We start from the raw sequence: 228,572 nt of genomic DNA, 5'->3' as shown, positions 1-228,572 counted from the left end.
CGCCCACGATGGTGCCCAGGCTCACCAGGAAGAAATTGAGCAGGGTGCGCGCCACGCGGTTTTTCCACCAACCGCGCCAGTGCCCGATGTCGTCGCGCAGGCTGTCGAAATCGGCCACACGAGGGCGGCGTACCCAGGCCTCGGTCATGGCGCTGACCGCACCGGAAGGGATGCCAGGTCGAAACGGCTTGATCGGTGCGGCGATGAAAGCGGCAAGGATGCTCAAGGGATGCGCGCCGGCGACAAGCGCGCCCAACGCGGAGAGACCGCCGGTATACAGCACCCAGGCGGCAAGCGCCGCGGTGCCCAGCGCGGCATTGCGATGGAAGGCCCAGGCGATGGCGCCGAACACGACCAACACCAGGCCGGCGGCGAACCACTTCGGCCAACGCGCCTTGGGCGGGGTCTGTCCCAGCTCGGCCACTACGGCGGCGGGTTCTTCCCGGCCTTCGCGCAACAACCGGCACATGCCTTTCAGATGCCCTGCGCCGATCACCACCAGGACGCGGCGCGAGTCGTCGGTCGGCAGGCGGGTGGCCTCCTCGCGCAGGCAGGCGGCCATGAAGGCGTCGCGTTCGCCGATCAGGCTCTGATAGAGCGCGGACGAGCTGCTGGCGAATTCGCCGAAGGCGCTTTCCAGCATGTCGCCCTGCTTGAGTTTTTCGATCTCGCCGGCATCGACTTCTTCGCGCTCGAACACGCTGGCGAGCAGTCCGCCGAGCAGGCCGAAGCGCTGCCAGAAACCCACGTTGCGCCAGGCGCGCTTGAGCGTGGTGCCGACCTCGCGGTCGATCAGCCACAGCGGCAGCTCGCGTTGTTCGGCGCCATCCATCGCCGCCTTCATCTCGGCGCCGGGCTGGATGCCGGACTGTTCCGCAAGGCGCTTCTGGAAGGTCGAAAGCACCAGGCTGGCCGCCACCATGCCAGCCTTGCCCTGCCGTATCACCTGGAACAGATCCATGCGCTTGAAGGCGTCGGGATCGCGCATGCCTTGCGCGCGGCTCTCGCACAGCTCCACCGCCACGGCGTCGAAGCGCTCGTGTTCCAGCAAGGCTTCGACCGCTTCCATGCTGGTGCGCGAGACATGGGCGGTGCCCAGCACCACGTATTCCACGCCGTCGCGGGTCACGCGCTCGATGGGTTGATCCGCGAGCACGGCGGGCAGGGGCGGGGCGGATTCGGGAACACTCATGCGCGGGGCGTGCCGGTCGGGGTAGTCCCCAAGCATGGGGACGCGCCCCGCGCGAAGCAAGTCCGCGGGGCGCGGTCGCCGTGCTCCATCCCCGCGATGGCCGCAGCGGGAAGGGTGGCTTGAGTCAATCGACGCGAGAGCCGGCTGCCGGCGCGTGGCCGCCAGGACGCATCGCCAGGTCTGGGCGCCATGCGCCCAGCAAGTAGCCGACACCGATGAATACGCACAGAGCCGAGCTTCCGACGACGAAGGCATTGAGCTCGCCGCAGCGTCCACAGAACCGGCTCAACGCCAACGGCGCACGAACCGCGAGTACGGGAAACCAGAGCCCACGCACCGACAGGGCCGCGCCGGTGATGGCCAGTACGGCGCGTGTCGCCGGCAAGCGGCGCAGCAAGCCAAGTGCCGAGAACGCGTAGGCGGCGAACACAGCCAGGATGCATGCGATGACGACACAGGAAACCACGGGCCGTGCCCGTCCTTCCGTTGCCATGGCCACCAGCCCCGGTGGTGCGCCGGCAAGGCGGTACCAATCGGGGCCGCCCAGCGGTATGGCCAGATGCATCAACGCGCCGACTGCGCACATCAGACCCGCGACAAACAGCCAGCATCTCGCGATTCGCGACAACGTCATCTTCAAATTCAAAGGCTCGGTGCAGCCAGCAGCGCGATCAGTCGCGGAACCGGCGCAGCAGGTCGCCATAGGCGTCGATGCGGCGGTCGCGCAGGAAGGGCCAGATGCGGCGCACGTGCTCGCTGCGCTGCATGTCGATTTCGGCGAACAGCAGTTCGCGTTGTTCGGTGCCCGCCTGGGCGAGGAATTCGCCCTGCGGCCCAGCCACGAAACTGGTGCCCCAGAACTGGATGCCGGCGCCCACGCCGGAAGGATCGGGCTCGTAGCCGGTGCGGTTGCAGGCAAGCAGCGGCAGACCGTTGGCCACCGCGTGGCCGCGCTGCACGGTCACCCAGGCTTCGCGCTGGCGGTCTTTTTCGGCCTGCGCGTCGTTCGGTTCCCAGCCAATCGCCGTGGGGTAGAGCAGCAGCTCCGCGCCGGCCAGCGCCATCAGTCGCGCGGCTTCCGGATACCACTGATCCCAGCACACCAGCACACCCAGCTTGCCCACCGAGGTCTGGATCGGCTCGAAACCGAGGTCGCCCGGCGTGAAGTAGAACTTCTCGTAGAACGCCGGATCGTCGGGAATGTGCATCTTGCGGTACTTGCCGGCGATGGCTGCGGAGCGGTCGAACACCACGGCGGTGTTGTGGTACAGCCCGGCCGCGCGCTGCTCGAACAGCGAGGCCACCACCACCAGCTTCAGCTCTTCGGCCAGCTGGCCGAGGCGCTCGGTACCGGGGCCGGGGATGCGCTCGGCGAGGTCGAACACGTCCACCGCTTCGTGCTGGCAGAAGTACGGGCCGTTGTGCAGCTCCTGCAGCAGCACCAGTTCGGCACCGGACTTGGCCGCTTCGCGCAGGCCGGCCTCGATGGCGTCGAGGTTGGCGTCGCGGCTGCCGCGGTCGGTTTCCTGCAGCAGGGCTACCTTGAGGGTTTGGCGGGTCATCGCGGGCTACTCCTGTTCACACCAGTCCGTTGGGCAACTGCATGGTGATGCAGTGCAGGCTGCCGTTTTGCCAGATCAGCGGACGGCAAGGCACCTGCACCACCTCGCGGCCCGGGTGGGCGGCCTGGATGATGCGCGCGGCCGCGTCGTCGGCTGCGTCGCCATAGGCGGGCACCAGCACGGCACCGTTGACGATCAAATAATTCGCATACGAGGCGGCGAGGCGGCGGCCTTCGTCGATGATGGGCTGGGCCCACGGCAGCGGGTGCAGCTCGTATGGACGGCCATCGGCGGTGCGCAGCGCGGCGAGTTCCTCGCCCATGCGCGCAAGCTCGGCGTGATGCTTGTCGCTGGGATCGTCGCAGGCCTGGTACACGATGCGGTCGCCCGGCGCGAAGCGGGCGAGGGTGTCGATGTGCGCGTCGGTGTCGTCGCCTTCCAGATAGCCGTGATCCAGCCACAGGATGCGCTGCGCGTGCAGGCTGTCCGTGAGGATCGCGCTCATCGCCTCGCGGCTCTGCTCCGGATGGCGCTGGTGGAGGCACTTCCAGGTGGTGAGCACGCTGCCTGCGCCGTCGCTCTCGATGCCGCCGCCTTCCAGCGCCCAGTCGATGCGTCGGTGCGCGGCCTGGCCGAACACGCCGGCGGCAACCAGCCCGGCGATCAGCGCATCATCCTGCGCGGCGCCGAACTTGCCGCCCCAACCGGTGAAGCGGAAATCGGCAAGTTGGAAGCGGCCGGTATCGTCCTTCAGCGTGATCGGACCGGAGTCGCGCAGCCAGGTGTCGTCGTAGGGCTGCTCAACGAAGCGGATGCGGGCGAGATCGGCGGCACTGCCCCGCAGCAGGGCTTCGGCATGCGCACGCACGGCGTCGTCGGCCACCACCACGATCAGGTGCTGGAAGCGGGTCGCCGCGGCGGCCAGTGCCACATAGGTGGTTTCCACCGCAGCCAGACGCTCGGCCCAGTCGGTGCCGGCGTGCGGCCAGGCGATCAGCACCGCAGCTTGCGGCTCCCATTCGGCGGGTAGGCGCCAGCGGGGTTCGGTCATGGCGGAGTCTCGTGCGGGTCAGGGCGGTGCCGGGCCGCCCATGTTAAGCGAATGCATACGACAACGCGCCCCGCGTGACCGCAGGGCGCGTGCGTATGCTGGTGTTTCAGTTGGCCGTGGCAGGGTGGGTGTTGTTGCCCGCCGGCGTGTTCAGCACCGAGTGGATCACGTGGCTGCCCTGGAAATACACGATGAAATTGGAGTATTCCCAGCGGTTGATGACCGGGTGTTTCTTGCTGTCGCCGCCGCGCGGGGCCAGCTTGCGCTGAGGTGCGCCGTAGCGCTTTTCGACCTGGGCCATGCTCATGCCGCGGGTGGGCAGGTTCATGCTCTTTTCCTGCTGCACGCGGTGGATCAGCAGGTTGTCGGCATGAGCCGGCGTCGCCATGGCCGGGCTGCCCGCGGCGAAGGCGATGGCTGCCAGCAAGGGCAGGGTGTAACGGTGCTTGAACATGATCCCCTCTCCGCAGCAGGTGCGACAGGCCGCTGTTTTAGCAGAACTTGCCCGCGCTGACCATGCGCCGGCACGCGTGCCGTGACGGAGACAACCGTTATCATGGTCGGCCGTATCGCCTTGCTGGCTTCTTCATGATCGCGTTTCGCCATTTTGCCCTGCGCCGCGGCAGCCGTTTGCTGCTCTCCGATATTGACCTGGTGATCCAGGCCGGTTGGCGGCTGGGCGTGATCGGCCGCAACGGCTGCGGCAAGTCCAGTCTGTTCGCGGCGCTGCAGGGCCAGGTCGAGGCCGACGCTGGCGACATCGATCTGCCAGCGAAGTTGCGCCTGGCCTCGGTGGCGCAGGAAACGCCGATGTTGCCCGATCCGGCCATCGACTACGTGCTGGGCGGCGACGCGGAGCTGGCCGCCGTGCTGCGCGACGAAGCCGACGCGCAGGCACGTGGCGACAGCGAGGCCATGGCGCGCGCCCATCACCGCATCGAGGAGCTGCATGGCTACGACGCCCGTGCCCGCGCCGGCCGCCTGCTGCATGGTCTGGGCTTTGCGCCGGAGACGCACGAGCGCGCGGTAAAGGAATTCTCCGGTGGCTGGCGCGTGCGCCTGAACCTGGCGCGCGCGCTGATGGCGCCGTCCGAACTGCTGCTGCTGGACGAGCCCACCAACCACCTCGACCTCGATGCCGTGCTGTGGCTGGAGGAATGGCTGCGCCGCTACCAGGGCACCTTGCTCATCATCTCGCACGACCGCGAATTTCTGGATGGCGTGATCGATCACACCCTGCATCTGGATGGCGGCGGCGCCCGGCTCTACACCGGCAACTACAGCGACTTCGAGCGTTTGCGCGCCGAGCAACTGCGCCAGCAGCAGATCGCCCACGAGCGCGAACAGGCCGAACGCGCGCACCTGCAAAGCTTCATCGATCGCTTCAAGGCCAAGGCCACCAAGGCCAAGCAGGCGCAGTCGCGCATGAAACGGCTGGAAAAAATGGTCGGCACCGAGGCGGTGCGCGCCGAGCGCGCGTTCCACTTCCAGTTCGCCCAGCCCGAACGCGTGCCCGATGCGATGGTGCAATTGGAGGATGTGGTGGCTGGTTATCTCCCTCTCCCCGCTGGGGCGAGGGGCGGAGCTGGCCAAGATGCTTCGATGGAGCCTGTGGCCAGCCCCGACCCCTCTCCGCAGCGGGGAGAGGGTGCAAACGCCGCCCTGGCGGGCGAACTTGATCGTCAAAAGGCGGTCGTCCTGGCGGATGTGCGCTTCTCCATTGAAGCCGGCCAGCGCATCGGTCTGCTCGGCCCCAACGGCGCGGGCAAGTCCACCCTGGTCAAGACCCTGGTCGGCGAACTCGCGCCGCTGGGCGGCGAGCGCAAGGCGCACAAGGACCTGAAAATCGGCTACTTCGCCCAGCACACGGTGGAAAGCCTGCAGGCCGGGCGCAGCCCCTTCGACCACCTGCAGGACAAGGCACCCGGCGTGGCGGCGCAGGTCATGCGTGATTTCCTCGGCACCTGGAACTTCGCCGGCGAGCGCGCTTTCGAGTCGGTGGACGGCTTCTCCGGCGGCGAGCGCGCGCGCCTCGCGCTGGCGCTGATCGCTTGGGACAAGCCCAACCTGCTGCTGCTGGACGAACCCACCAACCATCTCGACCTCGACATGCGCGAGGCGCTGGCCGAGGCGCTGGCCGACTTCGACGGCGCGCTGGTACTGGTGTCGCACGACCGCCACCTGCTGGGCCTGGTCTGCGACAGCTTCTGGCGCGTGGCCGATGGCGTGGTGGAGCCGTTCGACGGCGACCTGGACGACTATGCGCGCTGGCTGCGTTCGCGCGGCAGCGCGGCGAAGAAAAAAGCCAGGAACGAGGAGCGCGGCCCGGGCCATCCGCTGCCCGACGAGCGCGCGCAGGACGCGCGCGCAAGCGCCTCGCCCGAGGAGCGTCGCCGCAACGCCGCGCAGCAGCGCGAAAACGAAAAATCCTCGCGGCAGCGAGTGAAGAAGATCGAGACGCGCGTGGCGGCCATCGACGCCGAACTGATCGTGCTGGAAGCGAAGCTGGCCGACCCGGATACCTACAACGGCCCCACCGCTGGGCTGATGAAGCTCAGCCAGCAGCAGGCCGAGCTGCGCCGCGAAAAAGAAGTGCTCGAAGCCGAATGGCTGGAGCTGTACGAACGGTTGGAGGCTTGAGATGAAGCGCGAGGGCAAGCGCCCCCTTGAACTGTGGCTGCCGGCGCATGCGCATTTCGGCGCCAGCCATTCCTTGCGCTCCATGCTGGTGCAGGCCAACCGCGAAGCCGATGGTCCACGCGGCCACCTCGCAGGGCTGGCCGCCTATTTCGATGCCGATGGAGCCATGCTGCCGGCTGGCGCCCTGACCCGGCAGTGGTATGCGCATGATGCCGGCGATGCCACCTGGCTGGCCGCCGATCCGGCCTGGGTGCAGCCCGACATGAACGGCGTGCGCCTGATGGCCTGCGGCCAGTTGGGCCTGGCCATGGACGAGGCGCAGGCGTTCGCGCAGGCGGTATGGCCGGCCTTGCACGATGCCGGCCTGCAATTGGAGCTGAGCGCGCCCGACCATTGGCACCTGCGCCTGCCGCCGGATCTGCCCGTGCCCGCGCTGCCCACCCCCGAGCAGGCATTGGGCGAAGATCTCTGCCAGCACCTGCCGCAAGGTGAGCCAGGCCGCCGCTGGCGCGTGCTGCTCAACGACATCCAGGTCCTGCTGCACCAGCACCCGCTGAACACGCAGCGCCGTGCACGCGGCTTGTCGCCGGTGAACAGCCTGTGGCTGTGGGGCGCCGGCCGCCTGCCCGCGAGCGTGCGCAGCCCATTGGCTGGCGTGGTCGGCGCTGATCCGCTGCTGTGCGCGCTGGCCGAACGGGCGGGCTTGCCACGGCAGCCGCGCGTGCCGGATCAAGTCGCGCTGGCTGGTGCCGGCTGGCTGATCGACCTTGCAGACCTCGCCGCCGTCGACATCGAGCGCGACTGGTGGCCGCTGCTGGACGCGCTCGCCTGGCGGCAGCCGGTTCGCCTCGCCTTCGCCGACGGTGCGCGCTGGCTGCACCGGCCCTGGCATCGCTGGCGCGTCTGGCGCCGACCCGCGCGATGAATTTGCCCGAGCTGCGTCGCCGCGAGCCGCAAGGCGAACCCGCCGGCTGGGATGCCTCGGTGCATCCGGTCTTGCAACGCATCTACGCCGTGCGCGGCGTGTTGGGGCCGGCGCAGGTCGAGCATCGTCTCGCGCGCCTGCTGCCGCCGCAGCCGCTGGGTGGGTTGAATGAGGCCGTGGCCCTGCTGATCGAGGCAATCCGCGGCGACTGGGTGATCACCGTGGCCGGTGACTACGACTGCGATGGCGCCACCGGCGCCGCGGTGGCCGTGCGCGGCTTGCGCCTGCTCGGCGCGCGGCGGGTGAACTACGCCGTGCCCAACCGCTTCGTGCATGGCTACGGCCTCACGCCGGCCCTGGTCGATGCGCTCGATCCCCTGCCGCAGCTCATCGTCACCGTGGACAACGGCGTGGCCAGCGTGGCCGGCGTGGCGCGGGCGAAAGAGCGCGGCATGCGGGTGATCGTTACCGACCACCATTTGCCCGGCGAGCAGTTGCCTGCCGCCGATGCCATGGTGAACCCCAACCTCGTCGGCGACGGGTTCTCCAGCAAATCCCTCGCGGGCGTGGGCGTGATGTTCTATCTGCTGCTGGCGCTGCGCGGAAGGTTGCGGGAGCAGGGGGCTTTTTCGTGCGATCGCACTGAGCACGAAGGTCAAAAGGCGGGCCTCCATGCCAGCATTTCCCATAAAGGCGAGCCGGATCTCTCCAGCTTGCTCGATCTGGTGGCGCTGGGCACCGTGGCCGATCTCGTGCCGCTGGATTTCAACAACCGTGTGCTGGTGGCTTCGGGTATCAAGCGGATTCGTGCCGGCCAGGCCTGCGCCGGCATCAACGCGCTGCTGGAGTGCGCCAAGCGCAGCGCGGCCACGCTGTGCGCCAGCGACCTGGGCTTTGCGGTGGGCCCACGGCTGAATGCGGCCGGGCGGCTGGAAGACATGCACATCGGCATCGAGTGCCTGCTCACCGACGATGCGGCCACCGCGCGCCGGCTGGCCGGCGAACTCGATGCGATCAACCACGCGCGCCGTGAACTGCAAGCCGACATGGTGGCCGAAGCCGAGGCGATGACCGCCGGGCTTGCCGACATCAGCGCCGTCGGCGTGGCGCTGTACGAGCCGTCGTGGCACGCCGGCGTGGTGGGGCTGGTGGCTTCGAAACTCAAGGAGCGCCTGCATCGGCCGGTCGTGGCGTTTGCGCCAGCCAGCGAGGACGATCCCGGGCATTTGCGCGGTTCCGGCCGCTCCATTCCCGGCTTCCACCTGCGCGATGCGCTGGCCGTGGTGGACGCACGCCACCCCGGCCTGATCGAACGCTTCGGCGGGCACGCCATGGCGGCTGGACTCAGCCTGGCCACCGCTGACTACCCGCGCTTTGCCGCCGCTTTCGATGCCGTGGCGCGCGAACTGATGGCGCCCGAACACCTGCAGGCCGCGCTCTACACCGACGGCGAATTGCCGCCCGGCGCCTTCACCCTGGCCCTGGCGCATGCGTTGCGCGATGCCGGCCCCTGGGGCCAGGCCTTCCCCGAGCCGCTGTTCGACAACGTGTTCGAATGCGCCAGTTGGAAGCCCATGGGCAGCGGCCATTGGCGCCTCGACCTGCGCGATCCGCGCGACGGCACCCTGCACGATGCGGTGATGTTCAACGTGGGCCAGAGTCCACCGCCGGCAAGACTGCGCGCGGTGTACGAGTTGGTGGTCAACGACTGGCAAGGACGCGCGAGCCCACGCCTGCTGTTGCGCCGCGTTGAGCCGGCTTGATCGGGACATGCGAAAACATCACTTGCGCTGCGCCGCAACATCTGGTCTAGTCGACGCATGACCTCCTTCGTCGCCAACCCGTCCACCCGCCGCGCGCTTGCCGCGCCGGGCTTGGCCGTGGCCGGCAACAACAATAATCGCGCGAACAATAACGCCAACCGTTGGCGGGCCATCGCGTAGCTGCAAGCAACACCACCAGACACGCGACCAAGGCCCGCTCCCAGCGGGCCTTGGTTTTTTTGTGGGTTCGATTTCTGCGCGGCTCCATCCGCGCAGGGCAAAACCGGCCATCCATGGCCGACTTTCAGATAGAGAGCGATTCACTTCCCACCAGCGCGGTAAACAACCAGAGGCCTTCCGTCATGTGTTCGATCTTCGGCATGTTCGATCTTGCTCCCGGCGATGATTTCGCCGCCTTGCGCCTGCAGGCGCTGGAATGCTCGCGGCGACAGCGCCATCGCGGGCCGGACTGGAGCGGGGTGTTCGTGGACGCGGGCGCGATCCTGGTGCACGAGCGCCTGGCCATCGTCGACCCGGCCTCCGGCGCGCAGCCGCTGCGTTCGCGCGATGGCGCGCTGGCGCTGGCGGTGAATGGCGAGATCTACAACCACCGCGAGCTGCGTGAGGCAACGAGCCTTGCTGTCGCTGATGGTCGAGGCGAAAAGTCGACTGCGCAAGGATCCGGGTTGGACGGTACGCCGGCCCATAGTGGTGCCATGGGCCAAGAATCGGCCAGCCTGGAGACCGCGCAGGCGGCTTTGCAGCCCGCGCCAATCAGCGACAGCAAGGCTCGGGGCTACGACTTCACCACCGGCTCGGACTGCGAGGTCATCAACGCCTTGTACCGTTCGGGCGATGCGGCCGATTTTATCGAGCATGGCGTGGGCAAGCTCAACGGCATCTTCGCCTTCGCGCTGTGGGATGGCGCGGCCAAGCGTTACCTGATCGCTCGCGACCCCCTCGGCGTGTGCCCGCTGTACTGGGGCCACGACGCGCAGGGCCGGCTATGCGTGGCCTCGGAGATGAAGGCACTGGTGGGCTTGTGCGCCGACGTGGCGGAGTTTCCTGCCGGTCATATCTACGACAGCGCCAACGGCGAGCTGCACCAGTACTACCGGAAGCCGTGGCGCGACTACGCGGCGACCAAGGGCCATGCGCTGGCCGAGGGCGAGCTGCGCCATGCCTTCGAGCAGGCCGTGCATCGCCAGCTGATGACCGACGTGCCCTACGGCGTGCTGCTTTCGGGCGGGCTGGATTCCTCGCTGGTGGCCGCCTGCGCCGCCAAGTTCGCACGCGAGCGCATCGAGGATGGCGACCGCAGCGAAGCCTGGTGGCCGCGCCTGCATTCCTTCGCCATCGGGCTGGAAGGTTCGCCCGACCTGGCCGCCGCCAAGGTGGCAGCCGATGCGTTGGGTACCGTGCACCACGGCTTCGTCTACAGCTTTCAGGAGGGCCTGGACGCGGTGCCCGAGGTGATCCGCCACCTGGAAACCTACGACGTCACCACCATCCGCGCCGCCACGCCGATGTACCTCCTGGCCCGCCGCATCAAGGCGATGGGCGTGAAGATGGTGCTCTCCGGCGAGGGCTCGGACGAGCTCTTCGGCGGCTATCTGTACTTCCACAAGGCGCCCTCGGCCGAGGCCTTCCACGAGGAAACAGTGCGCAAGCTCGACGCGTTGCACAGCTATGACTGCCTGCGCGCGAACAAGGCGATGATGGCCTGGGGCGTGGAGGCACGGGTGCCGTTCCTCGATCTGGAATTCATCGACGTGGCGATGGGCATGGACGCTGCGCACAAGATGGCAGGGGGCGGCAAGATCGAGAAACACGTGCTGCGCGCGGCCTTCGACGGCGCGCTGCCCAAGGAAATCCTCTGGCGGCAGAAAGAGCAGTTCAGCGACGGCGTGGGCTACGGCTGGATCGATGGCCTGAAGGCGCACGCGGCGCAGGCGGTGACCGATCGCGAATTCGCCGCCGCTGCGGCACGCTTCCCGTACAACACGCCGGAAACCAGGGAAGCGTATGTCTACCGCTCGATCTTCGAGCGCCACTATCCGGGCGAAGCCTGTGCCGCCACCGTGCCAGGCGGCAAGTCCATCGCCTGCTCGTCGCCGGCGGCGATTGCCTGGGACCCGGCCTTCGCGGCGATGGCCGACCCCTCCGGCCGCGCGGTGAAAGGCGTGCACGCACAGGCGCTGGCATGATGCTGCAGCGCCGTAGCGTGACGGATTTGCTACGATACGGCGCTTTCCCACGGCATCCATCGCGATGCCCCAACGCCTGGTTCAACCATGATCGAGACCAATCCGATCCTTGCGCAGATCGCGGACCTCACGGCCCGTGTCGAGTCGCTTAGGGGGTATCTTTGACTACGCCACCAAGCGTGAGCGCCTGGAGGAAGTAAGCCGCGAGCTGGAAAGTCCCACCATCTGGGACGATCCGCCGCGCGCGCAGGAACTGGGACGCGAGCGTGCGCGCCTGGATACCGTGGTCACCGGCATCGATGAGCTCACCACCGGCCTGTCCGACGCGAAGGAGCTGGTGGAAATGGCGGCCGCCGACGGCGACGAGGAAACCGTCGCCGCGGTCACCGGGGACGTCGACAAGCTGGAAGCCCGCGTGGGCAAGCTGGAATTCCAGCGCATGTTCTCGGGCAAGATGGACGCCTGCAATGCCTTCGTGGACATCCAGGCCGGCGCCGGCGGCACCGAGGCGCAGGACTGGGCCGAAATGCTGCTGCGCATGTACCTGCGCTGGTGCGAATCGCGCGGTTGGAAGGCCGAGCTGATGGAGGCCTCCGGCGGCGAAGTGGCGGGCATCAAGTCGGCCACCTTCCGCGTGGAAGGCGACTATGCCTATGGCTGGCTGAAGACCGAGATCGGCGTGCATCGGCTGGTGCGCAAGAGCCCGTTCGATTCGGACAATCGCCGCCACACCAGTTTCACCAGCGTGTTCGTCTCGCCCGAAGTCGACGACAGCATCGAAATCGACATCAACCCGGCTGACCTCAAGACCGACGTCTACCGCTCCTCCGGCGCCGGTGGCCAGCACGTCAACAAGACCGAGTCGGCGGTGCGCATCACCCACGTGCCCACCAACACTATCGTGGCCTGCCAGACCGAACGCAGCCAGCATGCCAATCGCGACCATGCGATGAAGATGCTGAAGGCCAAGCTGTACGAACTGGAAGTGCAAAAGCGCAACGCCGAGCGCGACGCGCTGGAAGCGACCAAGTCCGACATCGGCTGGGGCAGCCAGATCCGCAACTACGTGCTCGACCAGAGCCGCATCAAGGATCTGCGCACCGGCATCGAGCGCAGCGATACGCAGAAGGTGCTGGACGGCGACCTCGACGAATTCATCGAGGCCAGCCTGAAATCGGGCCTGGACGCGGGCGCCAAGCGCATCGACGCCTGAGATCGGCCGTATCGCGGCTTCAGCCGCGATACGGGAAGCTGCGGGTATAGGTTTCTCCTGGTCTTCCACCACGAGGTCATCGACATGAGTGCCAACAAGATCTGCAGCATCCTGTTTGCCGGTGCCGTGCTGGCGGCGTTCGGCGCGAACGCGCAGAGCGCAGGCCAGGACATCAAGCAGGGCGCGAAGGACGTCGGCCACGGCGTCGCCACCGGCGCGCGCGACGTGGGCCATGCCACCAAGCATGTGGCCAAGAAGGTCGGGCATGGCGCCAAGGAGGCCGGCACCGGCATCGGCCACGGCGCGAAAAAGGCCGGCGTCGCCATCGGTCACGGCGCCAGGGACGCGGGCAAGGCCATCGGCCATGGCGCGAAGGAAGGCTGGGACGCCACCAAGGACGCGACCAAAAAAGTGTTTGGCAAGGGAAACTGATCGCTCCGGCTGTTCATCCCCTGTCCCGTTCGCCCTGAGCGTAGGCCCGCAGGGCCGCAGTCGAAGGGCCACCCCGACGGGTGCTTCGACTCCGCTTGCTATCGCAAGCTACGCTCAGCATGAACGGAGATTCTCGGTGACTCCACAACAAACCCAACATCAGCCTGCGTGAGCGCGCCGGCCACCACGGAAGCCCCATGAGCGAAGCCATCGATACCCAGCCCGTCGTCGACGAAAACAAGTTGATCGCCGAACGCCGCGAGAAACTTGCCGCGCTGCGCGCCCAGGGCATCGCCTTTCCCAACGACTTCCGCATCGATAGCTTCGCCGGCGACCTGCAGGCCGAATACGCCGACAAGGACGCGTTTCCCGCCGAGGCTATCGAGGCCTTGCAGCGCCGGGTGAAGATGGCCGGGCGCATCGTGCTCAAGCGCGTGCAGGGCAAGGTCAGCTTCGCGCAGCTGCAGGACATGAGCGGCCGCGTCCAGCTGTTCATCCATGCCGGCACGGTGGGCGAGGCCTACGAGGCGTTCAAGGGCTGGGACATGGGCGACATCGTGGGCGCCGAAGGCGTGCTGATGCGCACCAAGACCGGCGAACTGTCGATCAAGGTCGATGTGCTGCGCCTGCTCACCAAGAGCCTGCGCCCGCTGCCCGACAAGCACCACGGCATGGCCGACGTGGAGCAGCGCTATCGCCAGCGCTACGTCGACCTGATCGTCACCGAGGAAGCGCGCCGGACCTTCCAGCAGCGCTCGCGCATCATCGGCTTCATGCGCCAGTGGCTGGAGGCCGCGCCGCGCCGCTTCATGGAGGTGGAGACGCCGATGATGCACGTCATCCCCGGCGGCGCCACGGCCAAGCCCTTCATCACCCACCACAACGCGCTGGACATGGACCTCTACCTGCGCGTGGCGCCGGAGCTGTACCTGAAGCGCTTGGTGGTCGGCGGCTTCGACCGCGTCTACGAGATCAACCGCAATTTCCGCAACGAGGGCGTGTCCACCCGGCACAACCCCGAATTCACCATGCTGGAGTTGTACCAGGCCTACGCCAGCTACACCGAGATCATGGATCTCACCGAGACGGTGATCCGCGAAACGGCCAAGGCGGTGATCGGCAGCACGCAACTGGAATGGGATGGCGCGCAGATCGACGTCGGCCCGGCCTTCCGCCGCTGGACGATGGAAGACGCAGTGCTGGAGCACAATCCGGAGATCAAGCGCGAGGAGTTGCGCGACCGTGCCGCCATGGCCGCCCACGCCAGGCGCCTCGGCATCCACGTCAAGGACGGCTACGGCTGGGGCAAGCTGCTGCTGGAGATCTTCGAGAAGACGGTGGAACACACCCTGATCCAGCCCACCTTCATCACCCAGCATCCGGTGGAAGTCTCGCCGCTGGCGCGCGAAAACGACACCGACAAGGGCATCACCGACCGCTTCGAGCTGTTCGTGGGCGGCAAGGAGATCGCCAACGGCTTCTCCGAACTGAACGACCCGGAAGACCAGGCCGCGCGCTTCATGGCCCAGGTGGAAGCCAAGGATGCCGGCGACGACGAGGCGATGCACTTCGACGCCGACTACATCCGCGCACTGGAGGTGGGCCTGCCGCCCACCGGCGGCCTCGGCATCGGCATCGACCGCCTGGTGATGCTGCTCACCGGTTCGTCCTCGATCCGCGACGTGCTGCTGTTTCCGTACATGCGGCCGGAAGCCTGAGCGCCGAACGAAGCACGATGGTGAAGGCCCGCCGAGCGCGGGCCTTCGCTGTTTCGGGGACACGCCGTTCGCCGGGCCTGGCTTTCACGGTGGCCGCAGCTCACGGCGAGCCCGTCCGCCCGGGCCAGCGCCAGTCCGCGTGTTCGGGATGGTCATACCCTTCGCTGCTGGCAAAGCGCTGGCAGGCGAGGATGGTGTCCTTCATCCGCTCGCGCACGTGTGCGCCGACCACCTGCAAGGCAGGCACGTGGTCGATGGCGTCGATCACCAGGTCGAAGCGGTCGATCTGGTTGCGGATGGCCAGGTCCATCGGCGTATTGATGTTGCCCTGTTCCTTGTAGCCGCGGACGTGCACATTGCGGCTGTTGCAGCGTCGGTACAGCAGCTTGTGGATCAGCCACGGGTAGCCGTGGAAATTGAAGATTACTGGCTTGTCGCGGGTGAACAGGCTGTCGAACGCGGCATCGGACAGCCCGTGCACGTGATCGCTTTCCGGCTGCAGCCGGAACAGGTCCACTACGTTGACGAAGCGCACCTTCAACGCGGGGAAGTGCTCGCGCAGCAGAACGGTGGCGGCCAACGCCTCCTTCGTCGGCACGTCGCCGGCGCAGGCCATCACCAGGTCCGGCTCGGCGCCGTCGTCGCTGCTGGCCCAGTCCCAGATGCCGATGCCCTTGGCGCAGTGGTCGGCGGCTTCGTCGATGCCAAGGTACTGCAGGTGGCTCTGTTTGTCGGCGACGATCACGTTGATCTTGTCGGTGCTGTCCAGGCAGTGGTCGACCACCGACAGCAGGCAGTTCGCGTCCGGCGGCAGGTAGATGCGGGTGACCTGCGGGCTCTTGTTGGTGACCACGTCGAGGAAGCCGGGATCCTGGTGCGAAAAGCCGTTGTGGTCCTGCCGCCACACGGTGGAGGTAACCAGGATGTTGAGCGAGGACACGCTGGCCCGCCACGGCACTTCCAGTGCCTTCTCCAGCCACTTGGCGTGCTGGTTGAACATCGAGTCGATAACGTGGATGAAGGCCTCGTAGGAGGCGAGCAGGCCGTGCCGGCCGGACAGCAGGTAGCCCTCCAGCCAGCCCTCCAGCGTGTGTTCGGAGAGGATCTCCATCACCCGGCCGCCGCGTTGCAGGTGGGTGCCGTCGGCATCCTCCGGCAGCGTCGCGGCCATCCACGCCTTGCCGCTGGCCTGGTAGATGTCGTCCAGCCGGTTCGAGGCGGTTTCGTCGGGGCAGAAGAAGCGGAAGCGGTCGGGGTTGGCGCGCATCACGTCGCGTAGCAGGCGGCCTGTCGGCCGGGTGTTTTCCTCGGTGGCGGTGCCCGGTTCGGCGACCGCCACCGCGTACTCCCGGATGTCCGGCCGCAGCAGCGCCCGTCGCAGCAGGCCACCATTGGTCACCGGGTTGGCGCTCATGCGGCGCTGCCCGGATGGCGCCAGCGCGGCCAGCTCAGACACCAAGTGGCCGTCCGCGGTGAACAGCGTCTCGGGCCGGTAGCTGCGCAGCCACTGTTCGAGCTGGCGCAGGTGGGCGGCGTCCTTGTGCGGGTCGAGCGGAATCTGGTGGGCGCGCCAGCTGCCCTCCACGCGATGGCCGTCCACTTCTTTCGGGCCGGTCCAGCCCTTCGGGGTGCGCAGCACGATCATCGGCCACACCGGCTGGCCGTCGAAGCCGCCGTGGCGGGCGCGATGCTGGATGTCGGCGATACGGTCCAGCGCGGTTTCCAGCGCGGCGGCCAGCTCCCGGTGCACACGCTGCGGGTCGTCACCTTCGACGAAGAATGGCTCGTAGCCGTAGCCGTGCATCAGGCTGGCGAGCTGCTCGTGGGGGATGCGCGCCAGCACCGTGGGGTTGGCAATCTTGTAGCCGTTGAGGTGCAGCACCGGGAGCACCGCACCGTCGCGCGCCGGATCGAGGAACTTGTTCGAATGCCAGGCGGTGGCCAGCGGGCCGGTCTCCGCCTCGCCATCGCCGACCATGCACAGCACCAGCAGGTCGGGGTGGTCGAAGGCTGCGCCGTAGGCGTGCGCCAGGCTGTAACCGAGCTCGCCACCCTCGTGAAGCGAGCCCGGCGTCTCCGGCGTGCAGTGACTGCCCACGCCGCCGGGGAAGGAGAACTCCTTGAAGAAGCGGCGCAGCCCGTCCAGGCCCGGTCCCTTGTCCGCATACAGCTCGCCGTAGCGTCCTTCCAGCCACGCGTGGGCCAGCACCGAGGGCGCGCCATGGCCGGGGCCGGAGACGAAGATCGCGTCGAGGTCGCGCGCACGGATCAGCCGGTTCAGGTGCGTCCACACCAGGGTCTGCCCGGCATCCGAGCCCCAGTGCCCGAGCAGCCGGTGCTTGATGTGTTCCAGCCGCAGCGGCTCGTGCAGCAGCGGGTTGTCGCGCAGGTACAGCATGCCAGCGCACAGGTAGAGCGAGGCCCGCCAGTAGCGGTCGAGGCCAGCCAGTTCGTCGTCGGAGAGCCTGTCAGGGGATGGTGTGGACATAGGGGCAGCCTGCTGGCCGTGGATGATTGTCAGAGGGTGATCGCATCGCCGTTGCCGGGCATGTGCACTTCGGTGGCGGAAAGGTGCGTGGCGAAGGCCTGCATCACCTTCTTGTCGCCGTGCACCAGGATGGTCTTGTCCGGCCGGATCGCCGCGTGCCAGGCGAGCAGCTCGTCGCGGTCGGCATGTGCGGAGAAGCCGTTGATGGTGTGCAGGTGGGCCCGCACCGGAATCTCGTCGCCGAACAGGCGCACCGACCTGGCGCCGTCGATCAGGATGCGCGCCAGCGTGCCGGCTGCGGCATAGCCGACGAACACCACGCTGGAATCCTCGCGCCACAGGTTGTGGCGCAGGTGATGGCGCACGCGGCCGCCGGTGCACATGCCCGAGCCGGCCATCAGGATCGCGCCGCCGCGGATCTGGTTGAGCGCCATCGAGTCGGCGGTGTCGCGGGTGAAGCGCAGGCCGGGCAGGGCGAACGGGTCGCCGCCATGGGCAAACAGGGTGCGCTCCTTCGGGTCGTAGCACTCGGGATGGCGGCGGAAGATCTCGGTGGCGGAGATCGCCATCGGCGAATCGAGGAACACCGGCAGCGTGCGCGGCAGCCGGCCGCTCTCTACGCCGGCGCGCAGGTAGTAGAGGATTTCCTGCGCGCGCTCCAGCGCGAAGGTGGGGATCACCACATTGCCGCCGCGGGCGAAGGTGTCGGTGATCGCGGCATAGAGCTCTTCCACCGACGGCCCCAGCGGCTTGTGCAGGCGGTCGCCGTAGGTGGTTTCCATCACCACCGCGTCGGCCTGCGGCGGCGGTTGCGGATCGCGCAGGATTGGCCGGCCGCGGTTGCCGAGGTCGCCGGAGAAAACCACCGAGCGCCCGCCGTCGCCCTTCTCGACGATGCGGATGCTGGCCGAGCCGAGGATGTGCCCGGCGTCGTGGAAGGTGGCGCTCAGGCCGGGCGCCAGCTCGAGCGGTTGGCCGTAGCGGGCGACGCGACCGAAACGGTCCATCGCGTTGAGCGCGTCCAGCGTGGTGTACAGCGGACGGCCATCGCCCTTGCCGCGACGCGAGGCCTGGCGCTGGCGGCGTTCGGCGTCGGCTTCCTGCAGGCCGGCCGCGTCCAGCATCACCAGTCGCGCCAGTTCGCGCGAGGCGGTGGTGGTGATGATCTCGCCGCTGAATCCGCGGTCGACCAGCAGCGGGATGCGGCCGCAGTGGTCCAGGTGTGCGTGGGTGAGCAGCAGGATGTCGATGGCGGCCGGGTCGAAGCCGAAGTCGTCGGCGTTCTGCTCGTCCAGCTCGCGGCTGCCCTGGTACATGCCGCAGTCGATGAGGATGCGCTTGCCGGCGGCCTCCAGCAGATGGCAGGAGCCGGTGACCTCGCGATCGGCGCCGTGGAAGGAGATTTTCATGGGCGTGCCTCGGTGGCGGTGACGGGGAGCAGGGGGCTGCCGTTGCGGACATGCCAGTCGAGGATCCCCTGCCAGGTTTCTTCGGCGGTCTCGGCGTACCAGAACAGTTCGCGGTCTTCCTCGTCGATGCTGCCGGCCTCGAGCAGGTAGTCGACGTCGAACACCCGGCGCCAGTAGTCCTCGCCGACCAGCACGATCGGGATCGGTGCGCTCTTGCGGGTCTGGATCAGGGTCAGTGCGCCGAACACCTCGTCCAGCGTGCCGTAGCCGCCAGGCAGCGCGACGATGGCGGCGGCGCGCTTCATGAAGTGCAGCTTGCGCATGGCGAAGTAATGGAACTGCATGCACAGGCCGGGGGTGACGTAGGGATTCGGGTACTGCTCGCGCGGCAGCGCGATGTTCAGCCCCACCGTCGGCGCGCCGGCTTCGCTGGCGCCGCGGTTGGCCGATTCCATCGCGCCCGGCCCGCCGCCGGTGAGCACCGCCAGGCCCGGGACGTTGGCATGCCCGACCAGCCGGCCGAGCTCGCGCCCCACCTCGTAGTAGCGCGACAGCGCCTCGCGGCGCCCGGCCAGTTGCGCTGCGCGGGCCAGCGTTGCATCGCCGGGTTGCCTGCCGGCCGCTGCCTGCGCGGTGGCCAGCTCGCGCCGGGCCGTTTCCGGCTCGCGCAGACGGGTGCTGCCGTAGACCAGCACCGTGCGCTCGATGCCGTGCGCGGCCAGCACCAGCTCGGCCTTGAGATAGTCCGCCTGCAGGCGCACGCCGCGCGCCGCGTCCTGGTGCAGGAAGGCCGTGTCGCTGTCCGCCTCCCGGTAGGACGGGTGCTGCATGATCGCGCGCAGGCGCTCATCCACCCGCGGTTCCTCGGTACGCGCCTTGGGGTGCTCCCAGGGCAGTGGCGTGCGCCGCTTGCGTGGTGGGGGTGGCGGATCGTGGCGGTGATGGTTCAAACGGGGGCTCCTTGGGTCGCGGCCGGTCCGCGACCGGTTGGTCAGGTGTGGGCGGTGGAGAGCTCAAGGATCTCGTCGGTGATGTCTTCCTGGCGTACGCGCTGGAACTCGCGCGTGAGCGCGGCCTCGGTGCGCTGCAGGTTGCCGTGGGCAGCGATCATCGCCTGCATGCGTGCCTGGTTTTCCGCCGCGTAGGACAGCATCAGCGCCTCGCACAGGTCGGCATGCACGTATTCGACCGCGAGCCGCTCGAGCAGGTCGGCGGGTGGCAGGTTCATCAGCGGCGCCTGGCCATCGGCGAGCCGTGCGGGGAAGCGGCCGAAGTCGAACGGCAGCAACCAGCGTCGCTCGATGCCCTGTTCCTCGCCTTCGCCCGGGCTGCCATGGACCAGCAGCACCCGGCCCGATCCGCGCGAGGCCAGCGCCGCATCGATGGCGTCGGCGATGCGGTCGGCCAGTGCGGACACCTCGTCGGTATGGGCGACCATCGGCACGCTCCAGTCTGGCCTGCGCCCGCGGTTGCCGGCGGCCATCAGGCCGCGGTCGCCGACGACGAACAGGTGGCCATCGCCCTCGCCTGCCAGCGGCAGGGCGACATCGAGCACGCGCTCGTTGAAGCTGCCGGCGAAGCCCTGCTCGGCGCATAGCGCCACGACCAGCACGCCGTCCGGCCGCGCCGCTGGCGGCGCGATGGCCTGGCCGGCGGGCAACGTGCCGAGCACCTGGCCGATCGCCTGGCCGATGGTGTCGGCATACAGCCGGATCGCCTGCAGCTCGCGCCGGGCCTGTTGCGACCGGCTGGCGGCGATCGCCCGCATCGCGGCGATCACACTACCGAGCTGGCGGGTGGATGCCAGTCGTGCCGTGAGTTCGGCCAGGCGTCCGCTCATGCCGGCGGTTCCATGGCTGCGGTGGCTCCGGCGACCAGCCCGCGCACGAGGTCCACCAGGGCGCCGCGGGTAGTGGCATCCAGCGTGTCGCCTGGCCGGATCGGTGCACCCTGGGCCAGCCGGGCCGGCAGTTGCTGGCGCAACGCGGCGATCGCCGCCGCTGGCTGGCCATCCAGCACGCCGTCGTCCAGTGCGGCGAGCAGGGCAAGTTGTTCCACTGGCGACTGCGCGGCGAAGCGCGGCTGGGCGAGCAGGGCACGGATCGCCTGGCCACGGGCGATCTGCGCCTTGACCCGGCTGTCGCTGAGGTTGCCAAAGCGGGTGAACAGCTCCAGTTCGAGGAACTGCGAATACTGCAGTCGCAGCTTGCCGGCCACCTCGCGCAGCGCCGATGGCTGTGCCTTGCCGCCGACCCGGCTCACCGACAGGCCGACATCCACCGCGGGCCGCTGGTCGGCGGCGAACAGCGCGGTGTCGAACACGATCTGGCCGTCGGTAATCGAGATCAGGTTGGTCGGGATGTAGGCGGCCAGGTTGCCTGCCTCGGTCTGCGCAATCGGCAGCGCGGTGAGCGAACCGCCGCCTTTGGCCACCGATAGTTTGGCCGCCCGCTCCAGCATCCGTGCATGCAGGTAGAACACGTCGCCGGGATAGGCCTCGCGACCGGCCGGCTGGTGGGTGAGCAGGGCCAGCTCCCGGTGGGTGGCGGCGTGCTTGGTGAGGTCATCGATCACGATCAGCGCGTGCTGGCCGCGGTCGCGGAAGTACTCGGCGATGCTGAAGCCGGCGAACGGCGCCACCCACTGCAGCCCGGCCGAGGCCGACGCCGAGGCCACCACGAAGATGGTGCGCTCGGGCGCGCCGTGCGCGCGTACCGCCTCGATCACCTGCTGCACGGCATGCGCGCGCTGGCCGACCGAGACGTATACGCAGACCATGTCCGAGTGCTTCTGGTTGATCATCGCGTCCACCGCCAGCGAGGTCTTGCCGGTGGCGCGATCGCCGATCAGCAGCTCGCGCTGGCCGCGGCCGATCGGGAACATCGCGTCGATCACCAGCACGCCGGTGGCGACCGGCTCGCTCACCAGGTCGCGTTCGATGATCGCCGGCGCCGGGCGTTCGATCGGCAGATGGTCTTCGGCGGCCACCGGCTCGTCGCGGTCCAGCGGGCGTCCGAGCGGGTCGAGCACGCGGCCGAGCAGGCCCGGACCCACCGGCACGCGCAGCACCTCGCCGGTGCCGAGCACTTCGGAGCCGGCCTCGACGCGGCCGTCGTCGTCGAGCAGGACCGCCGCCAGGGTGTCCTCGTCCAGCGATAGTACGAAACCCATGCGGTCGTGCTGGAAGCGCAGCAGCTCGTGCAACCGCGCCTGGGCCAGGCCGGAGACGATGGCGATGCCGTCGGCGATCCGCTCGACGTGGCCCAGATCGACCGAGCGCACGCCGAGCCGGCTGCGGGCGACGACGGACCGGCTGCGGCGCAGCCAGTTGTCGGTGAGGACTTCAGGCGTGTCCGTCGGCATGGGTCAGCTCGTGCTGGAGATGGTCGAGATCGGCACGCAGGTGGTTGCTGACCACCAAGCTGGAGCTGCGCAGCTCCAGCCCGGCGATCAGGTTCGGGTCGACCGTCAGCTGCAGCGGGGAGGTGCGGCCGATGGCCTGCCGGATCGCCTGCAAGCAACGCTCGCGTTCATCTGCCTCGAGCATGCGGGGCGTGACCAGTGCGAGCGGTGTGGCGTCGTCGGCCAGTTGCTGGCGTTGCGGCTCCGGCAGCGCCCGCAGCGAGGCGACGAGATCGTCGAGAAAGCCCGCAACACGCGCCGAGGCGGGCAGGCGTCCGAGCAGCCGTGCCGCGATGTCGACCGCCAGTGCCGCGGCGCGCTGTTCGCCGGCGCGCTGCTGCGCGACGAGCTGCTTGTCCCGTTCGGCCTGCGCCTGCTGGCGCAGGGCCTCGGCCTCGGCCTGTGCGGCGGCCAGCAGGTGGGTGCGCGCGGCTTCAGCATCGGCCCGCGCGGCCTTCATCGCCGTCTCGCGCCCGGCGGCGAGCTCGGCCTGCTGCGCGGCGGCTGCTTCCCCGGCCTGGCGTGCGCGTTCGCGCTCGGCCTCGGCGTCGGCCAGCAGTTTCGCCGCCGCGTCGCGCCGTTGCGCGATCACGCGCACCACCGGGCGATACAGCACGCGCGACAGCAGCCAGATCAGGACGAGCGCATTGATCGCCTGCAGCGCCAGCGTCCAGAAGTCGATGGTCATCGGGGGTCGCCGCTTACTTGAGGAACGGGTTGGCGAACAGCAGCAGGATGCCGATCACCAGGCAGTAGATCGCCATGGTCTCGATCATCGCCAGGCCCACGAACAGCGTGCGCGAGATGGTGCCGGCCGATTCGGGCTGGCGCGCGATCGCATCCATCGCCGCCGCCACCGCGCGGCCTTCGGCGAGCGCCGGGCCGATCGCGCCGAAGCTCACCGACAGCGCGGCGGCGAAGATGCTGACAACGGGAATGAGGTCGGTCATGGCGGGTCTCTCCGATCGGAAGATGCAGGCGCGTCCGGCGCGCGGGAGGGCGGGGCGGGGTGCACGGCAGCGCCGATGAACACCATCGCCAGCACGCTGAAGATGTAGGCCTGGATGGCGCCGGTGAGCAGGTCCAGCGCCATGAACGGGATCGGCACGATCAGCCCGGCCAGCGACAGCGCGATGCCGACCACGAACACGCCGCTCATCACGTTGCCGAACAGGCGCACCATCAGCGAGAAGGTGCGGGTGACCTGCTCGACCAGGTTCAGCGGCACCATCAGCCAGCCCGGCTCGGCGAAGCTCGCCAGGTAGCCGCGCACGCCGCGGGCGCGCAGGCCGAACACGATGGTGGCGAAGAACACGATGCCGGCCAGCGCGGCGTCGGTTTCCAGGTGCGTGGTGGGTGGTTCGATCCCGGGCACCAGGCCCGACCAGTTCGCGGCCAGCACGAACAGGAAGATGCTGCCGATCAGCGCGCGGTAGGGCGCGGGATCCACCTGCATGGTGTCGTGGATCTGCGCGTCGATGGTGTCGACCAGCAACTCAAGCATTGCCTGCGTGCGTGAAGGCCGTGGCGACAGGTGTCGCGTGGCCAGCCATGCGCCGAGGACCAGCACCGTCATGATCCCCCAGCTCACCGCCACGGCCGAGCTCACCGGGATCGGGCCGAGGTGAAACAGCACGTCGGTGCGTAGTGGCGAGCCGATCATGCGTGCGGCTCCCGGGTCGGCGGCGGCACACCCGCCGCGGCGTCCGCCGCGCCACGCTCGCGCAGCAGCGCCTGTCGTGCCACCAGGAAACCCACGAAGCCGGCCAGCAGTGCCACCAGGCCGAATCGCAGCAGCGCGACCAGTAGCAGCGCGCTGATCGCCACGCGAAGCAGTTGCGAAGCCAGCGCCAGGGCGGTGCGTCCGGACGCCAGCAGGCGGACGGAGTAACGCAGCCCGGTGAAGTGGAACAGCCCGACCAGGCCGCCGTCGAGCAGGCCGACGGCGGCGGCGAACGGGAGCTCGGTGAGTGGAGGGGTCATGGCAGGTTCCTCATTGACGGTGCATCCAGCGCCAGGCGAACCACATGCCCAGCCCGGCGCCGACCGTGAGCAGGGCAGCGGCGAACGTCACGCCGGTGCGCAGCCAGCGGTCCAGCCAGTGCCCGGCCAGCAGGCCGAGCAGGATCGGGGTGACGATGGTCCAGCCCAGCACGCCGATCTGCGCAAGGCGGAGGCTGGCGGGAGTGACGGGGTTGTCGCGGTTGGCCTCGTCGCGCTGCTGCGCGCGACGGGCGGCCGTGACCGCCGGGTCGCGGTGTTCGTCGTGGTGCTTCCCGGGCGGCGGCGTGGTCATGGTTCGACATTCCGCGGCCCCGGACGCAGGTAGCGCAGCAGGGTGCGCACGGCGCGGGCGTGCAACTGCATCTGTTCGACCCGCGCACGGCGGTCGGCATCGGCCTGGTTGGCGCGTGCGGCGCGCACGGTGGTTTCGAGGGTGCCGAGCCGGTCGCCACGCACGGCACCGCGGCAGGCCACGTGGAGCTCCGTTCCTTCGCTCATCCGCAACACGCCGCCGCGCAGCGCGCAGTAGCCGTGCTCGCCGCCGGCACGCTTCCAGCGCAGCACGGTGGGCACCAGCACCGTAATCAGGTCGGCGTGGCCCGGCAGGATGCCGAAGCTGCCGCTGGCGTCCTCGCCGCGCACCGCGGTCACGTCGTCCAGGTCGAGCACGACCTGTTGCGGCGTGGCGAGTACGAGGTGCAGGCGTCCGTTCATGTTGCGGCCTTGGCTGCAGCCACGTCCTTGGCCTGCGCTTCGGCCAGCGTGCCGATCATGTACAGCGAGCTCTCCCGCCAGCCGTCGCAGTCGCCGCGCAGGATGGCCTCGCAGCCATTCAGCGTGTCGACCAGCGCCACGCTGCGGCCGGGCATACCGGTGAATGCCTCGGTCACCACGAACGGCTGGGTCAGGAAGCGTTGCAAGCGGCGCGCCCGTTCGACCAGGCGGCGGTCGTCGGCGCCGAGTTCGTCCACGCCGAGCAGGGCGATCACGTCCTGCAGCTGGCGGTAGTGTTCGATCACCCGGCGCACCTCGGTGGCGATGCGCACGTGGCGTTCGCCGAGCAGGTTGGCGTCGAGCATGATCGAGGAGGAGGCGATCGGGTCGATCGCCGGGTACATGCCCTGTGCGGCCATCTCGCGCGAGAGCACCACCATCGAGTCCACGTGCGAGGCCAGTGCGGTGACCGCCGGGTCGGTGAAGTCGTCGGCCGGCACGTAGACCGCCTCGATCGCGGTCACCGCCACGCCGTCCACCGAGACGATGCGTTCCTGCAAGGCGGCGACTTCGTCGGCCAGGGTGGGCTGGTAGCCCACGCGCGAGGGCTGCCGGCCGAGCAGGCCGGACACCTCCGAGCCGGCCTGCACGAAGCGGAAGATGTTGTCCATCAGCAGCAGCACGTTCTGCCGCCGCTCGTCGCGGAAGTGCTCGGCCATGGTCAGCGCCGTGAACGGCACCCGCCAGCGCGCGCCGGGCGGCTCGTTCATCTGGCCGTAGACCAGCACGGTGTGGTCGAGCACGCCGGAGTGGCGCATGTCCAGCAACATCTCGTGCCCCTCGCGCGAGCGCTCGCCGACGCCGGCGAACACCGAGATGCCCTGGTAGCGCTCGACCATGGCGTGGATCAGCTCCATCACCAGCACGGTCTTGCCGACGCCGGCGCCGCCGAACATCGCCGCCTTGCCACCCTGCACCAGCGGGGTGAGCAGGTCGATCACCTTCAGGCCGGTGGCGAACAGCGTGCTGGTGCCGCTCTGCGTGGCCAGCGGCGGCGGGGTGCGGTGGATCGGTCGGCGCGGCACGTCGGCGGGCAGGGCGGGGCCGTCGTCGCCGGGCTGGCCGGTCACGTCGAGCAGGCGGCCGAGCACCGCCGGGCCGACTGGCACCTGCAGCGGCTGCCCCCGGGCCTGCACGCGCAGGCCGCGGGCGATGCCCTCGGTGGATTGGAGGGCGATCGCACGCACGTCCGTCGTGGAAAGTTGCGAGGTGACCTCCACCAGCAGTGGCGTGCCGTCGTCGCGCAGCACGTGCAGGGCCTCGCCGACCGCCGGCAGCGGCGTCTGCGCGAAGCGCACGTTGAGCACCGCGCCGCGTACCGCTGTCACCTGTCCTTCGTGCATACCGGCCATGGAAGAAGCTCTCGTGCTTCAGGAGGGTGCGCAGCCACCTGCATGCCATGGCTGATGATCGCGCGGCGGGCGATGACGCGGATTGACTGGCGTCAACCTGAAACAGAGCAGCCCTCCCGCAACAGGTCGACGGTGGCGCTGGCGGCGACCCACTCCTCGTTGGTCGGCTCGACCGCCACCCGCACGCGGCTGTCCGGCGCGGAGATGACGGCCGCGTGGGCGGCGTTGGCGCCGCCGTCCAGCGCGATGCCCAGCCAGCCCAGCGCCGCGCAGACCCTCTCGCGGATCACCGCGTTGTGTTCGCCGATGCCGGCGGTGAACACCAGCAGGTCCAGCCCGCCCAGCACTGCGGCGAGCGCACCGATCTCGCGCACGATGCGTCGCACGTAGAGGGCCAGTGCCTCAGCCACCGGCGCCTCGTCCTCGCGCGGCAGCAGCTCGCGTGGATCCGGCGACACGCCGGAGACGCCCAGCAATCCGGACGCGTGATAGAGCATGTGGCCGACCTGCTCGATGCCGAGCCCGCGGATCTGCATCAGGTACAGCAGGGCACCGGGATCGAGCGCGCCGCAGCGCGTGCCCATCATCAGGCCGTCCAGCGCGGAAAAGCCCATCGTGGTGGCGACGCTGCGCAGGTCGCGCATCGCGCACAGGCTGGCGCCGTTGCCCAGGTGGGCGCAGATCGTGCGGCCGCGCGCAGCCTCGCCGTAGCGCTCGGCTAACGCCGTCGCCATGTAGGCGTAGGACAGGCCGTGGAAGCCATAGCGGCGAAGGCCTTCGTCCCACAGGGCACGCGGCAGCGGCAGCATCTGCTCGACCTTGGGCACCGTGTGGTGGAAGGCGGTGTCGAAGCAGGCCACCTGCGGCAACTCCGGGTGCAGGCCGAGCAGGGCCTCGATCGCCTCCAGCGCGAACGGCTGGTGCAGCGGCGCCAGCGGGATGTAGCTGCGCAGGTCGGCGAGCACCGCGGCGTCCACCCGCACCGGCGCGAAATACTTGCTGCCGCCGTGCACCACGCGATGCGCCACTGCGGCAAGCCGGTGGTCGCCGAGGCGCGCCTGCAGGCGTTCGCGGATATGCATCAGCGCGCCGCTGTACGGGTCGGTCGCGTCCAGCGTGAGCGTGGCGTCGGGTTCGCCGGCCGCTTCGTAACGCGGTGCCGTCCCGGTGATGCCTTCCACCTTGCCGCTCCACATCGGTCGGCGCGGCAGCGGTGACACGGTCGCATCGAACAGTGCGAACTTGATGCTGGACGAGCCGCAGTTGAGCACCAGCAACCGGTCGCCGCCGGTCTGGTTCATCGGGAAGCCACTCACAGTGGATGCGCCCGGTAGTGCTGTGCCAGCAGCAGCGCCACCGCGCAGGAGGCCATGCGCGACTCGCGCGAATCGGCGCGGCTGGTGAGCACGATCGGCACCTTCGCGCCGATCACGATGCCGGCACTGGCCGCGCCGCCGAGATATTCCAGCTGCTTGGCCAGCAGGTTGCCGCTCTCCAGGTCGGGCACCACCAGCACGTCGGCCTGGCCGGCCACCGGCGAGACGATGCCCTTGATCCGCGCGGCGGCCGCCGACACCGCGTTGTCGAACGCCAGCGGGCCGTCGAGCACGCCGCCGGTGATCTGCCCGCGGTCGGCCATCTTGCACAGCGCCGCCGCGTCCAGCGTGGCCGGCATGTGCGTGTTCACGGTTTCCACCGCGGCGAGGATCGCTACGCGCGGCTGCCCCACCCCGATCACCTTGGCCAGGTCGATGGCGTTGCGGATGATGTCGGCCTTCTCCTCCAGCGTCGGCGCGATGTTGATTGCCGCGTCAGTGATGATGAACGGCCGCGGATAGGCTGGCGTCTGCATCACGAAGCAGTGGCTGATCCGGCGCTTGGTGCGCAGCCCGCTGCCGGCGGTGACGACTGCGCCCATCAGCTCGTCGGTGTGCAGGCTGCCTTTCATCAGTGCGTCGACCGCTCCGGTGGCGGCCAGTTCCACCGCACGGGCGGCGGCGGCGTGGCTGTGCGGCACGTCCTCGATGGCGATGCCGGTCAGGTCGAAGCCGGCCGCGGCCGCCACTGCCTCGATCCGTTCGCGTGGGGCTACCAGCACCGGTTCGATCAGCCCCGCGCGACGGGCGTCGAGGGCGCCGCCGAGGCTGGACTCATCGCAGGGATGTACCACTGCCACGCGGATCGCGCCGAACGGGCGCACGTAGTCGAGCAGGCGCTGCACGCCGTTCGTACCGCCGGTGAGGCGTACTTCCGGCAGGGTGGCACGCGGCCGCACGATGCGCTCGGTGGGCGCCAGCACCTCGGCTTCGCCCTCGATCGCACACTGGCCGGCCTGGTCGGTGCAGCGGCAGTCGAGCACCAGGCGCTTATGTGTCTCGTCCTTCGAGCGCACGGTAACCCGGATGCTCAGCGTGTCGCCGATGCGCACCGGGGCGAGGAACTTCAGTGTCTGCGACAGGTAGATCGTGCCAGGGCCGGGCAGGCGGGTGCCGAGCACGGCCGAGATCAGCGCCGCGCCCCACATGCCGTGGGCGATCACGCCGTGGAAGCGGGTGGAGGCGGCGAAGTCCGGGTCCAGGTGCTGCGGGTTCAGGTCGCCGGACATCACGGCGAACAACTGGATGTCCGCGGCGGTGAGCGTGCGGACGATCGCCGCGCTGTCGCCCACCGCGATCTCGTCGAAGGTGCGGTTGCGGATGTAGTGGATATCGTCTACGTCGCCGGGCGCGCCGGCGGGGACGGCAGGGGTATCTGGCATGCACGCGCTCCTTGGGTTTGTGGAGGGGAATCAGCCCATGTGCTGGCCGCCGTTCATCGCCAGGTTCGCCCCGGTCATGAACGCGGCCGCGTCGCTGCAGACGAAGGCCACCAGCGCGGCGACCTCGTCGGTGCGGCCCAGCCGCCCCATCGGAATCTGCGACAGCACCTTGGTCCGGAGCACTTCCTCGGGCACCGCCATCACCATGCGCGTCTGCAGGTAGCCCGGCGACACCGTGTTGACGGTGACGCCCTTGGTCGCCAGCTCCAGCGCCAGCGACTTGGTGAAGCCGTGCATGCCGGCCTTGGACGCCGCGTAGTTGGTCTGGCCGAACGCGCCCTTGGAGCCGTTGACCGAGGCGATGTTGACGATGCGTCCCCAGCCGCCGTCGAGCATGCCTTCGACGAAGACCTTGGTCACGTTGAACAGCGAATCGAGGTTGGTGCACATCACCGTGTCCCAGTCCACCTTCTGCATCTTGCGGAAGCTGGCGTCGCGGGTGATGCCGGCATTGTTGACCAGGATGTCCACCGCGTGGCCGTCGGCGCGGATGCGCTCGGCGCAGGCCGCGCAGGAAGCGGCATCGGTCACGTCCATGGCGTAGGTCAGGTAATTGCGGCCCTGGGCGGCGTGCTCGGCCAGCCAGGCATGGACGTTGCCGTGGCCGGGCGAGTGCGTGACGATCACCCGGCTGCCGGCATCGTGCAAGGCCTGGGCGATCGCCTCGCCCAGGCAGCCCATGCCGCCGGTGACGACGGCGGTGTGGTCAGTGGGCATCGTTCTTGCCCTTGCCGGCATTCTTCGCACCGCTGTTGGCCTGGGCCGGCGTGAACATCGCCATCATCGCGCCGAAATCGGGCATCGCGTCCTTCATCGGTACGCCCATCGGCAGCGACTTGCCGGCATCGCTGAAGGCCTGGGTGAGCGATTTCTGCCAGTCCCCCAGTGCATGCTGGATGCCGGCGACGAAGCGGGTCTGTTCGGCGATCGCGGTCTCGGTGCAGGCCTGCGCGTCGCCGACGCGCTTCTGCATGCGTCGCCAGGCGGTGCTGCCGGGCAGGTTGGAGAGGTCCTTCCAGTCGCTGGCGCGGGACAGCTCCTCCAGTTCCTTGCGGGTTTCCTCCACGTCGTCGCCCAGCGTCTTGTCGCCGATGTCGGCCCATTGCTGGCGGGCTTCCTGCAGCAGCAGTCCCATGTTCAGCCACAACTGGATGTTGGCCTTGTACAGCGCCATCGGAAGGTTGGTATCGATGCTCATGATCGTCTCCTTAGCTTCGCTTGCGGTGTTGGGCGTGAGGCCGGTATCCATCGGGTGGTCATGGCGGGCGATACCGGCCGTCGTCCGCTAGGTTGGTCGCGTTCCGTGACAATCCGTGCGGGCGCGTGCGTGGTGGTAGGGGCAGGGCGGCGTGTTTGTTCCCCCGCGTCCAGCGGGTGTGGCCGTTTGCCCCGGTCCAGCTCAGGTCTCCTTCACGTAGTGGCCGGGCGCTGCGGCAACCGGGCGGTAGCCGGCCTGGGCGTTGCCCATCGGTGGCGGCTCGCCCGGTTCACCCGAACGTTCGCCCAGCCACTGCAGCCAGGCCGGCCACCAGGAGCCATCGCGGGTCGGTGCCTGCTGTAGCCAGTCGTCGGGGCCGATATACGCCGTGCCCTCCCGGCGGTGCAGCAGCTGGTAGCTGCGGTGCGGGTGTCCCGGTTCACTGACGATGCCGGCGTTGTGCCCGCCACTGGTCAGCACGAAGGTGAGGTCGGTCACGGTGAGGTAGTGCAGCTTGTAGACCGAGCGCCAGGGCGCGACGTGGTCGGTCTGCGTGCCGACCACGAACACCGGCAGGGTGATGTCGCTCAGTGCGACCGGCCGGCCGTCCACCGGAAAGCGGCCCTCGGCCAGGTCGTTGTGCAGGAACAGCCGGCGCAGGTACTCCGAATGCATGCGGGCGGGCATGCGGGTGGCGTCGGCGTTCCAGGCCATCAGGTCGTTCATCGGCGGGCGCGTGCCCATCAGGTACTCGCCGACCATGCGCGACCACCACAGGTCGTAGGAGCGCAGCATCTGGAATGCGCCGACCATCTGCTGGGCGGTGAGGTAACCGGCCTGGGACATCTGCGCTTCGAGCAGGGAGACTTCGCTTTCGTCGATGAACAGGCCCAGCTCGCCCGGCTCGGTGAAATCGGTCTGCGCGGCGAACAGGGTCAGCGAGGCGAGCCGGCGATCGCCGTCGCGGGCCATCGCCGCCGCGGCGATGGCGAGCAGGGTGCCACCGAGGCAGTAGCCGACGGCGTGCACGCCGTGCTCCGGAACGATCGCCCGCACCGCGTCCAGTGCGGCCCGCACGCCCAGGTCGAGGTAATCCTGCATGCCGAGATCGCGGTCGTCGGCACCGGGGTTCTTCCACGACAGGCAGAACACCGTGTGTCCCTGGTCCACCAGGTGCCGGATCAACGAGTTGTGCGGCGAAAGATCGAGGATGTAGTACTTCATGATCCACGCCGGCACGATCAGTACCGGCTCGGGCCGCACGGTGTCGGTGGTTGGCGCGTACTGGATCAGCTCCGCCAGCCGGTTGCGCATGATCACCTTGCCCGGGGTCACCGCCAGGTTGCGGCCGACGGCGTAGTCCTCGGTGCCGGCCGGTGGCGCGCCGATCGCCAGTCGACCCAGGTCGTCCAGTGCGTTGAGCCAGCCATGCCAGAGATTGGTGCCAGCCTGCTCGACGGTCTGCTTCAGTACCACCGGGTTGGTCGCCAGCTGGTTGCCGGGCGACCACATGTCCAGCCATTGCCGCGCCACGAAGCCAGCGACCTCGGCATGGTGCTTCTCGACGCCTTCGACGCCGTGGGTGGCCTCTTCCCACCAGCGCTCGGCCATCAGGAATGCCTGCTGCAGCACGTTGAACGGCCAGCGGCCCCATTCGGGCTCGCGGAAGCGGTGGTCGCCGGGACGCGGCGTGACGCAGTTGCCGTTGGTGTTGGCGGTGGCGTCGGGCAGGGCACAGCGAGTGGCGTAATCCGCCAGTGCCTGCCATTGCCGCAGCCCCAGATGCATCAGCGCCAGCCGCTTGCCGGGCGCGGCGGCCAAGTGCATCGCCCAGTCGCTCCAGGCCAGTTCCAGCGAGGCGGGAGAGATCGAGGCGATCCAGCGCGCCAGCGCGGCGCGGAACAGCCGGTCGGTTCGCTCGGCGGCATCGGGTCGCGGCGTGCTGGGTGCGATGTCCTTCATTGGAAGATCCCGGGGGCGGGGTTGGATCGCTATCGGCATGCCGGCTTCGCAGGCCGGCATGGGAGTCAGGATGCGCCGCAACATCGCGGCATACTTTGACGGTCGTCAATCAGTAACCTGAATGGTTTCGCGCTGCAGCATCTGGCCTGCGGCGGCAGCGGCTGCAGTAAAATGCTGCTTTGCCCCAGTCAGGAAATACCTATGTGGTTTGCCGTCCATGCCAAGGATCATCCCGATTCCCTCGCCAAGCGCATGGCCGCGCGCGCTGAACACTTGGCTCGCCTGCGTGGGCTGCAGACCGAAGGACGTTTGCTGCTGGCTGGCCCGTTTCCGGCGATCGCCTCGGACGATCCGGGCCCGGCTGGCTTCACCGGCAGCCTGATCATCGCCGAGTTCGCCAGTCAGGCCGATGCCGAGGCCTGGGCTGCGGCCGACCCCTACGTGGCGGCCGGTGTTTACGCCCACGTTGAGGTCAAGCCGTTTCGCAAGACCCTGCCGTGACGACGGTAATGCTCGAGCAGATCCGCGCGCGGCTGACCGCGAAGCTGGCGCCGACGGAGCTGGAGGTGCTGGACGAGGGCCACCGGCATGCCGGCCATGCCAACGAGGGAAAGGGGCATTTCCATGTTCGCATCGTCAGCGCCGCGTTCGCCGGGGTGCTGCCGATCAAACGTCACCGTATGGTATACGCCGCGCTGGACGGGCTGATGGACAACGGGGTTCATGCCCTGTCGATCGATGCAAGTGTGCCAAGCTCGTAAGATCAGTATCTTGCAGCAACTTTTTGACAAAGTTCGTGCTGACGCAACGGATTGCGGCAGCGCCTGCCGTTTGGCACAGTGCCCCGCTGCCCCCGCGCCTGCGTGGGCGCTCCAAGGAATATCGACCCGCCGATGCGCCTGACCACTATCAAACTCGCCGGCTTCAAGTCCTTCGTCGACCCGACCACCCTGCACCTGCCGGCCAACATGACCGGCGTGGTGGGGCCGAACGGTTGTGGCAAGTCCAACATCATCGACGCGATCCGCTGGGTGATGGGCGAGAGCGCGGCCAGCCGTCTGCGCGGCGACTCGCTCACCGACGTGATCTTCTCCGGCTCCACCTCGCGCAAGCCGGTGGGGCAGGCCACGGTGGAGCTGATCTTCGACAACGCCGATGGCACGGCGCAGGGCGAGTACGGCCAGTACGCCGAGATTTCGGTGAAGCGTCAGGTGACGCGCGACGGGCAATCCGCGTATTACTTGAACGGCGCGCGTTGTCGCCGGCGCGACATCACCGACCTGTTCCTCGGCACTGGCCTCGGCCCGCGCAGCTACTCGATCATCGAGCAGGGCATGATCTCGCAGATCATCGAGGCGCATCCCGAGGAACTGCGCACGCACCTGGAGGAAGCCGCCGGCATCTCCAAGTACAAGGAGCGTCGCAAGGAGACCGAGAGCCGCATCAAGTCCACCCGCGAGAACCTCGACCGCGTGAAAGACGTGCGCGACGAGGTGGACAAGCAGCTCGAACACCTCAATCGCCAGGCCCGCGCCGCCGAGCGCTGGAAGGCCTACAAGGAAGAGGAAACCCGCAAGCAGGCCGAGCTGCGCGCGCTGGAATACCGCGCGCTGAAGGGCCAGCACGACGGCGAGGGCGCGGGCCTGTCCGCCGCCGAGATCGAGATCGAGAAGCAGTTGGCCGGCCAGCGCGAGATCGAAGCGCAGATCGAGGCCATGCGCGAGCGCCACGTGGAATCCAGCGAGCACCTGAACGCGGTGCAGGCCGAGGTCTACAAGGTCGGCGCCGAGATCGCCCGCGTCGAGCAGCAGGTACGCCACAACCGCGAAACCGCCGAGCGCCTGCAGCGTGCGCAGGGCGAGGCCGAGCGCGAGCATGCCGAACTGGCCGAGCACATCGCCGGCGATCGCGCCCAGGTCGAAACGCTGCGCCTGGCGCTGGCCGAAGGCGAGCCGAAACTCGAAGCGCTGCAGCAGATGCAGGACGACACCGCCGAAGCCCAGCGCAGCGCCGAGACGAAACTCGCCGACTGGCAGCAGCGCTGGGACACGCACACCCGCACCGCCGGCGAGTCCAACCGCGCCGCCGAAGTGGAGCGCACCAAGCTCAATTACCTGGATCGCCAGGCCATCGACCTTTCCCGGCGCCGTGAGGCGCTGGAAGCCGAGCAGAAGGCCACCGACCTCGTCGCGCTGGAAGCTTCCGCCGAGCAGATGCAGCTGGAGCACGACACCCAGCGCGAGAAGGTGGAGTCACTGGGCGGTCTGCTCGACCAGCACAAGGCTACCCACGAAAAGGTGCTGGACGAGGAACGCCAACTGCAGGGCGCGCTGAACGAAGCGCGCTCGCAGCTGCAAACCGCGCGCGGCCGGCAGTCCTCGCTGGAAGCCCTGCAGCATGCCGCGCTGGGCCAGGAGGAAAACGCCGCCAGCGCGTGGCTGGCACGGTTGGGGCTGGACAAGTCGCGCCGCCTCGGCGAGGCGCTGCAGGTGGAGGCGGGCTGGGAAACCGCGGTGGAAACCGTGCTGGCCGGCTTCATCGATGGTGTGCTGGTGGATGGCGTGGACGCGCTCGGCGATGAACTGGCCACGCTGGAAAGCGCCGACGTCGCCTTGCTGGACGCCGCCGCTGGCGCGTTGGACGCCGCCGGCACGCTGGCCGCACTGGTGCGCGGCCCGGCCGCCGCGCTGCACCTGCTGGCGCGGGTGCGCACCGCCGAATCGCTGGGCGAGGCGCGTCAGCGCGTGGGCCAACTGGCCGAAGGCCAGTCCCTCATCACCCGCCATGGCGAGTGGCTGGGCCAGGGTTGGGCGCGTGTGTGCCGCGCGCAGGGCAACCAGGTCGGCGTGCTGGCGCGCGAGCGCGAGCTGCGCACGCTCGCCGATCAGGTGGCCATGCTGGAAGCGCGCATCGAGACATGCACCGGCGAGCTGGAAGACCTGCGCACGCGCAAGTTCGAAACCGAGCGCGCCCGCGACGACACCCAGCGCGAGCTGTACAACGCGCACCGCCGCGCCTCCGAGTTGGCCGGTCAGCTGCAGAGCCATCGCGGCAAGCTGGAAACGGCGCGTGCGCGCGGCGAGAAAGTGGCCGGCGAACTGGCCGCGTTGATCGAGCAGCTCGACGAATTGCAGGGGCAGACCCGCGAGGCGCGCGCGCGGCTGGACGAATCGGTCGGCCATATGGGCGATCTGGAAGACCAGCGCCGCGAGCTGGAAAACGAGCGCCGCGCCCTGCTGGAATCTCGCGAGGAAGCGCGCATGAACGCGCGCGAGGCGGCCGAGCAGTCGCATGCCCTGGCGTTGTCGCTGGAATCCAGGCGCTCCTCGCTGGCTTCGCTGGAGCAATCCCTGGCGCGCATGGAACATCAGCTGCGCCAGATCGATGCGCGCCGCAGCGAAGTGGCCGAGCAGCTCGCCGCCGGCTCCGATCCCATCGCGGAACTCGAAACCGAACGACAGGCCTATCTCGACCAGCGCCTCTTGGTGGACAGGCAACTGGTGGAGGCCCGCCGTGCGCTGGAGGAATGCGATATCGCCTTCCGCCAGCTGGAGCAGCGCCGCCACCTGGCCGAACAAGGCCTGGCCAGCCTGCGCGAAAGCCTCTCCGAGAAGCGCCTCGCCGCGCAGGCGCTGCAACTGCGCGCGGATCAGCTGGCCGCGGCCATCGCCGACTCCGGGCTGGAACTGGATGCCCTGCTGGCGGAACTGGCCGAAGATGTCGATGCGGCGCAGTGGAAGCAGCAGCTCGTCGAGCTGGCCGGCAAGATCGCGCGGCTGGAACCGGTGAACCTCGCCGCGATCCAGGAACACGCCGAGCAGAGCGAGCGCAAGACCTACCTCGACAACCAGCTCGCCGACCTCACCAATGCCATGGAAACCCTGGAAGGCGCGATCAAGAAAATCGACCGCGAGACGCGCGCGCGCTTCAAGGAAACCTTCGACAAGGTCAACGCCGGCATCCAGGAGCTGTTCCCGCGCCTGTTCGGCGGCGGCCACGCCTACCTCGAACTCACCGGCGACGACCTGCTCGACACCGGCGTGGCGATCATGGCGCGCCCGCCCGGCAAACGGCCGTCCAATATCTCGCTGCTCTCCGGCGGCGAGAAGGCGCTCACTGCGGTGGCGCTGGTGTTTTCCATCTTCAACCTCAACCCCGCGCCGTTCTGCCTGCTCGACGAGGTCGACGCGCCGCTGGACGAAGCCAACGTGGGCCGCTTCTCGGCGATGGTGCGCGAGATGAGCGAGCGCGTGCAGTTCATCTTCATCAGCCACAACAAGGCGACCATGGAGGCCGCCAGCCAACTGTGCGGCGTGACCATGCGCGAGCCCGGCGTGTCGCGCCTGGTGCAGGTGGATCTCGCCGAAGCGGCTAAACTGGCGGGCACGGCCTGAGTGTGACTCACGGCACGAATCTGGAATGTCGGTTCGCCGCCCGCGGGCGCGCGAACGCCACGAGGAACCGAACATGATGTTGCAACCCGCGCTTGCCCTGGCCTGGAACCCCGCCGTAGGCATACCGCTTTTCATCGTCGGCGCGATCGTGCTGGCGTTCATCTGGCTGTTTGGCGAGCCGAAGAAATCGCAGCAGGGCCGGCGGCGGCAGGAGGCCGGGCGCGGCGGACATGCTGCTGGCGGCCACCGCTTCGAGCCCACGCTGGGCCCGGGCGATGACGACAAGGACGCAGCGCTCTCCTTCAGCGCGCGCGACGATTTCAAGCTCGGCGAGGAACCCGTCGCGCCGGCGCAAGGCGAGCTGGACGTGGGTTTCCGCGAGGAGCTGGAGCGCCTCGGCGCCACCTTGTCCGGCGAACGCCAGGCGCCGACCACGCGCCAGAAACTGGCCGGCCAGGCAGCGGCCATCGTCGATGCCTTGCGTTCGCCGCGCCAGCCCACTGCCGACGAACGGCCCGCGCCGCCACCGGCCGCAGCCGCGCCGGTGGCTACCCCGTCGGCCAGTCCGCGCCTGCCGCTGCGTTCCGACCTGGGCCGCCGCCCGGCCCAGATCGCGGTGGAGCGCATCGTCACCCTGTTCGTGGTGGCGCGCGAAGGTGCCGGCTTCCAGGGTGCCGACCTGATCGTGGCTGCCGAAAAAGCCGGGCTGGAATTCGGCGACATGGGCATCTACCACCGCCTGCTCGACGGCAAGCGCGAACTGGGGCCGGTGTTCAGCGTGGCCAACATGCTCAAGCCCGGCAGCTTCGACCTGGGGCGGCTCGACAGCTTGCACACGCCCGGCCTCAGCTTCTTCATGACACTGCCGGCGCCGTTGTCTGCACTGGATGCCTGGGAAGCCATGCTGCCCACCGCCCAGCGCATGGCCGAACTGCTCGGCGGCCAGGTGCTGGACGAGGAGCGCAACGCCTTGGGCCGCCAGCGCATCGCCCACATCCGCGACGAGCTGCGCGGTTGGGATCGCGACCACGAGGGCGAGGAAATCCACTTCGGGCGCTGAAAGCCGGCGGCCGGGAACGCCGTGGCGGTATTGCGCATCTCATAGGCAGACAGGGCGATTGGCCAGCGTGGCCGCTCGCCCGGGATGCCGGAGGGTGCGATGGCGAGGCCGAAGACAGCACTGGTGTTCAGCGGGGGCGGCAGCCTCGGCGCGGTACAGGTGGGCATGCTGCAGGCGCTCAGTCGCGCGGGCGTCTTGGCGGACATGGTGATCGGTGCCTCGGTGGGCGCCCTGAACGGCGCCTTCTACGCCGCCGACCCCACGCCCGAGGGCGTGCAGCGGCTGACCGCGGTGTGGCACGGCCTGCACCGGCGCGACGTGTTCCCGCTCACCCTGCGTGCCGGCATCAAGGCGCTGCTGTGGCAGCGTGACCACCTGGTCGAACCAACGCGCCTGCTCGCCATCGTGCGCCGCTCGCTTGGCATCCGGCGCATCGAGGAGGCGCCGCTGCCGCTGCACATCGTCGCCACCGACGTGCTCAGCGGCGAGGCCGTGCTGCTTTCCCGGGGCGAGCTGGATACGGCGCTCCTGGCCAGCGCCGCGATCCCGGTGGTGTTTCCGCCGGTGGTGGTCGACGGCCGCTGCCTGGTCGACGGCGGGGTGGCCAGCAACACGCCCATCGCCAGCGCCGTGGCGCTGGGCGCCGAACGCATCCTGGTGTTGCCCACCGGCATGAGCTGCGCACTGCGCGAGGTGCCGCGCAACATGGCGGCGCTGGCGCTGCACGTGATGGGCCTGCAGAACATGCGCCAGCTCGACCGCGACGTGGAGCGCCACGCGAACGACGCCGACATCGTGATCGTGCCGCCGTTGTGCCCGCTCGCGGTGTCGGTCTTCGATTTCTCACACACCGCCGGGTTGATCGAGCGTGCCGCCGCGCAGACGCGCGACTGGCTGGCGGCCGGGGGGCTGACCAGCAGCGGCCCCCTGCACGTGCCTCTGGCACACCACGACCGCCACGTCCGGCCAACCCTGGTGCCATTGCCTTGAAGGACGCCCCCATGCTTGCCCACGCCCCGCTTGCCCACGCCGCCCTGGTCGCCGTCGAACCCGAACACGGCAAGGCGCCGTCACCCGTATCCGAGCGCGTCCGCCGGCGACTCATCGATGCCGGCCGGCGCTTCCATGCCAACGACAACATCGCTGAGTTCCTCGCCGAGGGCGAACTGGACGAACTGCGCGGCGAGGTGGCCGACCGCCTGCAGGGCGTGCTGCGCGCGCTGGTGATCGACACCGCCCACGACCACAACACCGCCGACACCGCCAGGCGTGTGGCGAAGATGTTCGTCGACGAGGTGTTCCGCGGCCGTTACCAGCACGCGCCCGCGGTCACCACCTTTCCCAACGCGACGAAACTCGACGAGCTGATGGTGGTGGGCCCGGTCACGGTGCGCAGCGCCTGCTCGCACCACCTGTGCCCGATCACCGGGCGGGTGTGGATCGGCGTGCTGCCGCATGCCGACTCGGCGCTGATCGGCCTGTCCAAGTACGCACGCCTGTGCGACTGGGTGATGAGCCGGCCGCAGATCCAGGAGGAGGCGGTGGCGATGCTGGCCGACGAGCTGGAGCGACGGGTGCAGCCCGACGGCCTGGCCATCCTGATGGAAGCCACCCACTTCTGCATGCACTGGCGCGGCGTGAAGGATGACGGCGCCTTGATGCGCAGCACCGCGATGCGCGGCGCCTTCGCTCACGACGCCGGCCTGCGCCGGGAGTTCCTCGCGCTCGTGGGCAAGGGGACGGCGTGAACGTGCTTGCCCGGCCAGCCGACAAGCGCCACCCATGGTGGCAAGATGTCAGCGGGCCGATGCCATCGGCCAGCGGAGAGCGGCATGCAGCACGCGGCAACGAGGGCGCCATCGCCCATCGACGGAAACACGCCGGATACCGAGCTGGCGCAGCGCGCCGCCGCGGGCGAAGCGGCCGCGTTCGAGGCGATCATGCGGCGGCACAACCGGCGGCTGTTCCGTACCGCGCGCAGCATCCTGAAATCCGACGCCGACGCCGAGGACGCCCTGCAGGACGCCTACCTGCACGCCTGGCGCGCGCTGGGCGGCTTCCGCGCCGAGGCAAGGCTGTCCACCTGGCTGGTGCGCATCGTGGTCAACGAGGCGCTGGCGCGCCTGCGCCGCAAGCCGCCGCCCCTGGTTTCGCTGGATGACGCCATGGCCATGCCCGAGAACCCACGCGAAAACCCGTTCGCCGACGAGGCCGCCGCCGCGCCTGACAGCCTCGCCCTGCGCACCCAGTTGCGCCAGCTGATGGAGGCGCGCATCGACCAACTGCCCGCTGCGTTCCGCAGCGTGTTCATGCTGCGCGCAGTGGAGGAAATGAGCGTGGAGGAGGTGGCGCAGGCGCTGGCCATTCCCGCGGCCACCGTGCGCACGCGCTACTTTCGCGCCCGCCAGCTGATGCGCGAAAGCCTGGCCGGCGAATTCGGCGCGGCGCTGGGCGAGGCCTTCGCCTTCGACGGCGCGCGTTGCGACCGCATCGTGGCCGGCGTCCTGGCGCGTGGCCGCGGCGAAGGGTTGGCGGGGCCGTTGTAGGAAACCGTGAAAACCGCCGGTCTGGCGCTTCGTCAGGACGCCGGGCACGACGGTGGCTGGTCGCGGGCGGTACGCCGCTGTATCGCGGACGACGCGCGGCGTCCGGAGGCTCCCCGCGTGGCTGCGGCAAGCCACCGCACGAAGGTCTTGCCATGGGTCAAGCGCCAGCGCGGGGCGCCGGTCTAGCATCCTCGCACCCCTCCACCGGATGCTACCGATGACGATGCGATTCACCGCACTGCTGGCCGGCGCACTGGCCACGCTGGTTCCTGTCGCCGCGCTGGCCCAGCACAATCATGCCACCCACGAGGCGCAGGGCGCCGCGCTGGCGCCGCCACCGGCACAGCCGTGGGCGGCCGATGCCACGCTCAGCGGCGACATGGGCCAGATCCACACCGCGCTGGAGCAGTTGCGCCATTACGAGATGGGCCACATGGACGCCACGCTGGCCAAGGATCGGGTCGATGCCATCCAGGGCGCGGCGGCCGACATCTTCGCCAAGTGCACCCTGACGCCGGAGAAGGATGCCGTGTTGCACGGCATGCTGGTGCCGCTGCTGGCGGCGGCACAGAAGTTCCAGGCCAATCCGCAGGACGTCGCCCAGCTCGCCGCCATGCGCGCGGCGGTGGCGGCCTATCCGCATTATTTCGCTGCACCGGATTGGACGGCCGAAGCGCCGCACGGGCACTGATCCGCTGACCCGGATCAAGGCCCGCCATGCGGCGGCGGTTCACGATGCCGGCATCCACGCGGCGGGCGCCACACGCATGACCGACTACATCCAGGCTTGGCAATGCATCGGCTGCGGCCGCATCGAGGCACCGCAGCCCTGCATCGGCGTATGCAAGGACCGCAAGGTGTATTTCATCGGCCGCGACGAACACGAACACGCGCTGGCCGTCGCGGCCGGCTTGCGCGACACGCTGGCCCAGGTGCAGGCCAACCTGCAGCGCTTCGCGCTGGCCAAGCCCAACGCCGGCCAATGGGAGCGTTCGTGGGCGGCGCTGCAGGGCGAGTTGCGCGAGACGCTGGCGCTCGTCGCAGCGGCCGAAGCCGCCGCCACCGGCTGATTTTTGCACGCGGCGCGGCGCCTGCCCGTGGGCTGACGCGCGTCAATCCACGCTGTCCCCGCGTACGGCACGATGGCGCGCCATGACGCAGCGTCAGTTCTCACCCGGAAACCCCTCATGGGCGCGATCAAGCTCGGTTACAGCACCTTCGGTTTGACCAACCTCGCCTTCCTGGACGCTATCGACGCGGTGGATCGCGCCGGTTATGCGGGCGTGGAAATCGGGTTCCACCGCGACCAGTTCAACGTCTTCGACCTTGACGACGACGACCTGGCGCGCGTGCGGCGCCATCTGGATGCGCGCCGCGTCAAGCCGGCCTGCGTGGCCACTGCCTCGCATTTCTTCGACCCGCAGCGCCCGCACGAGCCTTCGTTGCTGGCGCTGGAGCGCGCCGCGCGCAAGCGCCGCATCGATCTGGTGAAACGCGGCATCCACGTTGCGCGGCGGCTGGGCGTGAACCTGGTGACCTTCGGCAGCGGTTTCGTGCGCGACGAGCACGTGGCCCATCCGGAAGTCGACCCCACCGAACTGCTGATCGACTCGATCCGCGAGTGCCTCGCCGCGATCCATGCCGACGAGGACATCACCCTCCTGATCGAACCCGAGCCGGGCATGCACATCGAGACGCTGGCCGAAGGGCTCGCGCTGATCGAGGCCGTGGGCTCGCCGAAGTTCAAGCTGCACATCGACATCTGCCACGCCTACTGCTCCGAAGCCGACTACATCCACGCGCTGGGACAGGCTGCGCCGCACGCGCGCTACCTGCACATCTCCGACACCTGCGCCGGTTACAACCTGAAAGTCGTGCAGTACGCCGACGACCTCGCCTTCGACCTCACCCGCGCCAGCACGCTGGTGCACTTTCCAGACACCAGCGATTTCCTGCTGCTGGATCTCGCCCATCCCATCCATTTCCGCGACGGCGCGCCCAGCCGAGCGCAGGCCGCGCGCGTGGACGGACTGCTGGCGCGCGCCGGCATCACCAGATCGCTGGCCGTGGTCGACTACGCCAGCCTCTACGCCGGGCGCTCGGCGCTCGACGACGAGCTGTTCACCTGGCTGATCTCCCTGCCGGGGCTGAGCTACGACGTGCTGGAGCGCGCCCGCCCGGTGGCGGCCTACCTGCGCGGGGTCAGGGGCGAGGCGCTGGTGACGCGCCGGGTGGCGAACACCCGCACCGGCATCGTGCATTTCCACGAGATTCCCGGGCGCGGCACGCTGGATTTCGCCGCGAGTTTCCGCGCGCTCACCGACCACGGCTTCGACGGCTACGGCGCGGTGGAGCTGTACCACCACGTCGACGGCTGGCAGGAGGCGCTGGAGGAAAGCTTCCGCCACCTCGCGCCGCTGGCCACGGCGGCTTGAGGGCGGCATGAACGGCATTGTCGATTTCGATGGCGTGGCGCTGGGCTGGCCGGCCGCCTGCATCGGCGAGCTCGACCATCGCCGGCTCAAGGCGCCGGCGCTCAAGCTGCGCGCGGCGCGGCGCGGCGCGGGCGGGGACGTGGTGTACGCGGTGGATCTGCGCGTGCGCCTGCCCAATGCCGATGCCGTGCTCGGCAGCGCCGCGCTGCACTCGGTCGAGCATTTTCTGCTCGAAGGCTTTGGCCGCCTGCTGCCGGCGGCCTTCCTGTCCGTCGGCGTGATGGGTTGCCGCACCGGCTTTTATCTGGGTTTCCTCGACGAGGGCCGCGCCAGCGTGCTCTGCGCCACGCTGGAGCAGGTGCTGCGCGAGATGGAGCACGCGGACGCCGTGCCTTACGCCAACGTCGCGCAGTGCGGCAACTTCCGCGACCACAGCCTGGACGACGCGCAGCGCGTGGCACGCGAGATCCTCGCCCGTCGCGCGCACTGGCTGGAGGCGGCATGAGCATCCCCGCGCCGCGCTGGCAGGTGCGCGCCACGCGCCCGATCGCCTACGACGTGGTGAAGACGCCAGCGCTGTTCGCGCCGCACGGCACGGCCCTGCTCGACTACGGCCGCCCGGGCGGGCGACGCTTCGTGGTGCTCGACGCCAACGTGATGCGCCTGCATGGCGCGGCGATCCGCGCCTGGTTCCTCCAGCATGGCATCGAGGCGCGCATCGTCGCGGTGCCGGGTGGCGAGGAACACAAGACGCTCGACGACTGGCAGGAGCTGGCGCGCCAGCTCGACGATTTTCCCGTCCACCGCCGTGACGAGCCGCTCATCGCCATCGGCGGCGGTGTGCTCACCGACGTGGTGGCCTTTCTCGCCGCCAGCTACCGGCGCGGGTTGCCGCATCTCAAGGTGCCCACCACCTTGATGGGCTACATCGACGCCGCGCTGGGTATCAAGGCCGGCATCAATTTCAATGGCCACAAGAACCGCCTGGGCAGCTTCACGCCACCGGAGGCGGTGCTGCTCGATCCCGGTTTCCTGGCCACCTTACCGCGCCGGCACCTGCTGAACGGTGTGTGCGAAATCCTCAAGCTGGCGCTGGTCTGCGATGCCGGCCTGTTCGCCCTGCTGGAGCGCCATGGCGCGCCGGCCATCGATGCCGCGTTCGCGGGCGCGGCGGGCGAGGCCATCCTCGACCGTGCCATCGGCGGCATGCTGGCGGAGCTCTCGCCCAACCTTTACGAAGAAGAACTCTCGCGCAAGGTCGATTTTGGCCACACCTTCAGCTACGGACTGGAAGCGCAGCATCCGCAGCGCCTGCTGCATGGCGAGGCGGTGCTGCTGGATTGCCTCGTCTCGGTGCTGATCGCGCAGCGGCGAGGCCTGCTCGACACGGCGGCGATGGCGCGCGTGTTCGCCCTGGTCGAACGGCTCGGCATCGCGCCCGACCACGCCGCGCTCGACGCCGGCGTGATGTGGCGCTCGCTGCTGGATCGCGTCGAGCACCGCAACGGCCTGCAGCGGGTGCCGTTGCCCGTCGGCATCGGCGGCTGCGTCTTCGTCCACGACATCACCCGCGGCGAACTCGACGTCGCGCTACGCGCCCTGCGCGCCCGCTCCAAGGCTTGCCATGAACTCGTCTGTGAACGTTGATCCCGCGGAAATCGAGAAATTCGACCGCGTCGCCAAGCTGTGGTGGAACCCCGCCGGCAAGATGGGCATGCTGCATGTCATCAATCCGCTGCGCACCCGCTTCATCGCCGACCACGCCGGGCTGGCTGGCGCGCGGGCGGTGGACATCGGCTGCGGCGGCGGCATCCTCGCCGAGGCGCTGGCCAGGGCCGGAGCGACGGTGGTGGGCATCGACCAGTCCGCTTTCACGCTGGAGATCGCCCGCCAGCACGCGGCGTCATCCGGTCTCGCCATCGACTACCGCCTGCAGACCGTGGAGGAATTGGCCGCGCGTGAGGCCGGCCAGTACGACGTGGTCGTCTGCATGGAGATGCTCGAACACGTGCCCGATCCGGCGGCCGTGGTGGCCGCCTGCGCGCGCCTGCTGAAACCCGGCGGCCACGCGGTCTTCTCCACCATCAACCGCAACTTCAAGGCCTGGTTGTTTGCCATCGTCGGCGGCGAATACATCCTGCGCATCCTGCCGCGCGGCACCCACCAGTACGCCAAGCTGATCCGGCCGGCCGAGCTGCGCGCGTGGACGGCGCGGGGTGGTCTTCAATTCATCAGCGCGGCCAGCCTCATGTACAACCCGCTCACGCGCGGCTTTCGCGTGGCGGCGGGACGCGAGGACGTCAACTACATGGCCGGCTTCGTCAAGCGGGGTTGAGCCGATGAAGAAGTTCCTTGCGTTGTCGCGCTCCGGCCACGGCGTGCTCGATCTCATGATGACCGGCTTCGCTGCGCTGCTGTGGCTGGGGCATTTCCCGGCCTGGCCGGTGCTGCTGGTGGCCATCGTCACCGCCGCCGCCGGCTACACCGCGCTGTATGCCTTGAACGACCTCGTCGGGGTCAAGGTGGATCGCGAGAAGTTCGCCGGCGGCGGCCCCAAGCCGGGCTACGCGGTGGAAGCTTCCGCGCTGCGCTACCCGATCGCGCAAGGCAAGCTCAGCCTGGGCAAGGGCGTCGCCTGGTTCGCGCTGTGGTACCTGGTGGCGCTCGTCGGCGCATGGTGGCTGAACCCGTTCCTCGTGGCGGTGGTGCTGGCCGCGCCGGTGCTGGAAACCGCCTATTGCCTGCTGCTCAAGGTCACCTGGTGGCGCACGCTGGTCAGCGGTCTGGTGAAGTCGCTGGGCCCGGTCGCCGCCGTGCTGGTGGTGGTGCCGCGGCCCGATCCCGCGTGGCTGGCGCTGATGGTGGCCTGGCTGGTGGCCTGGGAGATCGGCGGGCAGAACATCCCGGCCGACTGGAACGACGTGGAGGAGGATCGCCGCATCGGCGCGCGCACCATCCCGGTGGTGTTCGGCCCGCGCGTGGCCGGCAACGCCGTGCTGGCGGCGCTCATCGCCTGCGTCGCGCTCGGCCTGTGCCTGCCGGCCATGTCCCCGCTGAAGCTGGGCCTGCCGTACCTCGCCGCCAGCCTCGCCATCGGCCTGTACCTGCTGCTGTGGCCGGCGCTGAAGCTCGCGCTTTCCTGCGATGGTCGCGACGCGGCGCGGTTGTTCGACCGCGCCAGCCTCTACCCGGTGGCGCAGCTCGCGCTGATCCTGGTGTTTGTGCTGCTGGGGTGAGGCGGCGGCTCAGGCGGCGGTCGCCCGCCAGCTTCGCGGCAGCGCGCGCAATTGCCCGATGAACAGCAGCCCCCACGCCGCTAGCCCCACGCCGAAGACGACGTGCGGCAGCAGGCCGAGGAAGCCCAGATCCATCGCCTGCATCATGCGCAGCGTGCTGGTGGCGTACATGCCCAGCGGGAACACCGCGCCCCAGTACATCGGGTCGTAGGCAAACGGAAAGTGGCGCACGCCGTGGCGCCAGATCGCCAGCACCACCAGCATCGGTATCCACCAGGTGCCGGTGGCCCAGTACAGCACGGTGAAGCCCTTGATGAAGGGCAGCATGGAGAGCAGGTAGGGCGCGTGCGGCGTGTTGATGATGAGCAGCGAGCCGGCCAGGGTGGAGATCGCCATGGCGCCCATGTTGATCCAGTAGGGCGGCGAGAGGTCGGCCGGCGAGAAGGCGAAGAAGGTGTAGCGGTAGAAGATCAGCGACATCATCCAGATGTAGAGCATGCCGCCCCACAGCCACATCGACAGCGCGAAGAAATTCAGCTCCAGCCGCACCGGCTGCAGCACCTCGGGGGCGATCAGCGCGGCCAGCACACTCATCGACTGGGTGGCCACCACGGCGAGCAGCCAGCCGCCGTTGATGCCCTTGTCCAGCGTGGGTTTTTCCGGCTTCACCGTGAGCACGGCGAAGATGGTGTAGGTGGAGGCGATCCACGCCGCGAGGCCGACGCCGCCCAGCAGCATGGCGAGCCTGAGGCTGCGGCCGATCAGCAGGCTCTGGCAGCCGAGGATCGAACAGGCCGCCACGAAGGTGAAGAAGCCCGGCGCCTGCGAATGGTCGAACAGGTCGTGCAGCACGCGCCGGGGGTGCCACCACACGCGCAGCAGTGCGAGCAGGCCGATGGCGGCGAACAGCAGCCAGTTCAGCGCCAGCAGTGCGCGCGGCAGAACCGGTATGGCCATCAGGTGCGCGGCCAGCGACATGATGCCGGTGGCCATCACCATGCTGAAGTAGCCTGGCGACATGGTTTCGAGCGAGGCGCGCGCGCGGCGCAGCAGGACATTCATGCATGGCTCCGTGGGGCGTGGTTCAGCGGGCGGTGTCGTGGCGGATGGGGCTGGCGGGTGCAACGGAGGGCGGGGCTGTTTCGCTTGGCGGCGGGATCGGCATGGCCTCGTCGCCGGTGCGCAGGCGACGCTGGATCAGCGCCAGGCGCTGCAGCAGTTCCTCGCGCGCGGCATCGGCATAGGGATTCTCGCGCTGGATGGCGGCGAACAGGTGGCCGGCGTCGCCGCGCACGGCGGCCAGCATGTTGGCGAGGCCGAGAAAGGACGGCGGCGCCACCGAGAGCTCCTCGCCCACGCCCATTTCCACCAGCGCACGGGCAATGAAGAAGGCCAGCGCGTGCGTCCTGGCCATGGCGCGGTCGTGCGTGGCCGGGTCTTGCGTGACGACGGTGCAGCCCAGCGAGGCGAACAGCGCGCGCGTGCGCGCGGCGGCGGCGGGGTGCGCCGGGCTGGGGCAGACCACCGCGCGCAGCGGCTCGCCACGGGCGAGGCTGAGCGGGCCGAACAAGGGATGGGTGCCGGCGTGCGCGATGGCCGCGCCGAGGTAGTCGTCCAGCAGGGCGCAGGGTTGTTCCTTCACGCTGCCCACGTCGATCACGGTCTGCGCCGGGTCGAGCAGCGGGCGCAGGCTGGCCAGCGCATGGCCCAGCAGCGGCACCGGCATCGCCAGCACCACCCAGTCGGCGCCAGCCACCGTCGCGGCGAGCGAGGCGCCGGTCAGCGCGGGCGGCACCTCGGCGTGCGGGTCGTGCACACGCACACCGTGGCCGGCGGCCTGCAGCAGGTCGGCGAAGGCCTGGCCGAAACGGCCATAGCCCAGCAGCGCGAAGATCATCGTGGACTCCGTGGGCCGGATGGTACGGCTGGGCGTACAGCTTGGCGGGTTGTCGCAGCCGCCGGTTTGACGGCCGTCATCCGGGCTGCCGTCCTGCGTCAAGCTGCCACGCTGCGGTCGCGTCCGGCGGCCTTGGCGCGGTAGAGCGCGGCGTCGGCGCGGGCGACCAGCGCGGCCGGCGGTTCGGCGGGCAGGCGGGTGGCCACGCCGAGGCTGATGGTGATGTGGATATCGCCATCGGGCGTGGCGACCGTCATGCCTGCCACCGCGCGGCGGATGCGCTCGGCGGTGGCCATCGCGGCGACGGCGGAGCAGGCCGGCAGCACGGCGAGGAATTCCTCGCCGCCGTGACGCACGGCAAGGTCGTTGCCGCGCAGTTCACGTCGCAGTTGCTGTGCCAGCGCCACCAGCACGCTGTCGCCGCTGGCGTGGCCGTAGCGATCGTTGACGAGCTTGAAGTGGTCGATGTCGAGCATCAGCACCGACAAGGCTTCGTGGCGGCGGTCGCTGTCGATGCAGGCGGTGACCAGCCGCGCTTCGGCATGGCGGCGGTTGGCCAGGCCGGTGAGCGGGTCGTGGCTGGCGTCGCGGTGGGCGGCGAGCAGGCGCTCCAGCAGCAGCAGCTGGCTCTGGCCGGTCCACAGGCCGGTGGCCACGATCAGCACGAACAGCCAGAGATGACTCCAGAAATGGGTGTCCAGATGGCCATGTTCCAGCCATAACAGCAGGCCGAGCTGGCTGGCGGCGAGCAGGGCGGCCAGCAGGCTGCGGCCCCATGGCAGCGGGAACAGCGCCAGCTGCGCGGCCACCAGGTAGGGAAACAGGCCATAGCCGATCAGGAGGGCGTGGCCTTGCGGCGGCACCAGCCATTGCAGTGCGCCGAAACCGGCGGCCTGCACCGCGATCAGCAACCACATCGCGCCCAGGCCGGGCAGTCGATCCGCCCGCCAGGCCAACAGCAGCAGGGCAATGGCCATGGCCAGGCGCAGTGCCAGCGCGATTTCGGCCCGCGCCGGGTCGAGGGCGAGGAAATCCAGCACCGCCCAGCCCAGCGTGAGCACCGCCAGCGCGCGCGCGAAGGCGGCGGCGCGCGTGCGCACCAGCGCTTCGACGTGGTCGCGGCATTCGGGCGCGATGCGCCAGCCGGCCCGGAAGGCGGCGGCGAAGGCGCGCAGGCTGCTCAGGCCGATGCCGACCATGTGCCGTTCGCCAGGGCGTGCTCCAGCGCGTGGCGCGCGGGAGCGAGGTCGATGGCGTGCCGCGCCAGCCAGGCCGGGTCGAACAGCGTCTCCGCGTAGCGTTCGCCGGGGTCGCCGAGCAGGCTCACGATGCTGCCGCATTCGCCGCGTTCGCGCATGCCGGCGGCCAACTGCAGGCAGGCCACCAGGTTGGTGCCGGAGGAGCCACCGTAGCGGCGTCCGAGCAGGTCTTCGAGCTTCCACGCGGCGGCGATGGACGATGCGTCAGGCACCTCGATCACGGCGTCGACCACCTCGAACAGGAAGCCCGGCTCCACGCAGGGCCGGCCGATGCCTTCGATCAGGGTGGGCTGGCGCGCCAGCGCCCCGCGATCGCGGGTGCGCCAGCCTTCCACGAAGCCGCTGCCGCTGGGTTCGGCCACGCACAGGCGGGTGTCCAGGCGGCGGTAGCGCAGGTAGCGGCCGATGGTGGCCGAGGTGCCGCCGGTGCCGACGCCGCAGACGATCCACGCCGGTACCGGCTGCGGCTCGCGCGCCATCTGCTGGAGGATGGATTCGGCGATGTTGTTGTTGCCGCGCCAGTCGGTGGCCTGCACGGCCAGGCCGAACTGGTCGAGGTGGCAGGCGCCGCGCGCGGCGTGCTCGGCGGCACGCGCATGCACCTGGCCGGGGTCGTCCACCAGGTCGCAGGCGCCGCCCAACGCCTGCACCGCGTGGATCTTGCGTGGCGCGGTGCAGGCCGGCATCACGGCGGTGAAGGACAGCCCGAGCAGGCGCGCGAACCAGGCCTCGGAGATCGCCGTGCTGCCGGAGGAGGCGTCCACCACCGGCTGGCCCTCGCGCAGGCGGCCGTTGCACAGCGCGTACAGGTACAGCGAGCGGGCCAACCGGTGCTTCAGGCTGCCACTGGGGTGGACGGATTCGTCCTTGAAGTAGAAGTCGATGCTGTCGAAGCCGGGAAAATTGAGCTTGAGCAGATGGGTGTCGGCCGAGCGCGCGGCTTCCTGCACGAGCATCTCCAGCGCGCGTTGTTCCCAGCGGCGCGCCGTGGCGGAGGGTGGCGGGATCAGTGTTGCGGGTGCTCCCATGTGGCGGCTCCGGCGTGGCCCAGCGCGCAGGCGCGGCGGGCGAGAAAATCGAAATAGCGCTCGATGTAGCTTATGCCGTTTTCGCGGTCGAGCAGATAGGGGTTCATCAGCGTGTGACGCAGGATCATCAGCCGGCCGGCGTCGTCCTCGGCCAGACTGGCCGGATCCAGCCCCAGCGCACTCAGGATGCGCGCGGTTTCCGCCGGGCCCAGCAGCTCCGGACGCAGGCTGGTCACCGAGCCGAAGAACTCCTTGGTCTGCAGTGGTTGCGAAGGGTCGCTGCGCAGTTCGTCGTGCAGCGCGGCCACGAAGGCGTTGGCGGCGGCCACGCGGGTGTTGCCGCGCGGATTGAGCGCCAGGCATACCAGGTTGCTGTCCGGCGCGAAGGGCACCAGCACGTGGGCACAGTCGGCAAGTTCCAGTGCGAGTTTTTTCGCGCCGGCGTGGAAGGCCTCGGCGGCGCGCACGGTGGCGCGCGGCAGGCGTCCGAAGTGGGCGTGGTCGAGCGGCAGCACCTTGTGCGTGACGTACACCGCGGCGGCGGCCGCGCCGGATTTGGAGCCCTCCGGGATGTATTGGCCCAGGCTGCGGTAGCGCGTGAGGTAGTCGCCGGCCGTCTCGCCGTGGAACACGTAGTCGGCGCGTTCGGCCAGCAGCGCCATCGCGCGATGGTCGCGGCAGACGAAGGCGCCGCTGCCGTAGGGCAGGTAACCGAGTTTGTGCGGATCGACGGTGATGGAGTCGGTGTCGCCCAGCGCGGCGAAGGCGGCATGCACGGCCGGGGTGGGGAAATCCACGTAGTCGGCGGCCACCTCCTCGCGCGTGCGCAGCGAGCCGTCCTCGTGGCGGAACACGGTGGCCAGGTAGCCGCCCCAGGCGGCGTCGACGTGCACGGCGAAATCCAGCCCCTGTGCACGGGCCGCCGCGCGCGCGGCCAGTACCTGGTCGATCGGGTCGATGGTGCCGTACTCGGTGCCGCCCAGCACCGCCACGCCCAGCAGCACGCTTTGCCGCTCGCGGGCGAAGCGCGCCAAGGTGCCGCGCAGTGCATCGGCGTCCAGGCGCATGCCATGGGTGGGCAGGAGTTCCAGCTGGTCGCGGCCCAGGCCGAGGAGCTTCACGCCCTTGCTCCACGAATAATGCGCGGTGATCGGCACCAGCACCTTGGGTACGTTCAAGTCGGGGTGGGCGGCGAAGAAACCGGGCAGACCGTGCTGCTCGATGCGCTCGGCTTCCACCCGCGCGATCCAGCGCTTGCGCTCGCCGGGCGCCTGCGCAGCCAGCCAGCGCTGCCAGGCTTCCAGCAGGGCGATGCCGGCTGCTGGCGAGAGATTGAAGGCGGCCCAGTCGTCTCCCGGCAGGGCAAGCTCTGGCACCTTGGCCGCGCGCAATGCCACCGGGAAGGCCTTGAGCGCCAGCGCGAGGCGCAGCGCCTGGTAGTTAGCCAGGGTGCCACCGGAAGTGAGGTGACCGAAGGCACAACCCGGTTGCGACGGGTCGTGCGGGTAGCCCAGCATGCGCGCCAGTTGCAGGCCGGCTTGCACTTCCAGATCGACGGTGACCGGCGCGGCGTCCTCGCTGACGTTGTTCGGGTTGTAGGGCAGGGTGAGGATCTGCGCCGCCAGCCCCGGCAGCAGCAGGTCGCTGGCCATGTGGCCGATGTAGCGCGGGCTGTGGAAGGGCACCGACTTCTTCAGCTGCGCGGAAAGCTGGTGCAGCTCGCGGCGCATGCGCGACTCGAAGGCGAGGTAGTCGGGATGGTGCGCGGCGGCGGTGCCGATGGCCGGCGGGTCTTCCGGGTGGAAGTTGCGCCGCCAGTACACGTGGTCGCGCAGAAACTCCACCACCAGTTTTTCCAGGAGGGCGTCGTTCTCGCCGTAGGGGCCGAGGAAGCAGGCGTCCAGCGCGTGGTCGCGCGGGGCGTCGGCGGGAAAGGGGCGGGCGGCGCTCATGGGGGCGAGGGTCATGCGGACGGAAGTTGGCGCAGCATCGGCGAGCCCGCGTCGGCCTGCCCTGACTTGCGTCATCCGGGCGCGCGATGGGCTGCCTGGTCATCGTTCACGTTGTCGCGACGGCCGGCTGGATTTGATGCGCGTCAAGAGCCTGGTGTGGCCCGATGGGCGGCGGCGCGCGACCGAAACTCCGTCCGCGCGCCGGGAGCAAGGACGCCGAAGCGGCCGCCGGCGGCCTCTTTCGACGTCGTTCCTGCGGGCCTGCGCTCGGGGCGAATGGTGGGGTGTCGGCCAAACCTTGCCGTCAATCAGGTAGGGTGTGGTCAGGCGATCCGGCGGTGGGGTGGGTATTGGCTTATGCGGGCATCGGCAAGCGCATGAACCAGCGCGAGGCGCAAGAACGCAGCGCTTTTCGCGAACGCTTCTACCGAAGCGTGGCGGAGACGCTTGTGCTGCTGCACGCCACGCCCGACCGCGACCGCCGACAAACCATGGCGGCGGTGGCCGGCATCCTGGTGTCCACCATGGATTTGCCCCTGGTCTGGATCGGCCGACGCGAACCCGCGCGCATGGTCGTCGAAACGCTGGCCGCCGAGGGCGCCGCGGCGGGGTATGCCGTGGCGCTGCACTTGAGCGCGGATGCCGCCGACCTCGGCGGCAGCGGCCCGGTGGGGTGGGTTTTGCGCGAGGAAAAGCCGCGCCTGATGCTGGCGGAAGCGCCCGAGTTCGCGCCGTGGCGGGAGGCCGCGCGGCGCTATGGCCTGGGCGCCATCATCGTGGCGGCCTCGCGCACGCGCGACGACGGCCAACTGGTGCTCAGCGCCTATGCCGACGCCGGCGGCCCGGCCTTTGGCGAGGAAATGCTCGACTGGGCGCAGCGCCTGGTGGACGAGCTGGCCCGCTTCTGGGATCACCAGCAACTCCTGGAGCGCAGCCTGCGCATCAATCGCTATCGCAGCGCACAGCGGGCGATCCAGCGGACGCTGCTCGAACAACCCGATCCGGACGCGGTGTACCGCACGTTGGCCAACACCCTGGTCGACATCGCCGGCGCGGCGGCGGTGGACGTGCTGATGGCGGTGGACGGCGATCCCATACTGCACCGCGTGGCGCTGGTGGGCCCGATCAGTGACGTGATCGAGCGTCTGCCGCCGCCGCCACGGCGTGACGATGGCGCTGCGCCGGTCGTGCCCACCGAGACGTTCATGCGCGGCGTGCCGGTGATCCGGCGCCATCCCCGCAGTGTGGGCGATGGCGCCCGTTCGTTCCACCCGCTGCTGCAGGAGCACGCGGGCGCGGTGGGCTGCTGGCCGCTGTTGGGCGGCGATGATGATGGCGCTGGCCGGCGCGTGCCCATCGGCGTGTTCGTGGTGGCGGCCACCGAGGCCGATGCCTTCGACGATGATCTGCGCCTGCTGCTGGACGAGATCGCCGAGGCCACCGGTCTCGCCTTGCGCCAGCATGCGCAGCGCGATGCCCTGCAGCGGGAGAAGGAGCGGCAGACCTATCTGGCGCTGCACGACGATCTCACCGGCCTGTCCAACCGGCGCGCGCTGGTGGATCACCTGGATGCCGTGCTGCAGCGCGCCGATCGCCTTGGCAGTCAGGTAGCAGTGGGCCTGCTCGACCTGGACGACCTGAAGCCGATCAACGACAAGCTCGGCCATGCCGCCGGCGACGCGCTGCTGATCGAGATGGCCAATCGCTTCCGCGCGCTGCTGCGCGCCGGCGACTACGTGGCACGGTTGGGCGGCGACGAGTTCGTGCTGGTGTTCGAGAACCTGGACGCGGCGGCAGATCTGGATGGCCTGCTGCACCGTCTGGACGAGTCCCTGCGGCAATCCCTGACCCTGGCCGGCACCACGGTGTCGGTGGGCGCCAGCCTCGGCGTGGCGCTGTATGCGAGCGGCTGCGGCGTCACCAGCGAGCAACTGCTGCGCCGCGCCGACCAGGCGATGTACCAGATCAAGGCGCGCAAGCGCAGCCGCACGCGCTGGTGGTCGCTGGTGGCACCCGACGGCAGCGCCGACGTCTCGGTCGAGCCGGAGGTGACGCCGAGCTACGGCAAGGAGGCGGCCTCGCTGCTGAGCACTTGTCGCGAACTGTGGGCGCCGCGCCTGCCGGGCATCGTCGCCGACTTCCACCGGCAACTGCTCGCCCACGACGGCATCGTCTGGCTGCTGGAGCTGCTGCCCGAGGCCGACCAGCGGCATTTCGAGGCCTACCTGCATCAGCATCTGCACGTGCTGATGCAGCCGGATCTCGACCTGGCCAGCCACCGCGCCCGGGCGATCCGTGCCGGCGAGTTCTACGCCGCCTGCGGGCTGGAGGAGGTCTGGTTGCTGGAGGCGATCGAGCAGTTGCGCGACACCCTGGCCGGCGCGCTGCTGGTGGCGGGCCAGCTCGGCCGGCAAGCGCTGGCGGTGTTGCTGCAGCGCCTGGGCATGGAACGGCAATGGCAGTTGGAGAGCATGCGCGAGCTGCAGCGCCAGCGGGTGGCCGTGCTGGCGCGCGTGCACGCGCTGGCCTGGTCGGCCGACAGCTACCTGGCCCTGATCCAGGGCGTGGCCGACATCCTGGTATCGCACAAGGAAGTGCTCGCCTGCGCGGTGGGGCGACCCGATGCGGCCGGGCAGTTCACCTACGAGGCGGTGGCCGGCGAGGCCTTCACCCGCTACCTGCGCGCGATGGTCAGCGGGCAGGCCGCCGCCATCCGTATCAACAGCGACCGTCCCGAGGGACGCGGCCCCAGCGGACGCGCCTGGCATACGGCCACCATCCAGCGCTGCGGGCATTTCAGCACTGACCCGGCGATGGCCAGTTGGCGCGAACTCACGCCCGACCTCGGCGTGGTCTCCAGCGTCTCCATCCCGCTGTGTCCGCAGCCACGCAAGCCGGTGGCGGTGCTGGGCATCTTCAGCGCCTATGCGGGTGGTTTCCACAGCGAGGACCAGCAGGCCTTCCTCGAACAGATCAAGACCGTGCTCGACCTCGCCCTGGTGCGTCTGGCGCCGCCGCGCCCCGGGGCCGAAATGCTGCCGTTCTTCGAGCGCGAGCATTGGCGTGCCGCGATCGCCACCAGCGCCCTGGAAATGCACTACCAGCCGCTGGTGCGGCTGAGCGATGGCAAACCGGCGGAGATCGAGGCGCTGGCGCGCCTGCACGTCGAGTCGGGCGAGCGGCTGGCACCGGGCCGTTTCCTGCCGGCGCTGGGGGCGGATGATTTGCTGACGCTGTTCGACCAGGGTCTGCAACAAGCTATGACCTGTCGTCGCGACTTGCTGGCGCTGGGTCATGCGCTGGATGTTTCGGTCAACCTGCCGGCCGAGGCGCTGGGCGATGCGCGCTATGCCGAAACGGTGATCCGTGCCATCGATGCCGGCGACTGCGTGCCGCAGGCCTTGTTGCTGGAAGTGCTGGAATCCTCCTCCGGCGTCGAGCCGCAAGCTGGTTACGTCGATGCCGGCGTGCAGGCGCTCAAGGCACGTGGCGTGCGGCTGGTGGAAGACGATCTGGGTGCCGGCTACAGCTCGCTGATCCGCCTGCGCCAGTGGCCGTTCGACCGCGTCAAGATCGACCAGGCCATCGTCGGGCAAGCGCATTCCGACCCCTTGGGCACGCTGCGCTTCATCCGACAGCTGATCCGCATTGGCCACGACATGGGTTTGGAAGTGGTGGTGGAAGGGCTGGAGACGCTGGCACTGGTGGAAGCCGCCGCCGTGCTTGGCGCCGACATCGGGCAGGGTTATGCGCTGGCGTATCCGATGCCGGCGGCCGCCCTGCGACAGTGGCTGGCGACCTACCACGGCAACCCTGCGGGTACAGTGCCGCACACCGGTCTGGGCGCGCTGGCCGGCGAGTTGCGCTGGGAGGAGCAATTCCTCGCCTTGCCGGCCGAACCCGGGTTCTGGGCACAGCATGCGCGACCGGGCTGCCTGCCGGGCGAATACCTCGCCGGCCCGGGGGTGGAGGCGGCCCTGCCGGCGGCGCATGACGCCATGCATCGCGCGGCGGTGGCCGGGCCGGGCGACGTGGGCTACCGGCATGCGCGCGATGTTTTCCTCGGCTTGCTGGTGGCGCACGTGCTGGCGGCAGCGCCGGACAAGGCGAGCTGATGCCGGGCTCAAGTCTGCACGGCGGCAGCCGATCTACCAGCATGACCCGCCTTGCGTCGGCGGCCACGCCAGAGGCGCCGCCATCCGGCATCGCCATCGGCGCCGTGTTTGGCTGCTTGGCAAAAACCACGGGGGGAGCGTGACCCATCGCCCTGTCCATCGGTCGGAAATCGAGTTGGGCAAACCCTTGCCCGGCGACGTCTTCGACGTCAGGGGCAACCTGTTGTTGCGCGCCGGACACGTGATCTCCAGCCAATGGCAGCTGGAAATGCTGCTGGGCAAGGCCGCGCTTGCGGACGACGATGCCGCTCCGGACGAGGCACCACCCACTGCCGCGGCCAGGGGCACCAATTCCGCGCTGGCGCAGGTGATGTCCGCGCGCGCGATGTTGCACACCTTGCTGGTGAGTCCGCCGGCCACCGGGTTTCCGGAGGAGGTCATGGACGTCGTCAGCCTGCTCGAGCAAGCCTGCCAGCGGGATGCCGACCAGGCGCTGGCGACGATACTGATGTGTCGCGAGGGGCCGTACTCGGTGCGCCATGCGGTCAACGTGGCCATCGCCTGCCAGGTGGTGGGTACGTCGCTGCGGCTGGCGCCCGAGGAAGTGATGCTCACCGTGGCGGCGGCGCTCACCATGAACATCGGCATGGTCGACCTGCAGGATCGCCTGCACGAGCAGGCCGGGCCGCTGAGCGAAGAGCAGCGTGCAGAGGTGCATGGCCACTGCGAACGCGGGGTGGCGATGCTGCGCGCGCACGGGGTGGCTGATGAGCTGTGGCTGGACACCGTGCGCGACCACCACGAGCATCCCGATGGCAGCGGTTATCCGGCGGGCAAGATCGGCGAGGCAATCAGCCTGCCGGCCAAGTTGCTGGCGCTGGCGGATGTGTATTGCGCGCGCGTTTCCAGCCGCGATTCCCGCCCGGCGATGTCACCCAACCTGGCGCTGCGCTGGCTGTTCCTCGGCGAGGGCACCGTCACCGACGAGCATCTGGCGGCGCCCTTCATCAAGGCGCTGGGCATCTATCCGCCGGGCACCGGCGTGCGCCTGCGCAATGGCAGCGTCGCGGTGGTGGTGCGGCTCGGCCCGGCTGGCCACCAGCCGCACCTGGCCTTGCTCGCCACCAGCGATGGGCTGCGGCTGGAGCGCCCGATTCGCACCGGTGGTCGCGGTGAAGCCTTCACCATCGTCGAGGTGGTCAATCTCGATGCCATGCGGCTGGAGCCGTCGATGGGGCAACTCTGGGGGCCGGAAGGCGTGGCTTGAACGCCGGTGAAAAAAAAAGCCCCCGGCCATACGGCCGGGGGCGCTCAAACCGAGACAAGCTCGTGACTTACTTGCCCAGCGACAGCGTGCCGTTCATCAAGGCGGCGTGGCCGGGGAAGGTGCAGAAGAAAGCGTACTTTTCGCCGGCCTTGAGCTTGGCCACGTTGATGGTGGCGGTGTCGGACTGGCCGCCGCCGATCAGCTTGGTATCGGCGATGATGCGGGTGTCGCCGGCCTTCTCGTAGTTGCTGGCCGGACCGGCCTTGGAGCCGTCGGCGAGCACGCCCGCCTTGTCGGCCGGCGCGGTCAGCACCCAGTTGTGGCCCATCGCGGCCACTGGCAGCTTGCCGGTGTGCTTGAGTGTCACCTTGAAGGTCTTGCAGGCCTTGGGCACGGTGATCTCGTGCACGTTGTACTGCATGGCGTCGTTGGCTTCGACGGTGGAGGCACACTGGGCGGCCATCAGCGGGGTGGACGCCAGGCCGAGCAGGGCGAGGACAATCAGTTTGCGCATGGGTTTCGCTCCTTGGGGAAAGTGGACGACGCGATTGTGCGAGTCGTGCCTCCGGCCGACCCTGATCTGCGTCAGTCACGGGTGCGGGGCTTTGTCGCAGCCATACCTGCCTCTTGGAGCTGGCTCGATGTCGCCAGCTACACCAGCGACCAGGCGATTTCCTCGCCGGCGCGCATGGGCACCAGCTGGCCTTCGCCGAAGCGTTGTCGCTCGGGCACGCGCCAGGGCAGCCGCTCCAGCGTGATCGCTTCGCGGTTGCGCGGCAGGCCGTAGAAATCCGCGCCATGGAAGCTGGCGAAGGCTTCCAGCCGATCCAGCCGACCGGCTTCCTCGAAGGCCTCGGCGTACAGCTCGATGGCGGCGTGCGCGGTGTAGATGCCGGCGCAGCCGCAGGCGGCCTCCTTGGCGCCCTGTGCGTGCGGAGCGCTGTCGGTGCCGAGGAAGAAATGCGCATCGCCGCCAGTGGCCGCCTCCAGCAGCGCCTGGCGATGTGTCTCGCGCTTGAGCACCGGCAGGCAATAGTGGTGCGGGCGGATGCCGCCGGCGAAGATCGCGTTGCGGTTGAGCAAGAGGTGATGCGCGGTGATGGTGGCGCCCACGTGCGCCGGCTGCTCGCGCACGTATTGCACCGCGGCGCGCGTGGTGATGTGCTCCAGCACCATGCGCAGGGTGGGGAAGCGCGCACGCAGCGGAATCAGCTCGCGTTCGATGAATGCTTGCTCGCGGTCGAAGATGTCCACCGCCGGGTCGGTCACCTCGCCGTGCATCAGCAGCGGCAGGCCGTGTTCCTCCATCGCCGCCAGCACGGCCTCCACATTGGCGAGGTCGCGCACGCCGGCCTGCGAGTTGGTGGTGGCGCCGGCCGGGTAATACTTCACCGCGTGCACGAAGCCGCTGGCCTTGGCCAGCACGATCTCCGCCGGCGTGGTGGCCTCGGTGAGGTAGAGCGTCATCAGCGGCTGGAACGAGGTATCGGTGGGCAGGCAGGCGAGGATGCGTTGGCGATAGTCGGCGGCCTGCGCCACCGTGGTCACCGGCGGCTTCAGGTTGGGCATCACGATGGCGCGGGCGAACTGCCGCGCGCTGTCGCCCACCACCGAGGCCAGCGCCGCGCCGTCGCGCAGGTGCAGGTGCCAGTCGTCGGGGCGGGTGAGTTCCAGGTGCGTGATGGTCATGGCAGCGTGGCGGTTTGATCGATCGGGGCGCCATGGTATCGGATGCACCGGGTGCGCGGCGATGTGCGGGCGGTGCGATGGCCTACTATGAACGTCTTCGTCAGACGAGTTGGAGACGTTATGCGACTAGCGTTCATGGCTGGTGAGGCATGCCGCATCGTGCGGTATTTCCAGGTGGTGTGTTTGGCGCACGCAAGTACGCGCCGCCGTGCAGCCGTCGCTGGCGCGACCGCTTCGTGTGCGGTCGGCCGTGGCCGGGTTTTGCGTGGGGAAAACGTGCGAGCGCTCCGCTGGTGCGGCGGTTTTTTCGTGGCCATGTTGTCCATGCCGTTGATCGTGTGCGCCGCCGCGCCAGCGCCGGTGGCGCGCGTGGCGGCGGGCACGTTGTCTGGCACCCACGATGCGAAGGCCGGGCTGGACGAGTTCAGGGGCATCCCCTATGCCGCGCCACCGGTGGGCGCGTTGCGCTGGAAGCCGCCGCAACCGGTGGCGGCATGGCACGGCGTGCGCCGCGCGGATCATTTCGCGGCGCGCTGCATGCAGCGACCGCTGTATGGCGACATGGTGTTCCGCTCCAACGGCATCAGCGAGGACTGCCTCTATCTCAACGTGTGGATGCCGATCCAGCGCAACGGCAAGCTGCCAGTGCTGGTGTATTTCTACGGCGGCAGCCTGCTCGCGGGCGATGGCTCGGAGCCGCGTTACGACGGTGCCAGCCTCGCACGACGCGGCATCGTCGTGGTGACGGTGAACTACCGGCTCGACGTGCTCGGCCTGCTCGCCCTGCCACAGCTGGCCGCCGAATCGCCGGTGCACGCCACCGGCAACGACAGTCTGCTGGACATGGTGGCGGCGCTGCGCTGGGTGCGCGACAACATCGCCGCGTTCGGCGGCGATCCGGCGCGGGTCACCATCGGTGGCGAGTCGGCCGGATCGATGGCGGTATCGGTACTGATGGCCTCGCCGCTGTCGAAGGGACTGATGCAGCGCGCGATCGGCGAAAGTGGTGCGATGCTGGGCAACCTGGCGCCTGAGCCGCTGTCGCTGGCCGAGCGGCGGGGCAGGGACTTCATGCGCAAGCTGGGCGTGCATACGTTGGCCGAACTGCGCGCGATGCCCGCGGCCGACCTGTTCAAGGCACTGGGCACGTCGGATAGCGACAGTTTTAATCCGACTATCGACGGCTATTTCCTGCCGCGCGCGCCGGTGGCCATCTACGCCGCCGGTGAACAGGCGCACATTCCCTTGCTGGTCGGCTCGAACTCGCAGGAAGGCGATTACGCGAGCCTGCTTGGCCCGCAGGCGCCGACGTCGGGCAACTACCACGCCGCGCTGCGGAAGCAATTCGGTGCGGCACATCTTGGCGATGCGCTCAGGCTCTATCCGGGCGGCGACGAGGCGCAGGTGAAAGCCTCCGCCAGCGCGCTCGCCAGCGACCAGTTCATCGCCTTCTCCACCTGGTGCTGGATGGACTGGCAGCGTCGCACCGGGCAGGCGCCGGTGTATTACTACCGCTTCGGGCAGCCGCGCCCGGCAAGGCGCGACGGCAGCGCTGGCCCGGGCACCGGCGCGGTGCACAGCGGCGAGATCGAATACGCGCTGGGCAACCTCGCTGGCAACCCCGTCTACGCATGGACGGCCACCGATCGCCGCGTGTCGGCCGTGATGGAAGGCTACTTCGCCAACTTCATCAAGACCGGCAACCCCAATGGTGCGGGCCTGCCGCATTGGCCGGCGGTGGCCAACGAGGATGGCGGCTTGCTGCGCCAGGCCATCGGCGCCGACACCCACGCTTACATCGACCGTCACGCCGCGCGCTACGAGTTCCTGCGGCGCGCGGAGCCCGACGCGCATCTGTGAGTGCTAACGTTTCGTGGCGAGCACGCCGTCCAGGGCGGGCTGTGCGTCGAAGCCGGCTTGTTCCAGCCGCCGGGCCACCTCGCGCGGCACGTCGCGGCCGCTGGTGAGCTGGTTCGGACGGCCGGTGTAGTGGAACAGCTTGCCACCACGGCGCAGCACGCGCGCCAGCTCGCGGTAGAAGGCCAGCGCATACAACTCACCGGCGATGCCGAAGCGCGGCGGGTCGTGCAGCAGGGCGTCCACCGAGGCGCTTGCCAGCCCGGCGATGGCCTGCGCCACGTCGGCCAGGGTCAGCACGAGGCGGCCGCCATGTTCCGCCGCCGCGGGATCGGGCGACCACGGGTTCAGCGTGCGCAGCCACAGCACGTCGGGGTTTTTCTCGAAGGACAGGATGCGCGCGGCGCCCGCTTCCAGACAGCCGGCGGCGAAATAGCCGAGTCCGCCGCAGGTGTCCAGCACGGTCTTGCCGCGCGGCTCGACCAGCGCCACCTTGTGTCGCGCATCCTCCAGCGGGGAGGCCTTCGACGTGGGCAGCATCTTGATGCCGTCGATCTCGAAGGTGGGCACGTCCCATTCGGTGGGCACCAGTTTGATGAGCGAGCCGGCAAAGCGTGCCACCGGCGCGAAGGCCTCGCCGTCCCAATGGTGGATGGCGCGCTCCTTCGGCAGCGCCGGCCACGGATAGTGTGTGCCACGCCACCACCAGCCGTCGTTGTCCAGGCGTGCGGTGCCGGTGGAACGGCCCAGGTCGAGCGAGCCGGTCCATGCATCGGCGTGGGCGTCGCGGGCGGCAAGCAGCGCCGCGGCGGTGGGGCGGGTAAGCAAGGGGCCGGTGTAATGCAGCAAGGCGGACGGTTCCGGTGAAGGCAAGCCCGCAGTTTAGGACAGCCTCCATGGCGTTGCCCCGGCATGGTGTGCAGCGGCAAGTCGTTTTCGAAACGTGGCGTTCACGACGCTTTGATGTTTGGATGGCTAAAAAGCCCGGCCCGCTGGTTGCGTGCGCTGGGCGACGAGCGGTGGCGATTGGCCTGTACACACTTCTTGATCTACGTCAATTGAGCAAAAAGTAGTGCCCTTCGTTGACTAAAGGATTGCCTCACCCTGCCGTCAAGCTCCTGCCGTACCCGTTCTGTGCAAGGTGACGGAGAAGGCGCGCGTGGCGCGTTCGGCCACGGTGCGTGGTGTCGATGGAGCAAGAGACTCTTTGCTGCGAACCGTGAGGCAGGGGTCGTCTGGCGCAGACGACGTGCCTGCAGGTTCGGACAGGGGGTGTTTTCGGGGCTATGGAAATTCGCATGACCCAAACAAGGCTGGATGCGTGGAAAGAGATGCTCGCCGACGTGTATCGCGCACGCCTGGATCGTCACTTGCCGCTGGCGCTGGCGGTGCTTGCCGTACTGTTGCCGTTTGCGCGCGGCCTTTCCTGGGCGGCGTTCGGCGCCCTGGCCTGCGTGCTCCTGGGCATGGCTGGTGCCGGACTGCATGCCTGGCGTCGGGCGCCGTCCAGCGAGGCGGCGCGCCATCGCCGCGAGGTGGAGCAATTCTTCGCCGGGCTGGATGAGCTGGAGCAGGAAATCACCTCGCTGTGGGCGCGGCAGATCGACAGCGTACGCGAGGACAGCAACCGCGCCATCGTCGAGTTGAGCCAGCGCTTCTCCGGCATCGTCGACAAACTCGGTAGCGCAGTGGACGCCTCGGAGCGCTCGGCCGGCTCGAATGACGGCGGCGCGCGGGGCCTCAGCGCGGTCTTCGCGCACAGCGAAACCAGTCTGAACGCGGTGACCCAGTCGCTGCGCACCGCCATGGGGCGCGGCGACGAGATGCTGGGCAGCGTCGGCAACCTCGCCCAGTTCATCGAGCGCCTGCGCGAGATGGCCACCTCGGTATCGAGCATCGCCCACCAGACCAACATGCTGGCGATCAACGCCACCATCGAGGCCGCGCATGCCGGCGATGCCGGGCGCGGCTTCGCGGTGGTGGCCAACGAGGTGCGCAGCCTGTCCGCGCTTTCCGGTGAAACCGGCCGCGAAATGGGGCGGCAGGTGGAGGCGATCAGCGCGGCCATCCACGCCGCCATCGACGGCGCCGAGGCGTTCACCCGCGAGGATGCCGCCTCCGCCGCCAACGCGGAGCAATCCATCGCCGGCGTCCTCGACAGGTTCCGCCGCGTCACCGGCGAGCTGGCCGGCAGCGCCGCGCAATTGCGCTCTACCGGCGCGGAAATCCGCAGCGAGGTGGCCGAGGCGCTGGTGTTGCTGCAGTTCCAGGATCGCGCCAGCCAGATCCTCGACCACGTGCGGAACAACATCCAGGCCTTTCCATCCTGCCTGCACCAGGGCGGCGAAGCGTACCGCCAAGGCGGCCATCTGGCCGCCATCGACTGGTCGCGGCTCAGGCAGGAACTGGAGAACTCCTACGCGACGCGGCAGGAGCACCGCACCCACGCCGCTGGCGGTGATGTGGCCGACGGCGACGACGTGACCTTTTTCTGACGGAGCAGCAAGGCATGGCCAGGACCATCATGATCGTCGACGACTCCGCCTCGCTGCGCCAGGTGGTGTCCATCGCCCTGAAGGGCGCCGGCTACGACGTGATCGAGGCCGAGGACGGCCAGGACGCGCTGAACCGGCTGGACGGTCGCCGCATCCACCTCATCATCAGCGACGTGAACATGCCGGTCATGGACGGCTTGAGTTTCGTGCGTGCCGCCAAGCAGCTGCCGGACTACCGCTTCACGCCGGTCATCATGCTCACCACCGAATTCACCGAGGAAAAGAAGCGGCAGGGGCAGGCCGCCGGCGCCAAGGCCTGGGTGGTCAAGCCGTTCCGGCCGGAGGTGCTGCTGGGCGCGGTGCAGAAACTCTGCCCAAGTTGATGGTGCTGCCGACGCCTTGACGAGGAAGTCCCCTCCACCGTTGCGGAAGCGAAGGAACCCCATGCCAACGTTGCGCATTGAAGGCGAATTGAGCGTCTACCGGGCCGCCGAGCTCAAGCAGACGCTGCTGGAACAGTTGGAGACATCGACGCGGCTGGAGCTGGATTTGTCGGCGGTCGACGACATCGACACCGCCGGCCTGCAATTGCTGCTGCTGGCGCGGCGCGAGGCGCGCCAACGCGAAGGCGGCTTGCGCATCGTGGCGCAAAGCGCCGCCGTGGACGACATGCTCGCGCTGCTGCAGCTCGATGCCGCCCTCGACAACGTGCCGCGCAGCCCTTCAGCGCAGGGCGGCTGACATGGATCTCGACCAGGCGTTGCAGACCTTCCTCGCCGAAAGCCGCGAGCTGCTCGAAGACATGGAGCAGGCCCTGCTGGAGGTTGGCGAGCCGGCGGACGATGCGGAAGGGGTGAACGCGATCTTCCGCGCCGCACACACCATCAAGGGTTCCTCCGGCCTGTTCGGGCTGGATCGCACCGTCGCCTTCACCCATGTGATGGAAAGCGCGCTCGACCGCGTGCGCCGGGGCGAGCTGGCGCTGGATGGGCGCCTCATCGCCACCCTGCTGGCCTGCCGCGACCATCTGGGCGCGCTGATCGACGCGGTGGCCGATACCGGTCGCGACGAGGCCGCAAGCCTGGAGGCACCCGGCGCATTGCTGCTCGCGCAGTTGCGCGAGCGACTGGGCGAGCCGACGCCCGCCGCGGCGGGCGACGGCCCCGCGTCATTCGCAGCGGCCGCCGTGGCCAAAGGCGACGAAGGCGCCGACGCAGACGCCGAACTGTGGCACCTCTCGCTGCGCTTCGGCGCCAACGTCTTGCGCGACGGCATGGACCCGCTGGCCTTTCTGCGCTACCTCGGCCGCGTCGGCAGCCTCCGTGGCGTGGCCGTGCTGGACGACGCCCTGCCGGCGGTGGCGGCGATGGAGCCGGAGGCCTGCTACCTCGGCTTCGAGGTGGCGCTGGAAAGCGCGGCCGACAAGGCCGCCATCGAAAACGTGTTCGAATTCGTGCGCGACGACCTCGAACTGCGCATCCTGCCGCCGCACAGCCGCCTGGCCGAATACCTGCGGCTGATCCGCGAGCTGCCCGAGGACGACGCGCGGCTGGGCGAGATGCTGGTGCAATGCGGCTCGATCACCCAGGCCGAACTCGACGCCGCACTCGACGCGCAGACCGTGCAGATGGCGCGCGCCGATGCGGTACGCCAGCCCATCGGCGAAATCCTGATCGCGCAAGGCGCCGCCGTGCCACCGGTGGTTGAGGCCGCGCTGGCCAGGCAGCAGGTGGTGGAGCGCAAGGCGCAGGAAAACCGCTCCATCCGCATCGATGCCGACAAGCTTGACCAGCTCATCAACCAGGTGGGCGAGCTCATCACCGCCGGCGCCAGCATCGGCCTGGTGGCCAAGGATCGCCGCGATGCCGAGTTGCAGGAACGCGCCAGCGTGCTGGCCGGCCTGGTGGAGGCGGTGCGCGACAGCGCGCTGCAACTGCGCATGGTGCGCATCGGCAGCGCCTTCAGCCGCTTCCAGCGCGTGGTGCACGACGCCGCGCGCGAAATCGGCAAGGACATCCGCCTGCTGACCAGCGGCGAGGACACCGAGCTGGACAAGACCGTGGTGGAAAAGATCGGGTCATCGCGGATCAGTGTGGGTGAATTTTGGCGTTTTCGGGTAGCGGCGGCAGGAAGCTGGCGATGACCTTGAGCCTCAGGTAGTCCTCGTCGCGGTAGCCGTAGGCGCTGCGCTGGATGACGCGGATCTTGTTGTTGAGGCCTTCGACCAGCCCGAGACTGACCTTGTGGTCGGGCTGGCAGTAGGCGGCGATGCCGTCCCAGTGGCGCTCGATCATGTGCCCGAACTTCTGGTACGGCGCCAGGCGCTGCCAGCGCAGGCTCTGCTTCCAGCGCTCGAAGAACACCCGTGCGCCGCGCTCGGTGCGATAGCTCCACAGCTGCCCGAAGGATTCCTTCAGCAGGTAGGCGGTGTGCAGGCGCTTGTTCGCTGCCAGCAGCTTCTTGAGGGCGGCGCGTCCGTCCAGGCTAAGGTTCTCGCGGTGGCTCAGCAGTGTGTAGCGCTGGCCCTTGATGTAACTACGGTCCTTGCCCTGCAGGCGCTTGTATTCGTCGCGGCGCACCTGGTCGAGCGCGTCGCCGAGGTGACGCAGGATGTGGAATTTGTCGAAGGCGATGGCGGCGTGGGGGGCGTTCCTGGCGACCGAGTTGCGGAAGGGGCGCCACATGTCCATCAGCGCCAGTTCGATGCGCGCACTCTTGGTCGGCCCCAGTTCGGCGAAGAAGCGATCGATGTCCGCCTCGGTGCGGCCTTGCCCACCGAACCAGATCGGCCGCCTCTGCTCCAGGTCGCTGACCACCACGCGGTAGTCGTGGCCCTTGTGGATGGCGATCTCGTCGATGCCGATGGCGCGCGGCGCGGGCAAGCCGGCACGGCGCACCTGCTCGGCCATGTACAACTTGGACAGGTCCTTGACCGTGCCGTCGTGCAGGCGCTCCAGCTCGGCCACCGCCTTGTTCGTCATGCTGCGGCAGAGGTTGCCCACGTGCAGGGCGAAGCGCGCGGTGTAGCGCGGATTGGTCGCCAGCCAGTCCAACCGCTCTACATGCACGCCGCCGCACCCGGGACAATCCACCCGCCAGCGTTCGTACTCCACGTACAGGAACCAGCCGGCCACGCGCAGGTCGCGGCTACGGCAGGTTTTCTGGTCGTAACGCCCGCGGCAGCGATGGCCGCAGCGCGAACACACGGCCGTTTTTTTCGGCGCCGAAGTTGGACGATGCGTGCCTTTGGATCGCCGAATTCGCCCGCCAGCGTCGCCGCCGCATCGAAGCCGGGGAAGGAGAACAACTCGCGCAGACTGCGGCCTGTCTTCATCGCACAACCTCGCTCACCGAGTCGATGCAGGAATCAACCGCCCACCTGCTGGCCGAAGATGGCTTGCCAGAGGAGGTTTACGCAAGCCTTTGCCGGCGTGGACGCCCACACGATTCCGCGATGAGCCAAAAGATCGTCGACCCGATCACCCACCTGGTGCGCAACGCCATCGACCATGGCATTGAATCGGCCGCCGAACGTGCCGCGCGCGGCAAGCCGGCGCAGGGCACGGTGGGACTGAACGCCTGGCACGATTCGGGCGCCATCGTGATCGAGGTCAGCGACGACGGCGGCGGGCTCAAGCGCGAGCGCATCCTCGCCAAGGCCATCGAGCGCGGCCTGCTGAAGGAGGGGGCCGAACTCGCCGACAGCGACATCTTCGAGCTGATCTTCGAGCCGGGTTTCTCCACCGCCGAGGCAGTCACCAACCTCTCCGGCCGCGGCGTGGGCATGGACGTGGTCAAGCGCAACATCACCGCGCTGCGTGGCAGCGTGGGCATCGCCAGCACGCCGGGCGTGGGCACCACCATCACCGTGCGGCTGCCGCTCACGCTCGCCATCATCGACGGCTTCCAGGTCAAGGTGGGCGACACCGCCTTCGTGCTGCCGCTGGAGACGGTGGACGAGTGCGTGGAATTGGCCGCCGAACCCGGCCACGACTACACCAACCTGCGCGGCCAGGTGCTGCCCTTCATTCGCCTGCGCGAGCTGTTCGACGTCGATGGCACGCCGCCGCGGCGCGAGAACATCGTGGTGCTGGCCTGTGCCGGCCAGCGCGCCGGCCTCGTGGTCGATGCGCTGATGGGCGAAATCCAGGCGGTTATCAAGCCGATGGGCCGCCTGTTCGGGGCGGTGAAGTGCCTCAGCGGCAGCACCATCCTTGGCAGCGGCGACGTGGCGCTGGTGCTCGATGTGCCGGCACTGGTGGATCAGGTCATGCGGCGCGGCGCGTGGCAAACCCACGCGCCACCGGCCGGCGTGGCCACACCTTGAGTCTGCTCATTCTTCCTTGGTTTATCGCAGGAGCAAGCCATGTTCCGGAACATGAAGATCGGTGTGCGGCTGGGTTTGGGGTTCGGTGTGCTGGTGGTGCTCATGCTGGCGGTGGCCTATCTCGGGATCGGTCGCCTCGCCATCATGAATGGCGAACTTGAGAATGTGGTCAACGGGCATCTCGCCAAGGTCGAATTAATTTCTGGCATGCAGAGCGATTTGGGCGATGTGGCCAGTGCGGTGCGAGGCGTCTTGCTCGCCGACAGTCAGGCGAATGCGCAGCAACAGACGGATCAACTCGATCAATCCAGGCAGTCACTTTCGGATGCCATGACCAAGCTTGACAAGCTGGAGATGGACGGAAAGGGTGCCGATCTCATGAGCAAGATCGACACCAGTCGACTGCACTATCTGGATGAAACCAAGCAGGTTCTGTCGCTGGTTCAAGCAGGTAAGAAGGATGCGGCCATTCAGTCCGTTAATGCGAACCTGATGCCGGCGTTCAAAACAGCCAAAGCAAGCATGGACGCCATGCACGACTATCTACGCGATGGTCTGAACCGCTCCCGCGATCAATCCGAGCTGGACTACCAAGCCGCCCGCCGCCTGATGTTTGCCCTGACCGCCGTCGCCCTGCTGCTGGCCATCCTTGCCGGCCTGTGGGTGACGCTCGGCATCACCCGGCCGCTGCGGTTGGCGGTGGACGCCGCCAACCGGCTGGCGCAGGGCGACCTGGCCGTACGGATCGAGGTGAACAGCACCGACGAAACGGGCCAGTTGCTGCACGCCACGCAGAACATGGTGAACAAGCTCGCACAGATCGTGGCCGAGGTGAACGGCAGCGCCGAAGCCCTGGCCAGCGCCTCGGAGGAGGTCAGTTCCACCGCGCAGTCGCTGGCGCAATCGGCCAGCGAGCAGGCCGCCGGCGTGGAGGAGACCAGTGCCTCGGTCGAGCAGATGAACGCCTCGATCTCGCAGAACACCGACAACGCCAAGGTCACCGACGCGATGGCCGGCAAGGCCGCCGAGGACGCCGCCGAAGGCGGCAAGTCGGTGGATGCGACGGTGAACGCGATGCGCGACATCGCCAGGAAAATCGGCATCATCGACGACATCGCCTACCAGACCAATCTGCTGGCGCTCAATGCCGCCATCGAAGCCGCGCGCGCGGGCGAGCACGGCAAGGGCTTCGCCGTGGTGGCCACCGAAGTGCGCAAGCTGGCCGAGCGCAGCCAGGTGGCGGCGCAGGAAATCGGTGAGCTGGCCTCCGGCAGCGTGGAGGTGGCGGAAAAGGCCGGCAAGCTGCTGGGCGAAATCGTGCCCAGCATACGCAAGACCTCCGACCTGGTGCAGGAGATCACCGCCGCCTCGGTGGAACAATCCTCCGGCGTGGGCCAGATCACCACCGCGATGAACCAGTTGAGCCAGGCCACCCAACAGAACGCCTCCAGCTCGGAGGAACTGGCCGCCACCGCCGAGGAAATGAGCGGCCAGGCCGAGCACCTGCAGCAGCTGATGGCCTTCTTCAAGCTCGACGAACAGGTCGTGGGCGCGTCCGCCGTGCGCAAGGCGCCGGCGAGCGCGCGCAAGAACGTGGTGCGGCTCAAGCCCAGGCCTGTTGGCGAGCTCATGCCGGCCTCCAGCCGCGAGCCCGACGAAGCGCACTTCACCCGGTACTGAGGCGAGGCCATGAACGCAGCAGCCCAGACCCTGGCCCAGCCCGCCGCCGCGCGGCCGATCGACGACACGACGCAGTACCTCACCTTTCAGGTCGGCAGCGAGTCCTTTGCCATCGGCATCCTCGGCATCAAGGAGATCATCGAGTACGCCGGCCTCACCGAGGTGCCGCTGATGCCCCGTTGCATCCGTGGCGTCATCAACGTGCGCGGCGCGGTGGTGCCGGTGCTCGATCTTGCCGCGCGCTTCGGCCGCCAGCCCACCGCCGTCACCCGGCGCACCTGCATCGTGATCGTGGAAGTCGCCAGCGGCGACGAACGTCACGACATGGGCATACTCGTCGACGCGGTCAGCGCGGTGCTGGAGATCCCGCTGGCCGAGATCGAGCCGCCGCCGGCCTTCGGCGCCCACATCCGCACCGACTTCATCGCCGGCATGGGCAAGGTGGAAGGGCGTTTCGTGATACTGCTGGATGCCGACAAGGTGCTGTCGGTGGAAGAGCTCGGCGCGCTTGCCCGGACGGGAGCCGTCGCCGACGCCGGCGAGGCGGTGGCGCCATGAATGCGCCGTTGCCGCGCCCGACGCCGTCCGGTCGCGCCGGCACGGCGCCGCGGCCGCTGGCCGCGGTGGCGGGGCCGGTGGCCATCTCGGATCGCGAGTTCGTCCAGTTCCAGCGCTTCATCCACGAGGCGGCGGGTATCGCGCTGGCGCCGGCCAAGCAGGCGCTGGTCAGCGGCCGCCTGGCCAAGCGCCTGCGGCAGCACGGGCTGGACAGCTTCGGGGCGTATTTCCGCCTGCTGCAGAGCGGCAAGGCGCCCGGCGAAACGCAGGTGGCGATCGACCTGCTCACCACCAACGAGACCTATTTCTTCCGCGAGCCCAGGCACTTCGACCTGTTGCGCCAGCATGCGGCGGCCACGCGGCGGCGTACCGACATGTTTCGCGTGTGGAGCGCGGCCAGCTCCAGCGGCGAGGAGGCCTACAGCATTGCCATGACCCTGGCCGAGGCCCTGAATGAGGCGCCCTGGGAAGTGGTGGGCACCGATATCTCCACCCGTGTCCTGGAGCAGGCCCGGCGCGCGCATTACCCGGTGTCGCGTTGCCGCAACATTCCGGCCGCCTTCCTGCGTCGTTACTGCCTGCGCGGGGTCGGCGAGGAACAGGGCAGCCTCCTGGTGGATCGTGCGCTGCGTGGTCGCGTGCGTTTCCTCCATGCCAACCTCAATGCGGCCCTGCCCGCGCTGGGCAGCTTCGACGCCATCTTCCTGCGCAACGTGATGATCTACTTCAACGCGGACACCAAACGCCGGGTACTCGAGCGGGCGCTGGCCCAGCTCAAGCGTGGTGGGCACCTCTATATCGGCCACGCGGAGAGTCTGGGCGACATGGCGGGCAGCCTGGAGATGCTGGCACCTTCCTCTTACCGAAAACCCTGAGCCGTGGGCAGGAACCTGGGCATGACCGACATCCATTTGCGCCCGGGCGACTGGTTCGTGGGCGATGCAGGGTATCGCGTGCACACCCTGTTGGGATCGTGCGTCTCCATCGTGCTGTGGCACCCGGTACGGCGGATGGGCGCGATGTCGCATTACCTGCTGGCCCGGCGCGGCGGCGCGGCAACGGGTGCGCTGGATGGCCGTTATGGCGAAGAGGCGTTGACCCTGCTGCTGCGCGGGCTGCAGCGGGCCGGGGTGAGCGCGCTCGAGTGCCAGGCCAAGATCTTCGGCGGTGGCAACATGTTTCCGCAGCAGCCGCTGGCCGGCGCCATCGACGTAGGTCGCCGCAACGGGGAGTGTGCGCGCGAGCTGTTGCGTGCGCACGGCATCCCGGTGGTGTCGGAATCGCTGTTCGGTGTGGGACATCGGCTGGTGGCATTCGAGATCGACAGCGGCCAGGTGTGGTCGCGCCAGGTCGATCCGCTCGACAGCGCTGCGGCCAGGGTGCCGGCATGAAGCGCATCAAGGTGTTGATCGTCGACGACTCGGCCGTGGTGCGGCAGGTGCTGGGCGCGCAGCTCGATGCCGAACCCGACATCGACGTGCTGGGCGCGGTGTCCGACCCGATCCTGGCCATGCAGCGCATGGCGCTGGCCTGGCCCGACGTACTCGTGCTGGACGTGGAGATGCCGCGCATGGACGGCATCACCTTTTTGCGCAAGTTAATGGCGGAGCATCCCACACCGGTGGTGATCTGCTCCACGCTCACCGAACAGGGCGCGCAGACGACCATGGATGCGCTGGCCGCCGGCGCCTGCGCCATCGTCGCCAAGCCCAAACTTGGCCTCAAGAAATTTTTGCAGGATGCCACGGACGATCTCGCCGGCGCGGTGCGCGCGGCCGCCGGCGCCAACCTGCGCCGGCTGGCGGCGCGCGCGGCGCCGCCACCGCCCACGGCCAAGCTCAATGCCGATGCGATCCTGCCGCCGGCCGATGCCGGGGCGATGGTGCGCACCACCGAGCGCGTGGTGGCGCTGGGCACCTCCACCGGCGGCACCCAGGCGCTGGAAGAGGTGTTGACGGCCTTGCCGCGCGTAGCGCCCGGCATCGTCATCGTGCAGCACATGCCGGAGAAGTTCACCGCCGCCTTCGCCGCGCGGCTGGACAGCCGCTGCGACATCGAAGTGCGCGAGGCACGCGACCGCGACCGCGTGGTGCCCGGCCTGGCGTTGATCGCGCCGGGCGGTCGTCACATGCTGTTGCGGCGCGCCGGGGCACAGTATTACGTGGAAGTGGTGGACGGCCCGCTGGTGAATCGGCATCGTCCCTCGGTGGACGTGCTGTTCCGCTCGGTGGCCAAGTGCGCCGGCGCCAATGCGCTGGGCGTCATCATGACCGGCATGGGCGACGACGGTGCGGCGGGCCTGCTGGAGATGCGCAAGGCCGGCGCGCGCACGCTGGCGCAGGACGAAGCCAGTTGTGTGGTCTATGGCATGCCCAAGGAAGCGGTGGCGCGCGGCGCGGTGGACAAGCTGGTGCCGCTGGGCAGCATTGCACGGGAGGTATTGCAGCATGCACGTTCATGAGGACAGCCCTTGAACATCGACCATCCATGCACTGCTTGCCCCGGACGTCGGCGTGTGGCGCCGGTGTCGGAGAGCCGTGCGTCGCGGCCGGTCGTGGCTGATTCTTTTCGCCCGGCGACGGCCTTGACGCATGGAGATGCACGGTGAATGTGCCCGCGTCCATCCTGATTTGGCTGGCGATCGTGGCGCTTGCCGTTGCGGCAGGTTTGGTTGTGTGGGCGCTGCGCCTGCGCCGCGCGCTGGCGACGCGTGCCCGCTGCAGCCTGCCCGGCGAGGCGGGCTTGCGCGAGCTGCTCGATGCCAGCCCGGACGCGATGTGGGTGAATCGCGGCGATGGCGTGGTGGTGGAATGCAACCGACGACTGGCCGAACTGGCGCATGCGGAGCGCAGCAGCCTGATCGGTCGTCCGCTGGGGCAGTTGTTTGGCGCGGTCGACCCGGCGCAACTGCGCCGCATGCACGAGCGGCTGTTCGCCACCGGCGAAAGCCAGCTTTTGAACGTTCCGCTGACGACGGCCACCGGCGAGTCCGTCGAACTGGAGATCAGCAAGGCGCCGCTGCGCGGCAGGGATGGCCGCGTCACGGCCGTGCTCAGCGTGGCGCGCGACGTCACCGGACGGCGGCGCGACTACGAGCGGCTGCAACTGTGGGCGCACGCCTTTCAGCAGGCCGCCTTCGGCATCGCGATTTTCGATGTGCGGACCTCCCGCATCCTGGCGGCCAACCCGGCCTTCGCGCGCCGGCACGGTTATGCGTCGGGGGAGATGGAAGGCCTGCACGTGGATGCCTTGTACCCGCCCGAGCTCGCGGCGGAACGCGCCCACGCACGGGAGGCACTGGATCGGCTGGCCCACTGGGAGGCGGACGTCGAGCATGTGGATCGCGATGGCAGGCGTTTCCCGCTGCATCTGGACGTCTCGGTGTATCACGATGAAGGCGGCGCTCCCCTGTATGCTCTGGTGCAGGCGCACGACATCACGGAGCGCAAGCGCGCCGAGCAGGAGCTGGAAATCGCCGCGGTCGCCTTCGAGGCCATGGATGCGCTGCTGATTACCGATGCCGACCGCATCATCCAGCGCGCCAACCAGGCGTTCTCCCGGCTGACCGGTTATGCGGTCGGCGAGGTGATCGGGCGCAATTCGGATCTGTTGCGCTCGGATCATCATGGCGACGCTTTTTACGCGGCGCTGTGGAAACAGGTTCGCCGCGACGGCTACTGGAACGGCCAGCGCTGGATCGCGGTGAAGGAGGGTGTGCCGCGTGCGGTGCGCATGGCGATCACCGCCGTGCACGACACGGCGGGGCGGATCACCCACCATGTGTATTCCATCGCCGACCTGAGCCATGAGCGCGAGGCCAAGGCACATATCGAGCGACTCACTTTCTACGACCAGTTGACCGGCCTGCCCAACCGCGCCCTGCTTTGGGGGCGGCTCCGGGATCAACGGCCCCAGGCGGGTGCGCGCGCCCTGCTGATGGCCGATATCGACCGCCTGCGGCTGGTCAACGACATGCGCGACCATGCCGCGGGCGACCGCCTGATCGCCGAAGTGGCGCGGCGGCTGCGCGCGGCGCTGGACGAGGACTGCCTGCTGTGCCGGCTGGGCGGCGGCACGTTTGCCGTGATGCTGGCCAGCGAGGCCGATCGTGGCGAGTGGCTGGCCGTGGCCGTGCTCGCCGCCGTCGGGCGCATCCGCCAGGCGATGCACGAGCCGTTCCTGGTCGGCGACGCGGTGCCGGTATCGGCCACGGTCAGCGTGGGCTGGACCGAGCTGGCCGCGGGCCGGGGGGCGCCCGAGGTGGTGCTGAAAGAGGCGGAACTGGCGATGTACAACGCCAAGGCTGGCGGGGCGGGGCGCGTCTGCCGGTTTGAATCGACCATGCAACAGGCCTTGCAGGAGCGCGAGCACCTGCTGCAGGAGCTGGGCACGGCGATTGCGGCCGATGGGCTGGAGCTGCATGTGCAAGGGCAGTTCGACACGGAAGGCCGCCTGCTGGGCGCGGAAATGCTGGTGCGTTGGCAACGCCCCGGCGTGGGCATGGTGTCGCCAGGCCTGTTCATCCCCCTGGCCGAGGCCAACGGCCTGATCCTGCCCCTGGGCGACTGGGTGCTGCGCCGCGCCTGCATGCAGCTCAAGGCCTGGGAAACCCACGCGCGGCTGCGCGAGGTGGTGCTGGCGGTGAACGTGAGCCCCAAGCAACTGGCGCAGCCGGATTTCGTGCAGAGCGTGCGCACGGCACTGGCAAGCAGCGGCGCCAACCCGGCCTATCTCAAGCTGGAGATCACCGAGTCGGCCATCGTCGACGATATCGAGGGCGCCGCCGTCAAACTGGCGCAACTGCGCGAGCTTGGCATCAGCATCTCGCTGGACGATTTCGGCACCGGTTACTCCTCGCTTTCCTACCTGGCGCGCCTGCCGCTGGATCAGGTGAAGATCGACCAGTCCTTTGTCCGCCAACTGGGGCAGGGCGGCAACCACGCGCTGGTCGTGCGCACCATCATCGCCATGGGTGACGGGCTGGGCCTGGACGTGATCGCCGAAGGCGTGGAAACCGCCGATCAGATGGCCTTCCTGGTGGCCCACGGCTGCTCCCGCTTCCAGGGCTACCTGTTCGCCAGACCGATGGCCGTGCTGGCCTTTGAAACCGCGCTGGGGCAGGGGCGGATGAAGGCCATGCCGCGCTTCGGTGACCGGGCGGGGCGGTGACGCCGCGTCTTACTCGGCCTCGCCGCAGAACCGGGCCAGGAGTTCCTGCTGCACGTCGTGCACGGCTTCGCCGTCGGCGGGGCGGATCGGGCGGTAACTGCCGTCGGGCATGAGTTCGGCGGCGCCGCTGTTGTCGGCGAGGTAGTGTTCCAGCGCGCCGAGGATGCGCTGCTGCAGTTTCTTGCCCTCGATGGGAAAGGCGCACTCCACCCGGCGTTCCAGGTTGCGCTCCATCATGTCGGCGCTGGAAAGGTACAGCGTGGGCTCGCCGCCATTGGCGAACCAGTAGGCGCGGCTGTGCTCAAGGAAGCGGCCGATCACCGAGCGCACGCGGATGTTGTCCGACACGCCGGGCACACCGGGGCGCAGGCAGCACATGCCACGCACGATGAGATCCACCTGCACGCCGGCGCGGCTGGCCTGGTACAGCGCGCGGATCATCTCCGGGTCGGTGAGCGCGTTGATCTTGACCAGGATGCGCGCCGGCTTGCCGGCGCGCGCGTGCGCGGCCTCGCGCGCGATCAGTTCCAGCAGGCCACGCTTCAGGGTGAACGGCGCCTGCAGCAGTTTCTTCATGCGCAGCGCCTTGCCCATGCCGGTGAGCTGGGAGAACAGCTTGTGCACGTCCTCGCACAGCGCCTCGTCGGAGGTGAGCAGGCTGTAGTCGGTGTACAGGCGCGCGTTGACGGCGTGGTAGTTGCCGGTGCCGAGGTGGGCGTAGCGCACCAGCTCGCCGCCCTCGCGGCGCTGGATCAGCATGAGCTTGGCGTGCGTCTTGATGCCCACCACGCCGTAGATCACCATGGCGCCGGCCTGTTGCAGGCGCAGCGCGAGGCTGAGATTGGATTCCTCGTCGAAGCGCGCGCGCAGCTCCACCACGGCGGTCACTTCCTTGCCGGCACGGGCCGCGTCCACCAGCGCATCCACCAGCTCCGAATCGGCGCCGGTGCGGTACAGCGTCTGCTTGATCGCCAGCACCTGCGGGTCCTTGGCGGCCTGGCGCAGGAAATCCACCACCGGCGCGAAGGATTCGTAGGGGTGCAGCAGCAGCACGTCCTGCTTGCCGACCACCGCGAACAGATCCTCGGCGTGCTTGATGGCCTTTGGCAGCGCCGGCACGAAGGGCTTGTACTGCAGCTCGGGGTAGCTCACCTTGCTGGCGATGCGGAACAGCCGCGCGAGGTTCACCGGGCCGTTCACCTCGTACAGCGCTTCCTCGGTGAGGCCGAATTGCTTGAGCAGGTGCGCGCTCAGCTCCTTCGGGCAGTTGTCGGCCACCTCCAGCCGCACGGCGTCGCCGAAGCGGCGCGAGTACAGCTCGCCGCGCAGCGCCAGCGCCAGGTCTTCCATGTCCTCGGGGTCGATGGCCAGGTCGGCGTTGCGGGTGAGCCGGAACTGGTAGGAACCCAGTACTTCCATGCCGGGGAACAATTCCTCGGCGTGGGCATGGATGATGGAGGAGAGCAGCACATAGCAGTCGCCGCTATCGGCCACCTCGTCGGGCATGCGGATCAGCCGCGGCAGCACGCGCGGCGCCGGCACCACGGCCAGGCCCGAATCGCGGCCGAAGGCGTCCACGCCGTCCAGCCGCACGATGAAGTTCAGGCTCTTGTTGACCAGCAGCGGAAACGGATGGGTGGGGTCGAGCCCGATCGGCGTCACCAGCGGCGCCACTTCCTCGCGGAAATGCTTGCGCACCCACAGCTTCTGCTTGTGCGTCCACTCGTCGCGGCGCAGCACGCGGATGCCGTGGGTGGCCAGTGCGGGCAGGATGCGGCTGTTGAGGATGGTGTACTGGCGCTCCACCTCGCGGTGGGCGATCTTGCCGATTTCGGCCAGCACCTCGGCCGGCGTCATGCCGTCGGCGCCGATCAGCTCGTGCTCCAGCGCGATCTGGCGCTTCAGCCCGGCCACGCGGATCTCGAAGAACTCGTCCATGTTGTTGGAGAAGATCAGCAGGAACTTCAGCCGCTCCTGCAGCGGCGTGCGCTCGTCCAGCGCCTGGTCCAGCACGCGGATGTTGAACTTCAGCTGCGACAGCTCGCGGTTGAAGTACAGGCTGCGGTCGGTGAGGTCGGGCGCGTCGCCGCCTTCGTCCGGTGCGACGGTGGCAGGTGTCGTGGCGTGTTCGCGTGCGTTCATCGGATGTATCCCGGGTTATGCCGCATGGTAACGCGCCGCGCGGCTCAGCCGCCCACCACCAGCGGCTCGGGCTCCAGTGGTACGCCAAAGCGCGTGTGCACGGTGTCGGCCACCTTTTGTGCAAAGGCCCAGAGCTGGGCGCCCGTGGCCTGGCCGTGGTTCACCAGCACCAGCGCGTGGCGGTTGGAGATGCCGGCATCGCCCTCGCGTGCGCCCTTGAGTCCTGCCGCTTCGATCAGCCAGGCGGCGGAGAGCTTGCTGCAGCCGTTGGCTTGCGGCCATGCGGGTAGTTCCGGGTGTTCGCGCTTGAGCGTCTGGGCCAACGCGGCCTCGACCACCGGGTTCTTGAAGAAGCTGCCGGCATTGCCGATCACGGCCGGGTCGGGCAGTTTCCGCGTGCGCAGGCGCACCACCGCCTCGGCCACGTGGAAGGGAGCCGGCCGGTCCACGCCCAGCTTCGCCAGTTCCTCACCGATGCCGGCGTAGTCGAGCCTGAGCGCGCGCGCGCGGGGCAGGGCGAAGCGCACGGCGGTGACGATGTAGCGTCCCGGCGTCCGCTTGAAGAGCGAGTCACGGTAGCCGAAGGCGCAGGCGGCGCGGTCGAGCTGGACGACGCGCGCTTCGCGCGTGTCCCAGGCTTCCACGCTCTCGATGAACTCGGCCACCTCGGTGCCGTAGGCGCCGATGTTCTGCACCGGCGCGGCGCCCACCGTGCCGGGAATCAGGATCAGGTTTTCCAGCCCGGCCAAGCCCTGGCCCAGCGACCAGCGCACGAAATCGTCCCAGCGCTCGCCGGCGGCCACCGCGATGCGCGCGACCTCGCCGTCCGCTTCCACCTGCACGCCGCGTGTTTCCATCGCCAGCACGGTGCCGTGGAAATCTCCGGCCAACAGCAGGTTGCTGCCTTCGCCCAGCACCAGCAGCGGTGACTGGCGCACGGCGGGGAAGGCCAGCAACTCGGGCAGCTTGCTGGCGTCGTGCAACTCGGCCAGCAGCGCGGCGCGGGCATCCACGCGCAGCGTGTTGCGGTGAACGAGCGAGGCGTTTTCGCTGAGCGTATAGCCGCCCATGGGCGTGCGCTCAGCCGGCATGGCGCAACGCCTCCACACACTCCTTGATGAGCCGGGGGCCGCGGTAGATCAGCCCGGAATAGAGCTGCACCAGGTTGGCGCCGGCAGCGAGTTTCTCCGCCGCATCGTCGCCATCCGTGATGCCGCCCACGCCCACGATGGGGAAGCGCGCGCCCAGCCGCGCGCGCATGCCACGCAGCACGTCGGTGGAGAGCGCGAACAGCGGCCGGCCGGACAGGCCGCCCGCCTCGTGCCCGCGCGGGTGGTCGGCCACCATCGCGTGGTCGATGGTGGTGTTGGTGCAGATCACGCCGTCGATGCCGCTGGTGGCGAGCACTTCGGCGATGCCGTCCAGCTCATGTTCGGAAAGATCCGGCGCGATCTTCAGCAGCATCGGCTTGCGTGCGCCCGCCTGCGCGCCGAGTTGCTCCTGCCGTTCGCGCAGGGTGTCGATGAAGCGGCGCAAGGTGGCTTCTTCCTGCAGGTCGCGCAGGCCCTTGGTGTTGGGCGAGGAGATGTTCACCGTGATGTAGCTGGCGCGCGCGTAGACCTTGTCCAGGCAGGCGAGGTAGTCGTCCACGGCCCGCTCGTTCGGTGTGTCCTTGTTCTTGCCGATGTTGATGCCCAGCACGCCGGCGTAGCGCGAGCGCTCCACATTGCGCACCAGCGCGTCCACGCCGGCGTTGTTGAAGCCCATGCGGTTGATGATGGCCGCATGGCGGCGCAGGCGGAACAGCCGTGGCAGCGGGTTGCCCGCCTGCGGGCGCGGTGTCACCGTGCCCACCTCCACGAAGCCGAAACCCAGCGCGCCCAGCGCGTCCAGGTGTTCGGCATTCTTGTCCAGCCCGGCGGCCAGCCCCACCGGGTTGGGAAAGCGGATGCCGAAGGCTTCCACCGGCAGTTCGGCCACCGTCGGCGCGGCCAACCGCAGCAGCTTGAGGCGCGCGGCGAGGTCGATGCCGCGCAGGGTCATGCCGTGCGCGGTTTCGGCGTCCAGCGCAAACAACAGGGGGCGTAGCAGGGAGTACATGGTTTATCCGTTGAGGCCCTGGCCGCCGTCCACCACCAGCGTCTGGCCGGTGATCCAGCCGGCGGCGGGCGAGGCGAGAAACAGCGCGGCATGGGCGATGTCCGCAGGCGTACCGTAGCGGTCGAACGGAATCTTCGCCAGCGTGGCGGCGTAGCGTGCGGGATCGTCGCGCCGGCAGCGATCCCACAGCCCGCCGGGGAAATCGACCGAGCCTGGCGCGATGGCATTGACCCGGATGCGTTGCGGCGCCAGTGCCAGTGCCTGCGAGGCGGTGTAATGGCTGAGCGCGGCCTTCACCGCCGCGTAGGCGGCACCGTGCTTGCGCGGGTGCAGCGCGGCGATGGAGCTGGTGTGCAGGATGCTGGCGTGCGGCGAGGCCGCGAGGTGCGGCAGCGCATGGCGCGAGGCGCGCACGGCGGCCATCAGATCCACGTTGAAACCGGTGAGCCAGCCATCGTCGTCGTCGGTAAAACCGTAGCCCGAGGCGTTGTTCACCAGCACGTCGATACCGCCCAGCGCGCCGGCGGCCGCATCGACCCAGTGGGCTATGGCATCGGCTTCGGCAAGGTCGCAGGGCTCGGCGTGCACCGTCTGGCCGAAGGCGGCCAGTGCGGCGCGCGTTTCGGTGAGTGCCTGCGTGCCGCGCGCGCAGATCGACACGGCGGCGCCAGCCTCGGCGAAGGCTAGCGCGATGGCGCGGCCGATGCCCTTGCTGCCGCCGGCAACGGCGACGCGGTAGGTGTGGAAGTCGAAGCTGGCGGCCATCGGCGGTTCAGTGCCCGTGAAAAATTCGAACGTCGTGGCGAGGGCGTCGCCGACTCAGTGCCAGAGATGGTTGATGCCCAGCCCGAACACCAGCAGCACGAGGCCGGCGAGCACCAGCATGGTCGTGGCTAGTTGCACGTAGCCCAGCACCAGTCCCGTGATGGCCATGCCATCGCCCTCCATGCGGGCGTCCGCCGGCGCACGGCGAATCTCGCTGCGCGCCAGATGGCCGCAGACCACGGCCACCACGGCGCCGACGAAGGGCAGGATGCACCAGGCAAGAATGCCGAACACCAGGCTCACGATGGCCAGCGGACAGGTTCCGGAACGGTAGGTCGGAGAGCTGCTCATGCGGTGGATGCTCGGTCAGGTGGACGATGGATCGGGATATTTTTTATCTGTGTCGCGCATCCGCTGCGGCAACGGTGCGTATTGGCTGTCGGCCTCAAAATCCAGTGGCGCCCCGATGAGGCGTTGTTGCGCGCCGGCTGCCTGCCCAGTCGCATCTGGGCGCGCGGGCTGTCGGTTCAATCCCGACCCACGTGAGGCTTGTACCTTCGTGGGTCGGGATGAAGCCCGGCGCTTCCTTGTTCGAGACAGAACCGCTCCGGGTGGTTGTTACAGGTCGAACTTGATGCCCTGCGCCAGCGGCAGCGCGTTGGAGTAGTTGATGGTGTTGGTCTGCCGGCGCATGTAGACCTTCCACGCGTCCGAACCGGACTCGCGGCCGCCGCCGGTTTCCTTCTCGCCGCCGAACGCGCCGCCGATCTCGGCGCCCGAGGTGCCGATGTTGACGTTGGCGATACCGCAATCCGAACCCGCCGCCGACAGGAACTGCTCGCCCGCGCGCAGGTTGTTGGTGAAGATCGACGAGGACAGGCCCTGCGGCACGTCGTTCTGCATGTCGATGGCTTCGTCCAGCGTCTTGAACGGCATCACGTAGAGGATGGGCGCGAAGGTTTCGGACTGCACCACCTCATCGCTGTTCTTGAGACCGGTGATGATGGTCGGCAGCACGAAGTTGCCCTTGCGATCGGTCAGCGCCTTGCCGCCGGTACGCACGTTGCCGCCGGCGGCCTTGGCCTTCTCGACCGCAGCAAGGTAGCCCTGCACCGCCTCCGGGCTGTTGAGCGGGCCCATCAGCGTGGTGGCCAAGGTGGGATCGCCGATCTTGCCCTCGACCTGGTGGTAGGCCTTGACCAGAGTGTCGAGCACGCCGTCGAAGATCGACTCATGCACGAACAGCCGGCGCGTGGTGGTGCAGCGCTGGCCGGCGGTGCCGACCGCGCCGAACACGATGCCGGGAATCGCCAGCTTCAGGTCGGCCGTTTCGTCCAGGATGATCGCGTTGTTGCCGCCCAGCTCCAGCAGCGAGCGGCCCATGCGCTTGGCGACGCGCTCGCCCACGTGGCGGCCCACCTTGGTCGAGCCGGTGAAGCTGATCAGAGCGATGCGCTTGTCGTCCACGAAGGCCTGCGACAGCTCCGTGCCGGCGTCGTTGAACAGGAAGAACAGGTCCGGGAAGCCGCCGGCCTTCAGCGCCTCGTTGCAGATCTTCATGGTGGCGATCGCCGACAGCGGCGTCTTCGGCGACGGCTTCCAGATGCAGATGTCGCCGGCAATGGTGGCCAGCATGGCGTTCCACGCCCACACCGCGACCGGGAAGTTGAACGCACTGATGATGCCGACCAGGCCCAGCGGATGGTACTGGTCGTACATGCGGTGGCCGGGGCGCTCCGAGTGCATGGTGGCGCCGTACATCATGCGGCTCTGGCCCACCGCGAAGTCGGCGATGTCGATCATCTCCTGCACTTCGCCGTCGCCCTCGGGCTTGATCTTGCCCATCTCCAGCGCGACCAGCGAACCCAGCGCGTCCTTGTGCTTGCGCAGCGCTTCGCCGCACAGCCGCACCGCTTCGCCGCGCTGCGGCGCCGGCGTGGTACGCCACACCTTGAACGCGGCCTGCGCGCGCTGGACGATCACCTCGTAATCAGCGGCGCTGGACGCATGCACGGTGCCGAGCACGTCGCCGGTGGCGGGGTTCACCGGCCGCAGCGCGCCGGCGTCGGTGGTCTTCGACCACTCGCCGTGGCCGAGGTAGCTGCCGGAATTGATGTCGGCCAGGCCGAGCGCGGAAAGGATGTGGTGGGACATGCTGGACTCCGTTGGCGCCGACGCGCGGCGTCTCTTTTTGAAACGCCCATTCTACCAGTGGCCCCATCCCGCCGTTCGCGCACCGCCGCAAAACCGTGCGAGAATCCCCGCCCCGCCCTCGTAGCTCAGTTGGATAGAGCGTCCCCCTCCTAAGGGGAAGGTCGCACGTTCGAATCGTGTCGGGGGCACCAGATGCACGAAGGCCGGCGAGAGCCGGCCTTTGGCGTTTTCGCGGCATGCCACGATCAATGCGCGGCGGGCTGGCCGCCGATGCTCGAATCCAGGAGCTGCGTGATGGATGCGAACAGCTCCCCACGCTGGCGCACGCCGGGTGCACAATCGAGCCCCTTGCCAAGAACGGAGTGCGCCATGCGTCCGCCCCTGTTTGCTGCCTTGCTGTTTTGCCTGCCGCTCGCCGCGCCTGCCGTGGCTGCCGATGTGCCGGGTGTACCGGCCTACGTGGCCGCCGCGGTCAACGACCCCGCGCGTGCCGCTGACCGGCATGACGATGCGCGTCGCCAGATCGAAGCGGTGATGTCGTTCGCCGACGTGAAGCCTGGACAAAGCGTGCTGGAACTCGACCCCGGCAGCGGCTACTGGACGCGTGTGTTCAGCGCCATCGCGGGGCCGCAAGGGCACGTCTATACCGTGTGGCCGAACGAGATGGCGAAGTTCTCGGCCAAGAGCTACGCGAACTGGCAGAAGCTTGCCGCCACGCCGCACTACGCCAATGTCAGCCTGCTCAGGCAGCCGGCCGCTGCCTTGAGCGCGCCGACCAAGGTCGACCTGGTATTCACTGCGCAGAATTACCACGACTACCACGATCCGTTCATGGGGCCGGTGGATATGGCGAAGTTCGACAAGGTGGTGTTCGACGCGCTCAAGCCCGGCGGCCTGTTCGTGGTGATCGATCACGTGGCGCCGGCCGGCTCGGGATTGGCCGACACCAACACCGTGCACCGCATCGATCCGGCCGTGGTGAAGCAGGAGGTGGAGGCGGCCGGCTTCGTGTTCGACGGCGAGAGCGCGGCGCTGCGCAACAGCGCCGACCCGCACACGGCGTCGGTGTTCGACAAGTCGATACGCGGCCACACCGACCAGTTCGCCTATCGCTTCCGCAAGCCCGCCAAGTAACCGGTTGCCCGCGAGCCATGGATGGCTCGCACGCGGCCCATCACGCGCGTGCTTGGCCGGCGGCACCCAGTCTGGCCTGCGGCCGGGTTGGGCGAGTCTGGAAAGTGCCGGCCTGCACTTTCCAGACTCCAGGCAGCAGGCGCTGCGATTGGTGCATGCAGCGAGCTACCATCGCAGCATGCACAAGCTGCACTTCGACAACACGTTTCTGCGCGAACTCCCCGCCGATCCCTCCGACACCCCCGGCCCGCACGAAGTGACCGGTGCGCTGTATTCGCGCGTGTCGCCCACACCGGTAACCGCCCCGCGCCTGCTGGCCCATTCGGTGGAAATGGCCGCGACGCTGGGCTTCAGCGCGGAGGAACTCGCCAGCGATGCCTTCGCGCAGGTATTCGGCGGCAATGCGCTGCTGCCCGGCATGCAGCCCTGGGCGGCGAACTACGGCGGTCACCAGTTCGGTGCGTGGGCGGGGCAGCTCGGCGACGGCCGCGCCATCTCGCTGGGCGAGGTCGTCGCTGACGGCGGCGAGCGCTGGGAACTGCAGCTCAAGGGCGCCGGCCCCACGCCATACTCGCGCAGCGCGGATGGCCGCGCGGTGCTGCGTTCGTCGGTTCGCGAATTCCTGTGCAGCGAGGCGATGCACCACCTCGGCATTCCCACCACGCGCGCGCTGTGCCTGGTCGGCACCGGCGAGGCCGTGGTGCGCGACCTGCTCTACGACGGCCATCCGCGCGCGGAACCGGGCGCCATCGTCTGCCGCGCAGCGCCGTCCTTCATCCGCTTCGGCAGCTTCGAACTGCCTGCGTCGCGCGGCGACACGGCGCTGCTGCGGCAACTGGCGGACTTCGCCATCCGCCGCGATTTTCCCCATCTGGCCGGACAGGGCGAAAGCCTTTACGGCGACTGGTTCGGCGAAATCTGCGCGCGTACGGCGCGTCTCATGGCCGACTGGATGCGCGTGGGTTTCGTGCATGGCGTGATGAACACCGACAACATGTCGATCACGGGCCTCACCCTGGACTACGGCCCCTACGGCTGGATCGACGACTACGACCCGGACTGGACGCCGAACACCACCGACGCGCAGCGCCGCCGCTACCGCTACGGCCAGCAGCCGAACGTGGCGTGGTGGAACCTGTCCCGCCTTGCGCAGGCCTTGTCACCACTGTTCGGCGACATCGCGCCGCTGCAGGCCGGGCTGGATCGCTACGCCACCGTCTACGCCGAGGCGGATCGCGCCAATACCGCCGCCAAGCTCGGCCTGGCCGCCTGCCGCGACGAGGACGTGGCGCTGATGCAATCGCTGCAGTCCCTGCTGCGCGCGGCCGAGGTGGACATGACACTGTGGTTCCGAGGCCTGGCCGCGGTCGATCCGCTACGCCCCGCGCTGGAGCCGCTGCACGAGGCGTTTTACGACGAGGCGAAACGAAGCGCGCACGAGTCGGCCTTCGCGGACTGGTTGGCGCGCTACGCCGCCCGCCTTGCCGATGACTCGCTGTCCACCGCGGAACGTCGTGCCCGCATGCACGCCGCCAATCCGCGCTACGTGCTGCGCAACTACCTCGCCCAGCAGGCGATCGAGCGCGCCGAGCAGGGCGATGCCGGCGGCATCCACGAGCTGCTCGACGTGCTGCGCCATCCATGCGACGAGCAGCCGGGCCGTGAAGCCTTCGCGCGCAAGCGGCCCGACTGGGCGCGGCACCAGCCGGGCTGCTCGATGCTTTCCTGCAGTTCGTAGGTCATCCGGCGCGCAGCCTGTACCGTCGATGCGTCTTTGATTGCGTGCAGCCATGCGCATAAATTGTGCGCATCAGACAGGAGTTGCCAGCATGGCCACCATCTACGATGCCGAAGCCGGCAAGCGTGCCGTCAACCTCAGCGTCAATGGCGATCTGCTCGACAAGGCCAAGCAGCACGGCATCAACCTTTCCGCCACGTTCGAGCATGCCCTGGCCGAAGCCTTGAACGCCGTAAGGCGCGAGCAGTGGCTCACCGAAAACCGCAAGGCCATGGGTGCCTACAACGAACACGTCGAGGCGGCTGGGGTCTACAGCGATGGCCTGCGGAGCTTCTGATGCCGCAGTTCGCCGTGCACCGCAATGCCAATCCGGCTACGCAGTCAGCCGTACCGTTGTTGCTCGACGTGCAAAGCGACTGATTGTCGGGTTGGGGACGCGGGTCGTGGTGCCGCTTTACACGGCGCTCGCCATGCGGGGCAAAACCATGAAGACGCTGACCCCGGTGCTTGTGGTCGGCGGCAAGTCGTATGTCATGGTGACGCCGCAGCTGGCTGGCGTTGCAAGGAAATACCTGGGTGCGCAGGTCGGGGAGCTTTCTGCGCAGCGCGACGCCATCCTGGCCGCCCTGGATTTCCTGGTTGCCGGTTTCTGATCAGTGCGCCGGCTTGCTTGCGCGCACGATCCACACCCACGGAAACATGCGGAACTCCGGCCACGAGCGTTGCACTGCGAGGCCAGCTTCGCGCAGCACCTGCGCGTAGAGTGCCGTGCAGCGGAAGTCGAGCAGGGCGACCTGGCCGCCGGGCTTGAGCACGCGCGCGATCTCGCGCGCAGCCTGTTCGCGGTCGGCCACGGTGGGCAGGTTGTGGACGGCAATGCTGGAGACGACGGTGTCGAAGATGGCGTCGGGGTAGGGCAGGTGGCGCATGTCGCCAGTGTCGATCTGCACACGGTCGGCCACGCTTGCCAGTTCGGCGTTGTGCCTTGTGGTTGCGGCGGCGTTGCCGCTCTGGTCGCGCGTGCTCCACAGGTCGATACCGGTGGCGCGTCCGCGCGGCAGGCGGCGAGCGGCTTCGAGCAGGAGCAGGCCGCGGCCGCAACCCACGTCCAGTACTTGCTCGTCGCCGCGCAACTGCAGCGCGGCCATCATCCCGCGCATCACCTGGTGCTTGCCGTGCAGGCTGCTCAACGTCATCAGGGCCGCTTCGGCGCACATCAGCAGGCCGGTGCAGCGCAGCGTCCACGTCAAGGCCGGCGCGAAGCCGTGGTACAGGCCGGCGAGCAGCAGCACCGGCCCGCCGATGGCGAAGCCCAGCACCAGGCCCGGCGCGTCGATGCCGTAGCGCGGTTTCTCGGGTGCACGATCCTGCGCGGTCTCCCGGATGTTCCCCTGCATGGCGCATCCCCCGCTGCGTTGACTTGGCCATCTCCCCGGCGCAGGGGCGCGGCGATCCAGTGTGGCGATGGCATGGGCAACAAGAAGGCGCCCGTCGTGCGGGCGGCGGGCGGTAGGAACCGGAACGTGATTTCAGGCGTGCGCGACCGTAGCCGTGGGCGTGCGTCGCCCGAGTCCACCCGTACTGTCAACGGCAGTCCGTGTCTTTCGCGTAGCGGGTGATTCCGTCGGGCAATTGAACCCAGGCGTGCTTGCGGCACTCGTAGACGGAATCCTGCGGCTCGGGGAAATCCGGGTCGGCAAAGGCACCGACTGCGACCATCACGCACTGGTCGTTCCCTTCCTCCGTATGGAAAACCGTGCTGCCGCAGACAGGGCAGAACCGGAAGCGGAACTTCGTCCCGTGATCGCCTGTGCGCACGTACTCCGTCGCGGTGCCGGCAACGGCAAAGGGCGTGGAGTAGGCAGCCAGCGTCGCGAATATGCTGCCGGTGCGCTGCTGGCACGCGAGGCAATGGCAGATGCCGGCGCCCAGCGAATCGCCTTGCACCTCGATGCGCAACTGTCCGCAGCAACATGAAGCCGTCTTGCCTGGCATGGGAACCTCTGCCGGAATTCAGTGGTGCCATGCGTGTCGTGCTGGCATGGCGTCGGGTTCATCTGGAGACGTGGGCATAAACCATGCGCAGGCCGAAGGCCAGTGCCGGCGATTGCAGGCGCCAGGTTCGGGATCCGTATCGAGGCGCAAGCGGCAAAGCTTGTGGGTGGTGGCCCCCAAGATGAACCCTGAGGTGGAAGACAGCCAGGGCATGACCGATTCGGTCGCCACGCCCCGGCTTTCCCGCACGCCGCGGTTCAGCGCGGCCCGGCTACCAGCAGGCTGAAACCGGTGACGGGCTTGCCGTGGCCGTGCGTGGTGGCGCCGACCGTGAACACCTCGTGGGTCGAGGGATCGAGCGCCAACGTGCGAGCGCTGGGCATGGTGGGTACCTTCACCGCCGGCGCGTAGTGGTCGGCATCGATTTGATGGATCACGCCGAGCGAACCTTCGCCGCTCGCGGCGATCACGTTGTGCAGCTTGGCATCGTAGACGACGGCATCCGGGCGGCGGCCGATCGACAGCTTGGCGACCTGCCGCCCATTGTCGGCGTTCGTCACGATCATCCAGCCGTTGGCGCACACCGAGAACAGGCGGTGGCTGGCGGTATCCAGCGCCAGGCCGGTCGGCCCTTGGCAGGGCGCCAGCGGCCAGACGTGCACGACCTTGCGCTCCCGCAGGTCGACCTCGGCCAGCTCGCTCGAACCTTCGAGGTTGACGTAGAGCCGGCCGGCGCCGTCGAGCGCCGGGAATTCGGGGTTGCTGCGCAGCGCGATGGTGGCGACCTCCTTGCCCAGCTTTGGGTCGATCACGCTGATCCCGTTGCTGTCGCCGTTCATCGCCAGCACGTCGCCGTTGGCGTCGTCGTAGATGATCGCATCCGGATCCTTGCCGCTGACCGGGATGTTGCCGACCACCTTCAGCGTCGCCAGGTCGACCACGCTGACGTCGTTGCCGTGGCCATTGCTGACGTAGGCGCGGTGCAGCGACGGCACCACGGCGACGCCGTGCGCATGCTGCATGCCGCCGATCTCCGCGACGAGCTTGCCGTCGTCGGCGTTTACCACCATCACGCGATTGTCGCGCGCGATGAACAGCCGCCGCGTCGTCGCGTCCAGGCTCACATAGTCCCAGCCGCCGTCGCCGCCGAGCGCGTAGTGCCGGGTGATGGTGTAGCCGGTGGCAGCCGTGCTCGCGACAGCCAGCGGCGGGATGCCTGCGGCCGTGGCGAACAACAGCGTCCAGATGATCTTCTTCATGGCATGGTCCTTGGTGGAGGGAAAAGTGCAGCGGTAGAGCCTGGTCGCCGGATGTCAGAGCAGCGGAGTATCCGGCGGAGGAAAATCCAGTTGCGCGCGCAGGCCGGGGGCGGTGTCGCCGAACGCGAGCGTGGCGTCGTGCAGGTCGGCCACGGCAGCGACCAGTGCCAGGCCCAGCCCGCTGCCGGGCGTGCTGCGCGCGGCGTCGAGCCGTACGAAGCGACCGGTCACGCGCGTGCGCGCCTCGGCGGGTATGCCGGGGCCGGCGTCGTCGAGCGTGACGCGACAACCGCCCTCCTGCCGTTCCAGCGTGAGCGCGACCGGTGTGCCCGGAGGCGTGTGGTGCAGGACGTTCTCGATCAGGTTGACAAACAGCTGCGTGAGCAGCGCGCGGTCGCCCAGTATGTGCACGCCATGGGCAAGGTTCGTGCGCAGCGTCCGTCCCTGGTCCTCCAGCAGCGGCGCATAGTCGCCGACGACACTGTCGAGCAGCCCGGACAGATCCACCATGGCGAAGCCGGCGCGGCGCTGGCGGCTTTCGACCTGGGCGATGCGCAACAGGGCCGCGAAGGTCGCCAGCACATCGTCGACATCGGTCAGGGCGCGCTCCGCCGCCGCGCGAAAGGCGTCGGTGTCGGTGGCCGTGCGGGTGGCGGTTTCCAGCCGCTGGCGCAGATGGCTCAGCGGGGTGCGCAGGTCGTGTGCGATATCGTTGGATACTTGCCGCATGCCTTCCATCAACGCCTGAATGCGCTCCAGCATACCGTTCAACGCTTGTGCCAGGCGATCGAACTCGTCATCGCGGCCGCCGTGCGAGATGCGCACGCCGAGGTCGCCGGCGGCGATGCGCGCGGCGGCCGTAGCCACCGCCTCGACGCGACGCAGGTAGCTGCGTGCGGTGAACACGCCGCCCAGCAGCGCGAAGATGACCGATGCGATGCCGGCCCACAGGAAGGCATCCTGCAGCAGCGCATCCAGTTGATCGGCGCTGCGCCGGTCGCGCCCCACTACCAGCAATCCACCATCGTCGAGCCGGGCGGCATGCACCAGCATGTGCAGCCCGCGGCCCGATGGCATGTCTTTCGTCAGTGCGCTCCAGCCGGTATGGGCCGGCGCAAGCGGCAGGTCGCCTGCGACGCGCCGCCCGTCGACGCCAAACAAACCGTAGTAGAGCGGCCCCTGCGGCGCCTGCGCGACGATGTCGGCGATCGCAGTTGCGCGCTTGCCGGCCGGTATCGCGGCGACCTCGCCGAACTCGTCGGCGATCGCGCGCCGAACCTGCGCTTCGACGTAACCGCGCACCGACCACCAGGTGATCGCGAACAGCAGCAGGGCGATCAGCGCGAACAGGCCCGCCTGCAGTGCGGCGAGCCGGAAGGCCGAGCTGCGCAGCAGACGCGCACCGAGCATGGCGGAACCGGTGCCAGTCACGGCTGCTCCGGCGCCGTGCGCAGCACGTAGCCGACGCCGCGCAGTGTGCCGAGCAGTTCGCCTCCGGCGAAGCCGCGGTCGATCTTGCCGCGCAGGCGGCTGATGTGGGTCTCCACCACGCTGGTCTGCGGATCGAAGTGGTATTCCCACACCTGCTCCAGCAGCATCGTCCGGGTTACTAGTTCGCCGGCATGGCGCATCAGGTATTCAAGCAGGCGGAATTCGCGGGGCTGCAGTTCGATCATCCTGCCGCCGCGGCGCACTTCGCGGCTGAGCAGATCCATTTCCAGGTCAGCCACGCGCAACTGGACCACGGCGGGGCTGGCCAGCGGCGGACGCCGCGCCAGCGCGCCGATGCGCGCGACCAGTTCGGCGAAGGCAAACGGCTTGGCGAGGTAGTCGTCTGCGCCCGCCTCGATGCCTTCGACCCGCGCGTCCACTTCGCCCAGCGCGGTCAGCATCAGCACCGGCGTGTTGATGCCGATTTTGCGCAGCGCCCGCAGCAGGTCGAGCCCGGCCATGCGCGGCAGCATGCGGTCGACCACCAGCACTTGATGGTGGCCTTCGCGTGCGCGGCGCAATCCGGCCAGGCCATCGCCGGCCTGGTCGACGGCATGGCCGAGCTCGCGCAGGCCCCCGGCCACGTAGTCGCGAGTCTCCGCATCGTCCTCGATCAGCAAGATGTCCATGCGCGGCTACCTCGGCAGCACCGTTTGACCTGGCGGCACTACCCCAGAAACATGTGTCGGTCCGATGACAGTGCGTCCTTGCGTGCCCGTGCGCCGGTTGCGGTCAGAGCTCGAAACGCACGCCCGCCAGGTAGGTCAGCCCGTAGAACTCGCGCTGGATCGGCCGATCCGAGGTTCCCTGGTAGAACGCATGCGGCGTGTCGAGCAGGTTCCTGGCCTGGAAGTAGACGGACCAGTTCTGTGGAAACTGGTAGCTCGCGCTGAAATCCATCGAGGTGCGGCTGGCGTTGTAGATGTCGCTGCTGCGGTCGGTACCGATGCCGAACAGGTCGGACGATACCGAGTAGGCCGCGAGGTTGAGCGAGAGCCCGGCGCGCTGGTAGAACAGCATGGCGTTCCAGGTGTTGCGCGAGGTCGACGGCAACTGCGAATACTCGCCGGGCCGGATCTGGATGCGCGAATCGACCCAGGTGTAGTTCGCCGCCGCGCCCAGCCCGGCCAGCCAATCCGGCAGGTTGCTGAATGTCTGCCGCCAGTTCAGTTCCAGGCCGCGCGCGTAGGAGGAACCGACGTTCTTGAAGGTGAAGACGTGGTACGGGATCGCGCCGCCGGGTATCTGGCTCGCGTTGGGCAGCGTCTGCGTCGTCTCGAAGGGGACGATGTAATCGGAGATTTCCTTGTCGAAGATGCCGGCGGACATGATGCCGCCATCGGGCAGGTACTTCTCGACGGCGAAGTCGAAACTGTTGGCCGTGGAGGGCTTCAGGTTCGGGTTGCCGGTGGTGGCGATGCCCGAGCCCACGTTGATCGCCAGCGCCGGATTGGCCTGGTTGAAGCCGGGCCGGGCGATCGTCGAAGAGTAGGCGGCGCGCAGAACCAGGTCGGGCGCCAGTTCGTAGCGGAACTGCAGGTTCGGGAAGAAGTCGTGGTAGTTGTGCGTGGTACTGACCGGCTGGGAGAACGGATTGCCGGCGGCGTCGGTGCCGGTTGCGTAGGCGTTGCCGCGGTCGCGCGTCGCCTCGAAGCGGAGGCCGGCGAGCATGCCCAGCTTGCCCAAGGTGCCGGTGTATTCGCCGTAGGCGGCGTAGATGTCCTCGTGCGCATCCAGGTATTGCTGGTTGCTGCTGAGCTGGTCGCCGGGGGCGATGCTGCCGTAGCCGAAGATGCGCTGCAGCGCGCCGGGGATGATGTCCACGCCGTTGCGGTAGTAGCCGTCGTAATAGGTTTCCTGGGCGACGCCGGCGACCGCGGTAAGCGGCAGCGCGGTGGGCGAGAGCGAGTACGGCTGCGCAGTCGTCCGCTTGTGCCGTTGCCGCACGCTCACGCCGAACTTCAGATCCTGGTCGGTCAGGCTGCCCCATTCGACCGGCGTGGTCGAGTTGAAGGCGTAGGACATCTCGCGGTCGAAGTTGTACTGCTTGCCGTTGTTGAGGCTGCTCAGCGTGTAGTTGGCCGGGTCAAGGTAGCCCGGCGCGCCGGCGATCGTGTAGAGCGGCACGTGCCCGGGGCCGCTGAGGCTGTAGTCGATGGTCCCGGCGGCGGAGGAGGGCGGGTTGTAGGTGAAGGTGGAGTTGTAGTCGTAGGGCTTCTTGTAGGTGCCTTCGACGTAGGCGACGTGATAGTCGATGGTGGTGCCGCCGAGAGCATTCAGGGTGTTCTCGCCGCCGAGCATGTAGAACCGCTCGCGCGAGGTCTCCTGCTCGTCGCGCAGCGACTTGGTGATCGCGCCGGGGAAGGTCAGCGTGTCGTGCAGGATGCCGTTCGCCGACACGGTGGTGTTGCCGTCCAGCGTGACGTCCATGAACTGGCGCTTGTAACGCTCGGTGTAGCCGGCGTCGAAGGCGCGCAGATACCACTGGTCGTCGCCGTCCGGCTGGTAGCCGATGTCGATGGCGTAGCCGTGGCGGCGGCGATGCAACTCGTAGTCGCGCTGCTCGATGACGCTCACCGCCTGGTAGGGGTGTGCCGTGTCGTTGAAGTAGGCGGGCTCGACGTCGTCGATGCCGCGCGAATCGGTATGTCCGGATGCGGTCAGCAGGATCGAGAACGGCCCGTAGCGGCCGCCGCCGGTCAGCGAGAAATCCTTGACCGGCGTGCCGCGCAGCGGCTCGTAGCCCAGGCCAACGTTGCCCTCGAGGAACGCGCCCTGTTTCGCCGGAGCGGTCTTCGGCAGCACCTCGATCGTGCCGCCCAGCGCCTCCGCGTCCTGGCTGGGCAGGTTCGACTTGGTGAGCTTGACCGCGCCGATGAAGCCGACCGGGACGGAGTCCAGCGCCACGCCGCGATAGCCGCCGAATGGCGAGGCGTTGTTGGTCGGCAGCAGGCGGACGCCGGCGTAGGTGGTGCTGTTGAGATCCGCGTCGAAGCCGCGGATGTTGATGTAGCGCCCCTCGCCTTCATCCGTTTCCATCGAGACGCCGGGAATGCGACGGACGGCCTCGGCGGCGCTGGCGTCGGGCAACGCACGGATCTGCTCTTCCGTGCGGATGTTGATCAGGTTGGGGGCGTACTGCTGCGTGAAGCGCGCAACCTCGTCGGAGGTATGCGGAGCCACGACGTGGACGCCCTTGAGATTCTTGACGATCTTGCCTTCTTTCGTCGGCGCGCCCTCCGCCGCGCCCTCGCCGCCGGTGGCGTCCGGCTTCGCGTCGCCGGCGGCGGTCGACTTGCCGGAAGCGGCCAGGTCGTTGGCAAAGACATGGGACGACACGCCGAACACGCCAAGGCTCACAAGGGCGGTGGCGTTGAACATGGCCTTGTACAACTTCGTGCTGCGCATCGTTGGAATCCTGGTTGGAAAAAGGCTGTGCCATACATTCGCGCGCAAGCGGGAATGCGGCCGGTTTTTCCAAACTAGGCGCAGGGAATGACACGGGGGTTGCCGCGCACTTACCGATCTGTAAGGCGGCGCGGCGAAAATGGGTGGTCGACGCGCGCATCCGCGCGGCCGTGGGCATGGCATGCACGCCATGCCGCTCGCGGGGCGGTGTTCAGCCCGGCCGCCGCGCCCCCAGCAGCACCAGCACTTCCTGCGCGCTGCGGATGCGTTCGCTGGCGCCGGGCAGGTCGAGGCTGATGCGCAGCTTGTCCTGGCCATCCAGCTTGTACACACGCGGCAGGCTCTGGATCAGCTTGATGATCGCCATGGGATCGACTTCGGGCTTGTCGCGGAACACGATGCGGCCGCCGTTGGCGCCGAAATCCAGCTTGCGGATGCCCAGCGGCGTGGCCATCAGCTTGAGGCTGGACAGCGCGAACAAGGTTTTGGCGGGCTCGGGCAGCAGGCCGAAGCGGTCGATCATCTCCACCTGCAGGTCGCGCAGATGGTCTTCGTTGCGCGCGCTGGCGATGCGCTTGTACAGCGTCAGGCGCGTATGCACGTCGGGCAGGTAGTCGTCGGGGATCAGCGCGGGCAGGTGCAGCTCCACTTCGGTCTCGTGCTCGGAGCTGAGATCGAAGTCGGGCAGCTTGCCGCTCTTCAGCGCGCGCACCGCGCGATCCAGCAGCTCGGTGTAGAGGCCGAAGCCGATCTCCTGGATCTGGCCGGATTGTTCGTCGCCCAGCAGCTCGCCGGCGCCGCGGATTTCCAGGTCGTGCGTGGCGAGGGTGAAGCCGGCGCCGAGTTCCTCCAGCGAGGCCAGCGCTTCGAGCCGCTTCTCCGCATCGGCGGTGATGCTCTTGCGGTCGGGCACGATCAGATACGCATAGGCGCGGTGGTGCGAGCGGCCCACGCGGCCGCGCAGCTGGTGCAACTGGGCCAGGCCGAAACGGTCGGCGCGGTCGATGACGATGGTGTTGGCCGTCGGGATGTCGATGCCGGTTTCGATGATCGTGGTGCACACCAGCACGTTGAAGCGTTGGCGGTGGAAGTCGGCCATCACCGATTCCAGTTCGCGCTCGGCCATCTGGCCGTGGGCGATGCCGATGCGCGCGTCGGGTATGAGTTCGGCCAGCTCGCGCGCGGTGCGTTCGATCGACTCCACCTCGTTGTGCAGGAAGTACACTTGGCCGCCGCGCGCCAGCTCGCGCTGGAAGGCTTCGCGGATGGTGGCCGGGTCCCACGCGCTGATGAAGGTGCGCACGGCCATGCGGTGCGCCGGCGGCGTGGTGATGAGGGAAAGATCGCGCAGGCCGCTCATCGCCATGTTCAGCGTGCGCGGGATCGGCGTGGCAGTCATGGTGAGCAGGTCCACTTCCGCGCGCAGTTTCTTCAGCTGCTCCTTCTGGCGCACACCGAAGCGCTGCTCCTCGTCCACGATCACCAGGCCCAGCCGGCGGAACTTGATGTCGGGCTGCAGCAGCTTGTGGGTGCCCACGATCACGTCGATCTGGCCGTCGGCCAGGCGCTTCAGCGCTTCGGTCACCTCCTTGGCGGAACGGAAACGCGAGAGCACGTCCACCTTCACCGGCCAGTCGGCGAAACGGTCGGCGAAGTTGCGGTAGTGCTGCTGGGCGAGCAGGGTGGTGGGCACCAGCACCGCCACCTGCTTGCCGGCGGTGGCGGCGGCGAAGGCGGCACGCAGCGCGACCTCGGTCTTGCCGAAGCCGACGTCACCGCAGATCACCCGATCCATCGCGCGCGGCGCGGCGAGGTCATTGAGCACGGCGGCGATGGCTTGTTCCTGGTCGGGGGTTTCCTCGAACGGGAAGGTGGCGCCGAAGGCTTCCACCATGGCGCGATCGATGGCGATGGACTCACCGCCGCGCGCCTCGCGCTGGGCGTAGATGGCGAGCAGTTCGGCGGCCACGTCGCGCACCTTTTCGGCGGCCTTCTTGCGCGCGCGCTCCCAGGCGTCACCACCCAGCGAGTGCAGCGGCGCCAGCTCCGGCGCGGTGCCGGAGTAGCGGCTGACCAGGCCGAGCTGCGCCACCGGCACGTAGAGCTTGTCGCCCTTGGCATACTCGATGACGAGGAACTCGCCCTCCATGCCGCCCAGTTCCATCGACAGCAGGCCCTGGTAGCGGCCCACGCCGTGGTCGACATGCACGATGGGCGAGCCGGCGGACAGCTCGGTGAGGTCGCGGATGATCGCGTCGGGGTCGCGTGCCGCGCCGCGCCGACGGCGGCGCTCGCTGCGCACGCGCTCGCCGAACAACTCGCGTTCGGTGAGCACGGTGAGCGCGGGCTTTTTGAGCGCGAAGCCCTGCTCCAGCGGGGCGACGGTGATGGCGAAAGCCTCCATCTCCCCCGACTTCGTCGGGGGAGATGGAGTGGAGGCGGCTCGCCCATCCTCAGCGCTGCGTTTTGCTCCCTCTCCCCCAGCTACGCTGGGGGAGAGGGCTGGGGTGAGGGGGGCTTTTGCTACTGCGCCAGCTGGGGCAACCCCGTCCCGACCTCCCCCTGCCTGCAGGGGGAGGAGAAATGCCTGCCAGCTTTCGACGTTCTCCGGCTTCAGCCCTGCGCCGGCCAACATTTCCAGCAACGCCTCGCGCCGTCCCGCCGAATCGGCGGCAATCAGCACGCGGCCGGGATAGCTGGCGAGGAAACGCTTGAGCGACGCGCCCGCTTCCTCGCCCTTGCGGTTCAGCGGCAGCTCGGGCGCGGGCTGGGTGCCGATGTCCACCGCGTGCGCGTGGCCGCTCGCCACCACCTCCACGCGCAGGCGCCGGTTGAGCTGCTCGCGCAACTGCTCGGGCGAGAGGTACAGCTCGGCCGGCGGCAGCACCGGGCGTTCGATATCGTGGGCGCGCTGGTCGTAGCGTTCGGCGGTCTGCGTCCAGAACGCCCCGCTGGCTTCGCCGGCGCCTTCGCCGAGCACGAACAGCGCGTCGTCGGCCAGGTAGTCGAACAGCGTGGAAGTCTGCGGGAAGAACAGCGGCAGGTAGTACTCGATGCCGCCGGGCGTGACGCCTTCCTTCATGTCCTGGTACAGCGGGCAGCGGCGCACGTCGATCGGGAAGCGCTCACGCAGGGCGTTGCGGAAGTTCTTCGCCGCGTCGTCGGTGAGCGGAAACTCGCGCGCGGGCAGCAGCTCCACCTTCTCCACCGGCTGGGCCGAGCGCTGCGTTTCCGGATCGAAGCTGCGGATCGAATCCACCTCGTCGTCGAACAGCTCGATGCGGTAGGGCTCCGCCGCACCCATCGGGAAGATGTCGATCAGCGCACCGCGCACCGCGAAGTCGCCGGGCTCGGCCACCTGCGGCACGTTGCGGTAGCCGCTGGCTTCCAGCCGGCGCTGTTCGGCGGCGAGGTCGAATTTCTGCCCTTTCGCCACCACCAACCCGGAGCCGGTGATGTGCCAGCGCGGCGCGATGCGCTGCATCAGGGTGGCGACGGGAACCACCAGCACGCCGCGTTTCACGCCCGGCAGCTGGTAGAGCGTGGCGATGCGTTGCGAGACGACCTCCGGGTGCGGGCTGAACGCGTCGTAGGGCAGGGTTTCCCAGTCCGGGAAGTGCAGCACCGGCAGATCGCCGGCGAAGATGCGCAGCTCGTCCTCCAGCGCCGAGGCGCGCTGGGTGTCGCGCGTCACCGCCACCAGCAGGCCGTCGTGCGAACGCGCGGACTCGGCCAGCAACAGGGCGCGCGCGGAGCCGTGCGGCGGCGTCCAGTAGCGGCGTTGTTTCGGGGTGGTGGGGAGCGCGGGAAGGGGAATCGGAGCGGTCATGGACACGTCGGCACGATGGGCGCGAGCGTCGGATCGCGCCGGGGAAGCGGCCAAGTGTAGCGCGACCGTGCCTTGAGCCCTGCCCGCGCTCGCGGGAGAGCCGGTAGGGACGTGGGCGGGGTGCGGGGCTACAGGCGCAGCGTGATCTGCGCGGTGCCTGGTTCGTCGGGCAGCAGGCGCTGGGTGAAGCCCAGCTCGCGGCACAATTCCAGCATCGGGCGGTTTTCCAGGAGCACGTAGCCCCAGATTTCGGTGAGGCCGCGCAGGCGGCAGTCGTCCACCAGTCGCTGCATCAGCAGGGCGCCCAGGCCGACGCGGCTCCACGCATGCTCCACGATCACCGAGAACTCGGCGCTGTCGGTGGTCCTGTCCACGTAGATGCGGCCCACGCCGCGGATCTCCGCGGGTTTGGCCGATTCGTCCGCCAGCACCAGCGCGGTTTCCCGCGCGGGGTCGATGTTGCACAGACGCTCGGCCATCGGTGCGGGCAGCTCGGCCATGGCGTGCAGGAAGCGGCGGCGGATGTCCTGCGGCGACAGGCGGGTGAAGCAGCGCTGCAGGGCGGCCATGTCGCCCGGCTCGATCTCGCGCAGCCACAGTTCGCGGCCGTCGCGGCTGTGCACCTGCTCGCCGTGGGCAGTGTGCACAGTGAGCGCCGCGGCGTAGCGGTCGCGGCTGCGCGGCGGCAGCGGTGCGGGCGGGGTGACGGAGCGCAGGACGGCGGAAAGCATGTCAATACTCTTGCGTATTGTGTGCGGCGCAGCATGTCACTGGATCGGTGAAAAATCAAGCTTTCGCGCCAGTTTGTCGCGGCGCAGCGAAACTCAGTCGCCCGCGGCGGGCGGCCGCCGTGGCCGCTTGGGGCCGGGTGCGGACTGCCGCCCCTGCGCGGCGTCGATGGCGTCGATCCAGCCGGCGCGTGCGGCGGGGAAAGCGTCGGCGTAGGGCACGTAGGGCTTGATGTCGAGAATGGGCGTGCCGTCCAGCAGATCCACCCCACGCACCACCAGGGCGCGCGCCTCCACCGCCACCAGCTCCACCGCCGACAGCCCGATGGGATTGGGCCGATGCGGTGAACGGGTGGCCAGCACGCCGCGCTTGCCGCCACCGCGCGGCGGACGCACCTTGGCCTTCCAGCCCTCGCTGCGGTCGAACACGAAGATCAGCCAGAGGCGCTCGAAGCCGGCCAGGTCGGCCAGCGCCTCGGCCGGCAGTTCGTCCACGAACTCGATGCGTGCCTCGGCCTGCGCGCCGGTTTCGGTGCCCGCCACCACGGTGGGCTGGTGCGGCGCGTCGATGCGCCGCGCATAGGGCGAGCGCACGTGGGCGATGGGCGTGAGCGTATAGCCGGCAGCCATGCTCAGTCGGTGACGTCCGGCTCGAAGAAGCTCCAGCGAATCTCGCCAAAGGCGGCCTTCATGTCGCGCTCCACCGCATTGATCGCATCGATCAGGGCCAGTGCGCTCGGCGTGGGCGCCATCTGCGCCTTCACCGCGACCATCACGTCCGGGCCCATCTGCAAGGTGATGAGGTTCAGCACCGCGTCCACTTCCGGGCGCGCGTCGAGGAAGACGAGCAGTTCGGCGCGTCGCGCCGGCTCCACGCCCTGGCCGATCAGCAGCGCCTTCACCTCGATGGCCACGGCGATCGCCACCGCCACCAGCAGCACGCCGATGGCGACGGTGCCCAGCGCATCGAACATCAGGTTGCCGGTGAGCATGGTGGCGCCCACCGCCAGCGCGGCCAGGCACAGGCCGAGCAGGGCGGCCAGGTCCTCGCCAAAGATCACCAGCAGCTCGCTGGAACGCGTCTCGCGGAACCACTGCCACAGGCCGCGCCCGCCGCGCGCCTTGTTCACTTCCTGCAGGCAGCCGCGCATCGACATGCCTTCGGCAACGATGCCGAACGCCAGCACGCCCAGCGCCAGCCATGGCCACTTGAGCGGTTCGGGATGGTTGAGCTTGTGCACGCCCTCGTAGATCGAGAACAGCCCGCCCACGCTGAACAGCAGCAGCGCCACCAGGAACGACCAGAAATACAGCGCGCGGCCCCAGCCCAGCGGGTACTCGTCCGATGGCGGCCGTCGCGCCTGTCGCATGCCCAGCAGCAGCAAACCCTGGTTGCCGCAGTCGGCCAGCGAGTGGATCGCCTCGGCCAGCATCGCGCCCGAGCCGGTGAGCACGGCGGCCACCAGCTTGGCAACGAAGATCGCGGCGTTCGCGCCCAGCGCGAGGAAGATGGCTTTGAGGGAGTTGGCGTGGCCGGACATGCGCAGCCCATGAGAGAGGATGGCCGGCCATTGTAGTGGACGCGGCCCCGCCTTCCGGCTTCAGCGGATGCCGATGCCCAGGCCGAGACCGAAGTGGATGTCCGGATGGCCGCTGCGCATTTCCTCGCTGCTCCACACGTGCGATTGCGCGGCTTGCACCAGCGGGAACACGTAGTCGGCCTGGCCGACCTTGCCGGCGCGGCTGCCGGCGAGCTGGCCGCGCACGGTGATCGGCGCGCCGCCGGGATAGCTCATCGGCTCGACATAGCCGGGCAGGGTGAGGATGAAACGGCCGTTGGCGCCGCCGCCGAAGCGAGGCCGCTGCGAGGAGTCCAGCGGATAGGCCAGCACCTCGATCTCGCTGTGGTCGGGCAGGTTTTTCACGCCCACCACGCGACCGCCCCAGATCACCTCGCCGTGCACGAACCGTTCGGGCGCCTGCGCCACCTGCATGGGTGTGGCGGCCACGGCGTCGGGCGCGCTCTGGTAGATCGGTGCTGGGGCGCAGGCGGCGAGGGTCAGCAGCAGGGCCGGAACAGCGAGACGGGCGGATAAGGCGGCGAGGCGCATGACAATCTCCCGGCGCAGGGCGGTGTGCAGAAGCTTAGCGATGGTGCGGCCTGGGCGGTAGCCGCGCGGGCCGAGTCGGGGCGGGTGGCGTGGTTTCGCTGGCCAGCCAGTCCAGCGTCCATTGCGCCGGGCTGCCCTGGCTGAGCAGGCGGGCCAGCGCGCGCAACGGTTCGCGCAGGGTTTCGTCGAGCTGCCAGGGCGCGTTGACGATGGCCATGCCGGTGCCATTCATGCGCAGCGGCGAATCGCCCGTGTGCACCATCAGTTCCACGCGCAGCACGCGCTTGGCGCCGCAGTGGCCAAGCCAGCGCAGGAAGGGCTGCACCTGGCTGCGCCGCTTGATCGGATACCAGATCGCATAGATGCCGGTAGGCCAGCGCTGCAGGGCTTCCTTCAGGGTCGCCTCGATCAGTCGGTATTCGGCGTCCTGCGCCTCGTAGGGTGGGTCGATCAGCACCAGCCCGCGTTTCTCGCGCGGCGGCAGCAGGGCTTTCAACGCCGCATAGCCGTCGCGCTCGTGCACGTGCAGACGCGCGTCGCGATGGGTGAGTTCGCGCAGGCGCGCGGCTTCTTCCGGGTGCAGCTCGCACAGTTGCGCGCTGTCGATGTCGCGCATGGCGCGTGCCACCTGCAGCGGCGAACCGGGATAGATGCGCAAAGCCTCGGCGTTCTCGGGCAGGGCGAGGATGCTGTCCAGCCAGCGGCGCAGCAGCGGCGGCAGCGGGCCATGGTCGCCGCCGCCGGCCAGGTCGGGGAACATCAGGCGGTTGATGCCATCCTTGTACTCGCCGGTCTTGCCGGCTTCCACGCTGTCGAGCGCGTAGCCGCCGCTGCCGGCGTGGGTGTCGATCACGCCGAACGGCGCGGGCTTTTGCTTGAGCGCCTCGATCAGGGCCAGCAGCACGACGTGCTTGAGCACATCGGCGAAGTTGCCGGCATGGTAGGCGTGGCGATAGTTCATGGCGGCAGTCGCGGCGATGGCGCACCAGTATAAGGCGCGTGCGGCCAACTCCAGGGACGGGCGCGCATGCGCGGGCCGGCGATGCCTGCCGGCGGTTGGCGCCTGCATGGGCGGTGCGACGCCCGGCCTGCCGTCGCCCGGTTTGTACGCTTTGCCCGAGGCAGGGGAAGGGCGACGCACTCCTTCATGGTTGGTTTTCCCCGGGGTGATGGAGCGTCGGGGGCGCCGGCTGCAGCTTGCGCAGCCGGTACCGCATCAGCAGGCGGAAGGCGGCGGGCAAAACCAGCATGGACAGCAGCGGGGCGGTAACCATGCCGCCGATCATCGGGGCGGCGATGCGCTGCATGACTTCGGAGCCGGCGCCGTGGCCCAGCAGGATCGGCAACAGGCCCGCCAGGATCACCGCCACCGTCATCGCCTTGGGCCGCACGCGCTGCGCCGCGCCTTCTTGGATCGCCGTATCCAGCGCCTCGAAACCAGCCTGCGTGTCGAGTGCGCATTGCCGTTCCCACGCGTGGCGCAGGTACAGCAGCATCACCACGCCGAACTCCGCGGCGATGCCGGCCAGGGCAATGAAACCGATGACCGTGGCCACCGACACGGCCTGGCCGAGCAGCCAGACCAGCCACAGTCCGCCGACCAGTGCCAGCGGCACGCTGGCCATGATCAGCGCGGCCTCGGCCACGCGCCGGAACACCGCGTAGATCAGCACGAAGACGATCAGCAAGGCCAGCGGCACCACCAGCCGGAGCCGCTGGGCGGCGCTGGTCAGGTGCTGGAACTGGCCCGACCAGTCCAGCGTGATGCCTGGGGGCAAGGGGACCTGCTTGGCGACGGCGCGCTGCAGCCGGGCGACCACGCCGCCAAGATTGCCGCTGTCGGTGTCGACGTAGACAGAGGTCGCCAGCTGGCCATCCTCGCTCTTCAGCATCGCCGGCCCGGCCTCGATGCGGAGGTCGGCGACCTGGCCCAGCGTGAGCTGGGCGCCGTTGGCAGCCACGATCGGCAGTTGCCGCAGCGCCTGCACCGAGTCGCGATCCACGCGGGGATAGCGCACCACGATGGGAAAGCGCTCGCGTCCCTCGATGCTCTGGCCGATGGGGTCGCCGCCGACCACCGTGGCGATCAACTGCTGCACCTGCGCCTGCGTCAGCCCGTAGCGCGCGGCTTCGTCGCGGCGGATCTGCACGTCGACGTAGCGGCCGCTGGCCGGGCGCTCGGCAACCGCCGAACGCACGCCGGGCACGGTGCGCGCGACCGCCTCGATGCGGTCGGCCGTCGTCTGCAGCGCCGTCAGATCGGTGCCCAGCACCTTGATGCCGATGGGGCTCTTGATGCCGGTGGAGAGCATGTCGATGCGGTTGCGGATCGGCGGCACGAACAGGTTCGTCAGGCCCGGCACCCGCACGGCGCGATCCAGCGCCTCCTTGATCCTGTCCATGGTCATGCCGGGGCGCCACTGATCCTTCGGCTTGAAGGTGATCGTGGTCTCGAACATCTCCAGCGGCGCCGGGTCGGTGGCGGTGTCCGCGCGCCCCGCCTTGCCGAACACATGGGCCACCTCGGGCACGGTCTTGATCATGCGATCCGTCAGCTGCAGCAGCTGCGACGCCTTGCCGGCCGACAGCCCCGGCAACGCGGTGGGCATGTACAGCAGCGTCCCTTCGTCCATGGCGGGCATGAACTCGCTGCCCAGCTGGCTGAGTGGCACCAGCGCGGTGAGCAGCAGCAGGCCGGCTGCGGCCAGGGTGGCCTTCGGCCAGCGCAGCACGGCGTCGAGAATCGGCGCATACAGTGCCGTGAGCCACCGGTTGAGCGGATTGGCATGTTCCGCGCGGATGTGCCCGCGCACCAGGTAACCCATCAGCACCGGTACCAGCGTGACGGCCAGCCCCGCCGCGGCCGCCATGGCGTAGGTCTTGGTGAAGGCCAGCGGCGTGAACAGCCGGCCCTCCTGCCCCTGGAGCGCGAAGACCGGCACGAACGACAGCGCGATCACCAGCAGGCTCACGAACAGCGCCGGCCCCACTTCCACCGTGGCGTCGGCGACCAGCGACCAGCGGGCAGCCCCCTGTGGCTCCGCGCCGCCGTGCGCATCGCGCCAGTGCTCCAGATGCTTGTGGGTGTTCTCGATCATCACGATCGCCGCATCCACCATCGCGCCAATGGCGATGGCGACGCCGCCCAGCGACATCAGGTTCGCCGTCACGCCCTGCAGGTTCATCACGATGAAGGCCGCCAGCACGCCCAACGGCAGGGTGACGACGGCGACCAGCGCCGAGCGCAGGTGGCCGAGGAACAGCGCGCAGACCAGCGCGACGATCAGGAACTCCTCCAGCAGCTTGCCCCACAGGTTCTCCACCGCGGCGTCGATCAGTCGCGAGCGGTCGTAGGTGGGCACGACCTCCACGCCCGCCGGCAGGCTGCGCTGCAGCTGCGCCAGCCGCGTCTTCACCGCCGCGATGGTGGCCTTCGCGTTGGCGCCCGAGCGCATCACGATGATGCCACCCACAACCTCGCCCTGGCCGTCCAGCTCGGCGAGGCCGCGCCGGAAGACCGGGCCGCGGCGCACGGTGGCCACGTCGCGCAGCCGCACCGGCACACCGTTGGCGTTGGTGACGAGGGGCACGTTCCCGAAATCCTCGCGGGTCTTCAGATACCCCTCGCTGCGCACCATCAGCTCGGCCTCGCCTTGTTCGATCACCGAGCCGCCGTTCGCGCCGTTGGCGGCACGCACGGCGTCGACGAGCTGCGCCACCGTGAGCCCGCGCGCGGCCAGTGCCAGGGGATCGGGCACGATCTGCCATGCCCGATCCATCCCGCCCAGAGTGGCCACCTCCGCCACGCCGGGTACGGCCTTCAGCGGGAAGCGCAGGGTCCAGTTCTGCAGCGCGGTGAGCTGGCCGAGGTCGTGCCGGCCGGTGCGGTCGACCAGGGCGTATTCGTAGATCCAGCCCAGTCCGGTGGCGTCCGGGCCGAGCGCGGGATCGACGCCCGCCGGCAGCTGGCTGCGTGCCTGGCTCAGGTACTCCAGCACCCGCGAACGCGCCCAGTAGAGATCCGTGTGGTCGTTGAACAGCACGTCCACGTAGGAGTCGCCGAAGAACGAGTAGGCGCGCACCGTGGTCGCGCCGGGCACCGACAGCATGGTGGTGGCCAGCGGATAGGTCACCTGATCCTCCACCACCTGCGGCGACTGGCCCGGATACGGGGTGCGGATGATGACCTGGGTGTCCGAGAGATCCGGCAGCGCGTCGATGGCGGTGTGCCGGACGGAGAACACGCCGGCCGCCGCCAGCACCAGCGCAGCCAGCAGCACAAAGACGCGGTACCGGATCGCGGCGCGGATCAGTGCACCGATCATGGCCGCGGCTCCGGCTGGGGCATCGGCATGTCCGGCATGGCGGCATCAGCCGCATGCGCCGCGTGGGCTGCATGCGGCGGCTCGTCCGGCGGCAGCCTTTGCCATGCGCCGGACAGGCTCGCCTCTGAATCGATCAGGAATTGCCCGGACACCACCACGCGCTCCCCGCCGGCCAGGCCGGCAAGCACCTCGGTGTAGCCGCCGGCCGAACGGCCCAGGCGCACCGCAACCGGTCGGAAGCGACCGTCGCCTTCGGCCACGATCACCCGCGGCGCCGCGCTGCCGGTTGCGATCACCGCACCATCAGGCACGACGGGCTCGGGCGATCCCGCTGCCGGTTGCAACGCCACATTGACGAACGTGCCCGGGCTCAACGCGTGCTCCGGATTGGCCAGCACGATGCGCGCGCGCTGGGTGCGGGTCGTGGCGTCCACCTCCGGCAGCAGGGTTTCCACCCGGCCGCGTAGCACCTGGCCGGGCAAGGCCGGCGCGCGCACGGCCACCGGCGTGCCGGCACGCACCAGGCCCGCCATGGCCTGCGGTACGGCCGCCTCCACCCAAACCGTGGACAGGCCGTTGACCGTCATCAGCGTCTGGCCGGCACCGACCTGCTGGCCCTCGCGCACGTCCAGCGCCGTGACCACCCCGTCCCGTGGCGCGTGCAGGGTGATGCGGCCATCCCTTGCCGAGGCGATGTCCTGTGCCGTCAAGCCCAGCACCTGCAGGCGCTGCAACGCTGCGCTGCGCAGCGCCTGCGCATCGGCGGAGCGCGCGTGCTGCAGGGCGCGGTACTCGGCGATGGCGCTGTTCCATGACGGCGCCAGCAGCTCGGCCAGCGGTTGCCCGGCGCTGACGGCGGTATACGGCGCGCGCACGTCGAGCCGTGCCACCACCGCGTCGGTTCGCGCGCTTACGGTGACCGCGTCGCGCACATTCCAGCCCACCGTGCCGGGCACCTGGAGCTGGTCGGCCAGCACCCGGCGCGCCACGGGTTCCGTGCGCACGGCCAGGTTCTGCACGGTGGCCGGATCGATGCGCACCACGTCCTTGTCGGCGCCTGCCTCGTCCGCGTACTTGGGCACCATCGGCATGCCCATCGGCGACAGGCCGGGATGGCCGAAGTGCTGCTCCGGCGCCATGGTGTCGTACCAGTACAGCACCTGGCGCTGCGTGCCCGGCGCGCCCGAGGTGGGCGGGGACGGAAGCGGCGTGGAGCCGGCGTGGCGGCCGCCGGCGTAGCCCAGTCCGAGCAGCGCGGCGGCACCCGCCAGCGTGCCCATCACGATACCGATCCGTTTCATGGCAAGTTCTCCGCAGAAGGGGTGGGCCGGGGCATCAGGTAGGCCAGCGCCGCCCAGGCGCGGGCGCGGGCCGCGAGCGCGCCGGTGTAGTCGAGGCGCAGCGAGATTTCGTCGCGGCGGGCGTCCAGCCATGGCCGCAGCGCGCCGCCGCCGCGGTACGCGGCCAGCGCCACCCGGCTGCGGTCGCGGGCCAGCGGCAACAGCGTTGCGTGATCCCGCGCGATCTGCCGGCCCCAGCCCTGCCATGCGGCGACGTCGCGCGCAACGGCCTCGCGCTGTGCGCGGCGGGCATCCTCGTGCGCCGACGCGATCGCGTCCTGCTGTGCCTGTTTCGCGCTGATCGCGCGATCCTGCCGGTTGCGCGCGAACAGCGGCAGGCTCACGCCCACCTGCACCATCACCATGTCCGAGAGGAAGGGCGCGCGGCGACCGTAGGTGACCTCTACGCTCCAATCCGGATGTTTCGAGGCACGCGCCTGTGCCAGCGCCGCGTCGGCCACCTGTTCGCGCGCCTGCCAGGCCTGCATCGGCGCCAACTGGTCGGTGGCGTGCGCCAGCTGATCCGGCGCGACCGGCAGTTGCTCGAAGTCCGGGGCGTCGGCCAGTGTGGGCGGCGCGTCGCCCAGCCAGCGCTGCAGGGAGGCCATCGCCGCCTGCAGATCGGCGTCGGCCGCCTCGATCCGGTTGACGAGCTGCAGCGCCTCGGCCCGCGCCGCCAGCACGTCGGTCGCGCTACCGGTGCCGCCGCGCAGCCGGGCCTTGGCGACCTGCACGGCAAGGCTGCTTTCGTCGCGCAAGGCCTCCAGCAAGGCGCGTTGCCGGGTGGCCGCCCACACGCCGATCCAGGCGTCGGCCACACGCTCGCGCACTTCCTGCCCGGTGACGGTGCGCTCCGCCTCGGCGGCATCGACCTGCGCGTCGGCCAGCGAGCGTTCGGCGACGCGCGCGGCGTGCGAAGGAATCGCCTGCATCACGCCGATCGTGCGCATGGTCGTGCCGTCCGAACGCAAGCTGAAAGCCCCCGGCGCAGTGACCGGGAAGTTGGACACGCCGAAGGTCAGCGATGGGTCGGGCAGACGGCCCGCGCGCGCCGCTTCGTCGCGCATGGCGCCGAGGTCGGCATCGCGCGCGGCGAGCAGCGGCGCGCGGGCCACGCCCTGCCGCACGGCGGCATCAAGTGTCAGCGGCGGTGCGCTAGCGGCCCGGGCCGCGATCGCCGTCGATCCGCCCAGGATCAGAAGCAGGAGCCGCGCGCTTCGGCAGCGGACAAAACTGGAAAGCCACATGAGGGTTTACTCCCGTGATCGAACAGCCGTCGCGCCATGCGGGCGCAACGGCACCTCGGCGATGGCGAGGTGGCACCAGCAGGCTGTTGAGAAACAGCCTGCTGGTGCGATCCATGGATGGATCGCACGCCGGGCAAGCACGCAATTGCTTGCTCGGCGAGTTGAGAAAGTGCAGGAAAGCACTTTCTCAACACCCTGCTAGATCAACAGGGTGCAGAACAGCAGAGGGAGCGGTGGTGGCGGCGCGCGCAGCCGGTAGTGGCGCTCCGGGATGGACGGCGTCGGCATGTACAGGGCAAGGTGCGGCCAAACGGGCGGCATCGCCGGGAGCCGGTTGGGTGGCACCGTCATCGGCCGGGAGTCGTTGGGCGCGGTTGCCTGCGCGGCGCAGTGCCGGGCGCACAGGACGCGGTCGGCTGCCGCATGCCGCTTCTCCGCGCAGGCGCCGCGCATGGCTGCATGCCCGGCGCCCGCGTCCGCCGTCACGCCCGGCCCCATCGGGGCGGACGGCATCGCGCAGGCGTACGCCGCGAGAGCCGGCTGCAGGCCCAGCATGAGCAGCGCGCCGACCAGCAGCAGCCCGCGCACCAGGGCGACGCGCCGCACATCGCGCCAGCGACGGGTTCGACGGAGCCGGAAACGGCTGCGTGCCATGCGATATCCGTTACCGGTGCGCATGCCCGTCACCGGACGGCTGCGCGCCGGCCGAGCGAGCCGTCGCGGGCGATGGTGCGGGGGCGGCACCGTGGCCGGGCATATCCATCCCGTCCATGTCCTTCATGTCCTTCATGTCCGGCGCGGCGGATGCGTGCGCCACGTCGTCCCCGTGGTGGTGGCCACTGCCTTCGTCCATGTCCATATCCTCGTCCGGCGGCGCCTTCGCCACGATCGCCCGGTACTCGGCCGGCGTCATGCCGGGCAGCTTCTCGAGGAAGGCGACCATGCTCCAGATGGTGGGATCGTCGTGGCCGGCCATGCCCCAGGCCGGCATCGCGCTCATCTTGATGCCGTGCTTGATCGCCCAGAAGGCGTCCCTGGGATCGACGTGCGTCTTGGCGAGATTGGGCGGCTGCGGGTACATGCCGGCGCGCAGCTCGGAGTCGTCGACGCCGGGCGCAAGGTGGCAGTCGGCACACATCGCCGCGTACTGGCCGGCGCCTTTCAGGATGAGTTGCGGATCGGTGAGGTCCGGTACGGTCAGCCCGCCCGAGCGCCGGTGGATCGAGCGGTCACGCAGGGCCTGCAGCGCCGCGAACACCGGCCGGGTGTGGTGGTCGTCGGCACCGATGTCGTAGCGGCCGGAGTAGACGAAGGCGCCGGTGCCGGCAGCGAGCGCGCCCAGCGTGATGGCAACCGTGAGGAAGTGGGCGGTGAGTCGTTTCATGGCTAATCCTTTCAGAACCAGACGCGGACGCCGGCAACGATCTGCCGGTCGAGCATGGGGAGATGATCCTGCCGGGCGTAACCGGCCGTGGTGCCGAGGCGGCGCACCCAGTTCACGCCGATGTAGGGCGCAAACTGGCGGTGGAACTCGTAGCGCAGACGCAGGCCCAGTTGCACGTCGGACACGCCGCTGCCGATGCGGCGCTGCGGATCGCCCTTGCCGTACAGGTTGGCTTCGACCTCGGGTTGCAGGATCAGTCGCTGGGTGAACAGCAACTCGTAGTTGGCACGCAGGCGCGCCGCCGTGCGGCCGTGCGCGCCGAGGTAACCGGTGGCCTCCAGGTCGAAGCCGTACGGCGCCAGCCCCTGCACGCCGAACGCGGCCCACGTCCGTTCCGGGCCTTCGCCGAGATCCTGGCGCAGGCCCAACTGGCTGCTCCAGTAGGTGGCGATGGCGCGGTTCCAGAAGGCCTCCAGATCGCCTTCGTCGAGCTTGCCGTGGCTGATCCTGCCTTCCGTGCGTAGCCACAGCTTGTTCGTGTCGTTGCCGTACCAGCCCTGGACTTCCCAGGCCTGGCCGTTCGCGCCACGACCGTGAAAGCCTTCCAGCCGGTCGATCAGCAGCATGCCCAACGGCGCGTTGTCGGTCATGTCCATGCCGCGCATGGCGCCGTAGCCCATACCGTCGGAATAGTCGGGGCTTCGCGCATCCGGTGGCGGGTTGCCGCCTTGCATGGGGCCCATGGCCATCCCCGGCAGCGTGCCGGCGTCGCCCCGATGCTTCGCCGCTATCGCATCGTGGTTCATGCCGGGCATGCCCCTGTCATCCGCTCCTCGCAGCGCACGGGAGCCCATGCCAGGCATCGACTGATGATCCATCTCCGGCCTGTCGCCGGCGGGTGTCGCCGGGCCGGCAGGCTTGGAAGGCATTGGCGTGCCGTGCATCGCACCGTGATCCATGCCTTCCATGCCGGCACTGGCGGCGGGCATCGGCATGCCGGCCATCCCGACCGTGCCCTGGGGCGACGGCCGGGGTTTCGCTGGTGGGGCCGGTTTCCTTCGCTTCTTCGTCCCCGCCGACGCCGCCGGCCTGGGCGTGCTGGACGCCGCCGCCGGCATCTCCATATCGGGCATGCCGGGCATGTCCATCGGCGCGGCTCGGCTCGGTGCGGTGGCGCTTTGCGCGCCGGCCACCAGTGGCAGCGTCAGCCACAGTGCCGCGAGCAGCACGGGAGTAGTTCGAGGCGCCCTGCTCATGACACCACCACCTCGCGGAACATGCCCGCCTCCATGTGGTAGAGCATGTGGCAGTGATAAGCCCAACGCCCCGGCGCGTCGGCCGTCACGGCATAGGCCACGCGCTGCGCCGGCTGCACGTTGACGGTGTGCTTGCGTACCTGGAACTGCCCGTCGGGATTTTCCAGCTCGCTCCACATGCCGTGCAGGTGGATCGGATGGTTCATCATGGTGTCGTTGACCAGCACGATGCGCAGCCGCTCGCCGGCGCGGAAATGGATCGGCTTCGCGTCGGAGAACTTCACACCGTCGAACGACCACATGTAGCGCTTCATGTTGCCGGTCAGGTGCAGCTCGATCTCGCGATCCGGTTCGCGCCTGTCGATGGGGCCGCCGATGGTGTGCAGATCGGCGTAGGTGAGCACGCGGCGGCCGTTGTCGCGCAGGCCGGTGCCGGGGTCGTCCAGGTTGGTGCGCGGCATGTCCACATGCATGTCGACGCCCGGGTTGTGGTATTCGGTGCGGGCGTGGCGGATCACGGGCGCAGCCGGTGTGGCCGTGTCGCCCATGGCCATGCCGGGCATGTCCTGCATGCCCGCCATCCCGTGCATGTTGCCGTGCCCGCTGCCGCCTTGCGCCATGGCGCCCATCATGTCCACCACGCTCACGGGCATGCGCGGGTCCAGCGCCGGTATGGGCGCCTCCATGCCAAGTCGTGGCGCCAGCGTGCCGCGGGCGTAGCCGCTGCGGTCGATCGACTGGGCGAAGATCGTGAACGCGCGGTCTTCGCGCGGTTCGACGATCACGTCGTAGGTCTCCGCCACCGATACGCGGAACTCGTCGACCGACACCGGCTCGACATCCTGCCCATCGGCGGCGACCACCGTCATCTTCAGGCCCGGGATGCGCACGTCGAAGATCGTCATCGACGAGCCGTTGATGAAACGCAGGCGGATCTTCTCGCCGGGTTTGAACAGGCCGGTCCAGTTGCCGGCGGGGGCGGCGCCGTTCATCAGGTAGGTGTAGGCGTAAGCCGAAACATCGCTCAGGTCGCCGGGATTCATGCGCATCCGGCTCCACATCCTGCGCTCAGCCAGCGCCTGGTGCAGCCCGTGTTCGCGCACGCTGCGGAAAAACTCGGGGGCGGTCGGCTGGGCGAAGTTGTAGTAATCGGCCCGGCGCTTCAGCGTGGCGAAGATGTGCTCGGGGCTGGCGTCGCTCCAGTCGTTGAGCATCACGACGTAGTCGCGGTCGCTCGGGTTGCGCTCCGGCCCGGCTGGTTCGATCACCAAGGGGCCGTACAGTCCGGCCTGCTCCTGGAATCCGGAGTGCGAGTGGTACCAGTAAGTGCCGCTCTGGCGCACCGGAAAGCGATAGGCGAACGTTTCGCCCGGTGCGATGCCGGGGAAGCTGATGCCGGGTACGCCGTCCATCGGGAACGGCACGAGGATGCCGTGCCAGTGGATCGAGGTGGGCACCCGCAGGCGGTTGGTGACGCGCACCGTGACCGTGGTGCCTTCCTTCCAGCACAGGGTCGGGCCGGGAATGCCGCCATTGACGGTGGTGGCCAGGCGAGTCCTGCCGGTGTAATTCAGCGGCACCTCGATGATGTCGAGCGCAAAGTCGGTGCCGCGGAGGAGGGTGGGCTGGCTGGCGCCCGCCAGCGCCCAGGCTTTCGGGGGGCGCAGCAGGCCAAGCGCCGCGACCGCGCCACCACAGGCGACACCGTGGACGAAACGTCGCCGCGACCGATCCATCGCGGGCGGGAAATGGGGTTTCATGGGCCTCTCCAGGGCAGGCGACATCGCCGTGGCCACACCAGCCACGGCAGAGGGTCATGCAGGCCGGCGTGCGGCCGTCATGAGCCATGATTCATCGACGCAAGGGAGGTTCAGGCGGCTGGCGGCCGCAGTGGAAGCGCGTTCGCGCCCGCAGGAGCCGGCAGGTGCGGCGGCAGCGCGTAGGCCACCGTGGCTCCAACCGGGGGCAAGGCCAGCGCTACCCTCGGCAGGACTGCCGTGGCGCATGTCGCGGTGCAGGCGCAGTGGCCCGCCGTGTCGCCACCGCCGCCCGCCGGATGCTGGCAACAGGAGGACGCGGTACTGGCGGCTGCCGTGAGGCATCCGTGCGCGTTGTGCCCCAGGGTGGCGACCTGCGTGTGCGCGGGTCGGGCGTGGGACGCCACTGGCATGTTCATCGTCGGAACCGCCGCCACGGACTGCACCACGAGCATCAACCACGCCAGTACCGCCATCGCCCGAAGGCGGTGTGAGCGGGCAAGCTGACGGAGCGAAAGCATCATGGGAACGAGCTTAGCCGGGCCATGGGGGGCGTTCAACTCTGGAGGCGGGTTCAGCCATTGCCGACGGCACGATGCGCAAGGCGATGGCCGGAGGGGCGGCCGGCTCCGCACGCTCCCTGCCGATGGTTGCGGCCAACCCGGTCACTCGATCATGCCGTGGTTTTCGGCGGCGGCCAGCAATTCGGTTTGTGTCGGCGCACCCTGGCGGCGGCTCAGCAGCGGATGCATGAACACGGCGGCCAGGATCACCGCCACGCCGCCGTAGAACCAGCCGTCCAGCTGACGTTGTTCGCCCAGCAGCAGGATCGCCAGCACGATGGCGTAGACCGGTTCGAGGTTGGTCACCATCTGGGTGCCGAAGGCGCTCATGTGGCGCAGCGCCACCAGCGCCAGCGAGAACGGCAGCAGGGTGCAGCCGAAGGCCAGTGCGGCGAGCAGCAGCGTGTCGTGCGCGTCCGGCAGCACGAAGGTGGCGCCGGTGTGCGGCAACAGCGGCGCCAGCAGGGTGAGGAAAACCGTGCCCGTGCCCAGCTCGATGCAGGTGACCGTGAGCGGATCGCCGTGCTCCACGAAGCGTTTGTTGAGCGCGCCGAACAGCGCCACGAACAGCGCCGAGAGCACGCCCACCGCGATGCCCAGGCGCATGCCATGCGGCACGCCACCCACCACCATCGCCACGCCGGGCACCACCGCCACGCCGACCAGCAGCTCGCGCGGATCGAAGCGACGCCTGGCGATCCATGGCTCGATGAAGGCGAGAAACACCGGCCCCAGCGCGATGCAGGTGGCGCCTACCGAGGCGTTCGCCAGCTTGATCGCGGCGTAGAAGGTGAGCCAGTGGATGGATACCAGCACGCCGATGCCGGCATAGGCCCAGCGCAGTCGCGCCGGCATCGCGCGCAGGCCGCGCCACACGCGCGGCAGCAAGAGCAGCGCCGTCGTCACCAGCAGCATGCGCCACCACACCAGCGGCAAGGCCGGCAGGGTGATGAGCTTGCCGAGGATGGCGGTGAAACCCCACAACAGCACGCAGGCGTGGATCTGCAAACGGGCGCGGCTAGGGGGCTGCATGATGCGGCGTCGGAGCGGGGAAGCGCCGATTCTAACCGGCTCGCCGTGTGTTCAGTGCACGCGGCGCCGGATGCGCCAGACCCTGGCGGGCGGCAGGTTGAGCCAGGCGACGCCGAGGCGCTCGGCGCTGAGGCCCAGGCGCTCGCGCAAGTCGGGCGGCAGCGGGCAGCGCAGGCCGTAGGTGAACTGGTAGAAGGCCCCGCCCGGACGCAACTGGCGATTGAACACGGCTTCGGCGATGGCCGCCACCTTGTCGGCCGGGAGTGACAACAGTGGCAGGCCGCTGACCACGGCGACGGCACGCTCGTCGCCGAACAGGGAGGGAATGTGGCCCAGTCCGGCGGCATCCATGCACAGCACGCGCGCCTGCGGGTGGCGTCGCGCCAGCGCGGTGGCCAGTTGCGGGTCGGCTTCCACCAGCGCCAGCTGCGACCAGGGCAGGCCGCGTTCGAGCAGGGCGCGGGTGAACACGCCGGTGCCGGGGCCGAGTTCGATCACCGGGCCGCGGGCATGCTCGATGTCGGCGGTCATCAGGCGCGCCAGCGCATGGCCGGACGGCGCCAGGGCGCCCACGCCACGCGGATCGCGCAGCCAGGCGCGCAGCAGGTTGGCGACATCAATGATGCTGGCGGGCTGGTGGACCACGGACTCCATCTTGCGCGAAGGGCGTGCGGCGATCTTGGCCAGTGGCGTGGGCGCGGTCAAGGCATGACCGGCTGGCCGCCGTCGCGCACCGGGATATCGATGCTGCACAGTCCGACCTTGCCCGCCGGCACCTGGTAGAAGGCATCGCGGCGATTGCGTTTGGCCTCGACGAGTCGGGCAAAGGTGGCGCTGTCGGTGCGCAGCACCTGGATGGCCGCGCGCTCGGCTGGCGCCAGGTCGGCGGCGAGCCGTACGGAAAGGATGGGCAGGCGTTGCCCGGCGTCGGCGTAGAAACCCATCGGCGCCGGCCCGCGCGGCAGGCCGGCGAGCAGCGGCATGCCTTCGAGCACGCGGCCGGCAATGGCGAGGTTGCGATCGAGCGCGCGCGGCGCCTGGCCGATCACCGCGTACAGCGAGCTGCCGTTGCCGCTGTCGGGCGCGTTGTCGCGCGCCACGCCGACGGCGCCGTAGCAATGCGTGAGCCATTCGCGCCCCGTCGCGGGGTCGCGCGCGGCGGGAAAGCCTCCGACGAAACCCACCTGCGGCGCGTACACGTCGCCATCGGGCAGCGCCGTCCAACCCAGTTTGGGGTCGATCGCGCGGGTGTATTCCGGCGGCAGGGTCTTGTGCGCCGCGCCCAGCGATTTCAGCTTGGCCGGATCGGGGTGGTCGCCGTCGCTCTCCGGGTCGTCCCACTGCACCACGAAATTGTCCTGCACGCGGTTGATCGTGAGGCCATCGAAGTAGTGCGCGCGCACCAGGGTGCGGATGTTCGCCGCGTGCAGCGGGCTGAAGTCCGGTGCCAGCTCGATCACCACGCGGCCGGTGGGCAACTGCATGTAGAGCAGGTTGGCGGGGTCGGGCGTGCGCCATTCGGCCGGCCTGGACGCAGCCAGCAGCGTCTTCGCGCTGGGCGTGGGTTGGTCCTGCGCGGCGAGGGCGGGCAGGGCGCCCAGCATGCAGGTGAGCGCGAGCAGCAGCGGGACGGATCGACGCATGGATTCACTCCCCTTGGGCGACGGATGGGCTGGCGCGCCGGCCCTTCAGGAAATAGCCGACACCCAGCAGCGCGAACCACACCGGGCTGGCCAGCAGGGCGGCGCGGGTGTCGGACTGCAGGCACAGCAGTACCAGCACGAAGGCGAAGAACGCGAGGCAGGCCCAGCACATGACCACGCCGCCGGGCATCTTGTACGCCGACTCCGCGTGCTGCTGCGGGCGCTTGCAGCGGTAGGCCATGTAGGCGCACAGGATCAGCGACCACACGAACATGAAGAGCACGGCGGACAGCGTGGTGACCAGGGTGAACGCGGTCATCAGGTTCGGCACCAGGTAGATCAGCGCCGCGCCCAGCAGCAGGCAGCCGCAGGAAAACAGCAGGCCCAGCGAAGGCACCGCCGCCTTCGACAAGCGCGCGAATGCCTTCGGCGCATGCCGCTCGCCGGCCAGGCCGAACAGCATGCGGCTGGTGGAGAAGATGCCGCTGTTCGCCGAGGAGGTGGCCGAGGTCAGCACCACGAAGTTGATCAGGCTGGCCGCCGCCGGCACGCCGGCGAGCACGAACAGCTCCACGAACGGGCTCTTGTCCGCCTGCACCAGATGCCACGGCGTCACCGCCATGATCGCCGCCAGCGCCAGCACGTAGAAGATGATGATGCGCACCGGGATCGAGTTGATCGCCTTGGGCAGATTGCGGCGTGGGTCGGCGGTCTCGGCGGCGGTGGTGCCCACCAGCTCGATGCCGACGAAGGCGAACACCGCGATCTGGAAGCCGGCGAAGAACCCCGACAGCCCGTGCGGGAACCAGCCGCCGTCGTTCCACAGGTTGGCCAGCGTGGCCGGGTTGCCCGCCGGCGAGCGGAAGCCCCACAGCACCAGCGCGAAGCCGACCAGCACCAGCGCGATGATCGCGACGATCTTGATCAGCGCGAACCAGAACTCCAGCTCGCCGAACATCTTCACCGTGGTCAGGTTCAGCGCCAGCAGCAACAGCACGCACGACAGCGCGGGAATCCACGGCGCCAGGTGCGGCAGCCAGAACTGCACGTAGGCGGCAATCGCGATCACCTCGGCGATCGCGGTGACGATCCAGCAGAACCAGTACGTCCAGCCGCAGAAGAAGCCGGCCCACGGCCCCAGCAGGTCGGTGGAGAAGTCGATGAACGACTTGTACGCGAGGTTCGATAGCAGCAGCTCGCCCATCGCGCGCATCACGAAGAACAGCATCACGCCGATGATGAGGTAGACCAGCAGGATCGACGGCCCGGCCAGGCTGATGGTCTTGCCCGAGCCCATGAACAAGCCGGTGCCGATGGCGCCGCCCAGCGCGATCAACTGCAGGTGGCGGTTGGAGAGGCTGCGCCTCAGCTGCTCCGGTTGCTCGGTGGATGCGGACATGCGGGCGCCGTGTTCGGGAATGGGCCGTCACCATAGAAGAAACCCCGGACTCCCGCCAATGCATGACTTCCGGCGCATGCACTAGGTAGAACTCAACACTATGCTTCAGTCCAAGCTATGTGGCAGTGCAGGTGAGGCGATGGACGACAGCGCGGGCCAACTGAAGAAGTTCCAGAAGGAGCTGTCCGCCGGCACCGTGTCGCTGGTGCTGCTGGCGGTGCTCGGGCAGTCGCGCCAGCCGCTATACGGCTACCAGATCGCCAAGCGGCTGGAGGAAGCGGGCGAGGGCGTGCTGGCCGGCAAGCAGAGCGCGCTGTACCCGGTGCTGCGCAATCTCGAAGGCGCGGGCCTCTTGGCCAGCGAGGTGGAGCCTTCGGTGAGCGGGCCGCCGCGCCGTTACTACCGCATCACGAAATTCGGCCGCGAGGTGCTGCGCGAGTGGATCGCCGCGTGGAACGCCAGCCGCGACTCCGTCGACAAGGTTCTGCAAGGGGAAGTGTGATGACCAAGCCACGCACCATCAACGAATACCTCGAACAGTTGCGCGCCGCGCTGCAGGGCGCCGACCCCGCCCTGGTCCAGGACGCGCTGTACGACGCCGAGGAACACCTGCGCGCCGAACTGTACGAACGCCCCGGTCGCGACGAGGCGGCGATGCTCGAACACGTGGTGGAGAGCTACGGCGCGCCGGACGAGGTGGCCGAGATCTACCGCGACCAGGAAATCAGGATTCAGCGCGCGATCCGCCCGCCGCCGGCGCCGAAGCGGCGCTCGCTGACCGGGCGCTTCTTTGGCGTGATCGCTGACCCGCGCGCTTGGGGCGCTTTGTTCTACCTGCTGTTCGGGCTGGTCACCGGCATCGCGTACTTCACCTGGGTGGTCGCCGGGCTGTCGATGTCGATGGGTCTTTCAGTGCTCATCATCGGCCTGCCGTTCATCGTGCTGTTCTTCGGCAGCGTGCGCGGGCTGGCGCTGCTGGAAGGGCGGCTGGTGGAGGCCATGCTTGGCGTGCGCATGCCGCGCCGGCCGCCGTATCCGCCCAAGCACATGACGCTGTTCCAGCGCATCGGTGCGATGTTCACCGACCCGCGCAGCTGGAGCTCGATGCTGTACGGGTTGCTGCAACTGCCGCTGGGTATTTTCTACTTCACGGTGATCGTGACCTGGCTGGCCGTCTCGCTGAGCTTCATCGCCGCGCCCGTCCTGAAACTGGTCACGGTGCTGGGTCATTGGGACACCGGCACCTGCACCGGCCTGACGGACTCGGCCTGCCGCAGCATCGAGTGGCTGAGCGGCTGGGGTGGCGCGAGCGTGCTGTGCGTGCTGGGCGTGCTGCTGTTCTTCGCGTTGCTGCATGTGACGCGCAGCCTTGGCCACCTGCATGGCCTGCTCGCCAAGCATCTGCTGGTGCGCGGGGTGGATCGCGGTTGACCCGGCGCGGCGGGCTTCCTACGCTGGGCTGGCGCATCTGCGCGCGACCCACGGGGAGAAACCATGCGCTTCCGTCGATCCGGGCTTGCGGCCCTCGTGCTGGTTTCGCTTGCCGCTTCCGCCGCCGACGTGCCGGTCAAGGGCTTCCCGCCCGTGCTGCCCGCTGCCGACCTGGTGCTGCAGGGCGCCAGCATCGCCACGCTCGATCCGCTGCAGCCGCACGCGCAGGCGCTGGCGGTGAAGGACGGCAAGATCGCCGCGCTGGGCAGCGACGCTGCCATCGCGCATTACATCGGCCCGCACACCAAGGTGCTGGACTTGCACGGCGCCTTCGTCACGCCCGGCTTCATGGAGGGCCACGGCCACCTCATGGACACCGGCGACGCGCTGATGCAGCTCAACGTGGGCATGGCGCCGAACTGGGACGCCATCGTGGCGATGGTCAAGGCCGCGGTGGCCAAGGCCAAGCCAGGCGAGTGGATCGTCGGCCAGGGCTGGCAGCAGAGCAAATGGAACAAGCTGCCGCAGCCCAACGTCGACGGCCTGCCGCTGCCGGCCAGCCTCGACGCGGTGTCGCCCAACAATCCGGTGCTGCTCGTGCACACCAGCGGCCATGCGATCTACGCGAATGCCATGGCGCTGAAACTCGCCGGCATAGTCCGCGACACGCCCGACCCCGTCGGCGGCAGCATCGTGCGCGATGCCAAGGGCAACGCCATTGGCGCGCTGCGCGATACCGCGAGCGACGTGGTGTACGCCGCCTACAACCGCTACCTCGCCAGCCTGCCGCCGCAGGAGCTAGCCGCGCGCAGGGAGCAGTCGCTGAAGCTCGCCATGCAGAACGAGGTGAGCAAGGGCATCACCGGCTTCGTCGACATGGGCCAGGACTTCCAGACCATAGCCTGGCTCAAGCAGCAGGCCAGCAAGGGCTTCCCGCTGCGCCTGTACGTCAACGTCGGCGTGCTGGACGTGGCCAGCCTCGACAAGAACCTCGCCAAGTACCGCACGATCGGTTTCGCCGACGACCACTTCACCGTGCGCGGCGTGGGCGAGGACGTTTCCGACGGCGCGCTGGGTACGCACAGCGCGTGGTTCCTCAAGCCCTACGACGATGCGCCCGGCGTCACCGGCAAGAACGTCACGCCGATGGCCACGCTGGCGCAGATTGCGCGCATCGCCGCGCGCGACGGTTTCCAGGTGTCGATCCACGCGATCGGCGACCGCGCCAACCGTGAAGTGCTGGACATGTACCAGCAGATCTTCGACGAATACCCCGCCGCGCACGATCAGCGCTGGCGCATCGAGCACGCGCAGCACCTGGCGCCCGCCGACATCCCGCGCTTCGCGCAGCTGGGCGTGATCGCCTCGATGCAGTCCATCCACGCCTGCTCGGATGCGCCCTACGTGGTGCCGCATCTGGGCGAGCAGCGCGCGAAGGAAGGCGCCTACGTGTGGCACAGCCTGATCGAAAGCGGCGCGATGGTGCTGGACGGCAGCGACACGCCGGTAGAAGACACCAACCCCATCGCCGGCTTCTACTGCGCGGTGACGCGCGACAACGGCCGCGGCCAGCGCTTCTTCCCGGCGCAGGACAAGACCCGGATGCAGGCGCTGCGCTCCTACACCTGGAACAACGCCTACGCGGTGTTCGAGGATCAGCGCCTCGGCTCACTCAGCCCCGGCAAGCTGGCCGACATGGTGGTGTTCTCCGGCAACCTGCTGACCATCCCCGACGCCCAGATCCTGCGCACGCGGGTGCTGTACACGGTGGTGGGTGGGAAGGTTGTGTACGAGCGGCCGGATGCCGGTGCGTGGCGCGGCGGGCAGTTGTTCAAGGCGATGCCGGAGTTCGGCCACGTGAATTGAGGGGGCGCCAACTTGGTACCCGACGAGTTGGACGATGATTGGTGCCAGGAATGGCCCCTGGCAGGTTTTCGCGTGGCAGCTTTTCGCATCGGCCCAGCGCCGAATTTGCCCGTGTACAATCTCGCCGCATAAAGTTGCGCACCCACGGTAAGGAAATTGTGCGATGAAGCGAGTGATGATGTTGCTGGCCGCGTTGATGCTGGCCTTTGCCGTGCACGCCGAAGACAGCGTGCGCTTTGGCAGCAAGGTGGTTGCCGTGGGCGACTCCGAAGCCAAGGTGTACCAAGCGGCAGGGCAACCCACGTTGCGTGTGCGGCTCGAAACGAAATATGGCGGCGCGGACGGCTATCGGCTCGACTATGCGACCGGCCGCAAGACTGTGCAGATCTACATCCGCGGCGGCGTGGTCGCGAACATCAAGGAAGTCTTCAACTGATCCGGTAGCGCCTGGCGTGCCGGGTCACGCCGCCGCCCGATCCTTCGGCGCCAACTGGATGCCTAGTGCGTGCAGCACCTTGAGCACCGTGCCGAAGCTGGGGTTGCCGTCGGCGGAGAGAGCCCGGTACAACGACTCGCGGGAGAGGCCGGTGTCGCGGGCAAGCTGCATCATGCCTCGCGCACGCGCTACCTCGCCGATGGCTTGGGCGATGTAGCCCACGTCGTCGCCGGCATCCTCGAACACGGCTTCCAGGAACAGCCGGCAGTCTTCTTCGGTTTGCAGGTGCGCCTGCACGTCGAAGCGCGTGGTTTTCAGGGTCATGGCTCAAACCTCCGTGGCCAGGCGGGTGGCCGCCTTGATGTCCGCCGCCTGGGTGGATTTGTCACCACCGCACAGCAGAATCACCAGCACGTCGCCACGCCGCGTGTAGTACACCCGGTAGCCGGGGCCGTAGTCGATCTTCATCTCGCAAACGCCAGCTTTCAGCACCCGATGCTGACCGGGGTTGCCCAGCGAGAGCCGGTACACCCGTTCCACCACACGTTTGGCTGCGTGCGCGTCGTGTAGCGCCGACAGCCAACGGGTGAATGCCGCGGTCTGGCGAACTTCGATCATGGAGGAAGTGTAGCCTTTGGGCTACACATGAGCAAGCCGCGCACTTGCATGCATACCCACTGGGCGCGGCGCGCATGTGTGCCATGCCTGCCGAAAAAGGCGCCAGGGACAAAGCGCCGCTTGTTTAGTAATCCCGCACATCCAGCATCATGAAGCCGTGCGCGCTGTAGTCGCCGTCCTGCGGCCACGCCAGGGCGGTCAGCGCCAGCGTTCCCGCCGCCCACGGCTCGTTGTCGAGCAGGACTTCGCAGCGCGCTTCGCCATCGGTGGTCTTGCGGTACACCAGACGCAACCAGTGCAGTTCGGGAGTCAATGCCTCGCGCTGCAGTGCGGATTTGATGGCCGCAGGCACCTGTTCCAGCATCTCCAGGTCGGTGATGTCCGCGCCGTGCAGGGCAAAGGGGCCGGCGAACACGTCCCAGGTGCGTACGCCGATTTCCCATGCCGTGTACGTCAGCTTGCGTTCGTCGGTGACGTACCAGCAGGCGGCGAGCAGCGGGTGGAGCGCGCTTTGCTCGAACGCGCGCAGGGCGGCCATGCAGGCGTCCGCGCCAGTGCCGTGGCCGGCGAAGCTTTCCTCGATGCAGCGTTCCTCGCTGAGCACGACGTCGATGTCGAGGTGTCCCGGTGCGTCGGCTGTGCCTTCGTGCCACTGGGCGCGCACGGACGGAAAGTCGCCGTCGGTGGTCAGCCAGCCCTCTTCGTCGGCGTCGAGCGCCACCTCGTGCCGCTCGAACAGTCGCAACAGGTATTTCTGCAGTGCCGCGTCATCCATCGTCATTCCTGCGGGTGGGTTACGGTTGTTGGGTCATCGCGGATCAGTGTGGGTGAATTTTGGCGTTTTCGGGTAGCGGCGGCAGGAAGCTGGCGATGACCTTGAGCCTCAGGTAGTCCTCGTCGCGGTAGCCGTAGGCGCTGCGCTGGATGACGCGGATCTTGTTGTTGAGGCCTTCGACCAGCCCGAGACTGACCTTGTGGTCGGGCTGGCAGTAGGCGGCGATGCCGTCCCAGTGGCGCTCGATCATGTGCCCGAACTTCTGGTACGGCGCCAGGCGCTGCCAGCGCAGGCTCTGCTTCCAGCGCTCGAAGAACACCCGTGCGCCGCGCTCGGTGCGATAGCTCCACAGCTGCCCGAAGGATTCCTTCAGCAGGTAGGCGGTGTGCAGGCGCTTGTTCGCTGCCAGCAGCTTCTTGAGGGCGGCGCGTCCGTCCAGGCTAAGGTTCTCGCGGTGGCTCAGCAGTGTGTAGCGCTGGCCCTTGATGTAACTACGGTCCTTGCCCTGCAGGCGCTTGTATTCGTCGCGGCGCACCTGGTCGAGCGCGTCGCCGAGGTGACGCAGGATGTGGAATTTGTCGAAGGCGATGGCGGCGTGGGGGGCGTTCCTGGCGACCGAGTTGCGGAAGGGGCGCCACATGTCCATCAGCGCCAGTTCGATGCGCGCACTCTTGGTCGGCCCCAGTTCGGCGAAGAAGCGATCGATGTCCGCCTCGGTGCGGCCTTGCCCACCGAACCAGATCGGCCGCCTCTGCTCCAGGTCGCTGACCACCACGCGGTAGTCGTGGCCCTTGTGGATGGCGATCTCGTCGATGCCGATGGCGCGCGGCGCGGGCAAGCCGGCACGGCGCACCTGCTCGGCCATGTACAACTTGGACAGGTCCTTGACCGTGCCGTCGTGCAGGCGCTCCAGCTCGGCCACCGCCTTGTTCGTCATGCTGCGGCAGAGGTTGCCCACGTGCAGGGCGAAGCGCGCGGTGTAGCGCGGATTGGTCGCCAGCCAGTCCAACCGCTCTACATGCACGCCGCCGCACCCGGGACAATCCACCCGCCAGCGTTCGTACTCCACGTACAGGAACCAGCCGGCCACGCGCAGGTCGCGGCTACGGCAGGTTTTCTGGTCGTAACGCCCGCGGCAGCGATGGCCGCAGCGCGAACACACGGCCGTTTTTTTCGGCGCCGAAGTTGGACGATGCGTGCCTTTGGATCGCCGAATTCGCCCGCCAGCGTCGCCGCCGCATCGAAGCCGGGGAAGGAGAACAACTCGCGCAGACTGCGGCCTGTCTTCATCGCACAACCTCGCTCACCGAGTCGATGCAGGAATCAACCGCCCACCTGCTGGCCGAAGATGGCTTGCCAGAGGAGGTTTACGCAAGCCTTTGCCGGCGTGGACGCCCACACGATTCCGCGATGAGCCCGGTTGTTGAAGGCAACTCGCGCCAGGTCAGGTACAGGCGCAGGTCGAATTCCCGCTGGTGGTAGTCCGGCAGCATGTACTGGTACAGCTGGTAGAACGCCTTGTTGTGCTCGCTTTCTTTCAGGTGCGCCAGCTCGTGCACCACGATCATCTGCAGGAACTCCGGCGCGGCGGCCTTGAACAGGCTGGCTACGCGAATCTCCTTTTTCGCCTTGAGCCGGCTGCCCTGCACGCGCGAGATCGCGGTGTGCAGGCCCAGTGCGCGCTGCACCACGTCGAGCTTGCTGTCGTACAGCACCTTGTCGATGCCCGGCGCGGTTTTCAGATGCCGCTGTTTCAGCGCGGCCACGTAGGCGTACAGCGCCTTGTCGCTCTGCACGTCGTGACGGTCCGGGTAACGCGTGGCCAGGTGCTCGCCAAGGCGCTGCTGCGCGATCAGTTGGCGCGCCTTGTCCTGCAGGGCAGGCGAATACGCCTGGAGATACTTCAGCGGGGTCATCTGCGCATTCTCGCATTGTGCCGACGCGCGGGCGTCGCGCTTCAGGCCGCGCGTGGCTGGATGTGCTCCAGCTCGCCGGCCAGCGCAATGCGCGCGCATTCGAGCTCGTAGTTCTTTTGCAGGTTCAGCCAGCTTTGTGCGTCAGTTCCGAAGTACGCGGCCAGCCGCAGGGCGGTATCGGCGGTGATGCCGCGCCGCTCGTTGGCTATCTCGTTCACGCGAGCGGCGGTGACGCCGATGGCGTTCGCCAAGGCGTTGGCCGATAGCCCGAACGGCTTCATGAATTCCTCGCGGAGGATTTCGCCTGGGTGCACCGGGGGAAGGGTTTTCTTGCGGGTCATGGTTTTTCCCGTGGCTGGTCGAAGGGTGGGTGTGCGTCAGTGGTAGTCGCATATCTCGACGTTGTGGGCGCCACTGTCCTTCCAGACAAAGCAGATACGAAACTGGTCGTTGATGCGGATGCTGTGCTGCCCACTGCGGTTGCCCTTCAGGGCTTCCAGCCGGTTACCTGGTGGCACGCGCAGGAAGTCCAGCGTTGCTGCGGCATTGAGCTGCGCCAGTTTGCGCCGGGCGGCAGCCTCGATGCTCGACCAGCGGCGCACATGCTCGCCGCGCGCGATGGCAGCCGTATCCTTGTCGGCGAACGTCCGTATCATGACGTTTATCGTATGCCGATAAACGATAGGCAGCAAGCGGACACATCGACGGCGTGAGGCAAAACGGCTTTGCCTTTGGCAACCTCAGCGATAGTTGAAGTCCGGCGAAGCCAACAGAAAAGTGTTCCATTCCTGCTGCGACTGCGCCTTGGCCAGTGCGTCGCGCGTGGCGGGCGAAAGGTGCGGCTCGATGGCGTCGTAGTACAGCCGCGTGGTGAGCATCGGGAAGCCGGCTTCGCGCGTCTTGCTGCCGGGTGGGGTGAACAGTTGGGTGTTGCCGTTGCCGATGGCGGCGGCGATGTCGAAGCGCTTCGACAACTGGCCCGAGCCCGTCCAGCTTGCGCCGTCCAGCGGCCAGCCGTCGGGGGTGATGCGGCCGTACAGCGGTTCGCCGAGCTGGTCGAGCCAGTACACCAGTGGCAAGGCATTGGCGATGGGTTTGCCGTCGTAGGCGAGGCGGGTGGAGGCCACCACGAAGCGGATCGGGTCCATGAACTGGCGACCGCTGTGCAGCAGCTCGGGCGAGTCGAACAGCGTGCGCAGCACGGCCTGGATGTCGCCGTCGGTGTGTTGGAAGGTCTGCGCCATGCGCGCCACCAGCGCCGGCGGCGGGTTGTCGGCCACGAAGTATTGCGCGAGCTGGCGCGCGATGAAGTTCGCGCAGGCCGGCCGGCGCACGATGATGTCCACCGCCTGCTTCACCTCGTCGAAGCCGCGCCCCTTGACGCGTTGGCCCAGAAAAACCTTGTCGCGGAAGTCGTGCCGATACGGGTTGAACTCGAACAGGTTGTGGTGCACCACCAGCGGTGCCGCCTTGGCGTTGAAGTGCTGCGGCTTGCCGTCGACGGGCGCGACACCGACGCCGGTGAGGATCAGCGCCAGCTGCTGCACGTCCTGCTGGGTGTAGCCCGAACCCACGCCCAGCGTATGCAGTTCCATCAGCTCGCGCGCGTAGTTCTCGTTGACGTGACCCTTGGCGTTCTGCGCGTTGTCCAGGTATTCCAGCATCGCCGGACTTTCCAGCGTGGCCATTACCAGGTCGCGGAACTTGCCCAGCGCATGCGGGCGGATCACGTGCTGTTCGTAATCGGCCAGCTCCCAGCGGATGCGGCCCTTGGGCGCGTACACGCTGAAGTGGTTGAGCCAGAACCACACCAACTGCTCCTTGAGCTGGTTAGTCCCGTACGCCGCTTGCAGCAGCTCGGCCTGCCGCGCCTGTTGCATCAGCTCGTAGCCGTGCTTCTGCCAGGCCTTGTTGGCGGCGTCCTTGTCCGGGCCGACGGGCATGGCCTTGGCCTGCATCTGCGCGTCGTGCAGGTCGTCGAGCAGCGTCGGCATCGGCGTACGCACCGCCTCGAAGCCGTGGATCAGGTTGGCGATGGGTGGCGGCAGCGAACCCGGCACGCGGTCGGCCAGTTGCGCATCAAGCAGCCCATCGCGGCCCAGCGCGCGATAACGCGCCACGTCCGCGCTGTCCACGCCGAAGCCGTCGCGACGCAGCCAGGTGAGATCGTCGCGCGCGAAGGCGCTGCTTGCGGCCGGTCGCGGCGGCTGGCTGGCGCAGGCGGTGAGCAGCAGGACGGCGCCGGCCAGCGCGGTGCGCAGACGTGCGCGTGGCACACGCCGGGAGATGCACGCCGCGCGCGTCATGCGCGCTTGCTCAAAAACACGTGGCAGGCGCGCTCGCCCATCACCTGGCGATCGCAGGCGTAGCCCAATGCTGGCAGGTCGAGGCCGCCCAGCAGGTGTTCGCCTGCGCCGAGCAAGACAGACGGCAGCGCCAGGTGCAGCTCGTCGATCAGGCCGGCGCGCAGGTATTCGCGCACCGTGGCCGCGCCGCCGCCGAGGCGCACGTCGAGCCCGCCAGCCGCCGCCTTGGCCTGGCGCAGCGCGGACTCGATGCCGTCGGTGACGAAGTGGAATTCGGTGCCACCGGCCATGCGCAGGCTGGGGCGCGGGTGGTGGGTGAGCACAAACACCGGCACGTGGTAGGGCGGCTCTTCGCCCCACCAGCCGCGCCAGCTTTCGTCGGGCCAGGGGCCGCGCACGGGGCCGAACATGTTGCGCCCGAGTATCCACGCGCCGATGCCGGCGAAGCCTTGTTCGGCGATCTCGTTGTCGACGCCGGCCTCGCCGCCGTCCTGGCCCTGATGGCGCTGCCATAGCCGGGTAGGGAAGAACCACTGCATCAAGGCCGGGCCGCCGACGCCTAGCGGGTGTTCGAGATCCTGGTGCGGGCCGGCGGCGTAGCCGTCGATGGACACCGAGAAGCAGTGGACGCGCAGTTTGCTCATGCCGTGACCTGTCGTGGTGTTGGGCGGTAGCGCAGTCTAGCGATCAAACCAGCCGCAGATCGCGTGGCCTCGCCTGCGGAAACACCGTCTGCAACTGGCTGGCGTTCAAGCCCCACAGCCGCGCGAACAGTCCGCCCAGCACGTCGCGGTAGTCGTTCAAGATGGGATAGTCGCGGTTCTGGAACAGGTTGGCCTGGGTCACGGCCACCTGCTCGCCGGCGATGCGGCCACCGGCGACCTTGCCGCCCAGCACCCAGTGCACGGTGCCGTGGCCGTGGTCGGTGCCGTGGTCGCCGTTCTCGCGGAAGGTGCGGCCGAACTCGGAGAGCACCACCACGGTGGTGTCGTTCCAGGCATCGCCCAGCGCGTCGGCGTAGGCGGCGAGGCCTTCGCCGAGGTTCTTGAGGTTGTTGGCCAGCCCGCCCTTGGTGCTGCCCTGGTTGACGTGGGTGTCCCAGCCGCCGACGTCGACGAAGCCCAGCCGGTACTGGTCGCGCATCAAGGTGGCGATGCGCCGCGTCTCGGCGGCGAAGTTGTGCGCGCTGGGCGCGCCGCGGCTGGCGGCCAGCATCTCGTCGCGCAGGTTTTGCGCGATGGACTGCGGCAGGGCGAGGCCGTCGGCGCTGGCCTGCGCGAGCGCGGTGCCCTGGTACATGCCGGTGAGGATCGCTGCCTGCCGCGCGTCGAAGTGCGCCTTGGGGTCGGCCTTCAGCGCGATGTTGGGGATGTCGCGCGCGGCACCCTGGAAGCTGAGCGGCAGGTTGTCGGTGAAGGCGATGGCGGGCACGCCGGTAAGCAGGCCGGCGAGCCGCGCGAGGAAGCCGGAGCGGTAGTTGCCCGCCGTGCCCACCGGCTGGCCGCGCTCGATGTGATCCTGCGTCTCGAAGTGGCTGCGCGAAAGATCGTTGGTGCCGGCAAACGGAATGAAGGCGAGCTGCTTTTTCCGCCACAGCGGATAGAGCGAATCGCGCACCACCGGGTTCAAGCCCCAGTTCGCATCCAGCGCCACCGCGCTGTCGGGGTCGTTCGCATCGGGCCGCTTGATGGCCAACGTGGGGCGTGCGGCATAGTAGAAGTCGCTGCCGGTGGGCACCAAAAGATTGTTGCAGTCGTAGCCGCCGCGCAGAAACACGAACAGGAAGCGCGGCGTATTGGCGGGCGCGGCAAACAACCGGCTGGAGAACGACAAGGTGGAGGCAGCGGCTGCGCCAGCGGCGGCAAGCAGGAATTCGCGGCGATTCATGGCGGCACCTCAGCGGTAGTTGAAGTCGGGCGAAGACAGCAGGAAGGTGTTCCATTCCATCGGCGACTTGGCTTGGGCCAGTGCCGTGACGGTGGCTTGGGACAGGCGCGGCGCGATGGCATCGCGATACAGTGCGGAGCCTTGGATATCCGGCGGGCCGGGCGGCAGGGCGTGGGCGGGCTTGCCGTTCGGGGTGTCTCGGTCTTCCACGAACAAGCGGTTGCGGCCGCTGCCGATCACGCGGGCGAAGTCGAAGCGTTTGGACATCTGGCCCGAGCCGGTCCAGCTTGCCGAATCCAACGGCCAACCGTCGGGCGTGATGCGGCCATACAGCGGCTCGCCCATCGCGCGCAGCCAGTTCACCAGCGGCACGGCGTTCGGAATGGGCTGGCCGTCGTAGGTCAGGCGCATCGAGGAAACGAGGAAGCGCATCGGGTCTTTGAATGTTTGGCCGTCGACGGCGGCGGCCTCTTTCGACAGCAGCATGGTGCGCACCACGGCAGCGATGTCGCCATCGGTCTGCTGGAAGGTCTTGGCCATCGCGTCGACCAACGCCGGTGCGGGTTTGTCGTCGATGAAATATTCGGCCAGTTGTTGCGAGACAAAATGCGCGCACGCCGGCTGGCGGGTGATGAGGTCGACGGCCTGCTCGATCTCGGCGTAGCCGCTGCCCCTGATGGTCTGGCCGAGGAAGGTCTTGTCGCCGAAGTCGTGCTGCTTCGGATTGAAACGGAACAGACCATCGCGCACGAAGCCGGGGGGCGCGCGATACATGATGTTGGCGCGCTCGGCAAACTTGGGCCCGATCAGGCCGGCGCCAGTCAAAATGCGCATGAGCTGCTGCACGTCGGCCTGCGTATAGCCCGAGCCCACGCCAAGCGTATGCAGCTCCATCAGCTCGCGCGCGTAGTTCTCGTTGGTCTTGTCCTTGTCGTTGTGCACGTTGTCCAGGAACACCAGCATGGCCGGGCTTTTCAGCGTGGCCATCACCAGGTCCTTGAACTTGCCCAGCGCGCGCGGGCGGATCACCTGCTCCTCGTAGTCGGCGGCGAACACGCGCACCGGACCCTTGTTCGCGTACACGCTGAAATGGTTGAGCCAGAACCACACCAGTTGTTCCTTGAGCTGGTCGCCGCCGTAGATCGCGTGCAGCAGTTCGGCTTGCGCGGCCTGCTGGTAGAGATCCCTGCGGTATTCGCCAAGCGCCTTTTTCGCGGCGTCTTTGGTGGAACCGTCAGGCGCGTCCTTGAACTGCTTGTTGTGTGCCTGGAAATCCGCCCACAGCGCCGTTGGCGGGGTGCCCACCACGGGCAGGGCGCTGATCTGCGCGGCTACGGCGGGCGGCAAGGCATCGTCGTCGCCGGCGAGCTGCGCATCGAGGAAGCGCGTGCGGCCGAGCTGGCGGTAGCGCGCCAGCGTGGCGCTGTCCAGGCCGAAGCCATCGCGGCGCAGCCAGGCGAGGTCGGCCAGGGTCAACCCGTCCACCCGGGCGGTGACGGCGGTGGTGGGCAAGGGTTTCATCGGCGGCGTGCCGGCGTCGGCCAGCGCCGGCATGGCACCCAGCAGCAGGCCCAACGCGATATGGCAGCGTCGATTCGAGGTGGCGGACACGGCGCTTCCCCATGGGGTGGTTGGCTGGCTTCAACGCCGAGCCTGCGGCAGGGGATGACGTGGGGAGGTGAGGATCGTGCTGGAGTTCGCCACCGATTCAGGTTTCGCAAACTTTTGCGCCTTCGCGCGCCGGTTACCATGCGCCATCCCGCCGGAGTTCCCGTGATGCCCAAGACCTACGACCGCGCCTATTTCGACAAGTGGTATCGCCACCCGGCGCACGCGGTAGGCTCGCCGGCCGAACTCAAGCGCAAGGTGGCGATGGCGGTGGCGCAGGCGGAGTACTACCTCGGCCGTCCGATCCGCAACGTGCTCGACGTGGGTTGCGGCGAAGGCGCATGGCGCGCCCCGCTGCGCGCGCTGCGGCCCGGCCTCGACTACCGTGGGCTGGATGCGAGCACCTACGCGGTGGCGCGCTACGGGCGCAGCCGCAACCTCGGCCTGGCGACCTTCGGTCAGTTGGAGCACCTGCGCTTCGACACGCGCTTCGACCTGATCGTGTGCAGCGACGTGCTGCATTACCTGAAGCCCGCCGAGATCCGTGCCGGCCTGGTCGGCATCGGCGAAATGCTCGAAGGCATCGCCTTCCTCGAACTGTTCACCAGCCGCGACGACGTGGACGGCGACCGCCAGGGTTACGTGGCGCGCGCGCCGGGCTGGTATCTGCGCGAGTTCGGCAAGGCGGGGCTGTTGCCCTGCGGTTCGCATTGCTACCTGGGGCCGCGGCTGGAGCGGCACGTCGCGGCGCTGGAGCGGGCGCAACTGCCCGGATGACGGGCTGCGACAGCGACGGACTGCTACCCTTGTCGCGGCCGGGAAAAACCCGGACGATTCGCCGCCTTTCGTGCCCGGAATGCCTGCCCGCGCCATGACCGAAACCACCCCGCCTTTCACGCCCGACGACGAAGCCCACATGCGCCGCGCGCTGCAACTGGCCGCGCATGCCAGCGACGCCGAGCATGAGGTGCCGGTGGGCGCCGTGCTGGTTCTGCACGGCGAAATCGTCGGGCTGGGCTGGAACCGCAACATCACCCTGCACGACCCCACCGCGCACGCCGAGGTGATGGCGCTGCGCGCGGCGGGCGAGAAACTGGCCAATCATCGCGTCGTCGGCGCCACCTTGTACGTGACGCTGGAGCCGTGCGTGATGTGCGCGATGGCGCTGATCCACGCGCGCATCGGCCGCGTGGTGTACGCGGCCACCGACCCCAAGACTGGCGCCGCCGGCAGCATGTTCGACACCCTGATCGACCCGCGCCACAACCACCGCCTGGTGGTGCAGGGCGGCTTGTTGGCCGAGGCGTCCTCGACGATGTTGCGCGAGTTTTTCCGCGCACGGCGCTGACACGGTGGCGCCCGGCGTCGGCGCACCGGCGATGAACGCCGTGCTGCCGCCCGTCGCGCACAGCTTCCTTTACCTGCTCGCCCGCCGCGTGCTGGCCTGGCCGTACCGGCTGCAGCGTGCAGGCGCCATGGTGGCGGCCATCACCATCGCGCCCACGGCGGGGCTGGGCTTGTACGCGGGCGTCGCCGGCTTGCGCGGCTGACTCACACCTGCAGCCGGTCGCCCGGGCGCGCCACCAGGCTGTACAGCGCGGGCATCAGGAACACGCCGATCAGCAGGCGCGAGAGCATGCCCGCCACGATCACCAGCGCGAACGGACGCTGCGAGTCGGTGCCCACGCCGGTGGCGATGGCAGCCGGCAGCAGGCCGATGGCGGCGACCAGTGCCGTCATCGTGATCGGCCGCAGGCGCAGCAGGGCGGCCTCGCGCGCGGCTTCCAGCATGCCCATGCCGCCCAGCCGCAGTTCGTTGACGCAGGAGATGTAGACCACCGAGGTCAGCACCGAGACGCCGAACAGCACGATGAAGCCGATGCCGGAGGACACCGAGAACGGCGTGTCGGTGAGCCACAACGCGAGGATCGCGCCGAAGGGCGAGCTGAGCAGCACGCCGAGCACGGTGATGAAGGGGAACTTGAAGTTGCCGTACAGCACGAACAGCAGGCCGAAGATCAGCAGCACCGTGAGCGGCAGGATCACGCCCATCTGTGCCCGCGAGGCGGTGTATTCCTTGTATTCGCCGCCCCAGTCCAGCCGATAGCCTTGCGGCAGTTTCACCGCGCTGGCCACCTGCCTGATCGCCGCGCCCACCGTGCTGGCCAGGTCGCGCCCGCTCACCGAGAACTGCACGCCGATGTAGCGCGAGTTGTCTTCGCGGTAGATGAAGGAGGCGCCGTTCTCGATCCGGATGTCGGCCAGCATTTTCAGCGGGATCTGCTGCCCGCCCGGGGTGAGCACCGGAATGTCGCCAATCGCCTGCGGGTTGTCGCGGTACTGGCGCTCCAGGCGTACCAGCAGGTCGAACTGCTTTTCGCCCTGTGTGACCTGGGTGGCCACGGCGCCGCCGACCGCCGCCTCGATCACGCTGTTGACGTCGGCCACGTTGAGCCCGTAGCGCGCGATGGCGGCGCGATTGATGTCGATGGCGAGGGTGGGCTGGCCCAGCTCGTGGACCAGGGTGACGTCGGTGATGCCGGGCACTTGCTGCATCGCCTGCTTGATCGCCTTGCCTTTCTCCTGCAGCGTCTTCAGGTCGGGGCCGTACACCTTCACCGCCAGCGAACTCTTGAGCCCGGTTTCGGCCTCGTCCACCGCATCCTCGGCCGGTTGGGTGTAGTTGAAGGAAATGCCGGGGAACACCGCGAGCTTCTGGTTGATTGCGTCGATCAGCGCCTGCTTGCTGGCGTACTTGCCGCCCCATTCGGCGTAGGGCTTCAGCCCCACGAAGAATTCCACGTTGAAAAAGCCGGTGGAATCGGTGCCGTCGTCGGGCCGCCCCAGTTCCGAGGTCACCGTGGTCACCACCGGGAAGGAGCGCAGGATGGCGCGGATCTTCGGCGTGATCTCGGCGGATTTCTGGTAGGAAATGGTGTAGGGCATGGTGGCGCGCACCCACAGCGCGCCTTCGTCCAGCTTGGGCATGAACTCGGCGCCGATGCGCGGCACCAGCAACAGGGAGGCCGCCAGCAGCAGGGCCGGGATCGCCGCGGTGCGCCAGCGGCTGGCCATGCAGCGATCCAGCAGTCGCGCGTAAGCCGTCTGCAGCTTCTCGAAGATCGCGTTGCGCCGCTCGCGCACGCCCTTGCGCATGATGAGCGCGCACAGCACCGGCAGCAGGGTCAGCGTGACCAGCAGCGAGCCGACCAGGGCGAAGATCATGGTGTCGGCCATCGGCTTGAACAGCGTGCCAGACGGCCCGGTCAGCACGTAGATCGGCAAAAAGCTCGCCACGATCACCGCCATCGCGTAGACCAGCGGGCGATCCACCTCGGAAGCCGCCGCGCGGATCACCTCGCGGAGGTCGTACCCGGTGCCGTGGCGCCTGGCCAGCTCGCGGTAGATGTTCTCCACCATGAAGATCGCGCCATCCACCAGGATGCCGAAATCCACCGCGCCGATGGAGAGCAGGTTGGCCGAGGCGCCTTGCAACTGGATGCAGACGAAGGCGAACAGCAGCGCCAGCGGTATCGTCACGGCCACGATCAGGCCGGCGCGGAGATCGTAGAGGAAGAAGATCAGCACCAGGATGACCAGCACCATGCCGAGCAGCAGGTTGCGTTCGACCACGTGCGTGGTCTGCGCGATCAGGTCGCTGAGGTCGTAGAACGGGTGGATCTTCACGTCCGGCGGCAAGACGTGCTGGTTCAACTCGCGGGTCTTGGCCTCCACGCGCGTGAGCACGTCCTGGGTCTTTTCGCCCGTGAGCATCAGGATCACGCCTTCTACGGCGTCGTTCTGGCCCATGTAGCCGAACTCGCCCAGGCGCGGCGCGATGCCGATGCCGACCTTGCCCACGTCCTTCACCCGCACCGGCGTGCCGTCGTGCACGGCCAGCACGATGTTGCCGATGTCTTCGGTGGTCTTGATGAGCCCCAGCCCGCGCACGTAGAAGAACTGGCCGCCCTGTGTGTAGAAGCCGCCACCGGCATTGCCGTTGTTGGCGGCGATGGCCGCTTCCACCTGCGCCACCGACAAGCCCTGCGCGGCGATCTGCGCGGGGTCGAGCTGCACCTGGTACTGCATGTTGCCGCCGCCAAAGGCGGAGTCATCGGCCACGCCGGGCACCGAGCGGTACTGCGGCGCGATCACCCAGTCCTCCAGCGTCTTCAGCTCCATCGGCGAGCGGTCGGTGCTGGTGAGCACGTAGCGGTAGATGAGGCCCGACGGCGAGGACAGCGGCGACACCGAAGGGGTTACGCCGCTGGGCAGGGTGATGCCCGCGATGCGGTTGAACACGCGCTGGCGCGCCCAGTAGCTGTCGGTGCCGTCGTTGAAGGTGAGGGTGACGTCGGACAGGCCGTACAGCGAGATCGAGCGCTTCACCGCGAGTTTGGGAATGCCGTTCATGCCCAGCTCGACCGGCACCGTGATCAGCCGCTCCACCTCCTCGGCGGAGTGGCCCGGCCACTGCGTGATGATCTCCACCATCGGCGGCGAAAGGTCGGGGTAGGCATCCATCGGCAGGCGCTTGAGCGCCCAGATGCCGGCGCCGGCCACCAATGCGGTGAGCAGCACGACGAGCAGGCGCTGCTCCAGCGCGAACGCCACGATGCGGTTGATGAAGGAAGCCGGACGAGCCCCGGGAGGCGTGAGTTCGGCGCTCATTGGGTCTGGATGAAACGCAGGAAGATGCCGCCTTCGGCCACCACCTTGTCGCCGGCCGCGAGGCCCTGTTCGATCAGGTAGCGGTCACCCACGCGCAGGCCGAGCCGCACCGGGCGGCGCGCGTAGCTGCCGTCGGCTGCCCGCACGTACACGAAGGGCAGGTTCTCGTCGTCGCGCAACACCGCGCCCTCCGGCACCAGCAGGCCGCTGCCTGCCGCGGCGGCGGCGATGCGCACGTGCACGTACATCGGCTTCCTGAGCAGGCCATGGGGGTTGTCGACCACCACGCGCGCGGCGACCGCGCGGGTGGCGGGGTCGACTTCCGGCGACAGGTTGGCGACCTTGCCGTGCAGCGTCCGGCCGTCGCCGAGCACCACCTCGGCGGTGTCGCCGGGCTTCACGATGGCGAGATCGCTGCCGAACACCTGTGCTTGCACCCACATCGCGGTGGTGTCGGCGATGGTGAAGCAGGGCGTGCTGCCGGCCTGCAGCAACTGGCCGGGCGTGATCTGCCGCGCCACCACCGTGCCGGCCATCGGCGCGCGGATCACGCCTTGCACGGTTGCCATCGGGCGGCCCTGTTCGATGGCCGCGATCACCCGCGGGTCGACGTTCAACGCCAGCAGCGCCTGCCGCGCGGCGTTGCTGTCGGACTGTGCGCCGACCGCGTCGGATTGCGCCTGCGCGTTCTCGCGCGCGGAGATGGCGTGATGTGCGAAGAGGTCCTTGTCGGTGGCGGCCACTTGCGTGGCGGCGTGCGCGGCGGCCAGCGTCTTGCGGTAGCCATCCACGGCGGTGGCAAAGTCGGGCGAAGCCACCGTGGCCAGCGGCTGGCCCTGTTTCACCTTTTCGCCCAGGCTCACCAGCAGCTTGCTCACCGGGCCGGAGAAAGGCGCCAGCATGGCGGTGCTGCGGTTCTGGTCGTAATCCACTGTGCCGGTGGTATCCACCGTGCGGTGGAACGAGGTGTTCGCCACGGTGTAGAGCCGGATGCTCTGCTGTTGCGCCGCGGTCAGCGTGACGTTGTGCGGCGTGTCGGCAGCCGCAGGGGGCGCGCCCTGATTGGATGAACAGCCGGCCAGCGCGATGGCGGTAGCCAGCGTCGCGGCCAGCACGCGGCGGCGGGGAAGGGCGGGGAAGGGCGGTTTTTTCATTGCAGCTTGCTCAATTCCGGGTGGTGCCACCAGCCACCGCCCAGCGCCTGGTACAGCGCGACGGTGTCGGCGAAACGGTTGGCCTGGGCCTGCACGAGGGCCAGGCGCGCCTGCAGCCAGGTCTGCTCGGCCGCCAGTCGTTGCAGGTTGCTGGCGTAGCCGTCCTTGAGCTGGCGGTCGATGAGATCCCGCGAGAGCCTGGCGGCTTGCTCGGCCTGCGCGGCGGCCTGCAGCGCCTGGGCATCCTGATCGAGTGCCACCAGGGTGTCGGCCACGTTCTGGAAGGCGATCAGCACGGTGCCGCGGTATTGCTCGGCGGCTTCGTCATACGCCGCCTTGGCCGCGCGCTGCTGGTGCAGCAGACTGCCGCCTTCGAAAATCGGCGCGGTGATGCCGGCCGCCGCGTCCCAGAAACCGGTGCCGCCAGTGAACAGCTTGGAAAATGTCAGCGCCGTGCTGCCGGTGTCGGCGCTGAGGGTGAGGCTGGGTAACCGTGCCGCGGTGGCCACGCCCACGGCCGCGCTCGCAGCGTGCAGGTTGGCTTGTGCCTGGCGCACGTCGGGACGTTGCTCGACGAGCTTCGAGGGCAGGCTCAGCGGTAGCTCGCCCGGCAGTCGCAGGTCGTCCAGCGTGAAGCGATCCTGCGGTACCTGCGACGGCCATCGCCCGGCGAACACCGCCAGCAGGTCGCGCTGCTGCGCCAGTTGCTTGCGCAGCGTCGGCAAGGCGGCCCTGGCCTGCGCGAGTTGCGACTCCTGCGCGGCGAGATCGCCCTGGCTCGCGTAGCCCTTCGCATACTGGTAGCGCAGGATGTCCCGCATCTTCGTGGCCGCGGCGACCTGCTGCTGCATGGCGTCCACTTGCGCTTGCAGCGCCGCCTGCTGGATCGCCGCCAGCGCCACGTTCGACGCCAGCGTGTTCCATGCCGCGATCATCTGGAAGCGCGCGGCCTGTTCCTGCGCCTGCAGCGATTCGGATGCGCGGCGGTTGCCGCCCCACACGTCCGGCGTGTAGGAAATCGTGAGCTGCGGCGTATAGAGGTTGTACTGGAACTCGCTGCTTACCACCGGGTAGTTCGGCACCGGGGCCAGCGAGGTCGACTGGCGCTGGTGGCTGGCCGAAAAACTCGCCGTCACGCTGGGCAGGAAGGTGCCGCGCTGCGCCAGCATGTTCTCGTGCGCCACGCGCAGTGCCGCCTGCGCGGCCTTGAGATCCGGGTTGTGCTGCAAGGCCTGCGCGACCAGCGCGTCCAGTGGCGCGCAATGGAACAGCGTCCACCACTGGCCGGAAACATCCATTCCCGGTTCGAGCTGCTGGGCCGCGCCACCGGCCACCCGCGGCGTGGCGCCCGGCGCAGCGGTCGGACCGGACGTGTAGCCCGACACCGTCGGCGCGGCGGGCGGCTTGAAATCCGGACCCACCGCGCAAGCGCTGAGCCACAGTGCGGCGAGCGCCGGCACGGCCAGGCGCAGGGTGCCCGCCGTGGGCGCTGGGATCATCAAACTGGAGGCCATGCAGAACCCGTACTCGTTGCTGTGTGTTGCTCCGACCACGGGCGAGCCGCGCGGCATGGTAGGCGAAAGTACGTTATAACATCACCGCTTGCAACGCCGTATTTTCTTGCGCCCAACTGGCCCGCCTTGCGCCGTCGCCCGGGTGGCGATTGCGGCATCCGTGACGAAGATCATGGCAGGTTACAGCGCCATGACTTCCCAAATTTTCCCGGGCGCGCTAGCGTGCGGTGGTGGGGAATTCGCCGGGCCAACCAAGGGGATCGCAGATGCAGAAGCAGACGGGCGTCAATCGGGTAGTCGTGCGTGCGGCGCTGGCCGCCGCGGTGTTGCTGGCGTTGTCCGCGCAGGCGCAGGAGCCGGCGGCAACGGACAGCGGGCAGCAGGCCGCCAGCCCATCGGCGGCGACGCCGGGCCAGGACAACAAGTCGACCACCGACCTCAAGCAGGTCGTGGTGACCGGCACCTTGCGCGCCGGCCTGTCGCCCACCGAGTCGGTGTCGCCCATCGATACCTTCAGCGGCAAGCAGATTGCGGAGCAACCGTCGGCGGATCTCACCGACTCCCTGACCAACGTGGTGCCGTCCCTGACCACCCAGCGCTTCCCGATCGCCGACGGCACCGCCTTCGTGCGGCCGGTGTCGCTGCGCAACCTGTCGCCCGACCAGACCCTGATCCTGGTCGACGGCGTGCGCTTCCACCGCTCGGCGCTGGTCAACCTGCAGCTCGATCCGCTGGGCACCTTCAACCAGGGCGCGCAGGCGGTGGATTTCTCGGTGTTCCCGGCCAACGCCATCGAGCGCGTCGAGGTGCTGCGCGACGGCGCCTCGGTGCTGTACGGCTCGGACGCGATCGCCGGCGTGGTCAACGTCATCCTGAAGCGTTCGCGCTCGGGCGCGACGGTGAGCGCGCAGGCCGGCCAGTACAGCAAAAGCGACGGTGACATGCGCCGCTACGATGCCGACGCGGGCTTTCCGCTGGGCGCCGACGGCTTCGTGCACGTGAGCGCCGAACGCGAAACCACCGACCCCACCTCGCGTGGCGTGCCGCAGGGCGGCGCGGCGGCGGTGGCGGGCGTGGTGGGGGCGAGCACCGTGCCCTACGACGGTCTGGGGCAGCGCTGGGGCGACCCCGAAACCTCGGCCAACAAGCTGTTCGTCAACGCCGGCCTGCCGCTGGCCGGCGACGTGCAGCTGTATGGCTACGGCAACTACATGGACAAGAAAATCCTGTCCAGCTTCTTCTACCGCATACCGTACCTGCCGGCGCAGTACGGCATCGCCGGCCGCTCCACCCTGGTCAGTTACGCCCCCGGCACGCTGAACCCGGCCGATGCGCCGCAGTCGCTGGTGAACAACATCATCGCCGGCGGCGGCAACCCGGCGGACTACCTCACGGCCAACTCGGCCAGCGCCAGCGGCTGGGAGCTGCTCAACCCGATCTACAAGCAGTTCCCCGGCGGCTACAGTCCGATGTTCGGCGCCGACGTCACCGACCACCAGGTGGTCGGCGGCGTGCGCGGCGGCGGCGAGAGCAACTTCCAGTGGAACCTGCACTATCGCGCCAGCAGCAACACCATCGACTACCGGCTGCAGGGTTCGATCAACCCCAGCCTGGGCGACCTCTCACCCACCAGCTTCCATCCCGGCAAGCTGACCCAGAGCGAGCAGGGCGCGGGCGCGGATTTCGTCCGCTCCTTCGATGATTCGCCGCTGACGCTGGCCTTCGGCGCGCAGTGGCGCAACGAGAGCTACACCATCCACCAGGGCGATGCCGGCTCCATCGCGGTCGGCCCTACCGCCTCGGTGTTCGGCGTGGGTTCGGACGCCTTCCAGGGCTTCCCGACCAGCGCGGCCGGGCGCTTCACGCAGAGCAGCGACTCGGCGTATTTCGACGCCGAGACCAACCTCACCGACAAGCTGTCGGGGGCGGCGGCGGTGCGCTACGAGCATGCCAACGGCTACGGTTCCAAGGTGGTCTACAAGCTCTCGGCGCGCTATGCCTTCACCGACGCGTTCGCCTTGCGCGGCACCTACAACACCGGCTTCCGCACGCCCACGCCGGGGCAGGCCAATACGCTGAACGTCACCACCACGGCCAACGCGCAGGGCAACCTGATTCCCAGCGGCACCTACCCGGTGAACAATCCGGTGGCGCGCGCGCTGGGCTCGGCGCCGCTCAAGACCGAAACCTCGAAGAGCTTCTCCGTTGGCGCCGTGTGGACGCCCAGCGACAGCCTCACCAGCACGTTGGACTACTACCACATCCGCATCGCCAACCGCATCGGCCTGGTCAGCAAGACCGTGTCGCAAACCACCGTCGATACGCTCAATGCCGAGAACTACCCGAACGCAAACCTGCTGCTGGGCAGCGATGCCAGCTATTTCGGCAATGCCTACGACTCCAACGTGCGCGGCTTCGACTTCGTGGTGGATTCGCGCCACCACCTGGGCAGCGGCAGGCTGAACATCGACTTCCGCTACAACCGGAACGTGCAGGACGTGGTCAACGTCAAGCCCAATACGCTCAACAACGACTTCGTCTACGACCTGGAAAACCAGGTACCGCACAGCCGTGCCGTGCTCAGCTTCGACTATGGCATCGACCGTTTCGACGCCATCGCGCGGATCAACCGCTACGGCAACTGGAGCACCACGGTGGGCATCTTCGGCGGCAACAACCCGCCGGCCGACGTGTCGCGCTACAGCGGCAAGGCGCTGCTCGATCTCGAGGCGAGCTACAAGTTCAATGACATGTTCTCGGTGGCGCTGGGCGGCAACAACGTGTTCAACACCTACCCGGGCAAGGAACAGAACGCCACCCTGCAGTATCTCGGCGTGAAATACGCGCTCACCTCGCCGTTCGGTTTCAACGGCGCCTTCTGGTACGCGCGGGTGACGGCCAACTTCTGACCGTCATGGCCCACCGATCCGCTCCGGCTTCACCGTAGCGGATCGGTGCTTGCGCAGGCACCCCGGCAGGGGTGTAATGGCCGCCCCGCCGGGCGCACCGCCGTAGAGCCATCCATGGCTGCCCCAACCGCTGAAATGAGCATGCACGATTTCGCCGACCAGCTGGCCGGCGCGATGGAGCACGCCGGTACGCTGGAAAACCTGGTGCGGCCACTGCTGGAGCTGCTGCAGACGGTGACCGGGCTGGAATCGACCTACCTCGCCACCGTCGACCTCGATGCCGGGCAGCAGTACGTGCTGTACGCACGCAACACGCGAAAACTGCGGGTGGCCGAAGGGCTCACGGTCACCTGGGCCGACACCCTGTGCCATCGCGCCATGGACGAACGCTGCTCGTATACCGACCACGTGGAAAAGCGTTGGCCCGACTCGCATGCAGCGGCGGCACTGGGCATCGCCACCTTCGCCAGCGTGCCGGTGCACACGGCCGACGGCAAGCTGTATGGCACCTTGTGCGGCGCCAGCGACAAGCACCGGCCGCAGCGCCCAGGCACCTTGCCCGTGCTGCAGATGTTCGCGCGGTTGATCGCGCAACAGGTTGACCGCGAACGGCTGCTGGATTCGCTGCGCCGGGCCAACGTGGCGCTGGCCGTCAGCGCACGCACCGACGTCGTCACCCAGTTGCCCAACCGGCGCGCCCTGCTCGACGAGATGCGACGGCGCATGGAGATGGCGTCCGGCAGCGGCCACGCGCTGTTGGTGGCCTTTGTCGACCTGGATGGCTTCAAGCAGGTCAACGACGCCAACGGTCATGGCGCGGGGGATCGTCTGCTCGGCGCCATCGGCGGCCGCCTGCAGGGCGTACTGCGCGACGGCGATTTCGTGGCCCGCTTCGGCGGGGACGAATTCGTGGTGCTGTCCAGCGCACCACGCGATGACGCGGAGGCCGTGACCGACGCCATGGTGGCCCGCCTCGCCGCCGCCACCACCGGCCAGTTCGCCCTTGGCGAGGTGGTGCTCGACTACGCCGGGCCAAGCATCGGCTGCGCCGTATCGGCGCCGGATGACGACACGGAAACGCTGCTCGCCCGCGCCGACAGCCGCATGTACCAGGTCAAGCAAGGCCGCAAAAACCACGTTGCTGGTTGAACGCGGTCACCCGCCGGGCGGCGCCCGCCGCAGCAGCCAGGCCAGCACCGGCGGCGTCACCATCGCGGTGAGCAGGGACATCGCCACGATCACCGCGTAGACCCGGTTGCTGAACACACCGGCGGCCAGGCCCAGGCTGGCGATCACCACGCCCACCTCGCCGCGCGGCACCATGCCGAAGCCCACGATGACGGCGCCGCGCCGGCCCAGCGACAGCGCGCCAAGGCCGCCGCCGATCAGCTTGGAAACGATGGCGATGACGGTGACCACCAGCAACATCCACAGTGCGTCGGTGCTGGCCAGCTCATGCAGGTCGATCTTGCTGCCGGTGACCACGAAGAAGAACGGCGTGAGCAGGGCAAGCAAGGGTTGCGTCTGGGTTTCCAGCGCATGCCGTTGGCGAGTTTCGGAGGCGATCATGCCGGCGAGGAAGGCACCGATGATGGCGGCCAGGCCGAACAGGGTGGAAACGTAGGCCAGGCCCAGGCACAGCGCCAGCGCGATCAGCAGCGGCGACTGCGCGTGGCGCGGCGTGTCCAGCCAGCGGGAGTTCCAGCGCATGAGGCGCGCGCCGCCCCAGCCGATCACCGCGATGAAGCCCACCGCCTCGCCCAGCACCACCAGCAGGTGGCCCGCGTGGAAGCCATTGCCACCTTGCAGCGACACCACCACGCCGAGCAGCAGCATGGCGAGGATGTCGTCGATCACGGCGGCGCCCAGGATCACCCGGCTTTCCACCCGCTGCAGCACGCCCAGTTCCTGCAGCACGCGCGCGGTGATGCCGGCCGAGGTCGCCACGAAGGCGGCGGCCACGAACATGGCCTTGTCCCACTCGAAACCGCGCCCGTGCGCCCACAGCGCGCCCATACCGAAGGGCACGAGCACGCCGATGAGGCCCACCAGGAAGGCCGCCTTGCCGACCTGCTTCAAGTCCTCCAGCCGCGTTTCCAGGCCCACCGAAAACAGCAGCAGCACCACGCCGATTTCGGCCAGCACATCCAGCGGCGTGCCGGTGGCGATCTGCGCCGGCGCGATCCAGCCCAGCAGCGAGGGGCCGACCACGCAGCCGGCGGCAATCTCGCCCACTACGCCGGGCAGCTTCAGCCGCTGCGCCAGCTCGCCACCGAGCTGCGCGGCGACGAACACGATGAACAAGGTAAGCAGGATGTCGCTGGCGTGATGCATGCGGCGCGTCCGGGCGGGTGACGAAGCCCGCATGCTACATGCTGACCGCGCGTTCGATCAGCTTGCCTGCAGCGGTGCCGCCGTGATGCGATCGGGCGTCAGCCGCGCGAACACGCGGCTGGCACCGGCGGTGATGAGCGCGAGCAGCAGCACCGTCCAGCGGAACGAGGCCACAAAGTCCGCCGCAGTGTGCCCATGCAGCAGTGCCTGCATCAGCAAGGTGGAGAGCGCGATGCCGAAGCTCATCGCGAGGTATTGCACGGTGGAGGCCATCGAGGACGCCATCGCGGCGTGGCGGATGTCGAGGTCGGTATAGATCAGCGTGTTCATCGCGGTGTACTGCAGGCCGGCGAAGGCGCCATAGGCAAAGGCCAGCGTGGCGATCAGCCAGGGTGGCGTGTCCGGCCCGAACAACGCGAAGCAGGCCAGCAGCAGTGCCACCGCCAGCGTGTTGCCCAGCAGCAACCGGCGGTAGCCGTAATGCACCAGCACGCGGTTGATCGCCCACTTGGCGGCGATCGAACCCAGCGCCTGCGGCACCATCATCAGGCCCGCCGCCAGCGGCGACCAGCCGCAGCCCACCTGCAGGAACAGCATCAGCAGCAGGAACATGCCCGAGATGCCCAGCCGGGTGAACAGTCCGCCGGCCAGCGACACCGACACGCTGCGCACGCGCAGCAGGCCGAGATCGGCCACCGGATGCGCGGTGCGCCGGCTGTGCCAGACATAGGCCACGCCCAGCAGCACGGCCACGCCGCTATAGGCGGCCATGGTGCCCCACGGCACCGGGCTGAGTCCCGCCAGCTCGGAAGCGGTGAGCAGCAGGGCCGAGGCCACGGCGAACAGCAGGAAGCCGGCGAGATCGAAGCGGTGGGCGTGATCCAGCCGGTAATCCGGCATGTCGCGTCGGTTCATCCACACGCCGGCGATCGCCACCGGCACGTTGATGAGGAAGATCAGTCGCCACGAGGTGTATTCCACCAGCGCGCCGCCCAGGAGCGGCCCCAGCACCGAGCCGAGCAGACCGAAGGTGGCCACCGTGCTCATCGCGCGCACAAATTCGCGCTTGGCTATGCTGCGTACCAGCACGTAGCGCCCCACCGGCATCAGCGCCGCGCCGCCCACGCCTTGCAGCACGCGCGCGGCCACCAGTTGCGGCAGCGATTGCGACAGGCCGCACAGCAGCGAACCCAGGCCGAACAGCACGATGGCGGCACCGAACACCCGCCGCGTGCCGAAGCGATCACACAACCACGGGCTGGCCGGAATCAGCACGGCCAGCGTCAGCACGTAGCTGGTCAGCGCCGTGCGCATGCCCAGCGGGGTTTCGTGCAACGCGTCGGCCATCGCCGGCACCGCCGTGTTCACCACGGTGGAATCCAGCGCTTGCATGAAGAAGGCGGCGGCTACCAGCCACAGCAGTCCGCGGAAACGCTGCCGCGTGCTGATCGGCGCCGGGTCGGCGGCATCGGCGCGAGCGGGGAACTCGGCGTCTTGGGGAAGCATCGCGTGGATGATACTTGCTGTGGCAGCTTGTTTTTTGCGGACGGCTTTCGCAGAGTCAGGCTTGTTTCATTTGCCGCCAACCCCACATCAAGGCCAAGCCGTGCCAACCCGCGCCAGGGTGTTCCCGCCCCGGCGCGGGCTTTTGCACGGCGGTCATCCGCGCACGAAGGATTTCGCACCATGAGCCGCAAACCCGCCATCACCATCTCCCGGCTGGACATGGAGCGCATCGAGGCGCTGCTCGAGCGCATGCCGCCGGTGCAGGCGCAGACGTATGGCTGGCTGCGCGAGGAACTGGATCGCGCCAGGGTGGTGGAGCCCGCCGCGATGCCGCGCGACGTGGTGACCATGAACTCCACCGTCAGCTTCGTCGACGAGGCCGGCGGCGCGCCGCTGACCCTGACCCTGGTCTACCCCAATGCCGCCGGCAAGCCGGGCACGGTGTCCATCCTCGCGCCGGTGGGTAGCGCCCTGCTTGGCCTGGCCAAGGGCAGGCACATCGACTGGCCCACACCCGATGGCCACACTCGTCGCCTCTCCGTGCTCTCCATCGACTACCAGCCCGAGGCCGCCGGCGAACTGCATCGCTGACGCGCGTGATGCAGCGGGCCTTGCCCTAAACTTGCGTCATGAGTGCCATCGCCACCGACCTGATCCACCGCGCCGCTGCCCTGCGCGAGCGCATCGAACAAGCCAACTACCGCTACCACGTGCTCGATGATCCGACGATCACCGACGCCGAGTACGACGCGCTGATGCGTGAGCTGGAGGCGCTGGAAGCTGCGCATCCGGAGCTGGCCGGCACCGACTCGCCCACCCGTACGGTGGGCGCGCGCGCCAGCGGCGGCTTTGCCGAGGTGACCCACGCGCAGCCGATGCTGTCGCTATCCAACGCCTTCGAGCAGGCGGGCGAGGATGCGCGCACGCGCTTCCACGAGGTGGCCGAATTCGTGCGCCGCATCGAGGAAGGCACGCGGCGCAGCGAGCCGGTGTTTTCCGTGGAGCCCAAGCTCGACGGCCTCGCCATCAGCCTGCGCTACGAGCATGGCCGCTTCGTGCAGGGCGCCACCCGCGGCGACGGCGAGACCGGCGAGGACGTGACCGCCAACCTGCGCACGGTGCGCGCCATTCCGCTGAAGCTGCGCGGCACCGGCTGGCCCACCGTGCTGGAAGTGCGCGGCGAAGTCATCATGCTGCGCAGGGATTTCGAGGCCTTCAACGACTACGCCCGTGCACACGGCGAAAAGACCCTGGCCAACCCGCGCAACGGCGCGGCCGGCTCGCTGCGCCAGCTCGACCCGGCGATCACCGCGAAGCGCCGCTTGAGCTTCTACGCCTACGCGGTGGGCGTGGTGGAAGGCTTCGAGCTGCCGCCCACGCATTCGGCGACCTTGCGGCAACTGCGCGAATGGGGTTTCCCGGTGTCGCCCGAGGTGGACACGGCGCGCGGCTTCGACGGGCTGATCGCCTACTTCCAGCGCATCGGCGCGAAACGCGACCGCCTGCCGTACGACATCGATGGCGTGGTGTACAAGCTGGACGACTACGCCGGGCAGCGCGTAATGGGCTTCGTCTCGCGCGCGCCGCGCTGGGCCATCGCGCACAAGTTTCCCGCGCAGGAGCAGACCACCACGGTCGAGGCCATCGAAATCCAGATCGGCCGCACCGGCGCCGCCACGCCGGTGGCGCGGCTGGCGCCGGTGCAGGTGGCCGGTGTCATCGTCACCAACGCCACCTTGCACAACGCCGACCAGATCGCGCGGCTGGACGTGCGCGTGGGCGACACCGTGATCGTGCGCCGCGCCGGCGACGTAATTCCCGAAGTGGTGCGCGTGATGCCGGAACAGCGCCCACCGCACACGTGCCCCTGGCACATGCCCACGCATTGCCCGGTGTGCGGCTCGGCGTTGCTGCGCGAGGATGGCGCGGCGGCCTATCGCTGCTCGGGCGGCCTGGTCTGCGCGGCGCAGCGCAAGGAGGCACTGATCCACTTTGCCTCGCGCCGCGCGATGGAGATCGACGGCCTCGGCGAGCGCTATGTCGATGCGCTGGTGGATTTTGGCTACGTGCGTACGCCGGCCGACCTGTACCGGCTCACGCTGGACGATTTCCTGGAAATGAAGCGCCGCGCCGACGAGCGCGACGGCACGACGCCCGAAACGGTGAAGCAGGGCAAGGTGGCCACCAAGTGGGCGGACAACTTGCTCGAAGGCATCGAAGCCAGCAAGCACACCACGCTGGCGCGCTTCCTGTTCGCGCTGGGCATCATGCACATCGGCGAGAGCACGGCGAAGACGCTGGCGGCGTGGCTGGGTTCGCTCGCTTTCGTGCGCAGCATGCCGGCCTCCATCCTGCGTGTGTTGCCGGATGTGGGCGGCGAGGTGGCGGCCTCCATCGCCGGTTTCTTCGCCCAGGCGGGCAACCAGCAGGTGGTCGATGCCTTGCTCGCCGCAGGCATCGTGTTCGGCGACGAGGGCTCGCCGTCGCCGAAATTGCGCGCACGGCTGGGCCTGGCCGTGCTGCTGGACATGGCAAACGTCAACAAGCTCGGCCCCAAGAGCACGACCCTGCTGGCCGCGCAGTACCCGACGCTGCAACGTCTGTGCGAGGCGGGCCAGGCGCAATGGATCACCGCTGGCCTGCCGCAGGCGGCGGCGATCAATCTCGGTGCCTGCCTGGCCGACGCAGCGCAGTTGACAGCCTTGCGCGCAGCCGAAGCCGCAATGCAGCGCCTGCTCGATGCCGTCCCCGCGTCGTCGCCATCGGCCAGCCTGCCGCTGGAAGGCCAGACCGCCGTGCTCACTGGAACACTGCCCACGCTGAGTCGCGAGCAGGCGAAAGAAAAGCTCGAGGCGCTGGGCGCCAAGGTTTCCGGCAGTGTGTCGAAGAAGACCCACTTCGTGGTGGCTGGCCTGGATGCCGGCTCCAAGCTCGACAAGGCCAACGAGCTGGGCGTGCCGGTGTGGGACGAGGCGCAGTTGCTGGCGCTGTTGGCCCGGCATGGAGTCGCACCGTGATAAGTCCGGACCCGCACGAGGCGCTGCGGCTGCGCGCACGCCTGTACGCCCTGATCCGCAGCTTCTTCGCCCAGCGCGCGGTGCTGGAAGTGGAGACGCCGATCCTCTCCGCCGCCGGCAACACCGAGCCGAACATCGAGAGTTTCAGCACGAGCTTCAGCGGCCACGTCGACGCCGGCGCGCGCGAGCGCTGGCTGCGCACTTCGCCGGAATATCCGCTCAAGCGCCTGCTCGCCGCCGGCGTGGGCGACTGCTACGAACTGGGGCGGGTGTTCCGCAACGGCGAGGCGGGCGGGCGGCACAATCCCGAGTTCAGCATGCTGGAGTGGTATCGGGTCGGCTGGGATCACCGCCGGCTGATGCACGAGACGATCGAGCTGGTGGAGGCGGCGCTGGCACTCGCGGGGCGGCATGTCGAGGTGCTGATTACGGGCTATCGCCAACTGTTCATCGACGAACTGGGCATCGACTCGGTGCATGCGTCCATCGACGAGCTGCGCGCGCCGCTCGCGGGTTTCGGCATCGATCCGGCGGGACTCACCCGCGACGACTGGCTGGATCTCCTGCTGACGCACCTACTGCAGCCGGGCTTTCCGGCCAATCGCCTCACGGTGATTCACGACTACCCGGCCAGCCAGTGCGCGCTGGCGCGCATCCGCCCCGGCGAGCCGCCGCGCGCGGAGCGTTTCGAGCTGTACCTCGGCCCGTACGAGCTGGCCAACGGCTACCACGAACTGAACGATGCCACCGAGCAACGCGCGCGCTTCGAGCGCGACAACGCGCGCCGCCACGAGCGCGGCCAGCGCGAGCTGCCGCTGGACGAAAGCCTGCTCGCGGTGCTGGACGCCATGCCCGCTTGCGCCGGCGTGGCGCTGGGCATCGAGCGCCTGCTGATGTGCCTCATGCGGACCGACGCCATCGCCGACGTGCTGGCGTTTCCCTTTGCCGCGGCGTGACGGGGCGGCTTACACGGCGTCCAGCGCCGTATCCAGCGCCAGCTCGGCCATCCGCCCCAGGCCCTGCTCGCGCTCGGCGGCATCGAGATGGCTGTCGTGGTCGAGGTGGTCGCTGACGGTGAGCACGGCCAGCGCCTGAAAACCCTCGCGCATGGCCAGCCCGTACAGGCCGGCAGCTTCCATCTCCACGCCAAGCACGCGGTGGCGACGCAGGAGGGCGAGGCGTTCGGGGGCGTCGTCGTAGAAGGTGTCGGTGCTGAAGACGTGGGCTACGCGCACGGCGGTGCCGAGGCGGCCGGCGGTTTCCACGGCGGTGCGCAACAAGGAAAAATCGGCGCAGGCGGCCAGGTCGAGCTCGCCGAAGGCGAGGCGGTTGCAACGCGAATCGGTGCTGGCCGACTGCGCCAGCAGGATGTCACCCAGTTGCGCCGCGCCCAGGCCACCGCAGGTGCCCACGCGGATGATGCGGCGCACGCCGTAGAAGCGCGCCAGCTCGGTGGCGTAGATCGCGGTGGAGGGGATGCCCATGCCGCCGCCCATCACCGATACGCGCTGGCCGCGATAGCAGCCGGTGTAGCCAAGCATGTTGCGCCGGGCGGCGACTTCCACCACGTCACTGAGGAAGTTTTGCGCGATATGGCGCGCGCGCAACGGGTCGCCGGGCAGCAGCACGGTGTCGGCGAAGTCGCCGGGGCGGGCGTCGATGTGTGGCGTGCTCATGCGGATGGCTCGTCGAGGAAGCCGCGCCCTTCGGCCAGCGGCGGCAACTGGAGATGGCTGGCCAGGCTCTGGCCGAGGTCAGCGAAGCTGTCGCGTCGGCCCAGCGCGCGCGGCGCAAGGCCGGGGCCGCAGGCCAGCACGGGGATGGTTTCGCGGGTGTGGTCGCTGCCCGGCCAGGTGGGGTCGCAGCCGTGGTCGGCGCTGAGCAGCACGAGATCGCCGGGGCGCATGGCGGCCAGCAATGACGGCAGGCGCGCGTCGAAGGCCTCCAGCGCGGCGGCGTAGCCCAGCGGGTCGCGGCGGTGGCCGTAGGCGCTGTCGAAGTCCACGAAGTTGGTGGCGATCAGGGCGCCGTCGCCGGTTTCCTCCAGCGTCGCCAGCGTGGCGTCGAACAGCGCATCGTGGTGGGCGCCCGGCAGGCTGCGGCTCACGCCCCGGTGGGCGAAGATGTCGCCCATCTTGCCGATGGCCACCACCTCGCCGCCGCGTGCCCGCACCGCGTCGAACAGGGTGGGCGCGGGCGGCGGCAGGCTGTAGTCGTGGCGGTGGGCGGTGCGGCGAAAGCCGGCCTCGGGCGTGCCGGTGAAAGGCCGCGCGATCACCCGGCCAATGCGCAGGTCGTCGCACCGGCGCCGCGCGATGCGGCACAGCGCGTAGAGGCGCTCCAGCCCGAAGGTTTCCTCGTGCGCGGCGATCTGGAACACCGAATCGGCCGAGGTGTAGACGATGGGCTTGCCGCTGGCCAGGTGTTCGGCGCCGAGGCGCGCGATGATCTCGGTGCCGGAGGCATGCGTGTTGCCGAGCACGCCGGGCAGGCCGCCCTCGCGCACCAGGGCATCGAGCATGGCGGCGGGAAAACAGTTTTCGCCGGGCGGGAACAGGCCGAAGGGCTCGGTGAGGGTGACGCCCATGCTTTCCCAGTGGCCCGAGGGCGTGTCCTTGCCGCGGGCGCGCTCCACCGCGTAGCCCCACCAGCCGGTGGGGGCCGGCAGTGCGGGCGTCGGCAGGCCGTGGGCCAGCGCGTGGGCGTGCGCGAGGCCAAGGCGGTCGAGGTTGGGCAACTGCAGTGCTCCACGTGGCGCGGTGGCGCAGTACGCCTTGATGTGGCCGTAGGTGTCGGCGCCGGCATCGCCGTAGTCGGCGGCGTCGGGGGCGGCGCCGAGGCCGAAGGAGTCCAGCACCAGCCAGATCGCGCGGGTCATGGGGCAGCCTGCGTGGCGGTTTGTTCCAGCCAGCGCAGCAGCGGCAGGCTTTTCGGCGCGGCTTCGCCCAGTCGAAAAGCGGCCTGCACCTGCGCCACGGCGATGGCGGCATGGGTTTCGTCGCGGGCATGCACCAGGGCCAGCGGCTCGCCGCGGGTTACCTGCACGCCGCGTCCGGACACGGCGGCCAGGCCCACAGCATGGTCGATGGCATCGCCTGGCCGGCGGCGGCCGCCGCCCAGATCCACCACCGCCTCGCCCAACGCGCGCACGTCGACGGCCTGCACGATGCCATCCCTGGGCGCCGGCACCGCGCGTCGCACGGGGGCCTGCGGCAGATGGCGCTCGGGGTGTTCGACGAGATCGTGCGGGCCGCCCAGTGCGGCGACCATGCGCGCGAAGCGTTCGGCGGCGGCGCCGCTGGCCAGCGCGTGTTCGAGCTTGCCGATGGCTTCGGCGTGGCTGGCGGCGAGGCCGCCAAGGCAGAGCAGGCGTGCCGATAGTTCCAGCGTCAACGCGCGCAGGCGTAGGCAGCCGGGCTGGCCGGTGAGCAGGCCCAGCATGGCGCGCAGTTCCAGCGCGTTGCCGGCCGCGTGGCCCAGCACCTGATGCATGTCGCTGAGCGCGACCGACAGGCGCAGGCCGCTGCCTTCGGCCACCTGCCGCATGCGCGCGGCCAGCGCCTCGGCCTCGGCGGTGGAGGGCGTTTGCGCGCCGCTGCCGGTCTTGATGTCCAGCACCAGCGCCTGCGCGCCGCCGGCGAGTTTCTTGGCGAGGATGGAGGCGACGATCAGGTCGGGCACGTCCACCGTGGCGGTGGTGTCGCGCACCGCGTACAGGCGGCGGTCGGCGGGCACCAGCTCCGCACTCTGGCCGACGATGGCGCAGCCCACCTCGCGCAGCACGCGGCGCAGGCGTTCGGGCGCTGGGTTCACGTCGTAGCCGGGGAGGCTTTCGAGCTTGTCCAGCGTGCCGCCGGTGTGGCCCAGGCCGCGGCCGGAGATCATCGGCACGTAGCCGCCGCAGGCGGCAACCAGCGGCGCCAGCGCCAGGCTCACGCCGTCGCCCACGCCGCCGGTGGAATGCTTGTCCAGCACCGGGCCGGGCAGGTCGTTCCAGTGCAGGCAGGCGCCCGAGTCGCGCAGCGCGAAGGTGAAGTCGCGGCATTCGTCGGCCGCCAGCGCGCGCCAGGCGATCGCCATGGCCAGCGCGCCGAGCTGGCCCTCGCTCCAGGCCCCGCTGGCGATGCCGCGGGCCAGCGCCTGCCACTGCGCGGCATCCAGTCGCCGGCCCTCGCGCTTGGCGCGGATCAGCGCGACGGCGGGCCAGTCGCTCATGCCGAGGCCAGCGGCAGCAGAGCGCCACGCAGCGCGCTGGCGCCGAGGCGAAAACGCGGCGCGGCGATCCAGGCATCGCCCAGCCGCTCCTGCGCCAGTCCGAAATACAGCGCGGCATCGGCCGGTGTGCGGATGCCGCCGGCGGCCTTGAAACCGCAGCGTCCGCCGTGCGCGGCGATCACGTCGAGCATGATGGCGGCGGCCTCCGGCGTGGCGTTCACCGTCACCTTGCCAGTGGAGGTCTTGAGGAAATCCACCCCCATTTCGATGCCCAGCTCGCTGGCGGCGCGGATCAGGACCGGCGTGCCCAGTTCGCCGGTTTCCAGGATCAGCTTGAGGATGTGTGCCTCGCCACAGGCATGGCGGGCGGCCGCCAGCACGGCGCGGGCGGCCGCCAGGTCGCCGTGGCGGAAGGCGGCCCACGGCAGCACCAGGTCGATCTCGTGCGCGCCGGCGGCGATGGCGCGACGTATCTCGCGCGCCACGCGCAGCACGTTGGCGCTGCCATCGGGAAAGTTCACCACGGTGGCCAGCCCGATCGTGCTGCCCTTGATCGCGTGCGCCGCGGTGGTGACGTGTTCGGGATAGACGCAGATCGCCGCCGGCGGCACACCTTGTCGCGCGCTGGCGCACAGCGCCTCGATCCGGGCGGGGGTGTCGTCCTCGTCCAGGCTGGTCAGGTCGAGCAGGCCGAGCAGGCGCGTGGCAAGCGCGGAGGAAACGGCGGCAGGCATGGCGGCATCCCGAGGTCGAGTGCCGCCAGCCTAGGTGCTGCGCCGCCGGGATGCTTTGATTTGGCGCAGCCGCTCGCGCTCAGCGCGCCAGCGGCGCGCAGTGCCGTTCCAGCCAGGCCAGGTCGTCGCCGTCCAGTAGTGGCGACAGCGCGGCGCGCACGGTGGCGTGGTAATCGTCCAGCCAGGCGCGTTCATCGGGGCCGAGCAGGGCGGGTTCCAGTGCGCGGCGGTCGAACGGGCACAGCGTGAGCGTCTCGAAGGCGAGGAAGTCGCCGAATTCGGTGCGGTCGGCGTCCACCACCACGGCGAGGTTCTCGTGGCGGATGCCGTGGCGGCCGGGCTTGTACAAGCCCGGCTCGATCGAGGAGATCATGCCCGGCTCCAGCGGCACCAGCGCGCCGCCGGCCACCGGCGGGCGGATGGAGTGCGGGCCTTCGTGCACGTTGAGGAAGTAGCCCACGCCGTGGCCGGTGCCGTGGCCGTAGTCGCAGCAGGCGGCCCACAGCGGCGCGCGCGCCAGCGCATCGAGTTGCGGGCCGCTGGCGCCCCTGGGGAAGCGCGCGCGGCTGAGCGCGATCATGCCCTTGAGTACCAGCGTGGCATCGCGGCGCTGCTCGGCGGTGGTCTCACCCAGTGCCAGCACGCGGGTGATGTCGGTGGTGCCGCCCAGGTACTGGCCGCCGGAGTCGATCAGCAGCAGGCCCTTCGCCTGCAGCGTGCTGTGCGACTCGGGCGTGGCGCGGTAGTGCGGCAGCGCGCCGTTGGCCTGGTAGCCGGCGATGGTGGCGAAGCTCTCGCCGACGAATTCCGGTTGCGCGGCGCGCGCGGCGTGCACCAGCGCGTGCACGTCCAGCTCGGTGAGCGGCAGGCCTTGCGCGAGGCCTGCTTCGATCTGGCGGAAGGCGTGCGCCAGCGCGGCGCCGTCGCGGCGCATCACATCGCGCACGTGATCGAGCTCGGCCGGGCTTTTCACTGCCTTGAACGCGGTGCTGGGCGCGGCGGCTTCGATGCGCTTGACGCCGGCGGGGATGGCGTCCGCGATGGCGCAGACCACATGGCCGGGGTCGAGCAGCAGGCGGTCGGTCGCGCCCAGTTCGCCCAGCGCGTCGCTGATGCCGGCGTAATCGGCGATGGCGATGCCATCCGCGGCGAGCGCCGCCACCAGCGCGTCGTCGAACTTGCCGCGGCCGGCGAACAAGGTGGCGCCGCCGTCGGTGGCCACCAGCAGGTGGGCGAGGAACACCGGGTTGCACTCCACGTCGCTGCCGCGCAGGTTGGTGAGCCAGGCGATGTCGTCGAGACTGGACAGCAGGTGATGCGTGGCGCCGTGCTTGCGCAGCGCCTTGCGCAGGCGGGCGAGCTTGTCGGCGCGCGGTGTGCAGGCGCGCGCGATAGCGTGTTCGACGATGCGCGCGGCGGGCAGGGCAGGGCGCTCGTGCCAGATCGTGCCGGGCAGGTCGAGGTCGGTGCGCACGCGGATGCCGTGTTCGCCCAGCTTGCGCTCCATCGCGCGCAGGCTGGACAGGGCGAGGCTGTCGCCGGCCACGGCGAGCGTCTCGCCTTCATGCAACTGTGTGGTCAGCCAGTCCAGATGCTCGGGAGTGTGCGGCACGCGCAGTTTCATCAGCGCGATGCCGCTGCCGGCGAGTTGCTGTTCGGCCTGCGAGAAATAGCGCGAATCGGTCCACAGACCGGCTCGATCCGGCGTGACGATCAGGGTGCCGGCCGAGCCGGTGAAGCCGGACAGCCACACGCGCGCCTGCCAGCGTTCGGGCAGGTATTCGGACAGGTGCGGGTCGGCGCTGGGGACGATCACGGCGGCGATGCCGTGGCTTTGCATGGCCGCGCGCAGCGCGGCGAGGCGGGCGGGGATGGGGGCGTTCATGCCGGCATGGTAGCAGGCGCGATGCGTGGCCAACGCCTGCCACAAGCGCGCTGGCTGCGCAACGCGCAAGATCATCGCGCAGTATTTTTCAGGTGCGGCATCGTGTCGCGGCATGGGTCACTGCAAGGGCGAATTCCCCTAGGATGCGCGCCGCCGTCCCCGGCATCCCCCTTGGCTGTGCAAAGAGTCGTTTGTGAGCAGACGTTCCCCCGTAGCTGCCCTGCGCTGGTCGTGCGCAGGCTTGGCCGTGTTTCTTGCCGGCTGCCAGATGGAAGTCCTTTCGCCCAAGGGCGACGTGGGCATGCATGAGAAGCACCTGATCCTGATTGCGCTGGGGCTGATGTCCCTGGTGGTGATCCCGGTGATCGTGCTGACGCTGTGGTTCGCGTGGCGCTACCGCGCCTCCAACACCAAGGCGACGTATGCGCCCACGTGGTCGCACTCGACCGGGCTTGAGCTGCTGATGTGGGGCATTCCCTGCCTCATCATCGCGATCCTCGGCACCATCACCTGGCGCAGCACGCACGCGCTCGATCCGTACAAGCCGCTGGTGTCCGACGTGAAGCCGGTGACCATCGAGGCGGTGGCGCTGGACTGGAAGTGGCTGTTCATCTACCCCGACTTCGGCGTGGCCAGCGTCAACCAGATCGCCTTCCCGGTGGATACGCCGGTGGACTTCAGGATCACCTCGGCCTCGGTGATGAACGCGTTCTTCATTCCGCGGCTGGGCAGCCAGATCTACGCGATGAACGGCATGCAGACCCAATTGCACCTGATCGCGCGCGAGGCGGGCAGCTACGACGGCCTGTCATCGAACTACAGCGGCGCCGGCTTCTCCGACATGCGCTTCACCGCCATCGCCACCAGCACGCAGGGTTTCCAGGATTGGCTGGCGAAGGCGAAGGCCAGCGGCACCACGCTCGACCAGCCGGCCTACCAGGTGCTCGAACAGCCCAGCGAAAAGGCGCCGGTGGCGTACTACGCGGCCGTGGCGCCGCACCTGTTCGAGGACATCCTGCACGCCGATGCGGATGGCACGCACGCCAAGGCAGCGCCGATGCCCGGCATGGGCATGCCCGCGGGCGTGGCCGTTGCCCCCTCGCACCACGACCACGCCAAGGCAGCGGAGTAAGCCATGTTCGGAAAACTTTCCCTCGCGGCGATCCCGTTCGATCAGCCGATCGTGATGGGCACCTTGCTGATGGTGGCCATCGCCGGCGCGGCCGTGCTCGGCGGCATCACGTATTTCCGCAAGTGGAGCTACTTGTGGAACGAGTGGTTCACTTCGGTGGACCACAAGAAGATCGGCGTCATGTACATCGCGCTGGCACTGGTGATGCTGCTGCGCGGCTTTGCCGACGCCATCATGATGCGCGGCCAGCAGGCGATGGCGGCGGCCGGTGCGCAGGGCTATCTGCCGGCGCACCACTTCGACCAGATCTTCAGCGCCCACGGCACCATCATGATCTTCTTCATGGCGATGCCTTTCGTGGTCGGCCTGATGAACCTGGTGGTGCCGCTGCAGATCGGCGCGCGCGACGTGGCCTATCCGTTCCTGAACTCGCTGAGCTTCTGGCTCACGACTTCGGGCGTGGTGCTCATCATGCTGTCGCTGTTCGTGGGCGATTTCTCGGCCACCGGCTGGCTGGCCTATCCGCCGCTCTCCGAGCTGAAGTTCAGCCCCACCGTGGGCGTGGACTACTACATCTGGGCGGTGCAGCTGTCGGGCCTGGGCACGACACTGACCGGCATCAACTTCATCGTCACCATCCTGCGCATGCGCGCGCCGGGCATGACGCTGATGAAGATGCCGGTGTTCACCTGGACCGCGCTGGTCACCAACGTGCTGATCGTGGTGTCGTTCCCGGCGCTGACCGTGGCGATGTTGCTGCTGGGCGCCGACCGCTACCTCGGCATGCACTTCTTCACGAACACGCTGGGCGGCAACGCCATGATGTACGTGAACCTGATCTGGATCTGGGGCCACCCCGAGGTCTACATCCTGATGGTGCCGTGCTTCGGCGTGTATTCGGAGATCATCGCCACCTTCTCGGGCAAACCGCTGTTCGGCTACAAGTCGATGGTGTGGGCCACGGTGGCGATCGGCCTGATGTCCTTCCTGGTGTGGCTGCACCACTTCTTCACCATGGGCTCGGGCGCCAGCGTCAACGCCTTCTTCGGCATCGCCACGATGGTCATTTCCATCCCCACCGGCGTGAAGGTGTTCAACTGGCTGTTCACCATGTACCGCGGCCGCGTGCGCTTTACCGTGCCGGTGCTGTGGACGATCGGCTTCATGGTGACTTTCGTGATCGGCGGCATGACCGGCGTGCTGCTGGCGGTGCCCGGCGCGGACTTCGTGCTGCACAACAGCCTGTTCCTGATCGCGCACTTCCACAACATGATCATCGGCGGCGTGGTGTTCGGCTGCCTGGCGGCGCTGAACTACTGGTTCCCCAAGGCGTTCGGCTTCAAGTTGGAGGAGCGCTGGGGCAAGTGGTCGTTCTGGTGCTGGCTGGTGGGCTTCTACGTGGCCTTTTTCCCGCTCTACGCGCTGGGCCTGATGGGGGCCACGCGTCGCATGCAGCACTACGACAATCCGGCCTGGCAGCCGTATTTCGTGGTGGCCTTCGTCGGTGCGGTGATCATCTTCGCAGGCATCGGCTTCACCCTGTTGCAAGTGGCGGTGAGCATCCGCCACCGCGAGAAGAATCGCGATCTCAGCGGCGACCCCTGGGGCGGCCGCACGCTGGAGTGGGCCACCAGCTCGCCGGCGCCGTTCTACAACTTCGCGGTGCTGCCTGCGGTGGCCGAACTCGACCAGTTCTGGGCGGACAAGGAAGCCGGCGTGGTCTATCGCCCGGCGGCGAAGTACGCCGACATCCACATGCCGCGCAACACCGGCGTGGGCGTGTACATGGGCGCCTTCGGCACCGTGCTGGGCTTCGCCCTGGTCTGGCATATCTGGTGGATGGCGGCGCTGGGGCTGCTCGGCATGGTCGGCGCCTTCATCGCCCGTGCCTATGACCGCGACGTCGACTACTACGTGCCCGCCGCCGAGGTGGAAAAGATCGAGCGTGCGCGTCAGCAGGCGCTTGCACCGTTGTTCCAGACGGCCGGCACCGTGCCCGCCGAGCAGAAGGTGGCCTGATGAATACCTCCGTCCTCATCGCCAGCCACGACCTCGCCGGATCGCACGCGCATCACGACGACGGCTCCAAGACCCTCCTGGGGTTCTGGATGTACCTGATGAGCGACTGCCTGATCTTCTCGGGCCTGTTCGCCACCTTCGCCGTGCTCTCCCATGCCTATGCGGGCGGCCCCACTGGCAGGGAGCTGTTCGACCTCAAGTACGTGCTGGGCGAGACGATGCTGTTGCTCATCAGCAGCTTCAGCTTCGGCATGGCGATGCTGGGCATGCACGCCGGCCGGCGCAACCAGGTGCTGGGCTGGATGGCGGTCACCTTCCTGCTCGGCGCGGCCTTCGTCGGCATGGAAATCCATGAGTTCGCCGGCCTGATCCACGAAGGCGCCGGCCCGGATCGCAGTGCCTTTTTGTCGGCCTACTTCACCCTGGTCGGCACGCACGGCCTGCATGTCACCTGCGGCCTGATCTGGATGGCGGTGATGTTCGACATGGTGCGCCGCCACGGACTGGACGGCATCGTCAGGCGTCGCCTGTCCTGTCTCAGCCTGTTCTGGCATTTCCTCGACGTGATCTGGATCTGCGTGTTCACTTTCGTCTATCTGCATGGGGTGCTGTGATGTCGCACGCGCACGAACACGCCGCGCACGGCGGCAAGCACGGCTCGCTGAAGTCCTACCTGGTGGGCTTCGGCCTTTCCATCGCGCTCACGCTGCTGTCCTTCGGCTGCGTGATGGCCGGCCTGGTGCCGCCGCAGCTGATCGCCCCCGCGCTGATGCTGTTCTGCATCGCCCAGGTGCTGGTGCAGCTCGGCTTCTTCCTGCACATGGGGCTGGCGCCGGAGCAGCGCGAGAACCTGATGGTGGCGGCATGCGCGCTGATCTTCATCGCCATCGTGGTGATCGGCTCGCTGTGGGTGATGCACAACGCCAACGCCCTGATGATGCCTGGCATGGCGCGCGGCTGAGCATCCAACTGCCGCTGGACGAAGCATGCGGACTCTCGGCCCATGCCGACGTTCGGCTATGCTTGCGGACTGGTGCCGCGCCTGCTGCGGCGAGCTTTCCGGTTGCCTTGCATGAACGACTCTCCTGATCCGAAACTCCGCGCGGCCCAGCCTGCCGCGCGTCGACCCAGTGTTGGCGTGCGCATCGGCAAGGTACTGGTGGGTGGTGGCGCGCCGGTGGTGGTGCAGTCGATGACCAACACCGATACCGAAGACCCGATATCCACCGCCAAGCAGATCGCCGAGCTGGCGCGTGCCGGCTCCGAGCTGGTGCGCATCACGGTGAACACCCCGGCCGCCGCGGCAGCCGTACCCTCGATCCGCGACCGGCTGGCCATGATGGGCGTGGACGTGCCCATCGTGGGCGACTTCCACTACAACGGCCACCAACTGCTGGAAAACGAGCCGGCCTGTGCCGAGGCGTTGGCGAAGTACCGCATCAACCCCGGCAACGTGGGCTTCGGCAAGAAGAAGGACGCGCAGTTCGGCGCGATCATCGAGAAGGCCATCGAATACGCCAAGCCGGTGCGCATCGGCGCCAACTGGGGCTCGCTGGACCAGTCCATGCTGACCGCGCTGATGGACGAGAACGCGCAGCGCGCCGAGCCGTGGGATGCCTCGCACGTGGCGCGCGAGGCGTTGATCCGCTCGGCGCTGGACTCGGCCGCGCTGGCCGAGAAGATCGGCCTGCCGCGCGAGCGCATCATCCTGTCGTGCAAGGTGTCGGGCGTGCAGGAGTTGATCGCGGTATACCGCGACCTCGCCGTGCGCTGCGACTATGCGCTGCACCTGGGCCTCACCGAGGCAGGCATGGGTTCCAAGGGCATCGCCGCATCGAGCGCGGCGCTGGGTGTGCTGCTGCAGGAAGGCATCGGCGACACCATCCGCATCTCGCTCACGCCCGAACCGGGGCAGTCGCGCACGGCCGAGGTGATCGTTGCGCAGGAGCTGCTGCAGACCATGGGTCTGCGCGCGTTCAGCCCGCTGGTGGCCGCCTGCCCGGGCTGCGGCCGCACCACCAGCACCTTCTTCCAGGAGCTGGCCAAGACCGTGCAGGAGCATGTGCGCGAGAAGATGCCGCTGTGGCGCGTGCAATACGACGGCGTTGAGAACATGACGTTGGCGGTGATGGGCTGCATCGTCAACGGCCCGGGCGAATCCAAGCACGCCAACATCGGCATCTCGCTGCCCGGCAATGGCGAGGCGCCGGCGGCGCCGGTGTTCATCGACGGCGAAAAGGCGATGACCCTGCGCGGCGACAACATCGCCAACGAGTTCGTCGCCATCCTCGACGACTACGTGGCGCGCAAGTACGCCGCGCGCGGCGGCTGAGCGCGGCGCACCCCGCTGCAAGCACCCGACAACGACACGCTGGAACCGAGCATGAGCGACCTGCCCAACTGCCCCAAGTGCAACTCCGCCTACACCTACGAGGACGGCGGCATGTTCGTCTGCCCCGAGTGCGCGCACGAGTGGTCGAAGGAGGCGGCAGCCGCGGCGGACGACGAGGGGCCGGTGGCCAGGGACGCCAACGGCAACCAGTTGGCCGACGGCGACAGCGTCACGGTGATCAAGGACCTCAAGGTCAAGGGCTCGTCCTTGGTGGTGAAGGTCGGCACCAAGGTCAAGAACATCCGCCTGGTGGAGGGCGACCACAACATCGACTGCAGGATCGACGGCATCGGGCCGATGAAGCTGAAGTCGGAGTTCGTGCGCAGGGCCTGAACCGGGCGGCCGAGGCAGGGCAAACGGCTGCGCGGCCGTTGGGAAGCTCATCGCCGGATCGGCCGCCACGCCTCGACGGCGATACCGTGGCGTGGCGGAATACGTCCGTCAGGTAAGCAGGGGTGTCGCTGCCTGCAGACGAGTCCGCCCTTGCGCATCGCGAGCGTGTACGTGCTGTTCGCCGCGGGGTGGCTCTGATGTTCTGATCGCGCCGTGGAGGGGCAGGTGGCGGACCAGACGCCGCGCATGTAACTGCAGACGCTCAGGGGATGGGGCTTCGTGCCGGCCACCAGCCGGCGGCTGTACTGAATGATCCGGCGGGACGTGCAACGCCTGGAGTGCAGTACCGCCGCCTGCGTTTCGGGCGCGAGCAGGCGTTGCGCGTGCTGGCGACGGCGATGGACGTGCACCACCAGGAGAACGGCCGCGCGTGTACAAGCCGGCCTGGCCGGAGGCGCGTGTGCTGGCCTACCTGCGTGACGTCGCGGGCAGCCAGCTCGATCCGCGGCTGGTCGAGCTGTTCCTCGGCAACTACGTCGACCTGAAGCGCCTGGCGGCGATGCCCGATACGGCGTTCGTCGCCCCGGTTCAGCGCGTCGCCCGAACCTCGTCGGGACGCAGCAGCAGCGCTTCGGCGTCCGCCCAGCTGCCGGTGCGGCCGGGCAGGGCGGCGAGCCGCGCGGCCTCGCGCAGATAGGCCTCGCGCGGCATCTCCCGAGCGCCCAGGCCCAACGTGTGCGCGTTGGCCACCTGCGAATCGAGCAGCGGCCAGCCCCATTGCCGCAAGAGGTCGGCCAGCGCCATCAGCGCGAGCTTGGAACCACCGCTGTCGGCGCTGAACATGGACTCGCCGCAAAAGAGCTGGCCCGTGGCCACGCCGTAGATGCCACCGACCAGACGCGCCCCGTCCCACACTTCCACGCTGTGGGCGTGGCCGAGTTCGTGCAGCTTGACGTAGGCGGCGATCATCTCCGGCACCAGCCAGGTGCCGTCGTGGTCGGCGCGCGGCATGGCGCAGGCGTTGATCACGGCAGGGAAGTCGCGATCCACGGTGATGTGCCAGCGCTTGCCGCGCAGCTGCCGGTGCAGGCTGCGATTGATGTGCAGGTCGTCGGTGCGGAACACGCAGCGCGGATCGGGCGACCACCACAGGATGGGCTCGCCCTCGGCGTACCAGGGGAAGATGCCTTGCGCATACGCCGCCATGAGCCGCGCGGGCGACAGGTCGCCGCCCATGGCCAGCAGGCCGTTGGGCTCGGCCAGCGCACTGCGCGGATCGGGGAAGCATTCCGGCGCGGCGGGATCGAGCAAGGGTAGGCGGATCATCGCAGGTCGGCCAGGGGCGAGGAGTCGAATCTACCGCTTGCGAACGAAGCTGCGCATGGTCAATCCCATGCGGGTGCGGAAGGCGGTCGGTCGCGGTATGCCTTCGTCGGCCGCGACGAAGACGAAACGGTCGCCTTCGAGCCGGTAGATGGCGGCCAGCGGCTTGCCCGCGTCGGCGCCGATCGAGTCGACCCAGGTGATGGACTTCGGCGTGGTGGATGCGTCCAGCGTGAAGTCGCCCTCCAGCAGCAGTTCGCCTTCGACGGTGCGCACCTCGAAGTGCCGGTCGCGGATCAAGGTGAGAGCGCCGGGTGCGCCATGCTCGTCGGGCGGATCGGTGAGGCCGTTTTCCTCGAAGCCGACTTGCTCCCAGGCGCCTTGCAGGGCGGCAAGGTCGTCTGCGGAATCATTCGGGTTGTTGTGGAGCCGTGGTGCCATGACCATCCTTCGGTTGCGTGCCGCGCCATGATGGCAGGTCAATGTCGGGCGTAGGGGCTGTGCGCCATGCACTCGTCCGCGTAGCGAGCCACGGCGTTGGCTTCTTCGCGCAGTGCCGCGTGCACCGCGCGGCGGAAACCTCCGTGCACCAGCAGGTGGCGCGAGTGCGTGCGTACGGGCAGGAAGCCGCGCGCCAGTTTGTGTTCGCCTTGCGCTCCAGGCTCGAAGCGTTGCAGTCCCTGCGCTATCGCGTATTCGATGCCACGGTAATAGCACAGCTCGAAATGCAGCCCGGGCACGTCGACGCGAGCGCCCCAGTAACGCCCGTACAGCACGCCGTCGCCTGCGAGGAACAGCGCCATCGCGGCGATGCCGTCCGCATCAAACGCCAGTGCGAGTTGCGCCATGCCACCAAGCCGGCGGAAGAACGCGGGCGTCAGCGCGGCGTGGTTGCCCTTGGCGTCGAAGGTGGCGAGGTAGAGCGCATGCACTTCGCCCCATTCGGCATCCGTCAGCGTGCCGCCCTCGCGCCAGGCGATGCACAGGCCGCTGGCGGCGACGCGGGCGCGTTCGTGACGGATGTTCGCGCGCTTCTTGTGGCTGAGCGCGGCGAGGAAATCGTCGAAGTCGCGCCAGCCGCGGTTGTGCCAGTGGAACTGCACGTCGGAACGCGCCAGCCAGTCTTCGCCGAAGGCGCCGGCCTCATCCGGCAGCAGGAAGTTGGCGTGCACGGACGAGAGTCGCAGGCGTTCCGCCTCCCCGCGCATGGCATCGACCAATGCGCCTTGCAGTTCGGCGTCGCCGCCGGCGAGCAGGCGCGGGCCGGTGATCGGCGAGTAGGGCACGCCGCAGAGCAGCTTGGGGTAGTAGTCGCCGCCGGCGCGTTCCCACGCGTTGGCCCAGCTCCAGTCGAACACGAATTCGCCGTGCGAGTTGCCTTTCAGGTACAGCGGCGCGGCGGCGACCAGGCGGTTGCCGTCATACAGGCCGAGGTGGTGCGCCTGCCAGCCCCAGTCGGGACGGATGCAGCCACTGTCTTCCAGCGCGCGCAGGAAGGCGTGCGAGACGAACGGATTGGCCGCTGTGCGCAGTGCATCCCACGCCATGGCAGGCAGCTCGGCGATCGCGTCGTGGAAGCGGATGTGCATGGCGTGGCGCTTGTCGTAGGAGCCCGCTGGCGGGCGATGCTTTTGCTCTGGATCTCCAGCCGGGAAGCATCGCCCGCGAGCGGGCTCCTACCGATGGATCAGCCTGCCGGGGTCTGCTGATCCAGCCAGCGTTCGGCGTCCAGCGCGGCCATGCAGCCGAAGCCGGCCGAGGTGATCGCCTGGCGGTAGACATGGTCGGCCACGTCGCCGGCGGCGAATACGCCAGGCACCGAGGTCATCGTGGCCATGCCGCTCTGACCGCTGTGGATCTTGATGTAGCCGTCGTGCATGGCGAGCTGGCTCTCGAAGATGCCGGTGTTCGGCGTGTGACCGATGGCGACGAAAAAGCCGGTGGCATTGATGTCGCGCGTGGCGCCGGAATTGACGTCCTGCACGCGCACGCCGGTGACGCCGGAGTCATCGCCCAGCACCTCGGTCACGGTGTGGTTCCACACCAGCTCGATCTTGCCGGCGGCGGCCTTCTCGAAGAGTTTGTCCTGCATGATCTTCTCCGCGCGCAGGCTGTCGCGGCGGTGCACCAGGTAGACCTTGCTGGCGATGTTGGACAGGTACAGCGCCTCCTCCACCGCGGTGTTGCCGCCACCGATCACCACCACTTCCTGTTCGCGGAAGAAGAAGCCGTCGCAGGTGGCGCAGGCGGAGACGCCACGGCCCTTGAACTTCTCCTCGCTTTCGATGCCGAGGTACTTGGCGGTGGCGCCGGTGGCAATGATCAGCGCGTCGGCGGTGTATTCGCCGGAGTCGCCCTTGAGCCGGAACGGCCGCTGCTTCAGGTCCACCGTGTGGATGTGGTCGAAGATCATCTCGGTGTGGAAGCGCTCGGCGTGCTCGGCCATGCGCTGCATCAGCGCCGGGCCCTGCAGGCCCTCGACGTCGCCCGGCCAGTTGTCCACGTCGGTGGTGGTGGTGAGCTGGCCGCCCTGCTGCAGGCCGGTGATGAGCACGGGCTTGAGGTTCGCACGGGCGGCGTACACGGCGGCGGTGTAGCCGGCCGGGCCGGAGCCGAGGATCAACAGGCGGGTGTGCTTGGGGGCGGAAGTCATGGCGTGATCCTTGCGGTTCGGACGGGAGTGGCGGGCGTGGGCACCGATCCGCAAGAATGGGGAAGGCGGGCGGCATATTCAAGCCGCGCGGCCGATTCGGTTATGGCGTGGTTCCCCCTGACAAAAGGATGGCTCGCATGCGTATCGGTATTCCGGCAGAAACCAAGACCCTCGAAGGCCGCGTGGCGCTGGTGCCCGATGCCGCCGCCGACCTGCTGCGGCACGGCCACGAGGTGTATGTGCAGGCGGGCGCGGGCGACCAGAGCGGCTTTGCCGATGATGCCTACGCGCGTCTTGGCGTCCATGTCGTGCCCGATGCGGCGGCGCTGTACGCGGCGGGCGAGTTGATCGTCAAGGTGAAAGAACCCATCGCCGGCGACCTCGCGTTGCTGGAGCCCCGCCACCTGCTGTTCTGCTACCTGCACCTGGCCGCCGAACCGGCGCTCACGCAGCGCCTGCTCGACATCGGTCTGACCGCGGTGGCCTTCGAGTCGGTGGAAGAGGATGGTGGCCTGCCGCTGCTCCACCCGATGTCGGTGATCGCCGGGCGCATCGCCGTGCAGGTGGGCGCCTCGCTGCTGCATCGTCCGCAAGGCGGCAAGGGCAAGCTTTTGGGCGGCATGGCGAGCACGCCGCGCGGCAAGGTGGTGGTGCTGGGAGCCGGCGCGGCCGGCGGCAGCGCGGCGACACTGGCGGCGGCGTTGGGGGCGCAGGTGGTGGTGTTCGACAAGCGGCCTGATCGCATGGAAGCGATGCACCGGCTGGGCGCCAACGTCACCGCACTGTATGCCTACGCGTCGACGGTGGCCGATCAGGTGCGCGACGCCGACCTTGTGGTGGGCGCGGTGCTGGTGCCCAGTGCGCGTGCGCCGCATGTGCTCAGCGCGGCGATGGTGGCGGCGATGGAGCCGGGCAGCGTGCTGGTGGATATCGCGATCGACCAGGGCGGGTGCTTCGAAACCTCGCGACCCACCACCTGGCAGGCGCCCACTTATGAGGCACAGGGCGCCACCCACTTCTGCGTCACCAACATGCCGGGCGCGGTGCCGCAGACCTCGTCGCTGGCGATCTCCGCCGCCATCCTGCCCTATGTGCAGCGGCTGGCCGCCGGCAAAACGTGGCGCGACCACGCCCCGCTGCGCACGGGTATCAATGTCGACGGCGGCCAGCTGGTGCATCCGGCGCTCAAGGGAACGGTGTGACCGCAGCCGGGTGACCGTCGCCGGTTACGGAAACCGTCGCGGGCTGTGTAGACTTGCCGGGACTTTCGGCATTTCGGGAATCCACACCGGTGGCGCGCAGCGCAAACGTCAAATCCGACAAGGAGAAATTCGTCCTGAGCGAGGAGTGGAGGCGGCGTTTGCGCGAGGCCGGCGCCCTGCTGCTGCTACCGCTGGCCTTGTACCTGCTGGTGTGCCTGTTCAGCTACAACGAACAAGATCCCAGTTGGTCGCATGTCGGCGGCATGGCGCACGTGCACAACCTGGGCGGCACCGTGGGCGCCTACGTGGCCGACCTCCTGCGCTATCTGTTCGGCGGCGTGGCCTATCTGTTTCCGCTACTGCCCCTGCTGATGGGCGTGCAGGTGCTGCGCCAGCGCGGCGAGGAGCCTGAGCATCCGTGGGAATCCTCGCTGCGGCTGACGGGCGCGGTGGCGTTTTTCATCACGGCGCCGGGGCTGTGCTGGCTCAATTTTCCGCAGAGTGCGATGGCGCCCGAGGGCGCCGGTGGCGTGATCGGTCGCGCCGTGGCGCATGGCCTGCAGACGGCGTTTGGCCTGAAGGGCGCGCCACTGTTGCTGCTCGCGCTGTTTCTGGTGGCGGTGACGCTGGCTACCGGTCTGTCGTGGTTCAAGGTGATGGACTGGACCGGCAAGGCCACCCTGGTGGCGGTGGAATGGTTGCGCGGCAAGTGGCGCAAGGCGCCCGAGGCGATCAAGGCGCAGCAGGCGCGCGCCGAGCGCGAGGTGGTGAAGAAGGCCGAGGCGGTGAAGCAGGCCAAGCGCGAGCCGGTGCGCATCGAAACGGCGCCCGCGCCGGTGGCGAAGAGCGAGCGCGCCAAGCTGGAGACGCAGATCCCGCTGTTCACCGGCGCCTCCGTGCCCGGCGAACTGCCGCCGCTGTCGCTGCTGGACGAAGCGCCCGAGCAGGGACCTGGCTATTCGGAGGAAACGCTGGAGGTGCTCTCGCGCCAGGTGGAGTTGAAGCTGCGCGACTTCCGCATCGAGGCCAAGGTGATGGGCGTCTACCCCGGCCCGGTCATCACTCGCTTCGAGCTGGAGCCGGCGCCCGGCGTGCGCGGCGCGCAGGTCTCCAGCCTGGACAAGGACATCGCGCGCGGCCTGTCGGTGGTCAGCGTACGCGTGGTGGACGTGATCCCCGGCAAGAACGTGATCGGCCTGGAGATTCCCAATGCCAAGAAGCAGATCGTCTATCTCTCCGAGATCCTGCGTTCGGACAAGTACGATCTGATGAAGTCGCCGCTGGCGCTGGCGCTGGGCAAGGACATCGGTGGCCGCGCGGTGGTCGCCGACCTCGCCAAGATGCCGCACCTGCTGGTGGCCGGCACCACCGGTTCGGGCAAGTCGGTGGCGGTGAACGCGATGGTGCTGAGCCTGCTGTACAAGGCCAGCCCCAAGGACGTGCGCCTCATCATGATCGACCCCAAGATGCTGGAACTCAGCGTCTACGAGGGCATCCCGCACCTGCTCGCGCCGGTGGTCACCGACATGAAGGAGGCCGCCAACGCCTTGCGCTGGTGCGTGGCCGAGATGGAGCGCCGCTACAAGCTGATGGCCGCGGTGGGCGTGCGCAACCTGGCCGGCTTCAACAAGAAGGTGCGCGACGAAGAGAACAAGGGCCAGCCGCTGCTCGACCCGCTGTTCCGGTCGAACCCGGAAATGCCCAACCTCGCCGCCGAACCGCTGGAACCCTTGCCCTACATCGTCATCTTCATCGACGAATTCGCCGACATGATGATGATTGTCGGCAAGAAGGTGGAGGAGCTGATCGCCCGCCTCGCGCAGAAGGCGCGCGCCGCCGGCGTGCATCTGGTGCTGGCCACCCAGCGCCCGTCGGTGGACGTCATCACCGGCCTCATCAAGGCCAACATCCCCACCCGCATCGCCTTCCAGGTGTCCAGCAAGATCGACTCGCGCACCATCCTCGACCAGAGCGGCGCCGAGGCGCTGCTCGGCCACGGCGACATGCTCTACCTGCCGCCGGGCACCGCCATGCCCGAGCGCGTGCACGGCGCCTTCGTCGACGACCACGAGGTACATGGCGTGGTGAACTGGCTGCGGGCGCAGGGCGGCCCGCAGTACGTCGAAGGCGTGCTGGAAGAAGTGCAGGCCACCAGCGACGGCAAGTTCATCAACGATGCCGGCCTGCCGCAGGACGGCGAGGAGGGCGGTGACGGCGATGCCCAGCTCTACGACAAGGCCGTGGCCGTGGTCACCCAGACCCGCCGCGCCTCGATCTCCGGCGTGCAGCGCCACCTGCGCATCGGCTACAACCGCGCCGCGCGCCTGATCGAGCAGATGGAAGCCGACGGCGTGGTCAGCGCACCCCAGCACAACGGCAACCGCGAAGTGCTGGCGCCGCCGCCACCGCGGGATTGAAGTGGCGCAGCGGGCTTACACGCCCGAATAGACACGCGGCACGCGCTTCAGGCCGCACACCAGCCGGTAGGCGCTGGTGTGGCAGCGGGGCGCGAGCTCAGCCACGGTGGGCGCGCTGCCCCACAGTTGCACGCGGCTGCCGAGGCCGGCGTGCGGGTGGTCGGTGAGGTCGACGGTGAGCATGTCCATCGATACGCGGCCGATCAGCTGGCCGGGGTGGCCGTCGATCAGCACCGGCGTGCCGTTGGGCGCGAATTGCGGGTAGCCGTCGGCATAACCCATCGCCACCACGCCGACGCGGGTGGGGCGTTGCGCAACGAAGTGCGCGCCGTAGCCCACCGGTTCGCCCACGCCGATCTCGCGCACGCTGAAGATGCGCGATTCCAGCGTCATCACCGGGCGCAGCTTGCCGGCGGGCGCGTTTGGCTGCGGGTGGAACGGGTCGGCGCCGTACAGCATCAGACCGGGGCGCGACCAGTCGTTGCGTAGTTGCGGCCAGCCCAGTGCGGCGGCGGAGTTGCACAGGCTGGTTTCGCCGGCCAGCCCCGCCGTGGCGCGGCGGAAGTTGTCCTGCTGCTCCAGCGTGCGCGTGCTACCCAGTTCGTCGGCACGCGCCAGGTGCGTCATCAGCACCAACGGCGCGAGGTGGGGCAGGGCGGAAAGCCGGGCATGCGCCGCGCGGAAGGCTTCCGGTGACAGGCCGAGCCGGTGCATGCCGCTGTCCAGCGCCAGCCAGACGTGCAGCGTCGTCTCGGTGCGGAACGCGAGCACGTCGTCGAGCTGTTGCGGGGAAGCCACCGCGATCCACAGCCCGTGTTGCGCGACCAGCGGCAACTCGGCGGCATCGAAGCAGCCCTCCATCAGGAGGATGGGCGCCTTGATGCCGGCTTCGCGCAGTTCCAGCGCCTCCTCGATGCAGGCCACGCCGAAGCCGTCGGCTTCGGCCTCCAGCGCGCGCGCACAGGGCACGGCGCCGTGGCCGTAGGCGTCGGCCTTGACGATGGCCAGCGCCTTGCCGCCGCCCAGCTGCCTGGCCAGACGATAGTTGGCGCGTAGCGCGTCGAGGTCGATCAGTGCCTTGGCTGGACGCATCAGCGGCCTCCCGGATGGCCAAGATAACGGAAGACGTCCAGCCCTTCGGTATCGATCTGCGGCTGACGGCCATCGATGAGATCGGTGAGGTAGCGCCCCGAGCCCGCCGCCATCGTCCAGCCCAGCGTGCCGTGGCCGGTGTTGAGGTAGAGATTCTTGTACGGCGTGGCGCCCACCACCGGCGTGCCGTCCGGCGTGGCCGGGCGCAGGCCGGTCCAGAACGTGGCGTGACCGAGGTCGCCGCCGTGCGGGTAGAGATCGTTCACCACCATTTCCAGCGTGGCGCGGCGGCGCGGGTTGAGCGAGAGGTCGTAGCCCATCACCTCGGCCATGCCGCCCACGCGGATGCGGTCGTCGAAGCGGGTGACGGCGATCTTGTAGCTTTCGTCCAGAATGGTGGAAGCCGGTGCCATGCTGGGGTCGGTGACCGGCACGGTGAGCGAGTAGCCCTTGAGCGGGTACACCGGCAACGGCAGGCCCAGCGGCGCCACGAGTTGCGGCGAGTAGCTGCCCAGCGCCACCACGTAGGCGTCGGCGGTTTCCAGCTTGCCCTGGATGCGCACCCCGGCAATGCGCTCGCCGCTGCGCTCGACGCCGTCCACGCGCTGGCCATAGCGGAAATCCACGCCGGCGGCAGCGGCCAGCAGGGCGAGCTTCTGCGTGAACAGCTGGCAATCGCCGGTCTGGTCGCGCGGCAGGCGCAGCGCGCCCACCAGCTTATCCGCCGTGGCGGCAAGCGCCGGTTCGGCCTGGATGATGCCGGCGCGGTCGAGCACCTCGCAGGGCACGCCGTATTCGCGCAGGATGGCGATGTCCTGCGCGGAGGCGTCGAGCTGCTGCTGGGTGCGGAACAATTGCGTGGTGCCCAGCATGCGGCCTTCGTAATCGATGCCGGTGGCGTGCGCCAGCTCGTTGATGCAGGCCTGGCTGTAGTCGGACAGGCGCACCATGCGCGCCTTGTTGACCGCATAGCGTGCGGCGGTGCAGTTGCGCAGCATCTGCCACAGCCAGCGGTACTGGGCGGGATCGAAGCCGGGCCGGATCGACAGCGGCGCATGGCGCTGGAACAGCCACTTGAGGGCCTTGAACGGCACGCCAGGCGCGGCCCATGGCGAGGTGTAGCCGAAGGAGAGCTGGCCGGCGTTGGCAAAGCTGGTTTCCAGCGCGGCGCCGGCCTGGCGATCCACCACGCTCACCTCGTGGCCGGCCTGGCGCAGGTACCACGCGCTGGTCACGCCGATCACGCCGCTGCCGAGTATCAGTACACGCATTGCTCTCTCCGGGTTGCATTCCCTGCATGCCACGCTTTGCATGGCATGAAACGCGCAGTATATTCAGCCGCTGCTAGTTTATTTACTTGTGATTGATGGCTTTGCCAGTTGATTCAACCACTACATACCGTTCGAACCCGAGCCATGCCCACCCGCCAGCGCGAACTGGACAAGATCGACCGCAAGATTCTCCGCATCCTGCAGGAGGAAGGGCGCATCTCCTTCACCGAGCTGGGCGAGCGGGTCGGATTGTCCACCACGCCGTGCACCGAGCGGGTGCGCCGGCTGGAGCGCGAGAAGATCATCACCGGCTACCACGCCCGGCTCGATCCGAAGGCGGTGAAGGCGGGCCTGCTGGTGTTCGTGGAGATCAGCCTGGCCTACAAGTCGGGCGACATCTTCGAGGAATTCCGCCGCGCCGCGCTGCGCCTGCCCAATGTGCTGGAATGCCACCTGGTGTCCGGCGATTTCGACTACCTCATCAAGGCGCGCATCAGCGAGATGGCCAGCTATCGCAAGCTGCTGGGCAGCACCTTGCTGACCCTGCCACACGTGCGCGAATCCAAGAGTTACATCGTGATGGAGGAGGCAAAGGAAACGCTCAGCCTGCCGGTGGCCGAATGACGGTGCCGGTTAAGCCGCCACGCCCCACAATGCCGCCCGTCGTTTGCCGCGAGGAACCCCGATGACCCGTCTCAAGCTTGCCCTTGCCGCCGTTGCGCTGCTGCTCGCCGGCACTGCCCAGGCCGCCACCGGCGCCGCGCGCGCGCGACTGGACGCCTTTGCCAGCGGCCTGCATGCGCTCACCGGCGACTTCACCCAGAGCCTGGTCGATCCCAACGGCCACCCCGGCAAGACCAGCAGCGGCACGCTGGCGCTGGAGGCGCCGCGGCAGTTCCGCTGGGAAACCACTGCGCCGTACAAACAGACCATCGTGGCCGACGGCAGCCGGGTGTGGATGTACGACCCCGAGCTGGAGCAGGTCACCGTGCGCGTGCAGTCCAGCGAGGAATCGCACAGCCCGCTCACTGTGCTCACCGACCTCAAGCAGATGGACAAGGGATTCAAGGTCAGCGAGCAGGGCGAACACGACGGCCTGGCCTGGCTGCGCCTCACCTCCACCGCGAAGGATCCGCAGTTCGCCTATGCCGATCTCGGCTTCGATGCGAACGGCCTGGCGCGGATGACCTTCAAGGATCAGCTCGGCTCCACCACCGACATCCGCTTCTCGCACTGGCGGCGCAACACGGCGATTGCGCCATCGGTGTTCACCTTCGTGCCGCCGAAGGGCGCCGACGTGATCGGCGACGCGCCGGTGATCGATGTGCAGCCGCTGAAGAACTGATGCGCCGGCCGGATAACCTGCCGACGGGCGGAGCCAGCCGGCTGTTTCCGGCGCACGGGCAGGGCATCTTCGCGCTCACCCGTCACGCCTGAGGTCGCTGCCCGGCTGGCGCGGAGAAGTTACGCCGGCCGCTGGCTGGTTATCTGCAACAGGCCCCGCATGATCGCCAGTGGCGTGGGCGGGCAGCCGGCGACCACGGCATCCACCGGGACGATGGCGCTGATCGGCCCCCGGGTCGCATAGTTGGCGCCGAACAGGCCGCCGCAGGTCGCGCAGTCCCCCACGGCGAGCACCCACTTGGGATCGGGTATCGCTTCATAGGTTTGCCTGAGGGCATCTTCCATGTTGACCGAGACCGGTCCGGTGACCAGCAGCACGTCGGCATGGCGCGGGCTGGCCACAAACCGGATGCCGGCGCCTTGCAGGTTGTAGTACGCATTGCTCAGCGCGTGGATTTCGAGCTCGCAACCATTGCAGGAGCCGGCGTCGACATGGCGAATGCACAAGGCGCGCCCGAACACGGCGTGCAGCTCTCGCTGGATCGCGGTGGACGCCGTCTGGTCGGTATCCGGCACCGGATACGGTTCGCTCAGGCGGCCGGTTCGACGAATGCGTGAAAGGATATCGAACATGCGCGCTTACCCGTCGTGCCCGCTGTAGGAAAGGTTGAAGGATTTGTTGATCAGCGGGAAGTCCGCCACGATGTTGCCCAGGATGGCGACTTCGAGCAGCGGCCAGTTCTGCCACGAGGGATCATGCGCGCGGCAGCGCCGGATGCCACCGGCGGGGCCGGTTTCCAGCGCCAGCATGACCGGACCGCGCCAGCCTTCGATCAGGCCGATGCCGAGCTGACCGGCGGGCGCCACCGGCACCTCGCGGACCCGCTCGCCGGCTGGCAGCGCCTGCAGCCATTGCCGGCACAGCCGCAGTGATTCCAGCGTCTCCTCGAAGCGTACCTGCACGCGCGCCGCCACATCGCCTTCGGTGCTCGTGGCCAATGCCGGGGCCGACTGATCGTATGGCGACCATGGCTGGTTCACGCGCAGGTCGCGGGCGACGCCGGAAGCGCGTCCGGCCAGGCCTATCGCACCCAAGGCGGCAGCCTGGGCCGGGGTCAACCGGCCGGCACCGAGGAAACGATCCTGCAGGCCTTCGTGTCGAGCGTAGATTCCGCGCAGATCGTCTACCGCGTGTTCCAGTACCGCGATCTCGTCGAGCATGCCCGGCAGCACGCGTGCCGACAGGTCGCTGGCGACGCCGCCGGGTACCACGAAGTCAAACAGGTAGCGCTGGCCAAACAGTTCCGCGTTGTGCCGCAAAAGCTGCTCTTTCAGGCTGGAAAACTGGGTCTGGCCGAAGGCAAAGCCGGCATCGTTGGCCAATCCGCCAAGATCGCCCAGATGATTGGCGATGCGCTCGCGTTCGAGCGCCAGCGCACGCAGAACGAGGGCGCGCGGCGAGGGTGTGCTGGCGGTGATCGATTCCAGTGCGGCGCAATACGCCCAGCTGAAAGCCACCGTCGAATCGCCGCAGATATGGGCGGCCAGGCGGTGGGCGTCGCGCTGGGCCAGTCCCTCGAAGCGCTTGGCGATGCCCTTGTGCGTGTAACCGAGGCGAACCTCCAGGCGCAGCACCTTTTCGCCTACCACGGCCAGCTGGAAACGTCCCGGCTCGATGGTGCCGGCATGCACTGGACCGGCGGTCATCTCGTGCACGCCGTCACCGCTGACCGGGATGAATGGATACGGCGAGCTGGTCACGGGCCAGGTCTGGGTCGCCGCGACGTCGCGGCGCAGCGGGAACACCCCTTCCGGCCAGCCGCCGTGGCGCAACCACGGCCGCATATCGCCAGCGTCGGCGCGGATGCCGAGCAAATCGTAGGTTGCGCGCTGCAGCCGCCCGGCCACCGGAAAGCGTGTGGCCAGCGAGGGGTAGATTGCCTGGTCGGCGGGCATCGCGTGCTCCACCACGACCAGCCGATCGCGCAGCAGGTAGGCCGCGTGCACGCGCAGGCACTGGTCGCGATCACGATCGTCGCTGCCCCACAACGACAGCAGGTCCGCACCTGCCTCGCGCATCGCATCCGCGGCCTCGCACCAGCGAGCGGCATCGACCTGTACGCGGCAGGCCGCCACGTTGGAGGGCAAGGGCACGCATGCGGTGTCGAGAAAGTCAGGCCACATGGGATTCATCCGATCAGGCTCGCGGCGAGTCGATACCACTGGGCCAGGGCGGGCGGTATGTACAGGCCGAGCATCAGCACGATCGACAGGTGCACAAACACCGGCACCAGTGCCGGCGGGTGCGGCAGGCGCCGTGCATCCGTTTCGCCGAACACCATCGGCTGCACCTTGAAGAAGATCGCGGCGAATGCCACGGCCAGGGCGACGAGCAGGAACGACGTCGCCCACGGGTGGTCGCGCATGGCCGTGATCAAGACCATGTATTCACTGGTGAATACGCCGAACGGCGGCGTGCCGAGGATCGCCAGCGAGCCCAGCATCAGTCCCCAGCCGACGGTGGGGCTCACCGTCAGCAGGCCGCGGATGCCGTCAATGCGCTGGGTGCCCGCAATCTGCGAGGCATGGCCGGCGGCGAAGAAGATCGCCGACTTGGTCAACGAGTGCACCGTCATGTGCAGCAGCGCGGCGAAGTTTGCCAGCGGGCCGCCCATGCCGAACGCAAAGGTGATGATGCCCATGTGCTCGATCGAGGAGTAGCCGAACAGACGCTTGATGTCGCGCTGACGCCACAGCAGGAACGCCGCCAGCACCGTCGAGAACAAACCGAACGCCATCAGCATGCGTCCGGGCAGCGCCGAGTGCATCGCGCCGACCGCAAGGATCTTGCAACGGACCACGGCGTACATCGCCACGTTGAGCAGCAGCCCCGACAACACCGCCGAGACCGGAGTGGGACCCTCCGCGTGGGCATCGGGCAGCCAGTTGTGCAGGGGGGCGAGACCGACCTTGGTGCCGTAGCCGACCAGCAGGAAGACGAACGCGAGCCCGATCACCGTCGGGTCGAGCTGCCCTTTCACCGCATTGAGGTGGGTCCACAGCAGCGCCCGCATGCCCTCGCCACCGAGCAGCCGCTCCGCCGCGAAATACAGCAGGATCGTGCCGAACAACGCCAGCGCGATGCCGACGCCGCACAGGATGAAATATTTCCAGGCCGCCTCGATGCTGGCGCGGGTGCGGTACAACGACACCAGCAGCACGGTGGACAACGTCGCCGCCTCCATCGCGACCCACAGCAGCCCCATGTTGTTGGTCGACAGTGCCACCAGCATGGCGGCCATGAACAGCTGGTACATGCTGTGATAGAGCCGCAAGCGATGCGCGTTGAGCCGACCGTGATCCTGCTCGATACGCATGTAGGGGCGCGAAAACACCGCCGTGGTGAAACCGATGAGCGCGGTCAGCGCGATCAGGAACACGTTGAACGGATCGACGAAGAACTGCTCGTGGGCCACCGTCATCGAGCCCTGGCCGATGATCCTCAGCACCAGCGCCGCGGCGGCGATCAACGTCGCCAGGCTGATCACGACGTTGAGTTCGGCGGCGGAGCGCCGCGCACCGAACACGGCCAGCACGATCGCACCGAACAAGGGAGTACCCAGCACCCACGCAAGCTCCACGTCAGTCCTCCTTGAGTGCTTCGAGCTGATGCAGGTCGAGGCTGTCGAACTGTTCGCGGATCTGGAAGAAGAAGATGCCGAAGATGAACACGCCGACCAGCAGATCGAGCGCAATGCCCAGCTCGACCACCATCGGCATGCCGTAGGTCGTGCTGGTGGCGGCGAAGAACAGGCCGTTCTCCATCGCCAGGAAACCGATCACCTGGGTCACCGCCTTGTGCCGGGCAATCATCATCAGGAACGCCAGCAGGATCACCGCCATCGCAATGCCCAGCGTCTGTCGGGTGACCGTGGTGGCCAGCGAACTGATCGGCTGGGCCAGTCCGAACGCGAAGATCACCAGACCCAGCCCGACCAGCATCAGGGTGGGAATGTTCACCAGCGGATCGCTGTCGCCCTCGATGCCCAGGCGACGCATCAGCCGCAGCAGGATCCACGGCATCAGCCAGACCTTTTCGATCAGGGTCAGCGCCGCGGAGTAATACAGATGCTGCAGGTGCGCCGTGACGGCGACCAGCAGCGTGGAGGCGGTCAGCACCACACCCTGCCAGGCCAGCAGCACGATCAGTCGCCGTGTCCGCCGCTGCGCGAGCATGGAGAACGAGATCATCAGCAGGCCGGCGGCGAGCACGTGCAGCAGCTGGGTGACGAGGTTGAGTGGAGGCATCATTCAGGACTGCAGCAGAAGGTGAACGAGCAGGCCCAGCACGGCGAGCAGGAACGCCATGCTCAGGAACTCCGGCGCCCGGAAGATGCGCAGCTTGGCCGAGACCGTTTCAATCACCGCCAGCACCGCGCCGGCGACGGCCAGCTTGGCCAGCAACCACACGATGGCAAGCAACAAACCCATTGGGCCGGCCGTGCGCGGCGCGATGCCCCAGGGCACGAACAGCGTGAAACCGATGCACGCATAGTTGAACAGCTTCAGCCAGGACGCCCATTCAATGAGGGCCAGATGGCGCGCGGAATATTCCAGCACCATGGACTCATGGATCATGGTCACTTCAAGGTGCGTGCCGGGGTTGTCGATCGGAATGCGGGCATTCTCGGCCAGCAACACCATCACGAAAGCGACACCGGCGAAGGCCAGACTCGGATGCAAGGTCAACCCATCGGCGTCCAGGGTGCCTTTCACGATGGTTGGCAACGCCGTGCTGCCGAACATCAGGAACGCGTTGAACAGCACCATCAGCAGCGCCGGCTCGGCGAGAAACCCGATCATCATCTCGCGTCGCGCGCCCATGCTGCCGAAGACCGTGCCGATATCCATCGCCGCCAGGGCGATGAACACGCGTGCCGTCGCGAACAGGCCGACCAGTGCGATGGCATCGGCCACCCGTGCGAGGGGCAGGTCGGTGGTTACCGAGGGAATGATCGCTGCCGCCGTGGCCATGGCACCGAACACGGCGTAGGGCGCGGCGCGGAACAAGGGCGAGGCCTGCGTGGCCAGTGCCGCATCCTTGCGGAACAGCTTGCGCAAGGTGCGGTAAGGCAGCAGCAGGGAAGGGGCCGACCGGCTCTGCAGCCAGGCCCGGCATTGGGCTACCCAGCCGGCCAGCAGCGGCGCCAGTGCCACGGCCAGTACCACACCGCCGAACTGGCTGACGAGTGCGAGCGCGTTCACAGGACGAACACCAGCAAGACGATCAGGGTCAGGAAGCTGTACATCAGATAGACGGCCAGACGGCCACGCTGCAGCATGGACAGCGCATCGGCCAGCCAGCCGACGATGCGGGCCAGCGGAAGATACAGGCCATGCCAGAAGCGGTCATCGATCTGGATGCGGTAACGCGGGGCCGGGTCATCCGGCGAAGGCACTTCGCGCTCGATGCGGAAAAACGGCCCGAACATGTGCCGGATCGGCTGACCGAATCCTTCGGCGGTGTCCTGCATGCGCGGGGTCAGCTCGGGGTAACCGCAATTCCATGGCGGCACCCGGCGCACACGGCCGTGGTACATCCGCCGTACCAGCACGAACATCATCGCGATCACGCCGGCCATGCCCAACAGCAGCCACAGGCCATTGTAAGAAGCCTGAGCCTGCGCCACCGGAGCGATCCACCATGGCGTCGGGCCGCGCTGGACCACGGTGCCGAGCAGGGTCTGGGTCACGCTGGCGATGGCATTCAGCGCGGCTTGCGGAAACACGCCAATGAGGATGCAGCCCAACGCCAGCCAGGCCAGCCCCGCGCGTTCGAGCCAACCCGCATCGTGGGCCTGCATCAGTGAAGGTTCGCGTGGCTGGCCGAGGAATATGACGCCGTAGAACTTGACCATCACGTAGCCGGCCAGCGCGGCGGTGAGTGCCACCACGGCCGCGCCCAGCGGCACGATCATGTTGATGAACGCATGCGGGATGGACGGCGTGGACAGGAAGGCCTGCAGCAGCAGCCATTCGGAGACGAAACCGTTGAGCGGTGGCAAACCGGCGAGAGACAGGGTGCCGACCAGGGCCAGCACGGCGACCCATGGCATCCGCCGGATCAGCCCGCCGAGCTTGCCCAGGCTGCGCTCGTGGGTGGCGTGCAGAACCGAGCCGGTGGCGAGAAACAGCAGGCTCTTGAACAATGCATGGTTGAGTGCGTGCAGCAACGCCGCGGTGAGTGCCAACGCCGCCAGCAGGCGCATGTTGAACGCGTAGCACAGCAGCGCCAGGCCAAGCGCGGCGAAGATCAGGCCGATGTTCTCGATGGAGGAATAGGCCAGCAAACGCTTCATGTCGGTCTGTACGGCAGCGAACACCGCACCGAACAGCGCCGTGCCCAGTCCCACCGCCAGCGTCAGCATGCCCCACCACCATGGGCCGGCGTGGAGCAGGTCGAAACTGATCCGCAACATGCCGTAGACCGCCACCTTGAGCATCAAGCCACTCATCATCGCGGACACCGGTGACGGCGCGGCCGGATGGGCTTCCGGCAGCCACACATGCAGGGGCACCAGGCCCGCCTTGGCACCGAAACCGAACAGGGCCAGCAGGAAGGCTGCCGCGGCCCAGGCCGGCGACAGGGTGGCCGCACGCATCGAGTCAAACGTCATCAGCCAGCTGCCGCCGTGCAGCACACCGAAGCAAAGCAACAATGCCAGTGCTCCCACGTGCGCCATCAGCAGGTACAGGAAGCCGGCGCGCTGGATCTCCGGGATACGGTGCTGGGTAGTCACCAGGAAATACGAACTGAGCGCCATCGTTTCCCACGCCACCATGAACAGGTAGGCGTCATCGGCCAGCACGACCAGCGCCATGCTGGCCAGAAAGACGTGGTACTGCAGGCAGAGCAGCCCCGGCGCCGTGCCTTCGCCGTGCCGGAAGTAACCGGCAGCGAAGATGGAGATGCCAGCCCCAGCACTTCCAAGCAGCAGCAAGAAGAAGCCTGACAGCGCATCCAGACGCACATGAAACGGCATGTCTGGAAGCCCGAAGGCAAGCACGCTGGTCTGCGCGGCAAAGCCCGTGCCCAGGGATACGACGCCCACGCAGGCCACGCCCAGCGCGACCAGTGCGCCCAGCGGGAACAGTGTGCGCGCGACCCAACCGATGCGATTGGACTGGACCAGGCCGAGTGCACCGATCAGCAACCACGAAGCAACCAGAACCAGCAGCGCCGTCAGCGCTGTGGCTGTCGTCAGTGCACTTACCCCATGCATACGGTGGACTCGAGCAGGTCGCTGCTTGAGCGGCTGTTGAGCGGCACTGCCTGGACGTTTGTCATGATAATTTTATTATCATAAGATGATGATCTAGTGTACAGCCGGTGATACTCGCATGCCAACAGAAATCCGTACGGCCCGCCTGACTGTCCTGATCGATCCGCGCAAGAAGGCGGTGTTCGAGCGCTTGTGTGCGGCAGACGACACCACGCCGTCGCAGGTGGTGCGCCAGCTGATCCGGGACTATATCGAGCAGAAGTCCGGGCACTCCTGGCAAAGCGAATACAACCTTGCTGAAAAGACCGCGACTGCAGCCAAAAAGCCGCGGACGCGCTAGCGGCTGCCAGCGTCATGTGTCGGTGCCATGGCTGCAGGGATGGAGCCGGAAAGAACGACGGGAAACAGCGTGGCGGCGGGCCGGTCGCCGCCCGGACAAATATTGGCTTCGTTGAGCACCCGACCCGGCACGCGGCAGCGTGGCCCCGATAGCCGGCTGCCACTCCATGGGCCAGCGGCGGCATGACGTATCATGCGGGCATGCCCCGTCCCGTTCCCACACCCGGCGCCGGCCTGTTCGCCGAGCCCGATGCGCTCAAGCCGCTGGCCGAACGCATGCGCCCGCGCAGCCTCGACGAGATCGTCGGCCAGCGCCGGCTGGTGGCCGAGGGCAGTGCGCTGCGCCGCGCGCTGGAAGCCGGCAAGCCGCACTCCATGGTGTTGTGGGGGCCGCCCGGTTGCGGCAAGACCACGCTGGCGCTGCTGGTGGCGCAAGGCGCTGAGGCGGATTTCAAGGCGATTTCCGCCGTGCTCTGTGGCCTGCCCGAGGTGCGCAAGGCGCTGGCCGAGGCGGAGGGCAACTTCGCCCGGGGCCGGCGCACCGTGCTGTTCGTGGACGAGGTGCACCGCTTCAACAAGACCCAGCAGGACGCCTTCCTGCCGCACATCGAGCGCGGCGTGATCCTGTTCGTGGGCGCCACCACCGAGAACCCCTCGTTCGAGCTGAACTCCGCGCTGCTCTCGCGTTGCCGCGTGCACGTGCTGGAGGCGGTGTCGGCCGACGACATCGTCGCCGCGCTCAAACGCGCGCTGGCGGATGCGGAACGCGGCCTTGGTGCACAGCAACTGCAGGTGGACGACGCCTCGCTGCAGCTGATCGCCCAGGCCGCCGATGGCGACGTGCGCCGCGCGCTCACCCTGCTGGAAATCGCCGCCGAACTCGCTGAAGACGGCAAGATCGACCAGGCCACGCTGGAACAGGTGCTGGCCGACCGCACGCGCCGCTTCGACAAACAGGGCGAGCAGTTCTACGACCAGATCTCGGCGCTGCACAAATCGGTGCGCTCCTCCGACCCCGACGCCGCCGTGTACTGGCTGGCGCGCATGCTCGACGGCGGCTGCGATCCGCGCTACCTCGCCCGCCGCATGACCCGCATGGCAGTGGAGGACGTGGGCCTGGCCGAGCCGCGCGCCTGGCGCATGGCGCTGGATGCCTGGGACACCTACGAGCGCCTCGGCAGCCCCGAGGGCGAACTGGGCCTGGCCCAGCTCGCGATCTGGCTGGCGGTGGCGCCCAAGAGCAACGCCGCCTACATGGCCTGGAACCAGGCCCGCGCCGCCGTGCAGGGTACGGGCACGCTGGACGTCCCGATGCACCTGCGCAACGCGCCCACCAAGCTGATGAAGGGTCTGGGCTACGGCAAGGGCTACCAGTACGACCACGATGCCGAAGGCGGCATCGCGCTGGATCAGCAATGCCTGCCCGATGCGCTGGACGGCACCGTGTACTACGAGCCGGTGGAGCGCGGGCTGGAAATCCAGCTGCGCGAGAAGCTCACGGCGCTGCGTGCAGCCCGGCGCAAGGCTCGCGGCAAGGGTTGACCCACGCCTCGGGGGCAGGCGCCCGCTCACGGGCGATGCTTTGGTCTTGTGGGTAGGAGCCCGCTGGCGGGCTCCTACCGTCACGCCGGCGCGCTCGCGTTGCGGCGCGGCACGCCCGAAAGCGATAATCCGGGCTTTCGACCGCTGACTGGACACTTCACATGCTCGATCCCGCTTTGTTGCGCTCGCACCTCGCCGAAACCGCGGCGCGCCTCAAGGAAACCCGCGGCTTCGTGCTCGATGTGTCCACCGTGGAAGCGCTGGAAACCGAGCGCAAGCGCCTCGCCACCGAGACGCAGGACTTGCAGAACCTGCGCAACACCCGCTCCAAGGCGATCGGCCAGGCCAAGGCCAAGGGCGAGGACGTCGCGCCGCTGATGGCCGAGGTCGCCGGACTGGGCGACCAGCTCAAGGCCAACGAGGCGGCGCTGGCGGACGTGCAGGCCAGGCTCGCCGCCATCGCACTGGGCATCCCGAACCTGCCGCACGCCTCCGTGCCGCTGGGCAAGGACGAGCACGACAACGTCGAGCAACTGCGCTGGGGCACGCCGCGCACGTTCGACTTCGCCATCAAGGATCATGTCGACCTCGGCGCCCGCCACGGCTGGCTGGATGCCGATGCCGGCGCCAAGCTCTCCGGCGCGCGCTTCACCGTGCTGCGCGGCGAGCTGGCGCGGCTGCATCGCGCGCTCGCGCAGTTCATGCTCAACCTGCACACCGGCGAGCACGCTTATCTCGAATGCAACCTGCCGGTGCTGGTCAACGCCGACACCATGCAGGGCACCGGCCAGCTGCCGAAGTTCGAGGAGGATCTGTTTGCCACCACCGTAGGCGAGTCCCGGCGCTATCTCACACCCACCGCCGAGGTGACGCTCACCAACCTGATGCGCGACACGATCCAGGACGCCGACGCGCTGCCGTTGCGGCTCACCGCGCACACGCTGTGTTTCCGCGCCGAGGCCGGCAGCTACGGCCGCGACACCCGCGGCATGATCCGCCAGCATCAGTTCGAGAAGGTCGAGATGGTGCAGATCAGCAAGCCCGAGGAATCGCACGCGCAGTTGGAGGAAATGGTCGGCCACGCCGAAGCCGTGCTGCAAAAGCTCGGCCTGCCGTACCGCAAGGTGCTGCTGTGCGGTGGCGACATGGGTTTCACCGCGGTGAAGACCTACGACCTCGAAGTGTGGCTACCCAGCCAGGACATGTATCGCGAAATCTCCAGCTGCTCCAATTGCGAGGACTTCCAGGCCCGCCGCATGCAGGCGCGCTGGCGCAACCCCGCCACCGGCAAGCCCGAGCTGGTGCACACGCTCAACGGCTCCGGCCTCGCCGTGGGCCGCACCCTGGTGGCGGTGATGGAGAACTATCAGAACGCCGACGGCTCGATCAGCGTGCCCGAGGTGCTGCGCCCGTACATGGGCGGCGCGGAGCGCATCGCGTGAACGCGCCGGCTGCGCCAGGCTGGAACAAGGTCGAGTTCTGGTCGAGCTACTTTTTGCTCGCCGTGCTTGCCAGCGTGATCCTTACCCGTCTCGGTTTCGCCGAAGTGTGGTCGGTGCCCCGGCTGGACATCGTGCTGGGCAGCGTCGCCCTGGTGCTGATTGCCGTCAGTCCGTGGGCCGCCCGCCGCAGTCGCGCGCTGCGCCTTGCCATCGTCAGCTACGCCGCCGCCACCCAACTGGTGCCGGTCACGGTACGCCACCCGGCCGTGCTGTTCGCACTGGCCGGCGCGCTGGTTCCCGTCATCATCACCGTGGTGGCACTGGTCGCGCTCTCGCGCAAGGGCCGCACGGGCAAGACGACCGGGCAGACCTGATAGCATGTCGCCCCCCGGAGTCAGCAACGCCGTTGCTGACTCCGACGGAAAACAACAGCGGAGAGATGGCCGAGCGGTTTAAGGCAGCAGTCTTGAAAACTGCCGTAGGTGCAAGCCTACCGTGGGTTCGAATCCCACTCTCTCCGCCATTTCCGGCGACACCTGGCACCAGCACTGCGCAACCGCACGTGCCATGCAGGCTGCCCTGGCGATTCCGCCGCGAGGCCAGGCTCTCAGGGTCGGTCATCCACCCGCAGCGTCAATTCCCCATCCGTCAGGCGTGCGCGCAGCGCGGCGCCGGGTTCGACGCCTTGCGCCGTGCGCAGCACCCTTCCGTTCGCGTCGAACAGGATCGCGTAGCCGCGCTCCAGCGTGGCCAGTGGGCTCACCGTGTGCAGGGCACGGGCGGCCTGCTGCAGGGCCTGCCGTTCGCGTTCCAATCGGTGCGTGATGGCCTGGCGCAGGCGCCTAAGCTGTTCGGCCAGCTGGCGTTGCAGCCAGGCGAGCCGCTGTTGCGGGTGGCAGGCCAGGAGGCGCGCGTGCAGATGATCCAGCCGCGCGCGTTCGGCTTGCCGCTGCTCGCGCTGCACCACGAGCAGGCGATGGCGCAGATGGGCGAGCCGCTCACGGTCGCGCACCAGGCGGGCCTGCGGGCGCTGGGCCTGCAGGCGGGCGGCGAGGTGATCCGCGCGCTGGATGAGTGCCTGCAGCCGACGCTGTTGCAGCGTGCCGAGGCGTTGCTGCAGCTGATACAACTGACGCGTCATGGCCTGCGCATCCGGCACCAGCAGCTCGGCGGCGGCCGAGGGCGTGGGGGCACGCAGATCGGCGACGAAGTCGGCGATGGAGAAATCCACTTCGTGGCCCACGGCGCTGACCACCGGTATCGCGCAGGCATGAATGGCGCGCGCGACGGACTCGTCGTTGAACGCCCACAGATCCTCCAGCGAGCCGCCGCCGCGGGTGACCAGCAGCACGTCGAAACGCGCCGACTTCGAAGCCTTGTCCAGCATGGCCACGATGGCGGGCGGCGCCTCGCGGCCCTGCACCGGCACCGGCAGCACGTCCACCTCGGCCAGTGGCCAGCGCCGCGCGAGCACGCTGAGCACGTCGTGGATGGCGGCGCCAGTGGCCGAGGTGATGACGCCGATGCGCCGCGCATAGCGGGGCAGGGGGCGCTTGCGCGTGGGGTCGAACAGGCCTTCGGCGTCGAGCTTGGCCTTCAACTGCTCGAATTCACGTTGCAGCGCGCCTTCGCCGGCCGGCTCCATGTGCTCGGCGACGAGCTGGTAATCGCCGCGTGGTTCGTACAGGCCAACGCGGGCGCGCAGCAGCACCTGCATGCCGTCCACGGGCTTGAAGCGCAGCGCGGCACTCTTGAGGCGGAACATCGCGCAGCGCACCTGGGCGCCGCTGTCCTTCAGCGTGAAGTAGAGATGCCCGGAGGCGGGGCGCGCCACGTTGGAGAGTTCGCCCTCGATCCACACCAGCGCCAGGGCATCTTCCAGCAGCCCGCGCACCAGCCGGTTCAACGTGCTGGGAGTGAGGATATGGCGAGGTGGCGAGGTGGCGTCGGGCGCGTGCATGAAGGCGGGAGCCTAGCACGACTGCACATGCTGGAGGCTTGCATTACAGTGGCTTGGCGAGTGTTTCGCAGGTATTGCCTGAGACGCCGCAAGCACGGCAGCCAAGGGCGTCCACCGGATGTGATCCGCTCACCGGCGGCTGGGCAGACCGGCCTTTGTCGGTACCTCGCGAATGACGATAAGCTTGCCGTCCAGGTGCTTGGGCGGTAGAACCGTGCGAGGCGAAAAGTCCAGATGGTTGCCGCCACCCACGTACCCAAGTCTCCGGGTGGGCGATGGGCCGGTCGGCGACGGCAGGCGACTTTTCCGGCAAGCGGGCAGGAGGGCGGGTGGATCAGGCAATAGATTCCCAGAGCTTGCCGAAAATGGCGATCGGGCGTGCGCGCGGCGGTCGCGAGACCCAGCAGGATGCCGTGGCCTGCATGCACGACCCGGCGACCGACACCCGCTTGCTGGTGTTGGCCGATGGCATGGGTGGCGACGGTGCTGGCGAGCTGGCGGCCAACGGCGTCATCAAGGCCGCCCGGCAATTGTGGATTCGGGCGCAATGGCGCAACCAGCCCGGCTCCTTTTTTCTCGAGACGCTGTGCCAGGAGGCGCACGCGGAATTGATCCGCCGTCGCGAGGGATTGCGTGCCGGTGAGCCGCATTCCACCGTGGTCGCGCTGCTCCTGCGTGGAAAGCAGGCCTATTGGGCTCATGTCGGCGACAGCCGCCTGTACCGCTTCCAGGGACGGCGCTGCCTTGGCCGCACCCTCGATCACAGCCTTTCCCAGCGCAAGCTCGAACGCGGCGAAATCACACCCGCACAGCTTGCCAGCGACCCCGACCAGCACGTGCTGCTGCGCGGCTTGGGCGGCGAGCAGCCCCCCGTGGTCGAACACGGCAGCGCACGGCTGCGCCCCGGGCAGAGTTTCGCGCTATGCAGCGACGGCGTGTGGGCGTGGCTATCCACCCAGGAACTGCGCCGGCTTTCGCTGCGCCGCGACCAGACTGGAGCCTTGCACGAGGCCTTGCTGCTGGCCACCTCGCGTGGCGGCGAGGCCGGCGACAATGCCGCGCTGATCCTCGTGCAGGTGGGCGGCGGCTGGATGCGGCGCTGCGGCGAGCGCCTGCGGGAGGCGCTGCGTCCAACCTACGGCCAGCATGCCATCGACGACTCCACCCTGACTGACAATGGCAACCCATGATGATGTTCCGCCGCTGGCCCCTTCACGGCACTGGCCTTGCCCGGTGCTGCGCGCCACTGCTGCTTGCCGCACTGGTGGGATGCACGCCGCAAGCCGCGAAAAAAGCGCCAGTGCCACCACCGGTACCGGCACCGGTGGCTGCGCCCGCACCGGCACCGCGTCCGGTGCTGACGCTGCGCGAGATCATCGACCAATACTTGCTGCATGGCCACTACACCGAAGGCGAGCAAGCCCTGCGCGACTTGCTCGCCGCACATCCGGACGATCGCGGCGCCAAGGCCATGATGCACCAGCTGACCGTCGACCCGGCGCGCGAGCTGGGCAAGGCCTCACGCGAATACGTCGTGCAGGCGGGTGATTCCTACAGCACGCTGGCGGCGCGCCACCTCGGCAGCGCGCGGCGGTTCCTGGTCCTGGCGCGCTACAACCACGCGACTGATCCCTCGATGCTGCTGACGGGACAAACCCTGCGTCTGCCGGCATCGGCGTCGGGCACGGCAGCGCCGGCTGTCGACACCACGACACCCGCCGCCGAATCCACGGGCGCCAAGGTGCAGCGCCTGCAGCACGCGGCCACGGCCATGCTTGCGCAAGGGCACAAGGGCAAGGCGTTGACGGCGATGGACGAAGCGCTTTCGCTCGACCCGCGACTCAAGCCGGCCACGGCGCAAATCGCCTCACTGCGCCAGCAATTGATCGACGCCTATCACCAGCGCGCCATCGTGCTGTACCGCGACCAGAACCTGGATGCGGCCATCGCCTTGTGGGATCACATCCTCGCCATCGACCCGAGCTATGAGCCGGCCACGGTCTATCGCGCGCGCGCGCTGGAACTAAAGCAACGGCTCAAGCAATTTTGACCATCCGGCCGCCGGACGTGCGCCGCGCCTACTTGTGCGAATGTCCCGTGCGCGGACTGGTTGCCGGCGGCGGCACCTCCGCTTTCGACGCGACCGGTGCGGGAATGCGCGTGGGCTGCATGACCGGTTTGACGACCGCCACCTGGGGCAGGGAAGTGGGCGCGGCCTGATGCTGCTGGCGCGCCTGCAGCGCGCTGTTCATCAGGTTGAAGGCGGCAAACAACTGCCCGAGTTCATCGTGGCGCACCATCCGGATGCGATGGAGGAAGTCGCCACGGCCCACCCGCAACATGGCGTCGCGCAACGCATCAAGCATGGCGAACGGCCGGCGGAACAGCCAGTAGGCGGCGCCCACCACCGCCGCCAACGTCAGCAGCAGCACGGCCAGGATGACGCCCAGCGTGGTGTGCTGGGCCGAACGCAGCGGCGCATCGCTGACGCCCAAGCGCAGTTCGCCCACCTGTTTGACCTGGTAGCGGATCGGGGTATCGAACAGCAGCAGGCCGTCGCCGCCGTGCGAATCGGGCTGCCCCTGGTAGCTGTCCACGCCCTCGGCGCGGGATGCCAGTTTCTCTCCCTTGGGCGCGGTCAGCGGGTGTCCCGCCTCGCCGGCGCGCGTGCTGGCCACCACGTTGCCGAGCCGATCGGCAATGGCGAGGTAACGGATCTGGCGATTGCGTGCCACGTCCTGCACCAGCGCGCGGGTGGCCGGCTGGTCGCCGAGCACGAGGTTTTCCGCGGCCTCGCTGGCGACCATGCGACTGATGGAATCGCCGAAATCCAGCGCCAACCCGGAGACCGCGCTGCGCTGCTTGGCGTAGATCGTGGCCAGCCCAACCAGCAGCACCAGGCAGATCGTGGTGCCCAGCGCGGCGGCCCAGCGCAGGCGCAGCGAGATGATGCGATTGGCAAGTGGCTTGTCGTGCAGGCGCTCGAATTCGCGGCGTGCCTGGCGCAGGTCGTTCAACACCTCGGCGGCGCTCTGATAGCGCGCCTCGGGCGTAGGGGCGAGCAAGGTGCGCACGACGTCGATCAGCACCGCCGGGGTGGCCGGGTCGATCGGCTCGATCGGCGGGTGCGGCGTTCGCATGCGTTCGCGGATCAGCCGCGGCACATCCACCAGCTCACGCCATGGCAGCTTGCCGGCCACCAGCCAATACAGGATCACGCCCAGCGAAAACAGGTCGCTGCGGGCATCGTCCTGTTCGCCACGCAGGCGTTCCAGCGCCATGTACACCGGCGTACCACCGTACTCGCCATCGGTCGCGGTCGGCCCACTGCGCTGGGCGATGCCGAAGTCGCTGAGCTTGGCGTAATGCCAGCCATCGGCCAGCATGATGTTTTCCGGCTTGACGTCATGATGGATGACGCCGTGGGCATGCGCGTAATCCAGCGCCGCCGCCATCTGGCTGGCCAGCTCGATAATCATGGGCAAGGGCGGCAGGCCTTCCTTGCTGACCCGTGCGGACAGCGTCTGGCCGCTCAGACGCTCCATCGCAATGTATGGGCGGCCATCTTCCGTTTCGCCCGCATCGAAAATGGTGACGATATTGGGATGCACCAGATGGCCGGCGGCGCGCGCCTCGGCGAGAAAACGCCGGCTGTACTCGATATCGGCCACGGCGTGGCGGTGCAGGCACTTGATCGCCATTTGGCGCTGGATGTCCGGGTCGAACCCGGCGTAGACCACTGCCGTCGCGCCTTCGCCCAGCACGCCATCGACCCGGTAGCGACCGATCTTGCGGGGCAGGGGCAGGGCGTGGGTGTTCACGGGCATGCCTTCAGAACAACCACCACGTCACGGCCGCGACCGCCGCCAACACCAGCAGCCCCAGACCCAGGCCAAGCAGCATCCGGTGGTTGCCGCCGGCCAGATTCTTGTCGCTGGTAAGGAACACGAACTCGGCCGAACCCAGCCGGATGCGATCGCCGTGATTGAGCTCCGACTCGTGCACGCGCTTGCCATTCACGAACGTGCCGTTGGTGGACAGCGTATTCATGATGACGTAGTGGCCCTGCTGATTCATGATCCACGCGTGTGACGCCGACACGCTGGGCTCGTCGATCACGATGTCGTTGTCGGTACGCCGGCCAATCGTCTGACGCCCCGGCCGCACGCGGTAACGGCGGCCCTGGTTGCCCTCGCCAACACCTTCGAGCATCGGCTCCTGAACGCTGGCGCGATCGCTGATCGCTTCGTCAGCGCTGTTCGCCTGTTCCCGCAACTGGCTCAACTCGTCGGCCGAGAACAGTCGCGTCCCCTGGGGACCAGCAGTGCGTGGCGGTTTGTTCGATTCCATGACGAGCCCATTGGTTTATCGGTGCGCCACTATAGCCAAAACCAGCTGTGAAACTGGCGTAGTCGGCACATGGATCATCGGCAGGGATACCGGCGGAATGAGGCTCCTTTAATTTCGCATAATGTATATTATGTCAACCAAGCAAGACACGGCGTCACCGGGTCTGGCATGTCAGCCCTGAGGGCTTCCGCGAGCTGCGCCGCAGCTGCGCTTTGTCGCGCCAAGCGTGCGCGGCCTTCCTCGGCGTCGGCCTGCGTACGGTCTACCACTGGGAGGCCGGTCGTTCCTGCATCCCGTTCAGCACCGTGCGCCTGCTGCGCCTCCTGCGCTTGGGCGACCTCGGCGCGCTGTGCGACGACTGGGCCGGCTGGACGCTCAACCGGCTGGGCCTGCACGATCCCGCCGGGCGCACCTTCCGCCTGGACACCATGCGGGCGTGGTGGATCACCTGCGAGCAAGCCCGGTTCTGGCGTCAGAGCCGCCCCTCCCCGTCCAGCATCGCGCCGTCCGTCAGCGGAAGCCGGGGCAGGTGCACAGCACCTGTTTCGGGTTCCGCGCCCACCTTGCCGCTGGGGAGCCCGCAGGGGGGTGTGGGGGGCGCAGCCCCCTGCGGTGGCGCTCTTGATCTCGAAACGTCCGAAGCCCTGCCGTCCATGCGGCACGCGGCGCCCAGCGAAGCCCTTACCACGTCACCGCCCCCCGGCAAACCGCTGTTGCCGAGGCCACGCCCTCGCCGTGCCGTGGCCAGTGCTGCGCCGCTCCCGTCCCCGCGACTCGCCGCCCCGGCCGCCGCCGAGGCTACCGGGGACGCCGCAGGCGCCGGCCGCCTCGGCGCGGTGCCGGGCGGGCGCCGTCATGGGCGGGGGCGCAGCTCGGCGCCGCAAGGCGCGGGGCTTGTCAGCTCTCTTAAACAAGTGACACGTCACCCCGTCCAGCCCAAGCCCCGCAAGGCGTCCCGCGAGGTGCCCCGTGCTCGCTGAGGCTCTCGTCATCGACCCCAAGAAGGCCCGCGTCGGCCGGCTTCGCGCCTCCGTCCGCGAGGCCGCCCGGCTCCACGAACAGCAAGCCGCCTTCGACTCCGACCGTCTCGGCCGCTCCGCCTACCGCAAGACCTTCATCACCCTCACCTACCGCGACGGCGGCGACTGGCAGCGCCGCCACATCAGCGAGTTCGTGAAGAACCTCCGCCAGTGGATGGCCCGCCGGGGCAGCCGCTGCCTGTATGTGTGGGTGGCCGAGACGCAGAAGCGCGGGGCGCTGCACTATCACGTCCTGCTCTGGGTGCCGCGCCGCCTGCGCCTGCCGCGCCCGGACGCCTGCGGCTGGTGGCCGTACGGCATGAGCAACATCGAGACGGCCCGCAACCCGGTCGGCTACATGGTCAAGTACGCCACCAAGACCACGCCGGCCGACTTGAAGCGCCTCAAGAAGGGCGTGCGCCTGCACGGCAACGGCGGCCACAACCCCGTGAGCCGCGTCGCCCTGCGCCAGAGCATGGCCCCGTGGTGGCTCAAGCAGGCCGACGACGCGCGCCACGTCGAGGCGTGGCTCGCGGAGGAGGAGCGTCGGGAGGCGCTGGCCCGCCGTCAGGTCTTGTGCGATGAAGCGTTCCTTGCCGGCGCACCCCCGCCCCGCTTCGACGAAGACCCCGACGACCCGGCGACGTGGGAAGGGTCGGACGCGTGGTGGGATGCCCGCGCGCAAGAGGAAATTCGCCAACGCGAGGAAGCCGACCTCTGGGCCGCCTACGCCGACGCCTACGCCGCCAAGGGCTGGCCGAAGTATCAGCGCGTGGCCGGCGGCTTCGTCGATCTGGTCACCGGCGAGCTGCTGCCTACCCCGTGGCGTGTCGCCGTCGAGCGTGGCGTGGTCACCATCACCCGCAAGGAGTCCCTGCAATGAACCCGCACCCCTTCATCCTCCGCGCCCCGCCCCGCGCCTGCCCGCCGCCGTTCGACGATCAGCCGGCCGACTGGATGGCCGGGGGAAGCTGCGACCCGGACGCCCGCCGCGCCTACGGGTTCGGGGAGGTGGAGGTGGTCAACGCCGCCACCTCGGCCTATCTGGATACGTTCATCGCCGCCCCACCGGGAACGCCCCGCGAGGCTCTGCGCGCCGCGCTGGTCGGCGCGTTCGTGGACGCACTGGAACACCTGGGCGCGTAGCCCGGACAAGGCGAGGCCCCCGACGGCTGGCGAGCTATCCGGGGGCCTCTGAGTACAACCACAACAGGGGCGTTGCGCCCCGGGAGCATGCTACATGGAAATCGACCACGCGGCAGCCTGCCGCTTCTTCACGCCGGGCGACGCCTGCCGGTTGGCCCTCGCGGCCTACCACGCCGCCGCCGCCGGCCTGCTCCCGCCCGCCGGGGAGCCGTGGGTGATCGACGGCGCGCCCTACGCCTCCCCGGCGGATTTCGTGGACGCCTTCGCCGATGAGCTGGCCGCCCGCCTCGGTCTGCTTGCGCTGGAACGGCTCGGCGACTTCCGCCCGCCCCTCGGTGCCGGCGACGTCTACGTCCTCGCGCATCTCGCCGCACCGGAGAAAATGCGCCAGATAATCGCAGACCGTGAGACGGAATTACGGCAGGACGTGGCCGAATTCGGGGGCGAGAAATTGCACATGTTGCGGGCCGGAGATAATGGGCTGCATAATTCGGAGAAGCATGGAGGTTCGCCGAATGGCGCCGCGTAGTCTTCTATTATGTAAAACAAATAAGGAACGGCGTCGCCGGGTCTGAGTCAGGCATTTGTCCGTCCGGGGCAAATTTCCATGGCCGTCTCAAACTCCACGTGCAACACCTTGCCGATTCTGACATAGGCTGTTGCGATGAGAACGTACAACGAACTGACCCTGGAAGAGCGAGTGGAGATTCAGCGCCGCTTGGAGGCGGGTGACAGCCTGCGTGCCATTGGCCGCTCGCTGGGACGTGCGACGAGCACGATCAGTCGCGAGCGCCGCCGGGCACGTGTCGACCCGGCGAACTACAAGGCGCAGGCGGCGCATCAGCGTAGTCGGGAATGCCGGAGCAAACCGCGCGTGACGCGAAAACTGGACGACCCTGCGCTGTGGGAAACCGTGCAGGCGCTGTTGCGGGCACGCTGGTCGCCGGAGCAGATCGCCGGGATACTGGCGAGGGCCTTTCCTGACGCGGCGAGCTATCGGGTGTCTCACGAAACGATCTACACCGCGGTGTACCTGGTGCCGCGCGGCGAACTGCGCAAGGAGTTGATCGACTGCCTGCGCCAAGGCCGCAGCACGCGCAAGCCACGCACGCGCGGGATGGATCGACGCGGCCAGATACCGAACATGCAGAGCATCCACGTACGTCCACCGGAAGTGGCGGATCGCTTGATTCCCGGACACTGGGAGGGCGACCTGATCAAGGGCGCCGGCAACCGTTCGTCCGTGGGGACACTGGTCGAACGCACCAGCGGCTTCGTGGTGCTGGCCAAGATGAGCAGCGCCAGCGCAGCCGACGTACTGGAGAGTTTTGGCAAGGCGCTGAAGAGCATCCCTGAAGCCTTGCGCAAGACGCTGACATACGACCAGGGTAAGGAGATGAGCTACCACGACGCCCTGACCTTGCGTACCGGCGTGCAGGTGTACTTCGCCGACCCGCACAGCCCCTGGCAGCGCGGCAGCAACGAGAACACCAATGGCCTGCTTCGACAGTACCTGCCCAAGGGCACCGACCTGTCGGTCTACAGCCAGGACGAGCTCAACCAGATCGCCCTCAGCCTCAACACCCGACCGCGAAAGCGTCATCAATTCCGTACCCCGCTGGAGGTCTACAACGACCACCTGAGGCTCGCCGAAGCAAGCGCCGGAACAATTCATTGATCATGTTGCACGTGGACCTTGAAACCGCCCATCCTTATCCGCACCAACGTCCATCCTTTCGGACAGTAACGGTGCATCCCGAAAGGATCCCCATCCTTGGAGGTGTTCGGAATCGTGCTGCTAGCTTGCGGTCACCCCCATTTGTCGAGCTGGCCCAGGGCTTGGCCGGTGTCGCGCCGCTGCGCGAGGCGATCGGTCTGAGCCAACCTGGCGGCGAAGCGCTGGCACTCCTGCTGCCGCTGATGCTGGCCTGTGCCGCGTGGCTGGAAAGCGTGCGCCGTGTCCTGTGCCACCGCTGGCCTTCGCTTGCCGAGAGCTGACCGCCGCGTTGATGCAGGTCAACACGGCACCGCGGCCGTTCCGCTGTGATGATGCCATGGCGCCGGACCGCGAGGAGGAGGCCCCCATGAAGATCCTGCTGCCCGTGGACGGGAGCACCTGCAGCACACGTGCCGCCCGCTACCTGACCAGGCACTGGCCCGCCGACGCCTCCGTGACGCTGCTCAACGTGGACCTTCCCCTGCGCGAGTCGATCGCCGGGAGGCTGGACGCCGACAGCGTGGCGCGCTTCCACCTCGACAACGGCACCGCCGCGCTCAAGCCGGCCCGACGCGTGCTGGCGAAGGCAGGCCATGTGTTCGACGAGCGCATGCTGGTCGGCGATCCGGGAGCCGAGATCGTGCAGCTCGCGCACCGTGGCCGGTACGACCTGGTGGTGATGGGTTCGCACGGCCGCGGCGCACTGAAGAGCCTGTTCCTCGGCTCGGTGGTGCTGAAGGTGTTGTCCGGTTCGAGCGTGCCGGTGCTGGTCGTGCGTTGAGGCGCGCGACGTACCCGGGAATGGTGCCCCGGATGCCTGTCCGCCGGAGCGCGCGGCCTGCGCCTGCCTTGCCTGCCGATCTTCGATGGCCATGGATCATGGCCCGTCACCCCGCCTGCCGGGCAGATCGCCCGCCTGCCCGACCCGGCGATATTGGCCGGCCAGGCGGAGCGCCGCCGCCATCGAGACCGGCCCGATGAAGACTCCCTCGACGCCAAAGGCAAGCACACCGCCCACCACCCCGATGAAGGTCATGGCGAATGGCAGGCGGCTGGATCGGCTTATCAGGAGCGGTTTGATCACGTTGTCGACCATGCTGATGCCGAACAGCCCATAGACGACCATGAATGCGGACCACCCAGGGTTGCCGTGCTGCAGCAACCACACCGCCACCCCGCCCCAGACCAATGGCGGCCCCACCGGAATCACCGAGAGGACGAAGGTGATGGAGCCCAGAAGCAGGGGCTGCGGCACACCGACGATCATGAAACCGACGACGGCAACCGCCGACTGGGCAAGCGCCGCACCGATCACGCCAATCATCACGCCCACCATCGCCTTCTGCGCCGCATCCAGGAGATCCATCGCCCCGGCCCCGCCAAAGCGTCGCGCCAGCAGGCGCGAATCGAGCGCCAACCGTTTGCCATCGCGATAGAAGAAGAACAGCAGCAGCCCGGCGAGCAGCGCCTGCAGCACGCCGTTGCCCAGCGATCGCGCAGCCGCCACGGCGAATCGCCTTGCCGGGTCGACCAGCGACACCAGGCTGGGCGCGCCCGGATGATCGCCGCGCGCGGAAACCATCTCGACTACCCAATTCCCGAGCACCCCAATGGTCGCTGGGACACGACCCATCGAGGGCGCGGAGGCTTGCGCCGACGATGATCGCCAGCCCTCGATGGACTGCAGCAACCAGAGCGAGGCGTCGCGGAGCGACACCACCAATGCCGTGGTCGGGACGATGACGAGCAAGGCGACGAACAGGCAGCTGATCGCGCTGGCGACATTGGGCCGGTCGTGCAGCCGCCTCGACAGCGCGCTGTGGAGCGGCCAGGTGGACATTGCGATGGCCGCCGAATACAGGATGGCTGGCAGGAAAGGCCGCACGACAAACCAGCAGCTCGCCATCACCAGCAGGCCGAGGCCGAGGCGATTCAGCGTTGTGGCCTGCATGGTCGGCGTGTTGCTCATCGATGTTTCCCGTCTGCATGCATCGCCGTCGTCCGGCCAATACAAAGCATCGGCTCGCCGCCAGCGCTTCGTGCCTGTCTGACGGGCCTGCTCTGCTGGCTGGGCATCAGGCTAGTGCCCGCTGCCCGGCTGCGTTTGATCTGGCTCAAGGCCCGGCGGAACGCAGCCCGGGGCGCTGTTGATGTGGATCAACATCCCCCATCGCCGGACCCCGACCATTGGCGGTGCCACCGCCCTTGCCTGACGGGAAGGCCCGGGCGCCTGACGTTCCGTCGGATCGAGGCCGGCGCGGCGCTTCGCATCCAGTGGCGCCTTCGTTCGTCCGGGAGATACACCATGTTCATACCCAGCACGCGCTACCCCCTGAGCCTCAGGGTCATCCATTGGCTGACCGTCGTCGCCGTCGTGGCGGCAGCCATCCTGACCGGCACGGAAGAACACGAGGACAACGGCGGCAGTGCCGTGTCGGGCATCTCGGCCATGCAGTGGCATTACGCGGCTGGCCTGGCCGTGCTGCTGCTGCTGATCCCGCGCATCGTGCTGAGAATCCGCGCGCGGGTGCCGCCGATCATCCCGACGCCCGACAGGTTCACCGCGCTGACCGCACGCCTCGTGCATGTGACGTTGTATGCGTTCCTGCTCGCGGTGCCGCTGCTGGGCTGGTTGCAGCTGGGTTATGCCGGAGAGCCGTTGACGCTGCCGTGGCTGGGTTGGCAGCTCCCCGCGCTGGCCCAGCCAAACCCGCAGGCGAAAGAGCTCACCGAGGAGCTGCATGAAGTCCTGGGCAATGTCCTCTATGGCCTGATCGCGTTGCACGTGGTCGCGGCCCTCTGGCATCACGCCGTGCGGCGGGACAACACGTTGAAAAGGATGCTGTGACGGTCGCCGCCCCCACCGGACGGACGGAAGCGGACGACCTTCCACGGCGCCCGGGCCGAACCGAGGCCGTCCGCATGCCGCCACCGACATCGCCCTCCCCGCCTGCGCCGGTGTTCCGGGCACAGGGCCTGACCAAGGTCTATCGCATGGGCGAGGTGGAAGTGCACGCGTTGCGCGGGGTGGACCTGGAGCTGTTCTCCGGCGAGTTCGTGGTGCTGCTCGGCCCTTCCGGCAGCGGCAAGTCCACCCTGCTCAACATCCTCGGCGGGCTGGATGCGCCCACCGGCGGCGAGGTTTGGTACGTGGACCACCGCCTCACCGGCGCCGACGACCGCGCGCTCACCCGCTTCCGCCGCGAGCACGTGGGCTTCGTGTTCCAGTTCTACAACCTGGGGGATGGCCGAGATTCGTGCGAAAACGCTCACATGGTGCCTAAAGCACTGTTTCCATTGAATTAGCTGGCCTGAGCTAAAATCGGCAAGATCGAAGAATTCCTGCTAATCGCGGCGGCACACCGAAACCGCCCCACTTGCTGTCAGGCCGGTCACCCTGGCTGCTCGGGTATGGCAGGTGGCGCTGACGTGGAGGCAAGCTGCAGCTTGGACAAGACCTCTTCCAGCGTGCCCAGCCGAGCCTGCGTTGATGCGGCTCGACCCTCGGCGTCCTGCCGCGCCACCCTTTCTTGATCGAGCGCCTGTGCGGCGGCTTCCAGGTCGAGGCGCGCGCGTTCGAGCGCCTGGACATCGTGGCTCCATGTCATGCGCAGGCTGGCCAGTTCCGTCACCAAGGGCTTGAGCGTGGCCACCTCGTCTTGCACTGCGCGCACGGCGCTTCGTGCCTGCTGCACTTCCTTGTCCAGGCGCGCGTTGTGTTCCGTCAGGCGCCCGTTGTCGCGATTGAGCTGCAGAAGTTCGTGATTTTTGCCCGTGAGGGCTTCGTTGGCCTGACGCAGTGCCACCTGCAGCTCCTGGATCTGGTGCTCATGTCGGCGCTGTTCCTGCTCCCGTTGTTCCTTCACGGACGTGCGGTAATGCTCCAGCGCCTCGCGGGCATGTGCGTGTTTCTCTTCCAGTGACTGCGCATGCGCTTCGTGCTCGGCTATGCGGGCGGTCAGGCCGCTGACCCGTTCCTCCAGTTGCCGCACTTGCAACGTCGCATCGAGCCGCGCCTGCCGCGTGGCGTCGTGTTGCGCCTGTTCGTCACGCAGCGCCGTCGCCGTGCGTTCCTGGTCGGCACGGATGGACGCCGCCTCCTGCCGCGCCTGGTCCAACTGGGCGGTCAGCTCTTTCCGCTGGGCCTCGAAACGGGCGGCTGCCTCAGTGATCTTGGCGTCAGCCTCCTCCTGGAGCCGTCCCGCCAATCGGCTAACCAGATCGGCCAAAGCGTCGCTGATCGGGAATTTGCCACCCACGCCGGCGGCATCCTCGGCCTCCAGTTCCTTGAGGTAGCGATGGATGGTCGTTTTCGAGCCAGTATTGCCCAACGCCACCCGCACCGCGTCGACCGAAGGGTGTTTTCCCTTGGCCAGCAAGGCGTTACGGGCCTTCTCGATCTCGGTCTTGTACACCCCGCCACGGGCCATCGCTGGGTCTCCTTGGTATTTCGTAACGCATTACATACCATGTTATTACGTAATACTTCAAGTGCGCGAGTGGGTGGGTTACGCGAGAAATCTAACACCGGATAATGGGAAGTTATCCGATGTCAGGGGCGCCTTGGGAATTTGGTGGCCTTCTGGCCGTTATGAATGGGCAAATCCCGTCATAAGCCTGAGGGTCTTTCTTGATCGCAACGGCATCGAGGCGCAGTGCCGCGAGGCGTCGGCGAAGGCGCATTGGTCCGAAGGATTTCGCTGCCCGGAGTGTGGTCACAAGGGGCGCTGCCACCTCACGCGGCGGGGCATGTATCAGTGCAATCGCTGCAAGCGGCAGGTGTCGCTGACCAGCAGCACCCTGTTCGCCCAGACCAGCCCCCCCCCCTTGTCGTCATCAAGGTAAGCAGCAAGAAGACGCCCTGGGTTGTGGCGCGCGATGCATGGACCACGAGACGAGGTTACGGGAGTAGCCGACGCACTCGCAAAATGTTGTGACCGGAGGGGCTGGCCATGTCAGCCTGCGCCGCCTCGTCTCGTAGTCCTTGGCTGACACGCCAAACACCGATGCCGGTGTCAAGCCACTTTTCCCTGCCGGCTTGCTTGATGGCATCGATAGCAAGAACGTGCTTATTGTTGACAGCATTTAGTCTGATGGATCATGGTTCATCAGCATTAGGTAGGCGGGCAATGAGGATCGTTTCCCGCTGAGGCGGGATTATTCGAACTTGCTGGAGGCGTGTTGTTTCGCCAAGAAGCGGTCGACGACCGGAAGGCGTCGATGCTGGGCGTTGTACGGCGCCATCAAGCGGCTGGGAAGTAGTAGTCGAGGGAATCACCATGAATGCTAGCCGATCAAAGGGATCGCTTATGCTGATCGCCATGCTATCACTTGCCTTGCTCACCATAGCTGTGGCTATCCCAGTGCGCCAAGTACTTAAGCGTGGTTACCAGTCGATCTCCAATCATCTTTACTGCTGCGACTATCGATTTCTCTTTGAACATGTGATTGGCGATCACTTCATCTGAGTCGATCGGTACTTTGCATGTGAAGCGACCTCGCGTTTCCGAATCGACCCAAGTAGAGGCGTTTGATGATGCCATACCGGTGTGCTTGCCTCTACAAGAGGCAGTATATGCACCGATAAGATGAGCCCAAAAAGCGCTACGTACTAGGCTCGAAGGAGCCCTCGGTATTCACATATGTAAGGCACCGCGGGCACGGATTGCAGGTTGTACCGCTTTCATACTCAAGGAAGGATGGCAGTAGCATGAGCGACGCTCCAAAACTTTTCCTCCGTCAAAACATACAAGTAGAACCGCTTGTAGATCGCTGGTACGCGTGGCCTCATCTCATACCGCCAGCGACGTTTGCGCGCAATGTCAGTCAGCGCCATCTGAAAATCATGGACTCGTATATAAGGGCGCCAGCGGTACATGCCGAAGCGGCGCGCGATCCGAAAATGAACGGCGGTCCTTTCATCGACTACGGTGGCCAGCGCGTCGATGAGATAAAAGCCCTAAGAGATCAAACGTCGAGCGAACGCCACGATCTGCTCGAACTCGCAACCGCCCTGTCGGAACTCGACGATATGCTGCGGGAACACGCAAGAGGCATGAGTCTGCATCCGCTCTATGCGAAAGTCCCAGACGCCCTGAAAGGTATGGTGGAACTCGCCTACGACCTGAATAATCAGCCGTCATTTCGCCTGATCGAACCGTTGCTTTATGCGAGCAAATACTACGACCCGTCCTTGCAGAGCCTCATGTTGCAGACGATCGACGATGACGAGCGGCCATTTATTTTGAGTACGCCCCGCCTCGACGACCCGGGCGTGCTGCACCTGAAACTGTCTTTCGATGATCCAGCCGTGGATTATCTGTTCAAGCTCAAATCGACGCCCCGGCTATACCATGAAATCAAAGCAACGCTTGGTTTGAGCGACAAGCAAGCCGAGCTGATGCGACGCTTTCTGACGGAAACGCCACCCCCACCATACCAACCCTACCAGGGCAGTGGAATTCGGTGGCGCTATTTTGGCCATGCCTGCATCCTGATCGAATCGCAAGGCATAAGTATCCTGGTCGATCCGGTTCTCAGTTACACGTCGAACGGATCCGTTGCCCGCTACACCTATCTCGATCTTCCCGACGTCATTGATTACGTGCTGATTACGCATAATCACCAGGACCACGTACTCTTTGAAACCATGCTTCAACTGCGTCATAAGATCAAAAACATCATCGTTCCACGCAGCGGGAACGGAAGCTTGCAAGATCCATCATTGAAACTCATCCTCAAGCAGTGCGGATTTGATCGCATCACCGACCTGGGTGAGTTTGAAAAGCTGAATGAAAAGGGTATCCAAATCACCGGGCTACCGTTCTTCGGCGAACACGCCGATCTGGATATCCCTACTAAGTTGGCCTGGCACGTAACCATTGAAGATAGGTCGCTGCTTTTTGTCGCCGACTCGTGCAACATCGAGCCTCGCCTGTACGGGCGCATCCATCAACTGATCGGCGACGTCGAAGTCCTGTTTATCGGCATGGAATGTGACGGTGCCCCGTTATCCTGGTTGTACGGAACACTGCTGACGAAACATATCGATAGGGTCATGGACGAGTCGCGACGCTTATCCGGCTCGAACTGCGACCAGGGCATGCGCATGATCGACTGCCTCCAATGCAAGGAGGTATACGTGTATGCGATGGGCCAAGAGCCATGGTTGAATTACATCATGAGCATCAAATACACCGAAGAGTCGCAACCGATCATCCAGTCCAACCTGCTCATCAAGAAATGCGCCGAACAAGGCATTGTCGCCGAGCGGCTTTACGGCGAGAAAGAGACGCTCATAGAGGAGGAGCCTGTAACCTGATGTGACAGCGGTCGAACGGTTTTGAGATCCTTTGCACAAAGGTTCCGTTCGAAGTCATTAAAAAAATCTTGCACGGATTTGCTAAATGACGATAAGCACGTACACCGTCAACCTTCTCTTTCCCATTGTGCTGGCCATCCACAATGCGGATGAGTTTCTTCGCTACGATCGCTTCGTCCAAGTTTACCATTCACGCGTCGCGCCACGCTTTGTAACGAGAAGATCGATTGGCTACGCAGCGCTGCTCATCACTATTGCCGCAGCCGTCCTAAGCACCATTACCTGGCTCCATCAAACCGCAAGCCTCATGCAGATGTCGGCCATCGCCATGTTCGCCCTGATGCTGAACGCCGTCGGACACGTGATCGTGTCGCTCAGGCGCCGCAGCTTTACCCCGGGAACATTTACCGCCATAACCCTGGTGATGCCGTACTCGCTGGTGATGATGTTTCTCCTGCGCACCGATCTCGGCATGGGCTGGATAACCATGGCGAAGCTGGCGGCAGTCGGCCTATTGGTGGCCCCGGTGGCGGTCGTCACATTCATAGCTTTAGGTTACCTCGTGTCCTGTGCCGTCAACATTCAAGCCCCACGCTGACCACAACATCGTTCGCGATTCGGCGCCAAGGTAATCGCGCCTCATGTCGATACGGTGCACGCGTGACACAGTGTCGCGAAGTGACTGACCAAACCAAGCCGCAACGAGTCAAAAGGCTTCTTCCAAACACTGGACTACGTAGTCGAGGACATCATGGGTAGGGAAACCGATATCGCCATCATCGGCATGGCAGGGCGTTATCCGAAGTCGGAGTCGCCAGAACAATTGTGGCGGCATATGGTCGAGGGCACCGACCTTGCAGAGAGTACCGCGCACGGGGACGAGCGGATCGGCAGGTATTACGCCATCGACGGCATTGACTTGTTCGATCACGCATTTTTCGGCTTTACGCCTTACGAGGCGCAAATCATGGACCCGCAGCACCGGGTGTTGCTTACCTGTGCGTACAAGGCCATGGAGCGGTCCGGTTACGAGAACATCCCGCAGGGCATTCGCGTCGGCGTCTTCGCCTCGTCGAGCATCAGCACCTATCTGATCAACAACATCATCAATAGCAGCGTCTTCGATCCTTCGGACCTCAACTACGCAGTGCTCCTGGGCAACGACAAGGACACGGTAGCTACGAGGATCTCTTACAAATTGAATCTCACCGGCCCCGCGATCACCGTTCAATGCGCGTGTTCCAGTTCGTTGGTCGCCACTCATATGGCATGCCAAAGTCTGCTGCTCGGAGACTCGGACATGTGCATTGTCGGCGCGTCCTCCATCACGACGCCGCAAGATCGGGGTTATGTCTACAAGGAGGGCGGCATCCTGTCCCGCGACGGATACTGCCGGCCCTTCGACCGTGATGCCAGCGGCACCGTCAAAGGAAACGGCTGTTCAGTGCTGCTGCTCCGTCGACTGGCTGACGCCGAGCGCGACGGCGACACCATCCACGCGGTCATCCGTAGCACCGCCGTAAACAACGATGGCTCGGTCAAAATTGGCTACACGGCGCCCAGCGTCACCGGTCAACAGCAGGTCATCGCCGAGGCACTCGGATTTGCTGGCGCCACGGTCAACGACGTCGACTACATCGAAACGCATGGCACCGGCACGGAACTCGGCGACCAGATCGAGCTTACGGCACTCGCTTCGGCGTTCAGAAAGCCACGCCAGCCGATCCCCCTCGGAAGCCTCAAGGCGAACATCGGGCACCTGGACGTTGCAGCGGGGATTACCTCGATCATCAAGTGCGTGCACGCCATGCAAGCAGGCATCGTGCCTGCCATTGCCCATCTGCGCACGCCGACCCGTTCGGTAGCCGAAGCCAGCGAATACTTCGAATTTCCTCAACATAACGTACGGCGCGAACTGAAGATGGCCTGCGTCAGCTCGTTTGGCATCGGTGGCACGAATGCGCACGCGGTAGTCGGGCGTTACGATGCGGAGTCACTCCCGCGCCGCGAAATACTCAGTCTGTCGGTATACCTTCTGCCGTTGTCGGTCAACAAGAAGGACGATTTTCCCAGCTACCTGCACAGCGTCGAGCAGGCGCTGCGGAACGGGGTGACGCTGCTTGATCTCGCGGCGTCGCTTGCCACGCGGCGGAAGCGGCGATCGATTACGCGATGCCTCGTCCTTTCAACCGTTGATGATCTTTCGTCCGCGTTCGAAGCGGCCTCGAGCAGCGCGGAGCGCACCGACCTGCACATTCCGCGTTTCGGCCAGCACGCGCTGGAAGCGATAGTCGACCAGTTGCCGTGCCTCGCGGAAGCCTGCACCCCGTCCGACCGCAGCCCCGCCGGCTATCGATCGCTCTACGTGCGACTGCTGGCCAGGCTTGGCGTGCTTGGCGTCAAGCAAATAGCCGAGCAAAATGCATTTACCACACCGGCCACCGCCGACCTTTGCCCGGCCGACGTCCAGCGCCTGACGTCCGAAATCTTTGCCGACGATGTCACATTGGAGACACCCGCGGTTCCGCTCGCTCGTCTGTTCCAGTTTCTGGGGGCGGCGCATGCGGTCTCCGAACTCTCCATCGGCAGTCTCTACGAGAAGACTCACTGGATACCGACCGCGCTTCCGGCCTATCCGCTGTCGCCTGTACGCCACTGGATCGAGCCTGGCGCCTCGGACGCCACCGCGCGCCTTGCCAAACCGATCGCCGTGCCACGAGCCGCCCACGACGACGACATCCTGAATGAGATCCTGGCGATCTGGCGCGAACTGATCGGGGACGACACAGTCGCCTCGGACACCACGCTGTGGGATGCAGGCGCCGACTCGCTGATCGTCGTGGAAATCATCTCTCGCATCAACCAAGCCTTTAGGTCGAACATCACACTGAGCGCCGCTCTCTCCGGCAAAACGCCGTTGGACCTCACGGCGATGGTGCTCGGACGTGAGTTTCGCAGTTCATCACCATGGCTCACCAGCGTCCGCTCGCGGTCCGCTCACGCGAAACACATCTTCCTGCTGCACCCGGCCGGCGGCAGCACGTTCTGCTATCGATCGCTGAACCGCTACATGACCGACGACCTGAATCTCTGGTCGATCGACCTGCCGGAAGGCTATCAAGGCTATGGCTCTCTGCATTCGCTCGCCACGCGATACGCCAAGGCGATACGCGCCCAGAAAGCCAACGGTCCGTACCTTCTCGGCGGATATTCCTTCGGTGGCAACCTCGCTCACGAAATCGCTCGTGTGCTGGAAAACGATGGCTGTGAGGTCGAAACCATATTCATGTTCGACCCGCATCCGCCCGAGGCCTACAACACGTACGACGGATCGGAACTGGACTACATCGGCGCGTTTCCAACCATGGTGGCGAGCTACTTCAAACCGGAAAAAACTGAAATCGCCACGCAGGAGAGCGTCGGGATTCGCAACTTCTCCGATGCGCTCGGCGTTGCCCGGAGACTCGATCTGCTCAGGAACGGCATCAGCGACGAGGACGCCAGCGAATTCTTCCAGAAGTGGAAATTTTCCCACCATCTTCTCAAGACACATAAGCCGGCGGGGCCGGTTGCCGCCAACTTGGTTGTCTTCATCGCCCGCGAAGACGAACCCGTGCTTTTGCTCGAGAAGCTCAAGATCAACAAGGTGCACAAGACGCGATGGGCAGCCTATTCCACCGGCTCGATGACTCCCATCGACGTCGATGGCGATCACTTCACGATGTTCAGCATGTCGCGCCACGTGAAACAGCTCGCTGGCCATTTCCAGGCCGCGGTGAAGGTCCAAGGATGTGCCACCGCTGTCGGCTAAACGCAGTCGATCCGGTCCTTTCAAAAGAAATCAAGGAGACATCATCATGAGTCAGGTACTGTCCGGCCGAAAGATCGCCGACGAGATCAACCAGGAAGTCGCCGAACGGGTTACGGCGCTGCGCCAGCAATATGGCGTCGTACCGCGTCTCGCCCTGCTGACCGTCGGCCAGGGCGATTCGCTCAAGCAAAGCGAGTTCATCCTGCACGAAGCAGCCGCGCGCAACATCGGCATTGAAGTTCGTTCGACCGTGCTGCCCGACGACGCCACGGAAGAGGACCTCATCGCGGCGGTGCACAACGAGAACCAGGACCCCGATACGCACGGAATCCTCGTCCTGTTGCCGTTGCCTGAACACATCGACCAGGAAAAGGTTTTCGGCGAAATCGTCCCGAGCAAGGAACTCGAGGGCGCGCTCGATGAGGACGACGATGAACCCTTTGACTTCGACGATATTGATACCGTCAACGGCAAGCAGGGAACTACCATTACCGCCGTCAGAACGCTCCTGGAGTCGATCGACTACGACATCCCGCGCAGTCGTAACGTGTTTGTCACCGAGGATCACATCCGCGATAACCCCCTGGTGGGACGGCTGCTTCGCATGTCCGAGAGGGTGAACGTCCCCGTCGCCATCGCGAGCACCGCCGAACCCAACGTGCGGGAGATCACGCGAAACGCCGACTTAGTGCTTGTATCGGTCTCCTCGCCGGAGATCATCGACGATACATACCTCAAGAAGGGGGCGGTGGTCATCGACTTTCTTCCCGTCATGGTCGGCGAGAAGTATTCCAGGAAGAAAGGCCGGACGGTGCCCGTCCTGAAGGGCGGCGTCAACGTCGAGGCGGCGCTCCGAAAGGCTAGTCACATCGCTCCCGCGCTCGGCAGCACCGGGCCGATCATGATCGCGATGATGATGAAAAACCTCGTCCTGAACGCCTGCGAATCGCTTGGCGTGGAGCCGGGCAGCCTTCCCATGCCCGAGATTGCCTGAGGCGGGCGAGCCGCGAAGCGCTTCCACACTGGCCTCCATGGACGAGGATGTACGCATGCAAGATCTAGTTCCATTGCGCAAGACGCAACGAAACCTGGCGCGCCACCAGCAATACCATCCCGGCGATACTGCCTTTAATCTGACCTTCCTCACTAGGATCTCCGGTCCGCTCGATGTGGAGCGGCTGGTGCGCACCCTGCAGTCGGTGTCATCCGAAACCGAAACGTTCAAGGTCGACTTTCCCGAGATCGGGGGCACCTCGTTTCAACGCGCGGAGCCGACGCGCCAACCTGGTGTGGCGCTGTTTCGACGGCCGGACGACGTCGCTGAAGACGAGTTCGTCCGCCGCATTTACGCGTACGCCTGGAAACTGCAAAACACGGCGCCGAAGAAGCAGTGGCCGCTGCATGACATCAGCCTTCACGTCGCGGCGCCCGGGCATGCCTACATCGTTACGTCCGTACCCCACCTGATCGCCGATGGTTACGGCTACTCGGCGTGGCTCAACCGGGTCAGTGCGCGCTACAACATCGGCGATCAGGACGGGCAGCCCGATATCTCGTCTGACGTCCCGCCGGCGACGACCAAGACCAACGGCAGGGCCGACGACGAAGCGCGTTCGCTGGCCTTCTATACCCAAGAAATCGGCCATCTCGATTCGCTGGAGATGCCGAGTATCGTCCAGATCCGCAACGATGCCGGCGGCATTTGCGGACGCACCTTGGCCTGCGAGCTTCCACGCGATTCTATCGATGCGATGTTGCACGAACGGAAAATATCCGCCGGCCAGTTTTTCTTCGCCGCCTACGTATGCCTGCTCAAACGACTGGTGCCCGATGACCCCATCGTCGTGGGGTATGCGGTGCCCGGAAGAAACGCGGAGAACATGCACGACATCGGCTGCTTTATCAATACGGTGCCGGCGGTTCTCGATATCGACGCAACGATGAGTTTCAACGACGTCGTCGGCATGATCGGCAAGAAGCTATTTCGCCTGCACCGCTACCAGCATTACGACCCAGACATGTTTCCGTCCATGTCGCCACGGATGACGTCGCTGTTCACCTTTTATGCCGACGAGTTTAACTATGCCCTAGATGGCTGCTCGTGCGAATCTATCCCCGTCGAGCGCATCCATCTTCCCGCTGAAATTCGCCTCACGGTCGAGGCGCGCGCCGCATGCTACCGGCCGGTGTTCGACCTGGGGGCTTATTTCGACGACATCGACGTCATCGCCGAATTCCACCGACTACTGCGAGGCATCCTGGAGCATTCGGAGCAACCGATCTCCACGCTTACGCTGAGTGAATCGGTCGCCCACGGAACGGCGCCAGAAGCTGGCGAGTCGCCCACGATTCCGCAGGCGTTCGCAGCGACCGTTTTCGCGCGCGCGCACCAGCCGGCTCTGCGACAAGGACTCCGCTCGGCAAGCTACGCAGAGCTTGATGAGCTTTCTAACCGGCTGGCGGCCCAACTGCAAACGCAGGCCGCCTCGTATCGGACCGTCGCGCTGTCCGCCGATAGCAGCATCGAGGCGGTAGCGACTATCCTGGCCATCCTCAAGGTCGGCAAAGCCTACGTCCCGCTGGATCCCAAGCTGCCGGCGGCACGAGTACGCCAGATTCTCGACGATCTCGACGCGCCGTTTTTGGTATCCCAGTCGCCCCCGCGTGAAAGTGATCCGGGCATGTTGTTCGATGCGCTGATCGAAGCTGCCCGCAGCGCTTCCCTGAGCGCCCCGGTTCATGCCGCTTCGGATGTCGACGCCGTGGCATACATCATCTATACGTCGGGCTCGACCGGTGTACCCAAGGGTGTACCCATTTCCCACCGGAATTTGCTCAGCCTGATGCGCGCCTGCCATCAGCAATTCCGCTTTTCCCACGATGACGTCTGGACGCTGTTCCATTCGTTGAGCTTCGATTACTCCATCTGGGAGATCTTCGGCTGCCTCTTGCACGGCGGCAAGCTAGTCATTCCGCATAGTGAGGCCAAACAAGATCCGGAGCAGCTGTACGCCTTGCTGCAACAGGAGAAGGTTACTGTGCTATGCCATACGCCAAGCGTGTTCAAAAACCTCATCCGCGAAGATGCACGTCACGGCGGCGACACCATGCTCCGTCCGCGTTACGTTTTTCTCGGCGGTGAAGCCCTGCATTTTTCCTCGCTGAAGGATTGGCTCGGGAACCATCCGCTGGACCGGTGCCAAGTCGTCAATCTCTACGGACCGACGGAAGCCACGGTGCTTGCGACCCAGCACGTGGTGCGCGAGCAGGATCTCGCCGTGAACCGTAGCCTGATAGGGACTCCGATCGCGGGATCCACCATCCATGTGCTCACTCGGGACGGCGCGGTGGCTGTGCGCGGCGTGCCCGGCGAGATCATGATCACCGGGCCCGGCGTGGCGCGCGGCTACCATAAGTGCGACGAAGCGACGCGGCAGAAGTTTTCCAGTCAGGGCGCGCTGTCTGCCTTCCGTACTGGGGATCTCGGGCGCATGCGCGCCGATGGCATCGTCGAGTATTTGGGACGCCTAGACAGACAAGTCAAGGTGCGCGGTTTCCGCCTGGAACTGGCCGAGATCGAGGCCGCCCTTGGCAAGGTGGGCATGACCGATTCGGCCGTGGACCTGGTGGCATTCGATGATGCGGAAGATGGCCGGCTGGTCGCCTACGTGGTGCCGGGCTCGGCACCGTTTGACGAACAGCAAGTGCGCAGTGGTCTCCGGGAACGTCTGCCCGCCTATATGATGCCGGCGATCTTCGTGCCGACACAGCGCATCCCCGTCACCATGAGCGGCAAGGTCGATTTTGCCGAACTCGCCAAGCAGGTGCACACCGTCTCGCACGACCAGAAAGGCGACACGGCGACGGAAAAATGGCTTGCCAGTCTAGTCGCCGCCACGCTCAGGCACGACCATTTCGAGGTGACGGACAATCTGTTCGATATCGGCCTGTCCTCGCTCGACATCGTGGCGCTGGTCAGTGACATTCTGGCCAAGCACCAGACCTTGTCGCTGAAGGTCCTGGACGTGTTCGAGTACCCGTCGGTGCGCGCGCTGGGCTATTTCCTCGACCGTTCGCTGAAATCGACCGGTGACTCGGCACCGGATACCGGGCGCGCCCACGTACGGCAGGCCATGCTGGCGGCACAACGATCGGTGGCCCGTGTCCACGACTGATGGCCAGCTGGCGAGCACGGCGCCGGACGCAGACCGGCGCCGGCTCGCCACCTCTTGCGCGGTCATCTTTCTGGCCTCAGCGAGTTTGTTCATCTACATTCCGGGACTCGCGCCGCTATTGCTGCACGATGCGTCGGGACAACTGCTTGCGCCCTCTGCATCGACGCAACTGCGCCAGCAACTTTACGCCCTGGCCATAAGCGTGCCTCAGGTATGTTCTGCGGTGGGGGCGCCGGTTCTCGGCGCCCTCTCGGATCATTGGGGCCGAAAGCGCTCATTGATGCTGGCGATCACCGGCGTGATGCTGGGCATGCTGGTTTGCGCAGTTTCGATCCTCTCGCACCACATGGTGCTGTTCATCGCCGGCCTTGCCGCCATCGGGCTAATGGACGGAAGCGGGGTTATCGTGCAGGCGGGGCTGGTCGAAGGACGTACCGCCGAGGCTCAAGCCGTCGATATCGGCAAGCTGACCACATGGAGCATCCTGGGCGTCATAGGCGGTCCATTGGTGGGAGGGCTATTTTCGGACAATCGCGTCCTTCCGTTCGCTGGCAGCGTTGTGCCATTTCTGCTCACCGCTGCGCTTTTCGGCACCACGCTGGGCATCATCGGCCTGTTCTACAAGGAGCGACAAACCACCGGCGTAAACACGCCGCGCCGCCGTAGCTGGCTCCGCGATTTGGCGAGGACGGCCATGATCGGGCGGATTCGCGGGTATCTCTTGCAATTCTTCTTGATGGAAGTTGTCCTCGCCTGCTTCTATGAGCGCATACCGCTCCTACTACAGCAGCGCGGGGCCACGGCGTCGACCATTGGTTTCTACGCCGCTTACATCGGCCTGCTGATGGCCTTGGCCTGTGCATTGATCGTGCCCAGGATTCCTGCACGCTGGACGCCGCAACACCCCCTGGCATTGGCATTCGGCCTGTTGATGGCCGCCGGCATCCTGTTGCTCGGCGAGCCGCCGGTGCTTCGAATGTGGGCGGCGGCCGTGCCTTTCGCACTGGGCTCCGCCACGATTTATTGCCTGACCATGGCCAAGATGGCCGAAAGCGTGCAGGCGCACGAGCAGGGAAAAATCGCGGGGCTGGCTACCTTCGTCAGCGGGTTCGCTTTTCTGGTTGCGGGCCTAGTGGTGTCCAGCACCCCAGCGTCTTCAAACGACGCATTCTGCGCATTTGTCGCGACGGTCGCTGCGACCGGCATCGTGATCGTCTCCCGTCACGGGCTATCGATACGCCAGTGACTTGTCGACGCACGCGCGCACCGGCCATCCTCATGAAACGGACATTCCCATGAAACTGACATTTTCTCTTGTACAACCCGAGGATTTGATCTTCAGCAACGCATGGAATAGAGAGTTGGCGGCCCACAATCCAGAGTGCAGCCTCCACTACCTTCGAGCGCTCATCGCATGCGAACCGAACAGGCAACACCATTATCTGCTGGGCCGCGACGAAAACGGGCGCGCGGTGGCCGTCGCGTATTTTTCGGTTCAGACGATCACCTTCGTCTTGGGCCTTAAAGTGAAAGTCCTCATACTCGGTGGATCGATGAGCGCTAACGCGCACTGGGTCGACACCACCGCAGACTCGTATAAAAACATCATGCGCGCCATGTTGCACTTTTGCGCTGAACACCTCAAATACCATGTCGTAGCGCTGAAGCCGTTCGAAGCCAAAAAGGGCGAACTGTTATTACGCAGCAACAGTCAGGACCTTGGCTTTATCAATAGGCCGTCTCAAACTCCACGTGCAACACCTTGCCGATTCTGACATAGGCTGTTGCGATGAGAACGTACAACGAACTGACCCTGGAAGAGCGAGTGGAGATTCAGCGCCGCTTGGAGGCGGGTGACAGCCTGCGTGCCATTGGCCGCTCGCTGGGACGTGCGACGAGCACGATCAGTCGCGAGCGCCGCCGGGCACGTGTCGACCCGGCGAACTACAAGGCGCAGGCGGCGCATCAGCGTAGTCGGGAATGCCGGAGCAAACCGCGCGTGACGCGAAAACTGGACGACCCTGCGCTGTGGGAAACCGTGCAGGCGCTGTTGCGGGCACGCTGGTCGCCGGAGCAGATCGCCGGGATACTGGCGAGGGCCTTTCCTGACGCGGCGAGCTATCGGGTGTCTCACGAAACGATCTACACCGCGGTGTACCTGGTGCCGCGCGGCGAACTGCGCAAGGAGTTGATCGACTGCCTGCGCCAAGGCCGCAGCACGCGCAAGCCACGCACGCGCGGGATGGATCGACGCGGCCAGATACCGAACATGCAGAGCATCCACGTACGTCCACCGGAAGTGGCGGATCGCTTGATTCCCGGACACTGGGAGGGCGACCTGATCAAGGGCGCCGGCAACCGTTCGTCCGTGGGGACACTGGTCGAACGCACCAGCGGCTTCGTGGTGCTGGCCAAGATGAGCAGCGCCAGCGCAGCCGACGTACTGGAGAGTTTTGGCAAGGCGCTGAAGAGCATCCCTGAAGCCTTGCGCAAGACGCTGACATACGACCAGGGTAAGGAGATGAGCTACCACGACGCCCTGACCTTGCGTACCGGCGTGCAGGTGTACTTCGCCGACCCGCACAGCCCCTGGCAGCGCGGCAGCAACGAGAACACCAATGGCCTGCTTCGACAGTACCTGCCCAAGGGCACCGACCTGTCGGTCTACAGCCAGGACGAGCTCAACCAGATCGCCCTCAGCCTCAACACCCGACCGCGAAAGCGTCATCAATTCCGTACCCCGCTGGAGGTCTACAACGACCACCTGAGGCTCGCCGAAGCAAGCGCCGGAACAATTCATTGATCATGTTGCACGTGGACCTTGAAACCGCCATATTTATGCCAGTACCCAGTCCGATATCGACCTTTCAGGCTTCGTGAACTACGAAGACTACACGTCGACACTGGACAAGAAAAAGCGATATTACCTTCGCAAGATAGAGAAAGATGCGCAGATTGCCGGCCTTCGGGTGGAAATTACCGAGGACTTCGGCCGCTACATATCCGATATGTATCCGCTTTACCACGCCGTCGCCGAACGCGCCAGCGAAATCAAGGAGGACGACCCGCTGCCGCCCAAGTACTTCGAGGGCCTCGCAACACTATCGATGCTCAACAGCAAGGCAATTCTGGTGCGCGCCGGCGACGGGCGCATCGTCGGATTCCTGATTCTGATGGAACAGAGCGCGGTTCTCTGGTGTGGTCCCTGCGGCATCGAACACGCTTCGGTGAAATACTTCAACACTTGGTATGTGCTGATCTACGAAGCGATCAAGTATGGCATCCGCTCGCAAAGCAAAACCATCATCCTCGGTACCACCAACTACGTGATGAAGAGGAAGTTTGGAGCGACGCGTCTGGATCTGTGGATATCACTGCGCTTCCGAAACCACACTCTCACTCAGTTGCTGGCTCCCTTCATCCGCTTTTGGATACGCCGAAATGTGTTCGGAGGCGATCAATCCGGGACTCTCGGCGAAAACGCAGCGGGTACGAGCTAGCGAATTCCGGGGCTGCCGCACACCCGAGAAGGGTGTTGCGGTGTTATCGGGTCGAGTGCTCGTCGCCCCGCAGCTGGTCTTTCGCCGAAACAAAAGCATTGGGTACTGGCGCCGACCATCGACCAATATCGAGTCGGTCCGACGACAGGCGTGCGTTCTAAGCGACCGCTTTCACGATCGGCCTATCGGGTCGCCGCATCAGTCCTACCTGATTAGCGACTTCGCTCAGCCATGAAAATTGTCGACAGCACGCAAATGCGGCTCTGGCCAAGGGTTGCAGAGGGTCATGGCTCGCGCCAGTCGCGGCAACATGTCCGCGAGACGAAAACGGCGGTTGAAGCGGTAGGCGGCTTCGGCCAAGTAGCGGCGGGCGTATTTGGCTTGGCGAAGTGCGTGGTAGCAGCCACTGATGGCGCGTTTGACGTTGCCCATCAGCACGTTGACCCAGCGCGCGCCCTTCACCTCGGTGCTGGCGCGGCCACCACCGGTCACCAGCACCGTGTGCGCGTGGTCGCCCTCGGCCAAGCGGCGGAAGCAACCCAGGCCGTCGCTAAACACCTCGGCGCCCGGCGCCAGTCGCCGCGTGCGCCAGTCGTTCATCGACGCATTGTCGAAGCTGCGCACCGGCTCGATGACGGCAAACGTCGGGTGCTCCAGCTCGGCGTCGGTCGAAACGGCCACCACAAAGGCCTGCTTGTTCTCCGAACCGCGCCCCGGCTTGCCGCCGTTGCGCTCGCCACCAAGGTACGCATCGTCGATCTGGACAAACCCGTCCAACTGGCGCGGCGCCTCGCGGTCGGTCATCGCCTGCATGACCTTGTGCTTGAGCTTCCACGCCGTGTCGTAGCTGACGCCGAGATGGCGCTTGAGCTCAAGCGCCGACATGTTGGTCTTGCTGCCTGTCAGCAGGTGCATGGCCAGGAACCACGTCGTCAACGGCAGGTGGCTGGCACCGAACAGCGTGCCGCTGGTCAGCGTTGTCTGGTGGCGGCAGGCGCGGCACTGGTAGTACACCCGCCCATCGCGACGGAAGCGCGAGCGCGGCCGCTTGTCGCAATGGGGGCACCGGAAACCGTGCGGCCAGCGGGCGCGATACAGCGCTCGATAGCACTTGGCCTCGGTACCGTAGCGTTGGATGAACTGCGCCATCGACAATCCCGCCTGGAACTGCACTTGGTTCATCGCCATGATCGTTCTCCCGCTTCGAACATGGCACCGAGGTTGCGCTCGCCGCGTCTCAAATCACGCGACGAACAGCTGAGCAAAGTCGCTAATCAGGCAGTCCTATGGAAGATTTGTCTCCCGCCGGTGATCGGAGTTTGGCTTGAATATCTTTGCGCGCATCTTGAATCGCCCGGTAGGGGCCTCGCTCCTTGGCATAGGGCTGATCCTCGCGGGCCTGTGCGCCTATTGGCTGCTGGGTGTAGCTGCGCTGCCATCGCTGAATTTCCCAGGCGTGGCAGTATTCGCTCAGATGCCCGGCGCTAGCGCGAGAACCATGGCCACCACGATTGTGGCGCCGCTCGAACGCCAATTAGGCCGCATTCCCGGCGTTACCGAGACCTGATTAGCGACTTCGCTCAGCCATGAAAATTGTCGACAGCACGCAAATGCGGCTCTGGCCAAGGGTTGCAGAGGGTCATGGCTCGCGCCAGTCGCGGCAACATGTCCGCGAGACGAAAACGGCGGTTGAAGCGGTAGGCGGCTTCGGCCAAGTAGCGGCGGGCGTATTTGGCTTGGCGAAGTGCGTGGTAGCAGCCACTGATGGCGCGTTTGACGTTGCCCATCAGCACGTTGACCCAGCGCGCGCCCTTCACCTCGGTGCTGGCGCGGCCACCACCGGTCACCAGCACCGTGTGCGCGTGGTCGCCCTCGGCCAAGCGGCGGAAGCAACCCAGGCCGTCGCTAAACACCTCGGCGCCCGGCGCCAGTCGCCGCGTGCGCCAGTCGTTCATCGACGCATTGTCGAAGCTGCGCACCGGCTCGATGACGGCAAACGTCGGGTGCTCCAGCTCGGCGTCGGTCGAAACGGCCACCACAAAGGCCTGCTTGTTCTCCGAACCGCGCCCCGGCTTGCCGCCGTTGCGCTCGCCACCAAGGTACGCATCGTCGATCTGGACAAACCCGTCCAACTGGCGCGGCGCCTCGCGGTCGGTCATCGCCTGCATGACCTTGTGCTTGAGCTTCCACGCCGTGTCGTAGCTGACGCCGAGATGGCGCTTGAGCTCAAGCGCCGACATGTTGGTCTTGCTGCCTGTCAGCAGGTGCATGGCCAGGAACCACGTCGTCAACGGCAGGTGGCTGGCACCGAACAGCGTGCCGCTGGTCAGCGTTGTCTGGTGGCGGCAGGCGCGGCACTGGTAGTACACCCGCCCATCGCGACGGAAGCGCGAGCGCGGCCGCTTGTCGCAATGGGGGCACCGGAAACCGTGCGGCCAGCGGGCGCGATACAGCGCTCGATAGCACTTGGCCTCGGTACCGTAGCGTTGGATGAACTGCGCCATCGACAATCCCGCCTGGAACTGCACTTGGTTCATCGCCATGATCGTTCTCCCGCTTCGAACATGGCACCGAGGTTGCGCTCGCCGCGTCTCAAATCACGCGACGAACAGCTGAGCAAAGTCGCTAATCAGGTACCGAGATGACCTCCGACACCACGGGCGGCGGCACTCAGATACAACTACTATTCGACTACGATAAAAATGCGGATAAAGCGGCAATCGACGTGCAGGCGGCTATCGACGCAGCGACAAAAGATCTCCCGGCCGACATGCCATCGCCGCCGCAATTCTACAAATATGATACGTCGCAAATTCCTATTCTGTTGGTCGCCTTGACCTCGAGCAGTCTTCCGCCTGCACGGTTGTACGACCTCACAAATAACTTTTTGCAGCCGGCTGTCGCACAGATTCCTGGCGTGGCTCAAGTTCAGGTATTTGGCGGATCGCCGCATGCCATCCGCATTGCGCTGAATATCGGCGCGCTTGCGCAAATTGGGCTGGACGCCAACGATGTGGCCAATGCGCTGGCCGCTGCTAATGTCCGCTCGCCACAAGGGACGCTGAGCAATGGCATCACCCAAATGACGGTGGTGGCCAACGATGCCCTACAAACGCCACAGGAGTTTGCGTCGCTGGTAATTGCGACTCGCCATGGTGTTCCGGTTCGATTGTCGGATGTGGCCACCGTGACAAGCGGCCAGGAGGACGAGTATCAAGCAGGCTGGTTCAATGGTCGGCGAGCGGTCGTCATGCAGATCACCAAACGAGCGGATGCAAATTCAATAACGGTGGTTCGAGCCATTCGCAAAACATTGCCAAAGCTGGGCTACCTTTTGCCGGCTGACGTCGAGATGACACCGATTTTCGATCTTACCGGTTCCACAAAATCAGCAATTCGGGAAGTGGAAGTAGCGTTGCTGACGAGTATCGCTATGGTTGCCTTGGTCATGCTTGTTTTCTTCCGCCAGATGAGGCCAGCCTTGATTGCGATATTTAGCGTTCCGCTGGCGATCGCCGGTGCGTTTGTTTTGATGTGGTTTCTTGGTTTTACCCTCAACACCCTGTCGCTAATCGCCTTGGTCCTATGCATTGGCTTTGTGGTCGACGACGCAATTGTTGTCATCGATAATATCGTTCGACATATCGAGCTAGGTCGTACGGCGCCGGAAGCGGCATTGCGGGGCACCCGCGAGATTGGCTTTACCATCTTGTCTATAACGTTGTCACTCGTCGCGATGTTCGCTCCTCTGGTATTCGGCAACAACATTCTCGTCATGTTGATGAGAGAATTCTCGCTCACGCTGATCGCCACGATCGTGATTTCCGCAGTCGTATCGCTAACGCTGACTCCCGCACTGTGTGGGCGCTATTTGCTCGATCGGCCTCGGGATAGCCATCGGCAGAGTCGTTTGTTGCAGCGGCTTGACGGTTTCGACCATCTGCTCCTTGACGCGTACAAGCGCTTGCTTGATTGGGCCATGGGGCATCGAAGGCTGCTGCGCTGGCAATCTCCGTTGCTGCTAGTCGTGTCGGGCCTCCTGGCACTCGCGGTCATCGAAACCGCCGGCGGTGGACTTATGCCCCAGGAGGATACCGGGATGCTGCAGGTGCAGATCGTTGCGGATGCGAACATATCGCCGATCCTGCTGGCGTCGCAGACGCAAGCCGTTGTTACCGCGATAATGAGCGACCCGGCGGTAGTCGACATCACGAGTGTTTTGGGCAGCAGCAGCAATAACGGCGCGGTGGGCAATCAGGCATCTTTGTTTGTCGACTTGAAGCCTCGCGGTCATAGGGGCGGAGAACGCGATATTTCGCTTCAACGAGTGATCGCGAGGCTCAGCGACGCTTGCAAGCGGTTCCGCGGACTCAAGATACGGATGACCGCCATGCAGTTTATTGATAGTGGCTCTAACGGCGCCGGCGGACAGTATTCGTTTGATCTGGTCAGCAACGACGGTTCTTCACTGCAGATGCCGACGTTGCGCTTAGCTAAGATCATGCGCAAACTGCAACAGTTCCAAGACGTTTCGACCAGCTATGACGTCATCGGTAAGCAACAGCGCCTGATCGTCGACCGCCATGCAGCTTCCCGGCTCAATGTCGGTATGGGGCAGATTGACTCAGTGCTCTACAACGCTTTCGGGCAGAACCAAGTTTCGGTAATTTACACGGATATCAGCCAGCATCATGTGGTCTTGACTGCCGCTGATGCGCAGGCGGCAAGTCCGGATGCGATGCTTGACGTCTACGTCCGCAACGCCAAGAGCAAGATGATCCGCATGTCATCGCTAGCGCACGTCGAACCGAGAATTTCGCCTACCGATATTCAACACTACAACCAGGTCGAATCGTCATCCATCAATTACAACCTCAGTCCGGGCGTCACGGAGGCTTCCGGTCTAAAAATGATAGAAAAAGCGATATTCATGGCGCATCTACCACAAGGCATTCAAAAGCGTTACACCGGGACGAACTTGAAGCTGATGCAGACTATCCAAAACGCACTGGTTGCCTTGGTGACGGTGGTGCTAGCGATGTATATCGTACTCGGCATTCTCTACGAAAGCCTCGTTCATCCGCTGACTATCCTGTCCACGCTTCCCGCTGCTGGCATGGGCGCATTTCTAGCGATGCTGATCACGCATACGCAGCTTACCGCTATGTCGGTAATAGCCGTACTCATGTTGATTGGGATTGTGAAGAAGAACGCCATATTGATGGTCGATTTCGCCCTCGTGGAAGAAAGGGAGCATGGGGCTACTCCGGTTGAAGCTATTCGCAGGGCGGCGTTGACCCGGTTCAGGCCGATCATGATGACCACGATCGTCTCCATTGCTGCAGCGCTGCCGCTTGCCATCGGCTTCGGTATGGGGGCAGAAACCCGCCAACCACTTGGCATTGCCATAGTCGGTGGCTTGGTGGCATCCCAATTGTTGACCCTGCTCAGTACACCAGCGATGTATTTGTGGCTTTATGATCGTCGCAAGCGAAAAGAACGACGTAAGCAACGTAGGGTTCAAGCGTGCACCCTATCCGAACCGGGCCTACCATAGGCATGCTCGCCGTCCCGGTGACCCTGTGGATCGACGTGGGTGGAGTTACTAGGATCTAAGGATCGTCTGATCATCCCGCTTTTTTGACCGCACTAGTTAATTGTGCCCGCTCTCGCTTCACGATCACCGTTAGATATTGGCCCCGTCATGAGGCGGTTTCTCCGCCATTTTTGCCGCATGATGCAGCGGCGATGCATGTCTGTCGAGAATGCACAGGTTAAAATCTTCGCTTACAACTGGGCGCCCAGTTCTGTTATGGTTGATCTTCGCTCGTATCTCGACGCCGCAACTCGCGCCAACACGCAGCGCAGCTACGCTTCAGCCATCCGTCACTTCGAGGTGGAATGGGGTGGCCACCTGCCTGCGACAGCCGACAGCACCGCGCGCTATCTCGCCGACCATGCCGATCGGCTTTCCATTAACACGCTCCGGCAGCGCCTGGCAGCCTTGGCAAACTGGCACATCGAGCAGGGATTTGCCGATCCAACACGCACTGCGCTGGTGCGAAAGGTGCTCAAGGGCATCAAGGCATTGCACCCGTCGGTCGAGAAACAGGCCGTTCCACTGCAGCTGACTGCGCTGGGTGCGGTGGCCGATTGGCTCGACAGCGCAGCCATCCTGGCAGAGCAGAACGGCGACGTCGTGCACGCGATGCAACATCGGCGCGACCGCGCCCTGATGCTGTTGGGCTTCTGGCAGGGATTCCGTGCCGACGAATTGACCCGATTACGCATCGAACACTTCAACCTTCGACCTGGCGAAGGGTTGACAGGCTTTCTCCCGCGCAGCAAGACGGATCGCGACAACAATGGCCGAACGTTCAAGATACCTGCACTGTCGCGCTGGTGTCCGGTCGACGCTGTGCAGGCATGGATCGCCGCATCGAAGCGAACGGAAGGCCCCTTATTTGTCGGTATCAACCGGTGGGGGAAGCTGGGCGACACACCGCTGGATGTCGACAGCATCGTGCCGATCCTACGCAGGGTATTTGCACAGGCCGGCCTGGCTCAGGCCAAGGAGTACAGCGGTCATTCGTTGCGGCGCGGCTTCGCCAACTGGGCCAACGCCAATGGCTGGGACATCAAGAGCCTGATGGCGTACGTGGGATGGCGCAAAGTCGATACGGCCATGCGTTACGTAGATGCTAGTCTGCCGTTCCTGCCGACAAGCACGGCAACGCCATCGGCGCAACCTGCAGTGATGCCCGCACTTCCCGCGGCAATCACTCCGGCCCCCATTCCCAAGGCGGAACTCACCGTGCAGTTCGCTCTGACCTCGTACACGCAGAGCTCGCGTCGACGTTCCAAGACACGGCAGCTCATCGAAGCGGCCTGTCTGGCACGGCATGGCGCGCAGCGTGCCGATGTGGAGGGCTACCGCTTCCACATTGGCATCCCGGACGATGCCGAACTGGAAGAGACCATCGCCGCCATGTTCGATGACATGTACCGTATTGCAGACAACAACGCCTGTTATCTGGAAGCGACCATCCGTGAAAGAAAAGGCGATCGCCGCTGGGAGTAGGTCAGGAACAACGTATCGATGACGAAGATTGACGAGACCGCCTACCCACTCCTCAACCAGCAACCATCCGATGCCGAAGTCCAGAACCACTACACCGTCTCGCCGGAGGAGTGGGCGTTCATCAAGACCTTGGCGCAAACAGCCGACGGACGCCTAGCCGCGGCGTTCCACCTGAAGCTGCATCAGCGGCTGGGGCGGTTTGTCGATCTGGTCGGCGTACCGAATCATCTCTTGCTGAAGGTTGCCGAATCGGTCAATGCGCGCCGCATGCCAACCGCCGCGGCGTTGCGCCAATACGACGCGTCCCCGACTGGCCGACGGCACCTGGCAAAAATTCGCGACTACATCGGCGTGCGCGCCTACGACGCGAAGGCCGCCGCCTGGTTGACCACTGTGGCCGAGAAGGCTGCCGAACTGCGCAGCGTCCTCCCCGACATCATCAACACGATGCTCGAAGAACTGGCGCACCACCGGTACGATCTCCCGTCCTTCGCCGCGCTGGATCGCATCGCGGCTGCCGCCCGGGAAGCGGTGCACGATCGGCACTATCGTGCGATAGGAGCCCAGCTCACGCCGGAACTCAAGCGAACCATCGACGGGCTGTTGGATGCCGGCGACCGCGCGAGCACCGGGTGGCATACCCTGAAGCGCGAATCGCGCAAACCCACGAACCAGGAGGCACGGCACTACCTGCAGCACGTCGTACGGCTGCGTGCCTTGGCCGAGAAGATGCCTACGCTGGCCTTGCCGATCCCCAAACACCGATACTTTTACGATGTGGCGGCCAGCCTGGACGCCAGCGAATTGCGTGCGCAAAAGCCGATCAAGCGCTATGCGCTGGCGGTCATCTACATCCGCGCGCAGTACGCCCACACACTCGACGACGCCGGCGAAATCTTCGTCAAGATGATGCGGGCGCTGGAAAACAACGCGACCTCGCAATTGGTCGCTCACCACCTGGAATACACTGAACGGGCCGAGCGTCTGGTCCTTCAGCTCAAGGACATGCTGGAGGCCTTCGTTCGCAAAGGTTCACACAAGGCACGCCTGATCGCCATCGAGGAAAGTCTTGACGGCGAACCCGCCGATCTCATCACCCAGTGTACGGAGCACCTGGCCTACGCCGGCAAGAATTACCTGCCGTTCCTCCTTCGCCCGTATGGCCAGCAACGATCCATACTGATGAACTGCCTGGATCTCATCGCTCTCAAGAGTACGAGCGACGACAAGGTCATGGAGCGCATGCTTGATGTGCTGAAGCGATGCCGGTCGACGAAGGCCATGCTGCTCGCTCCCAAGGCTCTGGGGATCGACGTCCACCGTGACCTTGACTGGATGTCATCCCGCTGGCGAAAACACGTCGTGATTGGCGCTAAAGACGACGCCGGGGCGGTGCAGATTCACCGCAGGTACCTTGAACTGGCCATCCTGACCCAGCTCAAGGACGAGATCAGCACGGGCGATGTCTTCATTCCGGGCGGCAACACCTACGACGATTTCCGCGAGCAGCTTGTCGACGACGCTACGCTCGACCGCGAGCTGCCAGGGTTTGTCGAGGTGTCCGGGATGCCGGCCACCGGCAAGGATTTCGTCAAAATGCTCAAGGACGAACTGGTCGCGACCAGCGAGCGCGTCGACAAGGCGTTCCCGGATCTCCCGGATGCCCGCATCGTCGATGGCCACATCGTGCTCAGCAAGCTCAAGAAGACGCCGCTGGCGGAGGCCATTAGCCGGTTGGACACGGAAATCAGCGACCGGATGGAGGCCACCACCATCGTGGACGTCCTGGTGGACGTCACCAAGTGGCTCGGCGTGGATAAGCACTTCAAGCGGCTGGCCGGCACCGAGGGGCGCGTCGACGACCTGTTGCGGCGTGTCGTGCTGACGTTGTTCTGCTACGGCTGCAACATCGGCCCCACGGAGCTGGCGCGTTGCGTGAAGAACCTCTCCCGGAAGCAAGCCGCGTGGCTCAACCTGAAATACGTCAACGAAGAGACCTTGCGTCGTGTCGTCAACGACGTGATCAATGCCTATGTCAAGCTGGAGCTTCCAGCGTACTGGGGATCGGGCCAATCCGCTTCCGGGGACGGCACGAAGTGGACGATGCGCGACAACACCATCATGAGCGAATTCCACATCCGGTATGGCGGCTACGGCGGCATCGGCTACTACATCGTGTCCGACACCTACGTGGCGCTGTATTCGCGCTTCATTACGTGCGGAGCCTATGAGGGCCACTACATCCTCGATCTCTGCCAGGAGAACGCTTCAGATATTCGGCCAACCTATTTGCACGGCGACACGCATGCGCAGAACTACGTGGCCTTCGGCCTGGCACCTTTCCTCGGCGCCAAGCTGATGCCGCGCATCCGGCGGTTCAAGGAGCTCAACCTCTACCGGCCGAGCCAGAAGAAGAGCTACAAGCACATCGACGCACTGTTCAACCGCTCGATCAAGTGGGATCTCATCGAGCGGCACTACCGCGACATCCTGCGCTACGCCATTTCCATGAAGCTTGGCCGCATCAGCCCTTCGACTATTCTGCGGCGCTTCAACAACAAGAGTCAGAAGAACAAGATCCACGACGCCATGCACGAGATGGGCGCGGCTTACCGCACCATCTATCTGCTGGAATACATCGAGGATCCCCGCATGCGGAAGGCCGTCAGCGCCGCAGCGAACAAGAGCGAGGCCTATAACCACTTCACGAAGTGGGCCTTCTTCGCCAACGACGGCCTGATCGACGAGACGATTCGCCACGAGCAGCAGAAGCTCATCCGCTACAACCACGCCGTTGCCAACATGATCATGTTCCACAACGTCCAGCAGATGCAGCGAATACTCGTGGATTTGCGCGGAGAGGGGTGGGAGATCACGCCCGAAATGATCGAAGCGCTTGGCCCCTACCGTACTCAGCACATCAACCGACTCGGCCAGCACACTATCGATACCAGCCGATCCATCGAGGCCTTGAAACGCGACTCCCAGATTCCGCTATCCCGCCTGCTTGGCCATCAACGCCCCGGGAAGAATCGGCCTGCCTGGATGTTAAAGGACTCGTCAAAACAAGGCGTTACGACCTAAATGAGCGTTCTCGCACGAATCTCGGCCATCCCCCTGATACCGCAACTGCGCAATCAGCAGCGCGTCGGCGGTGGGCTTGTACACCATGCGATGCTCGTCGTTGATGCGGCGCGACCAGTAAACTGCCAGCCCGTGCCGCAAAGGTTCGGGTTTGCCGATGCCTTCGAGGGGATGGCGCAGGGTGTCGTCGATCAGCTTGTTGATGCGCGCCACCCGCTTGCGGTCTGGGCCTGCCAGTGGAGGTAATCCTCCCAGGCCGCATCGGAATTGCCGCTGACACCTTTCCCGCCGCAAACGGTCGGGTACTCGGGAGATGCCCCATGTCGAAGCTCAAGCGGTTATCCATCCTGGCCTTGATGGTTGGAAGCCCGGTCATGGCCGCGCACGGCGCTACCGGGCTGGATGGCACGGTCAGCGTATCGCCGGCCCGGCCGGGGCCACAGCGTATCGGGGCGCCTGGCGTCGCGCCCTTGGCAAACATGGCAGTACGGGTGCAGAGATCCGACGGGCACGAAGTGGCGCATGCCACCACCGACGATCAGGGCCGGTTTACCGTGTCGGTGCCGGTGGGCGCCTACGAGGTCGTCATCGATGTGCATGGCGCCGCGCTTCCCCGCTGCCCGGTCATGCCCGCGCAGGTGCGCGATGGTCGGCTGACCCGCGTGCAGATCGTGTGCGATTCGGGGATGCGGTAGGGAACGACGCAGCTGCTTGGCTCCGACAGGGCGAAGCCGAGGCATCCCCACCCGCATGGCGGGTGGGGATGGTTTCAGGCCATTACTGGCAGGTGCTGAACTTGAAGGACTCCAGGCGCGTGCTCCAATTGAAGGCGCCCGTGTTCTTCAAATACTCGTTGGTGTACCAGAACGTGCAGTCGTCGACCGGGTCAACGGTCATCGCGCTGTAGTCGCCCCAGCGCGACAGATTGCTGCCGCTCTGCGAACCCAGACCCTCGAGGATGCTGTTCTCCGCCTGCATCGTGTTGAGCGGATCGGTTACCAGGCGGCCGGTGTAGCGGATGGCCGGATGGATCGAGCTGCTCGAGGCGCTGTAACCCAATGCGATGTTGCCCTGCTTGTCCATCGCCGCCGAACCCATCCAGCGGTAGGTCGTATCCGGCGAGTAGGTGGACTGCTGGTACACCACCGGCGTGGTGCCCGGGTTGCGGATCTCGTACCAGCGGATGCCGGTGTACGGGTTCCGCCGGGTCGTCCCCACCTTGACCGATTGCGTGACCACCAGCGACTCGTAGCTGGTGAAGTTGCGGTAGGCCAAGCGGAACATCAGGCGATCAGCCAACGAATCCAGCTTCTGTTTCGTGCTCGCCTGCGGAATGCAGGCGCCGCCACCGCAGGCAGTGGAGAAGGCCGCCACCGGGATGGCCGCCGGACCGGTCAACGTGGTGTTGGCGGTGTTGCTCCAGTCGACGTGGAACTTCCACAGGTTCAGCTGCCCGGCCGTGAAGTTCATCAGGTAATTGGGCGAGCCCGCCGGCGGCGGAGTGGAGCCGTCGAGGTCGGCCGGCAATACGCCGCCGTAACTCGTCGACAACTGGAAGCACTGCTGCGTCGCCGGCAGGCCCTGCAGCATCGCGTTGCGGTCATACGCGCACAGCTTGGCACCGGCGAAGGTGTTGCCGTTGAACATGTTGAAGGTTTCGTAGTACGCGTCCGGCCACACACCCATCTTCGGATAGTCCGGGAAGACGGTGCCGTAGCTGAAGGCATAGCGGTTGTAGGCGCCGGTGGCGTCGCTGGTCTGTGACACCGCCACGCACTGCAGGTACGGGGCGCTGCTGGTGCCGGCGTTGGTCACCGCGAACTGCGAGATGATCCAGCGGCCAGCCGCCTTGTCGTACACCACCACGGCGTCGCCGTCGTTGTCGGCTTCGCACAGGCCGCCAAAGCCCTTCCACAGCGCGTTGGTGGGCATCGGGCCGTACACCACGTTCTTGGTCGCCTTGTCGAACACCGCAAAGCCGCTGTTGACGATCTGCACGTACTGGGTGGCACCCACTGCGCCATTGGTGTCCGGTGGCGCGCTGTTCACCGTGAAGACGCCCTGCGGCCCACTGAAACCGTTGCCCACACCATCCACTCCGGAGCCGGCAACGGGGGCGAACGCGCCACTGGGGGACATCTGCAGGGCGCCGTCGTTCGGTGTGCCCGGACCATCCAGCCACGGCAGCGGACGTGCCGGGTGGTTCTGGCCACTCTTGGAGAAATCGTCGGGGCGCGGCATCACACCCCGCAAGGAGTGAAGCGTGTCGTGCTGTACCGCAGGTGTCACGTCGGGCGCGGATCGCGCATCCGCCTGAGCCGCGCTGGCCAAACCCAGACCGATGGCAACGCAAAGCACGTGGCAGCCAAACACAGATGTTCTTGCAAACATGAGTCCCCTCCAGTAGATGCGATGACTTACGAAAGGCCGGATCGCGCATACGACGCGACGGCTGCGGCAGCAACCGCAGCGCAACACGCAGACCGGAACATCCCGTCGAAACACCTTGTCCCTGCAGTGCCCCCCTCGACGAGAGTGCGTTGACCTTGCGCCGCCATTCTTGCGCCCAGCTTTCAAAATGGGCCGAGCTGGCCTCAGCAGGGATTCCAGCGTTGAGCGGGGTTGCAGCACGCCAGGATCAGTGCATCGCCTCGCCCGCCAAGGCATCTCGCTGTGCGCGGACACCCGATGGCGCGCTGGCATCCAGCTCCACCACCTGCCCGGATCTGACATCGATGCGCTCGCCGGGCGATAGCGCCATGCGCGGATAGAGACCGGGGTTGATGTCTTTCTGCGATTCGTCCTCGATGCGCTCGATCAGGTGCTCGCGGTAGAAGTCGTGGCTGATCTCGGCCAGCGCGGCGTCCAGCAAGGTCATGACGTAGTACGCCTTAAGCCGCTGGCGCGGATGATCCTGGCCGAGGTGGCGCGTGCGCATCCACGCCCAGGTCTCGAACGAGCGCGCGTGGCGGGAGGGTTCCAGCTCGTCCGCATCGGCGAAGCGCACCTGGTCGCGCAATGCGCTGGGGATCGCTGCCGCCGCAGGGATCGCACACTGCGGCAGCAGGATGCGCGCTGCCCCGGTCGGCACCGCGGCGAGGGCAGCGACAGCGGTCGCCACGTCGCGCCCCGGCCAGAGCACAACGAGCCGCGCGGCGCCGAGCTGGTGCTGCAGCGCCGCGGTCAGCTGCTCCGGCGTGGCGAAGGTGATCGTGCGCAGCGATGCCACGTGGCCGTCCTGCTGCTGCAGGACGCGCGTGAATTCGGCGGCTGGTGCCCTGCCCCACGCGTCGTCGCCGGCCAGTTGCACGACCTCGTCTCCCGGCTTCGCATGGGCGGCGGCATACCCGGCGAGGATTCGGGCATCCAGCATCAGGCCGGCGGTGAAATACGCGGTGTGCGTGAACGGACGGATCGGCCAGGCCGGCAACTCCGTGTCCGGAAACAGGCAGGGCAGTCGCCGCGCCTCGCAGAATCCGCCGGGGCCATCCCACGGGCCATCCACCCGACCACCCACCACGGCGAACACTGGCTCGGCCTGGTAGTGCTGCTCCATCTGCGCGCGCCAGGTCGATGGCTCGCCGGTCAAGGTCCAGATCGCCAGCGACCAGCGCGGCAGCACGGCGACGAAGGGCGAACGCCCGTACACCGAGAACCCGCGCCGCGCGCGGTCGCCGTTCAGCCGCTGGTTGTGCCAGGCCACATAGGCCTCCAGCGTGGACTGCATGGCGGCGCGATCGGCCGGCGGCACGTTGTCCGAAAACACCGTCGCGAGATGGATCGTACCCGCGTCGACGCCCGGATCGGGGGATGCGGACAGCGTGTGCAAGTACGCGTCCAGCGCGGCCACGTCGCGATCGGACAGCCGGTAGCGCGGCATGATCGGCGCCAGCGGCTGGCCGGCGGCGTCGACGCCGCGGCGAAGCGCCCGGGCCAGCGTCGCCAGGTCGTAGGCCGGTCGCATGTGCGGCTGGTGCAGGCGCGTCTTGAACGACTCCGGCTGGATCTGGTGGAAGAACTCCGGGTACAGCCGCAGGCGATCCAGCTGCCGCGGCGCATACAGTACCGGCCCGTGGATCGGCGGCACGTAGTAACCGCCTTCGCTGGAGCCGAGCCCGCTGGGGCGGTGGCAGCTCATGCAGGCGGCCTGCGCGCCGGCCAGCGGCACGTCCGCCTGCGAGACAGCCGTGACATTGCGGCCGTCGACGCCGATGCCCTCGCGGTACAGGCGTGCCCCCAGCGCAACTTCGTCACTGCCCTTCCCTGCCTGCGCTGCGGCCAGCGTCGTCAAGGCGAGCAAGGCCACGAACAGCCCGGCACACAGGCGCTTCATCGGGCCGCCGCAACCTGCCGCTCGATCCGCCCGACCAGCTCACGCGTCGACAGGATGCCCTCGATGCGCAACCACGGCTGTCCCTTCCCGGCGCAGACGAAGGTCAGCGGCGCGTGCATCATCTTGTCTCCGGATGGGTCCTCGGCGGCGAAGGCGGTTTGCACGGCGCGCACCGACTGCGCCGGGCCGGTCAGCAGATGCCAGGCCGGCGAGAGCGGCCCGAACTGGCGGGCATAGTCGAGCAGGTGCTCGGGCGTGTCATGGTCCGGGTCGATCGACACCGTGTAGAAATCCACGGCCACGCCATCCCGGGCCAGCATCGGCAACGCCGCGGCGACCTGCGCCGAGCGCACGCCGCAGATCGTCGTGCAGGCGGTGAAGAAGAACTCCACCACCGCCGCGCGATGCGGGGTCATCACCTGTTCGAGATGCACGGCGTGGCCATGCTGGTCGAGCAGCGACACCGCGGGAAAGCGGTAATCGTGCAGATGCGTGGCCGCGTCCGACGCCCGCGCTCCGGCCGCCGCCGCCAGGACAGCGGCGGCCCATGCCATGGCCAGCCGGGCATGGCGCGTCCACGCCATGCGTTGTTCGTTGGTCTTCACCGTTTCCCCTGTTTTTCCATGCCACCGCGCACCGGCACTAACGGTCGCGCGGCGGCCCTGCCTCAGTGGATGGACCAGATCGCCTGCGTATGGTGCAGCGGGTCGAACTGATAGATGCGCAGGCGCCTGGATGGCTCGTAGTTGAGATTGAGGATGACCGTGTGCTCACCCAGCGTATCCCCGTTGGGAGCGATGCGGCTGCCCTTGGGCATGGACGATGGCCAGCTCACCGCATCCGGGTCCAGGTGATCGAGCCGGTAGCGACGCAGCAACGGATCGTCGCGCAGGGCGTTGCTCTCGACCGGACGCTGCAGCACCGCCGCCATACGGGCCCGGGCCTCGCCCGGCACCGGCAACGGGGCCGCCTTCACGGCCGGCGGCACCAGCGATGGCGTGGGCGTGTTCGGCTCCCAGTAGTCGCGGCCAAAGCTGAACCACGCACCGGCACCACCCAGCGGGATGGTGTTCTGGAAGGTGTTCTCCCAGCCGCGCAGGCCACCGAAATCGACCGACACGTAGCCGTGCGGAAAGTAGTCGCCGTTGAGCAGCTTCACCCGCAGCTGGGTGCCGCGCAGATGCCACTTGCTGAGCTCCGGATGCCGGTTGTAGCGGGCGTAGTCGCGCATCTGCCCGTAGATGGTGTTGTTCACGTAGAACAGCGTGTAGTCCGCGTCCGGATCCGGCTTGACGCCGTCCGGCAGCTTGTTGCGCTGCTGCCACTGGTGGAAGGCGCGCTCGTACTCGGCCATCAGCGGCGGATTGAATCCTTTCTGCTGCAGGGCGTGTAGTGCATTCCACATGCGCTTGGCCGGCGACAAGTCGCCGATCATCGCGATGGCGGCCTGCTTCGACGCCTCGCTGGCACGCGGGTTGGCGCCGAAAGTGGCGACCTCCCATCCCGGCAGGGTGTTGCCCATTGCGGTCTTCAGCGCGTTCTCCATCACCTGCACGCGCCCCGGGTGATTGCGCCAGCCCCAGGTGTAGATGAGGTTGAAGAACCGTGCCGGCGGTTCGCGCACCACGAAAGTGGTTCGCGTGCCGTCCTGCATCGGGTAGAACGTGGCGTCCATCATCACCAGCGGCTTGGCCTTGCCCAGCACGTCCGGATCGTCGAAGAACATTTCCATCGGCGAGAAATCGTCCGCGCCGCGGTGCAGCGCGTCCACCACATAGGTGATGGTGAACGGAAGATCGTTGAACGCCGGCTGCAGCATCACCGAAGGGTCGATGTACGACGTGTCCGACTCGATGTGCTGGCCGAACCAGACCTGGTGCACCGTCACGTTGCCGCCGATCGGCTTGCCGCTGGCGTCGTAGACCGGTACCACCTTGTGCACTTCGCTGCCGGCCATGTAGTGCAGCATCGGCATGCCGCTGTACACGCGCCCCGGCACCGGGTTGCCTTCGAGGATGTCGATGCCCCGTTGCAGGGCTGCCGAATCGAAGCGGCGCGGCGCATACCTGCCGCGGGCGTACCAGCCCTGGAAGATCGCTGCCAGGTCGTCGGCCGGCGAGGTGTCGTCGATCGGCACCACCGTCGGATCGTCGTGCAGGTTGTAGGGATGCTCCGGCGTGGACGGCAGCGTGTTCGGGATCGGCTTTCCGTTGACCGCCATCACGTCCGCGTAGACCGTGGGCAGCAGGTTGGTCGGGTTCACCCACGGATCGGACGACGGGAAGGCCCCGGTCGGCGTGCTGTAGGTGGTGGTGGTGCCGTCGGCCGAATCGGCGCGGGTCCAGGCACTGGGCGGCGGCAGCGGCTGCGGCTGGCGATTGGCCGGTGGCGGCGCCACCTGGGCCTGCGCGCCGATGACGAACAGCAGCGGAATGGCCGCAGGCAGCGCGAAGCGCCCGAAGTACGAGCGGATGGGTTTCATGACGTAGTCCCCTGTCGATGTTGCGCGGCCGTGACGCGTGGGCGCCCGGCCGCGACCGGCTTCAAGCAATGCGGTGGTTGAACGTATGCCCGGTGGAATCGAGCTTGCGCGGCCCGGCGCGGCGGGCCAGGCCGCTGACAGGCTCGCCCGGCACGATGCGGGCCACGCGCATGGCCGCGTCGTCCGGGTGGATGCCCACCGGGAATACACCCCACAGGCCGACTGGCTCGTTGCCGTAATGGATGACGTCCGACCCGGCCCGCGGATTCGGCCGGTGGGCATGGCGGTTGAGCCGCGCGGATACCACGGCGCTGTCGTTGCCGGTCAGCCGGACGAAATCCCAGCCGGCGCCGGCGCCCATCCGGTTGGCGAAGTCACGCAGGCGCGCGGACGTGTCGCGCACCGGATCACTGGTGATGGACACCAGGTGGATCCGGGCACGCGCCCGCTCGTCCAGCCGACGCAGGATCTCCGCCAGCGAGGCGGTGATCGGAAACGCCTCTTCGTTGTCGATCGCCATGTAGTTGATCAACACGACCTTGCCTTTCACCAGGTCGGCGTAGAGCTTGCGCTTGCGGCCGTGGCTGTCCTCGACCACCGCCTCGGGGAAGTGGCTGGGGCCGTGCAGGGTGGACGGATCGAGCAGGACTGGATGATGCGCATGGGCGGCCTTGGCCTCTGCCGCCAGCCCGGTGCCGGCCACCAGCAAGCCGGCGGCAGTGCCGGAGAGATGCTTCAGGAAATCGCGACGATTGTTCATGCCTGGCTCCACAGGTGATGTTGCGTGCGCATGGGGTCAGTAGCCCTTGCCCGGTTCGACGATGTCCCAGCGGAGCATCATCGCGTGGTCCTCGTGCACCACGTTGTGGCAGTGCATGACGTACTTGCCGAAGAAGTCGCGCCAGCGACCGAAGAACTTCACCTCGTCGCCCGGCCCCAGCTGCACCACGTCCTTGCGGCCGTAGTTGAGATCGCCCGGCTGCACCGGCTTGCCGTTGATCTCCAGGATATGGAACTCCTCGAAGTGGGAGTGGATCGGATGTCCCCAGGCGTCGCCGTCGTTGCGCAGCGTCCAGATCTCGGCGCTGCCCTGCTCGATTGCCGCGTCGATGCGGTTGGGGTCCATCAGGCGGCCGTTGATGGTCCACATGCCGTTGGTGTAGTCGAACACGAAGGTGCGTTCGCGCTTGACCTCGCCGAGATCAATCTCCGGCAGCGCGCGCATGAACGCGGGAACCCGGCTCGGATCCTCCACCGGGTTGCCGGTCACGTCGAAGCGCATGATCAGGTTGGTCGGATCGAGGTAACGTCCGGTCGCCCCGGCACCGTCGTCGCGCTCCTCCAGCCGGTTGGTCAGGTACAGCTTGTCGCCGTCCTGGTAGCGCGAGAAGTCGACGATGATGTCGTGGCGGTTGGCCGGCCACAGGTCGAAATAGTCCTGCAGCAGCACCGGCTTGGGCAGCAGGTTGCCGTCGCTGGAGATAACGTACACCGGCTCCGGGGTCTTGCCGTCGCGGGTGAAGGCCAGCGAGTAGAACCGCGAGGGGCCGCCGTTGAGCAGGCGCAGGCGGTACTTGCGCCGCTTCACCTCGAAATACGGCTGGATGGTCCGGTTCACCGTGAAGCGGTCGCCCACCATGCCGTTGATGGTGTAGGTCGGGCTGGGCGAGAAGCCGCCCGCACCCTCGGTGGAATTGACCGGGTGGGCGTTGACGAAATCCCACACGCACTGGCCGTTCTGGTCGAACTTCACGTCATGCAGGATCAGCGGCACGTCGAACTCGCCGCTGGGCAGGCGGAACGCCTCCGGATTGGGGTCGTTCTCGTTGCCGGAATCCAGGTCGTCGTAGCAGAGGAAGAACCCCGACAGGCCGGCGTAGACGTTCGGCGCGGTGAAGTCCAGGCGGTGGTCGTGGTACCACAGCGTGCCCATCGTCTCGCGCTTGTCGAAGCCGGCGGGGAACAGCGGGTAATGGTGATCCCAGAATTCGCCCGGGTCGGCGTAGTCGCCCGGAAAGCCGTCGCTTTCCGAGGCCTGGTGGCCGTTGTGCGTGTGAATGGCGAACGAAGGCATCGCCCAGCCCACCTTGCCGCTGCCCACCGGCGGCAGTGCGTTGATCCGGCGCACCAGCACCGGCTCACCGTAGCGCGTC

The 228,572-nt window shown here is 67.5% G+C and carries 196 protein-coding genes, 2 tRNA genes and 8 pseudogenes (2 of these 206 cut by a window edge); 98 read left to right on the top strand and 108 right to left on the bottom strand.

Translation table 11 applies throughout. From position 1 onward, the window contains the following. The 5 genes from AC3WQA_RS02870 to AC3WQA_RS02850 form a co-directional block, all read right to left on the bottom strand. A protein-coding gene (locus AC3WQA_RS02870) for a TraB/GumN family protein (RefSeq protein ID WP_492673595.1) crosses the window boundary here: on the bottom strand, positions 1–1,192 show its 5' portion. It extends 41 nt beyond the left edge of the window; 1,192 of the gene's 1,233 nt are visible here — the first part of the coding sequence; the start codon lies at positions 1,190–1,192; its stop codon lies off the left edge, out of view. Between the two features lie 124 nt (positions 1,193–1,316). Beyond that, positions 1,317–1,832, bottom strand: a complete 516-nt coding sequence (locus AC3WQA_RS02865) for a hypothetical protein (protein WP_492673594.1) — start codon at positions 1,830–1,832, stop codon at positions 1,317–1,319. A 31-nt stretch (positions 1,833–1,863) separates the two neighbouring features. Next, positions 1,864–2,754 (bottom strand): carbon-nitrogen hydrolase, encoded by an 891-nt coding sequence (locus AC3WQA_RS02860; protein WP_492673593.1) that lies wholly within the window; start codon positions 2,752–2,754, stop codon positions 1,864–1,866. A gap of 16 nt (positions 2,755–2,770) precedes the next feature. Continuing rightward, positions 2,771–3,805: an agmatine deiminase family protein gene (locus AC3WQA_RS02855; protein ID WP_492673592.1), complete on the bottom strand. Its 1,035-nt coding sequence runs from the start codon at positions 3,803–3,805 to the stop codon at positions 2,771–2,773. Between the two features lie 106 nt (positions 3,806–3,911). Then, positions 3,912–4,259 (bottom strand): hypothetical protein, encoded by a 348-nt coding sequence (locus tag AC3WQA_RS02850; RefSeq protein WP_492673591.1) that lies wholly within the window; start codon positions 4,257–4,259, stop codon positions 3,912–3,914. A gap of 134 nt (positions 4,260–4,393) precedes the next feature. Here AC3WQA_RS02850 and abc-f point away from each other — a divergent pair, with 134 nt between their 5' ends. The 8 genes from abc-f (at position 4,394) to lysS (ending at position 14,703) form a co-directional block, all read left to right on the top strand. Beyond that, positions 4,394–6,445: a ribosomal protection-like ABC-F family protein gene (gene abc-f / locus AC3WQA_RS02845; protein ID WP_492673590.1), complete on the top strand. Its 2,052-nt coding sequence runs from the start codon at positions 4,394–4,396 to the stop codon at positions 6,443–6,445. A gap of 1 nt (position 6,446) precedes the next feature. Continuing rightward, positions 6,447–7,370: a phosphoglycerate mutase gene (locus AC3WQA_RS02840; protein WP_492673589.1), complete on the top strand. Its 924-nt coding sequence runs from the start codon at positions 6,447–6,449 to the stop codon at positions 7,368–7,370. Continuing rightward, complete coding sequence (recJ, locus tag AC3WQA_RS02835) at positions 7,367–9,133, top strand: single-stranded-DNA-specific exonuclease RecJ (RefSeq protein WP_492673588.1); 1,767 nt, start codon at positions 7,367–7,369, stop codon at positions 9,131–9,133. The genes AC3WQA_RS02840 and recJ overlap by 4 nt, the downstream gene beginning before the upstream one ends. 57 nt (positions 9,134–9,190) lie before the next feature. Then, the gene (locus AC3WQA_RS02830) at positions 9,191–9,313 is read left to right on the top strand and encodes a hypothetical protein (protein WP_492673587.1); all 123 of its coding nucleotides are present in this window, start codon (positions 9,191–9,193) and stop codon (positions 9,311–9,313) included. Positions 9,314–9,495: 182 nt separating this feature from the next. Beyond that, on the top strand, positions 9,496–11,340 hold the full coding sequence (gene asnB, locus AC3WQA_RS02825) for an asparagine synthase B (RefSeq protein WP_492673586.1): 1,845 nt from the start codon (positions 9,496–9,498) through the stop codon (positions 11,338–11,340). Positions 11,341–11,427: 87 nt separating this feature from the next. Then, positions 11,428–12,553 (top strand): peptide chain release factor 2 gene (gene prfB / locus AC3WQA_RS02820; RefSeq protein WP_492673585.1). Its coding sequence is split into 2 segments (ribosomal slippage): positions 11,428–11,502 and positions 11,504–12,553, totalling 1,125 coding nucleotides; the frame shifts between segments, so codons are not numbered across the junction. Positions 12,554–12,637: 84 nt separating this feature from the next. After that, the gene (locus AC3WQA_RS02815; protein ID WP_492673584.1) at positions 12,638–12,985 is read left to right on the top strand and encodes a hypothetical protein; all 348 of its coding nucleotides are present in this window, start codon (positions 12,638–12,640) and stop codon (positions 12,983–12,985) included. A 197-nt stretch (positions 12,986–13,182) separates the two neighbouring features. Then, positions 13,183–14,703 carry a lysine--tRNA ligase gene (gene lysS, locus AC3WQA_RS02810; protein WP_492673583.1) on the top strand — a complete coding sequence of 507 codons (1,521 nt, stop codon included), beginning with the start codon at positions 13,183–13,185 and terminating at the stop codon, positions 14,701–14,703. 100 nt (positions 14,704–14,803) lie between these two features. On the opposite strand, the gene AC3WQA_RS02805 is transcribed toward lysS, so the two are convergent. The 17 genes from AC3WQA_RS02805 to AC3WQA_RS02725 all read right to left on the bottom strand — a co-directional run bounded on the left by AC3WQA_RS02805 (position 14,804) and on the right by AC3WQA_RS02725 (position 32,110). Then, positions 14,804–17,191 carry a phosphoketolase family protein gene (locus AC3WQA_RS02805; RefSeq protein WP_492673582.1) on the bottom strand — a complete coding sequence of 796 codons (2,388 nt, stop codon included), beginning with the start codon at positions 17,189–17,191 and terminating at the stop codon, positions 14,804–14,806. Positions 17,192–17,220: 29 nt separating this feature from the next. Then, on the bottom strand, positions 17,221–18,600 hold the full coding sequence (locus tag AC3WQA_RS02800) for an MBL fold metallo-hydrolase RNA specificity domain-containing protein (protein WP_492673581.1): 1,380 nt from the start codon (positions 18,598–18,600) through the stop codon (positions 17,221–17,223). Beyond that, complete coding sequence (locus AC3WQA_RS02795; protein ID WP_492673580.1) at positions 18,597–19,550, bottom strand: LOG family protein; 954 nt, start codon at positions 19,548–19,550, stop codon at positions 18,597–18,599. Before AC3WQA_RS02795 ends, AC3WQA_RS02800 begins: the two co-directional genes overlap by 4 nt. A gap of 41 nt (positions 19,551–19,591) precedes the next feature. Continuing rightward, on the bottom strand, positions 19,592–20,440 hold the full coding sequence (locus AC3WQA_RS02790; RefSeq protein WP_492673579.1) for a F0F1 ATP synthase subunit gamma: 849 nt from the start codon (positions 20,438–20,440) through the stop codon (positions 19,592–19,594). After that, positions 20,437–21,963, bottom strand: a complete 1,527-nt coding sequence (locus AC3WQA_RS02785) for a F0F1 ATP synthase subunit alpha (RefSeq protein ID WP_492673578.1) — start codon at positions 21,961–21,963, stop codon at positions 20,437–20,439. Before AC3WQA_RS02785 ends, AC3WQA_RS02790 begins: the two co-directional genes overlap by 4 nt. Beyond that, positions 21,944–22,690: a F0F1 ATP synthase subunit B family protein gene (locus tag AC3WQA_RS02780; protein ID WP_492673577.1), complete on the bottom strand. Its 747-nt coding sequence runs from the start codon at positions 22,688–22,690 to the stop codon at positions 21,944–21,946. Before AC3WQA_RS02780 ends, AC3WQA_RS02785 begins: the two co-directional genes overlap by 20 nt. Positions 22,691–22,703: 13 nt before the next feature. Next, positions 22,704–22,952 (bottom strand): F0F1 ATP synthase subunit C, encoded by a 249-nt coding sequence (locus tag AC3WQA_RS02775; RefSeq protein ID WP_492673576.1) that lies wholly within the window; start codon positions 22,950–22,952, stop codon positions 22,704–22,706. Then, the gene (locus AC3WQA_RS02770) at positions 22,949–23,665 is read right to left on the bottom strand and encodes a F0F1 ATP synthase subunit A (RefSeq protein ID WP_492673575.1); all 717 of its coding nucleotides are present in this window, start codon (positions 23,663–23,665) and stop codon (positions 22,949–22,951) included. The genes AC3WQA_RS02775 and AC3WQA_RS02770 overlap by 4 nt, the downstream gene beginning before the upstream one ends. Then, positions 23,662–23,985 carry an N-ATPase subunit AtpR gene (locus AC3WQA_RS02765; protein ID WP_492673574.1) on the bottom strand — a complete coding sequence of 108 codons (324 nt, stop codon included), beginning with the start codon at positions 23,983–23,985 and terminating at the stop codon, positions 23,662–23,664. Before AC3WQA_RS02765 ends, AC3WQA_RS02770 begins: the two co-directional genes overlap by 4 nt. Before the next feature lie 10 nt (positions 23,986–23,995). Next, on the bottom strand, positions 23,996–24,298 hold the full coding sequence (locus tag AC3WQA_RS02760; RefSeq protein ID WP_492673573.1) for an AtpZ/AtpI family protein: 303 nt from the start codon (positions 24,296–24,298) through the stop codon (positions 23,996–23,998). Next, the gene (locus AC3WQA_RS02755) at positions 24,295–24,720 is read right to left on the bottom strand and encodes a F0F1 ATP synthase subunit epsilon (RefSeq protein ID WP_492673572.1); all 426 of its coding nucleotides are present in this window, start codon (positions 24,718–24,720) and stop codon (positions 24,295–24,297) included. The genes AC3WQA_RS02760 and AC3WQA_RS02755 overlap by 4 nt, the downstream gene beginning before the upstream one ends. Further along, a complete protein-coding gene (gene atpD, locus AC3WQA_RS02750; RefSeq protein WP_492676307.1) occupies positions 24,717–26,123 on the bottom strand; it encodes a F0F1 ATP synthase subunit beta in 1,407 nt (468 codons plus the stop codon). Before atpD ends, AC3WQA_RS02755 begins: the two co-directional genes overlap by 4 nt. Before the next feature lie 101 nt (positions 26,124–26,224). Next, positions 26,225–27,433 (bottom strand): acetate/propionate family kinase, encoded by a 1,209-nt coding sequence (locus AC3WQA_RS02745; protein ID WP_492673571.1) that lies wholly within the window; start codon positions 27,431–27,433, stop codon positions 26,225–26,227. 11 nt (positions 27,434–27,444) lie between these two features. Next, complete coding sequence (locus AC3WQA_RS02740) at positions 27,445–28,890, bottom strand: bifunctional enoyl-CoA hydratase/phosphate acetyltransferase (RefSeq protein ID WP_492673570.1); 1,446 nt, start codon at positions 28,888–28,890, stop codon at positions 27,445–27,447. Between the two features lie 30 nt (positions 28,891–28,920). Then, positions 28,921–29,667 (bottom strand): acetoacetyl-CoA reductase, encoded by a 747-nt coding sequence (gene phbB, locus AC3WQA_RS02735; protein WP_492673569.1) that lies wholly within the window; start codon positions 29,665–29,667, stop codon positions 28,921–28,923. Then, positions 29,657–30,148, bottom strand: a complete 492-nt coding sequence (locus tag AC3WQA_RS02730) for a hypothetical protein (protein ID WP_492673568.1) — start codon at positions 30,146–30,148, stop codon at positions 29,657–29,659. Before AC3WQA_RS02730 ends, phbB begins: the two co-directional genes overlap by 11 nt. A gap of 201 nt (positions 30,149–30,349) precedes the next feature. Next, complete coding sequence (locus tag AC3WQA_RS02725) at positions 30,350–32,110, bottom strand: PHA/PHB synthase family protein (protein WP_492673567.1); 1,761 nt, start codon at positions 32,108–32,110, stop codon at positions 30,350–30,352. Positions 32,111–32,311: 201 nt separating this feature from the next. Between AC3WQA_RS02725 and AC3WQA_RS02720 the strand changes: the two genes are divergently transcribed. The 14 genes from AC3WQA_RS02720 to AC3WQA_RS02655 all read left to right on the top strand — a co-directional run bounded on the left by AC3WQA_RS02720 (position 32,312) and on the right by AC3WQA_RS02655 (position 45,781). After that, positions 32,312–32,611: a YciI family protein gene (locus AC3WQA_RS02720; RefSeq protein ID WP_492673566.1), complete on the top strand. Its 300-nt coding sequence runs from the start codon at positions 32,312–32,314 to the stop codon at positions 32,609–32,611. An 8-nt stretch (positions 32,612–32,619) separates the two neighbouring features. After that, entirely contained in the window at positions 32,620–32,871 is a 252-nt protein-coding gene (locus tag AC3WQA_RS02715) for a BolA family protein (RefSeq protein ID WP_492673565.1), read from the top strand. Between the two features lie 132 nt (positions 32,872–33,003). After that, a complete protein-coding gene (gene smc, locus AC3WQA_RS02710) occupies positions 33,004–36,504 on the top strand; it encodes a chromosome segregation protein SMC (protein ID WP_492673564.1) in 3,501 nt (1,166 codons plus the stop codon). Positions 36,505–36,577: 73 nt separating this feature from the next. Beyond that, positions 36,578–37,564 carry a cell division protein ZipA gene (zipA, locus tag AC3WQA_RS02705; RefSeq protein WP_492673563.1) on the top strand — a complete coding sequence of 329 codons (987 nt, stop codon included), beginning with the start codon at positions 36,578–36,580 and terminating at the stop codon, positions 37,562–37,564. Positions 37,565–37,663: 99 nt separating this feature from the next. Beyond that, a complete protein-coding gene (locus AC3WQA_RS02700) occupies positions 37,664–38,554 on the top strand; it encodes a patatin-like phospholipase family protein (RefSeq protein WP_492673562.1) in 891 nt (296 codons plus the stop codon). Between the two features lie 11 nt (positions 38,555–38,565). Further along, entirely contained in the window at positions 38,566–39,312 is a 747-nt protein-coding gene (folE, locus tag AC3WQA_RS02695) for a GTP cyclohydrolase I (RefSeq protein ID WP_492673561.1), read from the top strand. An 84-nt stretch (positions 39,313–39,396) separates the two neighbouring features. After that, positions 39,397–40,110, top strand: a complete 714-nt coding sequence (locus tag AC3WQA_RS02690) for an RNA polymerase sigma factor (RefSeq protein WP_492673560.1) — start codon at positions 39,397–39,399, stop codon at positions 40,108–40,110. Positions 40,111–40,327: 217 nt separating this feature from the next. Beyond that, positions 40,328–40,801: a DnrO protein gene (locus AC3WQA_RS02685; RefSeq protein ID WP_492673559.1), complete on the top strand. Its 474-nt coding sequence runs from the start codon at positions 40,328–40,330 to the stop codon at positions 40,799–40,801. Positions 40,802–40,877: 76 nt separating this feature from the next. Continuing rightward, positions 40,878–41,180, top strand: coding sequence for a hypothetical protein (locus AC3WQA_RS02680; protein ID WP_492673558.1), 303 nt, complete (start codon positions 40,878–40,880; stop codon positions 41,178–41,180). A gap of 117 nt (positions 41,181–41,297) precedes the next feature. Then, positions 41,298–42,545 carry a sugar phosphate isomerase/epimerase family protein gene (locus tag AC3WQA_RS02675; RefSeq protein WP_492673557.1) on the top strand — a complete coding sequence of 416 codons (1,248 nt, stop codon included), beginning with the start codon at positions 41,298–41,300 and terminating at the stop codon, positions 42,543–42,545. Between the two features lie 7 nt (positions 42,546–42,552). Next, positions 42,553–43,050 carry an S-ribosylhomocysteine lyase gene (locus AC3WQA_RS02670; protein WP_492673556.1) on the top strand — a complete coding sequence of 166 codons (498 nt, stop codon included), beginning with the start codon at positions 42,553–42,555 and terminating at the stop codon, positions 43,048–43,050. Beyond that, a complete protein-coding gene (locus tag AC3WQA_RS02665; RefSeq protein ID WP_492673555.1) occupies positions 43,047–44,192 on the top strand; it encodes a sedoheptulose 7-phosphate cyclase in 1,146 nt (381 codons plus the stop codon). Before AC3WQA_RS02670 ends, AC3WQA_RS02665 begins: the two co-directional genes overlap by 4 nt. After that, the gene (ubiG, locus tag AC3WQA_RS02660) at positions 44,182–44,880 is read left to right on the top strand and encodes a bifunctional 2-polyprenyl-6-hydroxyphenol methylase/3-demethylubiquinol 3-O-methyltransferase UbiG (RefSeq protein WP_492673554.1); all 699 of its coding nucleotides are present in this window, start codon (positions 44,182–44,184) and stop codon (positions 44,878–44,880) included. The genes AC3WQA_RS02665 and ubiG overlap by 11 nt, the downstream gene beginning before the upstream one ends. A gap of 4 nt (positions 44,881–44,884) precedes the next feature. After that, a complete protein-coding gene (locus AC3WQA_RS02655) occupies positions 44,885–45,781 on the top strand; it encodes a UbiA family prenyltransferase (RefSeq protein ID WP_492673553.1) in 897 nt (298 codons plus the stop codon). A gap of 9 nt (positions 45,782–45,790) precedes the next feature. Here AC3WQA_RS02655 and AC3WQA_RS02650 read toward each other — a convergent pair whose 3' ends face one another. The 5 genes from AC3WQA_RS02650 to AC3WQA_RS02630 all read right to left on the bottom strand — a co-directional run bounded on the left by AC3WQA_RS02650 (position 45,791) and on the right by AC3WQA_RS02630 (position 51,917). Further along, on the bottom strand, positions 45,791–46,843 hold the full coding sequence (locus AC3WQA_RS02650) for a tellurite resistance/C4-dicarboxylate transporter family protein (RefSeq protein ID WP_492673552.1): 1,053 nt from the start codon (positions 46,841–46,843) through the stop codon (positions 45,791–45,793). A gap of 22 nt (positions 46,844–46,865) precedes the next feature. Further along, positions 46,866–47,678, bottom strand: a complete 813-nt coding sequence (locus AC3WQA_RS02645) for a prephenate dehydrogenase/arogenate dehydrogenase family protein (RefSeq protein WP_492673551.1) — start codon at positions 47,676–47,678, stop codon at positions 46,866–46,868. Between the two features lie 98 nt (positions 47,679–47,776). After that, positions 47,777–48,877, bottom strand: coding sequence for a GGDEF domain-containing protein (locus tag AC3WQA_RS02640; protein ID WP_492673550.1), 1,101 nt, complete (start codon positions 48,875–48,877; stop codon positions 47,777–47,779). Continuing rightward, a complete protein-coding gene (locus AC3WQA_RS02635) occupies positions 48,859–49,965 on the bottom strand; it encodes a PLP-dependent cysteine synthase family protein (protein WP_492673549.1) in 1,107 nt (368 codons plus the stop codon). The genes AC3WQA_RS02640 and AC3WQA_RS02635 overlap by 19 nt, the downstream gene beginning before the upstream one ends. After that, positions 49,944–51,917 (bottom strand): pyridoxal phosphate-dependent decarboxylase family protein, encoded by a 1,974-nt coding sequence (locus AC3WQA_RS02630; RefSeq protein WP_492673548.1) that lies wholly within the window; start codon positions 51,915–51,917, stop codon positions 49,944–49,946. Before AC3WQA_RS02630 ends, AC3WQA_RS02635 begins: the two co-directional genes overlap by 22 nt. Positions 51,918–52,294: 377 nt before the next feature. Here AC3WQA_RS02630 and AC3WQA_RS02625 point away from each other — a divergent pair, with 377 nt between their 5' ends. Then, the gene (locus AC3WQA_RS02625) at positions 52,295–56,032 is read left to right on the top strand and encodes a diguanylate cyclase domain-containing protein (RefSeq protein ID WP_492673547.1); all 3,738 of its coding nucleotides are present in this window, start codon (positions 52,295–52,297) and stop codon (positions 56,030–56,032) included. Between the two features lie 139 nt (positions 56,033–56,171). Continuing rightward, the gene (locus AC3WQA_RS02620; protein ID WP_492673546.1) at positions 56,172–57,299 is read left to right on the top strand and encodes an HD-GYP domain-containing protein; all 1,128 of its coding nucleotides are present in this window, start codon (positions 56,172–56,174) and stop codon (positions 57,297–57,299) included. Positions 57,300–57,366: 67 nt separating this feature from the next. Here AC3WQA_RS02620 and azu read toward each other — a convergent pair whose 3' ends face one another. Together azu and pyrC are read right to left on the bottom strand one after the other, a co-directional pair. After that, complete coding sequence (gene azu, locus AC3WQA_RS02615; RefSeq protein ID WP_492673545.1) at positions 57,367–57,813, bottom strand: azurin; 447 nt, start codon at positions 57,811–57,813, stop codon at positions 57,367–57,369. A 137-nt stretch (positions 57,814–57,950) separates the two neighbouring features. Continuing rightward, positions 57,951–58,988, bottom strand: coding sequence for a dihydroorotase (gene pyrC / locus AC3WQA_RS02610; RefSeq protein WP_492673544.1), 1,038 nt, complete (start codon positions 58,986–58,988; stop codon positions 57,951–57,953). Positions 58,989–59,303: 315 nt separating this feature from the next. On the opposite strand from pyrC, the gene AC3WQA_RS02605 reads away from it, so the two are divergent. Then, on the top strand, positions 59,304–60,848 hold the full coding sequence (locus tag AC3WQA_RS02605) for a carboxylesterase/lipase family protein (RefSeq protein WP_492676306.1): 1,545 nt from the start codon (positions 59,304–59,306) through the stop codon (positions 60,846–60,848). A 3-nt stretch (positions 60,849–60,851) separates the two neighbouring features. On the opposite strand, the gene AC3WQA_RS02600 is transcribed toward AC3WQA_RS02605, so the two are convergent. Then, complete coding sequence (locus tag AC3WQA_RS02600) at positions 60,852–61,694, bottom strand: class I SAM-dependent methyltransferase (protein WP_492673543.1); 843 nt, start codon at positions 61,692–61,694, stop codon at positions 60,852–60,854. 449 nt (positions 61,695–62,143) lie between these two features. On the opposite strand from AC3WQA_RS02600, the gene AC3WQA_RS02595 reads away from it, so the two are divergent. The 5 genes and pseudogenes from AC3WQA_RS02595 to AC3WQA_RS02575 form a co-directional block, all read left to right on the top strand. Further along, positions 62,144–63,340: a methyl-accepting chemotaxis protein gene (locus AC3WQA_RS02595; RefSeq protein ID WP_492673542.1), complete on the top strand. Its 1,197-nt coding sequence runs from the start codon at positions 62,144–62,146 to the stop codon at positions 63,338–63,340. 14 nt (positions 63,341–63,354) lie between these two features. Beyond that, positions 63,355–63,723 carry a response regulator gene (locus AC3WQA_RS02590; protein WP_492673541.1) on the top strand — a complete coding sequence of 123 codons (369 nt, stop codon included), beginning with the start codon at positions 63,355–63,357 and terminating at the stop codon, positions 63,721–63,723. Positions 63,724–63,784: 61 nt separating this feature from the next. Next, on the top strand, positions 63,785–64,081 hold the full coding sequence (locus tag AC3WQA_RS02585; protein ID WP_492673540.1) for an STAS domain-containing protein: 297 nt from the start codon (positions 63,785–63,787) through the stop codon (positions 64,079–64,081). Continuing rightward, positions 64,032–64,376: pseudogene (locus AC3WQA_RS02580) on the top strand (Hpt domain-containing protein); the annotation flags it as partial. The gene AC3WQA_RS02585 and the pseudogene AC3WQA_RS02580, both read left to right, overlap by 50 nt. 624 nt (positions 64,377–65,000) lie before the next feature. Beyond that, positions 65,001–65,417 (top strand): annotated as a pseudogene (locus AC3WQA_RS02575) (chemotaxis protein CheA); the annotation flags it as partial. A gap of 10 nt (positions 65,418–65,427) precedes the next feature. Here the strand turns inward: AC3WQA_RS02575 and AC3WQA_RS02570 are convergent. Then, positions 65,428–66,546 (bottom strand): ISL3 family transposase, encoded by a 1,119-nt coding sequence (locus AC3WQA_RS02570; RefSeq protein ID WP_492673495.1) that lies wholly within the window; start codon positions 66,544–66,546, stop codon positions 65,428–65,430. A 257-nt stretch (positions 66,547–66,803) separates the two neighbouring features. On the opposite strand from AC3WQA_RS02570, the pseudogene AC3WQA_RS02565 reads away from it, so the two are divergent. The 8 genes and pseudogenes from AC3WQA_RS02565 to AC3WQA_RS02530 all read left to right on the top strand — a co-directional run. Beyond that, a pseudogene (locus tag AC3WQA_RS02565) lies at positions 66,804–67,667 on the top strand (chemotaxis protein CheA); the annotation flags it as partial. Positions 67,668–67,706: 39 nt separating this feature from the next. After that, positions 67,707–68,201 (top strand): annotated as a pseudogene (locus AC3WQA_RS02560) (MCP four helix bundle domain-containing protein); the annotation flags it as partial. Between the two features lie 144 nt (positions 68,202–68,345). Next, positions 68,346–69,347 (top strand): annotated as a pseudogene (locus AC3WQA_RS02555) (methyl-accepting chemotaxis protein); the annotation flags it as partial. 9 nt (positions 69,348–69,356) lie between these two features. Then, entirely contained in the window at positions 69,357–69,905 is a 549-nt protein-coding gene (locus tag AC3WQA_RS02550) for a chemotaxis protein CheW (protein ID WP_492673539.1), read from the top strand. Between the two features lie 65 nt (positions 69,906–69,970). Further along, a complete protein-coding gene (locus AC3WQA_RS02545) occupies positions 69,971–70,780 on the top strand; it encodes a CheR family methyltransferase (protein WP_492676305.1) in 810 nt (269 codons plus the stop codon). 21 nt (positions 70,781–70,801) lie between these two features. Further along, entirely contained in the window at positions 70,802–71,296 is a 495-nt protein-coding gene (locus AC3WQA_RS02540) for a chemotaxis protein CheD (protein ID WP_492673538.1), read from the top strand. After that, positions 71,293–72,366 (top strand): protein-glutamate methylesterase/protein-glutamine glutaminase, encoded by a 1,074-nt coding sequence (locus tag AC3WQA_RS02535; RefSeq protein WP_492673537.1) that lies wholly within the window; start codon positions 71,293–71,295, stop codon positions 72,364–72,366. The genes AC3WQA_RS02540 and AC3WQA_RS02535 overlap by 4 nt, the downstream gene beginning before the upstream one ends. A gap of 143 nt (positions 72,367–72,509) precedes the next feature. Continuing rightward, on the top strand, positions 72,510–75,074 hold the full coding sequence (locus AC3WQA_RS02530; RefSeq protein ID WP_492673536.1) for a sensor domain-containing protein: 2,565 nt from the start codon (positions 72,510–72,512) through the stop codon (positions 75,072–75,074). 9 nt (positions 75,075–75,083) lie between these two features. On the opposite strand, the gene ppk1 is transcribed toward AC3WQA_RS02530, so the two are convergent. From ppk1 to amaB, 6 genes are all read right to left on the bottom strand, one after another. Continuing rightward, positions 75,084–77,216 (bottom strand): polyphosphate kinase 1, encoded by a 2,133-nt coding sequence (ppk1, locus tag AC3WQA_RS02525; protein ID WP_492673535.1) that lies wholly within the window; start codon positions 77,214–77,216, stop codon positions 75,084–75,086. Between the two features lie 44 nt (positions 77,217–77,260). After that, positions 77,261–78,286 carry a UDP-N-acetylmuramate dehydrogenase gene (gene murB / locus AC3WQA_RS02520; protein ID WP_492676304.1) on the bottom strand — a complete coding sequence of 342 codons (1,026 nt, stop codon included), beginning with the start codon at positions 78,284–78,286 and terminating at the stop codon, positions 77,261–77,263. Between the two features lie 10 nt (positions 78,287–78,296). Then, positions 78,297–79,316, bottom strand: coding sequence for a quinone-dependent dihydroorotate dehydrogenase (locus AC3WQA_RS02515; protein WP_492673534.1), 1,020 nt, complete (start codon positions 79,314–79,316; stop codon positions 78,297–78,299). A gap of 3 nt (positions 79,317–79,319) precedes the next feature. Beyond that, positions 79,320–80,081: an SDR family NAD(P)-dependent oxidoreductase gene (locus AC3WQA_RS02510; RefSeq protein ID WP_492673533.1), complete on the bottom strand. Its 762-nt coding sequence runs from the start codon at positions 80,079–80,081 to the stop codon at positions 79,320–79,322. A gap of 54 nt (positions 80,082–80,135) precedes the next feature. Then, a complete protein-coding gene (locus tag AC3WQA_RS02505; protein WP_492673532.1) occupies positions 80,136–80,432 on the bottom strand; it encodes a DUF4190 domain-containing protein in 297 nt (98 codons plus the stop codon). 267 nt (positions 80,433–80,699) lie between these two features. Then, positions 80,700–82,235: an L-piperidine-6-carboxylate dehydrogenase gene (gene amaB / locus AC3WQA_RS02500; RefSeq protein ID WP_492673531.1), complete on the bottom strand. Its 1,536-nt coding sequence runs from the start codon at positions 82,233–82,235 to the stop codon at positions 80,700–80,702. Between the two features lie 114 nt (positions 82,236–82,349). Between amaB and AC3WQA_RS02495 the strand changes: the two genes are divergently transcribed. Next, positions 82,350–82,426, top strand: a tRNA-Arg gene (locus AC3WQA_RS02495). Positions 82,427–82,480: 54 nt separating this feature from the next. Here the strand turns inward: AC3WQA_RS02495 and AC3WQA_RS02490 are convergent. Next, positions 82,481–82,606 carry a hypothetical protein gene (locus AC3WQA_RS02490; protein WP_492673530.1) on the bottom strand — a complete coding sequence of 42 codons (126 nt, stop codon included), beginning with the start codon at positions 82,604–82,606 and terminating at the stop codon, positions 82,481–82,483. Between AC3WQA_RS02490 and AC3WQA_RS02485 the strand changes: the two genes are divergently transcribed. The 4 genes from AC3WQA_RS02485 to AC3WQA_RS02470 all read left to right on the top strand — a co-directional run bounded on the left by AC3WQA_RS02485 (position 82,605) and on the right by AC3WQA_RS02470 (position 85,760). After that, the gene (locus tag AC3WQA_RS02485) at positions 82,605–83,369 is read left to right on the top strand and encodes a class I SAM-dependent methyltransferase (RefSeq protein WP_492673529.1); all 765 of its coding nucleotides are present in this window, start codon (positions 82,605–82,607) and stop codon (positions 83,367–83,369) included. The genes AC3WQA_RS02490 and AC3WQA_RS02485 overlap by 2 nt on opposite strands. A gap of 178 nt (positions 83,370–83,547) precedes the next feature. Beyond that, the gene (locus AC3WQA_RS02480; protein ID WP_492673528.1) at positions 83,548–85,107 is read left to right on the top strand and encodes a protein adenylyltransferase SelO; all 1,560 of its coding nucleotides are present in this window, start codon (positions 83,548–83,550) and stop codon (positions 85,105–85,107) included. A 91-nt stretch (positions 85,108–85,198) separates the two neighbouring features. Further along, complete coding sequence (locus tag AC3WQA_RS02475; RefSeq protein WP_492673527.1) at positions 85,199–85,444, top strand: type II toxin-antitoxin system CcdA family antitoxin; 246 nt, start codon at positions 85,199–85,201, stop codon at positions 85,442–85,444. Then, complete coding sequence (locus AC3WQA_RS02470) at positions 85,425–85,760, top strand: CcdB family protein (protein ID WP_492673526.1); 336 nt, start codon at positions 85,425–85,427, stop codon at positions 85,758–85,760. The genes AC3WQA_RS02475 and AC3WQA_RS02470 overlap by 20 nt, the downstream gene beginning before the upstream one ends. On the opposite strand, the gene AC3WQA_RS02465 is transcribed toward AC3WQA_RS02470, so the two are convergent. The 23 genes from AC3WQA_RS02465 to cycA form a co-directional block, all read right to left on the bottom strand. Next, positions 85,761–86,504 (bottom strand): class I SAM-dependent methyltransferase, encoded by a 744-nt coding sequence (locus tag AC3WQA_RS02465; protein WP_492673525.1) that lies wholly within the window; start codon positions 86,502–86,504, stop codon positions 85,761–85,763. 187 nt (positions 86,505–86,691) lie between these two features. Then, positions 86,692–87,102, bottom strand: a complete 411-nt coding sequence (locus AC3WQA_RS02460) for a GFA family protein (protein WP_492673524.1) — start codon at positions 87,100–87,102, stop codon at positions 86,692–86,694. Positions 87,103–87,359: 257 nt separating this feature from the next. Next, a complete protein-coding gene (locus tag AC3WQA_RS02455) occupies positions 87,360–88,361 on the bottom strand; it encodes a YncE family protein (protein ID WP_492673523.1) in 1,002 nt (333 codons plus the stop codon). Positions 88,362–88,415: 54 nt separating this feature from the next. Continuing rightward, the gene (locus AC3WQA_RS02450; RefSeq protein WP_492673522.1) at positions 88,416–89,792 is read right to left on the bottom strand and encodes a sensor histidine kinase; all 1,377 of its coding nucleotides are present in this window, start codon (positions 89,790–89,792) and stop codon (positions 88,416–88,418) included. Then, complete coding sequence (locus AC3WQA_RS02445; protein ID WP_492673521.1) at positions 89,789–90,481, bottom strand: response regulator transcription factor; 693 nt, start codon at positions 90,479–90,481, stop codon at positions 89,789–89,791. The genes AC3WQA_RS02450 and AC3WQA_RS02445 overlap by 4 nt, the downstream gene beginning before the upstream one ends. A gap of 103 nt (positions 90,482–90,584) precedes the next feature. Then, complete coding sequence (locus tag AC3WQA_RS02440; RefSeq protein WP_492673520.1) at positions 90,585–93,260, bottom strand: TonB-dependent receptor; 2,676 nt, start codon at positions 93,258–93,260, stop codon at positions 90,585–90,587. A gap of 211 nt (positions 93,261–93,471) precedes the next feature. Beyond that, positions 93,472–97,089 (bottom strand): transcription-repair coupling factor, encoded by a 3,618-nt coding sequence (gene mfd / locus AC3WQA_RS02435; RefSeq protein WP_492673519.1) that lies wholly within the window; start codon positions 97,087–97,089, stop codon positions 93,472–93,474. 128 nt (positions 97,090–97,217) lie between these two features. After that, complete coding sequence (locus AC3WQA_RS02430) at positions 97,218–97,820, bottom strand: GNAT family N-acetyltransferase (RefSeq protein WP_492673518.1); 603 nt, start codon at positions 97,818–97,820, stop codon at positions 97,218–97,220. Between the two features lie 93 nt (positions 97,821–97,913). After that, positions 97,914–98,447 (bottom strand): tRNA (N6-threonylcarbamoyladenosine(37)-N6)-methyltransferase TrmO, encoded by a 534-nt coding sequence (gene tsaA / locus AC3WQA_RS02425; RefSeq protein WP_492673517.1) that lies wholly within the window; start codon positions 98,445–98,447, stop codon positions 97,914–97,916. A 2-nt stretch (positions 98,448–98,449) separates the two neighbouring features. After that, a complete protein-coding gene (locus AC3WQA_RS02420; protein ID WP_492673516.1) occupies positions 98,450–99,358 on the bottom strand; it encodes a cation diffusion facilitator family transporter in 909 nt (302 codons plus the stop codon). Between the two features lie 60 nt (positions 99,359–99,418). After that, positions 99,419–99,928: a Slp family lipoprotein gene (locus tag AC3WQA_RS02415; RefSeq protein ID WP_492673515.1), complete on the bottom strand. Its 510-nt coding sequence runs from the start codon at positions 99,926–99,928 to the stop codon at positions 99,419–99,421. A gap of 34 nt (positions 99,929–99,962) precedes the next feature. Continuing rightward, on the bottom strand, positions 99,963–100,889 hold the full coding sequence (locus tag AC3WQA_RS02410; protein ID WP_492673514.1) for a 23S rRNA (adenine(2030)-N(6))-methyltransferase RlmJ: 927 nt from the start codon (positions 100,887–100,889) through the stop codon (positions 99,963–99,965). Between the two features lie 184 nt (positions 100,890–101,073). Then, a complete protein-coding gene (locus tag AC3WQA_RS02405; RefSeq protein ID WP_492673513.1) occupies positions 101,074–104,253 on the bottom strand; it encodes an efflux RND transporter permease subunit in 3,180 nt (1,059 codons plus the stop codon). Continuing rightward, a complete protein-coding gene (locus AC3WQA_RS02400) occupies positions 104,250–105,554 on the bottom strand; it encodes an efflux RND transporter periplasmic adaptor subunit (protein ID WP_492673512.1) in 1,305 nt (434 codons plus the stop codon). The genes AC3WQA_RS02405 and AC3WQA_RS02400 overlap by 4 nt, the downstream gene beginning before the upstream one ends. Beyond that, positions 105,551–106,720: a TolC family protein gene (locus AC3WQA_RS02395; RefSeq protein ID WP_492673511.1), complete on the bottom strand. Its 1,170-nt coding sequence runs from the start codon at positions 106,718–106,720 to the stop codon at positions 105,551–105,553. The genes AC3WQA_RS02400 and AC3WQA_RS02395 overlap by 4 nt, the downstream gene beginning before the upstream one ends. Positions 106,721–107,038: 318 nt before the next feature. After that, positions 107,039–107,494 carry a hypothetical protein gene (locus AC3WQA_RS02390; RefSeq protein WP_492673510.1) on the bottom strand — a complete coding sequence of 152 codons (456 nt, stop codon included), beginning with the start codon at positions 107,492–107,494 and terminating at the stop codon, positions 107,039–107,041. A 10-nt stretch (positions 107,495–107,504) separates the two neighbouring features. Further along, a complete protein-coding gene (locus tag AC3WQA_RS02385) occupies positions 107,505–108,224 on the bottom strand; it encodes a c-type cytochrome (protein WP_492673509.1) in 720 nt (239 codons plus the stop codon). 11 nt (positions 108,225–108,235) lie between these two features. Then, entirely contained in the window at positions 108,236–109,219 is a 984-nt protein-coding gene (locus tag AC3WQA_RS02380; protein ID WP_492673508.1) for a copper resistance protein B, read from the bottom strand. 257 nt (positions 109,220–109,476) lie between these two features. Then, on the bottom strand, positions 109,477–111,240 hold the full coding sequence (locus tag AC3WQA_RS02375) for a copper resistance system multicopper oxidase (RefSeq protein ID WP_492673507.1): 1,764 nt from the start codon (positions 111,238–111,240) through the stop codon (positions 109,477–109,479). A gap of 662 nt (positions 111,241–111,902) precedes the next feature. Beyond that, positions 111,903–112,832, bottom strand: coding sequence for a DMT family transporter (locus tag AC3WQA_RS02370; RefSeq protein WP_492673506.1), 930 nt, complete (start codon positions 112,830–112,832; stop codon positions 111,903–111,905). Between the two features lie 51 nt (positions 112,833–112,883). Further along, entirely contained in the window at positions 112,884–113,477 is a 594-nt protein-coding gene (locus AC3WQA_RS02365) for a class I SAM-dependent methyltransferase (RefSeq protein WP_492673505.1), read from the bottom strand. 56 nt (positions 113,478–113,533) lie between these two features. Further along, complete coding sequence (locus AC3WQA_RS02360) at positions 113,534–114,475, bottom strand: peptidylprolyl isomerase (protein WP_492673504.1); 942 nt, start codon at positions 114,473–114,475, stop codon at positions 113,534–113,536. A gap of 4 nt (positions 114,476–114,479) precedes the next feature. Beyond that, positions 114,480–115,874 carry a D-serine/D-alanine/glycine transporter gene (gene cycA / locus AC3WQA_RS02355; RefSeq protein WP_492673503.1) on the bottom strand — a complete coding sequence of 465 codons (1,395 nt, stop codon included), beginning with the start codon at positions 115,872–115,874 and terminating at the stop codon, positions 114,480–114,482. A 139-nt stretch (positions 115,875–116,013) separates the two neighbouring features. Between cycA and AC3WQA_RS02350 the strand changes: the two genes are divergently transcribed. The 4 genes from AC3WQA_RS02350 (at position 116,014) to AC3WQA_RS02335 (ending at position 119,607) form a co-directional block, all read left to right on the top strand. Next, a complete protein-coding gene (locus tag AC3WQA_RS02350; protein ID WP_492673502.1) occupies positions 116,014–116,376 on the top strand; it encodes a PadR family transcriptional regulator in 363 nt (120 codons plus the stop codon). Further along, positions 116,376–117,305 (top strand): sensor domain-containing protein, encoded by a 930-nt coding sequence (locus AC3WQA_RS02345; RefSeq protein WP_492673501.1) that lies wholly within the window; start codon positions 116,376–116,378, stop codon positions 117,303–117,305. Before AC3WQA_RS02350 ends, AC3WQA_RS02345 begins: the two co-directional genes overlap by 1 nt. A 96-nt stretch (positions 117,306–117,401) precedes the next feature. Next, a complete protein-coding gene (locus tag AC3WQA_RS02340) occupies positions 117,402–119,171 on the top strand; it encodes an amidohydrolase (RefSeq protein WP_492673500.1) in 1,770 nt (589 codons plus the stop codon). A gap of 175 nt (positions 119,172–119,346) precedes the next feature. After that, complete coding sequence (locus AC3WQA_RS02335; protein ID WP_492673499.1) at positions 119,347–119,607, top strand: DUF2845 domain-containing protein; 261 nt, start codon at positions 119,347–119,349, stop codon at positions 119,605–119,607. A gap of 24 nt (positions 119,608–119,631) precedes the next feature. On the opposite strand, the gene AC3WQA_RS02330 is transcribed toward AC3WQA_RS02335, so the two are convergent. From AC3WQA_RS02330 to AC3WQA_RS02280, 11 genes are all read right to left on the bottom strand, one after another. Continuing rightward, positions 119,632–119,931 (bottom strand): addiction module antidote protein, encoded by a 300-nt coding sequence (locus AC3WQA_RS02330; RefSeq protein WP_492673498.1) that lies wholly within the window; start codon positions 119,929–119,931, stop codon positions 119,632–119,634. A 3-nt stretch (positions 119,932–119,934) separates the two neighbouring features. Continuing rightward, the gene (locus tag AC3WQA_RS02325; RefSeq protein ID WP_492673497.1) at positions 119,935–120,225 is read right to left on the bottom strand and encodes a type II toxin-antitoxin system RelE/ParE family toxin; all 291 of its coding nucleotides are present in this window, start codon (positions 120,223–120,225) and stop codon (positions 119,935–119,937) included. A 124-nt stretch (positions 120,226–120,349) separates the two neighbouring features. After that, the gene (locus AC3WQA_RS02320; protein ID WP_492673496.1) at positions 120,350–121,000 is read right to left on the bottom strand and encodes a DUF6348 family protein; all 651 of its coding nucleotides are present in this window, start codon (positions 120,998–121,000) and stop codon (positions 120,350–120,352) included. 43 nt (positions 121,001–121,043) lie between these two features. Continuing rightward, complete coding sequence (locus AC3WQA_RS02315; protein WP_492673495.1) at positions 121,044–122,162, bottom strand: ISL3 family transposase; 1,119 nt, start codon at positions 122,160–122,162, stop codon at positions 121,044–121,046. 205 nt (positions 122,163–122,367) lie between these two features. After that, positions 122,368–122,916, bottom strand: coding sequence for a M48 metallopeptidase family protein (locus AC3WQA_RS02310; protein ID WP_492673494.1), 549 nt, complete (start codon positions 122,914–122,916; stop codon positions 122,368–122,370). 41 nt (positions 122,917–122,957) lie between these two features. Continuing rightward, positions 122,958–123,257, bottom strand: a complete 300-nt coding sequence (locus AC3WQA_RS02305; protein WP_492673493.1) for a HigA family addiction module antitoxin — start codon at positions 123,255–123,257, stop codon at positions 122,958–122,960. 36 nt (positions 123,258–123,293) lie between these two features. After that, a complete protein-coding gene (locus AC3WQA_RS02300) occupies positions 123,294–123,572 on the bottom strand; it encodes a type II toxin-antitoxin system RelE/ParE family toxin (RefSeq protein ID WP_492676303.1) in 279 nt (92 codons plus the stop codon). A gap of 84 nt (positions 123,573–123,656) precedes the next feature. Next, a complete protein-coding gene (locus AC3WQA_RS02295) occupies positions 123,657–125,222 on the bottom strand; it encodes a DUF1800 domain-containing protein (protein ID WP_492673492.1) in 1,566 nt (521 codons plus the stop codon). Continuing rightward, entirely contained in the window at positions 125,219–125,866 is a 648-nt protein-coding gene (locus AC3WQA_RS02290) for a dihydrofolate reductase family protein (protein WP_492673491.1), read from the bottom strand. The genes AC3WQA_RS02295 and AC3WQA_RS02290 overlap by 4 nt, the downstream gene beginning before the upstream one ends. Positions 125,867–125,909: 43 nt before the next feature. Then, positions 125,910–127,109, bottom strand: a complete 1,200-nt coding sequence (locus AC3WQA_RS02285) for a DUF1501 domain-containing protein (RefSeq protein WP_492673490.1) — start codon at positions 127,107–127,109, stop codon at positions 125,910–125,912. A gap of 9 nt (positions 127,110–127,118) precedes the next feature. Then, positions 127,119–128,663, bottom strand: a complete 1,545-nt coding sequence (locus tag AC3WQA_RS02280; RefSeq protein WP_492676302.1) for a DUF1800 domain-containing protein — start codon at positions 128,661–128,663, stop codon at positions 127,119–127,121. A 222-nt stretch (positions 128,664–128,885) separates the two neighbouring features. On the opposite strand from AC3WQA_RS02280, the gene AC3WQA_RS02275 reads away from it, so the two are divergent. From AC3WQA_RS02275 to AC3WQA_RS02265, 3 genes are all read left to right on the top strand, one after another. Beyond that, the gene (locus tag AC3WQA_RS02275) at positions 128,886–129,494 is read left to right on the top strand and encodes a class I SAM-dependent DNA methyltransferase (RefSeq protein ID WP_492673489.1); all 609 of its coding nucleotides are present in this window, start codon (positions 128,886–128,888) and stop codon (positions 129,492–129,494) included. A gap of 94 nt (positions 129,495–129,588) precedes the next feature. Continuing rightward, a complete protein-coding gene (gene tadA, locus AC3WQA_RS02270) occupies positions 129,589–130,065 on the top strand; it encodes a tRNA adenosine(34) deaminase TadA (RefSeq protein WP_492673488.1) in 477 nt (158 codons plus the stop codon). Between the two features lie 4 nt (positions 130,066–130,069). Then, positions 130,070–130,267 (top strand): hypothetical protein, encoded by a 198-nt coding sequence (locus AC3WQA_RS02265; RefSeq protein ID WP_492673487.1) that lies wholly within the window; start codon positions 130,070–130,072, stop codon positions 130,265–130,267. Between the two features lies 1 nt (position 130,268). On the opposite strand, the gene AC3WQA_RS02260 is transcribed toward AC3WQA_RS02265, so the two are convergent. The 3 genes from AC3WQA_RS02260 to AC3WQA_RS02250 are packed head-to-tail and all read right to left on the bottom strand — an operon-like array spanning position 130,269 to position 136,056. Further along, on the bottom strand, positions 130,269–133,388 hold the full coding sequence (locus AC3WQA_RS02260; protein WP_492673486.1) for an efflux RND transporter permease subunit: 3,120 nt from the start codon (positions 133,386–133,388) through the stop codon (positions 130,269–130,271). After that, positions 133,385–134,542: an efflux RND transporter periplasmic adaptor subunit gene (locus AC3WQA_RS02255; protein WP_492673485.1), complete on the bottom strand. Its 1,158-nt coding sequence runs from the start codon at positions 134,540–134,542 to the stop codon at positions 133,385–133,387. Before AC3WQA_RS02255 ends, AC3WQA_RS02260 begins: the two co-directional genes overlap by 4 nt. Continuing rightward, the gene (locus AC3WQA_RS02250) at positions 134,539–136,056 is read right to left on the bottom strand and encodes an efflux transporter outer membrane subunit (protein ID WP_492673484.1); all 1,518 of its coding nucleotides are present in this window, start codon (positions 136,054–136,056) and stop codon (positions 134,539–134,541) included. Before AC3WQA_RS02250 ends, AC3WQA_RS02255 begins: the two co-directional genes overlap by 4 nt. A 266-nt stretch (positions 136,057–136,322) precedes the next feature. Here AC3WQA_RS02250 and AC3WQA_RS02245 point away from each other — a divergent pair, with 266 nt between their 5' ends. Further along, a complete protein-coding gene (locus tag AC3WQA_RS02245; protein WP_492673483.1) occupies positions 136,323–138,965 on the top strand; it encodes a TonB-dependent receptor plug domain-containing protein in 2,643 nt (880 codons plus the stop codon). Positions 138,966–139,079: 114 nt separating this feature from the next. After that, entirely contained in the window at positions 139,080–140,114 is a 1,035-nt protein-coding gene (locus tag AC3WQA_RS02240; RefSeq protein WP_492673482.1) for a sensor domain-containing diguanylate cyclase, read from the top strand. Between the two features lie 6 nt (positions 140,115–140,120). Here the strand turns inward: AC3WQA_RS02240 and AC3WQA_RS02235 are convergent, their stop codons facing one another. Together AC3WQA_RS02235 and AC3WQA_RS02230 are read right to left on the bottom strand one after the other, a co-directional pair. Further along, positions 140,121–141,299: a cation:proton antiporter gene (locus tag AC3WQA_RS02235; protein ID WP_492673481.1), complete on the bottom strand. Its 1,179-nt coding sequence runs from the start codon at positions 141,297–141,299 to the stop codon at positions 140,121–140,123. A 57-nt stretch (positions 141,300–141,356) separates the two neighbouring features. Beyond that, positions 141,357–142,805, bottom strand: a complete 1,449-nt coding sequence (locus tag AC3WQA_RS02230; RefSeq protein ID WP_492673480.1) for an MFS transporter — start codon at positions 142,803–142,805, stop codon at positions 141,357–141,359. A gap of 180 nt (positions 142,806–142,985) precedes the next feature. Here AC3WQA_RS02230 and rnk point away from each other — a divergent pair, with 180 nt between their 5' ends. From rnk to epmA, 3 genes are read left to right on the top strand one after another with little or no spacing between them, the layout of a single operon-like run. Next, positions 142,986–143,396, top strand: a complete 411-nt coding sequence (gene rnk / locus AC3WQA_RS02225; RefSeq protein ID WP_492673479.1) for a nucleoside diphosphate kinase regulator — start codon at positions 142,986–142,988, stop codon at positions 143,394–143,396. Between the two features lie 38 nt (positions 143,397–143,434). After that, complete coding sequence (gene ligA / locus AC3WQA_RS02220) at positions 143,435–145,822, top strand: NAD-dependent DNA ligase LigA (RefSeq protein ID WP_492673478.1); 2,388 nt, start codon at positions 143,435–143,437, stop codon at positions 145,820–145,822. Beyond that, positions 145,819–146,778: an EF-P lysine aminoacylase EpmA gene (epmA, locus tag AC3WQA_RS02215; RefSeq protein ID WP_492673477.1), complete on the top strand. Its 960-nt coding sequence runs from the start codon at positions 145,819–145,821 to the stop codon at positions 146,776–146,778. The genes ligA and epmA overlap by 4 nt, the downstream gene beginning before the upstream one ends. Before the next feature lie 9 nt (positions 146,779–146,787). Here the strand turns inward: epmA and deoD are convergent, their stop codons facing one another. The 5 genes from deoD to AC3WQA_RS02190 form a co-directional block, all read right to left on the bottom strand. Further along, positions 146,788–147,498 carry a purine-nucleoside phosphorylase gene (deoD, locus tag AC3WQA_RS02210; protein ID WP_492673476.1) on the bottom strand — a complete coding sequence of 237 codons (711 nt, stop codon included), beginning with the start codon at positions 147,496–147,498 and terminating at the stop codon, positions 146,788–146,790. After that, positions 147,495–148,700 (bottom strand): phosphopentomutase, encoded by a 1,206-nt coding sequence (locus AC3WQA_RS02205; RefSeq protein WP_492673475.1) that lies wholly within the window; start codon positions 148,698–148,700, stop codon positions 147,495–147,497. Before AC3WQA_RS02205 ends, deoD begins: the two co-directional genes overlap by 4 nt. Continuing rightward, on the bottom strand, positions 148,697–150,037 hold the full coding sequence (locus tag AC3WQA_RS02200) for a thymidine phosphorylase (RefSeq protein ID WP_492673474.1): 1,341 nt from the start codon (positions 150,035–150,037) through the stop codon (positions 148,697–148,699). Before AC3WQA_RS02200 ends, AC3WQA_RS02205 begins: the two co-directional genes overlap by 4 nt. Further along, positions 150,034–150,771: a deoxyribose-phosphate aldolase gene (gene deoC / locus AC3WQA_RS02195; RefSeq protein WP_492673473.1), complete on the bottom strand. Its 738-nt coding sequence runs from the start codon at positions 150,769–150,771 to the stop codon at positions 150,034–150,036. Before deoC ends, AC3WQA_RS02200 begins: the two co-directional genes overlap by 4 nt. 79 nt (positions 150,772–150,850) lie before the next feature. Continuing rightward, complete coding sequence (locus AC3WQA_RS02190; RefSeq protein WP_492673472.1) at positions 150,851–152,656, bottom strand: aminopeptidase P family protein; 1,806 nt, start codon at positions 152,654–152,656, stop codon at positions 150,851–150,853. A 268-nt stretch (positions 152,657–152,924) separates the two neighbouring features. Between AC3WQA_RS02190 and cyoA the strand changes: the two genes are divergently transcribed. From cyoA to AC3WQA_RS02155, 7 genes and pseudogenes are all read left to right on the top strand, one after another. Continuing rightward, complete coding sequence (gene cyoA, locus AC3WQA_RS02185) at positions 152,925–153,788, top strand: ubiquinol oxidase subunit II (RefSeq protein ID WP_492676301.1); 864 nt, start codon at positions 152,925–152,927, stop codon at positions 153,786–153,788. Between the two features lie 3 nt (positions 153,789–153,791). Then, complete coding sequence (gene cyoB, locus AC3WQA_RS02180; protein WP_492673471.1) at positions 153,792–155,807, top strand: cytochrome o ubiquinol oxidase subunit I; 2,016 nt, start codon at positions 153,792–153,794, stop codon at positions 155,805–155,807. Further along, on the top strand, positions 155,807–156,421 hold the full coding sequence (gene cyoC / locus AC3WQA_RS02175; RefSeq protein WP_492673470.1) for a cytochrome o ubiquinol oxidase subunit III: 615 nt from the start codon (positions 155,807–155,809) through the stop codon (positions 156,419–156,421). The genes cyoB and cyoC overlap by 1 nt, the downstream gene beginning before the upstream one ends. After that, positions 156,421–156,768, top strand: a complete 348-nt coding sequence (gene cyoD / locus AC3WQA_RS02170; protein ID WP_492673469.1) for a cytochrome o ubiquinol oxidase subunit IV — start codon at positions 156,421–156,423, stop codon at positions 156,766–156,768. Before cyoC ends, cyoD begins: the two co-directional genes overlap by 1 nt. 111 nt (positions 156,769–156,879) lie before the next feature. Then, positions 156,880–158,139, top strand: coding sequence for a flavodoxin-dependent (E)-4-hydroxy-3-methylbut-2-enyl-diphosphate synthase (gene ispG, locus AC3WQA_RS02165; RefSeq protein ID WP_492673468.1), 1,260 nt, complete (start codon positions 156,880–156,882; stop codon positions 158,137–158,139). 51 nt (positions 158,140–158,190) lie between these two features. Further along, positions 158,191–158,532, top strand: coding sequence for a zinc ribbon domain-containing protein YjdM (locus tag AC3WQA_RS02160; protein WP_492673467.1), 342 nt, complete (start codon positions 158,191–158,193; stop codon positions 158,530–158,532). 424 nt (positions 158,533–158,956) lie between these two features. Continuing rightward, positions 158,957–159,088, top strand: a pseudogene (locus tag AC3WQA_RS02155) (HD-GYP domain-containing protein); the annotation flags it as partial. A gap of 32 nt (positions 159,089–159,120) precedes the next feature. Here AC3WQA_RS02155 and aat read toward each other — a convergent pair. The 4 genes from aat to trxB form a co-directional block, all read right to left on the bottom strand. After that, the gene (gene aat, locus AC3WQA_RS02150) at positions 159,121–159,858 is read right to left on the bottom strand and encodes a leucyl/phenylalanyl-tRNA--protein transferase (RefSeq protein ID WP_492673466.1); all 738 of its coding nucleotides are present in this window, start codon (positions 159,856–159,858) and stop codon (positions 159,121–159,123) included. 30 nt (positions 159,859–159,888) lie between these two features. Then, positions 159,889–160,296: a TIGR03067 domain-containing protein gene (locus AC3WQA_RS02145; protein WP_492673465.1), complete on the bottom strand. Its 408-nt coding sequence runs from the start codon at positions 160,294–160,296 to the stop codon at positions 159,889–159,891. 38 nt (positions 160,297–160,334) lie between these two features. Continuing rightward, positions 160,335–161,444, bottom strand: a complete 1,110-nt coding sequence (locus AC3WQA_RS02140; RefSeq protein ID WP_492673464.1) for a GNAT family N-acetyltransferase — start codon at positions 161,442–161,444, stop codon at positions 160,335–160,337. Between the two features lie 98 nt (positions 161,445–161,542). Beyond that, positions 161,543–162,508 (bottom strand): thioredoxin-disulfide reductase, encoded by a 966-nt coding sequence (gene trxB, locus AC3WQA_RS02135; protein ID WP_492673463.1) that lies wholly within the window; start codon positions 162,506–162,508, stop codon positions 161,543–161,545. A gap of 137 nt (positions 162,509–162,645) precedes the next feature. Between trxB and ald the strand changes: the two genes are divergently transcribed. Both ald and AC3WQA_RS02125 read left to right on the top strand, forming a co-directional pair. Continuing rightward, positions 162,646–163,710: an alanine dehydrogenase gene (gene ald, locus AC3WQA_RS02130; protein WP_492673462.1), complete on the top strand. Its 1,065-nt coding sequence runs from the start codon at positions 162,646–162,648 to the stop codon at positions 163,708–163,710. Between the two features lie 89 nt (positions 163,711–163,799). Next, positions 163,800–166,127 (top strand): DNA translocase FtsK, encoded by a 2,328-nt coding sequence (locus AC3WQA_RS02125; protein ID WP_492673461.1) that lies wholly within the window; start codon positions 163,800–163,802, stop codon positions 166,125–166,127. A gap of 15 nt (positions 166,128–166,142) precedes the next feature. Here the strand turns inward: AC3WQA_RS02125 and alr are convergent, their stop codons facing one another. Both alr and AC3WQA_RS02115 read right to left on the bottom strand, forming a co-directional pair. Further along, the gene (gene alr / locus AC3WQA_RS02120) at positions 166,143–167,219 is read right to left on the bottom strand and encodes an alanine racemase (RefSeq protein ID WP_492673460.1); all 1,077 of its coding nucleotides are present in this window, start codon (positions 167,217–167,219) and stop codon (positions 166,143–166,145) included. Beyond that, the gene (locus AC3WQA_RS02115) at positions 167,219–168,490 is read right to left on the bottom strand and encodes a D-amino acid dehydrogenase (RefSeq protein ID WP_492673459.1); all 1,272 of its coding nucleotides are present in this window, start codon (positions 168,488–168,490) and stop codon (positions 167,219–167,221) included. The genes alr and AC3WQA_RS02115 overlap by 1 nt, the downstream gene beginning before the upstream one ends. Before the next feature lie 144 nt (positions 168,491–168,634). Here AC3WQA_RS02115 and AC3WQA_RS02110 point away from each other — a divergent pair, with 144 nt between their 5' ends. Both AC3WQA_RS02110 and lolA read left to right on the top strand, forming a co-directional pair. Further along, complete coding sequence (locus tag AC3WQA_RS02110) at positions 168,635–169,114, top strand: Lrp/AsnC ligand binding domain-containing protein (RefSeq protein WP_492673458.1); 480 nt, start codon at positions 168,635–168,637, stop codon at positions 169,112–169,114. Positions 169,115–169,175: 61 nt separating this feature from the next. Next, on the top strand, positions 169,176–169,835 hold the full coding sequence (lolA, locus tag AC3WQA_RS02105; RefSeq protein ID WP_492673457.1) for an outer membrane lipoprotein periplasmic chaperone LolA: 660 nt from the start codon (positions 169,176–169,178) through the stop codon (positions 169,833–169,835). Positions 169,836–169,954: 119 nt separating this feature from the next. Here the strand turns inward: lolA and AC3WQA_RS02100 are convergent, their stop codons facing one another. From AC3WQA_RS02100 to hyfB, 6 genes are read right to left on the bottom strand one after another with little or no spacing between them, the layout of a single operon-like run. Next, complete coding sequence (locus AC3WQA_RS02100; protein WP_492673456.1) at positions 169,955–170,467, bottom strand: NADH-quinone oxidoreductase subunit B family protein; 513 nt, start codon at positions 170,465–170,467, stop codon at positions 169,955–169,957. Between the two features lie 6 nt (positions 170,468–170,473). Next, a complete protein-coding gene (locus AC3WQA_RS02095; RefSeq protein WP_492673455.1) occupies positions 170,474–172,018 on the bottom strand; it encodes a hydrogenase large subunit in 1,545 nt (514 codons plus the stop codon). Positions 172,019–172,023: 5 nt separating this feature from the next. Continuing rightward, on the bottom strand, positions 172,024–173,475 hold the full coding sequence (locus AC3WQA_RS02090; protein WP_492673454.1) for a hydrogenase 4 subunit F: 1,452 nt from the start codon (positions 173,473–173,475) through the stop codon (positions 172,024–172,026). A gap of 1 nt (position 173,476) precedes the next feature. Then, positions 173,477–174,145 carry a formate hydrogenlyase gene (locus AC3WQA_RS02085; RefSeq protein ID WP_008438202.1) on the bottom strand — a complete coding sequence of 223 codons (669 nt, stop codon included), beginning with the start codon at positions 174,143–174,145 and terminating at the stop codon, positions 173,477–173,479. Further along, positions 174,146–175,051, bottom strand: coding sequence for a respiratory chain complex I subunit 1 family protein (locus tag AC3WQA_RS02080; protein ID WP_492676300.1), 906 nt, complete (start codon positions 175,049–175,051; stop codon positions 174,146–174,148). Positions 175,052–175,095: 44 nt separating this feature from the next. Then, positions 175,096–177,117: a hydrogenase 4 subunit B gene (hyfB, locus tag AC3WQA_RS02075; protein WP_492673453.1), complete on the bottom strand. Its 2,022-nt coding sequence runs from the start codon at positions 177,115–177,117 to the stop codon at positions 175,096–175,098. A 118-nt stretch (positions 177,118–177,235) separates the two neighbouring features. Here hyfB and AC3WQA_RS02070 point away from each other — a divergent pair, with 118 nt between their 5' ends. From AC3WQA_RS02070 to AC3WQA_RS02050, 5 genes are all read left to right on the top strand, one after another. Beyond that, entirely contained in the window at positions 177,236–177,457 is a 222-nt protein-coding gene (locus tag AC3WQA_RS02070; RefSeq protein WP_136259976.1) for a CopG family transcriptional regulator, read from the top strand. A gap of 200 nt (positions 177,458–177,657) precedes the next feature. Further along, positions 177,658–178,998, top strand: a complete 1,341-nt coding sequence (locus tag AC3WQA_RS02065; RefSeq protein ID WP_492673452.1) for a replication-associated recombination protein A — start codon at positions 177,658–177,660, stop codon at positions 178,996–178,998. A gap of 161 nt (positions 178,999–179,159) precedes the next feature. Then, entirely contained in the window at positions 179,160–180,440 is a 1,281-nt protein-coding gene (gene serS / locus AC3WQA_RS02060) for a serine--tRNA ligase (RefSeq protein ID WP_492673451.1), read from the top strand. Beyond that, on the top strand, positions 180,437–180,814 hold the full coding sequence (locus AC3WQA_RS02055) for an LrgA (RefSeq protein ID WP_492673450.1): 378 nt from the start codon (positions 180,437–180,439) through the stop codon (positions 180,812–180,814). The genes serS and AC3WQA_RS02055 overlap by 4 nt, the downstream gene beginning before the upstream one ends. A gap of 59 nt (positions 180,815–180,873) precedes the next feature. Then, positions 180,874–180,963, top strand: a tRNA-Ser gene (locus AC3WQA_RS02050). Positions 180,964–181,047: 84 nt separating this feature from the next. Here AC3WQA_RS02050 and xseA read toward each other — a convergent pair. Then, complete coding sequence (xseA, locus tag AC3WQA_RS02045) at positions 181,048–182,400, bottom strand: exodeoxyribonuclease VII large subunit (RefSeq protein ID WP_492673449.1); 1,353 nt, start codon at positions 182,398–182,400, stop codon at positions 181,048–181,050. Positions 182,401–182,765: 365 nt separating this feature from the next. Between xseA and AC3WQA_RS02040 the strand changes: the two genes are divergently transcribed. Beyond that, positions 182,766–183,590, top strand: coding sequence for a PP2C family protein-serine/threonine phosphatase (locus tag AC3WQA_RS02040; RefSeq protein WP_492673448.1), 825 nt, complete (start codon positions 182,766–182,768; stop codon positions 183,588–183,590). A gap of 110 nt (positions 183,591–183,700) precedes the next feature. Beyond that, positions 183,701–184,450: a LysM peptidoglycan-binding domain-containing protein gene (locus AC3WQA_RS02035; RefSeq protein ID WP_492673447.1), complete on the top strand. Its 750-nt coding sequence runs from the start codon at positions 183,701–183,703 to the stop codon at positions 184,448–184,450. A 28-nt stretch (positions 184,451–184,478) separates the two neighbouring features. Here the strand turns inward: AC3WQA_RS02035 and AC3WQA_RS02030 are convergent, their stop codons facing one another. Next, positions 184,479–186,221 (bottom strand): protein kinase domain-containing protein, encoded by a 1,743-nt coding sequence (locus AC3WQA_RS02030; RefSeq protein ID WP_492673446.1) that lies wholly within the window; start codon positions 186,219–186,221, stop codon positions 184,479–184,481. Between the two features lie 10 nt (positions 186,222–186,231). Then, complete coding sequence (locus AC3WQA_RS02025) at positions 186,232–186,750, bottom strand: FHA domain-containing protein (protein ID WP_492673445.1); 519 nt, start codon at positions 186,748–186,750, stop codon at positions 186,232–186,234. 305 nt (positions 186,751–187,055) lie between these two features. On the opposite strand from AC3WQA_RS02025, the gene AC3WQA_RS02020 reads away from it, so the two are divergent. From AC3WQA_RS02020 to AC3WQA_RS01990, 7 genes are all read left to right on the top strand, one after another. Further along, positions 187,056–187,730: a DUF3653 domain-containing protein gene (locus AC3WQA_RS02020; RefSeq protein WP_492676299.1), complete on the top strand. Its 675-nt coding sequence runs from the start codon at positions 187,056–187,058 to the stop codon at positions 187,728–187,730. Continuing rightward, complete coding sequence (locus tag AC3WQA_RS02015; protein ID WP_492673444.1) at positions 187,720–188,652, top strand: rolling circle replication-associated protein; 933 nt, start codon at positions 187,720–187,722, stop codon at positions 188,650–188,652. The genes AC3WQA_RS02020 and AC3WQA_RS02015 overlap by 11 nt, the downstream gene beginning before the upstream one ends. Next, a complete protein-coding gene (locus AC3WQA_RS02010) occupies positions 188,649–188,915 on the top strand; it encodes a hypothetical protein (protein ID WP_492673443.1) in 267 nt (88 codons plus the stop codon). The genes AC3WQA_RS02015 and AC3WQA_RS02010 overlap by 4 nt, the downstream gene beginning before the upstream one ends. A gap of 94 nt (positions 188,916–189,009) precedes the next feature. Then, complete coding sequence (locus AC3WQA_RS02005; protein WP_492673442.1) at positions 189,010–189,444, top strand: hypothetical protein; 435 nt, start codon at positions 189,010–189,012, stop codon at positions 189,442–189,444. 135 nt (positions 189,445–189,579) lie between these two features. Further along, positions 189,580–190,593: an IS30 family transposase gene (locus AC3WQA_RS02000; protein ID WP_492673427.1), complete on the top strand. Its 1,014-nt coding sequence runs from the start codon at positions 189,580–189,582 to the stop codon at positions 190,591–190,593. Positions 190,594–190,718: 125 nt separating this feature from the next. Then, a complete protein-coding gene (locus tag AC3WQA_RS01995) occupies positions 190,719–190,913 on the top strand; it encodes a hypothetical protein (protein ID WP_492673441.1) in 195 nt (64 codons plus the stop codon). A gap of 86 nt (positions 190,914–190,999) precedes the next feature. Continuing rightward, on the top strand, positions 191,000–191,413 hold the full coding sequence (locus AC3WQA_RS01990) for a universal stress protein (RefSeq protein ID WP_492673440.1): 414 nt from the start codon (positions 191,000–191,002) through the stop codon (positions 191,411–191,413). 96 nt (positions 191,414–191,509) lie between these two features. On the opposite strand, the gene AC3WQA_RS01985 is transcribed toward AC3WQA_RS01990, so the two are convergent. Then, positions 191,510–192,601 carry an AI-2E family transporter gene (locus AC3WQA_RS01985; RefSeq protein ID WP_492673439.1) on the bottom strand — a complete coding sequence of 364 codons (1,092 nt, stop codon included), beginning with the start codon at positions 192,599–192,601 and terminating at the stop codon, positions 191,510–191,512. 336 nt (positions 192,602–192,937) lie between these two features. Here AC3WQA_RS01985 and AC3WQA_RS01980 point away from each other — a divergent pair, with 336 nt between their 5' ends. Both AC3WQA_RS01980 and AC3WQA_RS01975 read left to right on the top strand, forming a co-directional pair. Beyond that, entirely contained in the window at positions 192,938–193,480 is a 543-nt protein-coding gene (locus AC3WQA_RS01980) for a cytochrome b (protein ID WP_492673438.1), read from the top strand. A 74-nt stretch (positions 193,481–193,554) separates the two neighbouring features. After that, positions 193,555–193,938: an ABC transporter ATP-binding protein gene (locus AC3WQA_RS01975; protein ID WP_492673437.1), complete on the top strand. Its 384-nt coding sequence runs from the start codon at positions 193,555–193,557 to the stop codon at positions 193,936–193,938. 86 nt (positions 193,939–194,024) lie between these two features. On the opposite strand, the gene AC3WQA_RS01970 is transcribed toward AC3WQA_RS01975, so the two are convergent. Next, positions 194,025–195,047, bottom strand: a complete 1,023-nt coding sequence (locus AC3WQA_RS01970) for a DNA-binding protein (protein ID WP_492673244.1) — start codon at positions 195,045–195,047, stop codon at positions 194,025–194,027. On the opposite strand from AC3WQA_RS01970, the gene AC3WQA_RS01965 reads away from it, so the two are divergent. From AC3WQA_RS01965 to AC3WQA_RS01915, 11 genes are all read left to right on the top strand, one after another. Continuing rightward, on the top strand, positions 194,935–195,477 hold the full coding sequence (locus AC3WQA_RS01965) for a transposase family protein (RefSeq protein WP_492673436.1): 543 nt from the start codon (positions 194,935–194,937) through the stop codon (positions 195,475–195,477). The two genes, AC3WQA_RS01970 and AC3WQA_RS01965, sit on opposite strands and share 113 nt — an antisense overlap. A gap of 464 nt (positions 195,478–195,941) precedes the next feature. Beyond that, positions 195,942–196,100 (top strand): hypothetical protein, encoded by a 159-nt coding sequence (locus AC3WQA_RS01960; protein WP_492673435.1) that lies wholly within the window; start codon positions 195,942–195,944, stop codon positions 196,098–196,100. Positions 196,101–196,342: 242 nt separating this feature from the next. Continuing rightward, the gene (locus AC3WQA_RS01955) at positions 196,343–197,953 is read left to right on the top strand and encodes an MBL fold metallo-hydrolase (RefSeq protein WP_492673434.1); all 1,611 of its coding nucleotides are present in this window, start codon (positions 196,343–196,345) and stop codon (positions 197,951–197,953) included. A gap of 85 nt (positions 197,954–198,038) precedes the next feature. Next, positions 198,039–198,551, top strand: a complete 513-nt coding sequence (locus AC3WQA_RS01950; RefSeq protein WP_492673433.1) for an HXXEE domain-containing protein — start codon at positions 198,039–198,041, stop codon at positions 198,549–198,551. A 153-nt stretch (positions 198,552–198,704) separates the two neighbouring features. Continuing rightward, positions 198,705–201,764, top strand: coding sequence for a thioesterase domain-containing protein (locus tag AC3WQA_RS01945; RefSeq protein WP_492673432.1), 3,060 nt, complete (start codon positions 198,705–198,707; stop codon positions 201,762–201,764). A gap of 46 nt (positions 201,765–201,810) precedes the next feature. Beyond that, complete coding sequence (locus AC3WQA_RS01940; protein ID WP_492673431.1) at positions 201,811–202,758, top strand: tetrahydrofolate dehydrogenase/cyclohydrolase catalytic domain-containing protein; 948 nt, start codon at positions 201,811–201,813, stop codon at positions 202,756–202,758. A 55-nt stretch (positions 202,759–202,813) separates the two neighbouring features. Next, positions 202,814–205,939, top strand: a complete 3,126-nt coding sequence (locus tag AC3WQA_RS01935; protein WP_492673430.1) for a non-ribosomal peptide synthetase — start codon at positions 202,814–202,816, stop codon at positions 205,937–205,939. Next, positions 205,926–207,185, top strand: a complete 1,260-nt coding sequence (locus tag AC3WQA_RS01930; RefSeq protein WP_492673429.1) for an MFS transporter — start codon at positions 205,926–205,928, stop codon at positions 207,183–207,185. The genes AC3WQA_RS01935 and AC3WQA_RS01930 overlap by 14 nt, the downstream gene beginning before the upstream one ends. Positions 207,186–207,234: 49 nt before the next feature. After that, entirely contained in the window at positions 207,235–207,714 is a 480-nt protein-coding gene (locus AC3WQA_RS01925; protein ID WP_492673428.1) for a hypothetical protein, read from the top strand. Positions 207,715–207,728: 14 nt separating this feature from the next. After that, positions 207,729–208,742 carry an IS30 family transposase gene (locus AC3WQA_RS01920; RefSeq protein WP_492673427.1) on the top strand — a complete coding sequence of 338 codons (1,014 nt, stop codon included), beginning with the start codon at positions 207,729–207,731 and terminating at the stop codon, positions 208,740–208,742. A gap of 73 nt (positions 208,743–208,815) precedes the next feature. Next, positions 208,816–209,439 carry a GNAT family N-acetyltransferase gene (locus AC3WQA_RS01915; protein ID WP_492673426.1) on the top strand — a complete coding sequence of 208 codons (624 nt, stop codon included), beginning with the start codon at positions 208,816–208,818 and terminating at the stop codon, positions 209,437–209,439. A 225-nt stretch (positions 209,440–209,664) separates the two neighbouring features. Here the strand turns inward: AC3WQA_RS01915 and AC3WQA_RS01910 are convergent, their stop codons facing one another. Further along, positions 209,665–210,627, bottom strand: coding sequence for an IS1595 family transposase (locus tag AC3WQA_RS01910; protein ID WP_492673425.1), 963 nt, complete (start codon positions 210,625–210,627; stop codon positions 209,665–209,667). Positions 210,628–210,763: 136 nt separating this feature from the next. Here AC3WQA_RS01910 and AC3WQA_RS01905 point away from each other — a divergent pair. Continuing rightward, positions 210,764–211,000: pseudogene (locus AC3WQA_RS01905) on the top strand (efflux RND transporter permease subunit); the annotation flags it as partial. A gap of 19 nt (positions 211,001–211,019) precedes the next feature. Here the strand turns inward: AC3WQA_RS01905 and AC3WQA_RS01900 are convergent. After that, positions 211,020–211,982, bottom strand: a complete 963-nt coding sequence (locus AC3WQA_RS01900) for an IS1595 family transposase (protein WP_492673425.1) — start codon at positions 211,980–211,982, stop codon at positions 211,020–211,022. A gap of 98 nt (positions 211,983–212,080) precedes the next feature. Here AC3WQA_RS01900 and AC3WQA_RS01895 point away from each other — a divergent pair, with 98 nt between their 5' ends. The 3 genes and pseudogenes from AC3WQA_RS01895 to AC3WQA_RS01885 form a co-directional block, all read left to right on the top strand. Next, positions 212,081–214,996, top strand: coding sequence for an efflux RND transporter permease subunit (locus tag AC3WQA_RS01895; protein WP_492673424.1), 2,916 nt, complete (start codon positions 212,081–212,083; stop codon positions 214,994–214,996). A gap of 195 nt (positions 214,997–215,191) precedes the next feature. Next, positions 215,192–216,520 carry a site-specific integrase gene (locus AC3WQA_RS01890; RefSeq protein WP_492673423.1) on the top strand — a complete coding sequence of 443 codons (1,329 nt, stop codon included), beginning with the start codon at positions 215,192–215,194 and terminating at the stop codon, positions 216,518–216,520. A gap of 18 nt (positions 216,521–216,538) precedes the next feature. Further along, positions 216,539–219,493, top strand: a pseudogene (locus AC3WQA_RS01885) (Tn3 family transposase); the annotation flags it as partial. 87 nt (positions 219,494–219,580) lie between these two features. Here the strand turns inward: AC3WQA_RS01885 and AC3WQA_RS01880 are convergent. Further along, positions 219,581–219,817, bottom strand: a complete 237-nt coding sequence (locus tag AC3WQA_RS01880; protein WP_492673422.1) for a Txe/YoeB family addiction module toxin — start codon at positions 219,815–219,817, stop codon at positions 219,581–219,583. Positions 219,818–219,924: 107 nt separating this feature from the next. Here AC3WQA_RS01880 and AC3WQA_RS01875 point away from each other — a divergent pair, with 107 nt between their 5' ends. After that, complete coding sequence (locus AC3WQA_RS01875) at positions 219,925–220,299, top strand: carboxypeptidase-like regulatory domain-containing protein (protein ID WP_492673421.1); 375 nt, start codon at positions 219,925–219,927, stop codon at positions 220,297–220,299. An 82-nt stretch (positions 220,300–220,381) separates the two neighbouring features. Here AC3WQA_RS01875 and AC3WQA_RS01870 read toward each other — a convergent pair whose 3' ends face one another. The 6 genes from AC3WQA_RS01870 to AC3WQA_RS01845 form a co-directional block, all read right to left on the bottom strand. Beyond that, the gene (locus AC3WQA_RS01870; protein ID WP_492673420.1) at positions 220,382–221,845 is read right to left on the bottom strand and encodes a hypothetical protein; all 1,464 of its coding nucleotides are present in this window, start codon (positions 221,843–221,845) and stop codon (positions 220,382–220,384) included. Positions 221,846–222,242: 397 nt separating this feature from the next. Further along, on the bottom strand, positions 222,243–223,937 hold the full coding sequence (locus AC3WQA_RS01865) for a c-type cytochrome (RefSeq protein ID WP_492673419.1): 1,695 nt from the start codon (positions 223,935–223,937) through the stop codon (positions 222,243–222,245). Further along, positions 223,934–224,542 (bottom strand): SCO family protein, encoded by a 609-nt coding sequence (locus tag AC3WQA_RS01860; protein WP_492673418.1) that lies wholly within the window; start codon positions 224,540–224,542, stop codon positions 223,934–223,936. The genes AC3WQA_RS01865 and AC3WQA_RS01860 overlap by 4 nt, the downstream gene beginning before the upstream one ends. Before the next feature lie 62 nt (positions 224,543–224,604). After that, the gene (locus tag AC3WQA_RS01855; protein ID WP_492673417.1) at positions 224,605–226,419 is read right to left on the bottom strand and encodes a hypothetical protein; all 1,815 of its coding nucleotides are present in this window, start codon (positions 226,417–226,419) and stop codon (positions 224,605–224,607) included. A gap of 61 nt (positions 226,420–226,480) precedes the next feature. Continuing rightward, positions 226,481–227,179, bottom strand: a complete 699-nt coding sequence (locus tag AC3WQA_RS01850) for an SCO family protein (RefSeq protein ID WP_492673416.1) — start codon at positions 227,177–227,179, stop codon at positions 226,481–226,483. A 36-nt stretch (positions 227,180–227,215) separates the two neighbouring features. Then, positions 227,216–228,572: the 3' portion of a multicopper oxidase family protein gene (locus AC3WQA_RS01845; protein WP_492673415.1), read on the bottom strand. It continues 365 nt past the right edge of the window; the window shows 1,357 of its 1,722 coding nt (coding positions 366–1,722); its start codon lies beyond the right edge, outside the window; the stop codon is at positions 227,216–227,218.

This window comes from Rhodanobacter sp. FW106-PBR-R2A-2-24 (genome assembly GCF_058789615.1).
This window is presented reverse-complemented; position numbering and strand designations above follow the sequence as displayed.

Coding starts and splice junctions, on each gene's coding strand:
- AC3WQA_RS02470 (WP_492673526.1), top strand. CDS start 85,425: ATGGCCTGCGGAGCTTCTGATGCCGCAGTTCGCCGTGCACCGCAATGC.
- ppk1 (WP_492673535.1), bottom strand. CDS start 77,216: ATGAACGCACGCGAACACGCCACGACACCTGCCACCGTCGCACCGGAC.
- AC3WQA_RS02100 (WP_492673456.1), bottom strand. CDS start 170,467: ATGTTCGATATCCTTTCACGCATTCGTCGAACCGGCCGCCTGAGCGAA.
- AC3WQA_RS02410 (WP_492673514.1), bottom strand. CDS start 100,889: ATGAACTATCGCCACGCCTACCATGCCGGCAACTTCGCCGATGTGCTC.
- AC3WQA_RS02830 (WP_492673587.1), top strand. CDS start 9,191: ATGACCTCCTTCGTCGCCAACCCGTCCACCCGCCGCGCGCTTGCCGCG.
- AC3WQA_RS02390 (WP_492673510.1), bottom strand. CDS start 107,494: ATGGCACGCAGCCGTTTCCGGCTCCGTCGAACCCGTCGCTGGCGCGAT.
- AC3WQA_RS02480 (WP_492673528.1), top strand. CDS start 83,548: ATGCACAAGCTGCACTTCGACAACACGTTTCTGCGCGAACTCCCCGCC.
- cyoC (WP_492673470.1), top strand. CDS start 155,807: ATGAATACCTCCGTCCTCATCGCCAGCCACGACCTCGCCGGATCGCAC.
- azu (WP_492673545.1), bottom strand. CDS start 57,813: ATGCGCAAACTGATTGTCCTCGCCCTGCTCGGCCTGGCGTCCACCCCG.
- AC3WQA_RS02700 (WP_492673562.1), top strand. CDS start 37,664: ATGGCGAGGCCGAAGACAGCACTGGTGTTCAGCGGGGGCGGCAGCCTC.
- AC3WQA_RS02630 (WP_492673548.1), bottom strand. CDS start 51,917: ATGAGCGCCGCCCGCCCCTTTCCCGCCGACGCCCCGCGCGACCACGCG.
- AC3WQA_RS02160 (WP_492673467.1), top strand. CDS start 158,191: ATGAGCGACCTGCCCAACTGCCCCAAGTGCAACTCCGCCTACACCTAC.
- AC3WQA_RS02370 (WP_492673506.1), bottom strand. CDS start 112,832: ATGCAGCCCCCTAGCCGCGCCCGTTTGCAGATCCACGCCTGCGTGCTG.
- AC3WQA_RS02040 (WP_492673448.1), top strand. CDS start 182,766: ATGGCGATCGGGCGTGCGCGCGGCGGTCGCGAGACCCAGCAGGATGCC.
- phbB (WP_492673569.1), bottom strand. CDS start 29,667: ATGCCCACTGACCACACCGCCGTCGTCACCGGCGGCATGGGCTGCCTG.
- AC3WQA_RS01990 (WP_492673440.1), top strand. CDS start 191,000: ATGAAGATCCTGCTGCCCGTGGACGGGAGCACCTGCAGCACACGTGCC.
- recJ (WP_492673588.1), top strand. CDS start 7,367: ATGAATTTGCCCGAGCTGCGTCGCCGCGAGCCGCAAGGCGAACCCGCC.
- AC3WQA_RS02250 (WP_492673484.1), bottom strand. CDS start 136,056: ATGGCCTCCAGTTTGATGATCCCAGCGCCCACGGCGGGCACCCTGCGC.
- AC3WQA_RS02260 (WP_492673486.1), bottom strand. CDS start 133,388: ATGAGCGCCGAACTCACGCCTCCCGGGGCTCGTCCGGCTTCCTTCATC.
- AC3WQA_RS02585 (WP_492673540.1), top strand. CDS start 63,785: ATGCCAACGTTGCGCATTGAAGGCGAATTGAGCGTCTACCGGGCCGCC.
- AC3WQA_RS01975 (WP_492673437.1), top strand. CDS start 193,555: ATGCCGCCACCGACATCGCCCTCCCCGCCTGCGCCGGTGTTCCGGGCA.
- ligA (WP_492673478.1), top strand. CDS start 143,435: ATGAGTGCCATCGCCACCGACCTGATCCACCGCGCCGCTGCCCTGCGC.
- AC3WQA_RS02640 (WP_492673550.1), bottom strand. CDS start 48,877: ATGGTCGGCATCGGCCTGAGCAGCCTGCGCGCCTTCGCCGCCGCCTTC.
- AC3WQA_RS02375 (WP_492673507.1), bottom strand. CDS start 111,240: ATGAAACCCCATTTCCCGCCCGCGATGGATCGGTCGCGGCGACGTTTC.
- atpD (WP_492676307.1), bottom strand. CDS start 26,123: ATGCACGAAGGACAGGTGACAGCGGTACGCGGCGCGGTGCTCAACGTG.
- AC3WQA_RS02815 (WP_492673584.1), top strand. CDS start 12,638: ATGAGTGCCAACAAGATCTGCAGCATCCTGTTTGCCGGTGCCGTGCTG.
- AC3WQA_RS02325 (WP_492673497.1), bottom strand. CDS start 120,225: ATGATCGAAGTTCGCCAGACCGCGGCATTCACCCGTTGGCTGTCGGCG.
- AC3WQA_RS02110 (WP_492673458.1), top strand. CDS start 168,635: ATGCCCACCCGCCAGCGCGAACTGGACAAGATCGACCGCAAGATTCTC.
- AC3WQA_RS02360 (WP_492673504.1), bottom strand. CDS start 114,475: ATGCGTCGATCCGTCCCGCTGCTGCTCGCGCTCACCTGCATGCTGGGC.
- AC3WQA_RS02455 (WP_492673523.1), bottom strand. CDS start 88,361: ATGAAGAAGATCATCTGGACGCTGTTGTTCGCCACGGCCGCAGGCATC.
- AC3WQA_RS01900 (WP_492673425.1), bottom strand. CDS start 211,982: ATGGCGATGAACCAAGTGCAGTTCCAGGCGGGATTGTCGATGGCGCAG.
- AC3WQA_RS01855 (WP_492673417.1), bottom strand. CDS start 226,419: ATGAAACCCATCCGCTCGTACTTCGGGCGCTTCGCGCTGCCTGCGGCC.
- AC3WQA_RS02240 (WP_492673482.1), top strand. CDS start 139,080: ATGGCTGCCCCAACCGCTGAAATGAGCATGCACGATTTCGCCGACCAG.
- AC3WQA_RS02000 (WP_492673427.1), top strand. CDS start 189,580: ATGAGAACGTACAACGAACTGACCCTGGAAGAGCGAGTGGAGATTCAG.
- AC3WQA_RS01895 (WP_492673424.1), top strand. CDS start 212,081: ATGACCTCCGACACCACGGGCGGCGGCACTCAGATACAACTACTATTC.
- AC3WQA_RS02465 (WP_492673525.1), bottom strand. CDS start 86,504: ATGCAGGGGAACATCCGGGAGACCGCGCAGGATCGTGCACCCGAGAAA.
- AC3WQA_RS02485 (WP_492673529.1), top strand. CDS start 82,605: ATGCGTCCGCCCCTGTTTGCTGCCTTGCTGTTTTGCCTGCCGCTCGCC.
- AC3WQA_RS02070 (WP_136259976.1), top strand. CDS start 177,236: ATGCCAACAGAAATCCGTACGGCCCGCCTGACTGTCCTGATCGATCCG.
- AC3WQA_RS01985 (WP_492673439.1), bottom strand. CDS start 192,601: ATGAGCAACACGCCGACCATGCAGGCCACAACGCTGAATCGCCTCGGC.
- AC3WQA_RS02765 (WP_492673574.1), bottom strand. CDS start 23,985: ATGACCCCTCCACTCACCGAGCTCCCGTTCGCCGCCGCCGTCGGCCTG.
- AC3WQA_RS01850 (WP_492673416.1), bottom strand. CDS start 227,179: ATGAACAATCGTCGCGATTTCCTGAAGCATCTCTCCGGCACTGCCGCC.
- AC3WQA_RS02675 (WP_492673557.1), top strand. CDS start 41,298: ATGGGCGCGATCAAGCTCGGTTACAGCACCTTCGGTTTGACCAACCTC.
- AC3WQA_RS01950 (WP_492673433.1), top strand. CDS start 198,039: ATGACGATAAGCACGTACACCGTCAACCTTCTCTTTCCCATTGTGCTG.
- amaB (WP_492673531.1), bottom strand. CDS start 82,235: ATGTCCCACCACATCCTTTCCGCGCTCGGCCTGGCCGACATCAATTCC.
- pyrC (WP_492673544.1), bottom strand. CDS start 58,988: ATGACCATCACGCACCTGGAACTCACCCGCCCCGACGACTGGCACCTG.
- AC3WQA_RS02255 (WP_492673485.1), bottom strand. CDS start 134,542: ATGAAAAAACCGCCCTTCCCCGCCCTTCCCCGCCGCCGCGTGCTGGCC.
- lolA (WP_492673457.1), top strand. CDS start 169,176: ATGACCCGTCTCAAGCTTGCCCTTGCCGCCGTTGCGCTGCTGCTCGCC.
- AC3WQA_RS02680 (WP_492673558.1), top strand. CDS start 40,878: ATGACCGACTACATCCAGGCTTGGCAATGCATCGGCTGCGGCCGCATC.
- AC3WQA_RS02505 (WP_492673532.1), bottom strand. CDS start 80,432: ATGAGCAGCTCTCCGACCTACCGTTCCGGAACCTGTCCGCTGGCCATC.
- AC3WQA_RS02730 (WP_492673568.1), bottom strand. CDS start 30,148: ATGAGCATCGATACCAACCTTCCGATGGCGCTGTACAAGGCCAACATC.
- AC3WQA_RS02460 (WP_492673524.1), bottom strand. CDS start 87,102: ATGCCAGGCAAGACGGCTTCATGTTGCTGCGGACAGTTGCGCATCGAG.
- AC3WQA_RS01955 (WP_492673434.1), top strand. CDS start 196,343: ATGAGCGACGCTCCAAAACTTTTCCTCCGTCAAAACATACAAGTAGAA.
- AC3WQA_RS02420 (WP_492673516.1), bottom strand. CDS start 99,358: ATGTCCGGCCACGCCAACTCCCTCAAAGCCATCTTCCTCGCGCTGGGC.
- AC3WQA_RS02145 (WP_492673465.1), bottom strand. CDS start 160,296: ATGGCACCACGGCTCCACAACAACCCGAATGATTCCGCAGACGACCTT.
- AC3WQA_RS02095 (WP_492673455.1), bottom strand. CDS start 172,018: ATGTGGCCTGACTTTCTCGACACCGCATGCGTGCCCTTGCCCTCCAAC.
- AC3WQA_RS02770 (WP_492673575.1), bottom strand. CDS start 23,665: ATGATCGGCTCGCCACTACGCACCGACGTGCTGTTTCACCTCGGCCCG.
- AC3WQA_RS02645 (WP_492673551.1), bottom strand. CDS start 47,678: ATGATCTTCGCGCTGCTGGGCTATGGCCGTTTCGGCCAGGCCTTCGCC.
- AC3WQA_RS02065 (WP_492673452.1), top strand. CDS start 177,658: ATGCCCCGTCCCGTTCCCACACCCGGCGCCGGCCTGTTCGCCGAGCCC.
- AC3WQA_RS02635 (WP_492673549.1), bottom strand. CDS start 49,965: ATGGGAGCACCCGCAACACTGATCCCGCCACCCTCCGCCACGGCGCGC.
- AC3WQA_RS02780 (WP_492673577.1), bottom strand. CDS start 22,690: ATGACCATCGACTTCTGGACGCTGGCGCTGCAGGCGATCAATGCGCTC.
- smc (WP_492673564.1), top strand. CDS start 33,004: ATGCGCCTGACCACTATCAAACTCGCCGGCTTCAAGTCCTTCGTCGAC.
- serS (WP_492673451.1), top strand. CDS start 179,160: ATGCTCGATCCCGCTTTGTTGCGCTCGCACCTCGCCGAAACCGCGGCG.
- AC3WQA_RS02755 (WP_492673572.1), bottom strand. CDS start 24,720: ATGAACGGACGCCTGCACCTCGTACTCGCCACGCCGCAACAGGTCGTG.
- AC3WQA_RS02595 (WP_492673542.1), top strand. CDS start 62,144: ATGACCCAAACAAGGCTGGATGCGTGGAAAGAGATGCTCGCCGACGTG.
- cycA (WP_492673503.1), bottom strand. CDS start 115,874: ATGTCCGCATCCACCGAGCAACCGGAGCAGCTGAGGCGCAGCCTCTCC.
- AC3WQA_RS02290 (WP_492673491.1), bottom strand. CDS start 125,866: ATGAGCAAACTGCGCGTCCACTGCTTCTCGGTGTCCATCGACGGCTAC.
- AC3WQA_RS01925 (WP_492673428.1), top strand. CDS start 207,235: ATGAAACTGACATTTTCTCTTGTACAACCCGAGGATTTGATCTTCAGC.
- AC3WQA_RS01875 (WP_492673421.1), top strand. CDS start 219,925: ATGTCGAAGCTCAAGCGGTTATCCATCCTGGCCTTGATGGTTGGAAGC.
- AC3WQA_RS02665 (WP_492673555.1), top strand. CDS start 43,047: ATGAGCATCCCCGCGCCGCGCTGGCAGGTGCGCGCCACGCGCCCGATC.
- aat (WP_492673466.1), bottom strand. CDS start 159,858: ATGATCCGCCTACCCTTGCTCGATCCCGCCGCGCCGGAATGCTTCCCC.
- rnk (WP_492673479.1), top strand. CDS start 142,986: ATGAGCCGCAAACCCGCCATCACCATCTCCCGGCTGGACATGGAGCGC.
- lysS (WP_492673583.1), top strand. CDS start 13,183: ATGAGCGAAGCCATCGATACCCAGCCCGTCGTCGACGAAAACAAGTTG.
- hyfB (WP_492673453.1), bottom strand. CDS start 177,117: ATGCATGGGGTAAGTGCACTGACGACAGCCACAGCGCTGACGGCGCTG.
- folE (WP_492673561.1), top strand. CDS start 38,566: ATGCTTGCCCACGCCCCGCTTGCCCACGCCGCCCTGGTCGCCGTCGAA.
- AC3WQA_RS01935 (WP_492673430.1), top strand. CDS start 202,814: ATGCAAGATCTAGTTCCATTGCGCAAGACGCAACGAAACCTGGCGCGC.
- AC3WQA_RS02205 (WP_492673475.1), bottom strand. CDS start 148,700: ATGACCCGCGCGATCTGGCTGGTGCTGGACTCCTTCGGCCTCGGCGCC.
- AC3WQA_RS02430 (WP_492673518.1), bottom strand. CDS start 97,820: ATGCTTTCCGCCGTCCTGCGCTCCGTCACCCCGCCCGCACCGCTGCCG.
- AC3WQA_RS02790 (WP_492673579.1), bottom strand. CDS start 20,440: ATGAGCGGACGCCTGGCCGAACTCACGGCACGACTGGCATCCACCCGC.
- AC3WQA_RS02775 (WP_492673576.1), bottom strand. CDS start 22,952: ATGACCGACCTCATTCCCGTTGTCAGCATCTTCGCCGCCGCGCTGTCG.
- asnB (WP_492673586.1), top strand. CDS start 9,496: ATGTGTTCGATCTTCGGCATGTTCGATCTTGCTCCCGGCGATGATTTC.
- deoC (WP_492673473.1), bottom strand. CDS start 150,771: ATGCCTGCCGCCGTTTCCTCCGCGCTTGCCACGCGCCTGCTCGGCCTG.
- AC3WQA_RS02840 (WP_492673589.1), top strand. CDS start 6,447: ATGAAGCGCGAGGGCAAGCGCCCCCTTGAACTGTGGCTGCCGGCGCAT.
- AC3WQA_RS01910 (WP_492673425.1), bottom strand. CDS start 210,627: ATGGCGATGAACCAAGTGCAGTTCCAGGCGGGATTGTCGATGGCGCAG.
- AC3WQA_RS02350 (WP_492673502.1), top strand. CDS start 116,014: ATGGACGACAGCGCGGGCCAACTGAAGAAGTTCCAGAAGGAGCTGTCC.
- AC3WQA_RS02760 (WP_492673573.1), bottom strand. CDS start 24,298: ATGACCACGCCGCCGCCCGGGAAGCACCACGACGAACACCGCGACCCG.
- ald (WP_492673462.1), top strand. CDS start 162,646: ATGCGTATCGGTATTCCGGCAGAAACCAAGACCCTCGAAGGCCGCGTG.
- AC3WQA_RS02230 (WP_492673480.1), bottom strand. CDS start 142,805: ATGCTTCCCCAAGACGCCGAGTTCCCCGCTCGCGCCGATGCCGCCGAC.
- alr (WP_492673460.1), bottom strand. CDS start 167,219: ATGCGTCCAGCCAAGGCACTGATCGACCTCGACGCGCTACGCGCCAAC.
- AC3WQA_RS02745 (WP_492673571.1), bottom strand. CDS start 27,433: ATGAACCAGACCGGCGGCGACCGGTTGCTGGTGCTCAACTGCGGCTCG.
- AC3WQA_RS02275 (WP_492673489.1), top strand. CDS start 128,886: ATGCCCAAGACCTACGACCGCGCCTATTTCGACAAGTGGTATCGCCAC.
- AC3WQA_RS02490 (WP_492673530.1), bottom strand. CDS start 82,606: ATGGCGCACTCCGTTCTTGGCAAGGGGCTCGATTGTGCACCCGGCGTG.
- mfd (WP_492673519.1), bottom strand. CDS start 97,089: ATGACCGCTCCGATTCCCCTTCCCGCGCTCCCCACCACCCCGAAACAA.
- AC3WQA_RS02860 (WP_492673593.1), bottom strand. CDS start 2,754: ATGACCCGCCAAACCCTCAAGGTAGCCCTGCTGCAGGAAACCGACCGC.
- AC3WQA_RS02115 (WP_492673459.1), bottom strand. CDS start 168,490: ATGCGTGTACTGATACTCGGCAGCGGCGTGATCGGCGTGACCAGCGCG.
- AC3WQA_RS02245 (WP_492673483.1), top strand. CDS start 136,323: ATGCAGAAGCAGACGGGCGTCAATCGGGTAGTCGTGCGTGCGGCGCTG.
- AC3WQA_RS02400 (WP_492673512.1), bottom strand. CDS start 105,554: ATGAAACGGATCGGTATCGTGATGGGCACGCTGGCGGGTGCCGCCGCG.
- AC3WQA_RS02800 (WP_492673581.1), bottom strand. CDS start 18,600: ATGAAAATCTCCTTCCACGGCGCCGATCGCGAGGTCACCGGCTCCTGC.
- AC3WQA_RS01980 (WP_492673438.1), top strand. CDS start 192,938: ATGTTCATACCCAGCACGCGCTACCCCCTGAGCCTCAGGGTCATCCAT.
- AC3WQA_RS02690 (WP_492673560.1), top strand. CDS start 39,397: ATGCAGCACGCGGCAACGAGGGCGCCATCGCCCATCGACGGAAACACG.
- AC3WQA_RS01870 (WP_492673420.1), bottom strand. CDS start 221,845: ATGCCGCGCCCCGACGATTTCTCCAAGAGTGGCCAGAACCACCCGGCA.
- AC3WQA_RS01890 (WP_492673423.1), top strand. CDS start 215,192: ATGTCTGTCGAGAATGCACAGGTTAAAATCTTCGCTTACAACTGGGCG.
- AC3WQA_RS02085 (WP_008438202.1), bottom strand. CDS start 174,145: ATGATGCCTCCACTCAACCTCGTCACCCAGCTGCTGCACGTGCTCGCC.
- AC3WQA_RS02685 (WP_492673559.1), top strand. CDS start 40,328: ATGACGATGCGATTCACCGCACTGCTGGCCGGCGCACTGGCCACGCTG.
- murB (WP_492676304.1), bottom strand. CDS start 78,286: ATGGGCGGCTATACGCTCAGCGAAAACGCCTCGCTCGTTCACCGCAAC.
- AC3WQA_RS02440 (WP_492673520.1), bottom strand. CDS start 93,260: ATGCGCAGCACGAAGTTGTACAAGGCCATGTTCAACGCCACCGCCCTT.
- AC3WQA_RS02725 (WP_492673567.1), bottom strand. CDS start 32,110: ATGAAGGACATCGCACCCAGCACGCCGCGACCCGATGCCGCCGAGCGA.
- AC3WQA_RS02190 (WP_492673472.1), bottom strand. CDS start 152,656: ATGAACGCCCCCATCCCCGCCCGCCTCGCCGCGCTGCGCGCGGCCATG.
- AC3WQA_RS01865 (WP_492673419.1), bottom strand. CDS start 223,937: ATGAAGCGCCTGTGTGCCGGGCTGTTCGTGGCCTTGCTCGCCTTGACG.
- AC3WQA_RS02850 (WP_492673591.1), bottom strand. CDS start 4,259: ATGTTCAAGCACCGTTACACCCTGCCCTTGCTGGCAGCCATCGCCTTC.
- AC3WQA_RS02625 (WP_492673547.1), top strand. CDS start 52,295: ATGAACCAGCGCGAGGCGCAAGAACGCAGCGCTTTTCGCGAACGCTTC.
- AC3WQA_RS02535 (WP_492673537.1), top strand. CDS start 71,293: ATGAAGCGCATCAAGGTGTTGATCGTCGACGACTCGGCCGTGGTGCGG.
- tsaA (WP_492673517.1), bottom strand. CDS start 98,447: ATGGCTGCCGGCTATACGCTCACGCCCATCGCCCACGTGCGCTCGCCC.
- AC3WQA_RS01960 (WP_492673435.1), top strand. CDS start 195,942: ATGCTGATCGCCATGCTATCACTTGCCTTGCTCACCATAGCTGTGGCT.
- AC3WQA_RS02280 (WP_492676302.1), bottom strand. CDS start 128,663: ATGCCGGCGCTGGCCGACGCCGGCACGCCGCCGATGAAACCCTTGCCC.
- AC3WQA_RS02515 (WP_492673534.1), bottom strand. CDS start 79,316: ATGTACTCCCTGCTACGCCCCCTGTTGTTTGCGCTGGACGCCGAAACC.
- AC3WQA_RS01920 (WP_492673427.1), top strand. CDS start 207,729: ATGAGAACGTACAACGAACTGACCCTGGAAGAGCGAGTGGAGATTCAG.
- AC3WQA_RS02140 (WP_492673464.1), bottom strand. CDS start 161,444: ATGCACATCCGCTTCCACGACGCGATCGCCGAGCTGCCTGCCATGGCG.
- AC3WQA_RS01965 (WP_492673436.1), top strand. CDS start 194,935: ATGGTCGTTTTCGAGCCAGTATTGCCCAACGCCACCCGCACCGCGTCG.
- cyoA (WP_492676301.1), top strand. CDS start 152,925: ATGGAAGTCCTTTCGCCCAAGGGCGACGTGGGCATGCATGAGAAGCAC.
- cyoB (WP_492673471.1), top strand. CDS start 153,792: ATGTTCGGAAAACTTTCCCTCGCGGCGATCCCGTTCGATCAGCCGATC.
- AC3WQA_RS02335 (WP_492673499.1), top strand. CDS start 119,347: ATGATGTTGCTGGCCGCGTTGATGCTGGCCTTTGCCGTGCACGCCGAA.
- AC3WQA_RS02855 (WP_492673592.1), bottom strand. CDS start 3,805: ATGACCGAACCCCGCTGGCGCCTACCCGCCGAATGGGAGCCGCAAGCT.
- ispG (WP_492673468.1), top strand. CDS start 156,880: ATGAACGACTCTCCTGATCCGAAACTCCGCGCGGCCCAGCCTGCCGCG.
- AC3WQA_RS02405 (WP_492673513.1), bottom strand. CDS start 104,253: ATGATCGGTGCACTGATCCGCGCCGCGATCCGGTACCGCGTCTTTGTG.
- AC3WQA_RS02550 (WP_492673539.1), top strand. CDS start 69,357: ATGAACGCAGCAGCCCAGACCCTGGCCCAGCCCGCCGCCGCGCGGCCG.
- AC3WQA_RS02310 (WP_492673494.1), bottom strand. CDS start 122,916: ATGACCCCGCTGAAGTATCTCCAGGCGTATTCGCCTGCCCTGCAGGAC.
- AC3WQA_RS02605 (WP_492676306.1), top strand. CDS start 59,304: ATGTTGTCCATGCCGTTGATCGTGTGCGCCGCCGCGCCAGCGCCGGTG.
- AC3WQA_RS02720 (WP_492673566.1), top strand. CDS start 32,312: ATGTGGTTTGCCGTCCATGCCAAGGATCATCCCGATTCCCTCGCCAAG.
- AC3WQA_RS02005 (WP_492673442.1), top strand. CDS start 189,010: ATGGAAATCGACCACGCGGCAGCCTGCCGCTTCTTCACGCCGGGCGAC.
- AC3WQA_RS02715 (WP_492673565.1), top strand. CDS start 32,620: ATGCTCGAGCAGATCCGCGCGCGGCTGACCGCGAAGCTGGCGCCGACG.
- AC3WQA_RS02300 (WP_492676303.1), bottom strand. CDS start 123,572: ATGATACGGACGTTCGCCGACAAGGATACGGCTGCCATCGCGCGCGGC.
- AC3WQA_RS02305 (WP_492673493.1), bottom strand. CDS start 123,257: ATGACCCGCAAGAAAACCCTTCCCCCGGTGCACCCAGGCGAAATCCTC.
- xseA (WP_492673449.1), bottom strand. CDS start 182,400: ATGCACGCGCCCGACGCCACCTCGCCACCTCGCCATATCCTCACTCCC.
- deoD (WP_492673476.1), bottom strand. CDS start 147,498: ATGAGCACGCCACACATCGACGCCCGCCCCGGCGACTTCGCCGACACC.
- AC3WQA_RS02235 (WP_492673481.1), bottom strand. CDS start 141,299: ATGCATCACGCCAGCGACATCCTGCTTACCTTGTTCATCGTGTTCGTC.
- AC3WQA_RS02285 (WP_492673490.1), bottom strand. CDS start 127,109: ATGAATCGCCGCGAATTCCTGCTTGCCGCCGCTGGCGCAGCCGCTGCC.
- AC3WQA_RS02590 (WP_492673541.1), top strand. CDS start 63,355: ATGGCCAGGACCATCATGATCGTCGACGACTCCGCCTCGCTGCGCCAG.
- AC3WQA_RS02740 (WP_492673570.1), bottom strand. CDS start 28,890: ATGCCAGATACCCCTGCCGTCCCCGCCGGCGCGCCCGGCGACGTAGAC.
- AC3WQA_RS02540 (WP_492673538.1), top strand. CDS start 70,802: ATGACCGACATCCATTTGCGCCCGGGCGACTGGTTCGTGGGCGATGCA.
- AC3WQA_RS01945 (WP_492673432.1), top strand. CDS start 198,705: ATGGGTAGGGAAACCGATATCGCCATCATCGGCATGGCAGGGCGTTAT.
- AC3WQA_RS02650 (WP_492673552.1), bottom strand. CDS start 46,843: ATGAATGTCCTGCTGCGCCGCGCGCGCGCCTCGCTCGAAACCATGTCG.
- AC3WQA_RS02330 (WP_492673498.1), bottom strand. CDS start 119,931: ATGACCCTGAAAACCACGCGCTTCGACGTGCAGGCGCACCTGCAAACC.
- cyoD (WP_492673469.1), top strand. CDS start 156,421: ATGTCGCACGCGCACGAACACGCCGCGCACGGCGGCAAGCACGGCTCG.
- AC3WQA_RS02380 (WP_492673508.1), bottom strand. CDS start 109,219: ATGCCGATGCCCGCCGCCAGTGCCGGCATGGAAGGCATGGATCACGGT.
- AC3WQA_RS02345 (WP_492673501.1), top strand. CDS start 116,376: ATGACCAAGCCACGCACCATCAACGAATACCTCGAACAGTTGCGCGCC.
- AC3WQA_RS02655 (WP_492673553.1), top strand. CDS start 44,885: ATGAAGAAGTTCCTTGCGTTGTCGCGCTCCGGCCACGGCGTGCTCGAT.
- zipA (WP_492673563.1), top strand. CDS start 36,578: ATGATGTTGCAACCCGCGCTTGCCCTGGCCTGGAACCCCGCCGTAGGC.
- AC3WQA_RS02025 (WP_492673445.1), bottom strand. CDS start 186,750: ATGGAATCGAACAAACCGCCACGCACTGCTGGTCCCCAGGGGACGCGA.
- AC3WQA_RS02385 (WP_492673509.1), bottom strand. CDS start 108,224: ATGAAACGACTCACCGCCCACTTCCTCACGGTTGCCATCACGCTGGGC.
- AC3WQA_RS02510 (WP_492673533.1), bottom strand. CDS start 80,081: ATGGCCGCCAGCTTCGACTTCCACACCTACCGCGTCGCCGTTGCCGGC.
- AC3WQA_RS02445 (WP_492673521.1), bottom strand. CDS start 90,481: ATGGACATCTTGCTGATCGAGGACGATGCGGAGACTCGCGACTACGTG.
- AC3WQA_RS02010 (WP_492673443.1), top strand. CDS start 188,649: ATGAACCCGCACCCCTTCATCCTCCGCGCCCCGCCCCGCGCCTGCCCG.
- AC3WQA_RS02295 (WP_492673492.1), bottom strand. CDS start 125,222: ATGACGCGCGCGGCGTGCATCTCCCGGCGTGTGCCACGCGCACGTCTG.
- AC3WQA_RS02475 (WP_492673527.1), top strand. CDS start 85,199: ATGGCCACCATCTACGATGCCGAAGCCGGCAAGCGTGCCGTCAACCTC.
- AC3WQA_RS02805 (WP_492673582.1), bottom strand. CDS start 17,191: ATGTCCACACCATCCCCTGACAGGCTCTCCGACGACGAACTGGCTGGC.
- abc-f (WP_492673590.1), top strand. CDS start 4,394: ATGATCGCGTTTCGCCATTTTGCCCTGCGCCGCGGCAGCCGTTTGCTG.
- trxB (WP_492673463.1), bottom strand. CDS start 162,508: ATGACTTCCGCCCCCAAGCACACCCGCCTGTTGATCCTCGGCTCCGGC.
- AC3WQA_RS01940 (WP_492673431.1), top strand. CDS start 201,811: ATGAGTCAGGTACTGTCCGGCCGAAAGATCGCCGACGAGATCAACCAG.
- AC3WQA_RS02200 (WP_492673474.1), bottom strand. CDS start 150,037: ATGAGCGACTGGCCCGCCGTCGCGCTGATCCGCGCCAAGCGCGAGGGC.
- AC3WQA_RS02415 (WP_492673515.1), bottom strand. CDS start 99,928: ATGCGCCTCGCCGCCTTATCCGCCCGTCTCGCTGTTCCGGCCCTGCTG.
- AC3WQA_RS02785 (WP_492673578.1), bottom strand. CDS start 21,963: ATGCCGACGGACACGCCTGAAGTCCTCACCGACAACTGGCTGCGCCGC.
- AC3WQA_RS02320 (WP_492673496.1), bottom strand. CDS start 121,000: ATGGATGACGCGGCACTGCAGAAATACCTGTTGCGACTGTTCGAGCGG.
- tadA (WP_492673488.1), top strand. CDS start 129,589: ATGACCGAAACCACCCCGCCTTTCACGCCCGACGACGAAGCCCACATG.
- AC3WQA_RS02670 (WP_492673556.1), top strand. CDS start 42,553: ATGAACGGCATTGTCGATTTCGATGGCGTGGCGCTGGGCTGGCCGGCC.